At 60.2% G+C, this 227,230-nt stretch carries 219 protein-coding genes and 8 tRNA genes (2 of these 227 running past the window's edge); 98 read left to right on the top strand and 129 right to left on the bottom strand.

Translation table 11 applies throughout. The features are described from left to right. The 5 genes from bmt to LQ231_RS27215 form a co-directional block, all read right to left on the bottom strand. Positions 1 to 138, bottom strand: partial view of a betaine--homocysteine S-methyltransferase gene (bmt, locus tag LQ231_RS12175; protein WP_230171506.1) — the beginning only. Its footprint begins 879 nt before the window's first position; only the first 138 of its 1,017 coding nucleotides appear in the window; the start codon lies at positions 136 to 138; its stop codon lies beyond the left edge, outside the window. Between the two features lie 127 nt (positions 139 to 265). Beyond that, complete coding sequence (locus LQ231_RS12170) at positions 266 to 1,318, bottom strand: glycine betaine/L-proline ABC transporter ATP-binding protein (protein WP_230171505.1); 1,053 nt, start codon at positions 1,316 to 1,318, stop codon at positions 266 to 268. Continuing rightward, the gene (locus LQ231_RS12165; RefSeq protein ID WP_113143528.1) at positions 1,311 to 2,225 is read right to left on the bottom strand and encodes a proline/glycine betaine ABC transporter permease; all 915 of its coding nucleotides are present in this window, start codon (positions 2,223 to 2,225) and stop codon (positions 1,311 to 1,313) included. The genes LQ231_RS12170 and LQ231_RS12165 overlap by 8 nt, the downstream gene beginning before the upstream one ends. Before the next feature lie 225 nt (positions 2,226 to 2,450). Continuing rightward, positions 2,451 to 3,449: an ABC transporter substrate-binding protein gene (locus tag LQ231_RS12160; protein ID WP_113143494.1), complete on the bottom strand. Its 999-nt coding sequence runs from the start codon at positions 3,447 to 3,449 to the stop codon at positions 2,451 to 2,453. Between the two features lie 646 nt (positions 3,450 to 4,095). Next, complete coding sequence (locus LQ231_RS27215; RefSeq protein ID WP_290371355.1) at positions 4,096 to 4,221, bottom strand: hypothetical protein; 126 nt, start codon at positions 4,219 to 4,221, stop codon at positions 4,096 to 4,098. 245 nt (positions 4,222 to 4,466) lie between these two features. Between LQ231_RS27215 and LQ231_RS12155 the strand changes: the two genes are divergently transcribed. Then, positions 4,467 to 5,921, top strand: a complete 1,455-nt coding sequence (locus LQ231_RS12155) for a cobyric acid synthase (RefSeq protein ID WP_230171504.1) — start codon at positions 4,467 to 4,469, stop codon at positions 5,919 to 5,921. A 16-nt stretch (positions 5,922 to 5,937) separates the two neighbouring features. Here LQ231_RS12155 and LQ231_RS27210 read toward each other — a convergent pair whose 3' ends face one another. After that, positions 5,938 to 6,066, bottom strand: a complete 129-nt coding sequence (locus LQ231_RS27210; protein WP_290371354.1) for a hypothetical protein — start codon at positions 6,064 to 6,066, stop codon at positions 5,938 to 5,940. 207 nt (positions 6,067 to 6,273) lie between these two features. Then, on the bottom strand, positions 6,274 to 6,513 hold the full coding sequence (locus LQ231_RS12150; RefSeq protein WP_113143492.1) for a hypothetical protein: 240 nt from the start codon (positions 6,511 to 6,513) through the stop codon (positions 6,274 to 6,276). Between the two features lie 62 nt (positions 6,514 to 6,575). Between LQ231_RS12150 and LQ231_RS12145 the strand changes: the two genes are divergently transcribed. Next, positions 6,576 to 7,058, top strand: a complete 483-nt coding sequence (locus LQ231_RS12145; protein ID WP_230171503.1) for a hypothetical protein — start codon at positions 6,576 to 6,578, stop codon at positions 7,056 to 7,058. A gap of 151 nt (positions 7,059 to 7,209) precedes the next feature. On the opposite strand, the gene LQ231_RS12140 is transcribed toward LQ231_RS12145, so the two are convergent. Then, positions 7,210 to 7,299, bottom strand: a tRNA-Ser gene (locus LQ231_RS12140). 292 nt (positions 7,300 to 7,591) lie between these two features. Between LQ231_RS12140 and LQ231_RS12135 the strand changes: the two genes are divergently transcribed. The 10 genes from LQ231_RS12135 to LQ231_RS12090 all read left to right on the top strand — a co-directional run bounded on the left by LQ231_RS12135 (position 7,592) and on the right by LQ231_RS12090 (position 18,572). Next, a complete protein-coding gene (locus tag LQ231_RS12135; protein ID WP_230171502.1) occupies positions 7,592 to 8,671 on the top strand; it encodes a septal ring lytic transglycosylase RlpA family protein in 1,080 nt (359 codons plus the stop codon). Positions 8,672 to 8,743: 72 nt separating this feature from the next. After that, positions 8,744 to 9,928, top strand: a complete 1,185-nt coding sequence (locus LQ231_RS12130) for a D-alanyl-D-alanine carboxypeptidase family protein (RefSeq protein WP_230171501.1) — start codon at positions 8,744 to 8,746, stop codon at positions 9,926 to 9,928. Between the two features lie 130 nt (positions 9,929 to 10,058). After that, on the top strand, positions 10,059 to 10,751 hold the full coding sequence (gene tmk, locus LQ231_RS12125) for a dTMP kinase (RefSeq protein WP_230171500.1): 693 nt from the start codon (positions 10,059 to 10,061) through the stop codon (positions 10,749 to 10,751). Further along, positions 10,748 to 11,773: a DNA polymerase III subunit delta' gene (locus LQ231_RS12120; protein WP_230171499.1), complete on the top strand. Its 1,026-nt coding sequence runs from the start codon at positions 10,748 to 10,750 to the stop codon at positions 11,771 to 11,773. Before tmk ends, LQ231_RS12120 begins: the two co-directional genes overlap by 4 nt. Positions 11,774 to 11,977: 204 nt before the next feature. Beyond that, the gene (gene metG / locus LQ231_RS12115) at positions 11,978 to 13,531 is read left to right on the top strand and encodes a methionine--tRNA ligase (RefSeq protein WP_230171498.1); all 1,554 of its coding nucleotides are present in this window, start codon (positions 11,978 to 11,980) and stop codon (positions 13,529 to 13,531) included. A 4-nt stretch (positions 13,532 to 13,535) separates the two neighbouring features. Continuing rightward, positions 13,536 to 14,321, top strand: coding sequence for a TatD family hydrolase (locus LQ231_RS12110; protein ID WP_230171497.1), 786 nt, complete (start codon positions 13,536 to 13,538; stop codon positions 14,319 to 14,321). Next, positions 14,318 to 15,145 carry an MBL fold metallo-hydrolase gene (locus LQ231_RS12105; RefSeq protein ID WP_230171496.1) on the top strand — a complete coding sequence of 276 codons (828 nt, stop codon included), beginning with the start codon at positions 14,318 to 14,320 and terminating at the stop codon, positions 15,143 to 15,145. The genes LQ231_RS12110 and LQ231_RS12105 overlap by 4 nt, the downstream gene beginning before the upstream one ends. Positions 15,146 to 15,293: 148 nt before the next feature. Further along, positions 15,294 to 16,667, top strand: coding sequence for an ISNCY family transposase (locus LQ231_RS12100; protein WP_230171495.1), 1,374 nt, complete (start codon positions 15,294 to 15,296; stop codon positions 16,665 to 16,667). A 497-nt stretch (positions 16,668 to 17,164) separates the two neighbouring features. Further along, positions 17,165 to 17,764, top strand: a complete 600-nt coding sequence (locus tag LQ231_RS12095; RefSeq protein ID WP_230171494.1) for a phophatidylserine decarboxylase associated domain-containing protein — start codon at positions 17,165 to 17,167, stop codon at positions 17,762 to 17,764. 367 nt (positions 17,765 to 18,131) lie between these two features. Further along, positions 18,132 to 18,572 (top strand): DUF4864 domain-containing protein, encoded by a 441-nt coding sequence (locus LQ231_RS12090; protein WP_230171493.1) that lies wholly within the window; start codon positions 18,132 to 18,134, stop codon positions 18,570 to 18,572. Positions 18,573 to 18,699: 127 nt separating this feature from the next. Here LQ231_RS12090 and tgt read toward each other — a convergent pair whose 3' ends face one another. From tgt to coaD, 5 genes are all read right to left on the bottom strand, one after another. Next, on the bottom strand, positions 18,700 to 19,854 hold the full coding sequence (tgt, locus tag LQ231_RS12085) for a tRNA guanosine(34) transglycosylase Tgt (RefSeq protein WP_230173322.1): 1,155 nt from the start codon (positions 19,852 to 19,854) through the stop codon (positions 18,700 to 18,702). A gap of 16 nt (positions 19,855 to 19,870) precedes the next feature. Further along, positions 19,871 to 20,974, bottom strand: a complete 1,104-nt coding sequence (queA, locus tag LQ231_RS12080) for a tRNA preQ1(34) S-adenosylmethionine ribosyltransferase-isomerase QueA (RefSeq protein ID WP_230171492.1) — start codon at positions 20,972 to 20,974, stop codon at positions 19,871 to 19,873. A gap of 127 nt (positions 20,975 to 21,101) precedes the next feature. Beyond that, positions 21,102 to 21,611: a peptidylprolyl isomerase gene (locus LQ231_RS12075; RefSeq protein ID WP_113141383.1), complete on the bottom strand. Its 510-nt coding sequence runs from the start codon at positions 21,609 to 21,611 to the stop codon at positions 21,102 to 21,104. 36 nt (positions 21,612 to 21,647) lie between these two features. After that, complete coding sequence (locus LQ231_RS12070; RefSeq protein ID WP_113141382.1) at positions 21,648 to 22,217, bottom strand: peptidylprolyl isomerase; 570 nt, start codon at positions 22,215 to 22,217, stop codon at positions 21,648 to 21,650. 24 nt (positions 22,218 to 22,241) lie between these two features. Next, the gene (gene coaD / locus LQ231_RS12065; protein ID WP_230171491.1) at positions 22,242 to 22,736 is read right to left on the bottom strand and encodes a pantetheine-phosphate adenylyltransferase; all 495 of its coding nucleotides are present in this window, start codon (positions 22,734 to 22,736) and stop codon (positions 22,242 to 22,244) included. Positions 22,737 to 22,973: 237 nt separating this feature from the next. Here coaD and LQ231_RS12060 point away from each other — a divergent pair, with 237 nt between their 5' ends. The 3 genes from LQ231_RS12060 to LQ231_RS27205 all read left to right on the top strand — a co-directional run bounded on the left by LQ231_RS12060 (position 22,974) and on the right by LQ231_RS27205 (position 23,549). Beyond that, on the top strand, positions 22,974 to 23,132 hold the full coding sequence (locus tag LQ231_RS12060) for a hypothetical protein (RefSeq protein WP_230171490.1): 159 nt from the start codon (positions 22,974 to 22,976) through the stop codon (positions 23,130 to 23,132). 71 nt (positions 23,133 to 23,203) lie between these two features. Continuing rightward, complete coding sequence (locus LQ231_RS12055) at positions 23,204 to 23,356, top strand: hypothetical protein (RefSeq protein ID WP_159953079.1); 153 nt, start codon at positions 23,204 to 23,206, stop codon at positions 23,354 to 23,356. Positions 23,357 to 23,414: 58 nt separating this feature from the next. After that, on the top strand, positions 23,415 to 23,549 hold the full coding sequence (locus LQ231_RS27205) for a hypothetical protein (protein WP_290371353.1): 135 nt from the start codon (positions 23,415 to 23,417) through the stop codon (positions 23,547 to 23,549). Between the two features lie 180 nt (positions 23,550 to 23,729). Here LQ231_RS27205 and gyrA read toward each other — a convergent pair whose 3' ends face one another. Continuing rightward, positions 23,730 to 26,573 (bottom strand): DNA gyrase subunit A, encoded by a 2,844-nt coding sequence (gene gyrA, locus LQ231_RS12050; RefSeq protein ID WP_230171489.1) that lies wholly within the window; start codon positions 26,571 to 26,573, stop codon positions 23,730 to 23,732. A gap of 194 nt (positions 26,574 to 26,767) precedes the next feature. Here gyrA and LQ231_RS12045 point away from each other — a divergent pair, with 194 nt between their 5' ends. Both LQ231_RS12045 and LQ231_RS12040 read left to right on the top strand, forming a co-directional pair. Continuing rightward, a complete protein-coding gene (locus LQ231_RS12045; protein ID WP_230171488.1) occupies positions 26,768 to 27,397 on the top strand; it encodes a MarC family protein in 630 nt (209 codons plus the stop codon). A 19-nt stretch (positions 27,398 to 27,416) separates the two neighbouring features. Further along, on the top strand, positions 27,417 to 28,688 hold the full coding sequence (locus LQ231_RS12040; RefSeq protein ID WP_230171487.1) for a DUF2254 domain-containing protein: 1,272 nt from the start codon (positions 27,417 to 27,419) through the stop codon (positions 28,686 to 28,688). A 56-nt stretch (positions 28,689 to 28,744) separates the two neighbouring features. On the opposite strand, the gene LQ231_RS12035 is transcribed toward LQ231_RS12040, so the two are convergent. Beyond that, positions 28,745 to 29,389: a TetR/AcrR family transcriptional regulator gene (locus LQ231_RS12035; RefSeq protein WP_230171486.1), complete on the bottom strand. Its 645-nt coding sequence runs from the start codon at positions 29,387 to 29,389 to the stop codon at positions 28,745 to 28,747. Between the two features lie 225 nt (positions 29,390 to 29,614). Between LQ231_RS12035 and LQ231_RS12030 the strand changes: the two genes are divergently transcribed. Continuing rightward, positions 29,615 to 30,571 carry a homocysteine S-methyltransferase family protein gene (locus LQ231_RS12030; RefSeq protein ID WP_230171485.1) on the top strand — a complete coding sequence of 319 codons (957 nt, stop codon included), beginning with the start codon at positions 29,615 to 29,617 and terminating at the stop codon, positions 30,569 to 30,571. Positions 30,572 to 30,694: 123 nt separating this feature from the next. On the opposite strand, the gene LQ231_RS12025 is transcribed toward LQ231_RS12030, so the two are convergent. Further along, complete coding sequence (locus LQ231_RS12025; protein ID WP_230171484.1) at positions 30,695 to 31,228, bottom strand: single-stranded DNA-binding protein; 534 nt, start codon at positions 31,226 to 31,228, stop codon at positions 30,695 to 30,697. A 275-nt stretch (positions 31,229 to 31,503) separates the two neighbouring features. Between LQ231_RS12025 and uvrA the strand changes: the two genes are divergently transcribed. Next, positions 31,504 to 34,425: an excinuclease ABC subunit UvrA gene (uvrA, locus tag LQ231_RS12020; RefSeq protein WP_230171483.1), complete on the top strand. Its 2,922-nt coding sequence runs from the start codon at positions 31,504 to 31,506 to the stop codon at positions 34,423 to 34,425. 9 nt (positions 34,426 to 34,434) lie between these two features. Here the strand turns inward: uvrA and LQ231_RS12015 are convergent, their stop codons facing one another. Beyond that, complete coding sequence (locus LQ231_RS12015; protein ID WP_230171482.1) at positions 34,435 to 34,821, bottom strand: type II toxin-antitoxin system VapC family toxin; 387 nt, start codon at positions 34,819 to 34,821, stop codon at positions 34,435 to 34,437. Beyond that, complete coding sequence (locus LQ231_RS12010) at positions 34,818 to 35,096, bottom strand: type II toxin-antitoxin system prevent-host-death family antitoxin (RefSeq protein ID WP_230171481.1); 279 nt, start codon at positions 35,094 to 35,096, stop codon at positions 34,818 to 34,820. Before LQ231_RS12010 ends, LQ231_RS12015 begins: the two co-directional genes overlap by 4 nt. 66 nt (positions 35,097 to 35,162) lie before the next feature. On the opposite strand from LQ231_RS12010, the gene LQ231_RS12005 reads away from it, so the two are divergent. Next, entirely contained in the window at positions 35,163 to 35,966 is an 804-nt protein-coding gene (locus LQ231_RS12005; protein WP_230171480.1) for a DUF72 domain-containing protein, read from the top strand. A 162-nt stretch (positions 35,967 to 36,128) separates the two neighbouring features. After that, positions 36,129 to 37,775, top strand: coding sequence for a Na/Pi cotransporter family protein (locus LQ231_RS12000; protein WP_230171479.1), 1,647 nt, complete (start codon positions 36,129 to 36,131; stop codon positions 37,773 to 37,775). Here the strand turns inward: LQ231_RS12000 and LQ231_RS11995 are convergent. Beyond that, positions 37,767 to 39,242, bottom strand: a complete 1,476-nt coding sequence (locus LQ231_RS11995) for an NAD(P)H-hydrate dehydratase (RefSeq protein ID WP_230171478.1) — start codon at positions 39,240 to 39,242, stop codon at positions 37,767 to 37,769. The genes LQ231_RS12000 and LQ231_RS11995 overlap by 9 nt on opposite strands. Before the next feature lie 350 nt (positions 39,243 to 39,592). Between LQ231_RS11995 and LQ231_RS11990 the strand changes: the two genes are divergently transcribed. The 4 genes from LQ231_RS11990 to hspQ all read left to right on the top strand — a co-directional run bounded on the left by LQ231_RS11990 (position 39,593) and on the right by hspQ (position 42,907). Then, positions 39,593 to 39,931, top strand: a complete 339-nt coding sequence (locus LQ231_RS11990) for a P-II family nitrogen regulator (protein WP_015916113.1) — start codon at positions 39,593 to 39,595, stop codon at positions 39,929 to 39,931. A gap of 63 nt (positions 39,932 to 39,994) precedes the next feature. Continuing rightward, on the top strand, positions 39,995 to 41,404 hold the full coding sequence (glnA, locus tag LQ231_RS11985; protein WP_113141370.1) for a type I glutamate--ammonia ligase: 1,410 nt from the start codon (positions 39,995 to 39,997) through the stop codon (positions 41,402 to 41,404). Between the two features lie 178 nt (positions 41,405 to 41,582). Continuing rightward, positions 41,583 to 42,530: a DMT family transporter gene (locus LQ231_RS11980; protein ID WP_230171477.1), complete on the top strand. Its 948-nt coding sequence runs from the start codon at positions 41,583 to 41,585 to the stop codon at positions 42,528 to 42,530. A gap of 47 nt (positions 42,531 to 42,577) precedes the next feature. Further along, complete coding sequence (gene hspQ / locus LQ231_RS11975; protein ID WP_113141368.1) at positions 42,578 to 42,907, top strand: heat shock protein HspQ; 330 nt, start codon at positions 42,578 to 42,580, stop codon at positions 42,905 to 42,907. 107 nt (positions 42,908 to 43,014) lie between these two features. Here hspQ and LQ231_RS11970 read toward each other — a convergent pair whose 3' ends face one another. Next, entirely contained in the window at positions 43,015 to 43,650 is a 636-nt protein-coding gene (locus LQ231_RS11970) for an invasion associated locus B family protein (protein WP_113141367.1), read from the bottom strand. A 266-nt stretch (positions 43,651 to 43,916) separates the two neighbouring features. Here LQ231_RS11970 and LQ231_RS11965 point away from each other — a divergent pair, with 266 nt between their 5' ends. The 4 genes from LQ231_RS11965 to LQ231_RS11950 all read left to right on the top strand — a co-directional run bounded on the left by LQ231_RS11965 (position 43,917) and on the right by LQ231_RS11950 (position 47,990). Beyond that, positions 43,917 to 45,722 carry an extracellular solute-binding protein gene (locus LQ231_RS11965; RefSeq protein ID WP_230171476.1) on the top strand — a complete coding sequence of 602 codons (1,806 nt, stop codon included), beginning with the start codon at positions 43,917 to 43,919 and terminating at the stop codon, positions 45,720 to 45,722. A 111-nt stretch (positions 45,723 to 45,833) separates the two neighbouring features. Further along, on the top strand, positions 45,834 to 46,505 hold the full coding sequence (locus LQ231_RS11960; protein ID WP_230171475.1) for a DsbA family oxidoreductase: 672 nt from the start codon (positions 45,834 to 45,836) through the stop codon (positions 46,503 to 46,505). Between the two features lie 57 nt (positions 46,506 to 46,562). Next, complete coding sequence (locus LQ231_RS11955; RefSeq protein WP_230171474.1) at positions 46,563 to 47,495, top strand: DMT family transporter; 933 nt, start codon at positions 46,563 to 46,565, stop codon at positions 47,493 to 47,495. A gap of 12 nt (positions 47,496 to 47,507) precedes the next feature. Beyond that, complete coding sequence (locus LQ231_RS11950) at positions 47,508 to 47,990, top strand: GNAT family N-acetyltransferase (RefSeq protein WP_230171473.1); 483 nt, start codon at positions 47,508 to 47,510, stop codon at positions 47,988 to 47,990. A 20-nt stretch (positions 47,991 to 48,010) separates the two neighbouring features. Here LQ231_RS11950 and mfd read toward each other — a convergent pair whose 3' ends face one another. Both mfd and LQ231_RS11940 read right to left on the bottom strand, forming a co-directional pair. After that, entirely contained in the window at positions 48,011 to 51,520 is a 3,510-nt protein-coding gene (gene mfd, locus LQ231_RS11945; protein WP_230171472.1) for a transcription-repair coupling factor, read from the bottom strand. Between the two features lie 6 nt (positions 51,521 to 51,526). After that, positions 51,527 to 51,838 (bottom strand): succinate dehydrogenase assembly factor 2, encoded by a 312-nt coding sequence (locus tag LQ231_RS11940; RefSeq protein ID WP_007601033.1) that lies wholly within the window; start codon positions 51,836 to 51,838, stop codon positions 51,527 to 51,529. A 96-nt stretch (positions 51,839 to 51,934) separates the two neighbouring features. Here LQ231_RS11940 and recG point away from each other — a divergent pair, with 96 nt between their 5' ends. Next, positions 51,935 to 54,040, top strand: a complete 2,106-nt coding sequence (gene recG, locus LQ231_RS11935) for an ATP-dependent DNA helicase RecG (RefSeq protein ID WP_230171471.1) — start codon at positions 51,935 to 51,937, stop codon at positions 54,038 to 54,040. A 115-nt stretch (positions 54,041 to 54,155) separates the two neighbouring features. Here recG and LQ231_RS11930 read toward each other — a convergent pair whose 3' ends face one another. The 10 genes from LQ231_RS11930 to pcsA all read right to left on the bottom strand — a co-directional run bounded on the left by LQ231_RS11930 (position 54,156) and on the right by pcsA (position 65,204). After that, entirely contained in the window at positions 54,156 to 54,827 is a 672-nt protein-coding gene (locus LQ231_RS11930) for a DUF502 domain-containing protein (RefSeq protein ID WP_230171470.1), read from the bottom strand. 9 nt (positions 54,828 to 54,836) lie between these two features. After that, complete coding sequence (locus LQ231_RS11925) at positions 54,837 to 55,340, bottom strand: N-acetyltransferase (protein ID WP_230171469.1); 504 nt, start codon at positions 55,338 to 55,340, stop codon at positions 54,837 to 54,839. Next, positions 55,337 to 57,163 (bottom strand): glutamine--fructose-6-phosphate transaminase (isomerizing), encoded by a 1,827-nt coding sequence (gene glmS, locus LQ231_RS11920; protein ID WP_230171468.1) that lies wholly within the window; start codon positions 57,161 to 57,163, stop codon positions 55,337 to 55,339. The genes LQ231_RS11925 and glmS overlap by 4 nt, the downstream gene beginning before the upstream one ends. 134 nt (positions 57,164 to 57,297) lie before the next feature. After that, the gene (glmU, locus tag LQ231_RS11915) at positions 57,298 to 58,659 is read right to left on the bottom strand and encodes a bifunctional UDP-N-acetylglucosamine diphosphorylase/glucosamine-1-phosphate N-acetyltransferase GlmU (protein ID WP_113141358.1); all 1,362 of its coding nucleotides are present in this window, start codon (positions 58,657 to 58,659) and stop codon (positions 57,298 to 57,300) included. 78 nt (positions 58,660 to 58,737) lie between these two features. Further along, positions 58,738 to 59,487, bottom strand: coding sequence for a FadR/GntR family transcriptional regulator (locus tag LQ231_RS11910; RefSeq protein WP_113141357.1), 750 nt, complete (start codon positions 59,485 to 59,487; stop codon positions 58,738 to 58,740). Between the two features lie 171 nt (positions 59,488 to 59,658). Continuing rightward, positions 59,659 to 60,732, bottom strand: a complete 1,074-nt coding sequence (locus tag LQ231_RS11905; RefSeq protein WP_230171467.1) for a BMP family ABC transporter substrate-binding protein — start codon at positions 60,730 to 60,732, stop codon at positions 59,659 to 59,661. A gap of 41 nt (positions 60,733 to 60,773) precedes the next feature. After that, complete coding sequence (locus LQ231_RS11900) at positions 60,774 to 61,691, bottom strand: ABC transporter permease (RefSeq protein ID WP_230171466.1); 918 nt, start codon at positions 61,689 to 61,691, stop codon at positions 60,774 to 60,776. Further along, positions 61,688 to 62,785, bottom strand: coding sequence for an ABC transporter permease (locus tag LQ231_RS11895; protein WP_230171465.1), 1,098 nt, complete (start codon positions 62,783 to 62,785; stop codon positions 61,688 to 61,690). Before LQ231_RS11895 ends, LQ231_RS11900 begins: the two co-directional genes overlap by 4 nt. Next, positions 62,775 to 64,337: an ABC transporter ATP-binding protein gene (locus LQ231_RS11890; RefSeq protein WP_230171464.1), complete on the bottom strand. Its 1,563-nt coding sequence runs from the start codon at positions 64,335 to 64,337 to the stop codon at positions 62,775 to 62,777. Before LQ231_RS11890 ends, LQ231_RS11895 begins: the two co-directional genes overlap by 11 nt. Before the next feature lie 135 nt (positions 64,338 to 64,472). Beyond that, on the bottom strand, positions 64,473 to 65,204 hold the full coding sequence (gene pcsA, locus LQ231_RS11885) for a phosphatidylcholine synthase (RefSeq protein WP_113141353.1): 732 nt from the start codon (positions 65,202 to 65,204) through the stop codon (positions 64,473 to 64,475). A 216-nt stretch (positions 65,205 to 65,420) separates the two neighbouring features. On the opposite strand from pcsA, the gene LQ231_RS11880 reads away from it, so the two are divergent. Further along, the gene (locus LQ231_RS11880) at positions 65,421 to 66,623 is read left to right on the top strand and encodes a UbiH/UbiF family hydroxylase (RefSeq protein WP_230171463.1); all 1,203 of its coding nucleotides are present in this window, start codon (positions 65,421 to 65,423) and stop codon (positions 66,621 to 66,623) included. On the opposite strand, the gene LQ231_RS11875 is transcribed toward LQ231_RS11880, so the two are convergent. Together LQ231_RS11875 and LQ231_RS11870 are read right to left on the bottom strand one after the other, a co-directional pair. Further along, positions 66,600 to 67,562 (bottom strand): AEC family transporter, encoded by a 963-nt coding sequence (locus LQ231_RS11875; protein WP_230171462.1) that lies wholly within the window; start codon positions 67,560 to 67,562, stop codon positions 66,600 to 66,602. The two genes, LQ231_RS11880 and LQ231_RS11875, sit on opposite strands and share 24 nt — an antisense overlap. Before the next feature lie 46 nt (positions 67,563 to 67,608). Further along, positions 67,609 to 68,355 carry a cytochrome c biogenesis CcdA family protein gene (locus LQ231_RS11870; protein WP_230171461.1) on the bottom strand — a complete coding sequence of 249 codons (747 nt, stop codon included), beginning with the start codon at positions 68,353 to 68,355 and terminating at the stop codon, positions 67,609 to 67,611. Positions 68,356 to 68,556: 201 nt separating this feature from the next. Between LQ231_RS11870 and LQ231_RS11865 the strand changes: the two genes are divergently transcribed. The 6 genes from LQ231_RS11865 (at position 68,557) to LQ231_RS11840 (ending at position 73,208) form a co-directional block, all read left to right on the top strand. Then, a tRNA-Lys gene (locus tag LQ231_RS11865) sits at positions 68,557 to 68,632 on the top strand. Between the two features lie 178 nt (positions 68,633 to 68,810). Beyond that, positions 68,811 to 69,128, top strand: coding sequence for a hypothetical protein (locus LQ231_RS11860; RefSeq protein ID WP_230171460.1), 318 nt, complete (start codon positions 68,811 to 68,813; stop codon positions 69,126 to 69,128). A 182-nt stretch (positions 69,129 to 69,310) separates the two neighbouring features. After that, on the top strand, positions 69,311 to 70,594 hold the full coding sequence (locus LQ231_RS11855) for an efflux RND transporter periplasmic adaptor subunit (RefSeq protein WP_230171459.1): 1,284 nt from the start codon (positions 69,311 to 69,313) through the stop codon (positions 70,592 to 70,594). A gap of 10 nt (positions 70,595 to 70,604) precedes the next feature. After that, on the top strand, positions 70,605 to 71,321 hold the full coding sequence (locus LQ231_RS11850; RefSeq protein WP_113141348.1) for an ABC transporter ATP-binding protein: 717 nt from the start codon (positions 70,605 to 70,607) through the stop codon (positions 71,319 to 71,321). Beyond that, positions 71,311 to 72,516 carry an ABC transporter permease gene (locus tag LQ231_RS11845; RefSeq protein WP_113141347.1) on the top strand — a complete coding sequence of 402 codons (1,206 nt, stop codon included), beginning with the start codon at positions 71,311 to 71,313 and terminating at the stop codon, positions 72,514 to 72,516. Before LQ231_RS11850 ends, LQ231_RS11845 begins: the two co-directional genes overlap by 11 nt. A gap of 68 nt (positions 72,517 to 72,584) precedes the next feature. After that, positions 72,585 to 73,208, top strand: coding sequence for a GntR family transcriptional regulator (locus tag LQ231_RS11840; RefSeq protein WP_230171458.1), 624 nt, complete (start codon positions 72,585 to 72,587; stop codon positions 73,206 to 73,208). A gap of 61 nt (positions 73,209 to 73,269) precedes the next feature. Here the strand turns inward: LQ231_RS11840 and LQ231_RS11835 are convergent, their stop codons facing one another. From LQ231_RS11835 to cysG, 5 genes are all read right to left on the bottom strand, one after another. After that, on the bottom strand, positions 73,270 to 74,082 hold the full coding sequence (locus LQ231_RS11835) for a ferredoxin--NADP reductase (protein WP_113141345.1): 813 nt from the start codon (positions 74,080 to 74,082) through the stop codon (positions 73,270 to 73,272). A 169-nt stretch (positions 74,083 to 74,251) separates the two neighbouring features. Continuing rightward, positions 74,252 to 74,764: a DUF934 domain-containing protein gene (locus tag LQ231_RS11830; RefSeq protein ID WP_230171457.1), complete on the bottom strand. Its 513-nt coding sequence runs from the start codon at positions 74,762 to 74,764 to the stop codon at positions 74,252 to 74,254. A 14-nt stretch (positions 74,765 to 74,778) separates the two neighbouring features. Next, a complete protein-coding gene (locus LQ231_RS11825; RefSeq protein ID WP_230171456.1) occupies positions 74,779 to 76,449 on the bottom strand; it encodes a nitrite/sulfite reductase in 1,671 nt (556 codons plus the stop codon). 15 nt (positions 76,450 to 76,464) lie between these two features. Beyond that, the gene (locus LQ231_RS11820; RefSeq protein WP_230171455.1) at positions 76,465 to 76,779 is read right to left on the bottom strand and encodes a DUF2849 domain-containing protein; all 315 of its coding nucleotides are present in this window, start codon (positions 76,777 to 76,779) and stop codon (positions 76,465 to 76,467) included. A 2-nt stretch (positions 76,780 to 76,781) separates the two neighbouring features. Then, a complete protein-coding gene (gene cysG / locus LQ231_RS11815; protein WP_230171454.1) occupies positions 76,782 to 78,224 on the bottom strand; it encodes a siroheme synthase CysG in 1,443 nt (480 codons plus the stop codon). 281 nt (positions 78,225 to 78,505) lie between these two features. Between cysG and LQ231_RS11810 the strand changes: the two genes are divergently transcribed. Next, positions 78,506 to 79,093: a nucleoside deaminase gene (locus LQ231_RS11810; RefSeq protein WP_230171453.1), complete on the top strand. Its 588-nt coding sequence runs from the start codon at positions 78,506 to 78,508 to the stop codon at positions 79,091 to 79,093. A gap of 23 nt (positions 79,094 to 79,116) precedes the next feature. After that, the gene (gene mazG, locus LQ231_RS11805; protein ID WP_230171452.1) at positions 79,117 to 79,950 is read left to right on the top strand and encodes a nucleoside triphosphate pyrophosphohydrolase; all 834 of its coding nucleotides are present in this window, start codon (positions 79,117 to 79,119) and stop codon (positions 79,948 to 79,950) included. 90 nt (positions 79,951 to 80,040) lie between these two features. Here the strand turns inward: mazG and hflX are convergent, their stop codons facing one another. The 9 genes from hflX to dusB form a co-directional block, all read right to left on the bottom strand. Further along, positions 80,041 to 81,375: a GTPase HflX gene (gene hflX, locus LQ231_RS11800; protein WP_230171451.1), complete on the bottom strand. Its 1,335-nt coding sequence runs from the start codon at positions 81,373 to 81,375 to the stop codon at positions 80,041 to 80,043. Between the two features lie 67 nt (positions 81,376 to 81,442). Next, positions 81,443 to 81,694 carry an RNA chaperone Hfq gene (gene hfq / locus LQ231_RS11795; protein WP_007604043.1) on the bottom strand — a complete coding sequence of 84 codons (252 nt, stop codon included), beginning with the start codon at positions 81,692 to 81,694 and terminating at the stop codon, positions 81,443 to 81,445. A gap of 110 nt (positions 81,695 to 81,804) precedes the next feature. Further along, positions 81,805 to 82,668: a D-amino-acid transaminase gene (locus LQ231_RS11790; RefSeq protein ID WP_230171450.1), complete on the bottom strand. Its 864-nt coding sequence runs from the start codon at positions 82,666 to 82,668 to the stop codon at positions 81,805 to 81,807. Positions 82,669 to 82,686: 18 nt separating this feature from the next. Continuing rightward, positions 82,687 to 84,063, bottom strand: coding sequence for a Trk system potassium transporter TrkA (gene trkA, locus LQ231_RS11785; protein ID WP_230171449.1), 1,377 nt, complete (start codon positions 84,061 to 84,063; stop codon positions 82,687 to 82,689). A 50-nt stretch (positions 84,064 to 84,113) separates the two neighbouring features. Then, positions 84,114 to 85,478, bottom strand: a complete 1,365-nt coding sequence (locus tag LQ231_RS11780) for a sigma-54 dependent transcriptional regulator (protein WP_113141335.1) — start codon at positions 85,476 to 85,478, stop codon at positions 84,114 to 84,116. Beyond that, positions 85,468 to 87,735, bottom strand: coding sequence for a PAS domain-containing sensor histidine kinase (locus tag LQ231_RS11775; protein WP_113141334.1), 2,268 nt, complete (start codon positions 87,733 to 87,735; stop codon positions 85,468 to 85,470). Before LQ231_RS11775 ends, LQ231_RS11780 begins: the two co-directional genes overlap by 11 nt. A 185-nt stretch (positions 87,736 to 87,920) precedes the next feature. After that, complete coding sequence (gene ntrC / locus LQ231_RS11770) at positions 87,921 to 89,372, bottom strand: nitrogen regulation protein NR(I) (RefSeq protein WP_113141333.1); 1,452 nt, start codon at positions 89,370 to 89,372, stop codon at positions 87,921 to 87,923. Further along, positions 89,372 to 90,505, bottom strand: coding sequence for a nitrogen regulation protein NR(II) (locus tag LQ231_RS11765; RefSeq protein ID WP_230171448.1), 1,134 nt, complete (start codon positions 90,503 to 90,505; stop codon positions 89,372 to 89,374). Before LQ231_RS11765 ends, ntrC begins: the two co-directional genes overlap by 1 nt. Further along, positions 90,502 to 91,503, bottom strand: coding sequence for a tRNA dihydrouridine synthase DusB (gene dusB / locus LQ231_RS11760; RefSeq protein ID WP_113141332.1), 1,002 nt, complete (start codon positions 91,501 to 91,503; stop codon positions 90,502 to 90,504). The genes LQ231_RS11765 and dusB overlap by 4 nt, the downstream gene beginning before the upstream one ends. 173 nt (positions 91,504 to 91,676) lie before the next feature. Here dusB and LQ231_RS11755 point away from each other — a divergent pair, with 173 nt between their 5' ends. Continuing rightward, complete coding sequence (locus LQ231_RS11755; RefSeq protein WP_230171446.1) at positions 91,677 to 92,885, top strand: bifunctional 2-C-methyl-D-erythritol 4-phosphate cytidylyltransferase/2-C-methyl-D-erythritol 2,4-cyclodiphosphate synthase; 1,209 nt, start codon at positions 91,677 to 91,679, stop codon at positions 92,883 to 92,885. Further along, positions 92,882 to 93,388: a CinA family protein gene (locus tag LQ231_RS11750; protein WP_230171445.1), complete on the top strand. Its 507-nt coding sequence runs from the start codon at positions 92,882 to 92,884 to the stop codon at positions 93,386 to 93,388. Before LQ231_RS11755 ends, LQ231_RS11750 begins: the two co-directional genes overlap by 4 nt. Here the strand turns inward: LQ231_RS11750 and LQ231_RS11745 are convergent. Then, entirely contained in the window at positions 93,373 to 93,825 is a 453-nt protein-coding gene (locus LQ231_RS11745; protein ID WP_113141329.1) for a type II toxin-antitoxin system RatA family toxin, read from the bottom strand. The genes LQ231_RS11750 and LQ231_RS11745 overlap by 16 nt on opposite strands. 9 nt (positions 93,826 to 93,834) lie before the next feature. Beyond that, complete coding sequence (locus LQ231_RS11740; protein ID WP_230171443.1) at positions 93,835 to 94,407, bottom strand: AAA family ATPase; 573 nt, start codon at positions 94,405 to 94,407, stop codon at positions 93,835 to 93,837. Between the two features lie 86 nt (positions 94,408 to 94,493). Between LQ231_RS11740 and LQ231_RS11735 the strand changes: the two genes are divergently transcribed. Then, the gene (locus LQ231_RS11735) at positions 94,494 to 94,739 is read left to right on the top strand and encodes a type II toxin-antitoxin system ParD family antitoxin (protein ID WP_113141327.1); all 246 of its coding nucleotides are present in this window, start codon (positions 94,494 to 94,496) and stop codon (positions 94,737 to 94,739) included. After that, a complete protein-coding gene (locus LQ231_RS11730; protein WP_230171441.1) occupies positions 94,736 to 94,981 on the top strand; it encodes a type II toxin-antitoxin system RelE/ParE family toxin in 246 nt (81 codons plus the stop codon). Before LQ231_RS11735 ends, LQ231_RS11730 begins: the two co-directional genes overlap by 4 nt. 47 nt (positions 94,982 to 95,028) lie before the next feature. On the opposite strand, the gene lipA is transcribed toward LQ231_RS11730, so the two are convergent. From lipA to LQ231_RS11655, 15 genes are all read right to left on the bottom strand, one after another. Further along, on the bottom strand, positions 95,029 to 96,012 hold the full coding sequence (lipA, locus tag LQ231_RS11725) for a lipoyl synthase (RefSeq protein WP_113141326.1): 984 nt from the start codon (positions 96,010 to 96,012) through the stop codon (positions 95,029 to 95,031). Between the two features lie 36 nt (positions 96,013 to 96,048). Next, complete coding sequence (locus tag LQ231_RS11720; protein WP_230171440.1) at positions 96,049 to 96,303, bottom strand: GlsB/YeaQ/YmgE family stress response membrane protein; 255 nt, start codon at positions 96,301 to 96,303, stop codon at positions 96,049 to 96,051. Between the two features lie 74 nt (positions 96,304 to 96,377). Next, positions 96,378 to 97,823 (bottom strand): dihydrolipoyl dehydrogenase, encoded by a 1,446-nt coding sequence (gene lpdA, locus LQ231_RS11715; RefSeq protein WP_230171439.1) that lies wholly within the window; start codon positions 97,821 to 97,823, stop codon positions 96,378 to 96,380. Positions 97,824 to 97,904: 81 nt separating this feature from the next. Further along, positions 97,905 to 98,171, bottom strand: coding sequence for a YdcH family protein (locus LQ231_RS11710; protein ID WP_113141323.1), 267 nt, complete (start codon positions 98,169 to 98,171; stop codon positions 97,905 to 97,907). A gap of 119 nt (positions 98,172 to 98,290) precedes the next feature. Then, positions 98,291 to 98,929 (bottom strand): SGNH/GDSL hydrolase family protein, encoded by a 639-nt coding sequence (locus tag LQ231_RS11705; protein WP_113141322.1) that lies wholly within the window; start codon positions 98,927 to 98,929, stop codon positions 98,291 to 98,293. 15 nt (positions 98,930 to 98,944) lie between these two features. Beyond that, on the bottom strand, positions 98,945 to 100,285 hold the full coding sequence (locus LQ231_RS11700) for a pyruvate dehydrogenase complex dihydrolipoamide acetyltransferase (RefSeq protein ID WP_230171438.1): 1,341 nt from the start codon (positions 100,283 to 100,285) through the stop codon (positions 98,945 to 98,947). 15 nt (positions 100,286 to 100,300) lie between these two features. Beyond that, complete coding sequence (locus tag LQ231_RS11695) at positions 100,301 to 101,677, bottom strand: pyruvate dehydrogenase complex E1 component subunit beta (protein ID WP_230171437.1); 1,377 nt, start codon at positions 101,675 to 101,677, stop codon at positions 100,301 to 100,303. A gap of 15 nt (positions 101,678 to 101,692) precedes the next feature. After that, on the bottom strand, positions 101,693 to 102,739 hold the full coding sequence (gene pdhA, locus LQ231_RS11690; protein ID WP_230171436.1) for a pyruvate dehydrogenase (acetyl-transferring) E1 component subunit alpha: 1,047 nt from the start codon (positions 102,737 to 102,739) through the stop codon (positions 101,693 to 101,695). Positions 102,740 to 102,888: 149 nt separating this feature from the next. Continuing rightward, positions 102,889 to 103,206: a septum formation initiator family protein gene (locus LQ231_RS11685; RefSeq protein WP_230171435.1), complete on the bottom strand. Its 318-nt coding sequence runs from the start codon at positions 103,204 to 103,206 to the stop codon at positions 102,889 to 102,891. Positions 103,207 to 103,346: 140 nt separating this feature from the next. Further along, a complete protein-coding gene (eno, locus tag LQ231_RS11680; protein ID WP_007603994.1) occupies positions 103,347 to 104,621 on the bottom strand; it encodes a phosphopyruvate hydratase in 1,275 nt (424 codons plus the stop codon). Positions 104,622 to 104,824: 203 nt separating this feature from the next. After that, positions 104,825 to 105,673 carry a 3-deoxy-8-phosphooctulonate synthase gene (gene kdsA, locus LQ231_RS11675; RefSeq protein WP_230171434.1) on the bottom strand — a complete coding sequence of 283 codons (849 nt, stop codon included), beginning with the start codon at positions 105,671 to 105,673 and terminating at the stop codon, positions 104,825 to 104,827. Continuing rightward, complete coding sequence (locus LQ231_RS11670) at positions 105,670 to 106,563, bottom strand: VOC family protein (protein WP_230171433.1); 894 nt, start codon at positions 106,561 to 106,563, stop codon at positions 105,670 to 105,672. The genes kdsA and LQ231_RS11670 overlap by 4 nt, the downstream gene beginning before the upstream one ends. Before the next feature lie 40 nt (positions 106,564 to 106,603). Continuing rightward, positions 106,604 to 107,146, bottom strand: coding sequence for a DUF1003 domain-containing protein (locus tag LQ231_RS11665; protein ID WP_230171432.1), 543 nt, complete (start codon positions 107,144 to 107,146; stop codon positions 106,604 to 106,606). 175 nt (positions 107,147 to 107,321) lie between these two features. Further along, a complete protein-coding gene (locus LQ231_RS11660) occupies positions 107,322 to 107,804 on the bottom strand; it encodes a hypothetical protein (RefSeq protein WP_113141313.1) in 483 nt (160 codons plus the stop codon). Then, positions 107,797 to 108,615 (bottom strand): response regulator transcription factor, encoded by an 819-nt coding sequence (locus tag LQ231_RS11655; protein WP_113141312.1) that lies wholly within the window; start codon positions 108,613 to 108,615, stop codon positions 107,797 to 107,799. Before LQ231_RS11655 ends, LQ231_RS11660 begins: the two co-directional genes overlap by 8 nt. 806 nt (positions 108,616 to 109,421) lie before the next feature. Between LQ231_RS11655 and LQ231_RS11650 the strand changes: the two genes are divergently transcribed. From LQ231_RS11650 to lexA, 5 genes are all read left to right on the top strand, one after another. After that, complete coding sequence (locus LQ231_RS11650; RefSeq protein WP_230171431.1) at positions 109,422 to 111,116, top strand: hypothetical protein; 1,695 nt, start codon at positions 109,422 to 109,424, stop codon at positions 111,114 to 111,116. Positions 111,117 to 111,246: 130 nt separating this feature from the next. After that, entirely contained in the window at positions 111,247 to 113,280 is a 2,034-nt protein-coding gene (locus tag LQ231_RS11645; protein WP_230173321.1) for a hypothetical protein, read from the top strand. Positions 113,281 to 113,291: 11 nt separating this feature from the next. After that, positions 113,292 to 115,475, top strand: coding sequence for a type I secretion system permease/ATPase (locus LQ231_RS11640; protein ID WP_230171430.1), 2,184 nt, complete (start codon positions 113,292 to 113,294; stop codon positions 115,473 to 115,475). Positions 115,476 to 115,486: 11 nt separating this feature from the next. Then, entirely contained in the window at positions 115,487 to 116,830 is a 1,344-nt protein-coding gene (locus LQ231_RS11635) for an HlyD family type I secretion periplasmic adaptor subunit (RefSeq protein WP_113141308.1), read from the top strand. Positions 116,831 to 117,128: 298 nt separating this feature from the next. After that, a complete protein-coding gene (lexA, locus tag LQ231_RS11630) occupies positions 117,129 to 117,848 on the top strand; it encodes a transcriptional repressor LexA (RefSeq protein WP_230171429.1) in 720 nt (239 codons plus the stop codon). A 14-nt stretch (positions 117,849 to 117,862) separates the two neighbouring features. Here the strand turns inward: lexA and LQ231_RS11625 are convergent, their stop codons facing one another. Beyond that, entirely contained in the window at positions 117,863 to 120,424 is a 2,562-nt protein-coding gene (locus LQ231_RS11625) for a ComEC/Rec2 family competence protein (protein WP_230171428.1), read from the bottom strand. A gap of 273 nt (positions 120,425 to 120,697) precedes the next feature. On the opposite strand from LQ231_RS11625, the gene gltA reads away from it, so the two are divergent. Continuing rightward, positions 120,698 to 121,987 (top strand): citrate synthase, encoded by a 1,290-nt coding sequence (gene gltA / locus LQ231_RS11620; RefSeq protein ID WP_113141305.1) that lies wholly within the window; start codon positions 120,698 to 120,700, stop codon positions 121,985 to 121,987. An 84-nt stretch (positions 121,988 to 122,071) separates the two neighbouring features. Here the strand turns inward: gltA and LQ231_RS11615 are convergent, their stop codons facing one another. After that, positions 122,072 to 124,684, bottom strand: a complete 2,613-nt coding sequence (locus LQ231_RS11615) for an HAD-IC family P-type ATPase (protein WP_230171427.1) — start codon at positions 124,682 to 124,684, stop codon at positions 122,072 to 122,074. 261 nt (positions 124,685 to 124,945) lie between these two features. Here LQ231_RS11615 and LQ231_RS11610 point away from each other — a divergent pair, with 261 nt between their 5' ends. Genes LQ231_RS11610 through glp form a run of 5 tightly spaced genes read left to right on the top strand, consistent with a single transcriptional unit; the run spans position 124,946 to position 130,425 of the window. Continuing rightward, positions 124,946 to 126,835 carry a peptidylprolyl isomerase gene (locus LQ231_RS11610; protein WP_113141303.1) on the top strand — a complete coding sequence of 630 codons (1,890 nt, stop codon included), beginning with the start codon at positions 124,946 to 124,948 and terminating at the stop codon, positions 126,833 to 126,835. Positions 126,836 to 126,859: 24 nt separating this feature from the next. Beyond that, positions 126,860 to 127,882 carry an anthranilate phosphoribosyltransferase gene (gene trpD, locus LQ231_RS11605; protein ID WP_230171426.1) on the top strand — a complete coding sequence of 341 codons (1,023 nt, stop codon included), beginning with the start codon at positions 126,860 to 126,862 and terminating at the stop codon, positions 127,880 to 127,882. A gap of 9 nt (positions 127,883 to 127,891) precedes the next feature. Next, the gene (gene trpC, locus LQ231_RS11600; protein WP_230171425.1) at positions 127,892 to 128,707 is read left to right on the top strand and encodes an indole-3-glycerol phosphate synthase TrpC; all 816 of its coding nucleotides are present in this window, start codon (positions 127,892 to 127,894) and stop codon (positions 128,705 to 128,707) included. Then, positions 128,704 to 129,201 carry a cyclic pyranopterin monophosphate synthase MoaC gene (gene moaC, locus LQ231_RS11595; RefSeq protein WP_113141300.1) on the top strand — a complete coding sequence of 166 codons (498 nt, stop codon included), beginning with the start codon at positions 128,704 to 128,706 and terminating at the stop codon, positions 129,199 to 129,201. Before trpC ends, moaC begins: the two co-directional genes overlap by 4 nt. Continuing rightward, positions 129,202 to 130,425, top strand: a complete 1,224-nt coding sequence (gene glp / locus LQ231_RS11590; RefSeq protein WP_230171424.1) for a gephyrin-like molybdotransferase Glp — start codon at positions 129,202 to 129,204, stop codon at positions 130,423 to 130,425. A gap of 7 nt (positions 130,426 to 130,432) precedes the next feature. On the opposite strand, the gene LQ231_RS11585 is transcribed toward glp, so the two are convergent. From LQ231_RS11585 to tpiA, 5 genes are all read right to left on the bottom strand, one after another. After that, positions 130,433 to 131,026, bottom strand: a complete 594-nt coding sequence (locus LQ231_RS11585; RefSeq protein ID WP_230171423.1) for a class I SAM-dependent methyltransferase — start codon at positions 131,024 to 131,026, stop codon at positions 130,433 to 130,435. Beyond that, the gene (locus tag LQ231_RS11580; RefSeq protein WP_230171422.1) at positions 131,019 to 131,459 is read right to left on the bottom strand and encodes a hypothetical protein; all 441 of its coding nucleotides are present in this window, start codon (positions 131,457 to 131,459) and stop codon (positions 131,019 to 131,021) included. Before LQ231_RS11580 ends, LQ231_RS11585 begins: the two co-directional genes overlap by 8 nt. Before the next feature lie 116 nt (positions 131,460 to 131,575). Beyond that, positions 131,576 to 133,213, bottom strand: a complete 1,638-nt coding sequence (locus tag LQ231_RS11575) for a CTP synthase (protein ID WP_290371376.1) — start codon at positions 133,211 to 133,213, stop codon at positions 131,576 to 131,578. Between the two features lie 132 nt (positions 133,214 to 133,345). Continuing rightward, entirely contained in the window at positions 133,346 to 133,735 is a 390-nt protein-coding gene (gene secG, locus LQ231_RS11570; RefSeq protein ID WP_113141295.1) for a preprotein translocase subunit SecG, read from the bottom strand. A gap of 104 nt (positions 133,736 to 133,839) precedes the next feature. Beyond that, positions 133,840 to 134,610, bottom strand: a complete 771-nt coding sequence (tpiA, locus tag LQ231_RS11565) for a triose-phosphate isomerase (RefSeq protein WP_230171420.1) — start codon at positions 134,608 to 134,610, stop codon at positions 133,840 to 133,842. Positions 134,611 to 135,046: 436 nt separating this feature from the next. Here tpiA and LQ231_RS11560 point away from each other — a divergent pair, with 436 nt between their 5' ends. Further along, positions 135,047 to 136,039 carry a GGDEF domain-containing protein gene (locus LQ231_RS11560; RefSeq protein WP_230171418.1) on the top strand — a complete coding sequence of 331 codons (993 nt, stop codon included), beginning with the start codon at positions 135,047 to 135,049 and terminating at the stop codon, positions 136,037 to 136,039. A 13-nt stretch (positions 136,040 to 136,052) separates the two neighbouring features. Here the strand turns inward: LQ231_RS11560 and LQ231_RS11555 are convergent, their stop codons facing one another. Further along, positions 136,053 to 136,928 carry an alpha/beta hydrolase gene (locus LQ231_RS11555; protein ID WP_230173320.1) on the bottom strand — a complete coding sequence of 292 codons (876 nt, stop codon included), beginning with the start codon at positions 136,926 to 136,928 and terminating at the stop codon, positions 136,053 to 136,055. Here LQ231_RS11555 and LQ231_RS11550 point away from each other — a divergent pair. The 3 genes from LQ231_RS11550 (at position 136,921) to LQ231_RS11540 (ending at position 140,661) form a co-directional block, all read left to right on the top strand. Continuing rightward, positions 136,921 to 137,094 carry a hypothetical protein gene (locus tag LQ231_RS11550; RefSeq protein WP_230171416.1) on the top strand — a complete coding sequence of 58 codons (174 nt, stop codon included), beginning with the start codon at positions 136,921 to 136,923 and terminating at the stop codon, positions 137,092 to 137,094. The genes LQ231_RS11555 and LQ231_RS11550 overlap by 8 nt on opposite strands. 58 nt (positions 137,095 to 137,152) lie before the next feature. Then, positions 137,153 to 139,228 (top strand): DNA topoisomerase IV subunit B, encoded by a 2,076-nt coding sequence (gene parE / locus LQ231_RS11545; protein WP_230171414.1) that lies wholly within the window; start codon positions 137,153 to 137,155, stop codon positions 139,226 to 139,228. A gap of 224 nt (positions 139,229 to 139,452) precedes the next feature. Beyond that, a complete protein-coding gene (locus tag LQ231_RS11540) occupies positions 139,453 to 140,661 on the top strand; it encodes an AI-2E family transporter (RefSeq protein WP_230171412.1) in 1,209 nt (402 codons plus the stop codon). 81 nt (positions 140,662 to 140,742) lie between these two features. On the opposite strand, the gene LQ231_RS11535 is transcribed toward LQ231_RS11540, so the two are convergent. Continuing rightward, positions 140,743 to 142,470 carry an ABC transporter ATP-binding protein gene (locus LQ231_RS11535; RefSeq protein ID WP_230171411.1) on the bottom strand — a complete coding sequence of 576 codons (1,728 nt, stop codon included), beginning with the start codon at positions 142,468 to 142,470 and terminating at the stop codon, positions 140,743 to 140,745. A 199-nt stretch (positions 142,471 to 142,669) separates the two neighbouring features. Beyond that, complete coding sequence (locus LQ231_RS11530; protein WP_230171410.1) at positions 142,670 to 143,125, bottom strand: GNAT family N-acetyltransferase; 456 nt, start codon at positions 143,123 to 143,125, stop codon at positions 142,670 to 142,672. A gap of 109 nt (positions 143,126 to 143,234) precedes the next feature. Here LQ231_RS11530 and LQ231_RS11525 point away from each other — a divergent pair, with 109 nt between their 5' ends. Next, entirely contained in the window at positions 143,235 to 143,642 is a 408-nt protein-coding gene (locus LQ231_RS11525; RefSeq protein WP_113141289.1) for a hypothetical protein, read from the top strand. A 4-nt stretch (positions 143,643 to 143,646) separates the two neighbouring features. On the opposite strand, the gene LQ231_RS11520 is transcribed toward LQ231_RS11525, so the two are convergent. The 3 genes from LQ231_RS11520 to LQ231_RS11510 form a co-directional block, all read right to left on the bottom strand. Then, complete coding sequence (locus tag LQ231_RS11520; RefSeq protein WP_113141399.1) at positions 143,647 to 144,786, bottom strand: DUF2336 domain-containing protein; 1,140 nt, start codon at positions 144,784 to 144,786, stop codon at positions 143,647 to 143,649. Between the two features lie 230 nt (positions 144,787 to 145,016). Then, positions 145,017 to 145,631, bottom strand: a complete 615-nt coding sequence (locus LQ231_RS11515; RefSeq protein WP_230171409.1) for a flavin reductase family protein — start codon at positions 145,629 to 145,631, stop codon at positions 145,017 to 145,019. Beyond that, positions 145,631 to 146,215 (bottom strand): nitroreductase, encoded by a 585-nt coding sequence (locus tag LQ231_RS11510; protein ID WP_230171408.1) that lies wholly within the window; start codon positions 146,213 to 146,215, stop codon positions 145,631 to 145,633. Before LQ231_RS11510 ends, LQ231_RS11515 begins: the two co-directional genes overlap by 1 nt. 109 nt (positions 146,216 to 146,324) lie before the next feature. Between LQ231_RS11510 and LQ231_RS11505 the strand changes: the two genes are divergently transcribed. Further along, entirely contained in the window at positions 146,325 to 147,275 is a 951-nt protein-coding gene (locus LQ231_RS11505; protein ID WP_113141286.1) for a hypothetical protein, read from the top strand. Between the two features lie 3 nt (positions 147,276 to 147,278). On the opposite strand, the gene LQ231_RS11500 is transcribed toward LQ231_RS11505, so the two are convergent. The 4 genes from LQ231_RS11500 to LQ231_RS11485 all read right to left on the bottom strand — a co-directional run bounded on the left by LQ231_RS11500 (position 147,279) and on the right by LQ231_RS11485 (position 151,182). Beyond that, positions 147,279 to 148,118, bottom strand: a complete 840-nt coding sequence (locus LQ231_RS11500; RefSeq protein ID WP_230171407.1) for a lysophospholipid acyltransferase family protein — start codon at positions 148,116 to 148,118, stop codon at positions 147,279 to 147,281. Positions 148,119 to 148,227: 109 nt separating this feature from the next. Further along, positions 148,228 to 150,228, bottom strand: coding sequence for a threonine--tRNA ligase (gene thrS, locus LQ231_RS11495; RefSeq protein WP_230171406.1), 2,001 nt, complete (start codon positions 150,226 to 150,228; stop codon positions 148,228 to 148,230). A 133-nt stretch (positions 150,229 to 150,361) separates the two neighbouring features. After that, entirely contained in the window at positions 150,362 to 150,733 is a 372-nt protein-coding gene (gene yidD / locus LQ231_RS11490) for a membrane protein insertion efficiency factor YidD (protein ID WP_230171405.1), read from the bottom strand. 2 nt (positions 150,734 to 150,735) lie between these two features. Continuing rightward, positions 150,736 to 151,182 carry an iron-sulfur cluster assembly scaffold protein gene (locus LQ231_RS11485; RefSeq protein ID WP_113141282.1) on the bottom strand — a complete coding sequence of 149 codons (447 nt, stop codon included), beginning with the start codon at positions 151,180 to 151,182 and terminating at the stop codon, positions 150,736 to 150,738. Positions 151,183 to 151,469: 287 nt separating this feature from the next. Here LQ231_RS11485 and folE point away from each other — a divergent pair, with 287 nt between their 5' ends. From folE to LQ231_RS11470, 3 genes are all read left to right on the top strand, one after another. Next, on the top strand, positions 151,470 to 152,075 hold the full coding sequence (folE, locus tag LQ231_RS11480) for a GTP cyclohydrolase I FolE (RefSeq protein WP_113141398.1): 606 nt from the start codon (positions 151,470 to 151,472) through the stop codon (positions 152,073 to 152,075). Between the two features lie 23 nt (positions 152,076 to 152,098). Next, positions 152,099 to 152,551: a phosphoribosyl-AMP cyclohydrolase gene (hisI, locus tag LQ231_RS11475; RefSeq protein WP_230171404.1), complete on the top strand. Its 453-nt coding sequence runs from the start codon at positions 152,099 to 152,101 to the stop codon at positions 152,549 to 152,551. Positions 152,552 to 152,635: 84 nt separating this feature from the next. Next, positions 152,636 to 153,595 (top strand): patatin-like phospholipase family protein, encoded by a 960-nt coding sequence (locus tag LQ231_RS11470; protein ID WP_113141280.1) that lies wholly within the window; start codon positions 152,636 to 152,638, stop codon positions 153,593 to 153,595. Positions 153,596 to 153,699: 104 nt separating this feature from the next. Here the strand turns inward: LQ231_RS11470 and LQ231_RS11465 are convergent, their stop codons facing one another. Together LQ231_RS11465 and LQ231_RS11460 are read right to left on the bottom strand one after the other, a co-directional pair. Continuing rightward, the gene (locus LQ231_RS11465; protein WP_113141279.1) at positions 153,700 to 154,134 is read right to left on the bottom strand and encodes a CBS domain-containing protein; all 435 of its coding nucleotides are present in this window, start codon (positions 154,132 to 154,134) and stop codon (positions 153,700 to 153,702) included. Between the two features lie 106 nt (positions 154,135 to 154,240). Further along, positions 154,241 to 155,002, bottom strand: coding sequence for a rhomboid family intramembrane serine protease (locus LQ231_RS11460; RefSeq protein WP_230171403.1), 762 nt, complete (start codon positions 155,000 to 155,002; stop codon positions 154,241 to 154,243). Positions 155,003 to 155,322: 320 nt separating this feature from the next. Between LQ231_RS11460 and LQ231_RS11455 the strand changes: the two genes are divergently transcribed. From LQ231_RS11455 to LQ231_RS11430, 6 genes are all read left to right on the top strand, one after another. Beyond that, positions 155,323 to 155,934, top strand: coding sequence for a PilZ domain-containing protein (locus LQ231_RS11455; protein ID WP_113141277.1), 612 nt, complete (start codon positions 155,323 to 155,325; stop codon positions 155,932 to 155,934). A gap of 538 nt (positions 155,935 to 156,472) precedes the next feature. Next, positions 156,473 to 157,084 (top strand): transglutaminase-like cysteine peptidase, encoded by a 612-nt coding sequence (locus LQ231_RS11450; protein ID WP_113141276.1) that lies wholly within the window; start codon positions 156,473 to 156,475, stop codon positions 157,082 to 157,084. A gap of 227 nt (positions 157,085 to 157,311) precedes the next feature. Continuing rightward, positions 157,312 to 158,103 carry a hypothetical protein gene (locus LQ231_RS11445; protein ID WP_230171402.1) on the top strand — a complete coding sequence of 264 codons (792 nt, stop codon included), beginning with the start codon at positions 157,312 to 157,314 and terminating at the stop codon, positions 158,101 to 158,103. Positions 158,104 to 158,272: 169 nt separating this feature from the next. Continuing rightward, positions 158,273 to 159,664 (top strand): D-alanyl-D-alanine carboxypeptidase, encoded by a 1,392-nt coding sequence (locus LQ231_RS11440; protein WP_230173319.1) that lies wholly within the window; start codon positions 158,273 to 158,275, stop codon positions 159,662 to 159,664. Positions 159,665 to 159,713: 49 nt separating this feature from the next. Then, positions 159,714 to 159,986: a hypothetical protein gene (locus LQ231_RS11435; protein ID WP_230171401.1), complete on the top strand. Its 273-nt coding sequence runs from the start codon at positions 159,714 to 159,716 to the stop codon at positions 159,984 to 159,986. An 18-nt stretch (positions 159,987 to 160,004) separates the two neighbouring features. Continuing rightward, a complete protein-coding gene (locus LQ231_RS11430; protein ID WP_230171400.1) occupies positions 160,005 to 160,532 on the top strand; it encodes a gamma carbonic anhydrase family protein in 528 nt (175 codons plus the stop codon). A 20-nt stretch (positions 160,533 to 160,552) separates the two neighbouring features. On the opposite strand, the gene LQ231_RS11425 is transcribed toward LQ231_RS11430, so the two are convergent. Genes LQ231_RS11425 through znuC form a run of 3 tightly spaced genes read right to left on the bottom strand, consistent with a single transcriptional unit; the run spans position 160,553 to position 162,694 of the window. Next, complete coding sequence (locus LQ231_RS11425) at positions 160,553 to 160,948, bottom strand: Fur family transcriptional regulator (RefSeq protein WP_230171399.1); 396 nt, start codon at positions 160,946 to 160,948, stop codon at positions 160,553 to 160,555. Between the two features lie 2 nt (positions 160,949 to 160,950). Beyond that, positions 160,951 to 161,766, bottom strand: a complete 816-nt coding sequence (locus LQ231_RS11420; RefSeq protein ID WP_230171398.1) for an iron chelate uptake ABC transporter family permease subunit — start codon at positions 161,764 to 161,766, stop codon at positions 160,951 to 160,953. Further along, entirely contained in the window at positions 161,756 to 162,694 is a 939-nt protein-coding gene (gene znuC / locus LQ231_RS11415; RefSeq protein WP_230171397.1) for a zinc ABC transporter ATP-binding protein ZnuC, read from the bottom strand. Before znuC ends, LQ231_RS11420 begins: the two co-directional genes overlap by 11 nt. Before the next feature lie 103 nt (positions 162,695 to 162,797). Here znuC and znuA point away from each other — a divergent pair, with 103 nt between their 5' ends. Beyond that, positions 162,798 to 163,826 carry a zinc ABC transporter substrate-binding protein ZnuA gene (gene znuA, locus LQ231_RS11410; protein ID WP_230171396.1) on the top strand — a complete coding sequence of 343 codons (1,029 nt, stop codon included), beginning with the start codon at positions 162,798 to 162,800 and terminating at the stop codon, positions 163,824 to 163,826. Between the two features lie 92 nt (positions 163,827 to 163,918). Then, positions 163,919 to 165,109 carry a GTP-binding protein gene (locus LQ231_RS11405; RefSeq protein ID WP_230171395.1) on the top strand — a complete coding sequence of 397 codons (1,191 nt, stop codon included), beginning with the start codon at positions 163,919 to 163,921 and terminating at the stop codon, positions 165,107 to 165,109. Between the two features lie 14 nt (positions 165,110 to 165,123). Here the strand turns inward: LQ231_RS11405 and lpxB are convergent, their stop codons facing one another. From lpxB to LQ231_RS11335, 14 genes are all read right to left on the bottom strand, one after another. After that, positions 165,124 to 166,299, bottom strand: a complete 1,176-nt coding sequence (gene lpxB / locus LQ231_RS11400; RefSeq protein ID WP_230171394.1) for a lipid-A-disaccharide synthase — start codon at positions 166,297 to 166,299, stop codon at positions 165,124 to 165,126. Then, complete coding sequence (locus LQ231_RS11395; RefSeq protein ID WP_230171393.1) at positions 166,296 to 167,171, bottom strand: LpxI family protein; 876 nt, start codon at positions 167,169 to 167,171, stop codon at positions 166,296 to 166,298. The genes lpxB and LQ231_RS11395 overlap by 4 nt, the downstream gene beginning before the upstream one ends. Before the next feature lie 3 nt (positions 167,172 to 167,174). After that, positions 167,175 to 167,990, bottom strand: a complete 816-nt coding sequence (gene lpxA / locus LQ231_RS11390) for an acyl-ACP--UDP-N-acetylglucosamine O-acyltransferase (RefSeq protein WP_113141265.1) — start codon at positions 167,988 to 167,990, stop codon at positions 167,175 to 167,177. Beyond that, the gene (fabZ, locus tag LQ231_RS11385) at positions 167,987 to 168,454 is read right to left on the bottom strand and encodes a 3-hydroxyacyl-ACP dehydratase FabZ (protein ID WP_113141264.1); all 468 of its coding nucleotides are present in this window, start codon (positions 168,452 to 168,454) and stop codon (positions 167,987 to 167,989) included. Before fabZ ends, lpxA begins: the two co-directional genes overlap by 4 nt. After that, positions 168,447 to 169,511 (bottom strand): UDP-3-O-(3-hydroxymyristoyl)glucosamine N-acyltransferase, encoded by a 1,065-nt coding sequence (gene lpxD / locus LQ231_RS11380; protein WP_113141263.1) that lies wholly within the window; start codon positions 169,509 to 169,511, stop codon positions 168,447 to 168,449. Before lpxD ends, fabZ begins: the two co-directional genes overlap by 8 nt. Before the next feature lie 50 nt (positions 169,512 to 169,561). Next, the gene (bamA, locus tag LQ231_RS11375) at positions 169,562 to 171,916 is read right to left on the bottom strand and encodes an outer membrane protein assembly factor BamA (protein WP_113141262.1); all 2,355 of its coding nucleotides are present in this window, start codon (positions 171,914 to 171,916) and stop codon (positions 169,562 to 169,564) included. A 193-nt stretch (positions 171,917 to 172,109) separates the two neighbouring features. Continuing rightward, positions 172,110 to 173,243 (bottom strand): RIP metalloprotease RseP, encoded by a 1,134-nt coding sequence (gene rseP, locus LQ231_RS11370; protein ID WP_230171392.1) that lies wholly within the window; start codon positions 173,241 to 173,243, stop codon positions 172,110 to 172,112. A gap of 67 nt (positions 173,244 to 173,310) precedes the next feature. Continuing rightward, positions 173,311 to 174,144: a phosphatidate cytidylyltransferase gene (locus LQ231_RS11365; RefSeq protein ID WP_230171391.1), complete on the bottom strand. Its 834-nt coding sequence runs from the start codon at positions 174,142 to 174,144 to the stop codon at positions 173,311 to 173,313. An 8-nt stretch (positions 174,145 to 174,152) separates the two neighbouring features. Then, positions 174,153 to 174,896 carry an isoprenyl transferase gene (locus LQ231_RS11360; protein WP_113141259.1) on the bottom strand — a complete coding sequence of 248 codons (744 nt, stop codon included), beginning with the start codon at positions 174,894 to 174,896 and terminating at the stop codon, positions 174,153 to 174,155. Positions 174,897 to 174,944: 48 nt separating this feature from the next. After that, positions 174,945 to 175,505 (bottom strand): ribosome recycling factor, encoded by a 561-nt coding sequence (gene frr / locus LQ231_RS11355; protein ID WP_113141258.1) that lies wholly within the window; start codon positions 175,503 to 175,505, stop codon positions 174,945 to 174,947. Between the two features lie 57 nt (positions 175,506 to 175,562). Beyond that, complete coding sequence (gene pyrH / locus LQ231_RS11350; RefSeq protein WP_113141257.1) at positions 175,563 to 176,285, bottom strand: UMP kinase; 723 nt, start codon at positions 176,283 to 176,285, stop codon at positions 175,563 to 175,565. A 97-nt stretch (positions 176,286 to 176,382) separates the two neighbouring features. Next, complete coding sequence (gene tsf / locus LQ231_RS11345; protein ID WP_113141256.1) at positions 176,383 to 177,309, bottom strand: translation elongation factor Ts; 927 nt, start codon at positions 177,307 to 177,309, stop codon at positions 176,383 to 176,385. A 265-nt stretch (positions 177,310 to 177,574) separates the two neighbouring features. Continuing rightward, on the bottom strand, positions 177,575 to 178,342 hold the full coding sequence (gene rpsB, locus LQ231_RS11340) for a 30S ribosomal protein S2 (RefSeq protein WP_113141255.1): 768 nt from the start codon (positions 178,340 to 178,342) through the stop codon (positions 177,575 to 177,577). Positions 178,343 to 178,537: 195 nt separating this feature from the next. After that, positions 178,538 to 179,368 carry a cell envelope integrity EipB family protein gene (locus LQ231_RS11335; RefSeq protein ID WP_230171390.1) on the bottom strand — a complete coding sequence of 277 codons (831 nt, stop codon included), beginning with the start codon at positions 179,366 to 179,368 and terminating at the stop codon, positions 178,538 to 178,540. Positions 179,369 to 179,485: 117 nt separating this feature from the next. Here LQ231_RS11335 and LQ231_RS11330 point away from each other — a divergent pair, with 117 nt between their 5' ends. The 4 genes from LQ231_RS11330 (at position 179,486) to LQ231_RS11315 (ending at position 182,389) form a co-directional block, all read left to right on the top strand. Next, positions 179,486 to 179,956: a RidA family protein gene (locus tag LQ231_RS11330; protein WP_113141253.1), complete on the top strand. Its 471-nt coding sequence runs from the start codon at positions 179,486 to 179,488 to the stop codon at positions 179,954 to 179,956. Further along, positions 179,953 to 180,684, top strand: coding sequence for a glycerophosphodiester phosphodiesterase (locus tag LQ231_RS11325; protein WP_230171389.1), 732 nt, complete (start codon positions 179,953 to 179,955; stop codon positions 180,682 to 180,684). Before LQ231_RS11330 ends, LQ231_RS11325 begins: the two co-directional genes overlap by 4 nt. Positions 180,685 to 180,694: 10 nt before the next feature. Beyond that, positions 180,695 to 181,894 (top strand): GNAT family N-acetyltransferase, encoded by a 1,200-nt coding sequence (locus LQ231_RS11320; RefSeq protein WP_230171388.1) that lies wholly within the window; start codon positions 180,695 to 180,697, stop codon positions 181,892 to 181,894. Between the two features lie 69 nt (positions 181,895 to 181,963). Then, positions 181,964 to 182,389, top strand: coding sequence for an HIT family protein (locus tag LQ231_RS11315; protein WP_230171387.1), 426 nt, complete (start codon positions 181,964 to 181,966; stop codon positions 182,387 to 182,389). A gap of 74 nt (positions 182,390 to 182,463) precedes the next feature. Here the strand turns inward: LQ231_RS11315 and LQ231_RS11310 are convergent, their stop codons facing one another. From LQ231_RS11310 to cysE, 7 genes are all read right to left on the bottom strand, one after another. Beyond that, positions 182,464 to 182,793: an AzlD domain-containing protein gene (locus LQ231_RS11310; RefSeq protein WP_230171386.1), complete on the bottom strand. Its 330-nt coding sequence runs from the start codon at positions 182,791 to 182,793 to the stop codon at positions 182,464 to 182,466. Beyond that, on the bottom strand, positions 182,793 to 183,560 hold the full coding sequence (locus LQ231_RS11305; protein WP_230171385.1) for an AzlC family ABC transporter permease: 768 nt from the start codon (positions 183,558 to 183,560) through the stop codon (positions 182,793 to 182,795). The genes LQ231_RS11310 and LQ231_RS11305 overlap by 1 nt, the downstream gene beginning before the upstream one ends. Before the next feature lie 72 nt (positions 183,561 to 183,632). Further along, positions 183,633 to 186,110: an ATP-dependent Clp protease ATP-binding subunit ClpA gene (gene clpA / locus LQ231_RS11300; RefSeq protein WP_113141247.1), complete on the bottom strand. Its 2,478-nt coding sequence runs from the start codon at positions 186,108 to 186,110 to the stop codon at positions 183,633 to 183,635. A gap of 9 nt (positions 186,111 to 186,119) precedes the next feature. Then, positions 186,120 to 186,467 (bottom strand): ATP-dependent Clp protease adapter ClpS, encoded by a 348-nt coding sequence (clpS, locus tag LQ231_RS11295; protein WP_007603783.1) that lies wholly within the window; start codon positions 186,465 to 186,467, stop codon positions 186,120 to 186,122. Between the two features lie 242 nt (positions 186,468 to 186,709). After that, positions 186,710 to 187,057, bottom strand: coding sequence for a phasin family protein (locus LQ231_RS11290; RefSeq protein WP_113141246.1), 348 nt, complete (start codon positions 187,055 to 187,057; stop codon positions 186,710 to 186,712). 206 nt (positions 187,058 to 187,263) lie between these two features. Then, positions 187,264 to 187,467, bottom strand: a complete 204-nt coding sequence (locus LQ231_RS11285; RefSeq protein WP_037074398.1) for a DUF3126 family protein — start codon at positions 187,465 to 187,467, stop codon at positions 187,264 to 187,266. 126 nt (positions 187,468 to 187,593) lie between these two features. After that, positions 187,594 to 188,418, bottom strand: a complete 825-nt coding sequence (gene cysE, locus LQ231_RS11280) for a serine O-acetyltransferase (protein ID WP_230171384.1) — start codon at positions 188,416 to 188,418, stop codon at positions 187,594 to 187,596. Between the two features lie 72 nt (positions 188,419 to 188,490). Here cysE and LQ231_RS11275 point away from each other — a divergent pair, with 72 nt between their 5' ends. Continuing rightward, on the top strand, positions 188,491 to 189,294 hold the full coding sequence (locus tag LQ231_RS11275; protein WP_230171383.1) for an enoyl-CoA hydratase-related protein: 804 nt from the start codon (positions 188,491 to 188,493) through the stop codon (positions 189,292 to 189,294). A 35-nt stretch (positions 189,295 to 189,329) separates the two neighbouring features. On the opposite strand, the gene LQ231_RS11270 is transcribed toward LQ231_RS11275, so the two are convergent. Beyond that, a complete protein-coding gene (locus tag LQ231_RS11270; protein ID WP_230171382.1) occupies positions 189,330 to 190,109 on the bottom strand; it encodes an alpha/beta hydrolase in 780 nt (259 codons plus the stop codon). A 195-nt stretch (positions 190,110 to 190,304) separates the two neighbouring features. Between LQ231_RS11270 and LQ231_RS11265 the strand changes: the two genes are divergently transcribed. Both LQ231_RS11265 and LQ231_RS11260 read left to right on the top strand, forming a co-directional pair. Then, a complete protein-coding gene (locus LQ231_RS11265; RefSeq protein ID WP_113141243.1) occupies positions 190,305 to 190,550 on the top strand; it encodes a zinc-finger domain-containing protein in 246 nt (81 codons plus the stop codon). A gap of 27 nt (positions 190,551 to 190,577) precedes the next feature. Beyond that, positions 190,578 to 191,741: an FAD-dependent monooxygenase gene (locus LQ231_RS11260; protein ID WP_230171381.1), complete on the top strand. Its 1,164-nt coding sequence runs from the start codon at positions 190,578 to 190,580 to the stop codon at positions 191,739 to 191,741. A gap of 17 nt (positions 191,742 to 191,758) precedes the next feature. On the opposite strand, the gene LQ231_RS11255 is transcribed toward LQ231_RS11260, so the two are convergent. After that, the gene (locus LQ231_RS11255; RefSeq protein WP_230171380.1) at positions 191,759 to 192,949 is read right to left on the bottom strand and encodes a cystathionine beta-lyase; all 1,191 of its coding nucleotides are present in this window, start codon (positions 192,947 to 192,949) and stop codon (positions 191,759 to 191,761) included. Between the two features lie 360 nt (positions 192,950 to 193,309). On the opposite strand from LQ231_RS11255, the gene LQ231_RS11250 reads away from it, so the two are divergent. From LQ231_RS11250 to LQ231_RS11235, 4 genes are all read left to right on the top strand, one after another. Continuing rightward, positions 193,310 to 194,338 carry an amino acid ABC transporter substrate-binding protein gene (locus tag LQ231_RS11250; protein WP_230171379.1) on the top strand — a complete coding sequence of 343 codons (1,029 nt, stop codon included), beginning with the start codon at positions 193,310 to 193,312 and terminating at the stop codon, positions 194,336 to 194,338. Positions 194,339 to 194,507: 169 nt separating this feature from the next. Continuing rightward, positions 194,508 to 195,701 carry an amino acid ABC transporter permease gene (locus LQ231_RS11245; protein ID WP_230171378.1) on the top strand — a complete coding sequence of 398 codons (1,194 nt, stop codon included), beginning with the start codon at positions 194,508 to 194,510 and terminating at the stop codon, positions 195,699 to 195,701. Next, complete coding sequence (locus tag LQ231_RS11240) at positions 195,698 to 196,855, top strand: amino acid ABC transporter permease (RefSeq protein ID WP_113141238.1); 1,158 nt, start codon at positions 195,698 to 195,700, stop codon at positions 196,853 to 196,855. Before LQ231_RS11245 ends, LQ231_RS11240 begins: the two co-directional genes overlap by 4 nt. A 14-nt stretch (positions 196,856 to 196,869) precedes the next feature. Continuing rightward, positions 196,870 to 197,643, top strand: a complete 774-nt coding sequence (locus LQ231_RS11235; protein WP_113141237.1) for an amino acid ABC transporter ATP-binding protein — start codon at positions 196,870 to 196,872, stop codon at positions 197,641 to 197,643. A gap of 90 nt (positions 197,644 to 197,733) precedes the next feature. Here LQ231_RS11235 and LQ231_RS11230 read toward each other — a convergent pair whose 3' ends face one another. The 6 genes from LQ231_RS11230 to LQ231_RS11205 all read right to left on the bottom strand — a co-directional run bounded on the left by LQ231_RS11230 (position 197,734) and on the right by LQ231_RS11205 (position 200,360). After that, positions 197,734 to 198,468, bottom strand: a complete 735-nt coding sequence (locus LQ231_RS11230; protein WP_230171377.1) for a nuclease — start codon at positions 198,466 to 198,468, stop codon at positions 197,734 to 197,736. A 132-nt stretch (positions 198,469 to 198,600) separates the two neighbouring features. Then, positions 198,601 to 198,677, bottom strand: a tRNA-Arg gene (locus LQ231_RS11225). Positions 198,678 to 198,726: 49 nt separating this feature from the next. Further along, entirely contained in the window at positions 198,727 to 199,032 is a 306-nt protein-coding gene (locus LQ231_RS11220; protein ID WP_230171376.1) for an ETC complex I subunit, read from the bottom strand. 85 nt (positions 199,033 to 199,117) lie between these two features. Further along, positions 199,118 to 199,194, bottom strand: a tRNA-Pro gene (locus LQ231_RS11215). A 94-nt stretch (positions 199,195 to 199,288) separates the two neighbouring features. Further along, on the bottom strand, positions 199,289 to 199,777 hold the full coding sequence (locus LQ231_RS11210) for a DUF192 domain-containing protein (RefSeq protein ID WP_230171375.1): 489 nt from the start codon (positions 199,775 to 199,777) through the stop codon (positions 199,289 to 199,291). 4 nt (positions 199,778 to 199,781) lie between these two features. Then, positions 199,782 to 200,360 carry a cold-shock protein gene (locus LQ231_RS11205; protein ID WP_230171374.1) on the bottom strand — a complete coding sequence of 193 codons (579 nt, stop codon included), beginning with the start codon at positions 200,358 to 200,360 and terminating at the stop codon, positions 199,782 to 199,784. Between the two features lie 185 nt (positions 200,361 to 200,545). On the opposite strand from LQ231_RS11205, the gene gloA reads away from it, so the two are divergent. From gloA to LQ231_RS11180, 5 genes are all read left to right on the top strand, one after another. Next, on the top strand, positions 200,546 to 200,986 hold the full coding sequence (gene gloA, locus LQ231_RS11200) for a lactoylglutathione lyase (RefSeq protein WP_230171373.1): 441 nt from the start codon (positions 200,546 to 200,548) through the stop codon (positions 200,984 to 200,986). A 102-nt stretch (positions 200,987 to 201,088) separates the two neighbouring features. After that, on the top strand, positions 201,089 to 202,027 hold the full coding sequence (locus LQ231_RS11195) for a hypothetical protein (RefSeq protein ID WP_230171372.1): 939 nt from the start codon (positions 201,089 to 201,091) through the stop codon (positions 202,025 to 202,027). Between the two features lie 179 nt (positions 202,028 to 202,206). After that, positions 202,207 to 202,281: transfer RNA gene (locus tag LQ231_RS11190), tRNA-Glu, on the top strand. A 165-nt stretch (positions 202,282 to 202,446) separates the two neighbouring features. Next, positions 202,447 to 202,521 (top strand) — tRNA-Glu (locus LQ231_RS11185). Positions 202,522 to 202,702: 181 nt separating this feature from the next. Then, positions 202,703 to 202,777 (top strand) — tRNA-Glu (locus tag LQ231_RS11180). Between the two features lie 35 nt (positions 202,778 to 202,812). Here the strand turns inward: LQ231_RS11180 and recJ are convergent. The 5 genes from recJ to LQ231_RS11155 all read right to left on the bottom strand — a co-directional run bounded on the left by recJ (position 202,813) and on the right by LQ231_RS11155 (position 208,457). Then, on the bottom strand, positions 202,813 to 204,615 hold the full coding sequence (recJ, locus tag LQ231_RS11175) for a single-stranded-DNA-specific exonuclease RecJ (RefSeq protein WP_230171371.1): 1,803 nt from the start codon (positions 204,613 to 204,615) through the stop codon (positions 202,813 to 202,815). A 180-nt stretch (positions 204,616 to 204,795) separates the two neighbouring features. Next, positions 204,796 to 205,011, bottom strand: coding sequence for a hypothetical protein (locus LQ231_RS11170; protein WP_230171370.1), 216 nt, complete (start codon positions 205,009 to 205,011; stop codon positions 204,796 to 204,798). Between the two features lie 185 nt (positions 205,012 to 205,196). Next, complete coding sequence (locus LQ231_RS11165; protein WP_230171369.1) at positions 205,197 to 206,516, bottom strand: homoserine dehydrogenase; 1,320 nt, start codon at positions 206,514 to 206,516, stop codon at positions 205,197 to 205,199. Between the two features lie 88 nt (positions 206,517 to 206,604). Further along, positions 206,605 to 207,822, bottom strand: coding sequence for an LL-diaminopimelate aminotransferase (locus LQ231_RS11160; RefSeq protein WP_230171368.1), 1,218 nt, complete (start codon positions 207,820 to 207,822; stop codon positions 206,605 to 206,607). A gap of 227 nt (positions 207,823 to 208,049) precedes the next feature. Then, positions 208,050 to 208,457 carry an SHOCT domain-containing protein gene (locus LQ231_RS11155; RefSeq protein WP_230171367.1) on the bottom strand — a complete coding sequence of 136 codons (408 nt, stop codon included), beginning with the start codon at positions 208,455 to 208,457 and terminating at the stop codon, positions 208,050 to 208,052. A gap of 162 nt (positions 208,458 to 208,619) precedes the next feature. Between LQ231_RS11155 and phaC the strand changes: the two genes are divergently transcribed. From phaC to LQ231_RS11115, 8 genes are all read left to right on the top strand, one after another. Continuing rightward, a complete protein-coding gene (gene phaC, locus LQ231_RS11150) occupies positions 208,620 to 210,458 on the top strand; it encodes a class I poly(R)-hydroxyalkanoic acid synthase (RefSeq protein ID WP_230171366.1) in 1,839 nt (612 codons plus the stop codon). 28 nt (positions 210,459 to 210,486) lie between these two features. Continuing rightward, positions 210,487 to 211,206, top strand: a complete 720-nt coding sequence (gene sfsA / locus LQ231_RS11145; RefSeq protein WP_230171365.1) for a DNA/RNA nuclease SfsA — start codon at positions 210,487 to 210,489, stop codon at positions 211,204 to 211,206. A gap of 42 nt (positions 211,207 to 211,248) precedes the next feature. Beyond that, positions 211,249 to 212,073, top strand: a complete 825-nt coding sequence (map, locus tag LQ231_RS11140) for a type I methionyl aminopeptidase (protein WP_113141160.1) — start codon at positions 211,249 to 211,251, stop codon at positions 212,071 to 212,073. A gap of 154 nt (positions 212,074 to 212,227) precedes the next feature. Continuing rightward, entirely contained in the window at positions 212,228 to 213,076 is an 849-nt protein-coding gene (gene radC, locus LQ231_RS11135; protein WP_230171364.1) for a DNA repair protein RadC, read from the top strand. A 182-nt stretch (positions 213,077 to 213,258) separates the two neighbouring features. Further along, positions 213,259 to 214,683: a Si-specific NAD(P)(+) transhydrogenase gene (gene sthA, locus LQ231_RS11130; protein ID WP_230171363.1), complete on the top strand. Its 1,425-nt coding sequence runs from the start codon at positions 213,259 to 213,261 to the stop codon at positions 214,681 to 214,683. 148 nt (positions 214,684 to 214,831) lie between these two features. Beyond that, on the top strand, positions 214,832 to 216,028 hold the full coding sequence (locus LQ231_RS11125) for an MFS transporter (protein ID WP_230171362.1): 1,197 nt from the start codon (positions 214,832 to 214,834) through the stop codon (positions 216,026 to 216,028). 82 nt (positions 216,029 to 216,110) lie between these two features. Beyond that, positions 216,111 to 216,914, top strand: a complete 804-nt coding sequence (locus LQ231_RS11120; protein ID WP_113141157.1) for an endonuclease/exonuclease/phosphatase family protein — start codon at positions 216,111 to 216,113, stop codon at positions 216,912 to 216,914. Between the two features lie 119 nt (positions 216,915 to 217,033). Beyond that, a complete protein-coding gene (locus LQ231_RS11115) occupies positions 217,034 to 218,053 on the top strand; it encodes an LLM class flavin-dependent oxidoreductase (protein ID WP_230171361.1) in 1,020 nt (339 codons plus the stop codon). Between the two features lie 237 nt (positions 218,054 to 218,290). On the opposite strand, the gene tig is transcribed toward LQ231_RS11115, so the two are convergent. From tig to LQ231_RS11095, 4 genes are all read right to left on the bottom strand, one after another. Then, entirely contained in the window at positions 218,291 to 219,769 is a 1,479-nt protein-coding gene (tig, locus tag LQ231_RS11110) for a trigger factor (protein ID WP_113141155.1), read from the bottom strand. Between the two features lie 183 nt (positions 219,770 to 219,952). Beyond that, positions 219,953 to 220,037 (bottom strand) — tRNA-Leu (locus LQ231_RS11105). 160 nt (positions 220,038 to 220,197) lie between these two features. Next, positions 220,198 to 220,773 (bottom strand): GDYXXLXY domain-containing protein, encoded by a 576-nt coding sequence (locus tag LQ231_RS11100; RefSeq protein WP_230171360.1) that lies wholly within the window; start codon positions 220,771 to 220,773, stop codon positions 220,198 to 220,200. Then, positions 220,770 to 221,879 carry a DUF2157 domain-containing protein gene (locus LQ231_RS11095; protein ID WP_230171359.1) on the bottom strand — a complete coding sequence of 370 codons (1,110 nt, stop codon included), beginning with the start codon at positions 221,877 to 221,879 and terminating at the stop codon, positions 220,770 to 220,772. The genes LQ231_RS11100 and LQ231_RS11095 overlap by 4 nt, the downstream gene beginning before the upstream one ends. A 717-nt stretch (positions 221,880 to 222,596) precedes the next feature. Here LQ231_RS11095 and LQ231_RS11090 point away from each other — a divergent pair. From LQ231_RS11090 to trmFO, 3 genes are all read left to right on the top strand, one after another. Continuing rightward, a complete protein-coding gene (locus LQ231_RS11090) occupies positions 222,597 to 222,743 on the top strand; it encodes a DUF1127 domain-containing protein (RefSeq protein WP_007606945.1) in 147 nt (48 codons plus the stop codon). Between the two features lie 305 nt (positions 222,744 to 223,048). Continuing rightward, positions 223,049 to 223,192, top strand: coding sequence for a DUF1127 domain-containing protein (locus LQ231_RS27275; RefSeq protein ID WP_007606944.1), 144 nt, complete (start codon positions 223,049 to 223,051; stop codon positions 223,190 to 223,192). Between the two features lie 196 nt (positions 223,193 to 223,388). Next, positions 223,389 to 224,798, top strand: a complete 1,410-nt coding sequence (gene trmFO, locus LQ231_RS11080) for a methylenetetrahydrofolate--tRNA-(uracil(54)-C(5))-methyltransferase (FADH(2)-oxidizing) TrmFO (RefSeq protein WP_230171358.1) — start codon at positions 223,389 to 223,391, stop codon at positions 224,796 to 224,798. Between the two features lie 28 nt (positions 224,799 to 224,826). Here the strand turns inward: trmFO and LQ231_RS11075 are convergent, their stop codons facing one another. The 4 genes from LQ231_RS11075 to secDF form a co-directional block, all read right to left on the bottom strand. Continuing rightward, a complete protein-coding gene (locus tag LQ231_RS11075) occupies positions 224,827 to 225,285 on the bottom strand; it encodes a hypothetical protein (protein ID WP_230171357.1) in 459 nt (152 codons plus the stop codon). A 106-nt stretch (positions 225,286 to 225,391) separates the two neighbouring features. Next, entirely contained in the window at positions 225,392 to 226,246 is an 855-nt protein-coding gene (locus tag LQ231_RS11070) for a phytoene/squalene synthase family protein (protein WP_230171356.1), read from the bottom strand. Positions 226,247 to 226,262: 16 nt separating this feature from the next. Then, a complete protein-coding gene (locus LQ231_RS11065; RefSeq protein ID WP_230171355.1) occupies positions 226,263 to 226,661 on the bottom strand; it encodes an Mth938-like domain-containing protein in 399 nt (132 codons plus the stop codon). Positions 226,662 to 226,665: 4 nt separating this feature from the next. Further along, a protein-coding gene (secDF, locus tag LQ231_RS11060; protein ID WP_230171354.1) for a protein translocase subunit SecDF crosses the window boundary here: on the bottom strand, positions 226,666 to 227,230 show its 3' end. Its footprint extends 1,997 nt past the window's final position; 565 of the gene's 2,562 nt are visible here — the last part of the coding sequence; the start codon falls outside the window, past its right edge — the gene reads right to left on this strand; its stop codon occupies positions 226,666 to 226,668.

The raw sequence follows: 227,230 nt of genomic DNA, 5'->3' as shown, positions 1-227,230 counted from the left end.
CTGCGCCTCGTTCCATAGTTCCGGCGCCTCGCCGGCCTCGAGCCCCTGGGCGAACAGGTTGGTGCCGGTTGCGCCATCGGCGAGCAGCACGCCTTTTTCAGCCAGCAGATCGGAGAGCGGATTGGAAAGGCTTGCCATGGTCGGTCCTTTGATGATGTTTGATCCATCATATAAAGAAGTCTTTATGTGACTTCAACGACTAAAAGAAAAACGGTCCCGCCGGCGGAGAGCCAACGGGACCGATCGTGACATTTTTGGCTCGTCGCTATGCGGCGACGAGCGGCTTTTCCTCGTGGTTGACCGGCGTGACCATGGACGAGATGATCTGCTGCAGGTCGATCATGCCGATGGGCGCACCATGATCGTCGACGATCTTGGCGCTGGTCTGGTTGAACTCGATCATCAGCTTTGCCGCAGTTTCCAGAACCGTGTTGCGCGGAATGGCGATCCCGTCGCTTGCCCCGGTAAAAGGCGACATGATGGTATCGACCCGAATGACGCGGCCGCGGTTGACCTCCTTGACGAAGGAACTGATGTAGTCGTCGGCCGGCTTCAGGACGATTTCCTGGCCCGTGCCCTGCTGGATCACCTCACCATCGCGCAGGATGGCGATCTTGTCGCCGAGACGCAGCGCCTCGTCGAGATCGTGGGTGATGAAGACGACCGTCTTCTTCAGTTCCTGCTGCAGATCGAGCAGCACGGTCTGCATGTCGACGCGGATCAACGGGTCGAGGGCGGAGTAGGCCTCGTCCATCAGCAGGATGTCGGCATCGTTGGACAGCGCGCGGGCAAGACCGACACGTTGCTGCATGCCGCCCGACAACTGGTTCGGATAGTGTTTTTCGAAACCGGTCAGGCCGACCCGTTCGATCCAGCGGCGACCGATGGCCTCGCTCTTCGACCGGTCCATGCCCTGGATATCCAGCCCATAGACGGTGTTTTCCAGCACTGTACGATGTGGCAGCAGGGCGAACTTCTGGAAGACCATCGCCGTTTTCTGGCGACGGAAATCCCTGAGTTCGAGCTGCGTCATGCGGCAGACGTCGACATTGTCATAGAGCACTTCGCCAGCGGTCGGCTCGATCAGCCGGTTGATGTGGCGAATGAGGGTCGACTTGCCGGAGCCCGACAGGCCCATGACGACGGTGATGCCACCGGCCGGCATGGAGATGTTGATGTCCTTCAGGCCGAGCACATGGCCGTGTTTCTCGTTCAGCTCCGACTTCGAGATGCCAGCCTTGGCTGCCTCGATATAGTCTTCGCCGCGCGGCCCGAAAATCTTGTAAAGGCCGCGAATTTCAATGCCGTGACTAGCCATGGACAACCTCCGTATGACGCTGCAGACGCTTGCCGTAGGCCTGGCTGGTGCGGTCGAAAATGATGGCGATGACAACCAGGGCAAAGCCGTTGAGGAAGCCGATCGTCAGGAACTGGTTGGAAATCGCCTGGAGCACGTTCTTGCCGAGACCTCCGACGCCGATCATCGAGGCGACGACGACCATGGCAAGCGACATCATGATGGTCTGGTTGATGCCGGCCATGACGGTTGGCAGGGCGAGCGGGATCTGCACGTTGAACAGCTTCTGACTGGGCGACGAGCCGAACGCATCGGCTGCTTCCAGCACTTCACGGTCGACGAGGCGGATGCCGAGATTGGTCAGGCGGATCATCGGCGGAACCGCATACATGACGACGGCGATCAGGCCGGGAACCTTGCCGATGCCGAAGATCATCACGACGGGGATCAGGTATACGAAGCTCGGCATGGTCTGCATGACGTCGAGGATCGGGTTGATCACCGACTGGACACGCTCCGAACGGGCCATCAGGATGCCGATCGGAATGCCGACGACAATCGAGATCAACGTACAGACCGTGACCATGGCGAGCGTGACCATCGTGTCCTCCCACAGGCCGACAAAGCCGATGGCGAGCATCGACAAGGCCGTGCCCACAGCGATCTTGGTGTTGCGGCTGGCGACATAGACGATCAGCGTCATGACCAGAATAATGATGAACCATGGCGTTGCGACAAACAGCGCCTGCAGCCAATTCAGGAACCATTGCAGCGGCTGCACGGCTGCGTCGAGAATGTAACCATAGGCGCGGACGAAAGCCTTGAAGTTGTCGTCAATGAGTTTTCTCGCCTCCCGCATCACGGTCTGGTCGATTTGCGGAAATTTGCACAGCAATTCCGGCACATAATTGCATAGGACTGAAGCCATCTCTTTCCCCTTACTATCCCCCCACTTGCGGGCTATGCCCGGCCGAACAAAACCGGCAATGGTGACTTCGCGCCGCTTTTTGCGGTCACTGTCGCGCGCAAGGTAACCGAGTTCCACGGAGGAATTCATGCTGTCTGCGACGTTTGGCACCGTCTGATGGCGGGTTGCGGCTTGCCGCATGGCTGAAATGAGCGACGGGCCCGAAGGCCCGCCGCAATCAAAGGATCAGAGGCTGGCCTTGATCTTCTCGGCCACATCAGGGGCGACCCATGTCGTCCACATGTCCGCGTAGTTTTCGAGGAAGTGCTTGGCGCCATCCTCGTTGGTGCCCTGGTTGTCACCCATCCAGGCGAGAACCTTGCCGACCGTCTGGTTGTCCCATTTGCGGGTCTTGACGTAGTCCATGGCAACGCCGGCCTTCTCGGAGAAGCCCTTGGTCACGACGGTATAGACGTCGGAGACCGGGTAGGCGTTGACCTTCGGATCCGGGCAATCCGGCACAGCGGTGCAGGCATCCCAGTTCGCCTTGTCATGATCGACGCCGAAGGACAGCTTGACCATCTCGTACTTGCCGAGGATGGCGGTCGGGGCCCAGTAGTAGCCCAGCCAGCCCGTCTTGTTTTCGAACGCATTGGCGATCGAGCCGTCGAGGCCGGCAGCCGAGCCGGTGTCGATCAGTTCGAAGCCCTTGTCCTTGGCGCCGAGCGCCTTGTACAGGTTGGCGGTCGAGACCTGGCAGTTCCAGCCCGACGGGCAGTTGGTGACAGCGCCCTTGGACGGATCTTCCGGTGCCGGGAACAGTTCCGGATGCGCCAGCGCGTCCTGAACGGTCTTGATTTCCGGATTGGCATCCGCCACGAATTTGGGGATCCACCAGCCTTCAACACCACCGTCGGACAGCAGCGGAGCCGCCTGGATCAGACGGCCTTCGGCAATCGCCGTATCCAGCGCCGTGCGCACGGCATTGACCCAGAACTCGGGCGCCATGTCCGGCTGGCCCTTTTCATTCATCGAGGCAAATGTCGGCATGGTGTCGCCGGTGACCATGGTCACCGTGCAGCCATAGCCGCTTTCGAGGATGATCTTGTCGACATAGGCGGCAACACCCGCCGATGCCCAGTTCATTTCCGCGATCGAGACATCGCCACAATCGGCAGCCTGAGCGGAACCGGCAGCAGCATAGAGACCTGCAGCGAGGATAGTGGAAGCGAGGAGCTTCTTCATGGAGTTAAGACCTCCCAGTCTTATCAGCAGTGTTCATCGGGACGGGCATGGACGGTTACTGCTGAGCCGACCTGCCAATGGGTTCGTTGTCGTGGAGTGCAGGCGCGATACGCGCCGATCGATCACCAACACTCCGCACACGAAGCAGCCTTGTCTTTGGGGCAGGACGTTCGCCCGGTCGGCTTGTTTCGCAATAGCAGCCTACGTCTTCCGATGAGGAAATCAACCTCCCGAAAGCACTGAGACCGGGCTGTCGCATTGGAACAACCCATTGGAGCGACTTAATTTGCCGCTTTTTAAGAAGGAGGGGAGGGCGTTTCGCCCAATGCACAGGCAGGAGGGCAGGACGGATCGCAAAGCCGCTTGTGCCGCCCCTCCAGTTAAGACCTCAGCTATCCTGGATGCGGCACAAACCGCGCTTCCGCCGGCCGCTACAAAAAGTCAAAAAATGTCGAAATAAAATCGTCGTCCGCGCAAAAATAACCATCCGGTAACCGTTGGGCCGGTAGATGAAGGGGCCGGCGCGTTTATGCCGGCTGCGCCCCGGATCCTGTTTTGCGTCCCGGGGCGTTTGTTTTTCCAGCCCATGGCGGAAAACGAGGCGCGGCCGCACGAGGGGCCGCCGCCATGGCCAGACAGGCCGCAATCAACGCTTGGCGATGACCGGTACGCGCGGATCGCGAACTTCCCAGCGGGCAACCGTCTGCAACTGCGGCGCGCGGCCGTTCCAGGCGATGGCGAGACTATTGTGGTTGCGCAGGATATAGAGCATGGAGTGTTTCCTTCGGGTGCCGCGCTTCTCTTGCGGAGCGCTGGTTTCGACGGTCAGATAATCACTCCGAATGGTTCGCGCAACGACATTTGTCGTCATGCAATGTCGCATTTGAGCGAATCTTGAAGAAAGGTCCGCGGCAGGCTGTCGCAGTGTCGCATTTCTGGTAATTGCACGGAAGAAAATGCGGCAGAAGCGCGGCGGAACAGCGGTTTTTTGAAGTGGCGCAGACAGGACAGGACGCAATGGCGAAAGCGATCATGCTGCAGGGCACGGGCTCGGATGTCGGAAAGACGATACTGGTTGCCGGGCTCTGCCGGCTCGCCTCCAACCGTGGATTGAAGGTCGCTCCGTTCAAGCCGCAGAACATGTCGAACAATGCGGCGGTCGCCGACGACGGCGGCGAGATCGGCCGGGCGCAATGGTTGCAGGCGTTGGCGGCGCGCGCACCGTCGTCCGTGCATATGAACCCGGTGCTGCTGAAGCCGCAAAGCGAGACGGGCAGCCAGATCATCGTGCAGGGCAAGGTATTCGGCCAGGCCAAGGGCCGCGACTACCAGAGACTGAAGCCGCAATTGATGGCCGCCGTGATGGACAGCTTCGAACAGGTGAAGGCCGGCCGCGACCTGGTGATCGTCGAGGGAGCCGGATCGCCGGCCGAAATCAATCTCCGGGCCGGCGACATCGCCAATATGGGCTTTGCGACACGGGCAGGGGTGCCGGTGGTGCTGGTCGGCGATATCGACCGCGGCGGGGTGATCGCCTCGCTGGTCGGCACGCACACGATCCTGACCGACGAGGACCGCGGACAGATCGCCGGCTATATCATCAACAAGTTTCGTGGCGACGTGACACTGTTTTCGGACGGGATCGACGCGATCGGCCGCTTCACCGGCTGGCCCTGCTTCGGCATCATTCCTTGGCTGAAGGCGGCCGGCCGGCTTCCGGCGGAAGACAGCGTGGTGCTGGAACGGTTGGTCACGGGCTCGGGCGGGGCGCTGAAGGTTGCGGTTCCGGTCCTGTCGCGGATCGCCAACTTCGATGATCTCGATCCTTTGCGCGCCGAGGCCGAGGTCGATCTGGTCTATGTGCGGGCCGGCGAGGCGCTGCCGGCCGATGCCGGCCTGATCATCCTGCCCGGCTCGAAATCGACAATTGCCGATCTCGAGGAGTTTCGCCGCCATGGCTGGGATAGCGATCTCACCGCGCATGTGCGGCGTGGCGGCCGGGTGATCGGGATTTGCGGCGGTTACCAGATGCTCGGGCAGACGGTATCGGATCCGCTCGGGCTCGAAGGCGCGCCGCGACAGGTCAAGGGCCTCGGACTGCTGGATGTCGTGACGGAGATGGCGCCGGAAAAGACCGTGCGCAACAGCACGGCACGGTCAATCGTCTACGACGTGCCACTGGCAGGCTATGAAATCCACCTCGGCCTGACGACGGGGCCCGACTGTGCGCAGCCACCGGTCTCGATCGAGGGAAGGCCGGATGGCGCAAGCTCTGCCGATGGACGGGTCAGCGGCACCTATCTGCATGGATTGTTTTCAAGCGACGAATACCGTCGGCATCTGCTGGAAAGTTTCGGCATCAACGGTGGTGGGGTGAACTATCGGCAAAGCGTCGATGCGGCGCTGGACGAGGTGGCGACCGAACTAGAAAGCCGGCTGACACCACAATGGCTCGACAGCTTTCTAGGCTAAGCGCGTGATCCCGGCGTCAGTTCTCTGTGACGACGCCATCGACGGGCGAGGCCATCAATTCGCCGGTGCCGAGCGAGTTGTCGGAATATTTGAAGGCCAGAATGCTGAGTACGCACGCGATCAGCAGGATGAAGATGTATCTCATGACTTGTCCCTATATGTCCGAGTACAACGAGACTAAGGCATAAGCAGTTCCGGCCCGGCTAAACCTGACGTTAAAATCTTAAGTATTGCGGCAAATATGCCGCATTTTGCCACCCGATCGAAGGGTGAGCCGCCAAAAGGCGTGCCGGCGGCCTCACCAGAGGCGGGGATTTGCTGCAATTTACAGGGTGGATGTTCCGGTCGCGGATCAGAAGACCCCGACGACGCGCCACTTGCCGCTGACCATCTCGACCGCGGCGCGATGGTGGTGTCCATGCGGCGATTCCAGCACGATCTCGTGCTGCTCAACGGCGTGGATCAATGTATCTGGATCGCCCTCGATGTGGCTGGGCGCAAGGCGCTTTGTGCCGCGCACGCTTTCGAAATGAATCTCGCCCGAAATGCCGTGCCGCGTTCCGTCCTTCAGAAGTATCTTCCAGGTCATCATGTCTCCTCCCATGGTCGCCCGAGGCCGTTCTCCCAAACGGCCAGCGGTGTGGAAAGGGTGACATGGCGGGCGCAGGAGTCAAGATGGGTCCGGAGTGGAGTTTTGCCACGGCGACGTATGCCCATCCCACGATCTCGCATCGCCGGCTTCACCGGCCGGCAACCTCTTTGCATCAATGTGAGCTGATGTCGACATGGATCAATATCATACCGTGGCTCCTTGCATTGCCTCCCGCCCTATGGGAGCTGCGCAATGTCAGCAAATCCTACGGCTGGATTCTCGGTGCCTGTGCCGGCGCGATCGTCTTCGGCGGCATATTTTTATGGATTTCCGTACTGTGGCTTTCAGCGGCCAATCTCGACAACCTTGGCTATGACTCAATCGGTGTAGCCCAAGTGATGGGTTTGTTGCTTGGACCGCCTGCGGGGGCAGCCTTCATCGCCAAACGAACTGGCTTGGCAGCCGGGGTCTTTGCCGGCGTGGTCGTCGGGGGCTGTGTGCTCTACATCACAATTGCCATCGGAATTGGCATTTACGGGAAGTAGACAAACGTGAACGCGGTGTTTCGATGCCGAGGACGCGCTTGGCACGTCTGTAAGGCCGCCATAGCGTCAAACCTGCGTATTGCGGATCTTGCAAGCGACGATGCCCAGGCTAACTGATGAGGCAAACGTCACTGGCTTTTGCAGAGACTGATGGCGGAAGAGGTGGGATTCGAACCCACGGTACGGTCTCCCGCACGCCGGTTTTCAAGACCGGTTCCTTAAACCGCTCGGACACTCTTCCGGACGTCTGCCTTATGCGCAAAGACGGCGATCTTTGCAAGATGGTTTGTGTTCGGCCCTTGACCCTCGACACGGGCAGGCGGGTGGCGCGGTCTGCGGCAAACTCACGTAGCGTCAATTAGCGCATTGTTAACCATAAACAAATTTGCCCTGCGGCAAAGTTGTGACTTTTCCCATTTTGGCCATTTTTCACAGGCTTCCTTGCTCCGGAATGAGACAGTGGCGGGGTTTCTCGCGCGTGACCGGGTTCGTGGCTGGGGATGCCGCGACCGAGATGGACAAAAGTGGGACGCATGGAAGTCAAGGTGAGCGGCCGTTTGATCAGCGGTGCCAAGTGGGTCGGGATTGCGGTTCTCTGCAGCCTTGCCGCATCGTGTTCGACAACCAAGGACACAGCGTCCAACAAGAAGCGTTCGAAGGAATATTTCGCCGAGTCGGAATATGGCGTGAAGGCCAGCCCGCGTCTGGTGGCGAGCGGCCCGGTGCCGAAGGGCGGCGGACGGGCCATGGTCGGCAAGCCTTATACGGTCAAGGGCAAGGTCTATGTGCCGAAGGACAATCCCGGCTATGACAAGACCGGGATCGCCTCCTGGTACGGCACTGCCTTTCACGGCCGGCAGACGGCCAATGGCGAACTCTATGACCAGTATCATCTCTCGGCCGCCCATCCGACCCTGCCGCTGCCGAGCTATGCGCGGGTGACCAACCTCGCCAATGGCAGTTCGGTGGTCGTGCGCATCAACGATCGCGGGCCGTTCCATGCCGGCCGGATCATCGACCTGTCCAACAAGACCGCCGACATGCTCGACATGGCCCATAGCGGCACCGGCAAGGTGCGGGTGCAATATGTCGGCCCGGCGCGCATGGACGGCCACGACATGCCGTTCCTGATGGCCTCCTATGTGAAGAAGGGCGACCGCTCGCCGTATGCCGATCCGCAGGGACAGATCGCATCGGGTGTGATGGTCGCCTCCAACGACGCCGGTATCCCACAATATCGCCCGGGCAATGCAAACGATGCGACGCCGAGCTACCAGACGGCGCTGGCCGGGCCGACGCCGAGCGGCGGTGCGGCGGCCAATACGCTGCAGGCGCAGCTGATGGCCCAGCCGGGCATGGTGACGTCGGCAACGACTGGTGTCATGGAGCAGTTCGCGCTTCTGCCCGATTTCGGACCGTTCCCCGCCGAGCGTCCGGCCCACGTGCCTGGACTGGACGGCTCCGGTTATGCGGCCGCCTACGGCGAAACCGTAGCTCTGCCGCAGGCGGCGCTTGCCTTCGACGCGGTTATGGTGCGCAATGACGGTCTCACCGAGGCCTCGATTCTGTCGTCGGTCGCGCTAGGCAAGACCCGGATTTCCGCCGGGGGCTGAGCGCGGCGCCCGGCGCCAGGGACCTCGGACACCTGCAACGACACCGCCGGGACAAGAAGCCGAAGTTAGTTCATGCAAAATCGCCTTGCCTCGAGGTTCGTCCTCGTTTTCCTGCTGATCGGTCTGTCTGTTTCGCCGCTGTTTGCCAAACGGGGCATGGCGCAGACGACGGCTGCACCAGGCCTGTTCGAAACCAAGGCGGCGCAGGTCTATCTGATCGAAGCTTCGACCGGCACGGTGCTGCTGGCCAAGGGCGAGCGCAAAAGCTTCGCACCGGCGTCGCTGGCCAAGCTGATGACACTGGACGTGGTGTTCGATGCGCTGACGCGCGGCGAGATCCGCCTCGATACGATCTATCCGGTGTCGGAATATGCCTGGCGCACCGGTGGCGCGCCGTCGCGGACGTCGACGATGTTTGCCGCGGTCAAGTCACAGGTGCCGGTTGGTGATCTGATCAAGGGTGTGGCGGTGCAGACGGCCAATGACGGTTGCCTGATCCTGGCCGAGGGTATTTCCGGCTCGGAGGCCAAATTTGTCGAGCGGATGAATGCGCGCGCCAAGGCGCTGGGGCTGAAGGATACCGTGTTCGGCAATGCGACCGGACTGCCGCATCCGGACAATGCCTCGACGCTGGTCGATCTGGTGACGCTGGCGCAGCATCTGCAGACGACCTATCCGGAACTCTATTTGACTTTCAAACTGCCGGAATATGAATGGAACAAGATCCTGCAGCGCAATCGCAATCCGCTGCTGGGCATCGGCGCCGACGGGCTGGGCACGGGATATGCCGAAGGCAGTGGCTTTGCCATCATCGCCTCGGCGGAGCGCAACGGACGGCGACTGTTTCTCGGCATGAACGGGCTTGCCACCGACAAGGAGCGCACGGACGAGGCCAGACGCGTCCTTGACTGGGGCTTCAACGCCTTCGAGATGCGCGAACTGTTCAAGGCGGGCGAGGTGATCGGCGAGGCGAGCGTCTATGGCGGGGCAAGCGATACCGTGCCGCTGGTCGCGGCCAACCCTGTCTCGGTCTATGTGCCGGTCAACAATCCCGAACGGCTGCAGGCAAAAGTGGTCTATCGCTGGCCGCTTGATCCGCCGGTCGCGGACGGAGCCGAAATTGCATCGCTTTCGGTGTTTTCCGGTGAACGGTTGCTGCGCACGGTGCCGCTGAAGAGCGCATCGAGCGTCGAGGTCGGGACGCTGCGCCAGCGCGCCAGCGACGCGTTGATCGAAATGCTGTTCTTCTGGTTATAGTGCGAAAAGCCCGATCCGGGCGGCATCCGGGTTTCGCTCGACACATTCTTGCGCTAGAGGCGTTGTAAGGCCTCTGATGGCATTTACAAAAACGCCTCACGGCGACAGACAAGCGGGAAGTGGGCAGGCATTGGCAACCGGACGCGGATTGTTCGTCAGTTTCGAGGGAGGCGAGGGGGCTGGGAAATCGACCCAGATCCGCCGCCTGGCCGAGAGCCTGCGCCAGAAGGGCCATCAGGTGCTGCTGACGCGCGAACCGGGAGGCTCGCCGGGTGCCGAAGCCCTGCGGCATGTTCTGTTGTCCGGAGCCGCCGAAGCCTTTGGCGTGCGCATGGAGGCGATGCTGTTTGCGGCGGCGCGGGCAGATCATCTGGAAACCGTCATCCGGCCGGCGCTGGTGAACGGCCAAATCGTGCTGTGCGACCGCTTCGTCGATTCCTCGCGGGTCTATCAGGGGGTAACCGGCAATCTTGAGCCGGCGCTGATGGCGGCACTTGAGCGCGTGGCTGTCGGCGAGACCATGCCGGACCTGACGCTGATCCTCGATCTTCCGGCCGATGTCGGGCTGGCGCGCGCGCGTCGTCGGGCCGGCGAACGGAGTGAGACTTCAGCGCCAGACCGGTTCGAGCGTGAGGACACCGACGTGCACGAAAAACGGCGCCAGGCGTTTCTCGACATTGCCCAGCGCGAGCCGGCGCGCTGCCGCGTCGTCGATGCGAGCCTGGATGTCGATCGGATTGCCAAAGACATTGTCGCAGAGGTGACGCTGGTTCTGGCGCAGCGCGGTGGATTTGCCAGACCTGAGACGGCGGCGAGCCGATGAGCGAGGAACGGGCAGGCTTGCTGGACGGCGCCATCGCGCCGATGCTGAATACCAGGCTGTTCGGCCACCGGGATGCCGAGGATTTCCTGGCGCGCGGCTACAAGTCCGGCAAGGGCCATCACGCCATCCTGATCGAAGGGCCGGAAGGTATCGGCAAGGCGACGCTCGCTTTCCGCTTTGCCAATCACGTCCTGCGTTATCCCGATCCGCTAACGGCACCCGACACGATCGCCGACCCCGATCCGGACCACCCGATCAGCCGACAGATTGCCTCCGGTGCCAGCCATAACCTGCTGCATCTGTCACGGCCGGTGGACGACAAGACCGGACGGGTGAAATCTGCGATCACCGTCGATGAAGTGCGTCGCGCCGGACATTTTTTCAGCCAGACCTCGGGCACCGGCAATTGGCGCATCGTGATCATCGATCCGGCCGATGATCTCAACCGCAACGCCGCCAATGCAATCCTGAAGATCCTCGAGGAACCGCCGAAGCGGGCGATGTTCCTGGTGCTCAGCCATGCGCCGGGCAAGCTCCTGCCGACCATCCGGTCGCGCTGCCTGCCGCTCCGGCTCGATCAGCTTTCACCCGATGCCATGGACCAGGCGCTCGGCCAGCTCGGGCTTGCCATTCCAGCCGAGCGGCGCGACGCGGTGCTGGCGCTTGCCAAGGGAAGCGTGGCACGTGCCCTGAAACTGGTCAATTATGGTGGTGCCGACATCCTGGCCGCCTTCGACGAGATGCTGGCGGCCAAAGGGCCGGCGCAGCGCCGGATGATGTTCAAGATCGCCGATGCGCTGTCGGGCAAGGACAGCGAGGTGGCGTTCGGCTTTTTCACCGAACACCTCGGCGATCATCTCGCCGATCTGGCGCGGGGCCTGGCTTTGTCGGGCGATCTGAATGCTGCCGAACACTATGCGCGGCTCACCTCGACGATCAACGAGCAGCTGTCGATTGCCGCTGGCTACAATCTCGACCGTAAGCAGACCATTCTCGACGTGCTGGCCGCAATCGCGCGGTGAAACGCCTGACGTGGCGACAGGCGTGACATTGCCACTGCCCGACATTGCGACTGGGCAGTGCAGCAAACTTGCTGTTCCTAAAGGCGGCAGAATGTTTTAAGAGCGTTCGACCCCATTTGTCGTCGCCGTTCCTGGCCGGCCCTTTCGCGCCGCCATTGTCCGGCCCCAAGACAATCGCAACCGACGAAAAGACAACAAGAAGCCATGAGCGATCCGTATTACATCACCACCGCCATTTCCTATCCGAACGGCAAGCCGCATATCGGCCATGCCTATGAGCTGATCGCGACCGACGCCATGGCGCGGTTCCAGCGGCTCGACGGACGCGACGTGTTCTTCCTGACCGGCACGGACGAACATGGCCAGAAGATGCAGCAGACGGCGCGCGCCGAAGGCATTTCGCCGGAAGAGCTGGCCGAGCGCAATTCGAACGAATTCCGCGCCATGGGCACGCTTTTGAACGCGTCGAACGACGACTTCATCCGCACCACCGAACAGCGTCACCACCAGACCGTGCAGGAAGTCTGGCGGCGGATGGAAAAGAACGGCGACATCTACAAGGGCGGCTATGCCGGCTGGTATTCGGTGCGCGACGAGGCCTACTACCAGGAAGACGAGACCGAGCTGCGCGCCGATGGCGTGCGTTACGGGCCGCAGGGCACGCCGGTCGAATGGGTCGAGGAGGAAAGCTATTTCTTCAAGCTGTCGGCCTATGAAGACAAGCTGTTGAAGCTCTACGAGGACCAGCCGGATTTCATCGGTCCGAACGAGCGGCGCAACGAGGTGATCTCCTTCGTCAAGTCGGGCCTGAAAGACCTGTCGATCTCGCGCACGACGTTTGACTGGGGCGTCAAGGTGCCCGGCGACGACAAACATGTGATGTATGTCTGGGTCGATGCGCTGACCAACTACATCACCGCGACCGGCTATGTCGAAGACCAGAATGGCCCGCGGGCAAAATACTGGCCGGCCGACGCGCATATCATCGGCAAGGACATCATCCGTTTCCACGCCGTCTACTGGCCGGCCTTCCTGATGTCGGCAGGCCTGCCGTTGCCGAAACGCGTCTATGCGCATGGCTTCCTGCTCAACAAGGGCGAGAAGATGTCGAAGTCGCTCGGCAATGTCGTTGATCCGGTCAATCTGGTGAACCATTTCGGTCTCGACCAGGTGCGCTATTTCTTCATGCGCGAAGTCTCGTTCGGCCAGGACGGCAGCTATTCGGAGGAGGGGATCGCCACCCGCATCAACGCCGATCTCGCCAATGGCATCGGCAATCTCGCCAGCCGTTCGCTGTCGATGATCGTGAAGAATTGCGATGGCCGCATCCCGACGCCCGGCCCGCTGACGGAGGCGGACGAGGCGATCCTGAAGATTGCCGACGAGGCGATCACCATCTGCCGCGAGGAGATGGACAAGCAGCAGATCCACAAGGCGGTGGCGGCGATCATCAACATCGTCAACGAGGCCGACCGCTATTTCGCCGCCCAGGCGCCGTGGGTGCTGAAAAAGACCGACGAGGCGCGCATGGGCACCGTGCTTTATGTGACGGCCGACGTGGTGCGCCAGATCGCCATCCTGTTCCAGCCGATCATGCCGGCATCTGCGGCAAAACTGCTCGACCTGGTGGCAGTCGCGGCCGAAGACCGCGTGTTTTCAAAGCTTGGTGCTGCCGGTCGGCTGACACCCGGCACGGTGCTTGAAGCACCATCGCCGGTTTTCCCGCGTTATGTTGCGCCGGAAGCGGACAAGGCCTGAGCGCATGTTGATCGATACGCATTGCCACCTCGACTTTGCCGATTTCGACGCCGAGCGCGACGAACTGGTGACGCGCGCCCATCAGGCGGGCGTCAAACAGATGGTCACCATCTCGACCCGAGTGAGGAAGCTCGACACGCTGCTGGCGCTGACGGAACGTTATCCGAGCGTGTTCTGCTCGGTCGGCACGCATCCGAACAATGCCGGCGACGAGCTCGACGTGACAGCGGACGAGCTGGTGCGGTTGGCGGAAACCCATGACAAGATCGTGGCGATCGGCGAAGCCGGTCTCGACTATTTCTATGACACGCAGACGCCGGAAGATCAGAAGACCGGCTTCCTGCGCCATATCGAGGCGGCACGGCGCACGCAGCTGCCGCTGGTGATCCACAGCCGCAGCGCCGACGAGGACATGGCGGCGATCCTGACGGAAGAAACAGGGAAGGGCGCTTTCCCCTTCATTCTGCACTGCTTTTCGGCCGGCCAAGCACTGGCCGACACCGGAGTTGCGCTCGGCGGATACATTTCGTTTTCCGGCATCGTGACGTTCCCGAAGTCTGAGGAGTTGCGCGAGATCGCCAAAAGCGTGCCGATGGACCGGCTGCTGGTCGAGACGGATGCGCCATATCTGGCGCCGAAGCGCTGGCGCGGAAAACGCAACGAGCCGTCCTATGTGATCAACACGGCCGAGGTGCTGGCGGAGGTCAAGGGCGTGTCCTATGCCGAGATGGCCGATATCACCACCGCAAACGCGCTGCGCTGCTTTGCGAAAATGCCGAGGCTTGCATGAGTTTTCGCCGCCGGTTCACGCTTCTCGGCTGCTCTTCGTCGCCCGGCGTGCCGCGGATCAACGGCGATTGGGGCGATTGCGATCCGAACGAGCCGAAAAACCGGCGCACACGCGCATCCTTTCTGATCGAGCAGATCGGCCCGGATGGCGGCACGACAACCGTTGTGGTCGATACCGGGCCCGATTTTCGCGAACAGATGATCCGCGCCGGTGTCCAGCGGATCGATGCGGTGATCTACACCCACGCCCATGCGGATCACCTGCACGGCATCGACGACCTGCGCGGCTATTTCCACATCCAGCACCACCGCATTCCGATCCATGCCGATGCCTTCACCATGGAGCGCATCGCGATGGGCTTCGGCTACTGCCTGGAGACGCCGCCCGGCAGCAATTATCCGCCGATTGTCGAGCCGCGGATCCTGACAGACCTGAATGCACCGATCGCGGTATCGGGTGCCGGCGGCACGATCTCGCTGCTGCCGCTTTTGCAGCAGCACGGCGATATCATGTCGCTCGGCCTGAGGATCGGCGCCGTGGCCTATTGCTGCGACATCAGCGATTTTCCGATGGCCACCGTCGACAAGCTTTCAGAGCTGGATGTGCTGTTCATCGACGCTCTTCAATATCGGCCGCATCCGAGCCATCTGTCGCTCAGTGAAGCGCTCGCGTGGATCGACAGATTGAAGCCGCGTCGCGCGATCCTGACCCACATGCATATCCCGCTCGACTACCGGACTGTGATGGCCGAGACGCCAGCGCATGTCGAGCCGGGTTATGATCAAATGTCGTTTGAAATTCAGATGGTTGATGGATGTAACTGATCTGATGTCACCGCCTTGGCTTGCTGTCTTTTGTTCCATAATCTATCTTATGCGATCACGGTATGTAGCCGCAAAGTTAGAATGTCCTATTTCTGCAAAGTTGGAATGTCACACTCCCCGCGTCTGAACGACGTCTGGGAGATTGCAGATGGGATTGATAGCGATGAGCGAGCGCGATCTGCAGCGGATTGAGGTTTTGTCGAAGGTAACGGCTGGCCGTATGACGATGGTCTCGGCGGCGCATGTGCTTGACCTGAGCGAGCGCCAGGTGCGCCGGGTGCTGCAACGGATGCGCACGTACGGCGCGGCGTCGATCCGACACAAGGCGATCGGCCGGCCGTCGAACAACCGGATCAGCGACGGCGTTCGGGATTACGCGGTGACCCTGGTTCGGGAATGTTATGCGGACTTCGGTCCGACCCTGGCTTCAGAGATGCTGGCTGAGCGGGAGAGATTGTGTGTGTCGCGCGAGACGCTGCGACGCTGGATGATCGATGCCGGCATCTGGCTGTCACGCAAGCAACGTCGGACGTTTCATCAGCCAAGATTGCGTCGCGAGGCTTACGGCGAGTTGGTGCAGATTGATGGCTCTGACCATCGTTGGTTCGAGGACCGTGGCGATCCATGTTCGTTATTGGTGTTCATCGACGATGCGACCGGCAAGTTGATGCTGTTGCAGTTTGTGCGGTCGGAAAGTGCGTTTTCGTACTTTGAAGCACTGGCACTGTATCTGCGCGAACATGGCGCCCCGATTGCGTTTTATTCAGACAAGCATTCGGTGTTCCGGGTGGTAAAGAAGGATGCCAAGGGCGGCCAGGCGATGACCCAGTTCGGGCGTGCGCTTTGCGAGCTAAACATCGAGATTCTCTGCGCAAATTCAAGCCAAGCGAAAGGCCGTGTCGAACGGATGAACCGGACATTGCAGGATCGTCTGGTCAAGGCACTGCGACTCGCCGGGGTCGACAACATGGCGGCTGGCAACGCATTTCTGTCGAGTTTCATGAGCCGGTACAATGCTCGATTTTCGGTCGTCCCTGCCCGTTCTGATGATTTGCACCGGCCGCTGAATCTGGCGCCGGATCGATTGACCGAGATCCTGTGCAAACGCGAGCAGCGTTATGTCGGAACACAGCTGACGTTCTCGTTTGAACGCAAGCGGATCATGCTGAAAGAGACCGAGGTGACGCGTGGTCTGGTTGGTCGCTATGTCGAGACCTATGCCTATGCGGATGGTCGGCTGGATGTGCGTTGGAAAGGCTATTCCCTACCCTACACAGTATTCGACAAGGACCAGCGGGTGACGCATGCGGCAATCACCGACAATAAGCGGCTTGGTGATATTCTGGCTTACGTCAAGGAGCGCCAGGACCAACGGGTGCCGCCGGTCGTCAAGACCAACAGCGAGAAGATTGGCTACCAATCACGGGGTCGAAAGCCGGGCAGGAAAACGGATTTCACGAATGATCCGGTGGTGATTGCAAAACGGAAGAAGGCGCTCTCGCGGCAGGACGCCGCGGAGTGAGGCGTCGGTCCATCGTCTTAAAGCTAAAGCCGAAGGGCTGTGCCCCACCCGCCCCGATCTGATCTTGCAAGCGGATCTGCCGCTCAGATCGGGGCTGATCGTGGTGCCCGGTGGTGACCAAAGGACATTTCTACTTTGCACCACCGCGGACATTTCAACCTTGCTGCCACACGGTATTTGTGTGGGGTGGGTTCAAGGATGAAGTGCGGCAGTCTCTTCGGTCGAACGACTTCCAGCGCGTCTGCCCCGTTGCCTCCAGTGCCGCGACCCTTATCGCCACGCTGTCTGTTCACTTTTGGGTTCTGTCCCATTTTGGACCGATTGCGGCATCGCGGTTTGCCGATCATTATCCATGACCTAGGCAAATCATCGATACCCCTCTCAATCCAGGGATGTATTTTTTGCCGCGCCGCACTAGGCTGCGATTGTCTATCCGGGTGTTGCTTGCCCGGATGAAAATCGATTCAATCTCAGCACGGATGCAGAGGTCGCATGTCATGGATGGAAGTCAGGCAACGGTGAACGCGCAGGTCGATGGCGGGTTTTCCAAGGAGGCAATTGTCACCGCCGGCTGGATCCAGCGGATACGGGCCCTCGTCAGAGTGACACCGATGGAGTTCGCTGCTCCGGTCACCGCATTCCGTGACATGGTGTACAAGGATCCGGGCCTCTGCAGTCAAGCGGAAAGGATGTTCGCCGACGCATATGCGCAAGCGCCGATCACGCCGTTCGGGCGACCGTCGCTGGAAAATTTCGACGAGTTCCTTGGCGTTCTCAACCTGTTGATGCACACGGCTCACGAGAGCGATCACGATATCAGGATACCATTCTCGGACGGGTCCACCGGCGTTGTCATCGATGTCCTGCTCGATTGGCCTTTGGCAACGGAAGCTGGACATCGCTTCTTCTCAAATATGCTCGTCAATCAACAATTCAGTTCGATCCGTGCATTGTTGACGACCTGTGCCATGCCGATCGTTCTAGCATCCGAGGCCGAGGCGCCTGGCGACAGTATCGATCTGGTGCCGGCTAGGCTCAAACCCAGTATGACATCAGACGCACTGACACGATGGCAGCGGGACATCTCTTTGGCTTGAAAGGCCCCCCTACTCGCTTGTTGTCGCCCTTCACCGGCATCATGATGGCATTGATGAATGCTTGGGTGCCGCCACCGAGGCAGACGAAGCATTACCCTGGCATCTGCGCGCGCCAGGGATTGAATTTCAGCATGAACAAATACTATCAAACCATTGTTTTGTTACATTATTATTTGTTTATTTGCACGTAGCCGCCAGCCGGCGCGCCGATTGGCCTAAGCTTTGACGGGCCAGTCAAGTGACGACTTTCGCGGGAAACGTGGCTTTCCTCGGCCCGTGGCCGCGCGAATAAATGACAAAAGCCCTTTTCGAATTGAAAAATCGTCCTATCCTCTACATTCGCGGCGACTAAAAAAGGGGAAGCACGATGCGCAGTCGATTTGCAGTGGCCCTTGTTGTTCTGGCCGGGTTTTACCCCGGACTGGCTTATACCAATGATCTCGCGGCCGGCGACCCGGCCGATCAGGCGCGGCAGGTGATCACGCAGCAGATCACCGCGTTTTTGAACAACGACATCCCGGCGGCCTATTCCTTTGCGTCGCCGGAAATCAAGTCGGCCTTTCCCAACGCCGAACGGTTTTTCGAAATGGTGAAGAAGAGTTATGAACCGGTCTATCGACCCGGAAACTTTGCCTTTGGCCGCAATCAGGTTTCGCCGGATGGTACGGTTGCCTTTCAGGAAGTGCTGATTTCTGCCCCGGACGGCAAGGACTGGGCGGTGTTTTACGAACTCAAGCGCCAACGTGGCGGCAATTTTGCCATCAATGGCGTGCGCATGATGCGCGAGACCAGTAGCCAAGGAATCTAGGCGGCGAATTTGCCGGCCCGCTACCGGATTCTCGCTCCGGCAGCGACGCTGTGATCGGACAGCGTGCGTGCCCTGCCCGATCCATTCTTCTGTCTGGCGATCAGCTCAGCGTTCGGTCCACCGACCGTCAGAGCTTGTCGATATCACCGCGGTTCCACATCTCGATGGTTTCCGCCTTGAAGTCCTCGAAGCGGTTCTCGGCGATCGCCTTGCGGATGCCCTGCATCAGTTCCTGGTAGTAGGACAGGTTGTTCCACGATAGCAGCATGCCACCGAGGGCTTCATTGGAGCGCACCAGATGGTGCAGATAGGCGCGGGAATAATCGCGGGCGGCCGGGCAGGACGACTGGTCGTCGAGCGGGCGGATGTCTTCGGCGTGGCGGGCGTTGCGGATATTGACCTTGCCGCGGCGGGTGAAAGCGAGACCATGGCGACCGGAGCGGGTCGGCATGACGCAGTCGAACATATCGATGCCCTCGCCGACCGATTTCAGCATGTCGTCCGGCGTGCCGACGCCCATCAGGTAACGCGGCTTTTCAACCGGCAGGACCGGCAGCGTGATGCCGAGCATTTCCAGCATGACGGCTTGCGGCTCACCGACCGCGAGACCGCCGACGGCATAGCCCTTCAGGTCGAGCTGTTTCAGGCCCTCGGCCGAGCGGACGCGCAATGCCGGCTGGTCGCCGCCCTGGACGATGCCGAACATGGCCTTGCCCGGCTGATTGCCGAAGGCGACACGGCAACGTTCGGCCCAGCGCAGCGACAGTTCCATGGCGCGCTCGATCTCGCGCGGCTCATTGGGCAGCGCCACACATTCGTCGAGCTGCATCTGGATATCGCTGTCGAGCAAACCCTGGATCTCGATCGAGCGCTCGGGCGACATATGATGCAGAGAACCGTCGACATGGCTCTTGAAGGTGACACCCTGCTCGTCGAGCTTGCGCAGGCCCGACAGCGACATGACCTGGAAGCCACCTGAATCGGTCAGGATCGGGCCTGGCCAGCGGATCAGCTCATGCAGGCCGCCGAGGCGGGCGACACGTTCCGGGCCGGGGCGCAGCATCAGGTGGTAGGTATTGCCGAGAATGATGTCGGCGCCGCCTTCCTTGACCTGGTCGAGATACATGGCCTTGACCGTACCGACGGTGCCGACCGGCATGAAGGCCGGCGTGCGGATCGTGCCGCGCGGCATGGTGATCTCGCCGAGGCGGGCCTTGCCGCTGGTCGCCTTCAGGGTGAAGGTGAAGTTCTCGGACGTGGTTTCGGGCGCGCTTTCGGACATTTCATCGGACATGGAATTATTGGTCTTTCCGGAATAGCAGGCTGGAGTCGCCATAAGAGTAGAAACGGTAGCCATTTTCGATCGCATGGGCATAGGCCGCATGCATGGTCTCGAAGCCGGCAAAGGCCGAGACCAGCATGAACAGGGTCGATTTCGGCAGGTGGAAATTGGTCATCAGCATGTCGACCGCCTTGAACCGGTAGCCGGGTGTGATGAAGATGCCGGTGGCACCGGACCATGCGGGGATGTGACCGTCGTCACGCGCCGCACTCTCGATCAGGCGCAGCGAGGTCGTGCCGACGCAGACGATGCGGTTGCCGCGGGCGCGCACGGCGTTGAGGGCCGCGGCCGTCCCGGCCGAGACATGACCGATTTCCTGGTGCATCTTGTGCTCGGCCGTATCGTCGGCCTTGACCGGCAGGAATGTGCCGGCGCCGACATGCAGGGTGACGAAATGGCGTTCGATCCCGGCGGCGTCCAATCTTGCAAACAGGTCTGGCGTGAAGTGGAGACCGGCGGTGGGGGCAGCGACGGCACCATCCTCCCGCGCGTAGATCGTCTGGTAGTCAGCCCGGTCCTTTTCGTCTTCCGGCCGCTTGGCGGCTATATAGGGCGGAAGCGGGATATGGCCGACGGTGGCGATCGCCTGGTCGAGATCGGGACCGGAGAGATCGAAGGCGAGCTCGATTTCGCCGGCCTCGCCTTTTTCGGCGACGGTCGCATCCAGCGTGCCGAGCAGGCAGGCGCTGCCCTCGCCCGCAGCATTTCCCGGATGACCGAAGCGCATGCGATCTCCGACCTTGATGCGTTTACCCGGCTTGGCGAAGGCCTTCCAGCGACTGGCGCCGACACGCATATGCAGCGTGCAGGAGACGGCGATCTCCTCGGCGCCTTCGCGATACCGGATGCCCTCGAGCTGGGCTGGAATGACCTTGGTGTCGTTGAAGACCAGTGCATCGCCCGGCTGGAGAAATGATGGCAGATCGAAAACCTGACGGTCTTCCAGCAAGGGTTCGGCTTCCGGCCTGACGATCAGGAAACGGGCATGGTCGCGCGGGCTTGCCGGCCGCAGCGCGATATTGTCGTCCGGCAGATCGAAGTCGAAAAGGTCTACACGCATACTGATCGGTCTATCTGTTGTCTTGCGGTGTCGGGCTATCCCTGCCACCTCGCTTTGCCATGCGTCTTAAAATGCGAAAACCCGCCCGGGCGCAAGGCGCCGAGGCGGGTTCCTGCGAGACGATGCCTCAGGCGTCGGCAGCGACCTTCATCGAGACGATCGAGTCCGGATCGCGAACCGGCTCGCCGCGCTTGATCGTGTCGACGACGTCCATGCCCTCGATGACCTGGCCCCAGGCAGTATATTGCTTGTTCAGCCACGGTGCATCGGTGAAGCAGATGAAGAACTGCGAGTTGGCGGAGTTCGGGTTCTGCGAACGGGCCATCGAGCAGGTGCCGCGGGTGTGGTTGGTGGCCGAGAATTCAGCCTTCAGGTCGGGCTTGGACGATCCGCCCATGCCGGCACGACCCGGGTTGAAGTCCGCACCGCCCTGCTTGCCGTACTGGACGTCGCCGGTCTGGGCCATGAAGTCCTCGATGACGCGGTGGAAAACCACGCCGTCATAGGCGCCTTCGCGCGACAGTTCCTTGATCCGGGCAACGTGGCCTGGCGCCAGGTCCGGGAACAGCGAGATCACGACCTTACCCTTGGTCGTTTCCATGATGATGGTGTTTTCCGGATCCTTGATCTCGGCCATAGGCTTTCTCCTTATTGTGGGGCGATTGCCCGATTATCAGTTGCGACCGACGGTGACCTTCACCATGCGGTCGGGGTTCGAGACTTCGCCATTGCCGCCTTCGCCGCGCTTGATCTTGTCAACGGCATCCATGCCGGCGACAACCTTGCCGACGACGGTGTACTGGCCGTTGAGGAAGCCACCTTCGGCAAACATGATGAAGAACTGCGAGTTGGCGGAATTCGGATCCTGGCTGCGGGCCATGCCGATCGTGCCGCGCTCGAACGGCACGCTGGAAAATTCGGCCGGCAGGTCAGGCATGCTGGAGCCGCCGGTGCCGGCGCGCGAACCGTCAAAACCGTTTTCCATGTCACCGAACTGCACGTCACCGGTCTGGGCCATGAAGCCCTCGATGACGCGGTGGAAGGCGACATTGTCATATTCGCCCTTCTTGGCCAGTTCCTTGATCTGCGCGACATGCTTGGGCGCAACGTCCGGCATCAGCTGGATCACGACCGGGCCATCTTTCAACTGGATGGTGAGGAAATCGTCGTTCGACTGGGCCTGTGCGGTGCCGAAGCCGGCGACGGCGAGAAAAAATGCGGTTGCGAGATGGACGAGCTTCATGGTCACTCCGGTCATGTCTGGGGCTTAACGCCCGTGTCTGGATTTGAGGGCTGCAAGAACAGCGGCCGGCACAAAGGCGCTCACATCGCCACCCATGGCGGCGATCTGCCGGACCAATGTGGCGGTAATGGGCCGCGACGCCGTTCCGGCGGGCAGGAAAACGGTCTGCAACTCGGGTGCCATATGGCCATTCATACCGGCGAGCTGCATCTCATAGTCGAAATCGGTGCCGTCACGCAGGCCGCGCACCAAAAGGCGCGCACCGTGGCTGCGGGCGGCATCGACAGCGAGACCGTCAAAAGCAACGACATCGATATCCCCTGCCCGGCCCGGCAAGGTTTGCATCAGCGCCTGCCGGATCAAGTCTGCGCGCTCCTCATAGGTAAAGAGCGGCGTCTTGCCGGGATGGATGCCGATGGCGACGATAACTTTGCCGGCGACATTGAGCGCCTGGACGATTACATCGAGATGACCATTGGTCATTGGATCGAATGAGCCTGGATAAAATGCCGTTGTCATGACATCCCGATCATTGTTTTCGACCGCCTTTTGTCATGGAAGGCGGTTCACCGCAAGCGATTTGCCACGCCGATGGCAAGTCGATCTCCCGTGCCGATCGCCAAGACGCCGTCTCCTCGATGCTGTCCTCGCTGGACAGGTGAATGGCGGATGAATGGCGTATTCAAGGCCGGGTCAGGTCAGGCTTGGTAAAACGGCATCATTGTTAAACAGCACCTGGCAGATAAAGGTCAACCGATGCTCGCCCTACTTGTCACCTCCGCCGTACTTGCTTCGCTCATGGTGGAAATCGGCATTGCCGTCGCACGGACCTATCTGGAGACTGTTCCAGATGACCATGAAGATGAACGCCAGATGAACAGCACGTTCAAGCGCACTTCAGGCGCGGTTCGTTAAACACTTTTCTACACTGCGCAGGAACCATTCCTGATCGTGAACATTATTACGGAATACGAAGGACGAGAGCCATGCATGACAAAGTTACCCTGATCAACCTGGTTTGGATGATGATGATGACTGCCATGGTTGCGACTTCCGCAACCTTCTATGTCAACGATAGCAAAGACGCCAAGTATTACGGCCCGCCGATGACTGCCCGCTACCATAGCTTCGGTCATTAATCGGACATCAAAACTTCGCCGCTAAATACGAAACGTCGCTGAAACAGAAAGGAAGACCATGTTCGCCACCCTCACGGTTCTTGCCGCTCTTATCAGTGGTATGTTCGTTGCCTCCGTGGCTTCGACGGTCACGGCGCTGAAGCGCGAAAACGAAGATTTCCGGGCCATGATGGAGCGCCGCAAGGCCTTCTAAGCTCAATATGAACGGCCGGCCCGTGGATCCACACGCGGGCATCAGAAGCCGCAAAAACTTGATGCCAGACCTCCAGTCAAAAAGCCCGCCAGGACAATCGTCCGGCGGGCTTTTTCATGTCAGGCTATTGGCGCTGCGCATATTTCCGACCCCGCTGAACGGGGCCGGACAGGTTCGAGCCTAGTCGGCTGTCGGCTCAGAGGTGTCCGGGCCTGCCTTGATCTCGGCCTCATTGGCCTCGTTCACACCGGCTACTTCTTCGCCTACAACGCCTTCTCCGGCGCCTTCGCCGGTGCCTCCGACTGCATCGTCGTCACCTTCCGGCTCGCTGATGCGCTCGACGGAGACAACCTTCTCATCCTTGGCGGTCGAGAAGATGGTCACTCCCTTGGTGGCGCGGCTGGCGATGCGGATACCATCGACCGGCACGCGGATCAGCTGCCCTCCGTCCGAGACCAGCATCAGCTGGTCCTTGTCTTCGACCGGGAAGGCAGCAACGAGTTCGCCGATCTCACTGGTCTTCGAGGTGTCGGTGGCACGGATCCCCTTGCCGCCACGGCCGGAAATGCGGAAGTCGTAGGACGACGAACGCTTGCCATACCCCTTTTGCGACACGGTCAGGACGAACTGCTCGCGCGCCTTCATCATCTGATAGTCGGCTTCCTGAAGTTCGCCTTCTTCAACGACCTCTTCGCCAACGAGCGCGATATCATCTTCATCAACGCCCATGGCGCGACGCTCGACCGCCGAACGCTTGAGATAGGCTGCACGCTGCCACGGCTCGACGTCGACATGGCCGAGAATGGTCATCGAGATGATCCGGTCGCCGGATGCAAGTGAAATACCACGGACACCGATCGAGTTGCGGCCGGCAAAGACACGCACGTCATCGACCGAGAAGCGGATGGCTTGGCCAAGCGCCGTGGTCATCAGTACGTCGTCAAGTTCGGTACAGGTTTCGACCGAGAGGATCTCGTCGCCCTCTTCCTCGAGCTTCATCGCGATCTTGCCGTTGCGGTTGACCTGGATGAAGTCGGAGAGCTTGTTGCGGCGCACGGTGCCGCGCGTCGTCGAGAACATGACGTCGAGGTTTTCCCAGCTCGTCTCGTCCTCGGGCAACGGCATGATCGAGGTGATGCGCTCGCCGGGCTCCAGCGGGAACATGTTGATCATCGCCTTGCCGCGTGAGGTCGGTGTGCCGATCGGCAGGCGCCAGACCTTTTCCTTGTAGACGATACCGCGCGAGGAGAAGAACAGCACCGGCGTATGGGTGTTGGCGACAAACAGGCGGGTTGCGAAATCCTCGTCCTTCATCGCCATGCCGGAGCGACCCTTGCCGCCGCGACGCTGGGCGCGATAGGTGGCCAGCGGAACGCGCTTGATATAGCCGGCATGCGATACGGTGACGACCATGTCCTCACGGGCAATCAGGTCCTCGTCGTCCATATCCGGACCGCCGTCCATGATGACACTGCGACGCGGAGTGCCAAATTCGTCGCGCACGGCAGCCAGCTCGTCCTTGACGATCGTCTGGATGCGGATGCGCGATGACAGGATGTCGAGATAATCGGCGATTTCCGTGCCGATCTTGTTGAGTTCCTCATCGATTTCATCGCGGCCGAGAGCGGTCAGGCGGGCCAGACGCAGCTCGAGAATGGCGCGCGCCTGCTCTTCGGACAGGTTGTAGGTCAAGTCCTCGTTGATCCGGTGACGCGGATCGTCGATCAGTCGGATCAGCGATTCGACGTCCTTGGCGGGCCAGCGGCGCGTCATAAGCTGTTCACGCGCGGTTGCCGGATCGGGTGCCCTGCGAATTAGCGCGATGACCTCGTCGATATTGGCAACAGCAATCGCCAGGCCGACCAAGACATGCGCACGGTCACGCGCCTTGCGCAGGAGGAACTTGGTGCGGCGGCTGACGACGTCTTCGCGGAATGCGACGAAGGCGCGCAGCATGTCGAGCAGCGTCAACTGTTCCGGCTTGCCGCCATTCAGCGCCACCATATTGCAGCCGAAGGAGGTCTGCAGCGGGGTATAGCGATAGAGCTGATTGAGGATGACGTCGGCATTGGCGTCGCGCTTCAGCTCAATGACGACGCGGTAGCCCTGGCGGTCGGATTCGTCGCGCAGGTCGGAGATGCCTTCGATGCGCTTTTCGCGCACCAGTTCGGCCATCTTCTCGATCATCGTCGACTTGTTCACCTGATAGGGAACCTCGGTAATGATGATCTGCTCGCGGTCGCCACGCATCGGCTCGACACGGGCGACGCCACGCATGATCACCGAGCCGCGGCCGGTCTCATAGGCCGACCGGATGCCGGAACGACCGAGGATCAGGGCACCGGTCGGAAAATCCGGCCCGGGGATGATCTGCATCAGTTCCGGCAGTTCGATAGCCGGGTTTTCGATCAGCGCAATGCAGCCGTCGATCACTTCGACCAAGTTGTGCGGCGGAATATTGGTCGCCATGCCGACCGCGATGCCGCCGGCGCCATTGACGAGCAGGTTCGGGAACTTGGCCGGGACGACAACCGGCTCCGACATGGTGCCGTCGTAGTTGTCACGGAAGTCGACCGTTTCCTTGTCGAGATCGTCGAGCAGCGCATGCGCCACCTTCTGCAGCCGGCACTCGGTGTAACGCTGGGCTGCCGGTGGATCGCCATCGATCGAGCCGAAATTGCCCTGACCGTCGATCAGCGGCATGCGCAGCGACCAGTCCTGCGCCATGCGGGCGAGCGCATCATAGATCGCCGAGTCGCCGTGCGGATGGTACTTACCCATCACGTCACCGGTAACGCGGGCGCTCTTGACGTATTTCTTGTTCCAGTCGAGGCCGAGTTCGTTCATGCCAAACAGGATGCGCCGATGCACGGGCTTGAGCCCGTCACGAACATCGGGAAGCGCGCGGCTCACGATCACGCTCATCGCGTAATCGAGATAGGACCGCTGCATTTCCTCCATGATGGAAATAGGCTCGATGCCTTGCGGGAACTTGCCGCCGCCGGGAGTGCTTTGCTCAGTCAAATCAGGTCACGATCTTTTTTCGGAATCACTGGGGATTTTATAGCGGAACAGGCGCGAAAGCGCCAATTTCCAACAGCGTTATAAACAGGCTTTTGCGCCGCTGGAAAGGCAATTACGCCAATATCTTGATGCTTGCCTTGCCAACACAGCGCCGCTTGCTTCTAAATGCAGGCTGACAGAGGGAGATCCATGATATGGCCAGCGCCGACGCGATGATTGCCGCCTTTACGACGCTGCTCGTCACCGTCGATCCGCCGGGTCTGGCACCGCTGTTCCTTGGCCTCACCGTCGGCATGAACAAGGCCCAGCGCCGGCAGGTTGCAGTGCGCGGCTCCGTGATGGGTTTTGCCATCCTGACCGTGTTTGCCCTGTTCGGCGCCACCATTCTTGGCGCGCTCGGAATCTCGATGGGGGCATTTCGCATCGCCGGCGGGTTGATGTTGTTTGCCATCGCCTTTGAGATGATTTTCGAGCGCCGCAACGAACGCAAGGAAAAGACCACCGACGACGCGATCACCAAGGATCATATCCATAATCTCGCGGTGTTTCCGCTGGCCATCCCGTTGATCGCCGGACCGGGCGCAATTTCGGCGACCGTGCTGATCGCCGGCACGATGAACGACCTGATGGGCAAGGCGCAATTGATCGGCGTGATCGCCGTGGTTCTCGGCCTCGTCTATCTGGCACTCAGCGTGGCCGAGCGGCTGAACCGCTTCCTCGGCGTCACCGGACGGGCACTGCTGACACGGCTTCTCGGCGTGCTTCTGGCGGCGCTGTCGGTGCAGTTTGTCGTCGATGGGGTGAAGTCTGCGTTTGGCGCTTAGATATTCGTAAGGATACGGTATGACACAGACCGCGACGACACGCTGGGCCTTCTTCATCAAACGCCTTTCTCGGCGGTTATGGCTGAGGGCAACGGCGATCGGCGCCTTAGGTATCGTTGCGGCAGTCCTGGCTGCCGTGGTGGAGCGCTTCGTACCCTTCGAGATGCCGGGCTCTATCAATGCGGACTCGGTCGACAGCATATTGACCATCATTGCGTCGAGCATGCTCGCCGTGACGACGTTTTCGCTCAGTGCCATGACTTCGGCCTATGCTTCCGCGACCAGCAATGTCACCCCTCGCGCCACTACCCTCTTGATCGAGGACCGGCTGACACAAAACGTGCTTTCGACCTTTCTTGGTTCGTTCCTCTATGGCATGGTCGGGATCGTCGTTCTGAAAACAGGCGCATATGGCGACCGCGGGCGTGTCATCCTCTTCTTGATCACGATTGGTGTGATCGCCTTGATCGTTTTCCAACTGCTTCGCTGGATCGACCATTTGACCAAGCTGGGCCGCGTCAGCGAGACGACAGGCCGGATCGAGGAGGCCGCAGCGAACGCGATCGAGGCACGGCGCCAAAATCCCTATCTCGGGGGCAGATCTCTGGATCAGGTCGACACGGATGTCCTGCACCAAGCTACTGACATCACCGCTGGGGTGATCGGTTACATTCAACACATTGATATCAAAGCCCTGTCCTTGCTGGCAGAACGCGTGGACCGCGACATTTACCTTGCGGTCAATCCGGGCGCTTTCGTCTATGAAGACAGCCCGGTCGCTTCGTGGCTGGCGCCGGCTGCAGATACGAAGGATAACAACGATCCAGCGGCGGCGTTGAGAGCGGCAATCACCGTCGGCACCGAGAGAAGTTTCGAACAGGATCCGCGCTTCGGTCTCGTCGTCATGAGCGAAACAGCCCAACGGGCTCTGTCGCCCGCCGTCAACGATCCCGGCACGGCGATCGACGTCATTGGTCGCTCGACCCGTCTGCTGAGCCGCTGGGCGGAGCCGGCAAAGACCAGCAAACCTGCGTTTCCGCGCATATTCGTTCCGCCGCTGCGCTCAGACGATCTTTTCGAAGACGCCTTCATGACGATTGCGCGCGACGGTGCAGCGCAGGTCGAGGTGCAGCTGCGCCTGCAGAAATGCCTAGCCTCATTGAGCCGAATGGGAAGCGGAGACTTCCGCGCGGCTGCCCGGTGCCAGGCCGCATTGGCGCTGTCGCGCGCCGAAAAAGCATTACCGATCGATGCGGATCTCCAACGCCTGCGCAAAGACCTCGAAGATTGAGGGCAGATCCGCCGCCCGCTCCAAAAGGAAACGCGCTGCCTGTGCGGGAGCCTGGTCTATCTGGCACTCAGTGTGGCCGAGCGGCTGAACGCCGCCTTGACGAAAGCCCGGTAGGCGAGCACCTGACGCTCCAGCACGTCCGGCTGGTGGAGAACCTTCGACATGATGATGCCCCCGTCGATGATGCAGGAAAGCATGGCGGCAAGGTCGGCCAACTCGACATTGGCACTGAGCGGGTGTAGCGTCGAGATCCGCTCCAGATAACCGAGGAAGCGGGCATTCCACGACATCACGGTCTGGGCGCTGAGGTCGCGGACCTCCCGGTCGAACAGGCGTTCCTGATAGCAGATCGCGGAAATCAGGCATCCCGGATGCACGCTTGGCAGATCCTTCATCAGTTCGGCCAGGAGTTTCAAACCGATCAGGAAGGCTTCGAGCGGATCGTCGCTCAATTCCGCGCCGCGTGCGAATATGTCGTCGAAGATCTGCTCGTTCTCGGCACTGTAGCGGCGCAGCATCTCATGGGCGAGTTCGTTCTTGTCCCTGAAGTGATAGAAGAAACCGCTCTTGGTGATGCCCGCTTCGGCGATCACCTCCTCGATCGAGGTCGCGGCAAAACCCTTCGACAGCACGGCGTGTTGCGCGATCTCCAGAATGCGCTCGCGTGTTGCGGCGCCCTTTCGGCTCTCCTGCCTGTCCAAGATCTGTACCTATGGTCCGGTTTTCCTCACGACATGCAGCGCCAGTTAGAGGTTGCCAGATACGCAAGATGATGCAAGCCGTTGAAATAACGATGCTTCCCAGCCAGACGGCTGAGCCGCACCACAAGATCACTGGAACTCAATTGCACTGATTTGCGAGAATTGACGTCATCGACGGTGCCAAATCGTGCCGTCGCGGATCGATTTTATCATCGGAGACACATCATGGCAAAGTACAGACAGCAACTGCCGCAGCTTGTCGGCGGCGACTTCCTGACGGATGGCGGCATGGAGACCACATTCGTCTTTCACCGCGGCATGGAACTGCCGCATTTCGCCGCCTTCCCACTGCTCGACAGCGACGATGGCCGTAGCGAACTGCTCAGTTATATCGAGCCCTATATCCTGCTGGCGCAACAGCGCGGCGTCGGCTTCATCCTCGACACGCCGACATGGCGAGCCAATGCAGATTGGGGCCAGAAGCTCGGCTATGACCGCAAGGCCCTGCACGCCCTCAACATGCGCGCCGTGGACTTCGCCGCAGCCTGCCGGAACCGGTGGGAGACGCGCGCCACGCCGGTGGTGATCAGCGGCATCATCGGGCCACGGGGCGATGCCTACAAGAACGGCCAGACCAGTGTGACGGAGGCGCATGACTATCATGCCGACCAGGTCGCCACCTTTGCGCAATCTGCGGCCGACATGGTCTCGGCGATGACGATCAACACGGTGGAAGAGGCAAGCGGCATAGCGCTTGCCGCTTTGGAGCACGGGATCCCATGTGTGATGTCGTTCACGGTCGAAACCGACGGGCATCTGTTGAACGGCACCAGCCTGCAGGAAGCGATCGAGCGGACCGACGAAGCCACCAATGGCGGGCCGGTCTACTACATGGTCAATTGCGCCCACCCGACGCATTTCGAGCAGGCGCTGGCCTCCAGCGCATCCTGGGTCCGGCGCATCCATGGCCTCAGGGCCAATGCCTCTGCCAAGAGCCATGCCGAGCTGGATGAAAGCGAGACACTCGATATCGGCGATCCGGCCGATCTCGGGCGTCGTTACCGGGCATTGCGGCGGAATTTTCCAGGCTTCCGGATCCTCGGGGGCTGCTGCGGCACGGACCATCGCCATATTGAGGCGATCTGCGAGGCCTGCACGCCGTCCGCCGGGCTCGCCGCCTGACGCAGCACAACGGAACCCTGCGGTCGACAACACAAAACCACCCGTAAGCAATTGCGGGTGGCTGTTATCATTCATCGCCCATGAGACTTCAGACTGTCTCGCAATGCACAGCGTTGACGGGCATCAGAACGGGATGTCGTCATCCAGGTCGCGCGAAAAGCCGCCCGACGGGGCACTGGAACCACGACCGGCCGAGCCGCCGCCACGCGGCGCCGAAGGCGCCGGGGCCGAACCGTAATCGTCATAACCACCGCCTGAACCACCAAAATCGCCGCCGCGCGATGCACCGCCGCCGGCGTTATCGCCGCGACCACCGATCATGGTCAGAGTCGAATTGAAGCCCTGCAAGACAACTTCGGTCGAATAACGGTCCTGGCCGTTCTGGTCCTGCCATTTGCGGGTCTGCAACGCGCCCTCGATGTAAACCGTCGAACCCTTCTTCAGATACTGCTCGGCAACCTTGCACAGGCCCTCGTTAAAGATGACGACCGTGTGCCATTCGGTCTTTTCCTTGCGCTCGCCGCTGTTCTTGTCGCGCCAGGTTTCCGATGTGGCAATTCTCAGGTTGGCAATCGGCCGTCCGTCCTGAGTCCGGCGGATTTCAGGGTCGGCACCGAGATTGCCGATCAGGATGACCTTGTTGACGCTACCAGCCATGACACTCACCTTACTGCCGCGCCGCCGCGGCGTTCAAAATCCAATTGGTTCCCACCTTATCCCATTCCAGGGGAACGATGGGGCGTGGACAATCCGTCATCCACAAAGAAAAAATGTTCTTTATTTGTTCTATTCTTTCGCTAGGATGCTGTCAACAGAATCGAATTGTCATCCCGCAATGGCGGCAAGTGCTCGACACTCGCCGTTGTTAGACTACATAAGGACAGTCCTCCTCCCGGGATCTCCTGTCCACCGTCCGATCCGAGCCAATAGCCATGTCCGAACTGAAGACCATCTCCATCCGCGGCGCCCGCGAGCACAATCTCAAGGGCATCGACCTCGACCTGCCGCGCAACAGCCTGATCGTGATGACCGGTCTGTCGGGCTCCGGCAAGTCGTCGCTCGCCTTCGACACGATCTATGCGGAAGGGCAACGGCGTTATGTCGAGAGCCTGTCGGCCTATGCCCGGCAGTTCCTCGAGATGATGCAGAAACCGGATGTCGACCAGATCGAAGGCCTGTCACCGGCGATCTCGATCGAGCAGAAGACGACCTCGCGCAATCCGCGCTCGACGGTCGGCACGGTCACTGAGATCTATGACTATATGCGCCTGCTGTTTGCCCGCGTCGGCGTGCCCTATTCGCCGGCGACCGGCCTGCCGATCGAAAGCCAGACGGTCAGCCAGATGGTCGACCGGGTGCTGGCCTATGAGGAAGGCACGCGTCTGTTCATCCTGGCGCCGATGATCCGCGGACGAAAGGGCGAGTATAAGAAGGAACTCGCCGAACTGATGAAGAAGGGCTTCCAGCGCGTCAAGATCGATGGTCAGTTTTACGAAATCGCCGACGCACCGACGCTCGACAAGAAATACAAGCATGACATCGACGTGGTGGTAGACCGCGTCGTCGTCCGTCCGGACATTGCCAGCCGCCTGGCCGACAGTCTGGAGACCTGCCTCAGGCTTGCCGATGGCTTGGCGGTTGCCGAATTTGCCGACAAGCCGCTGCCGCCGGGAGAGACGTCTGCGGGCGGCTCGGCGAACAAATCGCTGAACGAAACCCATGAACGCGTGCTGTTTTCGGAAAAGTTCGCCTGCCCGGTGTCCGGTTTCACCATTCCGGAGATCGAACCGCGGCTGTTCTCGTTCAACAACCCGTTCGGCGCCTGCCCGACCTGTGACGGCCTGGGCAGTCAGCAGAAGATCGATGAAGCGCTGATCATTCCCGAGACGCAGCGCAAGCTGAACGACGGCGCGATCGCGCCCTGGGCCAAATCCGCCTCGCCCTATTACAACCAGACTCTGGAAGCGCTGGGCAAGGCCTTCGGTTTCAAGCTGACCGCCAAATGGGCCGACCTGCCGGAAGCGGCGCAGAAGGCGATCCTGCACGGCACCGAGGACAAGATCGATTTCCATTATGCCGATGGCGCCCGTTCCTACACCACGACCAAGACCTTCGAAGGCATCGTGCCCAATCTCGAACGGCGCTGGAAGGAAACCGACAGCGCCTGGGCGCGCGAAGAGATCGAGCGTTACATGTCGGCAGCCCCCTGCCCCGCATGCAAAGGCTTCCGTTTGAAGCCGGAGGCGCTGGCGGTCAAGATCAACGGGTTGCATATCGGCCAGGTCACCGACATGGCGATCCGCAATGCCGGCGCCTGGTTCGAAGTTCTGCCGGGCAAGCTGACCGACAAGCAGAACGAGATCGCGGTTCGCATCCTGAAAGAGATCCGCGAGCGGCTGCGCTTCCTCAACGATGTCGGTCTCGACTATTTGAGCCTGTCGCGCAATTCCGGCACATTGTCGGGTGGCGAAAGCCAGCGCATTCGTCTGGCCTCGCAGATCGGGTCCGGCCTGACCGGCGTGCTTTACGTGCTCGACGAGCCGTCGATCGGGCTGCACCAGCGCGACAATGCGCGTCTGCTCGAGACGCTGAAACATCTGCGCGATATCGGTAATACGGTGATCGTGGTCGAGCATGACGAGGATGCGATCCTGACCGCCGATTATGTCGTCGATATCGGACCGGCTGCCGGCATTCACGGCGGCCAGGTGATCGCGAAAGGTTCGCCGAAGGATATCATGGCGAGCCCCAAATCGCTGACTGGCAAATACCTGACCGGCGAGCTCGGGGTGAAGGTGCCCGAACAGCGGCGCAAGCCGAAGAAGGGCCAGCAGATCAAGGTGGTCGGCGCCAAGGGCAACAACCTGAAAAACGTGACGGCTGCGATCCCGCTCGGCGTCTTTACCGCCGTCACCGGTGTGTCGGGCGGCGGTAAATCGACCTTCCTGATCGAGACGCTGTACAAGGCGGCGGCCCGTCGCGTCATGGGGGCGCGCGAGAATCCGGCAGAACACGAGCGGATCGACGGCTTCGAATTCATCGACAAGGTGATCGACATCGACCAATCGCCGATCGGGCGTACGCCGCGTTCGAACCCTGCGACCTATACCGGCGCGTTCACGCCGATCCGCGACTGGTTTGCCGGTCTGCCGGAGGCGAAGGCGCGCGGCTATCAGCCGGGCCGTTTCTCGTTCAACGTCAAGGGCGGCCGCTGCGAGGCCTGCCAGGGCGACGGCGTGATCAAGATCGAGATGCACTTCCTGCCGGACGTCTATGTCACTTGCGACGTCTGCCACGGCAAGCGCTACAATCGCGAAACGCTCGACGTGCATTTCAAGACCAAGTCGATCGCCGACGTGCTCGATATGACAGTCGAGGAAGGCGTCGAATTCTTCCAGGCGGTTCCGGCGGTGCGCGACAAGCTGCAGGCGCTGTTCGATGTCGGCCTCGGCTATATCAAGGTCGGTCAGCAGGCGAACACACTGTCGGGCGGCGAGGCGCAGCGCGTCAAGCTGGCCAAGGAACTGTCGAAGAAATCGACCGGGCGCACGCTTTACATTCTCGACGAGCCGACCACCGGCCTGCATTTCCACGATGTCGCCAAACTTCTGGAAATGCTGCAGGAACTGGTCAACCAGGGCAATTCGGTCGTGGTCATCGAGCACAATCTCGAGGTGATCAAGACGGCCGACTATATCATCGACTTCGGCCCGGAAGGTGGTGACGGCGGCGGTGAAATCGTTGCCCAAGGGACACCGGAAGAGGTGGTGAAGGTCGACAAGTCCTATACCGGGCAGTTCCTGAAGGAATTGCTGGAGCGGCGGCCGATGAAAAAGGTGCAGGCGGCGGAGTGAAGGCGGCGCTTACCAGAGGCATTCGACGTCGAAGACGTTGAATGCCTTGTCGGCGGTGACAAGCGTGAGGTTTTCAAGTTTCGACTGTGCGGCGAGCAGGCGATCGAAGGGATCTTTATGATCTCCGGTCAGTTGGCCGGCAAGGAGAGCGTGGGATGGTTCCACCGGGAGCAGGACGAAACGTTCAGCCATGACATATGTGACGAAATCGGCGCAGAGCGTGCCCACCTCTGGCCACTTGCCGAGGCGATGCTTGGTTGCGATTTCGAAAGCGGAGACTGCGCTGGCGGCGATCTCATTGTCGCCGTTGGTGAGAGCCGTGCGTGCCGCAGCGCTCAGACGAGGATCATCCATAAGCCACCAGACCAGTGCGTGTGTGTCGAGCAGATATTTCATTGGCCGTTGTCGCCGGGGAACGAATATTTGCCTTCCCAGGCGGCCAGATCGTCATCCGGCATCGGCTCAAGAAACAGGTCCGAGGGGATCTTACCCCGCAAATGTGCCAATGCACCGGCCTTTCGTGGCGGATTTTTCCTGTCGGCCGCTGTCAGGGGCACCAGTTTCGCAACCGGCTCATCACCGCGTGCAATGACAATTTCCTCTCCGGCCTCAACGCGGGCAAGGAGTTTTGAAAGTTCCGTTTTGGCCTTGTGAATGGTGACAACCGTCATCGCTCGCTCCATGGCAACATCTTCAAACTAGCTAATTGCTTAGCTAACTTCAATGGGAGGTATTTGATGACCCAATCCGGCACTATCCGCACCGGCATCGGCGGCTGGACGTTCGAGCCCTGGGAGGGCACGTTCTATCCCGAAAAACTTGCCAAGAAGAGGCAACTGGAATTTGCCAGCCGCGAACTGACGGCGATCGAGGTGAACGGCACCTATTATTCCAGCCAGAAGCCGGCGACATTTGCCAAATGGGCGTCGGACGTGCCGGAGAATTTTGTCTTCTCGCTGAAGGCGAGCCGGTTCTGCACCAATCGCAAGGTATTAGCCGAGGCCGGCGAATCAGTGGGCAAGTTTCTCAACCAAGGGATTGCAGAGCTTGGGCCCCATCTCGGGCCGATCCTCTGGCAGTTCATGGGCACGAAGAAATTCGAGCCGGAGGATTTCGAAGCGTTCCTGACATTGCTGCCGAAGACCCTGGACGGATTGCCGCTGCGACACGTTGTCGAACCGCGGCACGCGTCGTTCCAGGTGCCGGAATTCATCGAGCTTCTGGCGAAATACGATGTCGCGGCCGTCTGCGCCGACCATCACGACTATCCGATGTTTGCCGACCCGACGACGGGTTTCGTCTATGCGCGGCTGCAGAAAGGCAGCGATGACATTGCGACCTGCTATCCACCGGAAGAGCTTGATGCCTGGGCTGAACGATTGAAGATCTATGCGGCCGGCGGCATGCCGAATGACCTGCCGAAAATTGCACCCGAGCGCAAGATCAAAGCGGAGCCACGCGAGGTCTTTGCCTTCTTCATCACCGGCGGCAAGGTCAATGCGCCCAATGCGGCGCGCAAGATGCAATCATTGGTCGCATAAATACACAATGCCCGTATTCATATGCAAATTGTGACATTGGCGAATCTGGACTAGGCTCGGTCGCAGAGTCGCCGTCATCCTTCAGGAAATGGTCGACAGTGTATGGCCATGGGGATATGCGGACCGCGCCTCATGATTCCGATCCGGTCACGGGGCGTTTGCATGTCAGGCACAGCAGTCTTCATCAATCTGGCGGGCGCGGTCGCGCTCCTGCTCTGGGCGACGCGCATGGTGCGGACCGGCATCGAGCGGGCCTATGGCGGCGTGTTGAAGGACAAGCTGCGGCTGGCGGTCGGCAACCGGTTTTCGGCAGCCTTTGCCGGCTTCCTGTTTGCCGTGGCGTTGCAGAGTGCAACCGCCGTCGCTCTGATCATCGCCTCGTTCACCGCAGCAGGCTATGTGACGTCGGCAATCGGCATTGCGACCTTGCTGGGTGCCGATTTCGGTTCGGCCTTTGTCGTGCGCATCCTGCGCTATGACCTGTCGCTGTTGGTCCCGATTTTGTTGCTGCTCGGCACGATCGCCTTTCGCGCCTCGGAAGAACGCCACTGGCGGCAACTGGGCCGGATCCTGTTCGGGCTTGGCCTTTTGCTGCTGTCGCTGAAACTGATCGGCCAGGCATCGGATCCGCTGCGCAGCAGCCAGATCCTGCCCGTTCTGTTCAATTATCTGGCAAGCGACTGGATCAGCGCCTTCCTGCTCGCCGCATTGCTGGCCTGGTCATTCCATTCGAGCGTTGCGGCGGTGCTGCTTGTCGCGTCGCTGGCCGACAAACATCTGCTGCCGGACGCCTTGATCATCCCGCTGGTGCTGGGGATCAATTTTGGCGCGGCGGTGATTGCAGCGCTGCTGACCAAGAACGCAGAGGCCAGTGCCCGTGTCGTGCCGCTCGGCAATGTGGTTATTCGCGGCCTGATGACGCTGATGGCGCTCGCCCTGCAGTTCATCTTCCAAATCAGCCCTGAAATGCTGGCCAGCCAGCCGGGTGATGCCGTCGTCATGGCGCATCTGGCGATGAATGGCGCCGTTCTCGTGCTCGGACTGCCCTTTGCCGCGGTCGTGGCCCGACTGCTGGAACGGTTTCTGGCGCCGACTGCCGGACAACCAGCCAATGACGACCGACTGTCCGCGCTGAACTCTGCCGACCTTGTGCATCCGCAGCAGGCGATCAGCAATGCCACGCGTGAAGTGCTGACCGTCTGCGACAAGACGGAGATCATGCTGAACAGCATTTTCGAGCTCTACGAGAATTGGGATGCAAAAAAGACCCAGCGGATCGAGGCGCTCGACGACCGGATCGACACGATCCACCGCGACATCAAGTTCTATCTGGCGCGCATATCGCAAACGGCATTGGACGAACATTCGGCCGAGCAATGTCAGAACCTGCTTGGCGCGACGATCAAGATCGAGCAAGCGGCCGACATCATTTCGCAGAACATGCTGACCCGGGCACGCAAGAAACATGAGCGCAACGCGGCATTTTCGGCCGAAGGCTGGGCTGAGTTGTGTGCCATGCATCACGAAGTGGTGCAAAACGCCCATCTGGCGTTCAACCTGCTGGTCAACCGCAATGTCGAATATGCCCGCCAGCTCGTGGCGCGCAAGGAGGTCGTTCGGCAACTGGTCAAGGCCAGCGAGGAGCAACATCTGCAGCGCCTGCGTCAGGGCAATGCGGCGAGTTTCGAATCCAGTTCGCTGCATATCGACACGATGCGGGACCTGAAGGAGATCAATTCGCTGTTCATATCGATCGGCTACCCGTTGCTGGAAGGCGAAGGCCTGTTGCGCGGCAGCCGGCTACTCTAGGGGGCCAACAGCGGCGGCCAGATCTTCCGCAGTCATCCCTGACCCGGCTCGAGACGCCGCCTCGCCATGCAGATACACGCCGGCGCAAGCCGCCTCGAAAACCGGCAGGCCCTGCCCGATCAGTGCAGCGATGATGCCGGCCAGCACGTCGCCGGACCCGGCCGTTGCCAGTTGCGGCGGCGCAGTTTCGTTGATCGCGGCACGGCCGTCCGGAGCGGCGATCACAGTGTCGGCGCCCTTGTAGACGACGATCCCGCCCAGTTCGCTGGCGGCCGCTCGGGCTTTCTCGACCTTGCCGGCAGGCATTTCGTAAATCTCGGGAAACAGCCGGGCAAACTCCCCCTCGTGTGGGGTGACGACAAGACGCGGCCCATTTTGAGCAAACGCATTGTGCAGGGATCGGGCGTCGTTGCGAAATGCGGTGATGCCATCGGCGTCGAGAACCACCGCGCGACCCGCAGAACCAAGGGCCAGCGCATAGGCGCGGGCAAGGGAGAGATTGCCAAAACCGGGGCCTAGCACGAATGTCGCGCGGCGCGTGTCCTCCAGGTAGCGTTCAAGATCGGGCGTGTCATTGATCTCATGCAGCATGATTGCCGTCAGGTGGGCGGCATTGATAGACAGTGCATTCTTCGGCGACGCGAAGGTGACGAGCCCTGCCCCGGCTTTCAAACCTGCCGTGGCCGACAGCCGCGCCGCACCGGTTGCAGTTGCGCCACCGGAAAAGACGGTGAGATGACCGCGTCGGTATTTGTGGTCGCCGGCGGCCGGCGGCACCTGGTGGTTTTGCCAGAGCGGCGGGCCATTGACCCAGAGGCGCTCGGCTTCAGCGGCAATCAGCCGGTGGGGAATGCCGATATCGAAGACCTCGATCGCACCACACAATGTACGGCCGGGCAGCAGCAGATGCCCTGGCTTGCGGGTCATGAAGGTAACCGTGTTGGTCGCCTGGAAGGCCGCACCGCGAACCAAACCCGTCATCCCATCGAGACCGGACGGCAGATCAATGGCCAAGACCGGCAAGCCTGCCGCCGCCACGCGTTCGACGCTGTCGCTCACATCCCTGGACACGTTACGGGCAAGGCCCGCACCGAACAGGGCGTCGATGACGACATCACCGGGATGCGGCATGTAGGCCTGCAAAGGCGTCGAGGACAAGGATGCGTCGGCATGCGCATGCGCGGCATCACCCGTGAGCAAAGACGGATCGCCGAGATGGTGGACAGTGACGGATGCGCCCGCACGCGCGAGGGCGGCGGCCGCGACATAACCATCACCGCCATTGTTGCCGGGGCCACACAAGACGACGAAGCGCAAGGCGCCCGGGAAGAGCCGCAAGGCGGCTGCCGCGACCGCCTCGCCGGAGCGCAGCATCAGCCCATAGCTATCCATGCCTAATGCCGCTGCCGCATCGACGCGGGCCATGGCCGAGGGGCTCAAAAGGATTTCTGCCGATTGCACTGTCATGCATGCCGTTAAAGCAGAATTCTCAGCGCAAACCTAGCGGCGCAAAAATAGGCAAGGCGTAAAGTTCATATATTGTGCATTTGCACCTTTCTTGATCATGGAAACTTCGAATTCCGCAATGACGTCGGCATGTTAGCGAAATCGACAAAAAAGAAAAAATCGAGACAAAATCCACATCAGGGACAAATTGGGCTGGCTTTTCCGGTGAATTTGCGGGAGATTTGCCCGGCCGGGTGGAGGAAGCAGCAAATTCTGCGAATTTCTGGCGAAGAACTGGCACGTTCCGTGCATTCTACCTGGCGGGCGGGACTAATCCTGCCGCAATGAGGGAAGCGGAGAGAAATTTTCTCATGAAAAAGATCGAAGCGATCATAAAGCCTTTCAAGCTCGATGAAGTGAAGGAAGCCCTTCAGGAAGTCGGCCTGCAAGGCATCACCGTGACGGAAGCCAAGGGCTTTGGTCGCCAAAAGGGCCATACAGAGCTCTATCGCGGCGCCGAATACGTGGTGGACTTCCTGCCTAAGGTGAAGGTCGAGGTGGTTCTGGCGGACGAAAATGTGGAAGCCGTCATCGACGCAATCCGCAATGCCGCACAGACGGGCCGGATCGGGGACGGAAAAATCTTCGTTTCGAACGTCGAAGAAGTCGTGCGTATCCGCACCGGCGAGACCGGCGTCGACGCCATCTAAGTCAGGCCCGGCACCTAGGGAGGCCGGGCTTAAATCGTCATCTCACGCGAGGAAAACAATAAAATGACGACTGCAAGCGATATTCTCAAGCAGATCAAAGACAATGACGTGAAATTCGTCGACCTGCGCTTCACCGACCCCAAGGGTAAGCTGCAGCACGTGACGATGGACGTTGTCTGCGTGGACGAAGACATGTTTGCCGACGGCGTCATGTTCGACGGCTCCTCGATCGGCGGCTGGAAGGCGATCAACGAATCCGACATGGTGCTGATGCCGGACCCGGACACGGTCCACATGGATCCGTTCTTTGCGCAGTCCACCATGGTCATCATCTGCGACATTCTCGACCCGGTCTCGGGCGAAGCCTATAACCGCGATCCGCGCGGCACCGCCAAGAAGGCCGAGGCCTATCTCAAGGCATCGGGTATCGGCGACACCGTGTTCGTTGGTCCGGAAGCCGAATTCTTCGTATTCGACGACGTCAAGTACAAGGCCGACCCTTACAACACCGGTTTCAAGCTCGATTCGAGCGAACTGCCGTCGAACGACGACACCGACTACGAGACCGGCAACCTCGGCCACCGTCCGCGCGTCAAGGGCGGCTATTTCCCGGTTCCGCCGATCGACAGCCTGCAGGACATGCGTTCCGAAATGCTGACGGTTCTCGGCGAAATGGGCGTGGTCGTGGAAAAGCACCACCATGAAGTGGCCGCTGCCCAGCACGAACTCGGCATCAAGTTCGACGCGCTGGTGCGCAATGCCGACAAGATGCAGATCTACAAATATGTCGTGCACCAGGTCGCCAATGCCTATGGCAAGACAGCAACCTTCATGCCGAAGCCGATCTTCGGCGACAACGGTTCGGGCATGCATGTTCATATGTCGATCTGGAAGGACGGCAAGCCGACGTTTGCCGGCGACGAGTATGCCGGCCTGTCTGAATCGTGCCTCTACTTCATCGGCGGCATCATCAAGCATGCCAAGTCGATCAACGCGTTCACCAATCCGTCGACCAATTCCTACAAGCGTCTTGTCCCCGGCTATGAAGCACCGGTTCTGTTGGCTTACTCGGCCCGCAACCGTTCGGCTTCGTGCCGTATTCCATTCGGCTCGAACCCGAAGGCCAAGCGCGTCGAAGTCCGCTTCCCGGACCCGATGGCAAACCCGTACCTCGCCTTTGCAGCGATGCTGATGGCGGGCCTCGACGGCATCAAGAACAAGATCCATCCTGGCAAGGCCATGGACAAGGATCTGTACGACCTGCCGCCGAAGGAACTGAAGAAGATCCCGACCGTCTGCGGTTCCCTGCGCGAAGCGCTGGAAAACCTCGACAAGGATCGGAAGTACCTGACCGCCGGCGGCGTGTTCGATGACGATCAGATCGATTCGTTCATCGAATTGAAGATGCATGAAGTCATGCGCTTCGAAATGACGCCGCATCCGGTCGAATTCGACATGTACTACTCGGCCTGATTGGTCTGCAGCGCATCAAAGCGTGCTGATTTAAAGACGCCGGCGATGTTTCGCCGGCGTTTTTCGTTGCAAAGCCTGAGACACCGGGATTTGGTGGATTACTGACGTTACGTTAGTTACATCACGCATGGTGAGTCAATTTCTACGCCCTGCGCCCAACAGCAAAGACCGACGGTCCATGCCTCATTCCGCTTCGCCGCCGCCGCGCATGATCGACTGGACGCTTTTCCTGCTGGCGCCGGTCTTCTTTTCGTCGAACCTGATCTTCGGTCGCGGCATTACCGGCGACATTGCCCCGTTCACCACAGCCCTGCTGCGTTGGGCTGGCTCAGCGCTGATCATGTTTCCCTTTGTCTGGCGCGAGCGCACGCTCTGCCTTCAGTTTATCCGCCACCATACGCTGCTGTGGCTGGTGCTCGGCATCCTGGGCATGGGGATCTGTGGCGGCGTCGTCTATTGGGCTTTGACATTGACGACCGCCTCGAACGCAACGTTGATCTACACGACGTCATCACTGTTCATCATTGTCTTCCAATGGCTGTTCCAGGGCCGCAGGATCAGCCTGATCGAGCTTTCCGGCATGATGATCGCCTTTGCCGGCGTTGCGGTGATCGTGCTGAAGGGCGATGTGGCAGCCCTGCTGCACCTCAGCTTCAATATTGGCGACCTTGCCATCCTGGCGGCAGCCATTGCCTTTGCGCTCTATTCGCTGCTGCTGCGCAGTCCGGCTGTCCGTGTCATGCCGCCGCTGCCGTTGTTCGGGCTGCTGGCGCTCTCCGGGGCGATCGTGCTGGTGCCGGCGGGGCTTTACGAGATGTTTTCCGGCGGACTGTTGCCGGACACACCTCTCGACTTTGCCAAACTTGCCGGCATCATCCTGTTTGCCTCGCTGGCCGCCTTCTATTGTTTCCAGCATGCCGTGCAGGTTTTCGGGCCCGGCATTGCCGGCATGACGCTCTACCTGATGCCGCCGACCTCAATCATCATGGCGGTCGTCTTTCTCGGCGAAAGCTTCGAAAGCTATCATGCGCTCGGCATCGTCCTGGTCATGGGCGGGCTGATTCTGGCAACGGCATTGGCCCGCAATCCGAGTGGCGTGACGGGCGGCAAAGGCGAGAACCCTTGATTATGTGTGTTTCCGTCCCAAATATAGAAGGGAAAGGAAGTGAAACCATGAAACAACGAAGCGCTAAATTTGGTATCGGAGATGTCGTACGGCACAAGGTCTTCCCGTTCCGTGGCGTGATCTTCGACGTTGACCCGGAATTTTCCAATTCCGAGGAATGGTGGAATGCGATCCCGGCGGAGGTTCGTCCGAGCAAGGACCAACCCTTCTACCATTTGCTCGCGGAGAACTCGGAGACGGAATATGTCGCCTATGTTTCCGAGCAGAACCTGGAGTCGGACGGAAGCGAAGAGCCTCTGCGCAATCCGCATATCCAGCAGATCTTCGACAAGAAGAACGCCGGGCACTACAAGCCGAAGGTCAACTTCGCGCATTGAGCCTTCTAGGTATCTACGATCACCAACCCAGCACGAAAAAGCCCGCGTCCAACGACGCGGGCTGATTTTTTTCGCCAAGACACCAGAAGCGGCATCGATAACCGGTATCAGTTACCCTGCTTGGCAGCGTTCTGGGCGTCGGTGATCGCCTTGTTGCGCTCTTCCTGCTTCTTCTGCATGGCTTCCTGCAGCAGGCGCTGACGTTCGTCAGCCTGAGACTGGGACATCGCCTCGCCGTCGAAAGCACCGGTGAAACCTTCCAGCGGAATCTTGATCGGGTTCGGTGCGCGGCGGAAGTTGATCGACGTCAGAACGACTTCGTTGCCCTTCTTCAGGCTGGCAATGAGCGCGTCGGTCAACGGCATTTCAGCCGTGCAACGGTCCGGCAGGCAGACGGTGTAGTCGAGCTTGACGCCCTTGCCGCCATCGATCTGCATGAGAATGCCCGGCGGGATCAGACGTGCGGTCGGAACCGTTACCTGCATCAGCTTGCGGTTGACCTTGCCTTCGACCGAGATCAGGCCGACGGCGGTGATCAACTGGCCGTTCGCCGCGACCTGCTGGTTCTGAACCACGCAGACGTCGGACTCTTCCTGCTTGGCGCAGGTCTTGAACCACTTTGCAGGGGCTGCAGCCGGTGCTGCTTCCTGGGCCTGGCCAACTGCGGGCATGGCGGCGGCGCCGAGCGTCAGAGCGAGGGCGGACACAGCCGTCCGGGTTGCTTTGTTAAAATTGAACATCATCCGTATTCCGTCTCCTGAAAACCCCTGTCGCGCGGACTTTTCGCCGCGTCGTTCACCGGTCGTAGTCGCCGTCACCTGTCCTCCAAATGAGGCAAATACATGACCCAGTGATCTGGCACACCTGTTACATCGCGACGGCTGGAATATCCAGCTTTTCTTTGCCGCTACAGTATGACCTTTCGGGTTAATCGCACCGTGATGTGTTGGATTTGTGGTGATTGTGCTAGCTTCCCGGCGTTTCCAGATTCTTGCCGGAGGACTATACATTGCGTCGCCTCGCCCTTTGCCTGCTGTTTCTGCCGTTCTGCTCGCTTGCCCAGGCCGAACCATTGCATGGGATCGCCATGCACGGGGAACCGATGCTGAGCGCCGACTACCGGCATTTTCCCTACGTCAACGCCGAGGCTAAAAAGGGCGGCAAGGTCAATTACGGGGTCGTCGGTACCTTCGATGCGCTCAACCCTTTCGTGCTCAAGGGCATGCGCACATCGGCGCGCGGGGTCTGGGATCCGGAATTCGGTAACCTGCTTTACGAACCGCTGATGACCCGCTCATCCGACGAGCCGTTCACCCTGTATGGCCTGCTTGCCGAGACTGTGGAATGGGACGAGGCGCGCAGCTTCGTCCAGTTCAACCTCAATCCCAAGGCACATTGGTCCGATGGAAAGCCGGTCACGCCGGAGGATGTGATGTTCACCTTCGAACTGCTGCGCGACAAGGGTCGCCCGCCGTTCAACTCGCGGCTTGCGGTCGTCGAGACGATAGAGAAGGTCGGCGAACACGGCGTCAAATTCACGTTCAACGACAAGGCCAATCGCGAAACGGCGCTGATCTTTGCATCAGCGACGCCGATCCTGCCGAAACATGCCGTCGATGCCGCGACATTCGAGCAGACGTCCCTCACCGTTCCGGTCGGTTCCGGTCCCTACAAGATCAAGGATATCCGCGCCGGCGAGAAGATCACCTGGGCGCGCGACCCGAATTACTGGGGCAAGGATATCGCCTCGAAGATCGGCTTCGACAATTACGACGAGATCAGTGTCAGCTATTTCCTGCAGGAATCGACGCTGTTCGAAGCCTTCAAGAAAGGCGAGATCGATGTCTATCCCGAGGGAGATGCCAATCACTGGCTGCGCGCCTATGACTTCCCGGCGGTAGAGAAGGGCGATGTCGTCAAGGAAGCGTTCAAACCGGGATTGCCATCCGGCATGCTCGGATTCGTGTTCAACACCCGCCGGCCGATCTTTGCCGACGCGAAGGTCCGCGAGGCGTTGTCGGTGGCCTTCGATTTCGAATGGCTGAACAAGACACTATTTAGCGGCGCTTTTACCCGCACGCAGAGCTATTGGCAGAATTCGACGCTTGGTGCCTATGGCAATGCGGCGGACGACCGAGAGCTTGCGCTGCTGGGAGCGGCAAAGGACAGGATCCCGGCAGATATCCTTGCCGGCACCTATACCCTGCCGAAGACCGATGCGTCGGGCGGCGACCGCAAGGCGCTTGGCCAGGCGGTCAAGCTGTTTGCCGAGGCGGGCTACCGGATCAAGGGCGGCAAGATGCTGGATGCCAGCGGCAAGCCGCTTGCCTTCGAAGTCATGACCCAGAACGAAGGCCAGGAGAAAATGGCAATCGCCTATCAGCGCACCTTGAAGCTGATCGGCATCGACATGGCGATCCGCACCGTGGACGACGCGCAGTACCAGGCGCGGTCGAACAATTTCGACTATGACATGATCATCAAGGCCTACACATCCTCGCTGTCGCCCGGCGCGGAACAGCCGAACCGCTGGGGCTCGGCCTCGAAGGATGCAGCCGGAAGCTTCAATTATGCCGGCGTCGCCGATGCCGATATCGACCGGATGATCGAGGCGCTGCTGCAGGCGCGTGACCCCGACGACTTCAAGGCTGCCGTCAGAGCCTATGACCGGCTGCTGGTCGCCGGTCACTATGTCGTGCCGCTCTATCATATCGGCGAACAATGGGTGGCCCGTTGGAAACATATCGGCCGACCGGAGGTGACACCGCTCTACGGCTACCAGCGCTCGGTCTGGTTCGACGCGCGGGCGCAGTAATCTCACGCGGACGTGCATTGGAATCCGCCGGTCCCGGCTTGACCCGGGCTGGCGGTTGTCTATTGCAGACACTGAATTTTTCGACGGCTTCTTCCCGAAAGGACATACATCATGGACCGGATCACCATCGACCTCGTTTCCGACGTCGTCTGCCCCTGGTGTTTCCTCGGCAAGGCGCGGCTCGAATTGGCGATCGCCGAGGTGCAGGACGAAGTCAGCATCGACATCAATTGGCGGCCCTACCAGCTCAATCCCGACTATCCGCCGGAAGGCGTCGATCATCAGGTCGAGCTGGCCAAGAAGCTCGGCGGCAAGGAACGCATGGATTCGGCCCATGCGGAATTGAAGGCGCTCGGTGCCGAGGTCGGGATCGCATTCAACTTCGACGCCATCAAGGTCGGGCCGAATACGCTGGATGCGCATCGCCTCATCCACTGGGCGAGCCAGGAAAGCCGCGAGGTTCAGGGCCGGATCGTCGACGGGCTGTTTCGCGCCAATTTCGAACAGGGTCGCAATATCGGCGATGCGAAAGTGCTGGCCGATATTGCCGAGGAAGCGGGCATGATGCGCTCGGTGGTCGAGACGCTGCTCTCCGGTGATGCCGACGTGCAGCATGTGCTCAGCGAAGTCGAGGCGGCCAAGCAGATGGGCGTCAACGGCGTGCCGTTCTTCATCTTCGACCAGCAATATGCCGTCAGCGGCGCACAGCCTGCGGCAGAACTGGCCAATGCGATGCGCGAAATTGGCAAGGCCAAGGCGGAGGCAATGCGCAATCTGAATTGACGCCGATTGCGAAGCAACTTATCCCGGTGGAAGCTCTTCCTCCCCGGGATTTTCACCTTGTCTTCCGATACAACTTTTAAAGGCGTCGTCCTCGCCTTCATCTGCTTTGCCGCTTACGCATTCAGTGACGGCTCGATCAAGCTGGTCGATGGGCGGGTTTCGCCTTTCCTGGCCGGTTTCATCGGATCAAGCTTCGGCGTTCTCGCCATTCCCTTCCTGATGAAGCGCGGCGATCACTGGCTGGATCTGGTGCGCACGACGAACTGGCCGCTCTGGTCCTTGCGTTTCGTCTGCTCGGCGGTCGGCACGATCGGCAGCATCATCGCCTTTACCCAGCTGAGCATGGCCGAAGCCTTCTGCCTGATTTTTCTGCTGCCGTCGTTTGCGACGATCATGTCGGTGATCTTTCTCAAAGAACAGGTCGGCATGAAGCGCTGGGGCGCCGTGCTGATCGGCTTTCTGGGCGTGCTGGTGGTGCTGCGACCCGGCTTTCGCGAATTGCAGACCGGCCACCTGGCAGCGCTTGCCTCCGGCTTTGCCGGCGCCGTGACCATCATCATTTTCCGGGCGATGGGGCCCAAGGAGAAGAATATCTCGCTCTATGGCGCAGGCCTGCTCGGCAGCGTGCTGATCTGCGCCGTCGTTGCCGTGCCGAGTTTCCAGATGCCGTCATCCGGCGACTTCGCCTTGCTTGCCGCCTTCGGCACGCTTGGCGCGATCGGCAACGTGCTGATGATGCTGGCGTCGTTTTATGCACCGCCCGCCATCGTCGGGCCGATCCAGTACAGCCAGATGCTCTGGGCGATCCTGCTCGGTTATCTCGTCTTCGGCGACAAGGTCGATGGTTTCATGGCGATTGGCATCGCGCTGATCGTCGGCTCGGGCCTGCTGACCTTGACGCGCGAGCGCAAACGCGGGGTCGCCCTGCCCCCGTCCGTGGCCGGGAAAAGCGACGCGGCGCTGGCGATCAAGCCGGAAGAGGGTGATTGAACGGAGGGCGGAATGGACTGGCCAGTCGAGGGTGAGGCAGCCTTTGTCGTGCGACCTGCGGATTTCAACGATCTGCCGAAGCTTCTGCTGCTTTATCGCGATCTCAACCCCGACGATCCTGAGCTCGCGCTGCCCGAAGCCGAATCCCGGCTTGGCTCGCTCCTGCGGATCACCGGCAGCGCCATCTTTATCGGCCTACTGGATGAGGAGATCGTCAGCACAGTAACGCTGGTCGTTGTTCCCAACCTAACGCGCGCCGGCCGACCTTACGGATTGATTGAGAATGTCGTGACGGCCACGGCCAGACGCGGACGAGGCTATGGCCGGAAAGCGCTGTTGCAGGCGGTCGCCACGGCCTGGGATCACGGATGTTACAAGGTCATGCTGCTGTCGGGATCCAACAGTCCAGAGACGCATAATTTCTACCGGTCCGCCGGCTTCGAACAGAACAAGACCGGCTTCCAGATGCGTCGGATTGCAGCACGCCGCGACTGACCTGCGCAGACGCAGCTCGCTCAGCTCTTCGCCAGTTCCGCCAGTTGCGTCATCACCACGGCCGCACCGGCCAGCCGCTTCTCCGGCGTCGGCAGGTCGCGGGTGAGGAAGACGCTGTGATCGGGCCGGATCTTGGCCATTGTGCCCTGCTTGGCAATATAACCGACCAGTGCCGCCGGGTTGGGGAACTGCTTGCCGCGGAACTGGACGACGACGCCCTTGGGGCCGGCTTCCAGCTTTTCGACATTGGCCTTGCGGCACAGCGCCTTGATATAGACCACCTTCAGCAGATGCTGGACCTCGACCGGCATGGGGCCGAAGCGGTCGATCATCTCGGCGCCGAAGCCGTCGATGTCGTTCAGTTCGGTGATTTCGCCGAGACGACGATAAAGGCCGAGGCGCAGATGCAGGTCGGGCACGTAGTTGTCCGGGATCATCACCGAAGTGCCGACCTGGATCTGCGGTGACCAGCCGGTGTCGTGGACCTCGTCGACGCCCTTCACCTCGGCGACCGCCTCCTCCAGCATCTGTTGGTAGAGCTCGAAGCCGACTTCCTTGATATGGCCGGACTGTTCCTCGCCGAGAAGATTGCCGGCGCCGCGGATGTCGAGGTCGTGGCTGGCGAGCTGGAAACCGGCGCCGAGCGTGTCGAGCGACTGCAGCACCTTGAGGCGGCGTTCGGCGCTTGTGGTCAGCACCTTGTTGACCGGAAGCGTCAAAAGCGCGAAGGCTCGGACCTTGGAGCGGCCGACGCGGCCGCGGATCTGGTAGAGCTGCGCCAGGCCGAACATGTCGGCGCGGTGGACGATCAGGGTGTTGGCGGTCGGCACGTCGAGGCCGGATTCGACGATCGTGGTCGAGAGCAGCACATCGTAGCGGCCGTCATAGAAGGCATTCATGATGTCTTCGAGTTCGCCGGCGGCCATCTGGCCGTGCGCAATCGCCACCTTCAATTCCGGCACATCCGAATCGAGGAAGGCCTTGATGTCGGCCAGATCGGCAAGACGCGGGCAGACGTAAAAGCTCTGGCCGCCGCGATAGTGTTCGCGCATCAGGGTTTCGCGGATGACCAGCGGATCAAACGGCGAGATGAAGGTGCGCACCGCCATGCGGTCGACCGGCGGCGTGGTGATCAGCGACAGTTCGCGCACGCCGGTCATGGCGAGCTGCAGGGTGCGCGGGATCGGCGTGGCCGAAAGCGTCAGGACATGCACGTCGGATTTCAGCTCCTTCAGCCGCTCCTTGTGCTTGACGCCGAAGTGCTGCTCCTCATCGATGATCAAAAGACCGAGATTGGCAAAATTGACACCGGTGCCGAGAAGGGCGTGCGTGCCGACGACGATATCGGTCTTGCCGTCTGCCACTTCCTTCTTCACCAGGTTGAGTTCCTTGGTACCGACAAGACGCGAGGCCTGCTGGATGCGGACCGGCAGGCCGCGGAAGCGCTCGGTGAAGGTCTTGAAATGCTGGCGGGCAAGCAGTGTTGTCGGCACGACGACGGCGACCTGAATGCCGTTCATCGCCGCGACAAAGGCAGCGCGCAGCGCCACTTCTGTCTTGCCGAAGCCGACATCGCCGCAGATCAGCCGGTCCATCGGGCGACCTTCGCCGAGATCCGAGCGCACCGCCTCGATGGCGTTCATCTGGTCTTCGGTCTCGTCATAGGGGAAGCGGGCGGCAAATTCGTCGTAGAGGCCCTCCTGGGTGGTCAGCACCGGGGCCGTACGGGTCATGCGCTCGGCGGCAATGCGGATCAAGGCGCCGGCCATGTCGAGCAGGCGCTTCTTCAGCTTGGCCTTGCGCATCTGCCAGGCGCCACCGCCGAGCTTGTCCAGCGGAACTTCGGTGCCTTCGCCGCCGAAACGCGACAGCAGATCGATGTTTTCCACCGGCAGGAAGAGCTTGGCCTCGTCGGCATATTGCAACTCGAGGCAGGCATGTGGCGCGCCGGCGGCCTCGATCGTGCGCAGACCGATGAAGCGGCCGATGCCATGTTCGGCGTGAACGACGATCGAGCCTTCGTCGATGCTGGCGACTTCGGAAATGAAATCGGCACCCCGCTTGCGGCGCTTGGAACGACGGACCATGCGGTCGCCGAGAATGTCCTGTTCGCCGACGACAACGAAATCGCCGGATTCGAAGCCACCTTCCAGGCTGAGCACGGTGGTGCCGGCTTCACCTTTCTTCAGGTTCGCCATGTCCTTGAGGGCGGCCACGGGTTTGAGCTTTTCAAGGCCGTGCTCGTTCATCACCTGCAACAGGCGATCGAGCGAACCTTCAGACCAGCCGGAGATCAGCACCTTGGCGCCCGCCGCCCTTTTGTCGGCGATATATTTGACGGCCTGGGTAAAGACATTGACGCGCTTTGCGTCCTCGCCGTCTTCGGTCGCGGCGGCGGCCTTGGCCCAACGCGGTGACGGCCGGGCTTCGACCTCGATCACCGTGCGGCTCTCGCCGCCATGTTCGGCAAAGGGCGTGATGCGGATCGGATCGAAGGCGTCGAGGTTGCGGCCGAATTCGGCGGCGCCGAGATAAAGCCGCTCGGGCGGCACGGGCTTGTAGGGCGTGCCCTGCGACAGGTGACCCTTGCCCGGCGTCGCGCTGTTGAGGCGGGCCTCGTAATAGTCGCGGATCAACTTGGCGCGTTCTTCGGCAGCCTCGCGCACGGTATGGTCGGTGACCATCCGGAAACCCTTGAGATAATCGAAGGTGGTTTCCAGATGATCATGAAACAGTGGCAGCCAGTGTTCCATGCCGGCATAACGACGGCCTTCGGAGACGGCGGCGTAGAGCGCATCGTCACGGGTGGCGGCGCCGAACAGCGACAGATAGTTTTTGCGGAAGCGGCCGATCACCTCCGGCGTCAGCGTCACTTCGCTCATCGGGTTGAGATCGAGCGAGCGGACTTGGCCGATGGTGCGCTGCGAGGCCGGGTCGAAGGAGCGGATACTCTCGAGCGTGTCGCCGAAGAAGTCGAGGCGCACCGGCTCCTCGGAGCCCGGCACGAACACGTCGAGGATACCGCCGCGCACGGCAAATTCGCCGACTTCGCGTACGGTCGCGACGCGGTCGAAGCCGTTGCGCTCGAGGCGCGCGGCGATGTCGTCCATCTTCAACGTGTTGCCGGGTTTTGCCGAGAAACCAAGGCTGTCGATGATATCGGCGGACGCCACCTTCTGCAGCATCGCATTGACGGTGATCAACACGATCGCCGGATGCGGCTTCAGATAGAGCGAAATCAGACCGGTCAGTGCCGAGAGACGGCGGGCCGAGACATCAGCCGAAGGCGAGACGCGGTCATAGGGCAGGCAATCCCAGGCGGGCAATGTCAGCACCGGGATTTCCGGTGCGGCAAAGCTGAGGATCTGCTCGATATTCTGCAGGCGCTGGCCATCGGAGACGACATAGGCGACCGGTTTGCCCTCGCGGGCAAGTTCGGCCAGGATGAAGGCATCCATGCCATCGGGCACATGCGACAGGGTCAGGGCAGATTGCGCCTTGGCGATCCGCTTCACATCGATCAGGGACATCTTGGACTACTTTGCAAGCGTTTCGGCATTGACCGGCGAAAAATCGGGGCGAAGAGCGGCAATGCGCATGAACAGCGGCGTCCGGAAGCGTTCCGGAATGGGCTCGGCGCCCGTGACCCACTTGACCAGATCATTATCCTCCTCGGCCATGATCAGTTCCAGCTCGTCGAGATCCGCATCCGGCAAGGTGGCGATTTCGGCTTCGCAGAACTGGCCGAGCATCAGGTCCATTTCGCGGATGCCGCGATGCCAACAGCGGAACAAAATCCGCCGGCGGCGCGGATCAAGCTCGGCACTGCTCATGATCAAACCGGTCATCGGCACATTCCTTCCTGTTGATGGGCCTCTATAGAACTAAGCGGAGCAATTGTCAGCTTGCCAAGGCGGCATTTTGCGGGGCATTTTGCCGACATCATGCGCCCTACCCTTCTTGATCCCCTGTTCGCCTCCGTAGCCTCGCTTGCCGGCGTTGGCCCCAAGCTCGCCAAACTTCTCGCAACCCTGATGGGGCGCGAGGATGCGGAGGATAAGCGGGTCGTCGATCTGCTGTTCCTGGCGCCGCATCGGCTGATCGACCGGCGCCACCAACCCGGCATTGCGCTGGCGCAGCCCGGTGCGCTGGTGACGGTCACCGGACGCGTCGACCGGCATCAGCCGCCACCGCCGGGCAAGAGCAACCTGCCCTACCGTGTTTTCCTGCACGACGAGACGGGCGAACTGGCGCTGACCTTCTTCCGCGCCAAGGGCAACTGGCTGGACAAGGCGCTGCCGATCGACGAGATCGTCATGGTGTCGGGCAAGGTCGACTGGTTCAACGGCCGCGCCTCGATGGTGCATCCGGATTTCATGGTCAGAGCCAGCGAAGCGGAAAACCTGCCACTGGTCGAGCCCGTCTATCCGCTGACGGCGGGGCTTTCACCGAAAGTGTTGCGCAAATCGATCGAGGCTGCGGTCGAACGCATGCCGGAACTTGCCGAATGGATCGATCCGCCACTGGTGCAGAAACAGGGATTTGCCAGCGCCAAGGATGCGCTGGTCGCGCTGCACCATCCGCGTGACGAGAAGGATATCGATCCACAGGCGCCGGCCCGGCGCCGGCTTGCCTATGACGAATTCCTTGCCGGTCAGGTGTCGCTGGCGCTGGTCCGGCAAAAGCTGCGGCGGATCCCGGGCGTGCCGATCAAGCCGACAGGGGTCATCAGCGACCAGATCCGCGCCACCCTGCCGTTTTCGCCGACCAAGAGCCAGGTCGCGGCGATTGCCGATATCCTGAACGATATGAGCTCGGATACCCGCATGCTGCGGCTGCTGCAGGGCGATGTCGGTGCCGGCAAGACGCTGGTGGCGCTGTTTGCCATGGCAGCGGCTGTCGAAAGCGGCGGCCAGACCGTGCTGATGGCGCCGACGGAAATCCTGGCACGGCAGCATCACGCGACACTGTCGAAGCTTGGCGCTTCGGCCGGATTGCGGATCGAGGTTCTGACCGGGCGCACCAAGGGCAAGGAGCGCGAGGCCATTCTGGAGCGGATCGCATCGGGTGAAGCGCAGATCGTCATCGGCACCCATGCGCTGTTCCAGGACGCCGTGTCCTACAAGAACCTGACACTGGCCGTCGTCGACGAGCAGCATCGCTTTGGCGTGCATCAACGCCTCAGGCTGACCGCCAAGGGCATTACGCCGCATATGCTGGTGATGACGGCGACACCGATCCCGCGCACGCTGGTACTGGCGGCTTTCGGCGACATGGATGTGTCGAAACTCACCGAAAAGCCGGCCGGGCGCAAGCCGATCCAGACAGTCACCGTGCCGACGGAGCGGCTTGAGGATGTGATCGAGCGGCTGCGGGCTGCCATCGCCGAGGGCAAGAAGGCCTACTGGATCTGCCCGCTGGTCGAGGAGACCGAAGAAAGCGAGCTGATGTCGGTGGAGGAGCGCCATTCGGTATTGTCAATGATGATCAAGGCGCCGCTCGGGCTGGTGCATGGACGCATGAGCGGCCCGGAGAAGGATGCCGCCATGCTGGCGTTCAAGAACGGCGAAACGCGGCTGCTGGTCGCGACAACCGTGGTCGAAGTCGGCGTCGACGTTCCGGACGCGACAATCATGGTGATCGAACATGCCGAACGGTTCGGTCTGGCCCAGTTGCACCAGTTGCGCGGCCGGGTCGGGCGCGGCGACGAGGCGTCGAGCTGCATCCTGATGTACAAGGGGCCGCTCGGGGAAAACGGCAAGGCGCGGCTGTCGATCCTGCGCGACAGCGAGGACGGATTCCTGATCGCGGAAGAAGACCTGAAGCTGCGCGGCGAAGGCGAATTGCTCGGCACACGGCAATCCGGCACGCCGGGGTTCAAGATCGCCAGTCTCGAGGCGCATGGCGATCTTCTGGAGATCGCCCGCAAGGACGCAAGCTATCTGCTGGAGCGTGATCCGGAACTGACGTCAGCGCGCGGCGAAGCGGTGCGCACGCTGCTCTATCTACACCGGCGGGATGAAGCGATTCGCTTTCTCAGGGCCGGGTGACGGGGTCCGCCCCCCCTCTGCCCTGCCGGGCATCTCCCCCTCAAGGGGGGAGATCAGCAAGACGCTCCCCTTGAGGGGAAATGTCAGCGTGGCCGACAGAGTGTGGTATCGCCGATCAAACGAGCGGCGGCCCTACCGGCTGCGGCGTCCAGTTGGGGGTCACAAGACCCGCCGAGATCAGCAGCTTGATGCCCTCTTCCGGCGACATGTCGAGCAGCTTGACCTTGCTGCGCGGCACGAAGATCAGGAAGCCGGCGGTCGGGACCGGGGTCGGCGCCATGAAGACCGCGATCATTTCCTCGCCATCCTCGTTCAGCTTGGCTGCAATCTCACCCTTGGCATCGGTGGAGACGAAAACCAGCGCCCAGCTGCCCGGTCCGGGAAACTCGATCAATCCGACCTTCTTGAAGGAGCTCGACTGTTCCTTGAGCACGGTCTCGAAGATCTGCTTGGTGCTTTTATAGACCGTGCGGACCAGCGGCATGCGATGCAGCACCGATTCGCCATAGGCGACGATCGAGCGGCCGATCAGGTTCTTGCCGAGGAAGCCGATCAGCGTGATGGCGATCAGCGCCAGCAACAGCCCTGTGCCGGGAATGGCGAACTGTATGTAGTTTTCCGGGTTGTAGCGGTCCGGAATGTAAGGCTTCACCCAGCTATCTGCCCAGCGGATGAAGGTCCAGGTCAGCCAGATGGTGATCGTGACCGGTGCGCAGATAATCAGACCGGTCAGGAAATTGTTCCTGAGCCGTGTCGCAACCGAAATCGTATCAGAGCTTTCCGTCATTCACCGCCGCTATTGTGCACTGCCATAAAAACCTGGATGGAAGGCGACAATGCCCAAGGCGTCCGGGCCATGCAAGAGCAAAGCCTGGAAATGTCCGGGAGGAACATCGGGAAGCACGAGACCGTGATCCAGCCGGAAGCCGAAACGACCATAGTAGGCCGGATCGCCAAGCAGCACGCAGCCGGCGGCCCCCAGTGTCCGCAGCCGATCGAGACCCTCGGAGACGAGACGCGATCCGATTCCCTTGCCTTGATGCGCCGGCGCGACGCTGATCGGGCCGAGGCCATACCAGCCTTCGTCGCCGCCCGCGATGGAAACGGGCGAAAATGCGACATGGCCGAGGATCTCTCCGGCCTCGTCGGCAACCAGGGACAAGGTCAGCGCACCGGCTTCGCGCAACCGCTCGATGATCTGGGGCTCGCTCTGGTCGCTGTTCGGATGGCCCTCGAAAGCGGCGGCCGTCACCAGACCAATGGACGCCTCGTCGCCGCTTTGCTCGGGCCGGATGATCATTCCACCGTCACCGACTTGGCCAGATTGCGCGGCTGATCGACATCGGTGCCCATGAAGACGGCAGTGTGATAGGCAAGCAACTGGATCGGCAGCGAAAAGACCATTGGCGAGATGATCTCGGCGACGTTCGGCAGGACGATGGTCGCCATGGTCTCGAGCTTGGAGGCGGCAGCACCCTTCTCGTCGGTGATGAAGATGATCCGACCGCCGCGGGCGGCGACTTCCTGCATGTTCGACACGGTCTTTTCGAAGAAGCGGTCATGCGGGGCAATGACGATGACCGGCATATTCTCGTCGATCAGTGCGATCGGACCGTGTTTCAACTCGCCGGCGGCGTAACCCTCGGCGTGTATATAGGAGATCTCCTTCAACTTCAGCGCGCCTTCCATGGCGAGCGGATAGCTGGTGCCGCGGCCGAGATAGAGGACATCCTTGAATTTCGCGAGATCGCGCGACAGGGCCTCGATCTGCGGCTGGATGCTGTTCAGCACCTGGCTCATGATGCGCGGCATTTCGGCGAGATGCCTGACCAGCTGCTTTTCTTCGGCCTCGGTCAGCGTGCCACGGGCACGACCGGCGGCAATCGAGAGAGAAGCGAGCACGGCGAGCTGGCAGGTGAAGGCCTTGGTCGAGGCGACACCGATTTCCGGACCCGCCAGGATCGGAAAGATCGCATCCGCCTCACGGGCGATCGTCGATTCCTTGACGTTGACGATGGCGCCGATCTTCAGGCCGTTTTCGCGGCAGTAACGCAGCGAGGCCAACGTATCGGCGGTTTCACCCGACTGCGAGATGAAGAAGGCGGCCTGATCCTTGGACAGCGGCATTTCGCGGTAGCGGAATTCCGACGCCACATCGATCTCGACCGGCAGGCGGGCATAACGTTCGAACCAGTATTTGCCGACCAGACCCGAGAGATAGGCCGTGCCGCAGGCGGACATGGCCAGACCACGCAGATTGGCAAAATCCATTTCGCCTTCGAAAGGCTTGATCCGGTTGGCGGCGAAATCGACGTAATGCGACAGGGCGTGCGAAATCACCTCCGGCTGCTCGTAGATTTCCTTTTCCATGAAATGGCGATGATTGCCCTTGTCGATCATGTAGGCGCTGGCGGACGAGATCTGCACCTGACGCTCGATGGGATTGCCGTCGAGATCGAAGATATGGGCGCCGCGCGTGCCGATGACTGCCCAATCACCATCCTGGAGGTAGGCGATGCGGTTGGTGAACGGCGACAGGGCAATCGCGTCGGAGCCGAGGAACATCTCGCCGTCGCCGAAGCCGATGGCCAGCGGCGGACCGGAACGGGCGGCCATTATGGTCGAGGGATCATCCTGGAAAATGACAGCCAGCGCATAGGCACCGGTCACCTGGCGCAGCATCTTGTGCATGGCTTCGCGGCGACCGAGGCCGTCGCGGATGTACTTGGCCAGCAGTTGTGCCACAACTTCGGTGTCGGTCTGCGTTACAAAGGTTGCACCTTCGGCCGAGAGTTCGTCCTTGATTTCGGAGAAGTTCTCGATGATGCCGTTGTGGACCACGGCGACGCCATCGACGAAGTGCGGATGGGCGTTGGTTTCGTTGGGTACGCCATGGGTTGCCCAACGGGTATGGGCAATGCCGATATTGCCGGCCAGCGGCTCGGCGACCAATCTGGTCTCCAGATTGAACAGCTTGCCCTCGGCACGACGGCGCTCCAGCTTGCCGTCATGGATCGTCGCCACGCCGGCAGAATCATAGCCACGATATTCAAGCCGCTTCAATGCATCGACGAGGCGCGCCGCAACCGGCTGGTTACCGACAATACCAACAATACCGCACATGAAAATCTCCGTCTGGCGTCAATAAGTTGCGTCAGTCCTACCGGTTTTGCCGGAATGCGCAATCTTGGGCGAGGTCAAATTGCATTTCGCTTCGTAACGCAATGCAGCAATGGTGAACGCATTGCCCTGCAAGACTAGCTGCCCGCCTTCTTTGCTGCCTTGATCCCCAGGTTCTTCTCGCGGATCTGCTTCGCACGACCCGTCTTCATCTCCTGGCGAGCACGACCGAAGGCGAGAGCATCGGACGGCACATCCTTGGTGATGACGCTACCGGATGCGATCAGGGCGCCGTCGCCGATGGATACCGGGGCAACGAGAGACGAGTTGGAGCCGATGAAGGCGCCGGCGCCGATGTGGGTCTCGTGCTTGTTGACGCCATCGTAGTTGCAGGTGATCGTGCCGGCACCGATATTGGTGTCGGCACCGATGAAGGCGTCGCCGATATAGGTCAGATGGTTGACCTTGGCGCCCTTGCCGATCTCGGCCTTCTTGACCTCGCAGAAATTGCCGACCTTCGAGCCTTCGGCCAGATTTGCACCCGGACGCAGGCGAGCATAGGGACCGACTGTCGCCCCGGTCGAGACATGGGCACCTTCGAGATGCGAGAAGGCATGGATGACGGCTCCACCCTCGACGGTCACGCCCGGGCCGAATACGACATTCGGCTCGATCAGTGCATCCTGACCAATCTGCGTGTCATGGCTGAGGAAGACGGTTTCCGGGGCGATCATGGTCACGCCGGAGAGCATCAGTTCGTGACGGCGGCGCTCTTGCCAGAGGCCTTCGATGACCGCCAGTTCGGCGCGGTTGTTGCAGCCGGTCAGCTCGCTTTCCGGCGCATCGACGGCAACTGCCCGTCCGCCCTGGGCGCGCGCGATCTCGATAAGATCGGTCAGATAGTATTCGCCCTTGGCGTTGGTATTGCCAATGCGCGACAGGAGGTCGAGTGCCTTGCGGCCGTTGATCGCCATCAGGCCGCTGTTGCACCAAGTGACAGCGCGTTCGGCTTCGGTTGCATCCTTTTCTTCGCGGATCGCTACCAGCTCACCGTCTTCAACCAGCAGGCGTCCGTAGCCGCTGGGGTTCTTCGTGTGGAAGCCAATGACGGCAACGTCTGCACCATCGGCGAGCGCTTCGCGTGCGGCCATGAGCGGAGCCGGCGTGATCAGCGGCACATCGCCGTAAGCCACGAGGATCTCGTCATAGCCGCGCGCAATCGCTTCTCGCGCCATGAGAACGGCATGGCCGGTGCCGAGCCGCTCGACCTGCAGAACACTTTCGACTGCCATGCCATCGAGGCTGCCAGCCTTGGTGACGCGCTCGGCGTCACGCCCGACCACCAGGGCGACGTCGGTGATACCGGACGCGGCAATGGAAGCCATCACGTGGGCGATCATCGGTCGTCCGGCCACGGGATGCAGCACCTTGGACATGGATGATTTCATCCGGGTGCTGTCGCCAGCGGCGAGAATGACGGCGAGACATCTGCGTGCCATGAAAAACTCCGGGCGTTGCTCTGGTGAAATTTCACTAGCGAGCCGCTGTCTTGGCCGCAAGCTGAAAAGCAATGCCGGTCAGGGCTGACCTGCTCGTTGCACGGCGTAAATTGCGCTGCGTCGGCCAAGCTGCACCACATTTTCCGTCGCCGCGCGCGCAGCGTCGGGATCGCCGCGCTCGACCGCTTCCACGATTGCCATATGGGTATCGCGCAATTCGGCATCCCGATTGGGCACAGGCGGCTTCAGTGCCAAGGTAAATGCCCCCTCGAGCGCCGCGCGGATGAAGCCGACCATGCTTTCCATGAACGGATTGCCCCCGGCGAGCAGCAGAAGCAGATGAAAACAGAGATCGGCCTCCACCTGAGACTGCCAATCAAACTCCGGGGCGCCGAGCTTGGCGGCGAAACGGCGCAACTGGGCGCAATCATCAGCCGTCGCCCGCTGCGCCGCATAGGCCGCCGCCGCAGGCTCCAGCAACAGGCGAATGTCATAGAGATGGTCGATGAACGCCGCCGATACGCCACCGCTGAAATGCCAGCGCAGGACGTCCTCATCCAGCAGGTTCCAGAAGCACTGGTCCGTCACGCGGGTGCCGATGCGCGATTTCGCCACGACGAGGCCCTTGGCTGCCAGCGTCTTCATCGCTTCGCGCAAGACGGACCGCGAAACCTCAAAACGCTGCTGCAGTTCCGGGTCACCAGGCAGAACATCGCCGACGGAAAATTCACCTGCGACGATCGCAAGGCCAAGCTGCTCGACAACCCGGGCGTGGTTCGTCCGTGGCTTTGAGGCCAATAACCAGCCGGCAATCGCTTCCTTGCGCATGCCTGTGCTCCCTTGTGTCTTTGCGATTCGCTACGTTCCGAAGGCTTCTCGTAGCAATGCACACCATCTGCAAGGGCTGTATCTTAGCATTTCCGTATTTTTGTATATCCACAACAAAGAAAGGGCGCCGAAGCGCCCTTTCCCGTGATCGCAACTGCTATGGCCGGCCGATTATTGCGGCAGCTTGTCGTCGACACCTTCGATGTAGAAGTTCATGCCGAGAATGGTGCCATCGTCCGCCGACTCACCTTCCTTCAACCAAGGTGTACCGTCCTGCTTGTTGATCGGGCCGGTGAAGGGCTTCAGTTCGCCCGCCTTGATCTTGTTCGTGGTTTCTGTCGCCATCGCCTTCACATCATCCGGCATGTTGGTGAACGGCGCCATGGTGAGGATCCCGTCCTTCAGGCCGTCAAAGGTCTGCTGGCTGGTCCAAGTGCCATCGATCAACGCCTGGGTGCGCTTGATGTAATAGGCACCCCAGGTATCGACAATGGCGCTCAGCTGGGAGGTCGGACCGGCAGCGATCATGTCGGAAGCCTGACCGAAGGCCTGAATGCCGCGTTCCTGGGCAACCTGCATCGGTGCCGTGGTGTCGGTATGCTGAGTCAGGATGTCAACGCCCTGGTCGATCAGGGCCTTGGCGGCATCGGCTTCCTTGCCGGGGTCGAACCAGGTGTTGACCCAGATGACCTTCAACTTGAATTCAGGGTTTACCGTGCGCGCACCGTGCAGGAAGGCATTGATGCCGCCAACCACTTCCGGGATCGGGAACGAGGCGATGTAACCAGCGACACCCTTCTTCGACATCTTGCCGGCGATCTGACCGTTGATGAAGCGACCTTCATAGAAACGCGAATTGTAGGTGGCGACATTGGCCGCGGTCTTGTAGCCGGTCGCATGTTCGAACTTCACGTCCGGAAACTTCTCGGCAACCTTCAGCGTCGCATCCATGAAGCCGAACGAAGTGGAGAAGACCATGGCGCAGCCGGAACGGGCCATGCGCTCGATGGCGCGCTCGGCGTCGGGACCTTCCGGAACGCTTTCGAGGAACGGGGTCTCGATCTTGTCGCCGAAATGCGCCTGCAATTCCTGGCGGCCGATGTCATGCGCCTGCGTCCAACCACCGTCGGTCTTGGTGCCGACATAGACGAAGCAGATCTTCGTCTTGTCCTGAGCCGAAGCCGGTGCTGCGACCGCAGCAAGCGCTGCTGCCGAGGCGGCAAGCGCGAGGAGGAATTTCTTCATGATGTACCCCTGTCTGGTTAGATTGAAGCTTTTGTTTTCGTTTAACGATCCGGCACGAAGGGCTTGCCCAAGGACGCCGGTGTATTGATCAGCGTCGTGCGCCGATTATGGGAGATAATGATCAGGACGACAATGGTCGCGGCATAGGGCAGCGCCGACAGAAACTGCGACGGCAGACCGATCCCGAAGGCCTGGGCATGCAGCTGGCCGATGGTCACCGCGCCGAACAGATAGCCGCCAGCCAGCAGGCGCCAAGGTCGCCAAGCGGCGAAAACCACCAGCGCCAGCGCAATCCAGCCGCGGCCGGCCGACATGTTTTCCACCCATTGCGGCGTGTAGACCAGCGACAGCTGGGCACCGGCAAGACCGGCACAGGCGCCGCCGAACATGACCGCGAGATAACGTGTGCGGATGACCGGCAGGCCGAGCGTATGGGCCGAACCATGGCTGTCGCCGATGGCCCGCAGTTTCAGGCCTGCACGGCTCTTGAACAGGAACCAGTTGACCCCGACCACCAGGGCGATCGACAGATAGAAGATGATGTCCTGCTTGAAAAACAGCGGCCCAACGATCGGGATATCGGCAAGAACGGGGATGGTGATCGGTGCCAGCTTGACGCCGGGTACGCCGACGAGGCTCTCGCCGACCATGCCGGATACGCCGAGGCCGAGAATGGTCAGTGCGAGACCGGTTGCAACCTGGTTGGCGACCAGCGTCAGGGTCAGGAAGCCGAAGAGCAGCGAGAAGGCCGCCCCCGCCAGAATGCCGGCCAGTACGCCGATGAAGGGAGATCCGGAAGCCTGAGCCGCGGCAAAGGCGCAGACGGCGCCGATGATCATCATGCCTTCGACGCCGAGATTGAGCACACCCGAGCGCTCGGTGACCAGCTCGCCGAGGGCTGCGATGACCAGCGGCGTCGAGGCGGTGATGACGGTCAGCAGGATCGCTTCGATAATCATGACGCGCTCCCGCCGACAAGCTTGCGACCCCGGTCGAAAACGATGCGGACCTTGTAGAGAATGAGCGTATCGCAGGAGAGCACGAAGAACAGCAATAGCCCCTGGAAGACGCGGGTCACCTTGTCGGAGACGCCGATCGACAGCTGCGCGCCTTCACCACCAAGATAGGTCAGTGCCAGCACGAGGCCCGCGGCGACGATGCCGAGCGGATTGAGACGGCCGAGAAAGGCGACGATGATCGCGGTGAAGCCATAGCCGGGCGAGATCGACGGCTGCAGGTGGCCGATGGAGCCGGAGACTTCGGAAATACCGGCGAGACCGGCGAGTGCGCCGGAAAACAGCATCGAGAACCAGACCATGCCGCGTGTCGAGAAGCCGGCGAAGCGCCCTGCCCGCTCGGACTGACCGAGGACGACGATCTGGAAGCCCTTCAGCGTGTAGCGCATCATGAACCAGACGGCGACCGCGGCAATCAGCGCGAAGGCAAAACCCCAGTGGGCGCGGCCGGACGAGGAGAGGATTTCCGGCAACACGGCTTCGCTGACAAAGCTGCGGCTCTGCGGGAAATTGTAGCCACCGGGATCACGCCAGGCGCCGCGCACCAGCCAGTCGAGGAAAAGCTGGGCGATATAGACCAGCATCAGGCTGGTCAGGATCTCGTTGGTGTTGAAACGCGTCTTGAGCAGGGCCGGAATGCCGGCATAGGCGGCGCCACCCAACGCGCCCATGACCATCATCAGCGGCAGCAGGAAGGGCGAATGCCATTCGTAGAAGATGATCGGCAGGATCGAGCCGGTGATCGCGCCGATGGTGAACTGGCCCTCGGCGCCGATGTTCCAGTTGTTCGAGCGATAACAGACCGAAAGGCCGACGGCGATCAGGATTAGCGGACCGGCCTTGATCGCCAGTTCGTGCAGCGACCAGACCTCGAGAAGCGGCTCGATGAAGAAGCTGTAGAGCGCAGAAACAGGATCCTTGCCGAGCAGCGCAAACATGATGCCGCCAAAGACGACCGTAAGCGCCAGTGCCAGCAAGGGCGACACAATGGCAAACAGCGCCGACTGGCGCGGGCGGCGTTCAAGTTCAATGCGCATGCGTTGTCTCCAAACCATGCATGCCACCCATGAGGATGCCGATTTTCTCGCGGTTCATGCTGCCGGCCGGATGGACAGCAGACAGTTTTCCCTCGGAGATCGCGGCAATGCTGGTCGCCACTTCAAAGATTTCGTCGAGATCCTGGCTGATCACCACCACGGCCGAACCGCTTTTGGCAAGATCGACCAGCGCCTGACGGATGCGGCTTGCGGCGCCAGCGTCGACGCCCCAGGTCGGCTGGTTGACGACCAGCACGGAGGGCTGACGGTCAAGTTCGCGCCCGACGATGAATTTCTGCAGATTGCCCCCCGACAGCGAGCCTGCGGCTGGATCATCGCCGCTCTTGCGCACATCCATCATTTTCGAAATGCGGCGTGCGGCTTGTTGCACGAGGCCGTGGCGGATCAATCCGAGCTTGCCGCCGGCCAAATAGGCCTTGCGATCGGAGGCATTGCGCGACAGGAACAGGTTCTCCGAAAGGCTCATCGCCGGCACGGCGGCATGGCCATGGCGCTCCTCGGGAACGAAGCCGGCGCCCAACAAGCGGCGCTCGTTGATGCCGAGCCGACCGACCGACCGGCCGCGAATGCGGATCGCATCGGCGCTCTCGACCGGATATTCGCCGGACAGCGCATCAAACAATTCACTCTGTCCATTGCCGGCAACACCGGCGATCGCCAGAACTTCGCCGGCACGCACCTGCATCGATACCGATTTGAGCGGCATGGCAAAGGGTGAGCGCGGGCTTACCGACAGGCTTGTGACTTCGAGCTGCAGCACACCGTCGGCAGGCGGCTCGACTTTTTCGACGCCGGCAACCTCGGCACCGACCATCATGCGGGCGAGCGAAGCCGGCGTTTCCTTGCGCGGATCGCAGACGCCGGTAACCTTGCCATGACGCAGGACGGTCGCCCGGTCGCAAATGCGCTGAACCTCTTCCAATCTGTGGCTGATATAGAGAACCGAGCGGCCTTCGGCCCTGAGCTTGAACAAGGTCTCGAACAAGCGATCGGCTTCCTGCGGCGTCAGAACCGATGTTGGCTCATCAAGAATGATCAGCTTGGGATTTTGCAGGAGGGCGCGGACGATCTCGATGCGTTGGCGTTCACCGACCGACAGATCGGCAACGTGGGCGTCGGGATCGAGCGGCAGACCATAGGCGATCGAGAGTTCGGCCGCCTTCTTGGAGAGGTCCGCAATCGAGATCTTCTCATCGAGCGACAGCGCGATATTTTCGGCGACCGTCAGCGCCTCGAACAGCGAAAAATGTTGAAACACCATGCCGATGCCAAGACGGCGGGCCGCTGCCGGATTGGCGACAACGGTCTCGGCTCCCTGCCAGGAAATCGATCCCGCCGATGGGGCGAGGATACCGAACAGCATCTTGACGAGGGTGGATTTTCCCGCACCATTTTCACCGAGAAGTGCGTGAATCTCGCCGTGGCCGATATCGAGATCGATGCCGTCGCAAGCCTTGAAGCTGCCGAACAGCTTACTGAGGCCGCGCACGGACAGAAGCGGCAATTCGCCTGTCGATTGGTCGTTCGCCACATGTCCCCCTTGCACTACCAAGCTCCCAGGCCGGGTCTTGCGCCCGGTCCGCAGCTCAATTCATAACCGGTTTGCCGCGCCGCACAATATATAGGCAGGAGTTTTTTTTGGTTTTGCGCAGGCAAGCTTGCAGCACTAGTCTGCGGTGCGGCCAAGGCTCGGGAAAAACTGCAGGATTCCGCCGATCAGGTACAGATAGAGGCCCGAGATAACCGTGCCAGCAACCACCCAGGACGGGGTATCGAAATGCAGCAGAAGCGCATATCCGCCAAAAGCGCACCAGAGCAGAAACACCGCCATGTTAAGTCCACGCAGGCGCTTGACCCGCACCGGATGAAGAAAATGGATCGGCAGGAAGGTCAGGACGACGGAGACCAGAACGACGACAAACGCTGTCGTCGCACTCGCATCGATGACAAAAAGGGTAAAGACCAACATGTTCCAGACCACGGGAAAGCCCGAGAAGAAATATTCGTCCGTCTTCATGCCCATGTCGGCATAATAGATCGCGCTCGAGACCACGATCAGGCCCGCGGCAACGAAGGACCACGGTTCCCCGATCATGCCGCTCTGATAGAGCGCAAAGGCGGGCAGCAGCACATAGGTGACGTAGTCGATGATATTGTCGAGCGTATCTCCCGACCAGTTGGGCAGCACTTCCTTGACGCGAACCTTGCGGGCGATCGGGCCGTCAATGCCATCGACCAGAAGCGCCAGCCCAAGCCACCAGAACATATCGACGAAGCGATGTTCGGCTGCGGCAACAACACCCAAAAATGCCAGAAAAGATCCGGATGCGGTCAGGATATGGACCGAAAACGCGCGGATTTCCGCATAGGGAACCCGTTTGTAATTGAAGATCTTCATCCCTGCTCCAAGCTATAAGCCGTCCGGTGACCTCGGTATCCGATGAAATCCTGTCATTTGCAACAGAGGAGCGGATGCATGACCGGTTTTACCGCAAAAACAACAAAGGGACCAAGACGGTCGCCAACCGACCCACTGCGCCAAAACGGCCCATGGATTTCGCCGCGCAAGCGCTCTAAATAGCGAGATGCATTTGCCTGATTGGACGCAGATACCATGAAACACTACGACATTGCCGTTATTGGAGCGGGGCCTGCCGGCCAGATCGCGGCCATCGCCATGGCGCGCGGCGGCCGGCGCGTGGCGCTGATCGGGCCTGAGACGGATGGCTCCGACCGGCGCACCACCGCCCTGATGCATCAATCGCTGACGATGATGGAGCGCCTCGGCCTCTGGGATGGGCTGCGCGGCAAGGCGGCCGCGCTGTCGACGATGCAGATCATTGACGGGACCAAGCGCTTGCTGCGCGCGCCGACGGTTGCTTTCCGCAGCGCTGAAATAGACCTTCCGGCTTTCGGGTTCAATATTCCGAATTCCGCACTGGTCGCAGAACTCTCGCGGGCCGTTTCGAGGGAACCGCTGATCGAGCGCCTTTCCGTCGCGGCGGAGGCGATCGAGATCGCCGACGATTCTGTGACCGTTCGCCTGCCGCCGGACGAGATCATCACGGCGGACTTCGTCATCGGCGCTGATGGCCGGAAGTCGAAAACCCGCGGCAGCGCCGGCGTCGGGGTCAAGACCTGGTCCTATCCGCAGACGGCCGTGGTGCTGAATCTTGCCCACACGCTGCCGCACCAGAACACATCGACGGAATTCCACACCGAATCAGGGCCGTTTACACAAGTGCCCCTGCCCGGCCTGCGCTCCAGCCTTGTCTGGGTAGTCACGCCCGCAGAAGCCGAGCGCCTGCTCGCACTTGATACGGCGAGCCTGTCGGGAGAAGTGGAAAGCCGGATGCAGTCGCTGCTCGGCAAGGTCACGGTCGAGGACGGCGCACAAGCCTGGCCATTGTCCGGAATGACGGCCAATCATTATGGTCGTGGTCGTGCCGCCTTTATCGGTGAAGCAGGTCATGCATTCCCGCCAATCGGTGCACAGGGGCTCAATCTCAGCCTTCGTGATATTGCAGCGCTGGAAGACATCCTGATTGACCGCAACGGCGATCAGATCAAGGCCACAGCCGGCGATCGCTTCGACCGCAAGCGGCGCCTCGATATTTCCAGCCGTACCGTCAGCGTCGATCTGTTGAACCGCTCGCTTCTCTCTGGCCTGCTGCCGGTGCAGATGATGCGGGCGGCGGGTCTGCAGGTGCTGGCAAGTTTTGCGCCGCTGCGCAATCTGGTCATGCAGGAAGGGGTCGCACCCGGTCGCGGATTGAAAAGCCTGCCGCAAATGTTACGGGAAAAGATCCGGCGGTAAAACGCCACCCTTGATCGCAAACAGCAGGGCAGAAACGGAAAATACCGAAATCACCGTGGTGATCAGGATCGTTGCGGAGGCGCGCTCCTGCCAGACGCCATATTGCTGGCCGATAACGAAGACATTGGTGGCGGTCGGCAACGAGGCGAGCAGGATCGCCGTATAGAGCCAGAGCGGATCGAAATTGCCGACAAAGCTCAGGACGACATAGACCAGCACCGGGTGCAGGACGAGCTTGATCGGCACGATATAGCCGATCTCGACCGGGATGCGCTTCAGCGGCCGCAACGCCAGCGTCACGCCCATGGCAAACAGCGCACATGGGGCGGCGGCTTGGGCCAGGTAGTCGATCAGCCGTTGTAACGCGATGGGCGGCTCGAAGGCAAAGGCTGCCGCAACAAAGCCGATCAAGGTTGCAATGATGAACGGGTGCGTGACGATCTTGCGCGCCACATCGAGCGCCAGTTGCAAGGGCGGTCTCCTGTCGCCGCCGGCAAAGGCCATCAGCGCCGGGGCCGCGATGAAATGCGCAGCGTTTTCAAAGCAGAAGACCAATGCCACCGGTACGGCGGCCTTCTCGCCGAAAGCGAGAAGTGCCAGACCCGGGCCCATATAGCCGATATTGCCGTAAGAGCCGGCCAGGGCCTGAACGGTGCATTCGGCGATCGTGTTGCCGCGAATATAGCGTCCGATGACAAAGACCAGGACGAAGATCGTATAGGTCGAGGCAAGGGCGGCGGCGATGAAATCGATTCGGGTCAATTGCTCGATCGGCGTGCGCGACACGAGCTTGAAGAACAGCGCCGGCAATGTGACGTAGATCACGAAAAAATTCAGCCAGCCGAGTGCTTCAGCAGGGTGCCCAGCGATCCGGCCGGAAACATAACCGATCAGGATCAGGCCGAAGAACGGCAGCACCAACGCGACGATGTCAGCCATCGGGCGATTCTCCCTTCACCGCGCATCGCATGCGCCTGATCGGGACTTAGCCGATTTGCGAGAGAATTGGAAAGGTCTGCTGGAACCAGATTGCCATGTCGGAAATATAGCCGAAGATGAAGGCAAGGCCGGTCAGCACCAACAAGCCGCCCATGATCTTTTCGACCATGCCGAGATGCCGTCGGAAGCGCCCGAGGAAGCGCATGAAGGCGCCGGAGAAACCGGCGGCGATCCAGAAGGGCACGGCGAGGCCCAGCGAATAGATCGCAAGCAGCAAAGCGCCGTCGCCCACCGTCTGCTTGGAGGCGGCAACGCCGAGAATGGCGCCGAGGACTGGACCGATGCAGGGCGTCCAGCCAAAGGCAAACGCGAGCCCCATAACATAGGCGCCCGACAGCGTTGCCGGCTTACCGCCGCCGGCAAACCGCATTTCCGACGACAGAATGCCAAGCCGGAAGACCCCGAGGAAATTCAGGCCCATGACGATGATGATGGCGCCGCCGATCTTGGCCAGCAGATCGAGATGCTGACGCAAAAGCCCGCCAATCGTCGAGGCACCGGCCCCCAGTGCGATGAAAACCGTGGCAAAACCGAGCGTAAAGACCAGCGATGTCAGAAAAACCGTGCGACGGGCTGCGGCGTTCTGCGTCTCTTCACCCGCGCGGAACTGGTCGACCGAAATTCCCGCCATGTAGCAGAGATAAGGCGGAACGAGAGGCAGAACGCAAGGCGAGAGGAAGGACAGGGCACCCGCCAGAAGCGCGCTGACGAACGAAATATCGGCGATCGACACACACGGCTCCACATTGAACGAGATCGGCAAACGAATTGGCGCTCTTCCTATCCGGCCGCATGGTCGCTTGCCAATCACCTTTGCGTTCGTTGCGACAAAAGGACTTTTTCCTTGCGCAGAACGCATTTTACCGGTTGACCGGATGGGGTCGCCTGCCTATGTTCCGCGCACTTCCAAAGGCGGGGCCAAAACCCCGGGTGGGAGAGCGTAGCTCAGCCGGTAGAGCAACTGACTTTTAATCAGTAGGTCCAGGGTTCGAATCCCTGCGCTCTCACCATAAAATCAATAGCTTATGTTGATTAATCTTGGTGAAGGCCATTGACCGATGACGCTGGCATGTCCCAAGGCGGCCCCGATCATCAACACTGGACCCGAGTACGGGTTGCGTGTACGTCGGTCGTGACACTTTTTTCCGGAACTCCCAGGCTGCCCTTTTAATCCGGTATTCTATCGCCATGGCTCAAATCCGCTCGCCTAAAACGCAGACATCCGATCCCGAGCACCCGATCGAGTGCCAGGAAGCGATGGAGGACGCGTTTCTGGAGCTGGTCAATCGCGGTGTGAAGGCAGGCTGGGGTGTCGAACAGGTGATCTCTGCGGTGATCGAGCTTGCCGATACGCAAATGGTGCTGCGTCAGGAAGATGCCCGGGTCGAGGGCACGTTGCGACGCATGCGCAAGGACCCGACGCTCGCGGAAATCGGCGTGATCGCCTTTTTCGGCATTGTCGGCATAGCGCTCATGGCGACATTCCTCCTGCGTCTGTTCGTTTGAACACAATCGTGCTGGACAATCCGCGACCGGTCGATCCTTACCAAATATTCACTGGGGTTTTGTGGTTTTCCATGGAAAGACCGCAAACATAGGCGGCGGCCACTCCCGGCATTTGATTCCGATCAAGACAGAAACTGCGGGAGGCGGCATCCTCTGTGCAACAACATGACAATGGTGCCTTCGTGACGATCGATACAGACAGCAATTCGCAAGACGCAACCCAGGCTCGCGACGAACTCAGGGCACTGATCGGCGCCCCGCGCGGCAACAGACCGCGTTGGGCTTTGCGGATCGCCCTGCTGGTGCTGGCTGTTGGTGCTGCCTACGGCATCTTCACGCTGACAACACGCACGCCGTCCTATACCTATGCGACGGCCGAAGTGAAGAAGGGCGAGCTCACCGTGATGGTCACGGCCACGGGATCCGTCGAACCAACCGTGCAGGTCGATGTGTCGAGCGAGCAGTCCGGCACCGTTCGCGAAGTGCTTGTCGCCGAAAATACGCAGGTCAAAAAGGGCGAAGTGCTCGCGCGTCTCGACACCGCCAAGCTGACCGCGGAACTCAAGGGTTCAGAAGCAGCATTGGCGGCGGCGAAGGCCAGCGTTTCAAAGGCCGAAGCCGACCGCCTGTCTGCCAAGGCAAGTTACGACCGGCTGAAGGCGCTGGTATCCAGCCGCGTATCCAGCCAGCAGGACCTCGATTCGGCCGCGTTCAACTATGAAGCGTCTGTGGCGACCAAAGCGAGTGCCGAGGCCAATGTTCTGGCTGCCGAAGCCACGCTTGAACAGTCGAAACTTTCGCTGAGCAAGGCGACCATCGTCTCGCCGATCGACGGCATCGTGCTGGCGCGCGATGTCGATCCCGGCGCGACCGTCGCCGCCTCGCTGGAAGCCCCGACACTCTTTACATTGGCCGGCGATCTCCGCGAGATGGAACTGCAGGTTTCGATCGACGAAGCGGACGTCGGGCAGGTTGCTGTCGGTCAGACGGCCACCTTCACCGTCGATGCCTTTCCCGACAAGCGGTTCCCGGCGGAAATCACCTCGGTCCGCTACGCTTCGGAGACCGTCAACGATGTCGTGACCTACAAGGGCATCCTGTCGGTGCGCAATGACGACATGGTGCTGCGCCAGGGCATGACGGCAACCGCGGATATCGTGACGCAGTCGATTGCGGGCGCGCTGCTGATTCCCAATGCAGCGCTGCGCTATTCGCCGCCTGTCACCACCACCAGCGGAGGCGGTGGCAGGGGAATTTTCAGCCTGTTCCGGCCACCGCGCATGGGCTCGCTGACCACGCCCCAGCCGACAGGCAGCGAACGCACGGTCTGGGTGCTGCGCAATGGCGTGCCTGCCGCGGTCAATGTCGAGATCGGTGCCAGTGATGGCCAGAACACCGTCCTGGTGAAGGGCGATATTGCCGAAGGCGATCCGCTGGTGACCGACTCCACCGAAAAGAAGAGCTGAGGACGCCCACATGGCCCCTGCCCCTCTGATCCAGTTTCGCCAGATTTCCAAACTCTATGGGCGCGGCGAAGCCACCATTCGTGCCTTGGACTGCATCGACCTGACGATCGAGGCGCATGAATTCGTCGCCATTATGGGACCATCGGGATCGGGCAAGTCCACGGCGATGAACATCCTCGGCTTCCTCGATGTGCCAAGCTCGGGACAGTATCTGTTCCAGGGCCTGGAAACGACCGGGTTCGACCGATCACAATATACGCTGCTGCGCCGCCACATGCTTGGATTCGTCTTCCAGGGGTTCAACCTTCTGGCGCGCACCTCGGCGGTGGAAAATGTCGAACTGCCGTTGATCTATCGCGGCATGGATGCGCGCCAAAGGCGCAGCCAGGCACTCGAGGCCTTGGCCCAGGTCGGTCTTGCCGGACGCGAAAACCACACGACACAGGAGCTTTCCGGCGGCCAGCAGCAGCGCGTTGCGATTGCCCGCGCCATCGTCACCAAGCCGGCAATCCTTTTGGCGGACGAACCAACGGGCAATCTCGACACGAAGACCAGCCGCGAAATCATGGACCTGATCACATCGTTGAACCGGGATCGCGGGATTACCGTGATCATGGTGACCCATGAAGACGACATAGCGGCCTATGCCAAGCGCACCTTACGCTTCATCGACGGGCGACTTCAATCCGACAGCAAATCGACGGAGGCGGCGGCTGATGTTTACTGAAACGATCAAACTTGCGCTTCGGGCAATTACCCGCAACCTGCTGCGCTCGTTCCTGACCGTGCTCGGCGTCGTGATTGGCGTTGCGGCGGTCATCGCCATGGTAACGATCGGCAATGGTACGACCGCACAGGTGACGTCGGAGATCTCCAAACTCGGGACCAATCTGCTGTTTGTCCGCCCCGGGCAGTTCGGTCCCGGCCGCGCCAGCGCCGATGCGAAGAAATTCTCGGAACGGGATGTCGAAGCCATCCGAGACCAGGTTGGTGGATTGCGAGCGGTCGCCGGCGTCAATCAATCCAGCCAGACGGTCATCTTCGGCGGGGAGAGCCGCGCGACGACGATCATCGGCACCGTCGGCGACTATCTCGTCGCACAAGACTGGGCCCTGGCCAGCGGCCGTACCTTTCTCGCCTCCGAGGAACGCGGCGGACAGGCGGTCTGCCTGATCGGCGAAACCGTGCGTTCCAAGCTGTTCGGATCGACACCCGCACTTGAACAGACGATCCGAGTCGATAACGTCGCCTGCGAAATCATCGGTACACTGGCGAAAAAGGGCCAGAGCGGCATGGGCAGCGACCAGGACGACGTTGTGATGATGCCGCTCAAGGTCTTCCAGCGGCGGATCGGTGGATCGCAGGACGTTTCCAGCATCATGTTGTCGGCTGAGGACGGCGTCTCGACCTCCAAGGTCCAGGCCAATGTCGAACTGTTGCTGCGGGAACGTCGCAAGATCGTTGCCGGACGCGACGACGACTTCAGCGTCAACGACATGACCCAGATGGCCGCAACGCTCACCGGCACCACCACCCTGATGACCGGCCTGCTGGGGGCGGTGGCGGCCGTCTCGCTCCTGGTCGGCGGCATCGGCATCATGAACATCATGCTGGTATCTGTCACGGAACGAACCCGGGAGATCGGCATCCGTCTGGCGATCGGCGCTGTGGAAAGCCAGGTTCTGATGCAATTTCTCGTCGAGGCGGTGACACTGTCGGTGTTTGGCGGTGTCGTTGGTATCGCGCTTGGGCTCACGATCGCCTACACGGCCGTTTCCCTGATGTCGGTACCCTTTGTTGTCAGCCCGTCGATCGTGCTGCTTGCCTTCGCTTTTTCGGCGATTATCGGCATGGTCTTCGGCTATTTTCCGGCACGGCGTGCGGCGCAATTGAACCCGATCGAGGCGCTGCGCCATGAATAGCGGCGAGTTGGCTCGGCTTGCCATACCATCTGCTGCGTGCAACATTCTAGTATATCAGTGGAGCGCGCATGCCGAACAAAAGCCCCTCGCAAAGCCACCTTGCCTATCTTGAACTTGAACGACAGATCGTCATGTTGACGCTCAAGCCCGGTGCAACGGTCAGCGAAAGGGAACTAATCGAGGCTTCCGGTTTCGGGCGAACGCCGGTGAGAGAGGCAATTCAAAAGCTTGAATGGCAGGGGCTGACGGTGGTTCGTCCACGCGTCGGGCTGCAGATATCCGAAATCAAGCCTTACGACCATCGCTCGATCATGGCAGTGCGTGTTCGTCTCGAACCCTATGCCGTCCGGCTTGCTGCCGAAGCGGCCAGCGCCGAGATCAAGGCCGAGCTCGCGGGCTGTGCCGCCAAAATGACAGATGCGGCAGCATCCGGCGATTTCGATGGCTTCCTCAGAGCGGACAAGGCTTTCGACGTCCTGATCGAAACAGCCTGCCCGAACTGCTTCCTGACTACGGCACTGGCACCGCTTCAGACCCATTCGAGGCGCCTGTGGTACAGCACGGCGACGTTGGACAAGATGGAGCGGTCCGTGGCGCTGCATGTCGCGGTCATCGACGCAATCCAACAGGACAAAAGCGTCGAGGCTGAACGCGCGACGGCGAACCTGATTGGTTATCTCAGCGAACACTGACCCTTGTATGCAAAACGCCCGGACAAGCCGGGCGTTTCATGCGGTCGATACGGTAAAAATCTCAGCCGACGAAGGCGCGCTCGATGACGAATTCGGCGGGTTTGTTGTTGGCGCCTTCGGTCAAACCTGCCTTTTCAAGGATCGCCTTGGTATCCTTCAGCATCGCGGTTGAACCGCAGATCATGCCGCGGTCGATTGCCGGATCAAGCGCCGGCACACCGAGGTCGGCAAACATCTTGCCGCTTTCCATCAGGTCGGTGATGCGGCCCATGAACGGATAATTCTCGCGGGTCACTGTGGCATAGTGCTTCAGTTTGTCGCCAACAACTTCCGCAAGGAACTCATGGTTCCTGATTTCCTCGACCAGATCGAAGCCGTATTTCAGTTCGGCGATGTCACGGCAGGTGTGGGTGAGGATGACTTCCTCAAACTTCTCATAGGTTTCCGGATCACGGATCAGGCTGGCGAAAGGCGCAATGCCCGTGCCGGTGGAAAACATGTACAGCCGCTTGCCGGGGGTCAACGCATCCAGCACCAGGGTGCCGGTGGACTTCTTCCGCATCAGGACCTTGTCACCCGGCTGAATCCGCTGCAGGTGCTGGGTCAGTGGACCTTCCTGAACCTTGATCGAAAAGAATTCGAGTTCTTCGTCCCAGGATGGGCTGGCAATCGAATAGGCACGGTAGATCGGCTTGCCTTCGACCATCAGTCCGATCATGGCGAATTCGCCCGAGCGGAAGCGGAAGCCTGCCGGACGGGTCATGCGGAAGCGGAACAGATGGTCGGTGTAATGCGTCACGCTCAGGACCGTTTCGGCGTAGACGCCGTCGGGCACGATCATTTCGGCATTGTCGGTCTTCACAAGAGCATTCATAGGCTGTCGGTCCTATCGTTCGGTCGCGTGGGGCAGCCTATAAAGCAGACTTCGCCATGCCACAATTCAGCCGGCATGCAGTTTTTGCAGCCAAGGGATGCCTGAAAGCAAAGGCAGCGTCCTTGACCCCGGTCAAAGCGCCGCCGTCACATAGGCTGTTTATTCTGTTTCAAGCGCCGGTCGAGCCGATCCGACGCCAGCTAAAGCCGGCAGCCGTCTTGGAAGACCGCGCCGTTGGCTGATATTGCTGGGCAACGCCCATCAGACAGTGTTCGTCCAGCCGTTTCAGCGCGGTTTCGTTGGTGACGGCAAAACTGTCGAAACCGGTGCGCAGCATCAAGGGGACCTGGTCGATCAACACATCGCCGACGGCACGCAATTCGCCCTGATAATCAAGGCGTTCGCGCAGCAATGCGGCATGGCTGAAACCACGACCATCACTGAACGCCGGGAAGGCAATGGCAATCAGGGCGATACGGTCGAGATAAGGTTCAAGCTTGCGCACATCATCGGCCGGCGCGACCAGAACACCGAAGCCACCCTCATTTGTCTCGGCCGCCGATGCAAGAAAGGCGTCGAGTGCATAGATCGGCGTTTCGCCCTCGCCGGCCTTCACCTCGTCGGTTTCGATGACCCAGCCATCCTTGGCGACGAAACCGGTTTCTTTCCAAATCTTGGTCATAGTTTCAGTCATCCTTACGCGGCTTCCGCCGTCGCACCGTAGAGGGCATCCTTGAACGGCTTGGGGCCGACGCGACGATAGGCCAGAAGGAAGGTTTCCTTCGGATCAAGCCGCAGGCCGAGATAGGTGTCGACGATGGTCTCGATGGCGTCAGTGACCTTTTCCGGCTCGAAGCCACGGCCGATGATTTCGCCGATCGACGAATTCTCGTCCCCCGAGCCGCCAAGCGTAATCTGATAGAGCTCGGCGCCCTTCTTCTCGACCCCCAGCAGGCCGATATGGCCGACATGGTGGTGACCGCAGGCGTTGATGCAGCCGGAAATCTTGATCTTCAGTTCGCCGATTTCAGCCTGGCGGGCCTGCGAGCCGAAGCGCAGGGAAATTTCCTGGGCCACCGGGATCGACCGAGCATTGGCCAAAGCGCAGTAGTCCAGGCCCGGACAGGCAATCATGTCGGTGATCAAGCCGGCGTTGGCGGTGGCCAGACCTGACTTTTCCAGCGCCTGATAGACCGCGTAGAGATCGCCCATGGCGACATGCGGCAGGATCAGGTTCTGCTCATGGCTGACACGGATCTCGTCAAAGGCATAACGTTCGGCGATATCGGCGACCAGATCCATCTGGGCATCCGATGCATCTCCCGGCGTGCCGCCGATCGGCTTCAGCGAGATGGTGACCATGCCGTAATCGGGATGAGTGTGCGGCTGGACATTCTGGCCAACCCACACAGCAAAGGCTGCGTCAGCCTTCTTGGCGCGGGCGAGAGCCTCCCAGCCTTCGGCACGATCGGCGAGAGCCGGTGGTGCGAAATAGGCTTCGATCGACCGGATATCGGCTTCCGGCAGCTTCAGTTCGCTGTCGCGGATCTGGTCGAACTCGGCCTCGACCTGGCGCGTCAGTTCCTCGGCGCCGGTTTCATGCACGAGAATCTTGATGCGGGCCTTGTACTTGTTGTCGCGGCGGCCATTGAGGTTGTAGACGCGGACAATCGCCGTGACATAGGTCAGCAGATCGGCTTCCGGCAGGAAGTCGCGGATCTTCTTGGCGATCAGCGGCGTGCGGCCCTGGCCGCCACCGACATAGACGGCAAAGCCGAGTTCGCCCGCTTCGTTCTTCTTCAGGTGCAGGCCGATGTCATGCACCTGGATGGCCGCGCGGTCGCTTGGGGCGCCGGTGACGGCGATCTTGAACTTGCGTGGCAGGAAGGAGAATTCCGGATGCAGCGACGACCACTGGCGCAGGATTTCAGCGTAGGGGCGCGGATCGGCGACCTCGTCGGCGGCAGCACCGGCGAAATGGTCGGCCGTGACGTTGCGAATGCAGTTGCCCGATGTCTGGATGGCGTGCATTTCGACGCTTGCCAACTCGCTCAGGATATCCGGCGTGTCGGACAGCTTCGGCCAGTTATACTGGATGTTCTGGCGGGTGGTGAAATGTCCGTAGCCGCGGTCATATTTGCGGGCGACATGGGCGAGCATGCGCATCTGCCTGGAGTTCAGCGTGCCATAGGGAATGGCGACGCGCAGCATGTAGGCGTGCAGTTGCAGATAGACGCCGTTCATCAGCCGAAGCGGCTTGAAGGCGTCCTCGGCCAGTTCCCCCGTCAGGCGGCGGTTCACCTGGTCGCGAAACTGCTCTACGCGCGCCGAAACGAAAGCGTGGTCGAATTCATCGTAACGATACATGTCTTACCTCAGGCCTCAGGCGGCAATGAATGCGGGGTCGGCATAACCATGACCCTCGGCATAAGCAATGGTGGGACCCTCGGCGCGGATGCGTTCACGAAGGCGCAGCGGGCGGAGAAGACCGCCTTTTTCCTCGATATCGATGACATTGACGTCGACAACGATGTTGCTGGCGAAAGCCTGCTTGCCGGCCACTTCCAGTGCATCTACAGCTTCCGTGTGGCGTGCGACAAAAGCATCCTGCAGACGCTCGGTCCACTGGCCGCTGGCATCAAGCCAGACAGCGATCCCGTCGGTCAGCCGGTTGGCGGTCAAGACTTTGTCAGCCATGGTTAGTTCCTCGCGCTTTCAAGTTCAGCCGACTGGCGCGCTCCGAGCGGTTCGGAACGACTAAAGTCGGCGCCGGCAACAGCGTCGCCGATGATTACCATTACCGGCCCAGTCAGCTCCGTGCGAGCTTCCAGTCCGGGCAATTCCTTCAAGGTGCCGTGCAGCCGCCGACTATCACGACGGCCAGCATTCTCGACGACCGCGACCGTCGTATCCTCTGCGAGGCCTGCGGCCATCAACCGTTCTGCGACGGAGGCCGCGACCGTCCGGCCCATATAGACGGCAACCGTCGTGCCCGACAGCGCCAGACGCGCCCAATCCGGCAGAATCTCGCCGGTGAGATCATGACCGGTGGTGAAGACCAGCGAGGATGATACGCCACGCAGGGTCAGCGGCAGCTCAAAATCAGCGGCCGCGGCGAATGCAGAGGTGACACCCGGGACAATTTCATAAGGAATTCCAGCATGGCGCAGAGCAGCCATTTCTTCCCCCGCCCGGCCAAAGATCAGCGGATCACCGGATTTCAGGCGCACAACGCGCTTTCCCTCGCGACCGAGTTCGACGAGCAGATCGTTGATTTCGCCCTGCGACTTGGAATGACAGCCCTTGCGCTTGCCGACAGGGATACGGTCGGCATCACGCCGGCCCATATCGACCACTTCGCGCGGCACCAGGGCGTCATAGACGATCACATCGCATTCCATCATCAAGCGGTGCGCACGCAGCGTCAGCAGATCCTCGGCACCCGGACCGGCGCCGACCAGGAACACGCGCCCCTCGACCTTGGACGCAGCCGTGTCGCGCAACAGCCGCGTTGCCTGGCGTCGGGCATGGCTCAACTCACCCGCCTCGACGGCGTCGGCGACCTTGCCCTTGAAGAAATCGCGCCAGAAAAGACGGCGCGGAGCGCCACGGGGCACCAGTCGATCAACCGCACCGCGGTAGGCGTTGGCAAGACGGCCCAATTTGCCCAGCGAACGGGGCAGCAGCCTGTCGATATCGGCACGGATCATCTGTGCGAGCACGGGACCAACGCCTTCCGTACCGATCGCGACCGCGATCGGGGCGCGATTGACCAGAGCGGGTGTGTAGAAATCGCAAAAATCCGGCTGATCGACGGCATTGGCCGGGATGCGCGCATCGCGCGCGGCCGCAACGATATCGCGGTCGAGCGCTGCATTGCCGGTGGCAGCAAAGACCAGCCTTGCGCCGTCAACCTGATCAGCCGCGAAAGGTCCAGCGATCTGGGCAATGTCATGCTGGGCGAGAAAGGCCGCATAATCGGCTTCCGGCGCGGTCGTATAGGCTACGATCCGGGCTTTCGTGTTCTTCAGCAAACGCGCCTTGGCATAGGCTTCCGCGCCGTCGCCGAAAACGGCGGCGACCGCATTCTCGACCTTGAAGAAGGCCGGAAAAACCGAAAGCTGTGAATCGTTCTCTGCCATGGTCAACCCAATTCCAGTGGGCTGCACTATCACCTTTTGCGACCAGCATTTGAAGAAAGATAAATCCGTTCCCCGCAGCCCGCGGATATTTCTTTACTAGGCTTTTCGCCATTGCGAGCAAAACTCACCAGAAGCGGTGTCAACCACAATTTCCATGGACAATCGTCGATACCCGATTACAGAAAACTGGAGACGAACAATGATTTTGCTTTCGGCGTCGCCGTTTGGGTCGATATGATTGCCGATATGATTGCAGGGCAAGATAGACCGGGGGCACGACTTTGACGACATTCGCCATCACCAAACGCCTTCTCGATGTGATCGAGAATGACATCCTGCCGCTGACGGACAAAGGCGTTGCCTTGGGCAACAAGGTGTTTGGCGCTGCGGTCCTGCGCAAATCCGATCTGTCGCTGGTCATCGCCGAGACGAACAACGAGTTGGAGAACCCGCTCTGGCACGGCGAGGTTCATGCGCTCAAGCGTTTCTACGAGTTGGGCGAGCGGCCCAACACCAAGGATCTGATTTTTCTCTCGACGCACGAACCCTGCACCATGTGCATGTCGGCTATCACCTGGGCCGGGTTCGACAATTTCTATTACTTCTTCAGCCATGAAGACAGCCGCGATGCGTTTGCGATTCCGCACGACCTGAAGATCCTCAAGGAGGTGTTCGGGTTGGAGCCTGGCGGCTACCGCCGGCAGAACGCCTTCTGGCTCAGCCATGCAATGATCGAGATGGTGGCGTCCGCAGACGATTCCGAGCGCCCGGCGCTGTTCGAGCAGGTGAGCCGGATACGCGCCGCCTATGACCGGCTGTCTGGCACCTATCAGGCCACCAAGGGCGACAACGAAATTCCGCTCAACTGAGCCAGCGAGACACAGAACAGATCATGGAAGCTTCGACCGACATAACCCGCCTGCTCGACATCATGGCGGCACTGCGCAATCCCGAGACCGGCTGCCCCTGGGACATCGTCCAGACCTTCGAAACGATCAAACCCTATACGATCGAGGAGGCCTATGAAGTGGCCGACGCGATCGAACGCAATGATCCGGACGATCTATGCGACGAACTCGGCGATCTGCTGCTGCAGGTGGTGTTCCATGCCCGGATTGCCGAAGAGGCGGGACTGTTCAACTTCGGCGCCGTGGTCACCGCGATCACCACCAAGATGATCCGGCGGCATCCGCATGTGTTTGCCCGTTCCGATGCCGACACGCCGGAAACCGTGAAGCTGCAATGGGATGCGATCAAGCGGCAAGAGAAACTGGAGCGCGCCGAACGGCGGGCCAAGAACGGCGGCAGCGACGATTTCAAGCAAGGCCATCTCGGCGGTGTGCAGCGAAGCTTTCCGGCATTGACCGAAGCACTGAAGCTGCAGGAACAGGCGGCCAAAGTGGGATTCGACTGGTCCGAGGCCGAACCTATCCTCGACAAGATCGAAGAGGAAATCGGCGAATTGCGCGAAGCGCTCAAGGCCGGCCAGCAGGACAGGATCTCGGACGAGCTTGGCGACCTGATCTTCGCGCTGGTCAATATCGGCCGGCATGTCGGCGCGGAGCCGGAGCAGGCTCTGCGTGGAACGAATTCAAAATTTCGCCGCCGCTTCAATCATATAGAAACAGAACTTCATGCAAATGGTGAAGATCTGAAGGCGGCAACGCTGGAGCGGATGGAAGAACTCTGGCAAGCGGCAAAACAGATCGAGCGCCGGCTCTCTTGAGGGCGAAGCCCTTGGCGTGTTGGCTACGGCCGAGATCGCAGGCTCGGCTCTGGCTTTGTCCCCAGGGGCAAAGGCAGAGGACCGGAAGCGCTACCGCTCCCAGTCTTCCTTGTCCGGCTTCTGGCCGCTTCCCAGCTTGCGCTCCATCTCGTCGGCCTGCCGTTCGGTCAGGCGCACGTCTAGGCTGACGGAACCGTCCTCATGGTCCTCGCGGCCGGTGACCACGGCATTTTCATAGGCCCAGGAGATCAGAGCGTGTTTGTCGGCGGGAATAGTGATCGTTGCTTCCGTCAGGACGCCCGAGAGACGTTCCGATATCACGTCCAGCAGCTTGTCGACACCTTCGCCGGTGATCGCCGAGACGGACATGACATTCTCACGGCCTTCGGCCTTCTGCATGATGGCGTCATGGGTTTCCGGATCGAGCCGGTCGATCTTGTTCCAGATTTCGATGATGCGCTCGGAGCGCTCCTTTTCGTCGATGCCGAGATCGTCGAGAATGCGCAGCACGTCGGCCGACTGGGCGCCGTTGTCCGGGTCGGCCATGTCGCGCACATGCAGGATCAGATCGGCTTCCAGTACCTCTTCCAGCGTCGCACGGAAGGCGGCGACAAGATGGGTCGGCAGATTGGAAATGAAGCCGACGGTGTCGGAGAGAATGACCGTGCGGCCATGCGGCAGCTTCATCCGGCGCAGGGTCGGATCAAGCGTGGCAAACAGCATGTCTTCGGCAAGCACGCCCGCGCCGGTGATGCGATTGAACAAGGTCGACTTGCCGGCATTGGTATAGCCGACCAGCGCCACGATCGGATGTGGCACCTTGCGGCGCTTGGCCCGGTGAAGCTGACGGGTGCGCACGACCTGTTCCAGCTCCTTCTCGAGCTTGACGATGCGGTCCTGCAGCATGCGTCGGTCGGCTTCGATCTGGGTTTCACCCGGCCCCCCCATGAAGCCCGCACCACCGCGCTGGCGTTCCAAGTGGGTCCAGCTGCGAACCAGGCGGCCCTTCTGGTAGTTCAGATGTGCAAGTTCGACCTGCAGCGTGCCTTCCTTGGTGGAGGCACGGCGGCCGAAGATTTCGAGAATGAGACCCGTGCGGTCGATGACCTTGGCGTTCCATTCCTTTTCGAGATTGCGCTGCTGGACCGGTGTCAGCGGATGATCGACGATGACCAGACCGGCATCACGCTCGTCGAGCATGGCGGTGACTTCTTCGATCTTGCCGGAGCCAAGCAACGTTGCCGGGCGGGGCTGATTGACCGGAATGATCATACCGGCGGCAATCGTCAGGTCGATGGCGCGTGCAAGGCCCATCGCCTCTTCGAGGCGGGCCTCGTTCGAACGACTGGGAGCGGGTGGCGCGCCTTCCGGCAGGACCGGCTGGCGGCCCTGCTTCAGGACAGGCACGAGCACAACCGCCCGCATGTCATCCCGACGCTTTTCGCCTTCCGGGATGATCGATTCGTTCTTGGTGTCGCGGTTTGTGATGATCTCAGTCCTGTCCGGAAGCGTTGTCTTCGCTCTCGAACATCTGCATCGGCTGGCCCGGCATGATGGTCGAGATGGCGTGTTTGTAGACGAGCTGGGAATGCCCGTCGCGACGCAGGAGAACGCAGAAATTGTCGAAGGATGTCACAACACCTGTCAGCTTCACGCCGTTGATCAGGAAGATGGTCAGCGAGATTTTCTGCTTACGGACTGTGTTGAGGAAAAGATCCTGCAGGTTCTGAGAACGTTCCGCCATGGCGCCGCTTCTTTCTTTCTTGCCGGCCTTTTGGCCGGTGTGATTATTGTTGTCGCTGGTCAGGTCGCGGGAAATGGCCCCCCTCGCCCCTTCACCAGCAAAACTTGGTATCAAATCGCTGTCTTCTCCGCAACGTCGAAAAAAGCGGATCGGATCTTGTCGGAAACCGATCCCGGATGACCGTTTCCGATCGTTTGACCATCGATTTCGACGATCGGGAAACAAATGCTGGTTGCCGCCGTGATGAAGACCTCACGTGCCGTCAGCAATTCCTCGCGGGAAAATTCACGCTCTGCAACCTCGATGCCCAGGAGAGCGGTTACATCCATCAGCCCGGTACGGGTAATGCCACGCAGAATTCCGTGTTCGGCGGGCCTGGTGACCAGGACGCCATCTGCGTCCACCATCCAGACATTGGTGGCGGCGCCTTCGGTCACCATGCCGCGCGCATCGATATAGATCGCCTCCTGAGCGCCGGCCTCCTTGGCTGCCTGCCGCGCCATGACATTGGGAAGCAAGCCGACAGTCTTGATATCGACGCGGTCCCAGCGATTGTCCGGCAGGGTGATGGCCTTCAGACCCTTTTCGTTCTTGGCAGCAATCACGCCTGGATCGGTAATCTTGGCGGTGATGACCAGCGAAGGCGTGGTATCCGCCGAAGGGAAGACATGATCGCGGCGGGCGATGCCACGGGTGACTTGCAGATAGAACAAGCCGTTATTCACCCGGTTGCGGCGGGCGACCTCACGAATGATCTGGGTCAGGGCCCTGCGGCTCATCGGGCTTTTCATCCGGAGTTCGCCCAGGGACCGATCAAGCCGATCCAGATGCCGGGTCAGGTCGACGATCATTCCATGGCGGATCTCGCAGACTTCGTAGACGCCGTCGGCGAACTGATAGCCACGATCCTCGATATGAACGGCGGCATCGTCATGCGCCACATAGCGACCATTCACATAAGCAATTCTCGGCATGGACAATGGGCCTGTCGGTTAGAAATACTGGATCGAAACGCGGAACATCTGCTCGACATGGCGCACGGCCGCTGCCGACGCGAAAATTACGACGCGGTCCTTCGCTTTGATCTTGGTGTCGCCATTCGGACGGATCACGGTCTTGTCGCGGTAGATCGCACCGATGCGCAGACCAGCGGGAAGCTCGAGATCGCGGAAAGGACGTCCGACCAAAGGCGAGGTCTCCAGCGCTTCCGCCTCGATCACTTCCGCCATGCCCTTTTGAACCGCATAAACCGCGAGAATACGGCCCTTGCGCACATGTTGCAGAACACGGGAAATCGTCACTGCGCGTGGATTGATATAGGCGTCGATGCCGATCGATGCAGCCAGGTCGTGGAAGGACGGGCTGTTGATCAGCGCCATGCCCGATTTGCAGCCGAGGCGCTTGGCCATAGCCGCACTGAGGATATTGGTCTGGTCATTGTTGGTCAGCGTGATCATAAGGTCGGCGTCCTGAATGTCCGCCTGCTGCAGGATGTGCTGGTCAAGCGCCGAACCATGCAGAACGATGCCTTCGCGCAGCTGATCGGAGACATAGACGGCGCGATCACGATCATTCTCGATGATCTTGAGCCGGGTCTTTGGCTGCATCTCTTCGATCGTTCTGGCAACGTAGTAGCCGATATTGCCGCCTCCGGCGATCACGATGCGCGCAGCTTCCTGCTCTTCATGGCCGAACAGGCCGAGCGTGCGTCGGACATGTTCGCGCTGGCAGATGACATAGGCCAGGTCGCCGACAAGCAGGTGATCCTCCGAACGGGCGATCATCAATTTGCCATTGCGATAAATGGCCGCGACGGTCGCCATCAGGTCGGGAAACAGTTCGCTAAGCTGCTGCAAGGGCGTATCGACGACCGGGCAGTCTTCCATGCATTCAATCGCAAGCATGGCGATGTTGTCGTCGGCAAAACGCACGACATCTGTCGCCCCGGGGAAGGAAATACGACGAAGCACCATCTTGCCGACTTCGATCTCGGGCGAAATGGTCACATCGATCGGCAGATTGTCGCGACTGAAGAGATCTGAATATTCCGGACGCAGGTAATTCTGCGACCGAATACGGGCAATCTTGGTCGGCACATTGAACAGGGAATGCGCCACCTGGCAGGCGGTCATGTTGATTTCATCGTAAAGCGTCACTGCAATCAGCATATCCGCCTGATCGGCGCCCGCCTTGGCCAGGACATCGGGATGCGCGCCGTGCCCGACATAGCCGCGCACGTCCAGCGTCTCGGTAATGTGGCTGACAAGTGATGCCGACGTATCGATGACCGACACATCATTGTCTTCCTGGGACAGGCGCTCGGCGATGCCGTAGCCCACCTGCCCCGCGCCACAAATGATGACCTTCATGAATGCCTTTCCCGGCCGGCCGACTAAATCGTCCGGCACTGCAGACTCAGTTATACGCCAAGGGATTTCAGTTTGCGATGGAGTGCCGAGCGCTCCATGCCGACGAATTCCGCGGTGCGCGAGATGTTGCCGCCAAAACGATTGATCTGGGCTATCAGATAGTCGCGTTCGAACATTTCACGCGCCTCGCGTAAAGGCAGGGTCATGATGTGGGTGTCGTTACTGGCCGAGACTTTCGGCAGCATGTCGGATAGGTCCTGCGGCAACATCTCTGCCGAGATCGCGGTCTCCGGTGCGTCGCCGCGGGCGAGGATCATCAAGCGCTCGATATTGTTGCGCAGCTGGCGGATATTGCCCGGCCAATCGTTCGCCTGCAGCACGGCCATGGCATCTTCGCCAATCTTGCGTTGGCGAATACCCGCCTGCTCGGAGATCTGGCGCATGAACATGTCGACGAGGAACGGGATGTCCTCTCGCCGCTCGGCGAGCGCCGGAACCTTGATCGGAACCACAGCAAGTCGGTGGAACAGATCCTCGCGGAACCGTCCCTCGGCGATCATGCTTTCAAGATTGTATGCGCTTGACGAAATGATCCGCACGTCGACCTTGACGCGTTTGGAACCGCCAACGCGTTCGAACTGCTGGTCGACCAGCACGCGCAAGATCTTGTTCTGCGTTTCGCGCGGCATTTCACCGATTTCGTCCAGGTAGAGAATGCCGCGATGGGCTTCTTCCAATGCGCCAATCCGGCGGGGTTGTCCAGGCGTTCCCTCGGTCCCGAACAATGCCATTTCCATACGATCCGGCGTGATGGCGGCAGCATTCAGCGACACGAAAGGGCCGCCGTTGCGCGTCGAGCGCTTGTGGATCATCCGGGCGACAAGTTCCTTGCCGCAGCCGGAGGGGCCGAAAATCATGATGCGGCTGTTGGTCGGCGCGACCTTCTCGATCGTCTGGCGCAGTTGCGAGACGGCAACCGATGTGCCGATCAGTTCGACGGCATCACCGGTGCGGCGCTTGAGATCGGAGACTTCGCGCTTGAGCTTGGAATTTTCCAGCGCCCGCTCTGCGATCAGAATCAACCGGTCGGCCTTGAACGGCTTTTCGATAAAATCGAACGCCCCGCGCTTGATCGCTGAAACAGCCGTCTCGATATTGCCGTGACCGGAGATCATCACCACCGGCAGGTCAGGATGACGCACCTTGATCTCGTCAAGTAATGCCAGGCCGTCGAGGCGGCTGCCCTGCATCCAGATATCAAGGAAAATCAGGCGCGGAGCACGGTCCGAAATGGCCGCAAGTGCACTGTCGGCATCGTGGGCGGTGCGCGTCTCGTGACCTTCGTCACTGAGGATGCCGGAGACAATCTCGCGAATGTCTTCTTCGTCATCGACTACCAGAATATCAGAGGCCATAGACCTTTTCCTTGTCGTTATCGCTTTCCATGGCGGCAGCGTCGATGCGCGGCAGGATGATGCGGATCATCGCGCCCCTGCCCCGGTCAAAATCGGCCGGTGCGTCATGCAGCTCGAGCTGCCCGCCATGCTCTTCAATGATCTTTTTGACGATCGCGAGACCGAGGCCGGTGCCTTTATCGCGCATCGTCATATAGGGTTCGAGAATACGGTGCCGATTTTCCACCGGCAGGCCGCGACCGTTGTCGATCACATCGACGGCAAAACGATCAAGATCGCGATCAAAATACGAGCGCACCAGGATCTTGCCACCACTACCGAGATCCTCGGCCGGCACCGCCTCAATCGCTTCGACGGCATTCTTGACGATGTTACCGACAGCCTGCGACAGCATGCGTGCGTCGAAACTGCCTTCGAGCGCCTCGTCGCCGAAGTCGCGCTGAAACTCGATCTCGGTGCTGCCCATCTCGCGCAGGAAGACGGCATCTTTGAGGATTTCACGCAGATCAGCCCGCTGCTTTGTCGGTTTGGGCATGCGAGCGAATGCGGAGAATTCGTCAACCATGCGGCCGATATCCTCGACCTGACGGACGATGGTGTCGGTGCACTGGTTGAACACCGCCTTGTCGTCCTCGGCGATCTGCTTGCCGTAGCGTCGCTTCAGGCGCTCGGCCGACAGCTGGATCGGGGTCAGGGGATTCTTGATCTCATGGGCAATGCGCCGGGCAACGTCGGCCCAGGCCGACGAGCGCTGGGCGATGACCAGATCAGTGAAATCGTCGAGCGTGATCACGTAGCTGTCGGCGGAGCCCCGCGTTTCCTCGCGCGTCACCTGCACGTTCAGCGTCCGCTCCTTGCCGCCGCGGATCAGGTTGATCTGCTCGCGATATTCGCCGCGATGGCGAACCGCCGCTTCGGCGAGCACGCGGTCCACCTCCGGGGCGACCAGGGCTATTTTCTGGCCTATCAGTTGGTCGGCAGACAGGCCAAGGAAGAATTCGGCCGACGGATTGACGATCGTTATGACGCCGTCGTCCTCGACGCCGATAACGGCCGCCGTAACCCCCGAGAGAACCGCCTCGATGAACCGGCGTCGGTCATCGACCTCGTCCTTGGCCTCCAGGATCTCGTCGCGCTGGGTGCGGATCTGGGTGATCATCTTGTTGAAGGTTCGCGAAAGGCTGCCGACATCGCCGTCGGCGGCGCGTACTGGAACGATCACATTGAGGTTGCCGGAGGCAATGCTGTCGGCGGCGCCAATCAACAACCGAATCGGCCGCACGATACGGTCTGCGACGGCGATCGCGGTCCAGATGGCGGCGAGCAGCACGATCAGGGCAAAGCCGAGATAGAGAATGGCAAAGGCGATCTGCAGGGTGGTGCGACCATCTTCCATCGCCTTGTATTCGGCCGTGTTCTCTTCCATCAGCCGCATGGCGGCCATGACCTTCGGGTCCACTGCCCTGATCGTGTAGAGGAAGGTTCCGGAGATCGAATCGAGCTGGATGATGGCGCCGACAAGGTTCGTCACGCCGGGCGGGATCAGCGTCGGCTGGCCGGCGGAGGCGCTTTGCAGGGCATCGCGCGGAATGGCTGGCAGCGGCTTTTCCGTCTGGATATCGGCCTGTGTGATTGCCGATCCGTCTTCACGGACCAGAAAGGCGCCGAGCATGCCGCGGCCGCGTGCCTGGCGGGTCAGGAGTTCGACGAAGCCGGTGCGGTCCAGATAAAACAGCGACCGGTTGCGCTCCAGGTCATTGGCCATGGAGATGGTCTGGCCCTGAAGATAGCTGGCATTCTCCATCATATAGGCCTGCGCCACGTTCATCGACGACGAGACGATCGATTGCGTGCGCAGCGAGAACCAGCGATCCAAACCGACATTCAGGGTGATCGAGGCAAAGATTGCCACCAGGATCGCCGGTGTAATCGCAATGATCGAAAACAGCGCAACGATGCGGACATGCAAACGCGCGGCGGCGCGACCACGGCTGCGGGCGCGGAACAGGCGCGTGACCTCCCGGCCGATCAGGAACATCAGACCGACGATGAAAAGCGAGTTGACCGCAGCCGATGCGACCAGCACCTGCGATGTCGGTTCGATCGGCGTCAGGCCGAGGAGAATAGGCAATGTAAAGATGGCACAGATCAGAGCGCCGCTTGCCACCAAAAGGCCCGGGAGAGCAAACGAGGCACGCCGATCCTGAGCCAACGCAGCGTCGGCGTCCGCAACCGACGCTCTTCTCAAGCTCACCATCTGTTTCCCCCAGGCCCGTTCAGGGCCGTTCTCGCGACGACCCGGGCAAAGCTCCAGATCGCTGAATTGTCATTTGCAAAGGCGTGGTGCCGGGCCAGGAATCCGGATCGGATTGCAAGGAGCAACGGCAACGTGGCTTTTGAGCAACGCAATGTGGCGAAATTGCAACGGGGGCTTTCGGCTTGTCAAGCCGAACGCGAGCTTCTGTACACCGAGACACCCAGTTCACGGATCTTTTTACGCAGCGTATTGCGGTTCAAGCCGAGAAGATCAGCCGCCTTGATCTGATTGCCACGGGTGGCGGTCAGGGCGGCAAGGATCAGCGGATACTCCATTTCCGTCAGAACGCGATCGTAAAGACCGGACGGTGGGAGCGCATCGCCGAAGCCGGCAAAATACGTGCGCATGTTCTCTTCGACGGCCTGGGAAATGGTCATCGAACCGGTCGGCATGCCGGCCTTGGTGATCGGACTGTCTGCAATATCGGCCCGCAGTTCCTGTTCCACAACTTCGCGCGCGATGACGTCCTGTGGGTAAAGTGCCATCAGGCGGCGCACGACATTCTCGAGTTCGCGCACGTTGCCCGGCCAGGCATAGGCCTTCATCACTTCCAGCGCTTCATGTTCGAAACGCTTGGAATCGAGGCCTTCCTTTTCGCCCTGCTGGATGAAGTGGCGGACCAGATCGGGAATATCCTCGGCACGGTCGCGCAGCGGCGGCAGGCGCAGCGGCACCACGTTCAGGCGGTAATAGAGGTCTTCGCGGAAAAGGCCCTGGTTGATCGAGTGTTTCAGGTCCTTGTTGGTGGCAGCGACGATACGGACATCGGTGCGAATTGGAGTCCGGCCACCAACCGTCGTGTATTCGCCTTGCTGCAGGACGCGGAGCAGCCGGGTCTGCGCATCCATCGGCATGTCGCCGATTTCGTCGAGGAACAGTGTTCCGCCTTCTGCCTGTTCAAAACGGCCGGTCGAGCGGTTCTGCGCGCCGGTAAAGGCGCCCTTCTCGTGACCGAACAGTTCCGATTCAATCAGATCGCGCGGAATTGCGGCCATGTTGATGGCGACGAAAGGACCGTTGCGGCGCTTGCCATAGTCGTGCAGCGCCTTGGCGACCAGTTCCTTGCCGGTGCCCGACTCACCTGTGATCATCAGCGTCAGGTCTGTCTGCATCAGGCGGGCAAGCACGCGGTAAATTTCTTGCATCGCGGCCGAGCGACCGACCAGCGGCATGCCGTCCTGCATATCGTCGTCGAGACGCGCCGGCTTCTTCTTCGGCTCGGCGAGAGCACGGCCGATGATGGCGATCAACTCCGTCAGGTCGAAAGGCTTTGGCAGGTAATCATAGGCGCCCTTTTCGGATGCCTTGATGGCGGTCATGAAGGTGTTTTGCGCGCTCATGACGAGAACCGGCAGATCCGGCCGCGCCTTCTTGATGCGGGGCAGAAGGTCGAAGGCATTTTCGTCCGGCATGATGACGTCGGTCACGACCAGATCACCCTCACCGGCGGAAATCCAGCGCCAAAGCGTGGCGGCGTTGGAGGTGATACGCACATCGTAACCGGCCCGCGTCAGGGCCTGGTTCAAGACTGTGCGGATCGCTGCATCGTCGTCAGCAACAAGGATCGTGGCTGTCATCAATTTGTTCCTGTGGATTTCGCGAGAGGCGCATCATCAAGCGCGATCTCTTTGGACATCGGCATGAGCACCCGGAATGTCGTTCGGTTGGCCTGACTGTCGCATTCGACAATCCCGCCATGGGCACCGATGATCTTGGCAACCAAAGCGAGACCGAGGCCCGAACCGTTGGTCTTGGTGGTGATGAAAGGGTCGAAGAGATGTGGCAGCAGATCGGAAGGCACACCCGGTCCGTTGTCATGCACGCAGAATTCAAGCGGCAGCGAGATCTTTTCCCGCGAACCGGCGACCGACAACCGAATTCCAGGACGATAGGCCGTGGTCAACTGGATCTCGCCGTCGGAGCGATCGCCGATCGCCTCGGACGCGTTCTTCACCAGATTGAGAAACACTTGCACCAGTTGATCGCGGTTGGCGAAAACCGATGGCAATGACGGGTCATAACTCTCGGTGATGCGGATGTTGCGGGCAAAGCCTGCCTTGGCGACAGCCTTCACCTGATCAAGAACGGAGTGAATATTGATCGACTGGCGATCGACAGGACGTTCGTCGGAAAACACTTCCATGCGGTCGACAAGCGAGACGATACGATCGGTTTCATCGCAGATCAGCCGGGTCAACGCACGGTCTTCATCGGTGACGGCGGTTTCGAGGAGCTGTGCGGCGCCGCGGATTCCAGAGAGCGGGTTCTTGATCTCATGCGCCAGCATCGAGGCTAGGCCGGTCACCGAGCGAGCTGCGGCGCGATGGGTGAGCTGACGGTCGATCTTGTCGGCCATCGAGCGTTCCTGGAAGACGATGACGACATTGCCCGGCTGGCTGACGACCGGCGCGACATAGATGTCGACAAGCTTCTCCTGACCAAGGCGCGGTGAACTGAGGTCGACGCGGTACTCGTTGACCGGCGCCAGGCGCTCGCGCACCTGTTCGATCAGCGACAGGAGCGGGCTTCCGAACGGAATGAAGGTCGAGAGGCGGTAGCGCGCCAGATGGCTCGCGCTCGCGCCGAAAAACGCCTCGGCCTCCCAGTTGGCAAAGGCGATATGGCCATTGGCATCGACCATGACCACGGGATTCTGGATGGCGTTCAAGACCGCCATTGCCAAGCCGTTGCCTGTTGTGTTCGCCGTCATGCGGCCTCCTGTCTTGATTGCGGGTCAAGCCCGGCAGAAAGTGCGGCCGACATGGCGTTCATGACGAAATCCGGATCTTTCGAGGTCATGATCGCGACCTTGGCCTCCGCAGGAAGCGCCGGTGCGTGATGGCCGAGATACCACCCGAGGTGCTTGCGCGCATGGCGAATGCCGACCTCGGCACCGTAGTGGGCCAGCATCATGCGGTAATGTTCGACAGCAAGTGCCGGGATTTCCGAGACTGTGGGCGCGGCCGCTCCGGCAAGCCAGCCGGCATGCCAGGGCCGCCCTTGGCAGGCACGTCCAACCATCACGGCATCCGCACCGGACCGGCGCAGGATCTCGGCCGCATCCTCGCGGCTTTCCACATCGCCATTGGCAATCAACGGCACCTTGATCGCATCGCCAACGGCGGCAATTGCGTCCCAGTCCGCGCGCCCTTCGTAGAACTGCATGCGCGTGCGGCCATGAATGGTGATGAGCTGCACCCCCGCCGCTTCCGCCCTCGCTGCGATCTGCGGCGCGTTGATCGAATTTTCATCCCAACCGAGGCGCATCTTGACCGTCACGGGAATCTTTACGGCCTTCACCGTCGCCTCGATCAGCGACAGGGCGTGATCCGGCTCGCGCATCAGGGCCGAGCCGGCATAACCACCAATGACCTTTTTCGCCGGGCAACCCATGTTGATGTCGACGATATCCGCACCATTGGCCTCGGCAATCTTCGCCGCTTCGGCCAGCCAATACGCCTCGCGTCCGGCCAGCTGCACCATGTGCGGCGTCAGGCCTGCGCCCTTCAACCGGCTCCAGCTTTCTGCGGCATTGAAAACCAACTCGCGGCTCGCGACCATCTCTGTCACCACAAGGCCTGCGCCGAAACCGAAGGCGAGTTGGCGGAACGGAAGATCGGTAACGCCAGACATGGGCGCGAGCGCCACACGATTGCGTATGGACACCGGGCCGATGCTGAAAGGCGTATCTAACGCAACTGAAATCAACTGATTATCTTTCGGGCATCCATGAATTTTGCACTATTTTTAGCCAGTGTTCCGTCGCTTGCCAAGAGGCATTGCGGACTCATCGACAAAATTTCGGGCAAATGCTGGAAAAGACGATAACGAGCCGATAGAGCACGGGTGCGAAGAAAATGTGTCATGGACCAGGCGAGGCGATGGAGCAAGAGTTGACGCGCACAATCGGTATCGTCGTGGTGGCTGCCGGCAGAGGCGAACGCGCCGGCGCTTCGGTCGAAGGGCCCAAGCAATACCGCAGGATTGGCGGCCGGCCGGTGCTGTGGCACACCCTTCGCCACCTGTTGGATTGGCCGAGAACTGGCCCGATCGTCGTGGTCATCCATCCCGATGATCAATCCCTGTTTGACGCTGTGCGCGCACAGCTTCCAGCCGACGCTCCGGTGTTCTGCGTATCGGGCGGCGCCACACGGCAGATCTCGGTGCGGAAGGGCTTGAAGGCGCTGGAGCCGCACGGCATCAGCCATGTGCTCATCCATGACGGCGTGCGCCCCTTTCTCGATCGAATGCTGCTCGATCGAATCGACGCCGGTCTGAGCCATGGCTCCCCGGCACTGCTGCCGGCGCTGCCGATTTCCGACACCGTGAAGCGGGGCGTGGACGGCCTGGTGACGGATACCATTTCGCGCACTGGCCTCTATGCGGCCCAGACTCCGCAGGCATTCCAGTTTTCCGACATTCTGGACGCGCACAACCGCGCAGCAGAAGCGGATCATGTTGATTTTACCGACGATGCCTCGATTGCCGAATGGGCCGGCCTTAAGGTGACGTTGGTCGAAGGCTCCGCCGACAATGTCAAACTCACCGTGCAAAAGGACATCGCCATGGCCGACCAGAAACTGACGGCAGCCCCCCTTCCCGACGTGCGCACTGGCAATGGCTACGATGTGCACCAGCTGGAACCCGGCGATGGCGTGACCTTGTGCGGCATCTTCCTGCCGCATGATCAACGCCTGAAGGGGCATTCCGACGCCGATGTCGCGCTACACGCCTTGACGGACGCCTTGCTCGCGACATGCGGTGCGGGCGATATCGGCGACCATTTTCCGCCATCTGATCCGCAATGGCGGGGTGCCGCCTCGCGCATATTCGTCGAACACGCCGTCAGGATCGTCCGCGATGCGGGCGGCACGATCATGAATGCGGATATTTCGCTAATTGCCGAAGCGCCTAAGATCGGACCGCGCCGGCAGGAAATGCGCGAAAACCTGTCGGACATGCTGGGGATCTCGCTCGATCGCTGCTCGGTCAAGGCAACGACCAACGAGACGATCGGCTTTGTCGGGCGGCGCGAAGGCATCGCCGCCATTGCAACGGCGACCGTGGTGTTTCAAGGCAGGTCGGCATGAGCCTGTTTCCTGCCGAAACCGCCAGACTTGCCGAGCAGATCATTGCGCTCTACCGAACGCGCGGCTGGATGGTGGCGACGGCCGAATCCTGTACCGGTGGGCTGATTGCCGGCGCACTGACCGATGTGTCCGGTTCCTCCGCAGTCGTCGACCGTGGCTTTGTCACCTATACGAACGGGGCGAAGACGGATCTGATCGGCGTTGCGCCGGCCACACTTGCGAGCTTTGGCGCGGTGTCGCGCGAAACCGCCCTGCAGATGGCCCACGGCGCGCTTTACCGGTCGAAGGCCGATGTCGCCGTCGCCGTGACCGGCATCGCCGGCCCTGGTGGCGGAACGGCGGACAAGCCGGTTGGCCTGGTTCATCTGGCACTAAAGAGCCGGTCGGGTCTCGTGCTGCATCGGGAAATGTACTATGGCGAGATCAGCCGTGACGACGTGCGACTGGCGACTGTGCAGACAGCGCTGGAACTGTTGATGAAAGCCGTTCAGACGGCCGCGTAGATCTTGTCGGCACGCGCCTCGAAGGCTTCGGCGAACATGCGGAAGGCGCGATCGAACATCGATCCCATCAGGGCGCCGAGGATGCGGTTCTTGAACTCGTAATCGATGAAGAAATTGACCGCACAGCCGCCCTCGCCCGCGTTTTCGAAGCGCCAGCGATTGTCGAGATACTTGAACGGCCCCTCGATGTATTTGACATCGATTATATGCTCGGCCGGATTGAGCAAGACCTGCGTCGTAAACGTTTCGCGGATCGCCTTGTAGCCAATCGTCATGTCGGCGACCAGCAGTTCCTTGCCGTCGCGCTCGCGGCGTGAACGAATGACAAGCGCTTCGCAGAGCGGCAGAAAGTCCGGATAGCGCTCCACATCGGCGACGAGATCGTACATCCGATCGGGAGAATGCGTGACAAGGCGGCGGGTTTCAAACTGTGGCATAGCGCCGACTTAAGCAGGCACGCCGACAAGATCAAGCAGGCGCTGCATGTCTTTGCGGGATTTCAGCACAAGAACCGGGATGTCCGGCCCGTGCAGCTCCAGTTCGCCAGCGATGCGCGGGGCGAAAGTCCTGTCGAAGGTCCAGATATAGCGCAGGAACTCGATATCGGGAAAGCGCTCGACGCATCCCGGCGCCATGTCGGGGCGGGTGCGGCCGATATAGCGGATCCCGCGCTTTGCGACACCCCACAGGCATGCCCAACGCGACCGTTTGACCCAAAGGACGAGATGGGTGCGCGGCACCCGCAGATCGAATGTGGACGGACCGGAACCATCCATCAGCCAACGATCAAGAGCGACAGCATCGGAAATCAGCCTACGCTCTTCGGGCTTGGCGCGTTTGATCCAACCGGGCAGCCAGAAAAAGTCGCGATCCATGGAGATATAAGGCAAATCTAGATAGGCGCAGAGCTTTTGCGACAAGGAGCTCTTGCCGCCGCCCGAGCAGCCGATGACCATGATCCGGTCCGCAACTTTCAGGAGGTCCGCGGCGGCTGTATCAGCGGGGATGTAGTGTGGCATTAAAAAATCCCCGCACGTCAATCTCATGCGAGCTTTTTTGACACAGCTGGACCCTTGGTGCCATACTTGATGCAAGGAGACTGAACATGGCGAAACTCACAATCGCACTGCCCGCTGCATTAAATGACTGGGTGGAGGCTCAGGCCGCAAACGGGCTCTACACGGACGCGGAGGATTACGTTCGCGACCTGATCCGCAAGGATCAGAAGCGAGCCGCCGCGGATTTGGAGTTTCAAAGCCTTGTCGATGACGGATTGGCGAGCGGCATCACTGACGAGAGCATGTCCGACATCCTTTCGTCGCTAAAGAACGAAAGGCTCCGCAGCGCTTGAGCTATCGCCTCACCCGCAAAGCGGCCGAGGATATCCGGCGGATCTATCGGTCGGGTGAAACGCGTTTCGGACAACGACATGCCGAAGCCTACCATATCAATCTGGAACGGACACTGGAGCTGCTGGCAAGCAACCCAAAACTCGCCAGGCAACGGTTGGAAATCATGCCGCCAGTGCGGGTTCATCCTTTTGGGCACACTTGGTCATCTATCATGACTTGGCGGATCAAGACATTCTCGTGATCCGCATATGCCATGGCCACGAAGATTGGCAGGCAAGACGGGATTGATCAGCCCCGCGCCGCCTGCGCCTTTTCGCGATTGGCCTTGAGCCGTGCGAAGTCGTCGCCGGCATGATGCGACGAGCGGGTCAGTGGGCTCGACGAGACCATCAGGAAGCCCTTGGCATAGGCCACCGTCTCATAGGACTTGAATTCGTCCGGCGTGACGAAACTCATCACCGCGTGGTGCTTGCGGGTCGGCTGCAGGTACTGGCCGATGGTGAGGAAATCGACATCGGCAGTGCGCAGGTCGTCCATCAGTTGCAGCACTTCGTTGCGCTCTTCGCCAAGGCCGACCATGATGCCCGACTTGGTGAACATCGTCGGGTCGAGTTCCTTGACCCGCTGCAGCAGACGCACCGAGTGGAAATAACGGGCGCCGGGACGAACGGTCAGATAGTTGCCCGGAACGGTTTCCATGTTGTGGTTGAAGACGTCCGGCTTGGCGGCAACGACGCGCTCGAGCGCGCCAGGCTTCTTCAGGAAGTCCGGGGTCAGGATCTCGATCGTCGTTTCCGGCGAAGCGGCGCGGATCGCCCAGATCACCTTCTCGAAATGTTCGGCGCCACCATCCTCCAGGTCGTCACGGTCCACCGAGGTGATGACAACATGGGACAGACCCATTTGCTTGACGGCTTTTGCCACGTTTTCAGGCTCGGCCAAATCGAGCGCATTCGGCTTGCCGGTCGCGACGTTGCAAAAGGCACAGGCGCGCGTACAGATCTCGCCCATGATCATGAAGGTCGCGTGCTTCTTTTCCCAGCACTCGCCGATATTCGGGCAGCCAGCCTCCTCGCAGACAGTCACCAGCTTGTGGCTGCGCACTAGCTCACGCGTCTCGTGATAGCCCTTGGATGTCGGGGCCTTGACGCGGATCCATTCCGGCTTGCGCAACACTTCCGTGTCCGGCTTGTGGGCCTTTTCCGGATGACGCACGCGCTTTTCGTCCGCCGTTGCGGGCGCGAGATTGATCCTGTCGAGAATGGTGACCATGATGAAGTCCCTGTGCCGCGTCTGCGGCCTTTTTGTTTACCGCCGGACAAGCCTGGCGATGAAGAGAAGAATGCTCGCGCCGACAAAGCTGGTGATCAGATAGCCGAGCCAATCGCCTTCGACAAAAATGCCCAGCCGGCGGAAAATGGCGGCTGCGATCGCCGCACCGACGATACCGATGACGATGTTCATGAAGACGCCGAAGCGCATATCCATGAGCTTGCCCGCGAGCCATCCGGCGAGACCGCCAAAAAAGATCGTCGCGAGAATACCGACTTCAAAGCCTGCCACGGCGTAATCCTTTTCGAATATTCTGTTGAAACCTGACGCCTATATAGGCGTCAGGATTTGTGGTCACAACCGGCTCAGGCGTTCAAGACCTTGCCATAGGCGTCGAGCACGCTTTCCTTCATCGTCTCCGAAATGGTCGGATGCGGGAAGATGGTGTGCATCAGCTCTTCCTCGGTGGTTTCGAGGTTCATTGCCACCACGAAACCCTGGATCAGTTCGGTCACTTCGGCGCCGACCATGTGCGCGCCGATCAATTCGCCGGTCTTCTTGTCGAAGATGGTCTTGACCAGGCCCTGGTCCTCGCCGAGCGCGATCGCCTTGCCGTTGCCGGCAAAGGGGAAGCGACCGACGCGGATGTCGCGGCCCTCGGCCTTGGCTTTCGCTTCGGTCAAACCGACAGAGGCGACCTGCGGGTTGCAATAGGTGCAGCCGGGGATTTTCAGCTTGTCCATCGGATGCACGTTCGGCAGGCCGGCGATCTTCTCGATGCAGATCACGGCTTCATGCTCGGCCTTGTGGGCGAGCATCGGCGGGCCGGCAACGTCACCGATGGCATAGACGCCCGGCACATTGGTCTTGCCATAACCGTCGATGACGATGCAGCCGCGATCGGTCTTGATGCCCAGCGTTTCAAGACCGAGATTTTCGATATTGCCCTGAACGCCGACGGCCGAGATCATCCGGTCAGCGGTGATCTTCTCAACCGAGCCGTCCTTCTTCTCGACATGCGCGGTGATGCCGTCGGCGCTCTTCTCGACCTTGGACACCTTGGCGTCGAGAATGATCTTCATGCCCTGCTTGTCGAACTGCTTCTTGGCGAAGTTCGAGATCTCGATGTCTTCCACCGGCATGACCTGGCTCATCAATTCGACGACCGTCACGTCGACACCCATGGTGCGGTAGAAGGACGCGAATTCGATGCCGATCGCGCCTGAGCCCATCACCAGCAGCGACTTCGGCATGGCTTCCGGCTTCATCGCGTCGAAATAGGTCCAGATCAGCTTGCCGTCCGGCTCGATGCCGGGCAGCGCGCGCGGACGCGCACCGGTGGCAATGATGATGTGCTTGGCGGTATAGGTGCCTTCGCCCAGCGTGTTCTTCGGAAGCGGCGCCTGCGGCTGGACGATCGGCTTTGCGGTCTTGGATACGACAACCTCGCCCGGCTTGCTCAGCTTCGCCTCGCCCCAGATGATATCGACCTTGTTCTTCTTGAACAGGAAGCCGACGCCGGCATTCATGCGCTCGGCAATGCCGCGCGACCGGGCGACGATTGCCTTCAGGTCCGGATTGATTGAGCCTTCCAGGGTCAGGCCGAAGCTCTTGGCATGCTGGGCGGCATGCAGGACGTCAGCCGAACGCAGCAAAGCCTTGGTCGGGATGCAGCCCCAGTTGGAGCAGATGCCGGCCAGATGCTCGCGCTCGACCACGGCGACCTTCATGCCGAGCTGGGCGGCACGGATCGCAGCAATGTAGCCACCAGGGCCGGAACCGATAATGATGACGTCATAGGCATTCGACATGGGTGCTTCCACTCCTCGGTTATCAGAGCCTCCGATCGCCTGGCGCCGGAGGTTCAAACGGGACTGGAAGCACAACCCGCCTCAAGCGGCGGGCGTTTCGGCTTCCGGTTCATGACGAACCAGCATCCCGTAGATTTCGTCCTTGAGCTGCATCCGCTTCTTGCGTAGTTCGACAATGCGGAAGTCGTCTGCAGGCTCGATATCGGTTTCGGCGCGATGGATCGTCCCGTTGACCTCGTGATAGGTCTCGAACAGTCTGGCAAAATGTCCATCCGTTTCCTTCAGATGGCGTATCAGCGCGACGTGTTCCGGAAATTCAGCGGCCAGTTCGTGCGGTGTGTTCGACATGTTCCCGTCTCCTCTTTGAAGGTCCACGGCAACACCCTAAGCACAGGGCACATTCACTCCTTGATTTTGATCAATGGTGCCGGCCTTTGTCGCCCCGACCTCCATTGGAATAAGCCAGTCTATATCCCGAGCATCATGCGTGCGATCGGCTCCAGTCCACGGCCGATCGCACGGGTATTTTCGGCGTCAAGATGGATACCATCCAGCGGCGAGGTCTTCGCCACCGAACCCGCATCGAAGAAGCCGCAGCCCGCCTCATCCGCGAGATCGCGGTAGAGGCTCGCGAGCATCTGCGATTCCTCCAGCCCACCCCTGAACATGGCGGCGAAATGCACATTGGCCGTATGGCAAATCACTGGTGGCGAAACGAGCAGAATGTCGGGACCTTCATAGCCGAAGCCCCAGTCATGATGCCGGATCTGCTTGATCAGCCGATCAACGCCCTTGGTTGCGGCAATCGCCGACCCGCCAATGCCGCGCTTCATGTCGTTGGTGCCGAGCAGCAGGATGACCAGGTCCAGCGGCTTGTGGGTTTCCAACACAGTCGGCAGCAGCTTGACGCCATTGCGCTCGCAATCAGCGAGATGATCGTCATAGGCGGTGGTGCGGCCGTTCAACCCTTCGGCGATCACCCTGACACCGTGCCCGAGCGCCTTTTGCAAGACGCTCGTCCAGCGGTCCTCATAGGCATGACGACCCGGATTAACCGGATCGTATCCCCAGGTCAGGCTATCGCCGTAGCAGAGAACGGTTTTCATGCACCCGCTCCCTCGTCAGACCAGCATGCCCATCGGATTTTCGATGTAGCGCTTGAAGGCGCCGAGCAGTTCGGCACCGAGCGCGCCATCGACGCAGCGATGGTCGGTCGACAGCGTCACGGTCATGACATTGGCGATCTTCATTTCGCCATTCTTGACCACGACCCGCTCTTCGCCCGCGCCGACCGCCAGGATGGTGGCATGCGGCGGGTTGACGACGGCGGAGAAGCTTTTCACGCCCATCATGCCCATGTTGGACACGGCAGTCGTGCCGCCCTGGTATTCCTCGGGCTTCAGCTTGCGATCCTTGGCCCGCTTGCCGAGATCCTTCATTTCTGTCGAGATCGCCGACAGTGTCTTCAACTCAGCGCTGCGGATGATCGGGGTGATCAGGCCGCCCGGGATCGACACGGCAACGCCGACATCGGCGTGCTTGTGCTTGACCATGGCGCTTTCGGTCCAGGAAACGTTGGCATCCGGAACATCGCGCAGGGCAAGCGCCAGGGCCTTGATGACCATGTCGTTGACCGAGAGCTTGTAGGCCGGCGCACTGTCCTTGCGGGGTGCCGCATCGTTCAACTGGGCGCGCAGCGCCAGCAGCGTGTCCAGTTCGCAATCGACTGAGACGTAGAAATGCGGGATCGTCTGCTTGGATTCGACCAGGCGCTTGGCGATCGTCTTGCGCATGCCGTCATGTGGCACGAGCTCGTAGGAGCCTTCGGCGAAGTTCTTGAGAACCGCTTCGTCGGAAGCGCCCTTTGCCAAGACTGGAGCGGGAGCAGCCGACGGTGCGGCAGCAGCAGGTGCCGCCTTGGTGCCGCCGGTGGTCACGGCCTTTTCGACATCGCTCTTGACGACGCGACCCTTCGGACCGGAACCGGCAACAGCCGACAGATCGAGACCGGCTTCCTTGGCCAGGCGACGGGCCAGCGGCGAGGCAAAAACGCGGTCGCCGGACTGGGCAACAGCCGGAGCTGCAGCAACGGGGGCCACAGCAACCGGAGCCGCTGAAGCCGGAGCCGGTGATGCAGCGGGTGCCGGGGCGGCAGCCGGTACTTCAGCCTTGGCCGGCGCGGCAGAACCGCCGCCGGCAGCTGCAGCCGCAACATCCTCGCCATCGACGGCGAGGATGGCGATCACGGCATTGACCTTGACGGCTTCGGTGCCGGCAGGAATGACCAGCTTGGCAACGACGCCTTCATCGACGGCTTCCACTTCCATGGTCGCCTTGTCTGTCTCGATCTCGGCGATGACATCGCCGGACTTGACGGTGTCGCCTTCCTTGACCAGCCACTTGGCCAGATTGCCCTCTTCCATCGTCGGAGAGAGCGCCGGCATGGTGATATTGATCGGCATGACCCTAGCCTCCCCTTACTTGTAGCAGACGGTTTTGACGGCCTGAACCACTTCGCCGACATTCGGCAGAGCGAGCTTTTCGAGATTGGCCGCGTAAGGCATCGGTACGTCCTTGCCGGCGATCGTCAGGATCGGCGCATCGAGATAGTCGAAGGCCTGCTGCATGACGCGGGTGGCAATTTCTGTGCCGACGGAACCCTGCGGGTAACCTTCCTCGACGGTGACCAGACGGCCGGTCTTCTTGACCGATTCGATCACGGTCGGAAGATCCATCGGACGGATGGTGCGCAGGTCGATCAGTTCGACATCGATGCCTTCCTTTTCCAGCTCGGCAACCGCCTTGGTGGCGTAAGTCATGCCGATACCGAAGGAGACGATGGTCACATCCTTGCCGGTCTTGTGGATGCGTGCCTTGCCGATCGGCAGGACGAAATCATCCATCTTCGGCACTTCGAACGAGTGACCATAGAGGATTTCGTTCTCGAGGAAGATGATCGGGTTCGGATCGCGGATGGCGGCCTTCAGCAGGCCCTTCGCGTCAGCCGCCGTATACGGCATGATGACTTTCAGGCCCGGGATCTGGCTGTACCAGGCCGCATAGTCCTGGCTGTGCTGGGCGCCGACGCGGGCCGCCGCACCATTGGGACCACGGAAGACGATCGGCGCGCCCATCTGGCCACCCGACATATAGAGCGTCTTGGCAGCCGAGTTGATGATCTGGTCGATCGCCTGCATGGCGAAGTTGAATGTCATGAACTCGACGATCGGACGCAGACCGGTCATTGCCGCACCGACGCCGACGCCGGCAAAGCCGTGCTCGGTGATCGGGGTGTCAACGACGCGCTTGGCGCCGAACTCGGCGAGCAGGCCCTGCGTGATCTTGTAGGCGCCCTGATATTCGGCGACTTCCTCACCCATGATGAAGACATCCGGGTTGGCGCGCATTTCTTCCGCCATGGCTTCGCGCAGCGCTTCACGCACCGTCATCGTCACCATTTCGGTGCCAGCCGGAATATCCGGATCGGCGGCGGTCGGCGCCACCGGGGCAGCCGGTACAGGTGCGGAAGCCGAGCCGGTCTCGGTCGGCTTTTCTTCCTGGGCTACTTGCGGCGGAGCAGCCTTCGCAGCCGGAGCGGTGTCGGCGCTTTCACCATCCTGCAGCAGGACGGCGATCGGCGTATTCACCTTGACGCCTTCGGTGCCGGCGGCAACCAGAAGCTTGCCGAGGATACCTTCATCGACGGCTTCCACTTCCATGGTCGCCTTGTCGGTCTCGATCTCGGCGATCACATCGCCAGACTTAACGGTGTCGCCTTCCTGCTTGATCCACTTGGAAAGCGTGCCTTCTTCCATGGTCGGAGAAAGGGCGGGCATCAAAATTTCGATCGGCATGGGTTCCCTCCCCGATTACAGAAGAATGTCGGTGTAGAGCTCGGAAACATCCGGCTCCGGATCGGCCTGGGCGAAATCGGCACTGTCGGCGACGATGTCGCGAACGTCCTTGTCGATTGCCTTCAGCTGATCCTCATTGGCCCAGCCCTTTTCGAGAAGGCGAGCCTTCACCTGCTCGATCGGATCCTGCTCCGAGCGCATCTTCTGCACTTCTTCCTTCGAACGATACTTCGCCGGGTCGGACATCGAGTGACCACGATAGCGATAGGTCAGCATTTCGAGGATGATCGGGCCCTTGCCGGAACGGCAATGCTCGAGCGCCTCGTCGGCAGCCGCCTTGACGGCGCGCACATCCATGCCATCGACCTGGACGCCCGGAATGCCGAAACCGGAACCGCGCAGGGAGTAGTTCGACTGCGCCGTCGCACGGGCGGTCGACGTGCCCATGGCGTAACGGTTGTTCTCGACGATGTAGATGATCGGCAGCTTCCAGAGCGCCGCCATGTTGAAGCTCTCGTAGACCTGGCCCTGGTTGGCAGCGCCATCGCCGAAATAGGCAACGGACACATTGTCATTGCCGCGATACTTGTTGGCGAAGGCGAGACCGGTGCCGAGCGAAACCTGGGCGCCGACGATGCCGTGGCCACCATAAAAATGCTTCTCTTTCGAGAACATGTGCATGGAGCCGCCCTTGCCCTTCGACAGACCGCTACGGCGACCGGTCAATTCGGCCATGACGCCACGGGCACTCAGGCCTGCAGCCAGCATGTGACCATGGTCGCGATAGGCGGTGATGACCTGATCACCTTCCTTCTGCGCCATCTGCATGCCCACCACAACGGCTTCCTGGCCGATGTAGAGGTGACAGAAACCGCCGATGAAGCCCATGCCGTAAAGCTGGCCGGCCTTTTCTTCGAAGCGGCGGATCAGAAGCATTTCACGATACGCGTGAAGCTCTTCGTCCGCACCAAATTCAGGCATATTTTTTCCGGTGAATTCCTTGCCGGCAACTTTTGCAGTCGTTTTCCGGCTAGAAGCAGTCGCGGATTTTCGCGGCGCCATTCATCCCTCCCATGGGTTATGCATGCTCTATCGTTGGAGGCAGGATATGCAAGAAAAGGCGCGACGGCAATGCTAGAAATGCATAGCTTGCATTCCACACAAGCTATTGTATTTTCTTGCAAATTTTCAATTAACTTGATTTCAGTTAATTAGAAATAGGTATTGAAGATGACGATTTCGTCCGGTCGCGACATATTCAGCTGATAGCGCGCCTTCTCGTCGATGATGTCTTCATCCAGCGAGCCGTCGCTCAACAAGCCGACTTCCTTCTCAAGGCTCGTACGCTGGGCAACAAGAACAGCAAGCTCCGAACTGCGCGCGAAGCGCTGTCGCTCGAACTCCTGCGCTGCGCGCAGACCATAATCACCATGAAGGGAATGATAACCGAAGTAGGAGAGGAATGCGATGGTCACGGCAGGGAGAATGAGACGACCGAATTTCTTCTTTTTATGATGCCTGGTCCACATGCCGACAACGCCCTGATACGCAAAACTTTTCGCCAAGTTAGCGCTGATGTCTTAACCGATCATTGACCGCGATTGGCGGCCAACAAAAAACCTGCGCCACAGGTGTGGCGCAGGTTTGGTAACAGGCGTTGAAAACCGTATCAGCCGCGCAGGATCGACGTGCCTGCGTAACGAGCCTGCGGGCCGAGCGCTTCCTCGATGCGGATCAGCTGGTTGTACTTTGCGGTCCGATCCGAGCGGGCCAGCGAGCCGGTCTTGATCTGGCCGCAGTTGGTGGCAACCGCGAGATCGGCAATGGTGGAGTCTTCGGTTTCACCCGAGCGATGCGACATGACGGCGGTGTAGGCGGCGCGGTTAGCGGTCGAGACCGCATCGAGCGTTTCCGACAGCGAGCCGATCTGGTTGACTTTAACCAGGATGGAGTTGGCAACGCCCATCTTGATACCGTCGCGAAGGCGCGAGGAATTGGTGACGAAGAGATCGTCGCCGACGAGCTGGACCTTGGCACCGATCTTGTCGGTCAGGGACTTCCAGCCTTCCCAGTCGTCTTCCGCCATGCCGTCCTCGATCGAGAAGATCGGGTATTTGCCAGCGAGTTCGGCCAGGTAGTCGGCCATGGCTTCCGGCTCGAGCGTGCGGCCTTCACCTTCCAGAACGTATTTGCCGTCCTTGAAGAATTCGGTCGAGGCGCAGTCGAGCGCGATATGCATGTCTTCACCCGGACGGTATCCGGCCTTTTCGATCGACTTCATGATGAAGTCGAGGGCGGCTGGCGCGGATGCGAGACCCGGGGCAAAGCCGCCTTCATCGCCCACATTGGTGTTGTGACCGTCGGCTGCGAGCTGCTTCTTCAGCGTGTGGAAGACTTCCGAACCCATGCGAACCGCGTCGCGGATGGTTTCAGCGCCGACCGGCACGATCATGAATTCCTGGAAGTCGATCGGATTGTCGGCATGAGCGCCGCCGTTGATGATGTTCATCATCGGAACGGGGAGAACATGGGCGTTCGGGCCGCCGATGTAGCGGTAGAGCGGCAGGCCGGATGCCTGGGCTGCCGCCTTGGCGACGGCCAGCGAAACGCCGAGAATGGCGTTGGCACCGAGACGCGACTTGTTGGCCGTGCCGTCGAGCTCGATCATCAGGTTGTCGATCTGGATCTGGTTCTCGGCATCATGGCCGCCGATCGCGTCGTAGATTTCTCCGTTGACGGCTTCGACAGCCTTCTCGACGCCCTTGCCGAGGTAACGCTTGCCGCCATCACGCAGCTCGACGGCTTCGTGGGCGCCGGTGGAGGCGCCCGACGGGACAGCCGCACGGCCCATGCTGCCGTCTTCGAGATAGACGTCGACTTCGACAGTCGGATTGCCGCGGCTGTCGAGAATCTCGCGGCCGATGATGTCGGTAATGGCGGTCATGTTCGCTCCCTGTAGAATGAAAGGACAAGGCTCCGGGGCAGACGCTCGAGCACGTGTTGCGCCCGGCCCAGCCTGTGAGTCTTCCTCTCTTAGCCTATGATCCAGAAAATACAATGACAGGCTCAAGCCGACAATTCTGAAAACCTAATCGATTTAAAAGAATTGAACGGCTCGATTGCCGACCATAAATCGGTTTAAGCGGCTCAAGCGGCCTTGGCGATATCGTCGAAGGCGATCAGCTTTTCCAACAGGCGGCGCATGTGATCGATGCGAACCATGTTCGGGCCATCGGACGGCGCATTGTCGGGATCCTGATGGGTCTCGATGAACAGCCCGCCGACGCCAACAGCAACGGCTGCGCGTGCCAGTGTCTCGACGAATTCGCGCTGGCCGCCGGAGGAACCGCCCTGCCCGCCCGGTTGCTGCACGGAATGCGTCGCATCGAAGACGACCGGTGCGCCCATGGCGGCCATGATCGGCAGCGATCGCATGTCGGAGACCAGCGTGTTGTAACCAAATGAGGCGCCGCGCTCGCACAGCAGCACATTCGGATTGCCCGTGGCATTGAGCTTGTTCAGGACATTCTTCATGTCCCAAGGTGCCAAAAACTGGCCCTTCTTGACGTTGACCACACGGCCGGTCTTGGCGGCAGCGACCAGCAGATCTGTCTGGCGGCACAGGAATGCCGGGATCTGCAGCACGTCAACGGTCGGCGCAACCGCCGCGCATTGTTCCTCGGTGTGGATATCGGTCAGAACCGGTATGCCGTATTCCTTCTTGATGTCGGCAAAGACTTCCATGGCCGTTTTCAGGCCGATGCCGCGCTCGGCGGACAGCGATGTGCGGTTGGCCTTGTCGAAGGACGACTTATAGACCAAACCGATTCCCAGTTCGCGGCAGAGTTCGACGAGCTTTCCAGCAATCATGAACGCATGGTCGCGACTTTCCATCTGGCAGGGGCCGGCGATGAGCGAAAAACGGGCCTTCTGCGAGAACACGACTTTGCCGGCACCTTCGCCGACGGTGACTTCGGAATTGGTCGGATTGCTCATGCTTGCTCCTCGAAGACGAATAGGACGCCCTGGCCTGGGGCTGGCGCCACAATCAGGCGCGCACCCGTTTTCTGATAGGCGATGGCATTAGCAGCGAGACAGGCTTCTGTCACGCCGATATCACGGCTGCGGAAGACGATGGCCGCACCTTCAAGGCCACGACCCTGTCGGCTCGGAGTCACACCGAAATGCGCATTGAAACCGTCCGGTGTCAGCGCATCGACGCTTACATTCGCAGCCGCGACCGATATGCCGAAGGAATGGGCCGTGACATCTCGCTGACCAAGGCCGAGTTCGAGCAGATACTGGAAATCGCTGGGATTGTCCTCGACCAGAACAATGCGCGCGATGCCGACAACGCCGTTGTCATGCACCAGCAGAGCGCCACGGTCGGTCGGCAGAGCGTTGATCCGCTCGCAGGCAAACAGGAAGAAATCGGGTGAACGAAGATCAGCGGCAAAAGCCAGCTTGAAGGCAGCATTGATCTCGCGGCCATCGGGAAAGCGCATCAACCGGGAAAATTCCAGCATTTCGCCGGCGCCAAATCCTTGCGTGCGAAAGCGTGCGTCATCGGCCGGTGCATCATCGGCTTTCACAACGATGGCGGACAAGCCCTCGCCGCGCCGAAAGCGGAAGGCCTGGTCGCGGGCGACAAAGACATTGCCGGCCTTGGCCGCCGCCTCGCAATCTTCGCGACTGGCGATGGCAAGCGGTTCCAGATAGGTATCATCCGCAAAAAAGACACAGGCATTCTCGGTCCCGAACGGATGCAGCGCATCACCGGCAACCGTGAAGCCAAGCGCCGACAGCCGCGACCGGGCAATGTCCAGCGAGGCAACCGGCAGAACGAGGTGATCGATCGCCCTCGGCGTCTGGCTTTGAATCTCCATGGCGATCCCTCCTGCTGCGGACATCTGTCGTTCGCCTTACCTAGTGCTTGTCGCTTGCCTGCGAAAGGGTATCTATGCTCGCTTTCAGCTCAGCGATCTCCTGACGGGTTGCCTGCAACTCTTTCAGAACATGCAGATCGATCTTGCGGTGCAGCCCGAGAACCTCGATCTCCGCCTTCAGGTTGATCTCATAGTCCTTGGCGGCCATGAAGCGATCCCGCTCTGCCTGGCGGTTCTGGCTCATCATGATGATCGGCGCCTGGATGGCCGCAAGCATGGAGAGGATCAGATTGAGGAAAATGAACGGATAGGGATCCAGCGAACCGGTGGTCAGCACCGCAGTGTTGAAAACTACCCAGGCCACCAGGAACACGAGAAAGCCGATGATGAAGTTCCACGATCCGCCGACACGGGCGATCGCATCGGCCAGTCGCTGACCTCTGGTCGACCCGGCCAGAAAATCCTGTCCGGCGTCTGTCGACAGCGTGCGTTGTTCGCGCGCATGACGCAGCACTTTCTTCTCCGCCGGGTTCAATTCATGCAGGGCCTTGCCGAGCAGTGTCTTTTCCGTGTCCACCGACATCCGTCACGATCTCCGTTTTGATTCGCGCCCAGTGTTTGCGCCAATATGCGGCAAAAACAATGGGCGACACTGTCACACACAGCCAATCGTCAAACATGGAAGGGGTTCGGCATGGTTCAGGCAGTGATCCGGGGCCAGGGCCTGTCAGACGGGGTCTGTCAGACAAAGCAATGGACTATTTGGGAAAGCCATATTTTTCGGTGATGGTCCAAAACGACTGATTGATCCTGATCAGGGAGCGGATGCTTTCGCGGATCCGCTCGATTTCCTGGTCGTCAAGTTCTTCGATCTTGCCGTATTTGATGTCGTCCCTGCCTTCAAATATGCGCATGGACTGCGTCAATCCGCGACCGCTGTCGGGGTCAAACGAATAGATGCAGTGATTGTATTTGTTGCGGAGCTTGGCTTCTTCCGTCAACCGTCGTGTTGCATCCAGCACGTCGGCGCGGCAGTCGGCCGAGGTCTTCTGCATCTTGGCAAGGCGCTCGACAAGATCGATACGCGCGCGCGGGGTATTGAGCGTCAGGAAGATGACGATCGCCGTCTCCTTGTCCGACTGGGCAAGGCCGGCGATCATATGGATCAGGAGGCTTTCGGTATTGGTCCAGGTGTAGTTCAACTGTCCGATCAGCAGCAGGACATCCTGAAATCTAGGCATCGCTGCCGGACACCGGGTTGCTGCCCGGCCTGTGGAGATCGCCGTTCACCGCGTTGCCCGCCTCCCTGTCCCTGTTTTCGAAATAAAGCGCGACTGCTTCGGTACGATTGTGAACACCGAGCTTGGTGATGATGTTGTGGATGTGAATCTTGACCGTGTGCTCGGACAAACCCAGTGCGGCCGCGATAATCTTGTTCTGATTGCCCAGGGCTATCCTCGCCAGGATCTCGTTTTCGCGTTTGGTCAACTGGTGCATGGTCTTGCCCTGGATTTCTTGGGTTTGATGCGGCTTCACATCGTCTTCAGCGCTTCCTTCGTTTCGCCAACTGATTCTGTCTTGATTGCGAAAGGCGATTGAAGGGAAGTATGTCCCTCCTCTCAGGATAATCCGCAGCATTGAAAGCAGCACGTCGAGACTGACATTGAGCGGGAGAACGCCCTGGACGTGGCTTGTATCGACCAGATGGAACCGCTCGACGCTGCCGCGCAGATCACTATCGGTGACGATGGCAATGGCGGCAGACGGATGTTGGGCCAGCAGTTCAGAGACGCAATCACTCAGTTCGTGTGCATGCAGCAAATCGACAAGCACAAGGCGGAGCGGAATATCAAACTCTCCCAGAGCTGAAAGCATGCTGACGCTGTGGGATACCCTGAGAAAGGGAAATTCGCGCTGGATGGCCGCAGCCATCGCTCCGGAAATGACATCCGGCGGACCGACATACAGAAGTGTTCGAAGATTTGGCATGGCCTCAAGCGAAGCCACCAAATCCGCGCCACCGCTTCCGACGTGAGGCGCAAGTTGTTTCATGCGGCATGCCTCCCCAAAACACAACCAAAGAGTGCGCCCGCAAGCGCCGCCCCTGTTCCTTTAGAAAACGGTAAACCAAACGGCAGCGGTTGGGAATAGTCCGAACGATCTAAAGGGCCCGCCACTAGACATCATGAGCGACAACAATATTGCAGCACTTTGCAAACGAAGTGCATTTCCCATCGCGGCGGCAAGCACAAATCTAGATCATCTACACAATACGAGGGAGCATGTGCCGATATTCTACCCCTTTTGATACCTTTATGCGGCCGAATTCCGGGGCGGCGCGGCGCCCTCTGTCGCGGCTCTTTTCTGCAAAGGAAAGACTTTCTTAACGGGTGCGCCTCGCAAAAATCAACTTTGAGAAGAACAGGCGTCCAAAGCTGTTTCAATCCGAACCACTCTCGAGGTTGCATCGGATTGAACGCGTCACGTTCCAGCAACTATCCTGTACCTCGGCAGTCTAGACCTTCGCTCCCTCTTGCTGCACTGCACATTACTAGCTCCATCTATCAGCTTATCTTCTGTCGCCAACAGGCAGAGACTTGGGTTGAGGCAGCGATCTGGTTGTTCGCGTTGGGCACGTGTCTCTCGGACACAGCCCGAACAGGATCAATACCTCTTAACCGCATTCAGGAGGAATACTTTTCAGGCAATGACAATCGCCAGACTGGCGATCGTAAAAGTGGCCTCGTGAGGCAAATTGTCTTTCAACCGCAGAGCGATCCGGAATTCGCATGTGAAGACCGTATAGAAGATGAATAACGGTCAAACAGTCGCGGAATCCGATGACGGAGGATACGACTATGGGTAAGCCGAAGAATAACTATTACGATCATGACGACAACAGTCAGGATCAGGAACAATCCGAAGCGCAGGCACAGGCCCAGGCGCAGCTTGAAGCCCAGGCACAGTTGCAGGGCCAAGGTCAGGGTCAGGGTCAGGGGCAAGGTCAGTACCAGTCCAGCGAGTCCGAAAACCTCAATGGCAACGGCAACCTGAATGGCAACGGTAACCTGAACGGTAACGGCAACCTGAATGCCAACCTCAACTTCAATGAGAACGTGAGCACCACGACGGTCACCGTCGGTGTCACGGTTGATCCGGGGCTCGAGGGCTATCTCCCCACGGACGATGATTTCGCCGATATCGATGTGTCCAAGGGCTCATCGGTCGAAGGCCTGTTCAATGTCCAGTTCAAGGATATCATGAATGATGCCCTTGATGGCGCTGGCAATGACAGCGGCAACGTCTTCAACCAGATCGCCAATCTCCAGGACAACGACAAACTGGAGAGTGCCGAAGTCAAGAATGATGCGACCTTCACGGTAGACGCCAAAGCCAATGGCGGATTTGCCAAGGCTGAAGAAGGCATCAATGGCGGCGGCGAAGGCGGCAACGGCGGCGGCAATGCCGACGCTGACGGTGGCGATGGCGGCAATGGCGGCCTTGCTTTCGGCGGCGGCGCCCTCGGCGGCACCGGATTTGGCGGCCTGGCGGCCAGCAATGCTGAAGGCGGCGAAGGCGACGGCGGTGATGCCGACGGCGGCGAAGGCGACTCCGGCAGCGCAGACTCAGGTGCGGCACTCGGCGGCATCGGTATTGGCGGTCAGGGCGGCAACGGCGCGGCAGGCGTCGGTGTCGGTCTCGGCCTCGGACTTGGTCTCGGCGCCGGCCTGGCTCTGGCAGGCGAAGGCGCTGGCGGCAGCAACAGCACCGGTAACGGTGGCGAAGGCGGCTCTGGCGGTGATTCCGAAGGCGGCGACGCCGACGACGCTGGCGACAGCGAAGCCACAGGCGGCGAAGGCGGTAACGGTCTCGGCCTGTCGCTAGGCCTGATCAATCCAATCCTCATCGACAATGAAGGTGGCAATGCTGGCGGCGGCGGTACTGGCGGCAGCAATACCGGGGGCAACGCGAACGACGGTGGTGTCGGCGGTGCCGGTGGCGGCAGCGGTGCAGCAACCAATTCCGGCAATGGCGGCGATGGCGGCGATGCCGGCGGACTGGGCCTCGGCCTTGGTGCCGGTACCGGTGCAGGCCTCGGTGTTGGCGGTGACGGCGGTGCCGGTGCAGCTGGTACCGGCGGCGGCGGGACCTCTGGCAGTGCGACCAGCGGTGAAGCTTGGGGCGGGGATGCCTGGGCTGAAGGTGGTGATGGTGGCGGGGCGCTCAGCGGTGCCTGGACAGCCGGTACCGGGGGCGGTGCTGTTGGCGGTTGGGCTCTCGGCGGTGACGGCGCTCTTGGCGGCGCGGGTGGCACTGCGACCACTGGTTATGGCGGCGCAGGCGACGGCGGCTCTTGGGGATCGGGCAATTCCGATGACGGTTATGTCACCGGCACCAGCTCGGCAAGTGCTGACGCTGGCATCGACACCAGTGCCTTCAACCAGGAAATCGTGATGGGTGCCAACCTGCAGCAGAATGCAATCGACATGACAGTCGTCGGTGGCAGCCTGACCAGCACGGTTGTTGGCGAGGACGGCGACGACGGGGTGTAAGGGCTGGGATCGCATTTAGCCAAATATAGCAAACATCACGGGGCTGCGCAGGCTTCCTGCGCAGCTCGTTTGTGCCTCATGACGCTCGGTCTTGGCGGCACTTCAGGAACAAGGAGTTACGGCCTTGACGATGGCGGACAAATTCACCGAAGAAATCAGTCACTTTATCGGCTTCTTCCACATTACCCTGGAGAATGCGCGGGCTCGGGAAGCTTATAACGAATTTTCCTTCACCAAGGTCGACGTGGATGTGGAAAAGCTACCGGTGCATACAAGCGATTTCGCGGCCCCCTTCGAGCTGCTCGGCTTCGAGCCGGGTTTCGGCTATCGTTCTCCGGCTCCAGACCATTGGTATGTACTGACCAAGCCTGTTGAGCCGCAGTTCATCTCCGTTGCTCGGACGGTTGGCCATCACAGCGATGATCGTGTGCTTCCGGACACGCCGAACTACGGCTTCAATACCGCGCAAAGCAGCACCGTACATTTCGTTGCGCCGGAGATCCAGGCGCCGGGTTCGGTCGTCAATCACTTTAATCAAGCCATCTCACTGTCCGACGACGACTATTTCAGCGTCGGCGGTCATGGGCTCACCTTCAGTCCGGAGCCGATCGATGACGGCGCGGTGCTCAAGGGCTTCGAAGAGGCCGCAGCACTTTCACCTCTTGGCGATCTGGCTCGTCCCGGATCGAGCGATGAGATGGTCGGCGTCATCAAGACGATCATCGAGCAGTTGGAGGAAGCGCCCGGCGGCGAAGATGCTGTTCAGGTTCATATCAGCGCATCCAGCATCGACGGAATCTATGTGAATGGTGAACTCGTTGAGGAGGCACCTGCCCTGGAGGATCATCACGCCTTCGCCAAAGACGGGGGCGAGGCAGATGACGCGGACGACAGCGAGGTCGAAGAGAGCGGCGCAGGCGAAAACTCCAACACCTGGACCATGGATGACGGTACCGTCGCCATTGAGGTCTCCGTGGAGGTTCATACTGGCGGCAACACGCTCATCAACAACGTTGTGCTGCAGAACTTCTGGACGGGCGCGACTGTCACCATCGTCGCCGGAGACCACATTGAAGCCAATGCCATCATTCAAATCAATGCGTTGTGGAATACAGACGCGATCACGTCTGCGGTCAGCGACTGGACCCATGATGCGGCGGCGAACGAGATGTTCAACATCGCAACATTCGATCATCTCGACACGTCTGCCGGCGCAACCTCAGATGCGGCAGCCAACGATGGCTATCCGGCGTTCTGGGCGGTCACAGAGATCCATGGCGACCTGATGATCGTCAACTGGCTCGAACAGATCATTTTCATGAGCGACGACGATGTCGGCATCCTCTCCTCGTCTGGCGTGACCACGAGCGTGGTCGCCGGCGACAATTACGGCGTCAACCACGCATCAGTGTTCGAGCTGGGTTTTTCCTACGACCTGATCATTATCGGCGGCTCGATCTTCGACGCGAACATCATTCACCAGATGAATGTGCTGTTCGACAACGACTTTGTCGGCGCGACGGCGGATTTTCAGACTTCGGGAGAAAGCTCTGTTTCATCCTCGGAAAACCTGCTCTGGAATCAGGCCCGAATCGCCACCATCGGCGATTCGGATCGCTTCGACTCTCTGTCGCAGGACCAACTCACCACACTGGCTTCGTTTGCAAACGGGCAAGGCAGCATCGCGCCGGAATTGCTGTCCGACGAGGCTTTTGCAGGCCTGCAAGGCTTGCGGGTTCTCTATGTCAGCGGCGACCTGATCAACCTGCAATACATCCGCCAGACGAACATCCTTGGCGACAGCGATCAGATCGCGCTGGCGATGGATGCGATTGCGCCCAATCTCGATGCCGGCTGGACAATCGAGACCGGCTCAAACGCGCTGTTGAACAATGCCACGATCATCGATCTCGATTCCGTGGGAAAGACATATGTGGGGGGACAGCAATATTCGCAGGAAACGCTGTTTCAAGCCGAGCTTATTTCCGGGCAACCGGACTTTGGCAATCCGGATCCCGATGCGCTGGTCAACGAGGCCGTGCTTTTTCTCGACGATTCCATGCTCGATCCGGACGATCACTCGACGGCATCGGATCACTCGTGCCTGCCGTCCGACTATGACGGGCATTCAGGCGACGGGGTTAACAGCATGATTGGCCATTAAAGGGGATATGTATGTCGGAAACCCGCAAGCGCCTTGAGACACCGATCGAGCCCGCAGAGAGAAAGGCAGAGCCGAGAACGCCACGGTTGGAAGTATCGAACGATTCGGACGGCACGTATGCCCGACTTGAACGGGCCGTCGAAGACTATCTGAAAGCCGAGGTCAGCAACTCCAGGCCGCAATCGGCTACGTCAGCCCAGCCCGTGCGTCCGCCGCAAAACCTGCGGGTCGCCTACAGCCAGCCCGACACCCCTGAGACACCTGCTCCGGAACCTTCGGGCGAAACCCGACAAGAACCACCGCTGGAACCCGACGCACCACCGAGCCGGCCGCATGAGTCCCGAGCCCCGGACGGCATGAAGGTGATCGACGGGGATTGCGGTCCGGTGAAGGCCGAAGTGGTGACGACCGACAAGCCGGTAGCAACCCGAGGCGGCAGGGGATCGGGAGGCGATGGCACGTTTCACAAAAGACTGGGCCAGGTCGACTTCAACGCAAGCCTGAAGGCCGGCGTGCACGCGGTCAAGCGCAACCTGTTCATTGTGATGATCTTCACAATTGCCAGCAATCTGCTGGTGCTCGCCATACCGATCTATCTGTTCCAGATCTCGGACCGTGTTTTGACCAGCAGATCGACAGACACTCTGATCATGCTGACGATCGTCATCATCGGCGCCATCATTCTGCAATCCGCCTTTGACGCCTTGCGCCGATTCATCCTGATGCGCACCGCTGTGGAGGTCGCGGCGCAACTTGGAGCGCCGATCCTGAGTGCCGCGGCCCGCGCGTCCCTGCAGGGCAACGGTCGAGAATACCAGACACTCGGTGACCTCCAGCAAGTCCGCACATTCCTCGTCTCGCGGACATTGCTTGCCTTTCTCGATGCGCCGATCGCGCCGGTATTCCTGATCGCGGTTTTTCTCATCCATCCGCATCTCGGCTTTATCGTTGTGGTTACCGCCATCCTTCTCCTGATCTTCACCCAGATAAACCAGCGGGTAACGGCCACACCCTTTGCCGACGCGAACGCGGCGCAGGTCAAAGCCAACCTGCATCTGGATTCAATGACCCGCAACTCCCAGATCATCAATGCTTTGGCCATGATACCGGAGGCGGTGCAGATCTGGGGCAAGGACACGGCAGCTTCGCTGAAGGCACAGGTGATCGCGCAAGACAGGAATATCGCCATTGCCGCAATCTCGAAAGGTGTGCGCCTTCTGACGCAAGTGACCATGCTCGGTTGGGGGGCATATCTTGCGATCAAGGGCGAACTCACCGGTGGCATGGTCATTGCGTCCTCCATCATTGCCGGACGTGCGCTGGCGCCAATCGAGGGCGCGATCGAAGGATGGAACCAGTTTAGCCAGTCGCGCGCCGCCTATGGACGGATCACTGCGCTGCTCAAAGCCTCTCCGCTCAATTTCGAGCGGCTCAACCTGCCGAAACCTGAGGGACGGCTTGACGTCGAGCGGCTGCTTTATGTGCCGCAAGGCACAAAGAGGGTCGTGTTGAACGGCATTTCCTTCGCGCTTCAACCCGGCGATTCTCTGGCGGTCATCGGAAATTCCGGCGCCGGAAAGACGACCCTGGGCAAAATGCTGGTCGGGTCCATCCTGCCGACCTCCGGAAATGTCCGATTGGACCTGATGGATTTGCGCAACTGGGATCAGCGGCAATTCGGCGAAAACATCGGCTACCTTCCACAGGACGTCCAGCTGTTTCCCGGAACGATCAAGGCGAATATTGCCCGCATGCGAAGCGACGCGGATGATGAGCAGATCTACCGCGCCGCAATGCTGGCCGATGTGCACGAGATGATTGCAAGCCTTCCACACGGCTACGAAACCATGGTCGCCGCCGATGGATCGCCGCTGTCCGGCGGACAGAAGCAACGGATCGCGCTGGCGCGTGCCTTCTTCGGCGACCCCCATCTTGTGGTGCTCGACGAGCCCAATTCTAACCTCGACAGTGCCGGTGACGTGGCGCTGATGCGGGCGCTGCAACATGCGAAAGAGCAGAAGATCACCATGATCACCATAACCCAGCGCCCTGCCCTGCTCAGCAACGTCGATAAGATCCTTTTGCTGGTCAATGGCACCGTCGCCCTGTTCGGCATGCGCATGGATGTGCTGAAGGCGTTGCAAGCGCGCGGCATCGATATCGAAGGCGGCTCATTCGGTCATCAGTTGCAATAGGAGCGACGCATATGGCAGACATCGCCAAAGTCCATGATATCGAGTGGTACTCCGAGGTGCCGCGGTCGATCGGCAAGCAAACGGTCGTCGGCCTCGCGCTCATGGCCATCGCATTCGGCGGCTTCGGAACCTGGGCATCAACCGCTCCGCTGGCGGCAGCGGTGATTGCTCAAGGCAGCTTCGTCGCCACCGGCCAGAACAAGATCCTCCAGCATCTCGAAGGCGGGATCATCGAGCAGATCCTCGTCAGCGAAGGCGACCAGGTCGTCGAGGGACAAGCGCTCGTGCAGCTCGATGAGACCGCGGCTCAAGCAAAAATGCGTGAGCTTTTCCTGCGCCGCATGCGACTGGATGTAACGGCCGCCCGCTTGACGGCGCAGTTCGAGACGGTTGAAAAGCTCGACCTTACGTCGCTGCTGAAGGAGCACCGCGGCGATCCCGACGTCTGGGCGATCCTGGTCAGCCAGCAACTCAATTTCAGAGCACAGCGACAAAAGCTCTCAAGCGAGATCGCGCTGCTGCAACAGAACATCAGGGCCCTCGAATTTCGCGAAATCGGCTACACGAGACAACGCGACTCATCCATCCGCCAGCTCGATTTGCTCAAGGATGAATACGCCGCAAAACAAATCCTGCTGGAAAAGGGTGTCGCGCGTGCAAACGAGGTCAAGGCCATTCTCCGCGCGATCGCCGAGGCGGAAGGCCAGATCGGGCGGCTTGAGGCGGAAATCGCCGAGACCCAGGCACAGCGGACCAAGGGGGAGCAGGAAGTACTGCGCGCAGAAAGCGCCTATCGCGAAGACGCACTCGAACGGCTGCAGGCCATCCAGGGCGAGCGCGACATGGTGCGAGAGCAGTTGCGGGAAGCCGCAAACATTCTGGAACGGGCAACGATCAATGCACCAGTCTCAGGGACTGTCGTGCGAATCCACTATCATACCAATGGCGGCGTGATTGAGAGCGGCAAGGCAATTCTCGAAATCCTGCCCGCAGGTGTGCCCCTGATCATCGAAGCGCAGATACCCAGAAACGATATCGACAGCGTGAAGCTTGGCCAACCCGCCACCATCCGCCTGGTGGGGCTGAACCAGCGGACGACGCCGGTTCTCGAAGGAGACGTCTTTTACCTGTCGGCGGATGCGCTCCAGCAATCGGGAAACACGTCTACCGCGCCCCATGATGTCTATCTCGCCAGGATCAATATACCGCCGACGGAGATTGCACGTGTCCAGGGCTTCACGCCGACACCCGGCATGCCGGCAGAGGTGATGATCCAGACCAACAAACGGACATTTTTCAACTATCTCGCCAAGCCGATTACCGACAGCATGTCACGGGCATTTTCCGAACAATGATCCCATGCCAGAATAGCGAGCATTGCGCGTAACTCGGTCGCTTCCGCAAAGGCTGAACCGAGTTCGCTGTGTCGTCGCCATGGCTTCACCATGCAAGGCAATGCATCAGGATTGCGTGAAAATCGCTGCATGAATATTTCGAAACATCCGCCTTGACGCACACCCTTATTGGCGCCCATTTTTTTGTGATCCGTCAGCCAAACGCATGCAATGTTCACGGAAATTTATCCACTTGCGGAACACATATGGAACATATAGTGTCTGTTCTGTATTTGTTTCACCAATTGGGGCATCGCATATGCTGACGCGCAAGCAACAGGAACTGCTTCTTTTCATCCACGAACGGATGAAGGAATCCGGCGTGCCTCCCTCTTTCGACGAAATGAAGGACGCGCTCGACCTCGCCTCGAAATCAGGCATTCATCGCTTGATCACTGCGCTCGAGGAACGCGGTTTCATTCGCCGCCTGCCCAATCGCGCCCGCGCGCTCGAGGTCATCAAGCTGCCGGAGGCCTATACGCCGAGCCTGCAGCCGCGCCGGGGCTTTGCACCGAGCGTGATCGAAGGCAGCCTTGGCAAGGCGCCACCCGCTCCCTCTGCGCCGAGCCGCTCAGCCAGTGATAGCAATTCTTCGTCTGTCAGTGTGCCCGTCATGGGCCGGATCGCCGCCGGCGTGCCGATTTCGGCCATCCAGAACAACACGCATGACATCACCGTGCCCGCCGAAATGATCGGTTCGGGCGAACATTACGCGCTTGAGGTCAAGGGCGATTCGATGATCGATGCCGGCATTCTCGACGGCGACACCGTGATCATTCGCAATGCGTCCAACGCCAATCCCGGTGACATCGTTGTCGCGCTCGTCGACGATGAAGAGGCAACACTGAAGCGCTTTCGCCGGCGCGGCGCATCCATTGCGCTCGAGGCCGCCAACCCCGCCTATGAGACCCGCATCTTCGGACCGGATCGGGTGAAGATCCAGGGCAAGCTCGTCGGGCTGATCCGCCGCTATCACTAAACCGGCCCGCCCTGTTACGCTGGCCCGTCGGTCGGCGGCAAACGACTTACTTCTCCTGTGATAGGAGAGTTGCCTTTGGCTTGCTCGTGCGATGTGTGGCTCTCTGCCTGTGAGCCGCTTCGCCAGTCGTAGAGGCGGTGACGGGTCCAGGCGCGTGCAGGGCCGTCAAATGACGGGACGATCGTCATTGTCCTGCTGGAGCGATCCCGAAGAAAGACTTCCAGGCTGCCGGTGGCACGCAAGGTTTCGGCTGAAATCAGGCGAGCACCGGAGCGACAGTGTGCAAATCCCGGGCGTTGAGCGACGATGACAATGTCGGCGAGATCACAGGCAATGCCGGTTACCTCGTGGCGTTCGAGCGTTATGATGCGCCAGCCGTGGTGCATCGCGGCGCAAGCGTCCTGGATGCAGATAAAATTCTTCTCATCGGCAACCTTCAGGAGATCTTCGAGTTTTTGGCGGGCTGTTGATATTTCGGTCCCCGACAAAGGGGTGCGCTTTGGCCGGTCTGGCGACAGAAGCGCGGCGGTGCCGGACATTTCTTCCGGCGGGATCGTCCCGGCAATGCGTAGCGCGGGCTGCCATTGGTCGAAAATGAAGCTCGGCGGACGTTGGCGGTTGGTGGCAAGCTGATCATCGTCGATGGGCGTGTGGGAGGCGGGCCAGAAACCGACGAGACGTCCATCTTCGCTGATCGCCAGATCAGCCCTTGGTGTTCTTGGCGAAAGGCATGCCGTGAGCAGCGCGGAGGCAACCAGAAACGTGCCGATATGGCGCAGACGCGTGCGCAGCAGCGTGAGCAACAAAAAACCCGCAACCGTTGTCGGCAGGAGCCATGCCGGCTGGCGGGAGAACGTGTAGCCGTCTCCCCAGCCGGCGATTTCGTGCGCGACGATCAGCACCCATTCCAGGCCATAGCCCATGACGATGAGAAATGGAGCATCGAGCCCAAGCGGCATCAGGATCATCGCAATGAAGCCTGCCGGCATGACGACAAGCGAAATCAATGGCATGGCAATGAGATTCGCCTCCAGACTGTGGGTCGCGAGGCGGTGAAAGTGGCTAATGGCAAAGATCGCCGTGGCCAGTCCGCCGATGATCGACGTGGCCAGAGTTCCGCCGAAGAAGCGAGCGAAGGCGGCAAGCAACAAAACCTTGCGCCCGCGAAAACGCGGCAGAAAGTCTCTGGGCCTTTTGCGCCAACCGGCGTAGCCGGCGATCAAAGCGGCGGTCGCGGCAAAAGACATCTGGAAACTGGGGCCCATCACGGCGGAAGGCTGGACCAACAGGATGATGGTCGCAGCCAGTGCAAGGTTGCGCAGACTGATGGCGGGCCTGTCGACAAGGACCGCAACCAGCATGATCGAGGTCATCAAATAGGCCCTGACCGCTGAGACCTGATAGCCGGAAATCAGCACATAGCCCGTAACTGCGATCAGCGCTCCCACGGCTGCGATCTTCTTGACGGGATAGGCCTGGGCCACCACCGGGAACAGACTGAGGCCCGCCCGCAGGCCGACGAAAAAAATACCGGCGGCGAGCGCCATGTTGAGGCCCGAGATCGCCGTGATATGCGCGAGGCCGGAAAGGCGAAGTGCCTCGGTCGCCGCCTTTGACATCGAACGCCTTTCGCCGGTGATGATCGACGCGGCAAATGCGCCGGGATCACCCGGCAAGACGGTGCGTATGCGGGTGGAAATCTGGTCTCTCAAAGAAAAAAGCGCCTGGTCGGCTGACTGCACGATGCCGGGCAGAAGGCCAGGCGAGAAGCCGGGCCAGAAATCTTGCCGATCACCAGAAGATGCGCCCTGCGACACGTCGACCGCGGCAGGTGGCCCGAGGAAGAAGCCGACGGCTCCGATGCCAGAGAAATAGCTGGCAAAGGCGAAATCATTCATACCGGGCAACGCCGGGCCGGAAGGCGGTGACAGGCGCGCGCGGCCGGACACCTTTGCGCCAATCACAAGCGGTTCATGGCGACTGCGCGCGAGGACGGATATGCGCTCCGGGGCACGGCGCAACATCGGCTCGGCCGTGCCTGTCAAGCACAACACATACCGCCATTCGCCGGCCGCTCCTGCCTCACGTCGCTCGATCACCCCCGTGACGATCGTCACAACCGGCTGATCGAGCACGATGGTTGCGGTCCTGCGCGTCTCCCAATCGGCGAGCAGCATGCCGGCGCAAAAGAGAGCCACGGCGCAAATCGTGACATGCCGGACTGTGCCCGGCTTGCCCAGGAGCCAAATTCCGGCCGTAGCTGCGATCAGAACGCAAGTAAGAACAGCAAAGGGCGGTGACGTCGGCAGGAGAAACCAGAGGGCTGCACCTGCACCGATACAGACCGGGACGAAATGGAAAAGATGGCCATGGCGAGCCTCCACGGCCATATCGGCGGTGCTGCTGATCGGAAGTCGTGCAACGCGTTCGCGCAAGAAGGCGAGAGGTTTCTCCGTTCGTCTTGCAACCGCTGGCGGACGACGTGTCGGCACCGCGATATCCGGCAATGCAACCTCGGTCGTTGCCGCAATCTTGAGTGAATCGGTCTCTCCATGCGCCATGTCCGACACACGCACCGTCCTTCGCCGAAGCCGGGAGAAAGCCCGAGCAATAGCCGGAGATTAAAGGTTTTCCGTCAACAATCAATGCGTGCAGAGCGGTGGCATTACAAAGCCTTTGCAACTTCAATCGATTAGAACCGATCGGTTCGATCGTTGCCGATTTCGCGATGCACAATTTGCCCTTTGGATAGCTTGGCATTAACTTCCGTATCATATAGCTACATCAAACACGCTTAACCGATGGCGCCTTCTCAAGAGACGCCGTCCCGCCAATTCCGGAGGATTAGCATGACGGACAAGAGCGCTTCTTTGAAACTCGGGGAACAGACGGTTGACCTGACAGTCAAGGGCGGAACCATCGGCCCAGACGTGATCGATATCGCTGCCCTGTACAAGCACACCGGCGCCTTCACCTACGACCCCGGCTTCACCTCGACGGCGTCGTGCGAATCCAAGATCACCTATATCGACGGCGATGAAGGCGTTCTGCTGCATCGCGGCTACCCGATCGAGCAGTTGGCTGAAAAGGGCGACTTCCTCGAAGTCTGCTATCTGCTTCTGTACGGCGAACTGCCGACGGCTGCGCAGAAGAAGGACTTCGACCATCGCGTCACGCATCACACCATGGTGCATGAGCAGATGAGCCGCTTCTTCACCGGATTCCGTCGCGACGCCCATCCGATGGCTGTCATGGTCGGCACGGTCGGTGCGCTCTCGGCCTTCTACCACGACTCGACTGACATCACCGATCCGCACCAACGCATGGTCGCTTCCCTGCGCATGATCGCCAAGATGCCGACGATCGCCGCCATGGCGTACAAGTACCATATCGGCCAGCCGTTCGTGTATCCGAAGAACGACCTCGACTATGCTTCGAACTTCCTGCGCATGTGCTTTGCCGTTCCGTGCGAGGAATACCAGGTAAACCCGGTTCTGGCGCGCGCCATGGACCGGATCTTCATCCTGCATGCCGATCACGAGCAGAACGCCTCGACCTCGACCGTTCGTCTTGCCGGCTCGTCGGGCGCCAATCCGTTTGCCTGCATCGCAGCCGGCATCGCCTGCCTCTGGGGCCCGGCACATGGCGGCGCCAACGAAGCGGCGCTCAACATGCTGATGGAAATCGGCACTGTTGACCGTATTCCGGAATACATCGCCCGCGCCAAGGACAAGAACGATCCGTTCCGCCTGATGGGCTTCGGCCACAGGGTCTACAAGAACTACGATCCGCGCGCCAAGATCATGCAGAAGACCATGTACGAAGTACTGGAAGCGACAGGTCATGGCGACGATCCGTTGATGCAGGTCGCTCTTGAGCTTGAAAAGATCGCGCTCAGCGATCCGTATTTCAAGGAAAAGAAGCTTTACCCGAATGTCGACTTCTATTCCGGCATCACGCTGCGCGCGCTCGGCTTCCCCACAACCATGTTCACCGTGCTGTTCGCGCTTGCCCGCACCGTTGGCTGGATCGCGCAGTGGAACGAAATGATCGAGGACCCGCAGCAGCGCATCGGTCGCCCGCGCCAGCTCTACACCGGCTCGCCGCAGCGCGATTACCTGCCGGTGCCGAAGCGCTGATCGTCCGCAATCCTGGACAGATGACATAGAATGGGGCCGGCGGAGCAATTCGCCGGCCCCATTGTTTGTGATCTGGTGCGATCCTCAGACGCGGATGCGGCGGCGTTCAAGGGCCTTGTCGATCTCACTGACGGCCAAGACCAGCATGGCGATGGCAAGAAGCAGGAGCCAGTCGGTTGCCGCAATCGGGGCAATGCCGAGCACGTCGCTCAGGCCCGGCATATACATGGCCGCGATATGCAGCGCCTGCGAGCCGAGGATGCCGAGCAGCAAATACGGATTGGAGAAGGGCGACTGGCTAAAGACCGAGCGCCGCTCGGATCGGCTGGCCAGGCACTGGACATTCTCGAACAGGATAAACAGCACCAGCAGAAGATTGCTCGCCTGGATCGGTTCCATGCCCGTATTCAGCAGGGCGTAAAACAGGACGAAACCACCCAACCCCATGACCAATGTCGCCACGACAAGACGGCGCAGCATCAGCCGGTCGAAGAGCGCCTCTTCCGGCCGTCGGACCGGTCGGGTGAGCTCATCGCCTTCCGCGGGTTCGGTTACCAGTGCCACGTCCTGAACGCCGTTGGTGACAAGGTTCAGCCACAGAAGCTGCACCGCACTCAGCGGCATCGGCGTCCCAAGGACCATGGCCAGCAGGAATAGCAGCACTTCTGCCGCTCCGGTGGCGCCGAGCATGAAGACGACCTTGCGGATGTTGCCATAGGCCACCCTGCCCTCGACAATACCGGCGACGATGGAGGCGAAATTGTCGTCCGTCAGGATGATGTCGGCACTTTCCTTGGCGACATCCGTGCCCTTCAGGCCCATGGCCACCCCCACATGCGCATGCCTGAGCGCCGGGGCATCGTTGACCCCGTCTCCGGTGACCGCGACGAAATGGCCATTGCGCGCCAGTGACCGGACGATGGAGAGCTTCTGCTCGGGCTTTACCCGTGCAAACACGCGGATGCGACCCGTCAACTGATCCAGCCGCTCCTCGCCTTGTGCCAAGGCGTTGGCCACTTCGTCGCCGGTTGCCACCGCCTCATCGTCTGCGACTATGCCAGCCTTGCCGGCGATCACCCTCGCGGTGCGCGGATCGTCGCCGGTGACCACGACGACACCGATGCCCGCTGCATTGCAGGCAGCGATGGCGGCCGGAACTTCCGGCCGGATCGGATCCTGCATGCCGGCTAGTCCGAGGAATGTCAGATCCACCAGCAGATGACCGCCGAGGCCATCCTGGCCGACATGTTCCATCTCACCTTCGGCAAAGGCCAGTACACGCTGGCCGTCGGAGGCCATGTCTGCAATCTGGCGCTCCAGCAGATTGGGATCAAGGGCGACAACCTGGTCTGCGAGCTGCATGTTCGTGCACATGGCAATCAGGCGCTCTGGCGCGCCCTTGGCGAATATGCGCAGCTGGTCGCGAGAATGATGGAAGGAAGCAGCATATTTCAGCTCCGGCTCGTAAGGCAGACGGCGATGCAGAGGAAACTCTTCCAGCAGCCGGGATTTCGACATGCCCGCCTTATGAGCCGCAGCCAGCAGGGCGATATCGACCGTGTCGCCGCTCGGCTCCCACACCCCGTCACGACCTGAAAGTTCGGCCTCGTTAGGCAGGCTTGCGGCCCGCAGCAGCAGGTTGACCGCTTCGCTCGCCTGAGCGTGTTTGCCATCCCGGCTGCGGATTGCGGTATCCGCCGATTGACCGCCGGCATCGATCAACCAATGGGTCTCATCCGGCAGTCGAATGTCGGTGACCGTCAGTTCGTTGAGCGTCAATGTCCCGGTCTTATCGGTCGCGATCATTGTGCAGGACCCGAGTGCCTCTACGGCCGGCAGATGGCGGACGATGACATGAGCTTTCGCCATGCGACGCATGCTGATGGCGAGCGCGACGGTGATGGCGATCGGCAACCCTTCCGGGATGGCACTGACGGCCAGACCAACAGACATGGTCAGTAGCTCGACCAACGGCATATCCCGCCACAGACCGATGACGAAAAGAACCATAATGGCGATACCAACCGCATAGGCTATCTGGCGGGTAAACTGCTCCATGCGGATCATCAGCGGCGGCTTGGCACTGGAAGGCGCCTCAATGGCTCCGGCAATGCGACCCAATTCGGTCCGGCGGCCGGTTGCCGCGACCTTGCCGGTTGCCCGCCCACGCGTAACCATCGTCCCGGCGAAAGCCAGTTGGCCAGGGGATTTTGCCACCGGCTTCGATTCGCCGGTATGGGCGGCCTCGTCGCATTGCAAACCCTCGACCTCAATCAGATCGATATCAGCCGGGATCCTTTCGCCACTTTCCATCAGAACAATATCGCCCGGTACAAGTTCGACCGCGTCCAGCCGCTGCCTGACGTCATCGCGAACAACCGTTGCCTGCGGCTGCTCCAGTGCGCGCAATGCCTCGGCCGATTTTCCGGCAGAATGCTCCTGGAACGCGCCGATTATGCCGTTGATTGCAAGAACAATTGCAATAAAGCCGGCATCCATCGTCTCACCGAGAACCATAGACAGGCCAGCGGCGGCAAACAAAATGTAGATCAGAGGACTGAGAAATTGACCGAGCAATGTCTTGAGAAACGAAGGCGCCGAAGCGGTCGGGAGGCGGTTCTCACCCCATCGGCCTCGCGCATCCCGCACCTCGTCGGACTTCAGACCGTGTAGGACGCGCGGAGCGGGCTCGCGCATGAGTGTGTCTATCACAGGATTGTCATCCGTCGTTCGGCCAACTGTGATGCAGTATGAAGGCCTTGGAGCTTCGCTGCTTTGCGCGATGTCAAATGATTGAAACTCAGTGGTTTTCACCGCCTCGAAGGCGAGCTCATATCGCCTTCGCCACCGGTTGCAGGCTTTTCGCCAAACGAGCCTTCATTTCCGCGACAGTTTGATTTAAGGAAGTCCACCCGCTTCGCCCGATGCGAAGGCTTGTCATGAGGTAATTGCGTTCCGATGCTCGTCATTTTGAGAAAAGCTTCCCAAACCCTGGTCGCCAAAGTGCTTATGTCGATGCTTGTCATCTCGTTCGCAGTCTGGGGCGTCTCCGCCTCGTTGTTCAGCAACAACTCGAACTCGGTTGTCACTGTCGGCGACCAGACTGTGTCGGCGAGCGATTTCGCATTTGCCTACCAGCGACAGGTGACCGATCTCAGCCGTCGCTTCGGCACGCAGCTGACGACGGAACAGGCCCGCGCCCTCGGGATCGAGTCGCAGGTGTTCTCGCAGCTCGCTGCCGGCGCCGCCCTTGATCAGCTTGCATCCGACATGAATCTCGGTTTGTCGCAGGATCGCCTGGCACAACTGATCGCGGAAGACCCCGCCTTCAAGAATGCAGCCGGTGCTTTCGACCGCCAGCTTTTCGCCTCGCGGCTCGCCAATGCAGGCCTGCGCCAGGACGACTATATCGAAGAGCGCTCGAAGGTGGCGATCCGCAGCCAGATCGTCGATGCGACGGCGGACGGCTTCACGGCACCTAAAGTTCTCGTCGATGCGCTGAAGGCCTATCGCTACGAAAATCGCGACATCAACTACGTGCTTTTGACCAATGCCAATATCGATCCGGTCAAGGCTCCGGACGACGCAACGCTGGCAGCATGGTTCGAGACAGCCAAGACCGGCTTTCGCGCGCCTGAATACCGCAGCTTCACGTATGTGAAGCTTGAACCGGCTGACATTGCCGACAAGGCCGCTATTTCGGACGAGGAAATCCGCGCTGACTATGAGAAGCGCAAGGCAAGCTATGAAATTGCCGGTACACGCACGATCGAGCAGCTGACGTTCGAGACCCGAGAACTGGCTGACGCAGCGGCGGCCGAACTGGCCTCCGGCACAGCGTTCGACCAGCTCGTCTCCGACCAGGGCAAGACTGCCGGCGACGTCCTGCTCGGCGACTTCTCTCGTGAAAAACTGCCTGATGCCGTGCTGGCCGATGCCGCATTCGCTGTCGCCACGGAAGGCGGCACCACGCCAGTGGTGGAAGGCGCACTCGGCCCCGTGATCCTGCGCGTCACCAACATCAAGGAAGGCCGCACAAGGTCGCTCGATGAGGTGAAGGAAGAAATCCGGGAAGCGCTGGCAGAATCCGCGGCCATCGCCGATATTACAACGGTGCATGATCAGTTCGAGGACCTTCGCGCCGGCGGCACAGCGCTCAAGGATGCTGCCGAACAGCTGAAGCTCAAGCCCGTTACCGTGGATATGATCGACCGCCGTGGCCTGGATGCCCGCGAGACCGAGGTGGCGGGCATCCCTGAACGGGATGCCGTTCTCGCCGAAGTGTTTCGCACCGACATCGGCGTCGAGGCACTGCCGATCAATGTCGGCAACAGCGGCTACATCTGGTTCGACGTGACCGACATCAAGCCGGAACGTGATCGCGAACTGGCGGAAGTCCGCGAAAAGGCAGTTGCCGGCTGGACCGCCGAACAGCAGAAGATTGCGCTTGGCGCCAAGACCGAAAGCCTGCGCAAGCGCATCGCCGACGGTGGCAAGCTGGAGGATGTCGCAGCCGAGTTGGGAATTGCAGTGGAAAGCAAGGCTGGACTGACCCGCCGAAGCGAAGACGCCGTTCTTGGAACGGCGGCGATCGTTGCCGCCTTCAGTGGCCCGGCCGGTACGGTTGCGAGCGCTGCCGGCGCTGACCCGACGACGCAGATCCTGCTGACGGTCACAGCCGTGCGCGATCAGCCGAGCGGCAGCGTGCTCAACAATGAGGACGAGCAGATCGTCACCATGGCGAATGCCGCTGGCGACGACATCCTCGACCAGATGGTGACCCAACTGCAAGCGGACTACGGCGTGACCTTCAATCAGGCGCTGGCCCAGCAGTCCATGGTCCGCTGACGGCAATTCCGGGGGGAGTTAGATATGTCCGGCTTGAAGCCTTTCATCGCAAAGATTGCCACGCGTCAGTCCCTGACGCGTCAGGAAGCGAGCGACGCGTTCGAGATCCTGATGTCGGGCGAAGCGAGCGCCGCCCAAATCGGCGGCTTCCTGATGGGCCTTCGGGTGCGCGGCGAAACCGTTGATGAAATTGCCGGTGCCATCTCGATCATGCGCCAGAAGATGATCACCGTCGAAGCACCGGCAGATGCCATCGACATTGTCGGAACCGGCGGCGACGGCACCAATACCTACAATATCTCGACGCTGGCCGCCCTCATCGTCGCGGGTGCGGGTGTGCCCGTCGCCAAGCATGGCAACAGGGCGCTGAGTTCGAAGTCGGGTACGGCCGATGCGCTGTCCCAGCTCGGCGTCAAGCTGGATATCGATCCCGATATGATCGCCCGCTGCATCCGTGAAGCGGGCATCGGGTTCATGTTCGCGCAGTTGCACCATCCAGCCATGCGCCATGTCAGCCCGACCCGGGTGGAGCTTGGAACGCGAACGATTTTCAATATCATCGGCCCCCTGTCGAGCCCGGCCAATGTCAAGCGCCAGTTGTTCGGCGTCTATTCGCCGGAATGGCTGATCCCGGGTGCGGAAGCTCTGCGCGATCTCGGGCTGACGAGCGCCTGGGTCGTCCATGGCAGTGGCCTCGACGAAATCACCACCACGGGACCATCACAGGTCGCGGCGCTGAAAGATGGCGAGATCACCACGTTCGGGCTGACGCCGGACGACTTCGGTGTACCGACGGTCGAACTGGACGCCATTCGCGGCGGCGACGGTGCCGTTAACGCCAGGGCTCTGCTCGAAGTACTGAATGGTGCCAAGACCGCCTATCGCGACGTGGCGCTGTGCAATGCTGCGGCCTCACTGATCGTGGCCGGCAAGGCTGCCGACATCCCCGAAGGCATGCACCTCGCCAGCCGCTCGCTCGACAGCGGCAATGCTCGTGCCGCGCTGGAAAAACTGATCGCCATTTCCAATTCCGCCGTGTCGAGCTAAGCTTCCCTCATGACAGACATTCTCAAACGCATCGAAATCTACAAGCGCGAAGAAATCGCCGCAGCCAAGGCAGCACGCCCGCTTGATAGGCTGAAGGCGGCGATCGAGACGCAGAGCATGCCGCGCGGCTTTCACAAGGCGCTGGTCAGGGCACAGACCGAAGGACGTTATGGCCTGATTGCGGAGATCAAGAAGGCAAGCCCGTCGAAGGGACTGATCCGCCCGGATTTCGATCCGCCGTCTCTGGCTGCGGCCTATGAGGCCGGAGGTGCTGCCTGCCTGTCGGTGCTGACCGACGCGCCGAGCTTTCAGGGCGCACCGGAATTCCTTGGGGCTGCCCGCGATGCCTGCTCGTTGCCGGCGTTGCGCAAGGACTTCATGTTCGAGACCTATCAGGTCTACGAGGCTCGTGCCTGGGGCGCCGACTGCATCCTGCTGATCATGGCATCGCTGTCGGACGATCAAGCAGCCGAGCTTGAAAGCGAAGCGCTGGCACTGGGCATGGACGTTCTGGTCGAAGTGCATGATGCGAACGAGATGGAGCGCGCGCTCAAACTCACCTCGCCGCTCATCGGGATCAACAATCGCGATCTTCGTACCTTTGAGGTCAGCCTGGCCGTCAGTGAGCAACTGGCACCGATGGTTCCGGCGGACAGGCTTCTGGTTGGCGAGAGCGGCATATTCACCCACGCCGACTGCCAGCGATTGCAGACGGCGGGTATCAGCACCTTCCTCGTTGGCGAGAGCCTGATGCGCAAGGACGATGTAGCCGAAGCGACACGTCTGTTGCTCACCGGCAAGTCCGGGGTCATGGCCGCCGAATGAGCAGCGATCGTCCAGGTCTTACGCATATCGGCGCGTCCGGCGAAGCGCATATGGTCGATGTCGGAGACAAGGCTGAAACGGTGCGCATCGCGGTGGCCGAGGGTCAGATCCGCATGGCGGCCGAGACGTTGCAGATCATCCGCAGCGGCAATGCCAAAAAGGGCGACGTGATCGCCACAGCCCGCATCGCGGGCATCATGGCCGCAAAGCAGACGTCGAACCTCATTCCACTGTGCCATCCGCTGATGCTATCGAAGATTACGCTCGACATCACCGAACTGCCCGAACTGCCCGGTTTTCGGGTCGAAGCCACCGTCAAGCTGACCGGCAAGACCGGGGTCGAGATGGAAGCGCTCACAGCGGTTTCCGTGGCCTGCCTGACGATCTACGACATGGCCAAGGCCGTCGACAAGACAATGGAAATCGGCAGCATTCGGGTGCTGGAAAAGACCGGAGGAAAGTCCGGACCATTCCACCATCCGGGAACCGCGTAGATGACCCTGCTTCCCGTCGAGCAGGCCCAAACTCGCCTGCTGTCCACAGCCCGTCCGATCACAGAAATCGAGCAACTGCCGCTGCATGCCTGCGACGATCGTATATTGGCTACCGATCTGGACGCCCGGTTGACACAACCTCCCTTCGACGCCTCGGCGATGGACGGCTATGCGCTGAAAGCCGCGGATGCGGCAGATCCCGGCGCTGTGCTGCGCGTCATCGGCGAATCGGCCGCTGGCCATAGCTTTTCCGGTTCGGTAACCGAGGGCGAAGCGGTACGCATCTTCACCGGCGCACCGGTCCCCGCCGGTGCTGATTCAGTACTCCTGCAGGAAGATGCGGAAAAGCTGGACGGCAATCTGATCCGGACCACATTTCCGGTCATTCTCGGACGGCATATCCGCCCACGGGGCCAGGATTTTCGCAAAGGCGAAACCGCGCTGAAGGCCGGGACACCGATCGATTACACCCGACTCACGCTGGCGGCTGCGATGAACCATGCTTCGCTGCCGGTCTACCGTCGACCACGCGTGGCCATCATTGCAACGGGTGATGAGTTGGTCTCGCCGGGAGACCAGCCCGGCCCGAGCCAGATCATCGGCTCGAATACCTTTGGTATTGCCGCACTTGCCCGGGCGACCGGTGCTGACGTCGTCGATCTCGGCATTGTCTCTGATCACCGGAGCGCAATTGCGGATGCCATCAAACAAGCGCAGGCTGCCCATGCCGACATCGTGGTCACGCTTGGCGGTGCTTCGGTCGGCGATCATGATCTGGTGCAATCCACCTTCCTTTCCCTCGGCATGACGCTCGATTTCTGGAAGATCGCCATGCGGCCGGGCAAACCGCTGATGGTCGGCAGTTTGGGCGCGACCCATGTGCTCGGGCTTCCCGGCAATCCGGTTTCGAGCATGGTCTGCGGTCTGCTGTTCCTCGAACCGCTTCTGGCCAAGCTCGGCCATCGACCTTCCCCCAACCGCATGACGACGGCCCGACTTGCTGCGCCTCTGGCGGCGAACGACCGGAGACAGGACTATCTGCGCGCAAGGCTGAGCCGAAACTCTGCGGGAGAGCTAGAAGTCGAAAGTTTCGGCAAACAGGATTCGTCGATGATGAATATCTTCGCCCAGTCCGACTGCCTGATCGTGCGGCCGCCGCATGCGCCGGAAATGGGCATCGGCGCTCTGTGCCCGATCCTGATGCTGCGGCCATTTATCGGCTGAGGCCCTTTCAGCACCCAACGGCTGTCACATGCAGCCACGTGGTCTTTTCGCCATCATATCCACCCCCAATGTCCTGACTGATCTCCAGGCTGGTCCAGGGCAAGGTTTGGTAGAGTGCTTCAAGCACGGCGATCGACGGATAATTATAGTAGCGCCCGAACCGGTCGCGCCCCTCACCTTCACCGCCCTTGTAGCTTGCATAGAAACAACCCTGCGGCTTCAAGGCCGCATTGATCCGGGCAATCACATCCGCCAGTTCTTGCCTGGGTATATGCAAGAGGCAGGCATTGGCCCAGATGGCGTCGAATTCCGCCAGGGCCGACAGCTCTCCGGCAGGCAGAACCGAAACCGCGCGACCAAGGTGGCGAGAGGCCTGCGCCGCCATCTCCGGAGACGCATCCGTGGCCACGACGTCGAAGCCGTGCGCGAGCATGGTCGCACTGTCCCGCCCGGAACCGCAGCCGAGTTCCAGAACCCGTGCGCCCGGTGAAAGCTTTGAAAGAAACGTCTCAAGACGCGGGCTCTGGTGATCTTTTGACCATTGGCTGTAGGTTTCGGCTGCACGGGCATAAAACGCCAACGTCTCCCGATCCTCAGGCACTGGCTTGGCTATCCTCTGATAGGGCATCCTCATCGAACCCCAGTTGCTGCTTGATCAGTTGCTCGATCTCGTCCTCGATGGCTTGGCGTTCTTCGTCCGACAGAGCCGCCAAATCCTCCTCCGTCATTCCGTGGCTCTCGAGATACTGATCGCGGATCCGTTCGGCGGGGGATTGGCTGTTGAGTTCTCGGAATTCAGCCTTCAGCGCGTCCTTGCGCGCGGCGGTCTCTTCTGCCTCCTTCGAATAGTATACATCTGTCTGGAGCAGCCAGAGATTGCTCGATAACCCCTTGGCGGAGGTATCGGCCTCGACGCCGACCGATGGCGATGTCGTTGCCAACGGTGCGCGGGTTTGGGCGCTCATATCGCCAGAATTACTTTTCGACTGGATGCTGTAGCTGCTGGAATAGATCGAACTTTCACCGATTCGCATGGCAATCTCCTTGAATATCCGCGGAGATTGCATCGGATAACTTGTGCGGAGCTTGGACTGGGCAACAAAAAACCCGGCACAAAGGCCGGGTTTTTTGAATTCGTATTCGCTGCGTCTCAGACGAGACGGCTCTGATCGACCGCGGCGCCGATGAAGCTGGCAAACAATGGATGCGGGTCAAGCGGCCGCGACTTCAGTTCCGGGTGGTACTGGACGCCGATGAACCATGGGTGATCCGGGTACTCCACCGTTTCCGGCAGCAGGCCGTCCGGCGACATGCCGGAGAAGACCAGGCCACAGTCTTCCAGCCGGTCCTTGTAGTCAACGTTGACTTCGTAGCGGTGGCGGTGACGCTCGGAGATGTCGGTCGAACCGTAGATTTCGGCAATCTTGGTGCCCTTCTTGAGAGACGCCTTGTAAGCGCCGAGACGCATGGTGCCACCGAGATCGCCGGATGAGGCACGCTTCTCGAGCTGGTTGCCCTTCATCCATTCGGTCATCAGGCCGACGACCGGCTCGTCGGTCTTGCCGAACTCGGTCGACGAGGCCTTTTCAATGCCCGCCAGATGACGTGCCGCCTCGACGACCGCCATCTGCATGCCGAAGCAGATGCCGAAATACGGCACCTTGCGTTCGCGAGCAAACTGGGCCGCCAGGATCTTGCCTTCGGAGCCACGCTCGCCGAAACCACCGGGAACGAGAATGCCGTTGACTTTTTCGAGCCACGGCGCCGGATCTTCCTTTTCGAAGATTTCCGACTCGATCCATTCGAGCTTGACCTTCACACGGTTGGCGAAGCCACCGTGGTAAAGTGCCTCGATCAGGGATTTGTATGCGTCCTTCAGGCCGGTATATTTGCCGACGATCGCGATCGTGACTTCGCCTTCCGGCGTGTGGATGCGGTTACAGACCTCTTCCCACTGGTCGAGACGCGGCTTGGGCGCGGGCTCGATGCCGAAAGCGGCCAGGACCTCGTTGTCGAGACCTTCCTTATGATAGGCAATCGGCACGTCATAAATGTTGGCGACGTCGAGTGCCTGAATGACCGCAGTTTCACGGACATTGCAGAACAGCGACAGCTTGCGGCGTTCGGCTTCGGGAATTTCCCGATCAGCACGCACCAATAGGATGTCGGGATGGATACCGAGCGCCTGCAGTTCCTTGACCGAATGCTGGGTCGGCTTGGTCTTCAACTCGCCCGCTGCCGGAATATACGGCATCAGCGTCAAATGGACGTAGACGGCAGCGCCACGCGGAAGATCGTTGCCAAGCTGGCGGATCGCCTCCATGAACGGCATCGCCTCGATATCGCCGACCGTGCCACCGATCTCGCAGATGACGAAATCGTAGTCGTCATTGCCTTCGGTAACGAAGTCCTTGATCTCGTTGGTGACATGCGGAATGACCTGAACGGTCGCGCCGAGATAGTCACCACGACGTTCCTTGTCGATGATGTTCTTGTAGATCCGGCCGGTGGTGATGTTGTCGGTCTTGGTTGCCGAACGACCGGTAAACCGCTCGTAGTGGCCGAGGTCGAGGTCCGTTTCGGCACCGTCATCGGTGACGAAGACTTCGCCATGCTGAGTCGGGCTCATGGTGCCCGGGTCAACGTTGAGATAAGGGTCCAGCTTGCGCAGCCGCACACGGTAACCACGTGCCTGCAACAATGCCCCGAGAGCTGCGGCCGCAATTCCTTTACCAAGAGAGGAAACCACGCCGCCAGTGATGAATACATATCGCGCCATGGGCTTCACCGGATACCGTTTCAAAATCGATTCCGCCAGTCCTTTGTGACCCTGTCCCACATTTTTTATGAGATCGGCAGAATTCAGACAAAATAAAACCGGCGGACTCGAGAGCCCGCCGGAGCGATGAGATGCGTTCGATCAGTTGTTCGGAACAGCGTTCGGATCAACTGGTGCAGGTGCCGGAACAGCAGGTGTCGTTGCCGGCGCCGGGGTCGCAGGCGCGGCACCCGGAAGCTGGTCAAGTACGCTGCCGCCCTGGGTCGTACCGTTACCCGTTGGGATCCGGTCGAGAATGTCGGTCGGCTTTGCCTCGTAACGGGCAAGAATGCCGAGCGCCAGGGAGATAACAAAGAACAGGGTCGCCAGGATCGCTGTCGTGCGGGTCAGCGCATTGGCTGTGCCGCGCGCCGACATAAAGCCGGAGCCGCCGCCCACGCCGAGACCACCGCCTTCAGAACGCTGAATCAGAACGACGCCGATCAATGCGACGACGACCATGAGGTAGATAACAAGCAATACGGTCTGCATGGAATGTCCATCCTGCCCGAAAAGGCAAAATCAATAAGGTTGGCGGCTCTTTACATGAGAGATGCAGGCAAAGAAACCCCCTTGCCTGCTTTTCCGGCCGGCTTTCAGGCGGTCAGCTCGTCATAGACCCGGTATATGGCAAGGAAGTCGCTGGCCTTCAAGCTCGCACCGCCAATCAGCGCGCCATCGACATTGGCGACCCCCATCAATTCCTTGGCGTTCGATGGTTTGACCGATCCGCCATAGAGGAGCCGCATGCCTTTGCCTTCGGCGCCAAAACGCTTGACGAGTTCGGCACGCATGAAAGCATGCGCCTCGGCCACGTCCGCCGATGTCGGTGTCAGGCCTGTGCCGATGGCCCATACGGGCTCGTAGGCGATAACCGTACGGTCTGCCTTGGCGCCATCGGGAACCGAAGCACCGAGCTGGCGCTTGAGAATATCAAGCGTCTGGCCAGCCTTGCGCTCATTGGCCGTTTCCCCGATGCAAATTACTGCCGTCAGGTCGGCAGCATAGGCGGCTTCGGCCTTGGCGCGCACGAGATGATCGGTTTCGGCATGATCCGTACGACGCTCCGAGTGGCCGACGATGACATGGGTGCCGAAGCAATCGGCAATCATTTCGGCGGCAATGTCGCCGGTATGGGCGCCTGAGGCATTCTGATGGCAATCCTGAGCCCCGATCTGAAGCGGACTGTCGGTGCACAGGGCGGTCGCCACGTAAAGCAGGGTGGCAGGGGGGCAAATGAGCGTTTCGACCTTTTGCGACAGCGGGCCTTGCACGCCCTCGGCAATCGCCTTGATCTGGTCGAGGGAATCCCTCGTCCCGTTCATTTTCCAATTGCCTGCGACCAGCGGCCGAACATCTGGCGTCATATCTTCACCCACCTCTATTCATCCATGCCGAACTAGCAAATTGCCGGCTCAAAAGAAAGGTTGGGCTTCGCATTTGGCCCGATTATCAGGCTATATGGTGAAAATGTGAACCGTAAATGCAAGATTTGGCGGCAAGCGTTTTCGAATTTAGCCGATAAACATTTAGCTTCTTCTGATATGCGCAAGTTGATGAATTTTTAACTTACGTTCAGACTTGTGCGCTAACGGTATCGCTCATCGCCAAAGCGGAGAGCCCCAATGCGTGACGCAATGCTCGAGCAGGTGGATCGGCAACTGATGTCCGGGTTCCGCTGGTTGCGCTTTTACCCCGCGATTGAAGCGGTATATCTCAAGGAATTTGCCGCAGCCCGCGTGCGGATCGTTCATGTATGGGCAATCGTTGGCACCCTGATCTACGACATGGTCTGGGTCGGCGATGCAACCATGGTCAGATGTGCTGCCGCACCTGATCGTCGCGCGGTTTGCGATTTTCACGCCGTTTGCCCTGTTGGCGACGCTGGCAATTCGCAAGTGGCCGTCGCCTCGAAATTACGACATCCTGTCGCTTTGCGTTGTCGTGCTTGGCGCATTGCTGCCGATGGCCGTTGCCGTCTTCAGCACCAGCCCGCATCTGTTCGTCTATCAAAATGGCAATGTGCTGGTTTTTCTGTTTCTGGTTATCGGCCTCAGGCCACGTTTTTTCGCTACACTGCTGGGTCTGGCGCTGCTCGTCGGCATTCAATTGACCACGACAAAGCTGAATGGAACGCTGGATGCCGTCACCTATCAGGCATTGATCTCGTTCTATGGCACTGTGTCGATCTTCCTGGCGCTCGGCGCCTACTTTCAGGAACATTCGGAACGGCTGAATTTCCTCAATCGGCTCCGCGGTACTCTGCTCCATCAGCAGTTGGAACAGCATTCCGAACAGGACGAGTTGACCGGGCTTTTGAACCGGCGATCGCTCTCCCGGATCGCGGGCGCAATGTGGACGAAAGCAGACAGCGACACGTCTGTGTATGCGATCATGCTCGACATCGACAGTTTCAAGCTGTTCAACGACGTGCATGGCCATATCGAGGGCGACACCTGCATTCGTGCCGTCAGTCAATGCATAGAGCGCACCGTCGCAAACCAGGGAACAACGTTCCGCTTTGGCGGCGAGGAAATTCTCGTTCTGGTTTCGCGCATCGAAAAGGAAGAGGCGATGGCACTCGCCGAACGGATCAGGCACGCGATTGAAGCACAGAAAATACCCCATAGCGGGACCTCGGGCGTGGTCACGGCCAGTCTCGGTGTTGCGGGCGGCCTGACACGCCATGTTTCTCTGGAAGGACTGCTGAAGCAGGCGGATGCAGCGCTCTACGAGGCCAAGCACCTAGGTCGCAACCGGGTTGCCTGGCTGGACAGCGAATTGCAAAGCGCCTGAGCGCAGCATCCATTTAGCGGACAAGCCATGACAGGAGTGCGCGCCAATCGCTCATGCGCACGGGCGTGCCATGCGCACCGGTCTCGAACAGGGTGAACCGTGTTGGATAGCCTAACTGGTGCAAGCGATCATACAGGGCAATCTGGTCGTCGGCTGCATAGACACTGTCGCGGCTACCGTGGGTGAACCAGACCGGCAATTTGCGCTTGGCCGCGACGCTCTTGCCAAAATCGGGATCGGTTGCGCCGCCAAGAATTGCCATGCCGGACAAGCGTGATGCCGCCAATTGGTCGCGGGCGACACCCCAGCAGATGAAACTGCCCATCGAGGCGCAGGCGAGCACGACCGGGCGGCCACCGGATGATACTGAAGCGTGGTCGATCAATGCCGCCACGGCAGACACGCCGCTCTCGTCGAAGCTCTTTACGGAGGGCGCGTAATAGGTCCCGCCATTGGCGGATACGAGGTTCTTCAGCCGATTGAAATTGCCGCCGAAGGTGATGTCGTTGATGCCGAGCCGACGATCACCACCCCGCCCATGGATAAAAATCACGGTAAAAGCCTGGCCGCTGTCCTTGCCGACGCGTGCGACCTCCAGCGGGCCACTCGGCAATTGCAGCGTCTGATTGTCCTGTGCCCGGCGGACGGCGAGCGACACATAGCGATCCTTGACACGGCGTTCGGGAATGCTGTCTCGCCCGTTGATGTCACGCAGTTCCTGGTAATCCACCTTGGTAAAATCACCGCCATCGCGGCTTTCCAGCACAATCTGGCTCGAAAACAGCTCATCCTTGAAAGGCTTGAGCGCGTCAGTCGCGAATGCTGGCGCCAACAGAAACGGAAAGAGAACGCACGAAATCGCCGCAGTGCGGAAATGAGCTGTGGACATCTGCATCGAAGAAGAGCTTCCCTTTGGCTCGCGCCTTGCCATCGACAAGTCAGGCACGCAAAGCTTGACCGAATTCACCATGTACCGGCTGCCAAGCCCTTCGCGCCTGCCCTGCTTTTCTGGCAAAATCCCGGTGATTCGCATGAGCGATCGGGCAGTCAGATGAAGCGGTCCGAAGCGAGCAGGCCGATCCGGCACAGACAAACAAAGTAACGAACGAAGCCATGGACGACAACGATCTCTTTTCCGCCATGCCGACGGCGCAGAAAGTTGAGGCCGAAACGGCCCCTGCCCCAGTTGCCGCGGCAAAGCCTCGCCCGGTGGCCGCACAGGCTCCAGCCACCACGCCAGCTGCACCGCAGACGGGTGGCGGCGACGAATACGGCGCCTCGTCCATCCGCGTTCTGGAAGGGCTTGAGCCGGTGCGCATGCGTCCCGGCATGTATATCGGCGGCACCGACGAAAAAGCGCTGCACCACCTGTTTGCCGAAGTCATCGATAATTCGATGGACGAAGCAGTGGCAGGACATGCCAACTTCATCGACGTGCATCTCGACACAGAGGGCTTCCTGACCGTCACGGACAACGGTCGCGGCATTCCGGTTGAACTGCATCCGCAGGTCCCCGGCAAGTCGACGCTTGAAGTGATCATGACCAAGCTCCATGCCGGCGGCAAGTTCGATGGCAAGGCTTATGAGACGTCCGGCGGTCTGCACGGTGTCGGCGTGTCGGTGGTCAATGCGCTATCGGACCTGCTCGAGGTCGAGGTTGCCCGCAATCGCAAGCTCTACCGCCAGCGTTTCTCCCGCGGCGTGCCGATCGGCGAGCTGGAAGAGCTGGGCGAAGTGCACAATCGTCGCGGCACGCGCGTGCGTTTCCATCCCGATCCGCAGATCTTCGGCGACCATGCCAAATTCGATCCGGGCCGGATCTTCCGCATGGCGCGCTCCAAGGCCTATCTGTTCGGCGGCGTCGAAATCCGCTGGTCCTGCGATCCGGGCATGGTCCCGGAAGGTGGCGACATTCCGGAAAAGGCCGTCTTTCATTTCCCCGGCGGCCTTAAGGACTATCTGGCCGCGACCCTCGGCAAGGAGTTTACCGTCACCCGTGAGATCTTTTCCGGCAAGACGGAAAAGACGGGCGGCCATGGCGCCATGGAATGGGCGGTCACCTGGTATGGCGGCGACCCGGCCCTGCATTCCTATTGCAACACGATCCCGACGCCTGAGGGCGGCACGCATGAGGCCGGCCTGCGCATCGCGCTGACCAAGGGCTTGAAGAATTATGCGGAGCTGACGCAGAACAAGCGGGCCCGCGAAGTCACGACCGACGATGTGATGATCTCGGCCGTGGGCATGCTGTCTGTGTTCATTCGCGAGCCCGAATTCGTCGGCCAAACGAAGGACAAGCTGGCAACGGTCGAGGCGCAGCGTCTTGTTGAAAATGCGCTGCGCGACCCGTTCGATCATTATCTTGCCGACAATCCCAATGAGGCGGCCAAGCTGCTGGATTGGGTCATCGAGCGCTGCGAGGAACGTCTTCGCCGGCGCAAGGAAAAGGAAGTCAATCGCAAGACCGCGGTGCGCAAGCTGCGACTGCCGGGCAAGCTGGCCGACTGTGCGCAAAACACCGCCGAAGGGGCCGAACTGTTCATCGTCGAAGGCGATTCGGCTGGCGGGTCGGCTAAGCAAGCCCGCAATCGCAAGAACCAGGCAATTCTTCCGTTGCGCGGGAAAATCCTCAACGTCGGCTCGGCCAGCCGTGAAAAACTGATGGCCAACCAGCAGATCGCCGACCTGATCCAGGCGCTCGGCTGCGGGACGCGGACGAAATATCGCGAAGAAGACCTGCGTTATGAACGCATCGTCGTGATGACCGATGCCGATGTGGACGGTGCCCATATCGCTTCCCTGCTGATCACTTTCTTCTATCAGGAAATGCCGGAGCTGATCCGTGGCAACCATCTCTATCTGGCGGTGCCGCCGCTCTATGTCATTCGCCAGGGTGCCAAGACCGTCTATGCACGCGACGATGCGCATCGGGCAGAACTGATGGAGACCGTGTTCAAAGGCAAAAAGGTCGAGATCGGGCGCTTCAAAGGCCTCGGCGAAATGATGCCGGCGCAGCTCAAGGAAACCACGATGGACCCTGCCCAGCGCACGCTGCTCAAGGTCGAGATCGATGACGTGGATTTCGAAGGCACGCGCGACGCGGTCGATGCCCTGATGGGAACCAGGCCGGAAGCACGTTTCCGGTTTATCCAGGATCGTGCAGCCTTTGCAGAAAATCTGGATATCTGACGCGCGCCACGCCGGCTCAGCCGCGCTCGGACTGTATTTATCGCTTTCTCTGTCACCGGCTGCCAGTTTTGGCATCCGGTGACATAGCCGCGACATTTTCAAGCACTACGGTGCGATTGCGCCGATATGCCAGAGACACTATCTGATGTCTCTCAAGGCCATGCTTGCATGGCGTCTCCACAATCGCTCATAATGTGAGACCGATTAAACTGGAAAGTGTGACTGTGCGTAAGAAAGAGGATCGTAAGCTGCAGGATGCGCCACGCTGGCTTGGACCGGTGGCGCCAAGCAGGACGGCACTCGTTACGCCCCTTTCGGCAGCCCGCTGGCTTCTCGTCTTGATTGCGATTGCTGCCATCTACTTCTTCCACGGCTTTATCGTGCCGGTTCTGGCCTCGCTCGTCATCGCCTTCGCCAGCTGGCCGGTCTACCGCAGGATCCTCGATCGCGTCGGAGGCAATACAACGATCGGCGCGACGATCGCGATCATTCTGATCCTCGCCTTTCTGATCATCCCGATCGGCATTGCCGCCACCTATGCTGTCGGCGAATTGCGCGACTGGATCGGCTGGGCGCTTGAAGTCAACAAGCACGGCGCGCCTCCGCCGCACTGGATCCTGGCATTGCCGGGTGTCGGCGAGTGGCTCGCGGATCAATGGGTACATCGCGTCGGCTCACCCGGCGCGATCGGCGAACTGGTCCAGATCGTCAGTGGCGCCAATATCGGCAATATCTACCGGGCCGTGATTGCATTGGGGGACGGCGCGTTCCACCTGCTGCTCACCATGCTGTTCATGCTGATCGCGCTGTTCTTCGTATTCAGGGATGGAGCGTCTTTCACCCGACAACTTGATCTGCTTGGCGAACGCATCCTGCCTGCGCGGTGGGAGCGTATTTCGCGAGTGGTACCCGCCACGATAAGCTCGACCGTCACCGGCATGACGCTGATCGCGATCGGCGAAGGCATCGTGCTAGGTGTAGCCTATTGGCTCGCCGGTGTGCCCTCGCCCGTTACCCTTGGCGTGATCACAGGCGTGATGGCACTGATCCCCGGCGGTGCGCCGCTGTCGTTTACGCTGGTCAGCGTCTATCTGGTCGCAAGTGGCTCGGTCTTCGCAGGCATCGCCCTGTTCATCTGGGGAACGGTGGAACTGTTCATCGTCGACAAGACAGTGCGGCCGAAGCTCGTCGGCGGGCCGATCAAACTGCCCTTCCTGCCGACGTTTTTCGGCCTGATCGGCGGCGTGAAGACGATGGGCTTTCTCGGATTGTTCATCGGCCCGGTGCTGATGGCTCTGATCGTCTCGATCTGGCGCGAATGGATGCGGGAGGTTGAACTTTCCGACATTCCGGATCCCGTGGCGGCTGTCGAACCGCAGTTGACGCCAAAGGCGCCGGACGTGATCGTGGCGAAGCAGACCACCACTGTTTGATCAGCTTGCACCGGACCCGGCAGACCGCCGGGCCGACATTGTTGAGTGGATACCAGGCTCCGACGCCGATCAAAGATTGCCTTACTCGGCGGCTTCTGCGCCGAACTGCGCCTGATAGAGGCGCGCATAGGCGCCGCGGCGTGACAGAAGCTCGTCATGCGTGCCGGTTTCCGCGATCCCTGTCTGGTCGACCACGACAATGCGTGCTGCATCGCGAATGGTGGCGAGACGATGGGCGATCACCAGCGTGGTCCGGCCTTCGGACAGCTCCGACAGCGATTGCTGGATTGCCCGCTCGGTTTCGGTGTCGAGCGCCGAGGTCGCCTCGTCGAGGATCAGGATCGGCGGATTCTTGAGGAACATGCGGGCGATCGCGAGGCGCTGCTTCTGGCCACCGGAAAGCTTGACGCCCCGTTCGCCGATCACCGTATCCAGACCGTCGGGCATGGCGGCGATAACACCGTCGAGCTTGGCCCGACGGGCCGCTTCCATGATATCGAAGTCGGACGCATCCAGCCGGCCATAGGCGATGTTTTCACGAACGCTACCGCCGAAAAGGAAAACATCCTGCTGGACGATGCCGATCTGGCCACGCAACGAGGCGAGCGAGAGCTTGCGGATATCGAGACCATCCACGGTGATGGCGCCACCTGACACCTCGTAAAAGCGCGGCAGAAGCGAACAGAGCGTTGTCTTGCCCGCGCCTGACGGTCCGACAAAGGCAACCGTCTCACCGGCGCGGATCGTGAGATCAATATCACGCAGCACGGACTTGTCGGCAGAATAAGCGAAGGACACATTGTCGAATACGATATCACCCTTCAGCGCCGGTGCCTCGATTGCGTCCGGCGCATCCTCGATATCCGGCTCGGTTTCCATCAGTTCCGTGAAGCGGCGAAAGCCGGCAATGCCCTTCGGATAGGTCTCGATGACCGAATTGATCTTTTCGACCGGACGGAAGAAGACCCCGACCAACAGCAGGAAACTGACGAAACCGCCGTTTGTCAGCTCGCCACGAAGCACCAGATAGGCGCCGACGATCATCACGATCATCTGGATCAGCCGCATGCTCATGTAGGACATCGAGGTGCTGGCTGCCATGATCCGGTAGGCTTCCAGCTTGGTGGTCCGATAGTTCTGATTGTCACGTTCGAACAAAGCGCGCTCATGGGCCTCGTTGGCGAAAGCCTGCACGACACGAATGCCGCCGACATTCTCTTCGATGCGGGCGTTGAAATCGCCGACACGACCGAAAAGCGAACGGAAATTGTCAGTCATGCGGCTGCCGAAACGGCTGGTGACAAAAGCGGTCAGCGGCACGACAACGGCGGTCAGGAGCGCCAGTTGCACATTGATCGACAGCATTAGCGCGAAGGCGCCGAGGAATGTCATGACAGCGATGAACAGATCTTCCGGCCCATGATGGGCGACCTCGCCGATCTCCTCCAGGTCTTTGGTCAGGCGCCCGACGAGATGACCGGTCTTCTGGTTGTCGAAATAGCGGAACGACAGCTTCTGAATGTGGCTGAAGGCGAGCCGGCGCATGTCGGTCTCGATATTTATGCCAAGCATGTGGCCCCAATAGGTGACCACCGCCATAAGGCCGGTATTGATCACATAGATGACAAGCAATCCGATCGAGGCGGCCAGGATGATACCCCATTGCGCGCTCGGCAGCAGGATATCGACAAACAACTTCACAGCCATCGGGAAACCGAGCTCCAGCAGGCCGGAGATGATCGCGCAGCCGAAGTCGATCAGAAAAAGCCCGCGATATGGCCGATAAAAAGCGAAAAATTTCTGGAGCATGATGATCCACTGCAACTGGTAAGACATAACGGACCACGCACGGCCCAAAACCTGCGCGCTGATCTCATATTTTCATGACATGGCCAAGTGCGGTCAGCACCCGACACCGGATTTTTACCGAACCCCGTTCGAAGAATACCAGATTTGAACCAGAAACGCAGTATTGGCCACTTCACCAACGGCGAACCTGCGATCTCTGTCAGAGCCGCTTTTCCATGAACACGCTGAGTGGATCGTCCTGGTAGTCGCCGAATGGTGGAATATCCGCGTAGCCGAGCCTGCGATAAAGTGCGATCGCTTCGGGCTGAAGCGTTCCTGTTTCAAGCCGGATCGCCAAGAGGTTCGAACGCCGCGCCTCATGCTCGACGGCCTCCATCAGGCGCCTGCCAATCGATAGGCCGCGCGCCTGCGCGGCAACGAACAAACGTTTGATCTCACCGGTGCCGTCCGGGGCGCGGGTCAAGGCACAGCATCCCATGATCTCGCCGTCGACCCGTGCAACGAAGAAGGAGGTCCCGCGTATTTCAAGATCATCAATGTCAACCATATGGTTGCTCTCGGCGGGATAAAGAGCCGCCATATAGGCGTCGGATAGAGCCAGTAACCGCACCACATCCGGCTGACGAACAGGTTCGATTGCGATCGTTACGGTCAAGCCTTGCTCCATCTTCGCGCTTGCGATGTTCCGTCTTGCTTTGGCTGCAATCCTGCTATTTCGTCAAGCCTGAGTTTGATCCGACACCGCGCAAGGGGCCTATTTCGCAATGAAGACTGCTTTGATCCTGATGACGATCCTGGGCTGTGACGACGGTGTCAACGAGTGCGAATATGTGGAGACGGCGCCGGAACGTTTCATATCGATCTCGCTCTGCGACGCGGCGGCTGAGACGGTGCTGGAGCGCTATTCCAATATCAGCTATCCGACCGCGGTTGCCGTGTGCCAGGAACCTGCCCAGGACGGCAGCGTAGCCGCCTCGCCCGCCGCGCCAACCGCTGCGGATGTATTGGCGGAGGAACCACCCGAGACCGAAAAGAAAACACTGGCCGCCCGCGCCATGGAAACAGTCCGAGAAGTGCTCCCGGGTACGGCGCAGATCAAGATGATTTTCGAGACGCCCATCCATGTGGTGTCGGACAGTTATTCCTGGGTGGCAAAGAAGCTTGTCCGGTAGCGGATCAGGCTGCAGCAAGCGCGATGCCGGACGCGTAGTCGCGGGCGAGACGACGCTCTTCGGCGATCGCCAGACGCTCCACAACGTCGAGAAGGCCCCTCGCCGCATCGCTCAAGTCTGACTGGTCGCGATAGCGGCGAATCAGGCGATCGGCGATGTGGTCAAGATCGAGACCATGGGTCGATTGAATCAGATCTCGCCATTGCATGATGGCATCGACGAACAGTGTGCTCAGATCACGGCCAAGGCCTGCAGCTTCCAGCAGAGCCCGGACCGCGTGAAACCGCCCCGTGGCCAGAATGGATCGAACCCGTCGCTCTTCCAGACCGGAGATCGATACGATCGCCGAGGCGAAAAAGTCGGTGCGGCCCGCACAGAGAGCGTGCATCAGGAAGGCTGGCGTCAAGCGACCTGCTTCGCGCAATTGCTCGACAAGCGGTGCCAGTTCATCTCCATGAACCGTGCCGAGGATCGCCATGGTGGCTGTGTCACCGGCTTCGCGTGCGACCCGCTCAATGCGGCGCATCCCGACCGCGCCGCGGACCAGATCCGAACCGGCAAGGGCTTCTGCGACAAACTGGACCAGCAACTGGCGTACCCCGGCAGGCAGGTCGTCGCGATCGAGCAGAAGCGCCCGGATATGTTCGTTGCGGCCGTGACGTTCGGCGATGCGGCGTAGCGTGAAACGGGTGACGCAGACACCGGAATTTTCCAGAAGAACCTCGATCTCGGCAGCGTCACCGATTTCGGCAAGAGCCGCGGCCACGCCGACACTGACAGTCCGACGCGCAGCAACCAGCGCGCGGATCTCCATCGTACCGCGTCCGGCGATATCGACCAGATCAGCATCCGTCAGGACCGGTGACAGAAGAATAACGGACGAGGCAATTTCCGGCTGATCTTCGGCGAGCGACATCATGATTGCACGCGGCGCCTTGGGTTCAGATGCGAGAACGTCCGCCAGTGCCAGGCGAACCTGCGGCGATGGATCGTCCAGAAGATAGGTCATGGCAACCTGCGCCGCCTGCCGCTCGCCGGCGGTAATCTCGGTGCGCAGATAGGCTCTCGCCAACGTATTGGCTGCTCGGGCTCGGTCCTGAGTCCTTGCCGTTTCAACCCAACGAAGAAAAGTTGCCACGATCACTGTCAAACCCACTCGCTACGAGAAATCCCACACGCGGCCCTAAGGCCCGGATTCCGACGCTAGCGGCAAAGTCTTTAAGAATTGTTCACCACGTTCATTAACCAGCGTCATCCGCTCGAAATCAAATGGCCACTGCGAGGTCGCTCAAAATTGAAACGATCACGGCGCCAGAAATCCGGCTTCGGGCTTTGCTGTGGCAGGGACATCGAAGGTGAGTCGCAGACCAGTCTTCAGACCGATTCCGGCGGCTTCGGACGTCCGAGCTCAAAGATCGGGCCAATTCCGGCATAGTCCATATAGCCGAGCCGCATGACCGGATGCGCAGCAGCCAGATCAAAACGACCCTCACGAATGACACTTTCATGGATGTGTATGCCGACCACCTGGCCGAACACGGCATGGCTGTCCGTGTCGTGACCGTTCATGTCCTTCAAGGTCGCGATCGAAGCTACCCGGCACTCCAGGACCGCTACGGCTTCCGCCACATAGGGCGCATCGACCAGGCGGCCGTCGATCGGCGTCAAGCCGGCAATCGCAAATTCGTCCGCGCCATAGGGCACAGCCACCGAAGACGCATTCATCGCATCGATCAACGCTGCGGAGACGAAATTTGCGGTGAAGACGCCGGTCTCTTCGGCATTGCGCAGTGAATCCTTGCGACCGCTCGATGAAAACATGACCATCTTCGGCCGGTCACTGACGGCGTTGAAGAAAGAATAAGGCGATAGGTTGCGGCTGCCATCCCTTCCCCTGGTGCCGATCCAGCCAATCGGACGCGGCGCCACGATCGCCTTGAAGGGATCGTGGGCCATGCCATGGGCATTGCTTGTCGTGTCGTAGAACATCAATCGTCCCCACCCTGCCAGGTTACCACATCCGCCAATGCCGGGCGCGGACGCTCGACGATCGGGAATGTGGTGGAGCCGATATGAATAAAGCCGGCGACCTTCTCACCCGGCTTCACCCCCAACAAGGGATAGGCCTGCTGATCGAAGGCGAACCACTCGCTCAGCCAGTTGGAGACATAGCCATGCGCGTTGACCGCCATCAGCAGATTGAGGCAGACGGCACCGGCCGACATGACCTGCTCCCATTCCGGGATCTTGATATGCGGGCCGGCCGTCGAAATGACGCCGATGACAACAGGCGCGCGGGTGAAACGGTTGCGCTCGACCTCGATCATTTCCGCCGACAGCTCGGGATTCTTCTTCAACGCCATCGCCAGAAGCTCATCGCCGAGGCGCGCGCGCTCGGCTCCGCGATAGACCACGAAACGCCAGGGCGCGATCTTTCCGTGGTCTGGCACGCGCACTGCGAGGGTCAGGATCGCTTCGATTTCGTCGCGACTCGGGCCCGGTTCACACATCTGAAATGCGGGGACGGAACGACGAACACGCAAATAATCCACTAATTTGATATCATTTTTCATCTTGCAACACCTTAGAAAGCCTTCGAATGGCAAACTTGTCTTGAAATTGCCACCACGTTCGGATTGAACTTGCTGGCATTGGACAGGAAGTCAACCAACAGTGCATTGCATGACAGGCCATCGAATTGTGACCCGGCTCGCGCTCGGGCTTTGCGTGACCCTTGCGGTCGCGGGCTCCAGTTATGGACAGGAAGCCTTCGAGACTTTCAAGCAGTTAAACGGTTCGACGAAGATGCCGAAACTGAAGGCGTTCTCCGCCCCCCTTGCAACGGAACTTGCGCCGGCGATCCAGAGCCGCAACATCAAGCTTGAAGCCAAGCTGACGAATGATGGCGCCCCCATGCTGCATGGCCTCTCCTGGCGCGTCTTCAGCCCGATTCCCGGTCCAGACGGTAAACTGCCGCTGCTGGCGAGTGCCGAAGGTGGATCTGCCGATTTCCAGCTGGCTCCGGGAGACTATTTCGTCAACGTCTCCTTTGGCCGTGCAGGTGCCACCAAAAAGCTCTCCATACCGAATCAAGGTAATGTCGAGGATCAGGTGATGGTCCTGGATGCGGGCGGGCTGCTGCTCAGTGCGATTTCCGGCCCGGACACCCAGATTCCGGACAAGGATCTGAGCTTTGATATCTACTCGACCGAGGTGAAGACGGACGGCGAGCGGGGCCTGGTTCTGGCCGATGTGAAACCGCATACGATCATCAGGCTGAATGCCGGTACGTATCACGTCGTGTCGGAATACGGGACAATCAACGCTGCCGTGCGCGCAGACATCAAGGTCGAAGCCGGCAAGTTGACCGAAGCGACGATCCAGCATCGCGCATCACAGATCGGCTTCAAGCTGGTTTCCGACGAAGGCGGCGAGGCGATTGCTGATACTGCCTGGTCGGTTCTAACATCCGGTGGCGACGTGGTGGCCGAAAGCGTCAGTGCATTTCCGGTCATGGTCCTGTCGGAGGGCGACTACACCGCCATCGCCCGCAACAAGGACAAGATCTACCAGCGAGATTTCAAGGTCGTGGCAGGTCGCAACAGTGACGTTGAGCTACAACTGACCAAGTAGGCGCTAGCCTGCCTTGCGAAATGCCCGTCGCGGCGCCGGTGCCATGCTGAAGACAGCACCAAAAAGCTTCGACAACAAATCCTTGCGATCCGGCGACGCACTCAATTCTTCCCATGGCATCATCCGTCCCACCCGCGCCCTGATCGTCGAGCCGGACAGGCGGCGAAATTCGCGAATCAAGAGCGAAACGCGAAGGGTCAAAGAGAGCTTGCTGGCCAGATGGAAAAGACGGCCGTTCTGCCCTTCGAAAAAGACCGGGACGACATTGGCCTTGGCGGCCTGGATCAATTTGGCTGGAAAGATCTTCCATGGGAGGTCTTCTGCTTTGCCGAAGCCCTTCTTCGCCGTGGCCACGCCACCGGCCGGAAAAATCACGACAGTCACGCCTTCCTTCAAAAGCCGCACGGCTTCATGGCGGGTCTGCATGTTGATGGCCAAAGCTTCCTTGGTTTCCTCAAAAGAGACCGGCAGCGAATACGGCGCCATTTCCGGCACTTTCAGCAGTTCATCATTGATCAGCACGCGGAATGGACGGCCGAGCTGTTCGGCAAGTGCCAGCACAGCGATGCCGTCGCCGATGCCGAAGGGATGGTTGGCGACGATCACGATCGGGCCTTCAGGAATATGCGCCGGCGGCCATTCGCCCTGCACCTTCATCTCGACATTGATCAGATCCAGCATCTTGCCGAAGACACGATCGGTCTTGCCGACAATATCATTGCGCCAGATATCATACAGGCGGGTGTAACGATCGCGTCCGGAAAGACCTTCGATCGATCGGATAAACCAGCGCTTCAGGCGCGGGTCGCGTTCATTGGCATAAGAGAGTTCTTTGAACTGCACTGGCCACCCCAATCGACCACCTGACTATATGAACTGTCGGCATATAGCATTTCGATGACGGAATTCTGACAGGGTCGGACTTGTCCCGGCCCTGTCAGAGTTTGTCATGTCAACGCGCTGCCCGCGCCGCAAGCTTGCGCTTCACGTCTGGTGGCGTTGCCTCGCCGGCAAGCACTGCCACGGCTTCGGCCAGGCTCATGGAAACCTGCTCCTGCGAGCCGAGGCGGCGAATGTTGACCGTCTGCTCTTCCGCCTCGCGCTTGCCGCAGACGATGATCACCGGAACCTTGGTCACCGAATGCTCGCGGACCTTGTAGTTGATCTTCTCGTTGCGGAAATCGGTCTCGACCTGGAGACCGGCATCGCGCAGCTGTTCGGCCACTTCACGACCGTAGTCGTCGGCATCCGAAGTGATGGTCGCGACCACGACCTGCAGCGGTGCAAACCACAGCGGCATGTGACCGGCGAAGTTTTCGATCAGGATACCGAGGAAACGCTCCATCGAACCGCAGATGGCGCGGTGGATCATCACCGGCTGCTTCTTTTCCGACTTGTCGTCGATGTAGAAGGCACCAAAACGTTCCGGCAGATTGAAGTCGACCTGGGTCGTGCCGCACTGCCATTCGCGGCCGATGGCATCACGCAGCGTATATTCGAACTTCGGACCGTAGAAAGCGCCCTCGCCCGGCATGATCCCGGTCTTGATTCGGCCACCCGACTGTTCTTCGATGGTTTTCAGAACATCCATCATCACGCTTTCGGCGCGATCCCAGAGCTCGTCCGAGCCGACGCGCTTGTCCGGGCGGGTTGACAACTTCACCACCACTTCCTGGAACCCGAAGTCCTCGTAGACAGACAGAATCAGGTCGTTGATGCGCAGGCATTCGGCCGCCATCTGCTCTTCCGTGCAGAAGACATGGGCATCGTCCTGGGTGAAGCCACGCACACGCATCAGACCGTGCAGCGCGCCGGAAGCCTCATAGCGGTGAACGTTGCCGAATTCGGCGAGCCGCACGGGCAACTCGCGATAGGACTTCAGGCCATGCTTGAAGATCTGAACATGACCCGGGCAGTTCATCGGCTTCAGCGCGAAGATCTTCTGATCGGCTTCCTTGTCGTCGGGATGGGTGAAGGCATGAGCCGATTTTACGGCAAACATGTTCTCCTGGTACCAGCCCCAGTGACCTGAGGTTTCCCAGAGAGACTTGTCGAGGATCTGCGGTGCGTTGACCTCCTGGTAGGTGCCTTCAAGACGACGGCGCATATAGGAGGTCAGGGTCTGGAACATGCGCCAGCCCTTGCCATGCCAGAACACAACGCCCGGTCCCTCTTCCTGGAAATGGAACAGGTCCATTTCGCGACCAAGCTTGCGATGATCGCGCTTTTCGGCTTCGGCGAGAATGTGCAGGTAGTTGTCGAGCTGCTCCTGTTCGGCGAAGGCCGTGCCGTAGATGCGGGTCAGCATCGGATTGTTGCTGTCGCCGCGCCAATAGGCACCGGCGACCTTCATCAGCTTGAAGGCCATGCCGATCTGGCCGGTGGAGGCCATATGCGGGCCGCGGCAGAGATCGAACCAGTCGCCCTGATAATAGATCTTCAGATCCTGGTCTTCCGGGATCGCGTCAACCAGTTCGACCTTGTAGGCCTCACTTTTGGCGGCAAAAACTTCCTTGGCCTTGTTGCGCGGCCAGATCTCCTTGGTGAAAGGCTTGTTGCGCTGGATGATCTCCTTCATCCGCTTTTCGATCTTCGGCAGATCTTCCGGCGTGAAGGGTTCGTTCTTGGCGAAATCGTAATAGAAGCCGTTCTCGATGACCGGGCCGATGGTCACCTGGGTACCGGGCCACAGCTCCTGCACGGCCTCGGCCATAACGTGAGCGGCGTCATGACGGATCAACTCGAGAGCGCGGGGATCGGTGCGGGTGACGATTTCGATCAGGCCATCGACGACCGGATCGGACAGGTCGCGCAAGGTGCCGTCCAGCGTTATCGCGACAGCCTTCTTTGCAAGCGACTTGGAAATGGCTTCGGCGACCTCGCGGCCGGTCGTGCCAGCGGCATATTCGCGGACGGAACCATCGGGGAATTTCAGGGAAACGGTATCAGACATGGTAGTCTCCTTATCCAGTCCCGCCAACGAATGCGGGTGGTGAAAGATGCCGGGTGATTTGCCCGGCCAATGAACGCCGGTTTGATAAGCCGAAAGGCGATTTGAGTAAAGGAATTTGCTGCGCGCGCCGGCCTCAGCCGTGGCTCTGGCGGCCGATGGGCCAATAGGTCCAGGGTGCGTACCAGCGAACGAATGGCGGCATTGTTTCCGGCACGGGGTCCACACCCCAGGTGCCACCCGGTCCACAACGGGATACGCGAAACAGTGTCAGCCAGCCGCCATTCCAAAACCCATGCCGAGCAATCGCCTCATAACCATATTCGGAGCAGGTCGGCATGTGGCGGCAGGAACTGCCGATCAGGCTGGAAAGGCTGATCTGGTATGTCCGGATTATTGCCACACCGAAAAGCCGACCCGGCGTCTTGCGGAACGGTCCGGACCAGTTGCGACCCTTGGACGATGGTCCATCCGGCGGCCGATGGCCACAATCAGGACTGTCGCACATGGTCAACTCGCCTGCGCTGGCAAGGCTGCGCGCTCGATTTGATCGAGACAGTCGACAACGGCATCAAAGGTCAACATGGTCGAGGCATGGCGCGCCTTATAGTCGCGGACCGGCTTGAGAAAACGCATGTCTTCGAAACGACCGCCCGGACCCTCGCCGCCGTCCTTGAGCATGGCCAGCATATCGATACGAGCCTGGCGGATTTCCTCTGCCGTCGCGCCGATGACATGTCGTGCCATGATCCCGGATGAAGCCTGGCCGAGTGCGCAGGCTTTGACCTCATGGGAAAAAGCGCTAACCGCGCCGTTGTCCAGCGACAGATGGACACGCACACGGGATCCGCAAAGCTTCGAGTGTTTCTCGGCGGTCGCCTGCGCATCCGTCAACACGCCGACATGGCTGATATTGCCGGCAAACTCGAGGATTTTGGTGTTGTAGATGTCGTCCATTGTCCATCCATGCCAGCGTACACGTCTTATAAGCGGCCGTGAGTTTTCTATCAGGCTTCCGCCAACTCTCTACAGCTTGGCGCAATCCATTCCCTTTTCAGGGGCAGAGTTGAAACTATATTGCATGTGTGTCGCGGTGCCAAATGTTACAAGGGTGAGTGCCGGGGCTGATGTGTCGCAGACGATAATTTCCAGAACGGACTTGCAATATGAGCCGCATTGCGCATTTACAATCTGAAAAAGCAAAACAGGCGGTCTGCGACAGTCAGGACCGGGAGATCAAAGGCATGGATGCCATCGTCAAGAAGCTGACCACGGAATCACCGCGCCCGACGCGCGAGGAAGCCGAACAGGCGGTTCGCACACTGTTGTTGTGGGCTGGCGACGATCCGAACCGCGAGGGATTGCTGGACACGCCGGCACGTGTGGCAAAAGCCTATGGTGAGCTTTTTTCAGGTTATGACGCCGATATCGAGGAAGTGCTGGGACGCACGTTCGAAGAGGTCGGCGGATATGAAGACATGGTGCTGGTGCGCGATATTCCGTTCTTCTCCCATTGCGAACATCACATGCTTCCGGTCATGGGCAAGGCGCATGTCGCCTACCTGCCGAAGGGCCGCGTGCTCGGCCTGTCGAAGATCGCCCGCGTCGTAGACGTCTTTGCCCACCGCCTGCAGACGCAGGAAAACATGACGGCGCAGGTCGCTCATGCCATCGATGATACGCTGATGCCGCGCGGGGTTGCGGTTTTCATCGAGGCCGAGCATATGTGCATGGCGATGCGGGGCGTGCAGAAATCCGGCTCCACGACGCTGACCACAACCTTCACCGGCGTCTTCAAGGACAATGCTGCCGAGCAGGCACGCTTCATGTCCATGGTGCGGAGCCGGTGAGCCTCTGAAGGTTTCACCCGCCGATGACCAACTTCGCCTTCGCCGCGCCCTCCTCCGACAAGTCAGTTCTTGAGGAGGGAGTGGCTTTCACTCCGAAATTCGATGCCCATGGATTGGTGACAGCCGTTGTCACCGATGCGCGCGACGGCGTCCTGTTGATGGTCGCACACATGAATGCCGAGGCGATCGCGCTGACGCTTGAGACGGGGATCGGCCATTATTACAGCCGCTCTCGGGGCAAGATCTGGAAAAAGGGCGAAAGTTCGGGAAATCTGCAGTCGGTCAAGGAAATCCGCGTCGATTGCGACCAGGATGCACTCTGGCTGAAGGTTGAGGTCGCAGGCCACGACGCCACATGCCACACCGGGCGACGTTCCTGCTTCTATCGGCAGGCACTGATCGTCGATGGAGCGCCTACGCTGACGATCGCCGACGATCACCGGCACTTTGATCCGGATTCTGTCTACAAGGCTTAGTCCGGTCACCTTGAACTAAACGAAATCGTAAGCATAGAGTGTCCTAATACGAGCCGGAGTGTTCAGCTTGTGAGGAATACGGAGATGCTGAACTGGAGTTTGAGATCCAGCGGAGCCGGGCGCGAAGCGCCTTCGGTCGGGGAAGCGAGTGGCCTGGGATCAGGTCTTCCCACCCAACCCCAACCACCCAAGAAGCCCAAGGTTGCCTTGGCGCTTGGTGGCGGTGCTGCGCGCGGGTGGGCCCATATCGGCGTCTTGCGTGCGCTTGACGAGGAAGGCATCGAAGTTGGGATGATCGCCGGCACGTCGATCGGCGCGCTGGTCGGCGGTTGCTATCTCGCTGGCAAGCTTGACGAGCTTGAAGTTTTCGCCCGTTCGCTGACCATGCGCCGCATTGCCTCCCTGCTCGATCTGACAATCGGCGGCGGCGGTCTGCTTGGCGGCATGCGCCTGACCAAGCGGATGCAGGAGCATCTGCAAGGCTTGATGATCGAGGATCTGCCCAAGCCTTTCGTGGCGGTGGCGTCGGAACTCAACAGCGGTCACGAAGTGTGGATCGACGGCGGGCACCTGATCACCGCATTGCGGGCATCCTATGCCCTGCCCGGCATCTTCGAGCCGGTACGCTGCAACAATCGCACGCTGATCGATGGCGCGCTGGTGAATCCGGTGCCGGTTTCGGTGTGCCGGGCGCTCGAGCAACCGATCGTCATGGCGGTGAACCTCAACTACGACCTGTTCGGCCGATCGGCCGTCGTCAAGCATCGTGCAGGCGAATTGGTGGAGACAACCACCGAACTCCCTCGAGATCCGAACCGCATGGGCCTGACAGGGGTCATGGTCCAGGCTTTCAACATCATACAAGACCGGATCTCGCGCGCGCGGCTTGCCGGCGACCCGCCGGACCTTGCGCTGCATCCTCGCGTCAACGATATCGGACTGTCTGAATTCCACCGGGCCGGCGAAGCTATCGAGCGCGGTTATGCGGAAGCCAAGTCCCGGATCACCGAAATTCGACGCATGCAAGAGGCGGTCTCCCGCTAACCCGGTGGATCGGAACAGCGGGAAACGGTCTCACCTTCCGGCATTTGCGCAAGAGCGCACAATCATCCGGCACAGGTTTCATCCGGCACAGGTTTGCATGGGCATTATCCGGCGATATAGGCCTTGATCTGTTCGGCCTCGGTCTCGATCTCGCGAATGCGAGACTTCACCACGTCACCGATCGATATAATCCCTGACAATTTGCCATTGTCCTCAACCGGAACGTGGCGAAAACGACGGGCCGACATCATCTCCATCAGCTCGTTGACGCTCGTGTCCTCGCGGCAACGATAGACGTTCGCGGTCATCAAGGTTGAAATCTGCTGGTCAAAGGCATCACGCCCGTTCTGACCGATCGCACGCACGACATCGCGTTCGGTGAAAATGCCGACGATGCGATTCTCCATGCCGACAACCACGACCGCACCGATCTTGTTTTCTTCCAGGATATGGGCGGCTTCACCCAGTGTGACGCTCGGACCGACTGTTACGACGTCACGGCCCTTCTGTTCGAGTATGCTTCTGGCAGATGCTGTCATGCTTTCCTCCTAGCATTTCATCACGTCCTGATCACCACCGTCCCTGCACGGCGGCGACCCATTGAAGGTGCATGTTATTCAAGAGGAATGCAATATGTGGATAGCCCTAGTGGCTTCGTGCCGATCGGCTGTGGGGATCAAAAAACTGGAAGCAGAGGAAACCGAACAGGAAACCGCCGATATGCGCATCCCAGGCAATCATTCCGGCATAATCACCAAAGAGCGGCAGGCCGAAGGCGACGGCCACGTTTCCCAGAAACCAGACGATGATGAAGACCCGAACCGTGCGGTCTGCCAGTGCAGCCGGAACCGAGAGCAGCGGCGGTTCGATGCCGAAGGCTTCCAGATAGCCGCGCTGGCGCCCACCGAAGGCGAACCGGCAGGCCGCCCCCATCAGCGCCGAGATTACGCCGGACGCCCCGACCATAAGGGAAGGCTCGCCCCAGTTGACGGCGGCATGCAGGCCAGCGCCCGCCACCGAAGAAATGAGCCAGAAGACCAGAAAGCGAATGGGACCAATGCGGCGATAGACCGGCGTGCCGAACGCTGCCAACCACAGCCCATTGAAAGCCAGATGCTCAAAGCTGCCGTGAAGCAGAGAATAGGTGACCGGCGTCCAGAGCCAGGCCAATGTCTGATCGGAAAGTGGATAGACGTAGCGCAGAGGCGAGAAGGCAAATTCGAACGTGAGCCAGGCATTGCTCGCATCATTCAGGACCAGGGCCTGCAAGGCGTAGATCCCAGCCAGCAACGCAAGCGCCAATAGCACGCCGCCTGGCAGATTGAAGATCGGAGGATTGTCCGGCCGATGCGTGCTACGCGCCGGCTCGATTTCTGGCTCTTCGGGCGGCCTTGAACTGTCCTGCATCTGCTGATCCTTGCCGCATGTATGACCTTCCTGTTAGCCCAGACGGCGGTCAAAAAAAAGCCACCCGGAGAAACCGAGTGGCTTAGGCAAGCTGCGGAACTTCCGCGCATCCTTGAGTTGGTGCCGAAGGCGCGCCTTCGAGAAGTGATGGCTGTTTTCTGCCACAGCCGCCCGGCAGCCGCAATCTCAACCGATTCTTAACCTTAACGGCTGGCGCTCCCGCGCCAACGGACGGAACAAAACCGAAGCGCACAGCAAACGTTATGTTAACAGCTTGCCGATAATCATTTCGTAACCGCGAAATAGACAGATCGCCCATGATGTATTCATCGCAGACCAGCCAGAGCAACAGGATCGCTTCGCCGGGACAGCAGCGCGCCTTCCAGCGCGTCGCCGTCAGCCTGCAGGGCCGCCTGATGATGGCCGACTACGAAGAATATGTATGCAAGGTGATCGACATGTCGCCGGGCGACGTGCGTTTTGCCTGCGCCGGAAGACCACGGCCGAACGAGCGCATCATTGCCTATATCGACCATCTCGGCCGCATCGAAGGCACGGTGGTCAAGCTGACCGAGGACGGATTTGTCATCTCGATCAATGCAACTGTGCGCAAGCGCGAAAAACTCGCGGCCCAGTTGACATGGATTGCCAACAAACATGAACTCGGCCTGCCGGAAGATCGTCGCCACGATCGCCTGACACCGCGCAACACGCGGACGGAACTGACGCTTGAGGACGGCATGCGCTATCCCTGCCGCCTCATGGACCTTTCGCTCTCGGGGGCCGCCGTCGATATCGACATCCGTCCGCCGCTCGGCACGGCGGTTCGGCTTGGCAATATGCGCGGGCGCGTGGTTCGCCATTTCGCAGAGGGCGTGGCGATCGAGTTCTTGACACTACAGTCGCGCGAAGCCCTTACCGAATTTCTCTGATTTAATTCCGTTATCGCTTTCGTCGGCACCAGTGGTCCATCCGCTGGTGCCGATTTGCGTTTTGCGCATGATCCGGCCGATCCACTCCGCAAGGCGCTCGACCACGACACCGTTGCAAATATTTCGCCCGGCCTAAAAAATAATTTTGTGCGCCAAAATAGAACATTGCTTCGCTCTCGTCGCCCGAATGCACCTCAAACGCGATCGGCACTGATGACATAACGCGATGAGACCCAGGCGCGACATGGGGTCGCCAACAGATCACACCTGGAAGACCGACAAGCTAATCCTGATAAATACAATAATTTCAGATTGTTATCAGCACAGCCCCCGAATTGCCGACCATCGACAAAAGGCAGATCGTTCAAATTTGACGAAAACTTTATTCTTGTTTTATTCAAACAATACTCAAATTATAATCAAATACACCTAAATATAAAATCGTCTTATCATCAACTTTGCTTCGATTTGTACTGCAGAATTTCGCGAGAGATCAAATTCTCGATGTCATGTTGCCTCCAATACGGGGAGACAACCAATGACAACAAAGAAAAATCTGGGTATTGGACTTCTGACCGCCGCGATCGTCGGCTGCCTGGCAATTCCGGCTGCGGCCACATCGGCGAACATGCGCGTCATCGGCAAAGCCAATCCGCCGATCGGCCACTACGAATTCTGCAAGACCTACAGCGGAGAGTGCTCGAAGACCGGCAGTGACAGAGGCCCGATGGCCCTGACAGAGCCGCTTTGGAAAGAGATCCTTGAGATCAATTATACCGCGAACAGTCAGATCACACCCCTGACCGACATGGAGATCTACGGCGTTGAAGAGCGCTGGGCCTATCCGCGCACGGTCGGCGACTGCGAAGACTATGCGCTTTTGAAGCGCAAGATGCTGATGGACAAAGGGGTCGACGCATCCGACCTACTTCTGACCGTCGTGCTTCAACCGAATGGCGAAGGGCACGCCGTCCTGACAGTTCGCACCGACCATGGCGATTTCGTGCTGGACAACATGCGCAACAAGGTCCTGCTCTGGTCAGACACCGAATACACGTACCTGAAGCGCCAATCGTCCGAAGACCCTGCCCGCTGGGTCAAGCTTCAGGACGGCCGCGCCAGCGTTGTCGGCAGTGTCTCGTCCAATTAGCAGACTCCATCCATTGAAAAGTTTGGCCCGGTCTGTCCCCCGCATACCCGTCCCCTGACCGGAGCCACTGAGCCGGTCCCGTCCAACCGGGACCGGCTCTTCTTTCATATCCCGCGACGCCAGACGATATTTACAGAACATTAACCACAATCGCAGAACCTCTGCACATCCCTGTGCAGAATCGGCGCCTTCACCCGTGTCGTGAGCCGCCGAAGACGAGGTCTGCTATGCAGAGCGAAACAGCCGAAACCGGCGCATCCGACCACGCGCCGCTGATCTCGACCCGACTTCTGCTCGTTGCTGCCGGTCTTGTGCTGTTGCTTGCGCTTGCCTCGCTCGCCATCAGTTATGCGGGGCGCATCTACGGCGAACGGCTGTCCCTTGGCGGCCACAGTGAAAGTCGCGAAATCGTCACCATAACGATCGGCCGAGACCGACTGGCGCTTCCCGCCAATGCGATCCGGTTCGAGCAGCAGCGCATCGGTGGCCCTGCCGAACAAGTCGACCTCTATCTTCTCTGGCCGGAAATGACCGGCTACGAGCAGGGCCTGCGGCGACGTTTCGACGACCTCAGCCAGGAGCAGTCCCTGATTTTCCTACAGATTTCCCAAAGTACGATGTCTCGCGACATGTCGGGTCGTGTCGACCCCATTTACGCGCATCTCCTCAGTTCCACCGCGGAACGGGGTCCAGGCGGGCTCAGTATGCGGCGTTTCGAGCCCGGGACGGGATATGACGGCGAGGCGCTTCTCACCGCCAGTCACGCAGACGGTGACGATTATGCCGTGCGCTGCCTGCTGCCAGCGGATGCTGCGCAAGTGACCGATGGCGACTGCCAGCGGGATATCCATGTCGGCGAAGATCTGACCGTACTGTATCGATTTTCAAGCCGCATGCTGGGTGACTGGGCTGCCATCGATCAAGCCGTTCGCAGCTATGTCAGCACGCGGGCAACACCATTGCCGAACGAGACCTCGCATAAAATGCGACCGAACCCGTCAACTAAAGGTTCATCATAAACCTCTTGGTAAGGCTAAGTCCCTACCCTGTCCGGAAGTGGTCGCGATGGGGGAGCGTCCGGTCCGCAACGGTCATAGCTTGAAGAGTCTCGTGGTGCATAAATTTAACGGAAACCTCTATTTCGCCTCTCGTATTCGTAGGCTGGCAGTTGCCGCCCTGACGCTTGTGATGATGACGAGCTTCAGCGTCTCCGTCGCGCAAGCGGCGCCGAAATATGCGGGCGTGGTCATCGATGCCAAGTCGGGCAAAGTGCTTTACAGCGAGGACGCCGACAGTCTGCGCTATCCTGCATCGCTGACCAAGATGATGACCCTTTACATGGTTTTCGAGGCCCTTGAAGCCGGCCGGATATCGCTGAGCACAAAGGTGCCGATGTCCAAAAACGCCGCTGCGGAGCCACCGTCAAAACTCGGTGTCGGTGCGGGTCGCAGTCTCACGGTTGAGCAGGCCATTCAGGCGCTGGTCACCCGGTCTGCCAATGACGTCGCGACGGCACTGGGCGAATTTCTCGGTGGTTCGGAACAGCGCTTCGGCCAGATGATGACCGCCAAGGCACGCAACCTCGGCATGACCAAGACGACCTATCGCAATGCCCATGGGTTGCCGAATACGGCACAGATGACGACGGCACGCGATCAGGCGCGCCTCGGCATCGCCCTTCGCCAGCACTTTCCACAGTATTACGGATACTTTTCGACCCGCAGCTTCAAGTTTGGCAAGCAGGTGATCGGCAATCACAATCGCCTGCTCGGCAATGTGCGCGGCGTCGACGGTATCAAGACCGGCTATACGCGCGCTGCCGGCTTCAACCTGGCAACGTCAGCCGAAGCTGACGGACGCTCGATCGTGGCCGTCGTCCTCGGCGGCAAATCCGGCGCCAGCCGTGATGCAACGATGCGCAAACTGGTTGCTGCCTATCTGCCGAAAGCATCAGGATCCCGCGGCAACAGCAATCTGATTGCCGAGACCAACACTTCCGTTGCGCCGGGCGCGTCTGCCACAGCGTCGCTCGCGACATCGGCTCCAAGTCTGCCGTCCACCGGACCTTTGCCAGAAACACGGTATGGAACGGCGTCCGAGTCCGCTTTTGCCGCGCCTTCTGCCGGAAATGCCGCCAGCGCAGCCCTGGTCACCGCCACGACACCTCAGGCGAAAGCAACCGGAAAGGTCGTGCCTGTTCCGCAGCCCGCCCCTGCCTATATGCCGGACAGTGGTGCGTCGATTGCACCAGCAGCGCCGACCCAATCCATTGCCGAAGCTGCCGCCACGCCACAGGGCATCGATACGACCACCACGGCATCGACAGCCCCCTCCGCTGGCTGGGTCGTCCAGATCGGCACCTCGCCCGACAAGGACATGGCCATGACCCTTCTGCGCAACGCGCAGGAAAAAGGCGGAAAGGTATTGCGTTCCGCCACCCCCTTCACGATTGCCTATAATGGTGGATCGCAGCAGCTGTACCGTGCCCGGTTTGGCGGCTTTGATGACCAAAAGACAGCGGTCAATGCATGCAAGGCTTTGAAGAAACAGGGAATTGGTTGCTGGGCAGCTGCCCAGTAACTCACTCCCGCCGGTATCCTCGATTTGTATCGTGTACGAGGTAGTGACTATGGCGTTGAACGAAACCCACTTCGGTCGCACAGGCGACCAGGATAACCAGGGCGAACTGGCTTCAAATCACGGCCTGCATCCACTGCATCAGGCCGCGTTCGGGCTCGCGGACCTTGGCTTCAAGCCGAAGCGGTCAAAAACGAAAGATCTCATCGGCTTGCTGCTGTGCCATGGCGCGCGGGCTTGGCGCTATTCGCAGCCAGAGGCAAAGATCCATCTCCATGTCGCCTCGCAAAGCGGTCGATTTCCGATTATTCTGCGCCTGCGCTAATTAGCGAAAGGCCTCATCATGCCGATCTACCCGCTTGGCGACCGTATGCCGCGCCTTCCCTCTCCCGGCCGTTTCTGGGTAGCGCCTGATGCGCATGTCATCGGCGACGTGACCTTGGGTGAGGATGTCGGCGTCTGGTTCGGGGCCGTACTTCGCGGCGACAATGACCCGATCATGATTGGCGCCGGCAGCAATATCCAGGAAGGCACGATGGTGCACACGGACATCGGCTTTCCGGCCCGTATCGGAGAAGGCTGCACCATCGGGCATCATGCAATCATCCATGGCTGCACGATAGGCAGCAACTCGCTGATCGGGATGGGTGCCACGATCTTGAACGGTGCCCGGATTGGCAACAATTGCCTGGTGGGTGCCAATGCACTGGTCACCGAAGGCAAGGAATTCGCCGATAACAGCCTGATTGTCGGTTCACCCGCGCGGGTTGTCCGCACGCTGGATGAGGCCGCCATCGCCGGGCTTCGGCGCTCTGCTGAAAATTATGTGCGCAATTGGCAACGCTTTGCGCGCGACCTGAGGCTCATCTAGGCCCCAGGCCTGTCTGGCCGTCAGGCGCATTCCGCGCACAGGCCGCGAATTTCGATCGTGGTTTTTTCCGCCTTGAACTTCATGCCTCTTGTGATCTCATCCAGGCGGTGGTCGATCGCGTGATCGTGGAATTCGTTCACGCGACTGCATTTGTGGCAGATCACGAAGGCGACCGTGCCATGACCGGAGCAGCCGTCATGAGGATGGGCACAGGCCACGAAAGCATTGATGCTTTCCAGACGATGCACCATGCCGAATTCAACCAGTTTCTCGAGTGCGCGATAGACCTGCAGCGGGGCGCGGAAACCGTGATCGCGCAAGCGGTCGAGCAGCGTGTAGGCCGACAAGGGACCATCGGACGCCGACAGAGCATCAAATACCAGCGACTGGTTCTTGGTCAGATCGGTTTTGGCCATGGTCATCCTCGCGAATTGGCATCTGTCGCTCTGGCGCCGGGACGGGGCAGGAGACTGATCAGGAAAAGCAGCAGAGAGGCCACGACGATGGACGGGCCAGACGGTGTGTCGTAGGTCAGGGAGCCAAAGAGGCCGATGATGACGGCAAACGCGCCGATCACCGAAGCCATGACGGCCATCCATTCCGGCGTGGACGCGAAACGCCGGGCTGCTGCAGCCGGTATGATCAACAGCGACGTGATCAGCATGATACCGACAATCTTCATGGCGATCGCGATCACCAGCGCCATCAGCAGCATGAAGATCACCCGCGCCCGTTCGGGCTGCAGCCCCTCGGCCTCGGCCAGTTCCGCGTTGACTGTAGCAGCCAACAACGGGCGCCACAGATAGGCGATTATCGCGACAACGATCGCGCCGCCGATCCAGACGAATGCGACGTCAGTCGGCGTGACAGCCAGGATATCGCCAAAAAGAAAGGCGATCAGATCGAAGCGGACCCAGGTCATGAAAGCGACCATGACGAGGCCGATCGCAAGCGTCGCGTGGCTGAGGATGCCGAGCAGCGCATCGGCGGATAGGCCCTGGCGCTTTTGCAGCACGATCAGGATCAAGGACACCAGTGCTGCGACTACGAAAACGCTGAGCATCAGGTTCAGCGAGAAAAACAGCGACAGCGCCACCCCGAGCAGAGCCGAATGCGCCATCGTATCGCCGAAATAGGCCATGCGGCGCCAGACCACGAAGCAGCCGAGCGGTCCCGTGGTCAGCGCCAGACCGATGCCGGCCAACATGGCGCGGATGAAAAAATCATCGAACATGGGCGTGCTCCTCATGGCCGGACTTGCCGTCTTCCTTCACGGGCCCATGCTCATGCTCATGCTCATGCGCGTGCACATGGTCATGGTCACCGTGATGATCGTGTCCCTCATCTGCATGCCCGTGATGATGTCCGTCGCCGGGATGGCAATGATCCGTGACCGAACCGTCGCCATGCAGCACCCTGCCATCCGGCAGATGTGTATGATCATGATCGTGGCTATAGACCGCCAAGGTGCCTCCCGCTCTGGCGCCGAAGAGCCGCATATATTCAGGGCTGCTGCTGACAGCCGCCGGCGTGCCGCGGCAGCAGACATGACCGTTGAGGCATATGACCGTGTCCGTTGCGGCCATGACCACGTGTAGATCATGAGAAATCAGAAGAATGCCGCAGCCGGTCGAATTGCGGATCGAGGTGATCAGATCGTAAAGCGCGATCTCACCGGAAAAATCGACGCCCTGGACCGGTTCATCAAGCACCAGAATGTCGGGCTTGCGGGCGATCGCGCGGGCCAGCAGCGCGCGCTGAAACTCTCCGCCCGAGAGATGCTGCACTTCTGCTTTGGCCAAATGGGCAATGCCGACAGCATCCAGCGCTGCGTCGATATCTGCCGCAGCCAGTGGGCCGGTCAGGGTCATCAGCCGGCGCACGGACAAAGGCATGGTCCAGTCAACCGCGAGCTTCTGCGGGACATAACCAACGCGCAGGCCGGGCTTGCGCTCCACCCTGCCCTCATCTGCACGGAGAACGCCGATGGCGAGCTTGGCGCTGGTCGACTTTCCCGAGCCGTTCGGGCCGATCAACGTGACGATCTCACCGGCACGAACTGAAAAATCCACGCCCCTGACCAGCCAGCGGCCATTGCGATAGACACCGGCGCCGTCGAGCGAAACAAGCGTCGATGCCTGATGATTTTCTAATGCGGACATCACATTCCCGGAAATTTGCTGTTGCGTGAAGCTATGCCACACGTTATAGCATTACGCAATCAATGTAATATTATTACATAACGAATACAATCGGAGCATCCGCATGAAACGCACCCGCATTGCCTTGGCTTGTACAACTGCAGCCCTCCTGTTTTCGCCGGCGCTGGCGATGGCCGCACCGCAGGTGGTGGTGTCGATCAAACCTGTTCACTCACTTGTTGCGTCCATCATGAAAGGCGTCGGTGAACCGACGCTGATCGTCGAGGGGGCAGCTTCTCCGCATACCTACAATCTCAAGCCGTCGAATGCGCGTGCCCTGGAGAATGCCGATGTGGTGTTCTGGGTAGGTCATGGAGTTGAAGCCTTTCTGGAAAAGCCCCTCGAAGCATTGCCCGCCAAGGCGAAAGTCGTTGAGCTCGAAGACGCACCGGGACTGGTGAAGCTGCCCTTCCGTGAAGGCGGTGCCTTCGAGGGCCATGATCACGGCGAGCACGAGCACGATGAGCATGCGCATTCCGAAGAAGGTCACGATCACGCCAAGGAAGGCCATGACCACGCAGAGGAAGCCGGACATACCGGGGAGAAACACGCCGCAGAAGAGCATGAGGAGCATGGCGGCACCGACATGCATCTGTGGCTTGATCCGGCCAATGCCAAGGCAATGGCGGCAGAAATCGCCAGCACCCTGATTGAGGTCGATCCGGACAACAAGGCACTCTATGCGGCGAATGCCAAGGCGCTGGACAGCGAGATCGATGCGCTGGATGCCGAAATTGCCGCGACTGTGGCGCCCGTCGCCGACAAACCTTTCGTGGTCTTCCACGATGCCTACCAGTATTTCGAGAAGCGCTACAAGGTGCGGGTTGCGGGCTCTGTCACAGTGAGCCCGGAGACCATGCCGGGCGCCGAGCGTCTGTCGCAGATCCGTGCAAAGATCGTTGAGCTGAAGGCCGGTTGCGTGTTCGCCGAACCGCAGTTCGAATCCAAGCTGATCGCTGTCGTCACCGAAGGCACCGATGCCAAGAGCGGCACGCTGGATCCGGAAGGCGGCGCACTCACCGAGGGTCCCGAACTCTATCCGCAACTGATGCGCAATCTTGCAACGTCAATGGCAGAGTGCCTGTCGAAATAAGATGATCCTCCCAGGTCGGCAAAGGCGGGGCTGAGGTTCCGCCTTTTTTCACATCATCATGTGTAATGTTATTACATTAATCGGAGCAAAATATGCAAAAGCTTCCCGTCACGGTCCTGTCCGGCTTTCTCGGTGCCGGCAAGACAACCCTGCTCAACCATGTCCTGGCCAATCGCGACGGCCTGCGCGTGGCGGTCATCGTCAACGACATGAGCGAAGTGAACATCGATGCGGCGCTGGTGCGCGGCGGTAATGCGGCGTTGTCGCGTACCGAAGAGCAACTCGTCGAGATGAGCAATGGATGCATCTGTTGCACGCTGCGGGACGACCTTTTGAACGAGGTCCGGGCACTGGCCGAACAGGGACGTTTCGATCACCTGCTGATCGAGGCAACCGGGATTGCCGAACCGCTGCCGATCGCCACCACATTCGACTTCCGCGACGAGAACGACCGCAGTCTATCCGATATCGCCCAGTTGGACACGATGGTGACTGTGGTCGATGCCGCCAATCTCGTGCGTGACTATTCGTCCAGCGACTTCCTCGCCGACAGGGGCGAGACCGCAGGTGACGGCGACAACCGGACCCTGGTGGATCTGCTCGTCGAGCAGATCGAGTTTGCCGATGTCATCATCCTCAACAAGGTCGGGACAGCAACCCCGGATCAACTCGACGCCGCGCGAAAGATCATTGCCGGACTGAATGCCGATGCACGCGTGATCGAGACCGATTTCGCCGAAGTTCTGCCGAAGGACATTCTCGGGACCGGACTGTTCGATCTGGCCAAGGCAGAGACGCATCCGCTGTGGTTCAAGGAATTGCACGGTTTTCGCGATCATGTGCCGGAAACAGAGGAATACGGTATTCGCTCCTTTGTCTATCATGCCCGGGCACCTTTCGATCCTGGCCGGTTCCAGGCCTTTATCAAACAGTCCTGGCCGGACGTCATTCGCGCCAAGGGATTTTTCTGGCTGGCTACACGACCGCACTATGTCGGCGAACTCAGTCAGGCAGGGCCACTGGTGCGCACCAGCCGCATGGGCCGCTGGTGGGCATCGGTGCCGAAACAGAACTGGCCGGATGATCCGGGTTTCCACAAGGCCATGGCCCCCTATCTCGACAAGGAATGGGGCGATCGCCGCCAGGAAATCGTCTTCATCGGCGCCGACCCCATGGATGAGGTGCGGCTGCGCGCCGAACTCGACGCATGCCTTGTGTCTGCGAGCCGTTTTACCCCGACGGCCTGGGAAAACATGGCCGATCCTTTTGCCGCCTGGAACTGAGCGAGACTGGCCGGTTACGACCGGCCTTTCTGCTGCAACAGTTGCATCAGAATTTCAGCACCGGCCTCACCGGCCGGTGTTTCGGTGTTCAAGCGGGACCAGACCTCATCATAGCCTGCAAGCATCGCTGCGCGCTGCGGCGTATCGGCGGACAGGCGCTCGGCCCAGCGCACCATGCTCGCCGGACGCACAACTTCATTCAGATATTCCGGCACGATGGCATAATCGGCGATCAGATTGGGAAGCGCACCCGTCCAGGTCTTGATCCGATGGCTGATCATCTTGATGATCCAGTCGGTCTTGTAGGTCGACATGACAGGCACATAGGCCAGAGCCAGTTCGAGGATCACCGTGCCAGACGTCGCAATCGCAGCATCCGCCTCGGCAAAAGCCTGCCATTTGGCGGCATCTCCGATGAGGACTTCCGGTTTGGTGGTCCAGCCAGCCACCATGTCGCGCACCCTCGCCTCCTGACGGGCGACGGTGGGCAGGAGAAACCGGGTCGGCCCGTTGCGACGAGTGAATTCCTGCATGGCCTCGCCAAAGACCGGCAGCATGCTGGTAATCTCGCTGCCGCGCGATCCGGGAAGGAGCAGGATCGTATGTGGATCGCCCTTGGCGGTTGGCCGCTTGAGCTTGCGGGCATTGCGCACCTTGACAATGTCCGGATGGCTGCTCAGCCGATGGCCAACGAAATGGGTGGGCGGACCACCGAGGCGGCGCATGACATCCGGCTCGAATGGCAGCACAGCAAGAACCGCGTCCACATATGCCAGCATCGCCGTGGCACGATATTCCTTCCACGCCCAGACACTGGGGCAGACATAATTCACCACCGGCAGGTCGGGAAGCTTTTGCCGCACCTTCTTGGCCACCCGATGAGTAAAATCGGGGCTGTCGATGATCAGCAGAATATCGGGTTGTGCTGCCACGATGGCATCCGCGGTCTTCGAAATCAGGCCGATCAATCGCAGCAGCTTGGCCAGCACCTGCGTGATGCCCATGATCGACAGTTCGGAAAAATCGAACAGCGATTTCAGGCCCTCGGCCTCCAGCGCCTCGCCACCGACGCCGATCAATTCGATCGGTCCGGCGTGGCGCGCCTTGAGCGCCGCGATCAGGTCACCGCCGAGCAGATCCCCGGAAACCTCCCCCGCAATCACAGCGACCTTCAAGGGCATGGGTGTCATTCTCCTGCTCCCTTGAGACCCCGATCGATACCAATGACAAACATGCCAGCCGCATTGGCTGCGGCGACCATGGCCTCGCGTTCGATGACCAGCGCCCTGCCGGCCTCGACCGCTATGCCGGCAAGGCCGGCAGCGCGGGCATTCTCCACTGTCGATATACCGACGGCCGGCAGATCCGCACGCACATCCTGCTGCGGTTTGCACAGCTTGACCAGCACACCCTTGCGGCGTTGCGAGATGCGCCCCTCGCCGCGCAAACGCGCGACGCGGGCCAGCATGGCATCCGTGCCTTCCACGCCTTCGAGTGCAACAATCCGTCCACCGACACAAACCGCACCCTGGCCGACATCGAGCCGGCCCAGCGTCTCTGCGGCATCCGCTGCGCGTTCGATGTCGCGCCAGTCATCGCTGGAAGGTACGATGCCGCCGATCGGCCCGGTCGTTGCCAGAAGGTCGGGCAAGATCTCGTGCGCACCGATGACGTGGCAACCTTGTGCCTCGATCAGCGAGATGACCATCTTCAGCACCGCATCATCGCCACCGGCCAGGAGCGTCCTGAGTGCCATCGGCAACTTCAGGATCGATTTCCAGTTCACATGGATTTCGCCAAGCGACGGACGCTTCTTCACCGCTCCGGACATCACGACGCGGCTGATCTTGTGTTTCTGGAAGAGAGCCGACAGTCCTGACATGTCGCCAACACCAACGATTGCCGAATCGAAATCGTCCCAGATGGGATCAGCTTCGTTCTTCAGCCGCAGAATAAAGGGGTTTTCGCCAGCCTCGCGCGCCGCTTCGGCAAGAAAGAGCGGCAGCTTGCCGCTGCCCGCAATGATCGCCAGACGGCCTTCGGTTGCCCCGGCCAGTGCCATGCCTCAGCTCTTGCCGCGGAACGGGGACGACAATGCCCGGTCGCTTTCCGCCGCGATAAAGTCGAGAATTTCAATCGCCTGCGGGCAATCGAGATACTCGTCGCGGATTGCCTCGGCATTCTTGCGCGCAGAGCCCTCGCCTTCGAAAATCTGCTTGAAGGCACGGCGCACGACGTGAATTGTCGCCCGTTCGATGCCTGCCCGGGTCATGCCGACAACGTTCAGTCCACCAAGGATGCCCGGATTGCCATTCAGCATGCCATAAGGAATGACGTCGTAGGCAACCGCAGACAGTCCGCCGATAAAGGCCTGGCGGCCAATGCGGGTAAACTGGTGGACGGCGGCCCCACCGCCGAGAATGACGCGATCCTCAATCTTCACATGACCGGCAAGCATGACATTGTTGGACATGATGATGTGATCACCAAGTATACAGTCATGCGCAACATGCGAATTGGCCAGAAACAGGTTGTTGCTGCCAACCACCGTCTTGCCGCCGCCATCGACCGTGCCGGCATTCATCGTCACGCCTTCGCGCATGGTGCAGTTGTCACCGATACTGAGCGTGGTTTCCCCGCCCGTGTGATGAATGCTCTGTGGCTCGCCACCAATCACCGCGCAGGAAAAGATCCGCGCATTTTTCCCGATCGTCGTTCGACCGTTGACCACAGCGTTCGATTGCAGTTCACAGCCATCGCCGAGGATGACGTTCGGACCGACATAGCAGAAAGGCCCAATGCGCACATTTTCACCGATCTGGGCGCCGTTTTCGACGACGGCCATCGGGTGAATCACGGCACTTGCTGCAATGTGGCTCATTTCGCATCCTTGCGCATGATCATCGCGCCGATATCGGCTTCCGCTGCAAGGGCGCCATCAACCTTGGCTTCACAGTGGAATTTCCAGATATTGCCACGCTGCTTCTGCTTGACGACATGGAACTCAACGCGGTCGCCAGGAACAACGGGTCTGCGGAAGCGGGCATTGTCGATGGTCATGAAATAGACGAGGTTGCCGCCCTCTCCCTGCTTGCGCGCGCAAATGGCACCAGCGGTCTGGGCCATGCCTTCAACCAGCAGAACACCGGGCATGATCGGCGAATCCGGGAAGTGGCCGGTGAAATGCGGCTCGTTCGCGGTCACATTCTTGATCCCGATGGCGGAATCATCACCGTTGATCTCGATGATCTTGTCCACCAGCAGGAACGGATAGCGGTGGGGCAGAAGCTTCATGATCTCGAGGATATCAGCCGATCCCAATTCGCTGGTCGCGATGTCAGTCATTGCTGGTTCCTTTTTCCTTGGCGCGGGCGTCGTAGCGGCTCAGCGTATCGGCCACCTCGCGCAGATAATCCTTCATTGGGCGGGCCGGAACACCGCCATAACGCTCACCGGGCGGGACATCCGACAGAACACCGCTCATCGCCGCGATCTGGGCACCGTCACCGATCGTGATATGTCCGTTGACGCCACAGGCGCCTCCAATCATCACCCCGTCCCCGATGCGCGTGCTGCCGGCGATGCCGACCTGGCTAACGATGCCGCAGTGGCGACCGATGCGAACGTTGTGACCGATCTGCACCAAATTGTCGATCTTGGTGCCTTCACCGATCACCGTGTCGTCCATCGTGCCACGGTCGATGGTCGTGTTGGCGCCAATCTCAACATGGTCCTGGATGATGACGCGTCCGACCTGAACAATCTTGATCATGCCACGCGGTCCAGGCGCATAGCCAAAACCGTCCTGCCCGATGCGCGCGCCGTTGTGGATGATGACATTGTTGCCGATCAGGGCGACCTGAACGGTGGCACCGGCTGCAATGGTGCAATCACGGCCGATGCGAACGCCAGCACCGATCACTGCACCGGCGCCGATCCGGCTTCCCTCGCCGATCTCGACATCGGCACCGATGACAGCCATCGGCTCCACTTCGACACCGGGTTCCAGACGCGCGGTCACATCGACAAAAGCTGCCGGCGAAATCGCCATGGTTTCGCTTGTCATGCGCGACGGACGCATCGCCGGCGGATGAAACAATGCCCCAGCGAGAGCAAAGGCCATCGCCGGTGTCTTGGTCAGCAGGACGGGAATGTGGTCAGGGATCAGCGACAACAGCGCCTTGTCGCAGAAGATCGCCGAAGCCTCGCAGGTCTTCAACTCTTCCTTGCTACGCCGCGACAGGATGTAACAAACATCGCCTGCCTTGGCGCGAGATACCGGTGAAACGGATCCGACGATCCGCTCACCAGCCTCTGCATTCTGCAACTCCGCCCCCGTGTGTGCCGCAAGCATTGCAAGCGTCACCCCGGTATGGGGCGGAAAGAAATGATTATGTTCCATCAGAAAACGCTCCAGAACGTCAACCTGTCAGCAGTTCTGGACCGCCAGTCTTAGAACTGGTTCGCCATGCTGAAGCGGAATTCCTGTACTTCGTCGAAGTCTTCCTTGGCAACCGGAACCGCGTAATCGAGGCGCAGGGCACCAAAAGGCGAATTCCACAGGATACCAGCACCGACCGATGCGCGGATGGTCAGATCCGTGCCGACGACCCCTGCACTGTTCGAGACATCGTTACCGTAGAGGGTACCGGCGTCTGCGAAGACTGCGCCGCGGAAGTTCAGATCCTGCGGGATCAGCGGCATCGGGAAGGTCGCTTCAGCGGAGGCTGAGAAATAGGTCGTGCCACCGATCGAATCGCCGCCAATGCGCGGACCGATACCGTCATTCTCGAAGCCGCGGATTTCCTTGCCGCCGATCTTGAACTGGTCGAAGACGTTCAGATCACCATTGGTCGGCATCACATGACCCGCCGAGGCTGCAATCGAACCGACCAGGTCGTATTCGTCAGACAGCGTGTGGTACATGCGGGCACGGCCGTAGAGCTTGTAGAAGTCGGAGTCGCCGCCGAGGCCGGCATATTCCTGCGTGACGCTGACAAACAGGCCATCATGCGGGTTCTGGCGGTCGTCCACTGTGTTGTAAACAAACGTGTTGCCGAGGATCGACTGCTTCCACGGGCTGCCATCGATCAGGTCGATGTAGGGCGCAGCAAGCTGGTCGTCGCCGCCACCCGAAACACCATCGGCACCGTAAGCGCCATCATTGATGTACTCGAGTTCCTTGTAGGTATAGCGGATCGTGGTCGCCAGATCTTCGGTGATCGGCGCGGTCACGCGGATGGTTCCGCCCTGCTCTTCGTAATCGTAGTTCGAATTGCTGCTGGTCGAGCTCTTGAAGAGATCGAAACCGGCGGCCAGACGATAACCGAGGAAATAAGGCTCGGTGAACGAGAAGTTGTAGGTCTGGGTATCGTCGAAGCCGCCACCGGCAGCGACGCGGATGAACTGACCACGACCGAGGAAGTTCTTTTCCTCAACAGAGGCTTCCAGAACCAGACCACCATCGCCAACGGAATAGCCGGCACCAACACCGAACGAACCGGTCGGCTGATCCTGCACATCGACAATCACGATGACGCGGTCAGATGCGCTGCCGGCCTGGGTCGAGATGTTGACCGACGAGAAGAAGCCGAGCGCTTCCAGACGACGCTTGGCACGAGAAATGGTTTCCTGATTGAAGGCATCGCCTTCGGAAATATCGAATTCGCGACGGATGACGAAGTCACGGGTACGGGTGTTGCCGCGAACCTCGATGCGCTCGACATAGGCGCGCTCACCCTGGTCAACCAGATAGGTCACACCGATGGTATTTGTCTCGAAGTTGCGGTCACCGCGCGGAACAACGCGGGCGAACGGATAGCCGGCAGCCGAGACCCGGCGCGAGATGGCTTCCATCGACTTCTGCACATCGCGAGCGCTGTAGGTGCTGCCCGGATTGGTCTCCAGCAGGACCTCGAGATCCTTGCCATCAATGCCGTCAACCGTGGATTCCACCGCAACATTGCCGAACTTGTAGCGCGCACCTTCATCAACGGTGATGTTGATGACATATTCGTTGCCGGCTTCGTTCAGCGTCGCTTCCGACGAAATGACACGGAAGTCTGCATAACCATGGTTGTAGTAGAACTGGCGCAGCACCTCTTCATCGGCGCGCAGCTTGTCCTCGTTGTAGACATCCTTGCGGGTCAGGAAGGACAGCATGCCCGATTCCTTGGTGTTCAGCACGGATGCCAGACGACCATCGGAATAAGCATTATTGCCCACGAAATTGATCTGGCTAATCTTCGTGCGCTCACCTTCGTTGATCACGAAAGCGAGGTTCACGCGACCTTCGGCGACCGGAACCACCTGCGTGGTCACATCGATATCGCTGCGACCGATCGCGGCATAAGCTTCCTTGATGCGCTGGATGTCAGAGCTGATCAGTCCATCGCTGTAAGGACCCATCGGCTGCGTCTGAACCAGGCCGACCAGCTTGTCGTCCTTGATCTTGCGGTTGCCGTTGAACACGACCTGATTGATCAGCTGGTTTTCCACCACCGTCACCACCAGTGTGCCGCCGGAAACAGAAATACGGACATCGGAGAAGAAACCGGTCGCATAAAGCTGCTTGACCGATTCATCGATGTCGGCGTTCGAGAAACTCTGGCCCGTCTTGATCGACAGGTTTGAGCGAACAGCCTCGGCACCAACGCGCTGGGCGCCACGCACATCGATATTGCGAACCACTGCGGCCTCGGCTGCTACAGCCGATACAAGTACGGCAACACCCGCTCCCGAAGACACGATACCAGCAGACAGCGCGACCGCCGATACTGCGTTCAAAAATCTTGAACCAGCCTTCATGTGTATACTTTACCTTCTTCAATTGTCCCGCAGCCGTACCCCGACTCCGGCCCGTGTGTGGTTTTAACGGGTTTTACCCTACAAGCAAGTGCGGACGTTAATTTCTGTTTACTTCATTTCAATCAGTGGCCTAATCGCCACTACGAGTTTGAAACAGCGTAAACAAATGGTTTCTCGCCATACAGTTCAGGCCTCATCCGATCAACCGGCTAATGTCATTCCAGGTCGCAAAAACCATCAGCGACAGGATCATTGCCAATCCGATACGAAAGGCGATTTCCTGGGCGCCGGGGCCGACTGGTCTGCCGCGCACTGCCTCAATCGCGTAGAGAACCAGATGCCCGCCGTCAAGGACCGGAACTGGCATCAAATTCAAAAGCCCCAAGGAAACAGAGAGAACGGCGGCTAGATTTAACAGAGCGATAACACCCAGCGTCGCCATTTCACCGGACGCCTGGACAACCCGGACCGGACCGCCCAACTGATCAGCATTCATACGGCCGGCAATCATGTTGCCGATGTAGTCGAATGTGCCGGTGATGATGTGACCGGTCTGGCGGAAACCCTCCCAGACGGCCTGAAGCGGCGACAGCTCGATGGTGCGGAAGTTGCCGGAACTTTGATTGGTGACAATGCCGATCTGGCCGACTTCCATCTCATTGCCGAAGCTGTCGGCGATCACCGCGCGGCGCGGCACCATGTCGAAAACGACTTCGTTTTCCGCCCGGCGGACCGTCACCTTGACGGGCAGTTCGGGCCGCATGCTGATATAGCGCACGACTTCGTCGAAGGTTTCGATGCGCCGACCATCCAGGGCGACCAGAACATCACCCGGCTTGACGCCGGCCGCTTCGGCAACGCTGCCTGGCTTCAGTTCGGCAACGACTGGGTCTGCAACCGATTTGCCCATGGTTGCGAACATGACGGCGAAAATGAATATGGCGAGAATGAAATTGGCGATCGGACCGGCGGCGACCGTGATCGCGCGCTTCCACAGGGCTGCACCGCTCAGCGTCTGCGCCTTCTCTTCATCGGTCAATTCGCGGAGTTCTTCGCTGTCCGGCCGGCTGGCCGCATCGGCATCACCAAAGAACCGGACATAGCCGCCAAGCGGAATAGCCGAGATCTTCCAACGGGTTCCGTGCTTGTCCGTGAAGCCGACCAACTCCGGTCCGAACCCGACGGAAAAAGCCAGGACACGAATGCCAGACCAGCGCCCCGCCAGGTAGTGGCCAAGCTCATGGATGAAGACGAGAAGCGAGAGAATGACGATATAGGGAAGGATATACCCGCCGAGAAAGCCGAAGACTGTGGTGATGTGATCCATGATCCGTTTCCAAACGGCACAAGGCCGCGAAAGGTTAAACGTCAGTCCCGCCGCGGTCGGCCATCATTCAGATGCCGAACAGGAAGGCTCCCAGAGAGACTACCGAGCCGCTGCCACTGGCAGAAAAGCCAACAGCTAGAAAGAATGCCGCAAAGCAGGCAAATACAAGGCCGTCAACACGATCCATGACGCCACCGTGTCCTGGAATCAGATTGCTCGAGTCTTTGACACCAAACCGACGTTTGATGAAGGACTCGAAAAGATCGCCGATCTGGCTCGACACCGACAGGGCCAGCGCCACGGTCAGGATCCAGATGCCGACATCCTGAAAATGCATCAGCGCGACAATCATTCCGCCTGCAACACCCGCGACTGTTCCGCCGATCGCACCCGACCAGGTCTTGCCGGGCGAGATCCGTGGCGCGAGTTTGGGTCCACCAATCGCGCGGCCGACGAAATAGGCGAGAATGTCGGTCGACCAGACAACGACGAAGACAAAAAGCATGGCGACGAAACCGAGTGAATCCTCACCGCGGATCGCCGACAGCGCAATCGCGCTCAAGCCGGAATAGAAGATGCCGCCCACCTGCCACCAGCTCCAGCGGCCGAAAATGGACAGGAGCGCTGCGGTAACGACAAGACCGGCAAACAGCGGGACAGTCAGATCCGCCGGGCCGAAGACAAGGTTCAGAGCAATCAGCGCCATCGAGAACCAGCCGAATGCATGACCACGCAGGTTATGCTCGGCGAGCTGTGTCATTTTGGACCACTCGTAGTACACGAGCAGCCCGATGACAGCCGCCAGAACACGGAATGCGATGCCGCCGATCCATGTCGCCGCCAGAACGACGAGGATCAGCACGATGGCGGAATAGATGCGAAGCGTCAGTTCTCGGGACATTCGGGCCATCACGAACCGATCGCCACGGCGGTGGGTGCAAGCCCGCCGAAACGCCGGTCGCGTGCCGCAAACCGTTCGAGCGCCGCGTGAAAGAGTTCCGCAGTGAAATCCGGCCAATATTCCGGTACGAACATCAATTCGGCATAGGCAGCCTGCCAGAGCAGAAAATTCGACAACCGCTCCTCGCCGCTGGTCCTGATGATGAGGTCCGGATCGGGGATGCCAGCCGTATCGAGACTGTCGTTTAGCTTTTGCGCGTCTATTTGCTCCGGCTTCAAACGCCCCGCCTGCACTTCGGACGCTAAGTGGGCCGCGGCACGCGCAATCTCGTCGCGCGCGCCATAGTTGAAGGCGATGACCAGCGTGAGGCCGGTATTGGAGGCGGTTGTGTCTTCAGCCTCCAGCAGAAGATCGCGGATGTCGTCGCGTAGCCGGATGCGATCACCAATCACCCGAATACGGACATCGCCACGGTTCAGTTCGGCAAGGTCGCGACGGATGAATGCTTTCAGCAAGCCGAAAAGCTCGTTGACCTCTGCCTCGGGACGACGCCAATTCTCGGAAGAAAAAGCGAACAAAGTCAGGAAGCCGATGCCTGCATCGCGCGCCGCGCGCACAGTGTCGCGCACGGCTTCGACACCCTTGCGGTGCCCCAGAGCTCGCGGCAGGCCTCGCGCATTGGCCCAGCGACCGTTGCCATCCATGATGATCGCAACATGCTCCGGAGCGGCGCGATTTTGTGCTGTCGACATGTGCTTCAGGTCCAAGCGGCAATACAGATCCAGATACGCAAATGCATCCTAAACCTGCATGATTTCCTTTTCCTTCTCGGCGAGCAAGCGGTCGACGTCAACAATCGTGTCGTCGGTCATCTTTTGCACCTTTTCGGACTTGGAACGACTTTCGTCTTGGCCGATCGTACCATCTTTTTCGGCTTTCTTCAGGCCTTCCATGCCGTCGCGGCGAACGTGGCGGATGGCGACCTTGGCCTTTTCGGCATAGTCATGCGCAACCTTGACCAGCGACTTGCGGCGCTCTTCGTTCAGTTCCGGCAGAGGAATACGCAGGTTCTGACCATCCATGATCGGGTTGAGGCCGAGATTGGCTTCACGGATCGCGCGGTCAACAGCGTTGACCATCGACTTATCCCAGACCGAAATGCCGAGCATGCGCGGCTCAGGCACCGTCACGTTGGCCACCTGGTTCAGCGGCACGCGCGAACCGTATGCATCGACGGTAACCGGATCGAGAATATTGGCCGAGGCACGGCCGGTGCGCAGCGACGCGATGTCGTGCTTGAAGGCATTGATGGCGCCGTCCATGCGGCGCTTCAGATCGTTGAGATCAACCCCTGCAGTCATAATGGTTCTCCCATTGGTCTTGTAGCCGACGGCTCTTCGGAGCGCGCCCTGGCCATTTCAATTGTCGGTGACGATGGTCATCAGACCACGTCCCGAGAGGATCTCGCCGAAACCGCCCTTTTCGTGGATGGAAAAGACGATAATCGGAATATGATTTTCACGGGCCAGCGCAACGGCGGCCACGTCCATGACAGCCAGTCCCTTCTGCAGAACTTCATCATGGGTCAGGCGATCGAAGCGGGTTGCTGCCGGGTCTTTCTTCGGATCGGCAGAATAGATGCCGTCGACCTGGGTGCCCTTGAAGATCGCCTGCGCACCCATTTCGGCGGCGCGAAGTGCTGCGGCGGAATCGGTGGTGAAGAACGGATTGCCGGTGCCACCGGCGAAGATCACCACCCTGCCCTGCGACAGATGATGGATGGCGACGCGCTGTGAAAAACTCTCGCAGATTTCCGGCATGGCGATGGCCGACAGCACGACGGTATCGATGTCGAGCTTGCGCAGCGACGTTGCCAGCGCCAGCGCATTGATGACGGTGGCCAGCATGCCCATGTGGTCACCGGTGACGCGGTCGCCACCCTTCGACGCAACGGCCACACCGCGGAAAATATTGCCGCCGCCAACAACAACACCCACTTCGACGCCCATGGCGCGCGCTTCGGCAATGTCGCTCGCAATCCTGTCGGCAACCGCGACATCGATCCCGAATCCCTGGCTGCCCATCAGGGCCTCGCCGGAGCACTTCAGGAGAACGCGTTTGAACAATGGTTTGGCAGTCATGGAAGCTCCCGAATTCAACTCTGAGCCGGATACACGAAGGGCACCGCGTTGTCACGCGATGCCCGATGTTTTCCCTAAAGAAGGATGGCGTTTGCGATCAGCCCTTGGCGACAGCAGCAACTTCCGCTGCGAAGTCGCTTTCTTCCTTCTCGACGCCTTCGCCGAGGAGAAGACGTGCCATGCCGGTGACTTCGATCGATGCGCCGGCTTCCTTTTCGGCAGCCTTGATCGCATCGCCGACCGTTACGTCAGGATTGATCACGAACGCCTGCGACAGAAGAGCGACTTCCTCGAAGAACTTACGCATGCGGCCTTCGACCATCTTTTCGATGATCGCTTCCGGCTTGCCGGATTCGCGCGCCTGCTCGATGAAGACGTTGCGTTCGCGCTCGGCGACAGCAGCGTCAACTTCTTCGGCGCGGATGGCGAGCGGGTTAGTCGCAGCGATATGCATGGCAACCTGGCGGCCGATCGAGGTCAGGACGGCCTTGTCGCCTTCCGACTTCAGGGCAACCAGAACGCCGAGCTTGCCGATGCCGTCGCCGGCAGCGTTGTGCACGTAGGTCGCAACAACACCATGCGCAACTTCGAGCTTGGCAGCGCGGCGGAGCGTCATGTTCTCGCCGATGGTTGCGATTGCATCCTTGATCGTATCGGCAACCGGCTTGCCGGATGCCGGGTAGGTTGCGGCCGAAATGGCTTCAACCGAACCATCGGTCGACAGGGCAACGTTGGCAATGCCGCGGACGAGCTCCTGGAAGGCATCGTTACGGGCAACGAAGTCGGTTTCCGAATTGAGCTCGACGATCACGGCCTTGTGGCCGGCGCCGGCAATGGCGATCAGGCCTTCAGCGGCGGTACGGCCGGACTTCTTGTCGGCCTTGGAGATGCCCTTGGCGCGCAGCCAGTCGATCGAGGCTTCGACGTCGCCGTTGTTCTCGATCAGAGCCTTCTTGCAATCCATCATGCCTGCGCCGGACTTCTCGCGCAGTTCCTTTACCAGTGCTGCAGTGATTTCAGCCATTGTGTGCCTCTTGTCTGTTCAGGCGGTGCACCAATCATCCGCGGGACTCATGGACTGCACCCTGTTTGGGGGACGAAATGTACCCGGAAGTGTGACAACGTGATGAAGCGGGTCACCACGGAAACAATCTGCCGTCTTCGATGGCCCGCTCTCACGCAGAAAGCAGAGGCCGGAAGAACGGAAGCCGCCCGTCGCTCAACGAGCTTGCGGGCGGCCGTTCCCTGTTCGGGAAGTCGCGGCGGAATTCAAGCCGCCGCGTGAAGCATCAAGCTTCGGATTCAGCTTCGAGAGCCGGCTCGATCGGGGTTTCGGCAGATGCGCCGATATCACGACCGGAAGCGCCCTGCTGGCGAGCGATGCCGTCGATGGCAGCGCGTGCGATCAGGTCGCAGTAGAGAGCGATGGCGCGCGAAGCGTCGTCATTGCCCGGGATTGCGTAGTCGATCAGGTCCGGATCGCAGTTCGAGTCGATCACGGCTACAACCGGGATGCCGAGGCGCTTGGCTTCGTCGATCGCGATCTTTTCCTTGTTGGTGTCAATGATGAACATCAGGTCCGGCGTGCCGCCCATGTCCTTGATACCGCCGAGAGCCTTGTCGAGCTTTTCGCGTTCGCGCTCAAGGTTCAGGCGTTCCTTCTTGGAATAGCCGGAAGCGTCCGAAGCGAGAATTTCATCGAGCTTGCGCAGGCGCTGGATCGAGTTCGAAATGGTCTTCCAGTTGGTCATCATGCCGCCGAGCCAGCGGGAGTTGACGTAATACTGGGCCGAGCGCTTGGCGCTGTCAGCGATGATTTCCGACGCCTGGCGCTTGGTGCCGACGAACAGAACGCGACCGCCGCGAGCAACGGTGTCGGACACGACCTGCAGGGCGCGCGACAGCATCGGAACGGTCTGAGCCAGGTCGATGATGTGGATGTTGTTACGATCGCCGAAGATGTACGGCTTCATCTTCGGGTTCCAGCGGTGAGTCTGGTGACCGAAGTGAATGCCAGCTTCGAGAAGCTGACGCATAGAGAAATCGGGCAATGCCATGCCTAGTTATCCTTTTCCGGTTGAACCTCCGCAAGGCGAACAGCACCCTCTTCGAGAATGCCACCGGGCGGAACGATCCGGATTTCTCCCGGACAATCCCAAGCCTTACGTGTGGAATGATGCCGCCCATACAGCGACGCGCACGAGAAATCAAGCACTATAAGCAGAAAGCGCGCGTACACGCTGTCTGATACACTATTTGCATTCACCGTCGGTCTTGCCGAGCAGTTCCAGCTTGGTCAGCTTTCCCGAGAGGATGAAATCACCATAGTCCAAGGTCAGGTCGCGGGTGACACCGTTCTCGTACAGCTTGAAGGACTGGCTATAGATCGGCAGCTGGTCGCCCTTCGCCTTTTCGTCGAAATAGGCAATCGAGACCGGCCAGTAGTCGGCACCGGCCAGCGGTTCGACTGCCTTGACTTCGGGATCGGCACCGGTCGCCTTTTGCGGCGCACCGACGACCGTGGTGGTCAGGAACGTCTGATCGCCGTCTTCGGAACCGTCGAAGATACGCGATTCGAAGACGCGCTCACCCTTGCGGGCCAAGGCGATCACTTCAAGCATGTGCTCGGCGGGGAAACGACTGTCGGCCAGCTCAACAGCGCGCTTGTCCGGCCCGGTGAGCTCGATCTGGACCTTGCCGCCTGCCTCGGCAGCGGCGCCCGTGACATCCTTGTCGAGCTGGTCATCGGTGAAGGACTTGTTGTCGAAGCGGAACTTGCCGCCCGCGACATCCTCGAAGGTCGAGCTGCGCTGGTCGGTCACGCGAACGCCGTCGCCGACATCGATGCGGGTGACAAAACGGAACTGGGTGTTGTAGCCCTTGCAGGTCGATCCGTTGAATTCGTAGACCATGCGCCCGCGCACGCTTTCAATGCCGGAGCGGTCTGAGGCTTCCTTGAGAACGACGTCGTAGACGGCACGGTGGGGCGCCAAGCCGATCACGCCTGCGGCTTGCACGGGACCAAGCCCCATGCATGACGCAAGGGTGGCTGTGGCGACAAGGGCCATGCGGGAACGAAACATCGATCACCTCCTGTTGGACTCGCCATCGATGTTATAAGAACACATTCGGCAAAAGCGAGACATGCTTTTGTCCGCGTTCTCTTTCGCACTGTTTATCAACAAGACCGGGAAATTCACATGTCCGATACTATCGACAGCCGCCTCCAGGCATTGGGAATCACCCTACCCGAAGCAGCAGCACCAGCGGCCAATTATGTGCCTTATGTGATCAGCGGCAATCTGCTTTATCTGTCGGGCCAACTACCCATCGAAGGCGGCAAAATTGCGGTCACCGGCCTTGTCGGCGCCGATGTCATGCTGGAAGAAGCGCAGCGCGCTGCCGAACTCTGCGCCATCAACATCCTGGCTCAGGCAAACGCTGCCCTCGCCGGAGACCTGTCGCGCATCACCCGTGTCATCAAGCTCAACGGCTTCGTCGCCTCGGCACCGGGTTTTGTCGAACAGCATCTGGTGATCAACGGCGCATCGAACCTGATTGCCAAGGTCCTCGGCGAGGCAGGCAAACACGCGCGCGCCGCCGTCGGCATGGCCTCGTTGCCGCTCAATGCCGCCGTCGAGATCGACGCCATCCTGGAGATCAAGCTTTGAGCAGCGTTGACTGGATCAAGGACGTGCCGGTCGCCCATCGCGGCTTTCACGACATGAACAAGACTGTCTGGGAGAATACGCTCTCGGCGTTTGCCCGCGCCATCGATGCCGGCTTTGCCATCGAATGCGACATCCAGCTTTCATCCGACAGTGTGCCGATGGTGTTTCACGACCACGACCTGCGGCGGCTATGCAGCCTGGCGGGCGAGGTTCGCGAGCGCACGGCGGGCGAACTGGGCATGATGTCGATCGGCGGCACCGCCGACCGTATCCCGACACTGAAGAAGATGCTGGACCTGGTGAAGGGCCAAGTGCCGCTCGTCATCGAACTGAAGGGTATCGATGCCGAGCAGGACGATGGCTTCGTGGAAGGCGTTATCGAGGTCCTCGAGGGCTATCAGGGCAAAGTGGCGCTGATGAGCTTCGACTATCACCTGCTGCGCGCCCTGAAATCTGTCGATTGCCCCTACCCGGTCGGTCTGACGGCCGAAGGGGCACGGCCGGAGCAATTCGAAGCGCATGAAGAGGCAATGGCGCTCGGGCTCGATTTTGTCTCCTATGCGGTCGCGCATCTGCCCAACAGCTTCATCACCGGCCTGCGTGAAAACGGCACACCGGTGATTACCTGGACCGTCAGGGATGAAATCATGCGGGCGCAGACCTATACATATGCTGATCAGATGACATTCGAAGGCTTCGACCCGCGGACCTCGCCGGCGATTGCCTGACGGGAGATCCATGGCAGACGAGGTAACGATCCGCATAGTCCGTTCCTTTTCGGAAATCGATCCGGCCATCTGGGCCAAACTGTCCGGGGCCTCGCGCTCCGGACCGAACTACAATCCCTTCTGCTCGCATGCCTTCCTGTCAGCACTCGAGGAGTCCGGCTCGGCGACCGCCGAGACCGGCTGGCTTGGCCATCACCTGCTGCTTGAGGAAGACGGCGAACTGATCGGGGCGATCCCCTGTTATCTGAAGAGCCACAGCCAGGGCGAATATGTCTTCGACCACAGTTGGGCCGACGCATTCCAGCGCGCCGGCGGCCATTATTATCCCAAGCTGCAGGCCTGCACCCCTTTTACGCCCGCCACCGGACCGCGGCTTCTGGTACGCGAAAGCGAAGACCCCGGCCGTGTCTCCGGCCTCTTGGCGCAAGGGCTGCGGCAGGTCACGGCCGAGCTTGGACTGTCCTCGGCGCATGTGACGTTCCTTCCGCAAGGTGAGTTGTCTGCTCTTACGGAATGCGGATTCCTGCATCGCATGAATCAGCAGTTTCACTTCCTCAACAAAGGCTATGCCGACCATGAGGCCTTCCTGGCCGAACTGTCCTCGTCGAAGCGCAAGAACCTGCGCAAGGAACGGCGCAATGCGCTGGCAAACGGCATCACGATCGACTGGCTGACGGGTAAAGACCTGACCGAGGAGATCTGGGATCAGTTCTTCACCTTCTATATGGATACCGGCAGCCGCAAATGGGGTCGCCCCTACCTGACCCGCGACTTCTACTCGCTGATCGGCGAACGCATGGCCGACGACGTGTTGCTGGTAATGGCCAAGCGCAATGGCCGCTATGTCGCCGGGGCAATCAACTTCATCGGTTCAGATGCGCTCTACGGCCGGCACTGGGGCTGTATCGAAGATCATCCCTACCTGCATTTCGAGGTCTGCTATCATCAGGCGATCGACTTTGCCCTCGCAAAGGGCCTGGCTCGTGTTGAGGCGGGAGCGCAGGGAGAGCACAAGCTTGCGCGCGGGTACCAGCCGATCGTCACCCATTCGGCCCATTTCATTGCCCATGCCGGCCTGAGGCGCGCCGTGGGCGACTATCTCGAACACGAGCGACGCGAGGTGGAACAGATGGGCGACTATCTCGACGACCATACCCCCTTCCGCAAGGGTGAGCGACAGCCGCGCGACGGGGAAGAATTTGACGGCTAGGCAAGCGTCGCCCGGCTTGATCCGGGACGCGGCTTGCCTTTAATGGCCACACAATCGAGGAGACAGACGATGAGCATTTCCGCCTACGACCCGAACAACATCTTCGCCAAGATCCTGACGGGCGACATCCCTTCGGTGAAGCTTTACGAGGACGATGACACGCTCGCCTTCATGGATGTGATGCCGCAGGCGCCAGGTCATCTTCTGGTCATTCCGAAACAGGGTTCGCGCAACCTGCTCGACGCCGATCCGGCCGTTCTGGTCAAGCTGATGCCCGTCGTGCAGAAACTTGCCAGCGCGGCCAAGGAAGCGTTTGACGCAGACGGCGTCTTTGTGGCGCAGTTCAATGAGCCTGCCGCCGGCCAGACCGTCTTCCATCTGCATTTCCACGTCATTCCCCGCCATGACGGCCTGCCGTTGAAGCCGCATACCGGCGGCATGGAGGATATCGAAGTGCTGAAGGCCAATGCAGAGAAGATCAAGGCGGCTCTCTGAGCCCCTTGCAGTTAAGCTGCACCGAGTGCCCCACAACCGGGGTATTCTTTTCCGCGATCAGCGCGGACGATGCTCTACAACCAGACAAGCCCTGCGGCGAGGATGGCAAGCGGCACGAGTACGCCGACGATGACGCGCTGGCCGAAAAGCAGAAATGCCGCAAATCCGAGACCGGCAGCGGTCAGCCGCAGCCAGAGTGGCGAGCCCTCAAGCGTTCCGGCCGGAAAGACGATCAGTTTCGCCGTCACCGCCATGACGAGCGCGGTTGCCACCGCCCTCACCCAGGCCAGCGCTTCCGACCCTTCCTGCAGACGGTTGCCGGCGATCACGCCGAGCCAGCGCCACATGTCGGTCGCAAGCCATCCGGCAACAACGATGACGATATACAGCCAGTAATCTGCCATCACAGAACCTCATCCGTCTCGACAGCCGGCATCGGCTCAGGCCGCGCGCCGCGGACCAGATAACGATCGATCAGATAGGCCACCGTACCGCCACCCAGCCCGGCGATCACAATATCGAAACCGGGCACCGCCAGCGCCAGCAATGGCCCAGAGACCAGGCCAATGACGAAGGCGATCTTGACGACGGACTGGTGGCCCGTGGCCCAGATCGAGGCAATGAAATAAACGGGCGTCAGGAAAAACAGGACTGCGGCCACCACCGGCGGAAAGGCTGCAACCAGCCCATAACAGACGCCGACCAGCACGGTGTTGACGGTGACCAGCGTAATGCCGAAACCGGCGAAGAAAGCGACGCGTCCCTCGCGTGGCACCGACTTGAAATTGCCCATGGCAAAAACCCAGGCGGTGATCGCGACGAAATGCGCCAGCACCAGCAACAACCATGTCGGCGTCCGTGACGTGCGCATCTCCGGCACCAGAGAGGCGACCATCGGCATCAGCCGGATGGAGGACAGGGAGACCGCCAGAAACACGGCCAGCAGATTGGCGCCGCTGGTGACCGTTCCGATCAGGATCATCTTCGCCGGCAGCGCCCAAACCATGGCCGTCATGAACATCGCCTCGGACCGGCTGACGCCGGATTCGAGCGCAAAGGCAGAAAAACCGACGAACGAGACCATCAGGATTATGGCTGGAAGGCTGAAAAGACCGCGCATTCCGGCCAGGAACCAGCGGGTCTGGGAAAAATCCGAAGATACCGAAGACATGCACTATTCCGATGCGGCAAAAAGAAGTGCCGGGCATTGCCCGGCACCGGTTTTTCCAGCGTAACGTGACGCTTATTTCTTCTTCGGCACCTTTGGCACGGCACTGCGTTTGGCCGGCTTCGGTGCTTCGATGACGGCGGTATCACCATCATCCTGTGCAACCGCCGCTTTGCTAGACGGCTTCTTTTTGGCCTTGATAGACTTGTCGGCCACGACTTCGGCTTCCGGCTTCGGCTTGACCGGCGCCACTTCGGAAATGGCCTCAAGATCGAGCACGTCTTCGCCGGCGTCATCCTTCTTTACGCCGACCTTGACGAGGCCGCCCTTCTTCAGCTTGCCGAACAGGATCTCGTTGGCGAGCGGCTTCTTGATGTATTCCTGGATGACGCGGCCGAGCGGACGCGCGCCCATCTTTTCATCATAGCCACGGGTGGCAAGCCAGGCGATGGCCGGTTCCGACAGATCGAAGGTCACGCCGCGTTCCGAAAGCTGCGCTTCGAGCTGCATGACGAACTTCTGCACAACCTTGTGAATGACCTCGCTCGGCAGCGGTGCGAACGGAATGATCGCATCGAGACGGTTGCGGAATTCGGGAGTGAACAGGCGGTTGATCGCCTCTTCATCCTCGCCGGTGCGCTTGGACGAACCGAAGCCGATCGCCGACTTGGCCATCTCGGACGCGCCCGCATTGGTCGTCATGATCAGGATGACGTTGCGGAAGTCGATCTTCTTGCCATTGTGGTCGGTCAGCGACCCATGGTCCATGACCTGCAGCAGGATATTGTAGATATCCGGATGCGCCTTCTCGATTTCGTCGAGCAGAACCACGCTGTGCGGATGCTGGTCGACACCGTCGGTCAACAGGCCACCCTGGTCGAAGCCGACATAGCCGGGAGGGGCACCGAGCAGCCGCGAAACCGTGTGCCGCTCCATGTATTCCGACATGTCGAAGCGCAGCATCTCGACGCCGAGCGACGCAGCCAACTGCTTGGCCACTTCCGTCTTGCCGACGCCTGTCGGGCCGGAAAACACGTAGGAGCCGATCGGCTTGTTCGGTTCGCGCAGGCCGGCACGGGCCAGCTTGATCGCGGTCGACAGCGCCTCAATAGCGGTATCCTGGCCGTAGACGACGGAACGCAGTTCCTTCTCGAGGTTGGCGAGAACCATCTCGTCATCCTTGGAGACCGTCTTCGGCGGAATGCGGGCCATGGTGGCGATGGTGACCTCGATCTCCTTTTCGGTGATCAGCTTGCGGCGCTTCGACGCCGGCAGCAGCATCTGCGCCGCACCCGTTTCGTCGATCACGTCGATCGCCTTGTCCGGCAGCTTGCGGTCGGAAATGTAGCGGGCCGACAGTTCGACAGCCGACTTGATCGCCTCGTTGGTGTAACGCAGCTTGTGATAGTCCTCGAAATAGGGCTTGAGGCCCTTCATGATCTCGATCGCATCGTCGATCGACGGCTCGTTGACGTCGATCTTCTGGAAGCGGCGCACCAGAGCCCGGTCCTTTTCGAAGAACTGGCGATATTCCTTGTAAGTCGTCGAGCCGATGCAACGGATCGCGCCCGAGGACAGTGCCGGCTTCAGCAGGTTGGACGCATCCATGGCACCGCCCGACGTGGCGCCCGCACCGATGACGGTGTGGATTTCGTCGATAAACAGTACGGCACCGGGATAGTCTTCCAGTTCCTTGACGACCTGCTTCAACCGTTCCTCGAAATCACCGCGGTAACGAGTGCCGGCAAGCAGCGTGCCCATGTCTAGCGAGAAAATCGTCGCGTCCGCGAGTGCTTCCGGCACCTTGCCTTCGACAATGCGCTTGGCAAGACCTTCGGCGATCGCCGTCTTGCCGACGCCGGGATCACCGACATAGAGCGGATTGTTCTTCGACCGACGGCAAAGGACCTGGATCGTGCGGTTGACCTCGGAATGGCGACCGATCAGCGGATCGATCTTGCCGGTCTTGGCTTTTTCGTTGAGGTTGACGCAATAGGCCTTCAGGGCCTCCTGCTTGCCCTTGGCCGCAGTTCCCTCTTCCTGCTCGCGACCCGGCTTGGCCTCGGCCTCGCCTTCCTCGGCGCCACGCGGACTGCGAACCTGTGAGGCGCCCGGGCGCTTGCCGATGCCGTGGGAGATATAGTTGACGGCGTCGTAGCGGGTCATTTCCTGCTCCTGCAGGAAGTAGGCGGCGTGGCTCTCGCGCTCGGCAAAGATCGCGACAAGCACGTTTGCACCGGTCACTTCTTCGCGACCGGAGGACTGGACATGGATCACTGCCCGCTGGATGACGCGCTGGAAGCCGGAGGTCGGCTTGGAATCCTCGTCATAGCCGGTGATCAGGTTGGAAAGATCGTTGTCGACATAGTCGGAGACATTCTTGCGCAACGCGTCGAGGTTGACGTTGCACGCCCCCATCACCGCCGCGGCATCGGCATCGTCGATCAGCGCGAGCAGCAGATGTTCGAGCGTCGCATATTCATGATGGCGCTCGTTGGCGTAGGTCAGTGCCTGATGCAGCGCTTTTTCGAGGCTGGGAGAAAATGTTGGCACGTCTGGTCCTCACTTTTTTTCCATGACACACTGAAGCGGATGCTCATGCTGCCTTGCGAAATCCATCACCTGGCTCACCTTGGTCTCGGCAACTTCGTAGGTAAAGACCCCACACTCGCCCACACCGTGATTGTGGACCTGCAACATGATGCGTGTGGCGGCTTCCCTATCCTTTTGAAAAAAGCGCTCCAGAATGTGGATGACAAATTCCATCGGGGTGTAGTCGTCGTTGAGAAGCAGGACGCGGTACAAATTCGGCTTCTTTGTCTTCGGCTTGGTGCGCGTGATGACCGAGGTGCCGCGGTTGGCATTGTCCCCGTCGCGTTGGCTTTGCATGAAGACCGGCATAGCGATCATTTCAGTTCATTCTCCGTTGTCCGGCCTGTTTGCCGTTACGCAGCAAAGGCGGACGAACATTCAGCACAGTAAGGTAGTTCTTAATTCGGTGATTTTAAGCCCCCCAATCGATGTCGATGACAATTTGTCACGAGGGTCGGAAAGCTCAACAAAATGAAATTACAGGTTATACCAGAGGCCACAAATGGCAAGACCGGCCGTGCTGGGCACGACCGGTCTCGCATGCTACGCGCAAGGTTCGATCAAGCGGCGGTGGAAAAAGGCACGATCGATTTACCCAGCGGCGCCTCATAGGGCTTGTAGACGGTTTTCGCGAGCTCCGAATACATCTCGCCCATCTTGGTCGCCTCGGCGATGAAGCTCTCGTAGGATGACTTCATGAAGCTGGTCTGCAACTCGAAGGCTGCTTCCATGCTCTTCACGCCTGTCAGCGATTCCACGAAAGTTGCCGCGTCCTGGAAGGACTTCTTGGAATAATCGGTTGCCTCGGTGGCAATAGCCTGAAAACCCTTCGTCACTTCCGAATAGTTCTTCAACATGCCCTCCATGGCTTCCTTGCCCTTCTTGTTGGCTTCATCAAAATTGATCATTCGAGCGTCCTCCATCAGCGCTTTATTTCAGAGGATCAAAACATAGCAGCCGCACAAAAGACGTCAAGTAGAATTGTGCAGCGCACAAATATCCAAGGTTGTATTTCGCCATCGAAAAAAGGGCCGCCCCTTGAAGAGACGGCCCCACATCATTGAATGACAAGAGATATATTAGCCTGGCTTCAACCTAAGGCTTTAGGCAAAAATCACAGATCGACGTCTAAGATCGCCATCGAGAAATTGTAGGACAGATCGCCGTCTTCCTCGTCCTTGAACACGACGCCGAGAAACTCGTCGCCCACATAGACCTCGGCCGAGTCATCCTTGCGGGGACGTGCCTTGACGACCATGGAAGGGTTGAAGGTGCGCTTGAAATAGGCGTCGAGCTTCTTGATTTCGTCTGGTTTCACGCTGGGTCTCCATCGGCTGTCTTTGATTTGCGCCGCTTGTCGCATGGCCTTTCCGCCGATGTAAAGACGCAAAGGATAGTTTGCCCCATCAATGCGCGCAGTCGCGCATCTGACGGCGCATCGTACTCAGTCTTCCGAAGCGAGCATCTGGTCCATCGACCGCGATGGTTCGGCACAACCCGCCTCCCCCACGATCCGCGCCGGCACGCCAGCGACGGTGACGGCCGAAGGTACCGGCTTCAACACGACGGAACCGGCGGCAATGCGCGAGCAGCAGCCGATCTCGATATTGCCGAGAACCTTGGCACCAGCGCCGATCATCACGCCGTCGCCGATCTTCGGATGGCGGTCTGCGCCCTCCTTGCCCGTGCCGCCAAGCGTCACACCATGGAGGATGGAAACGTTGTCGCCGATGCGTGCCGTTTCACCGACAACGAGCCCCGTGGCATGATCGAGGAATATGCCCTTGCCGATCCGTGCCGCCGGATTGATATCCGTCTGGAAGATATTCGAAGACCGGCTCTGCAGATAGAGCGCGAAATCGCGACGACCGCGGTTCCAAAGCCAATGGGCCAGACGATGGGTCTGGATCGAATGGAAACCCTTGAAATAGAGAACCGGCTCGATGAAACGCGTGCAGGCCGGGTCACGGTCGTAGACCGCCTGGATATCGACACGCAGGATCGCGCCCCATTCCGGCCAGTCAACCAGCATTTCATCAAACGCCTGACGCAACACGATCGCCGGCAGGTCTGTATGATCGAGGCGTTCACAGATACGGTAGATGACGCAGTCTTCCAGGGAGCGATGGCTGAGTACCGTCGAATGGAAAAATGCCGCGAGCATGGAATCGCGGTCGGCCGCGATGCGAGCTTCGTGCCGAAGGCTGTCCCAGATCGGGTCCATCGACTTGACCACATCCACCTTGAGGGCGTCGTTCTGTGCGACCATTTCCGGTCTCCTCGTTTGTCTCAGAGCAAAGTATATAATCGAACCCGCACCGAACTCAAATGGACTTCTAAAATGAAACGCATCAGCGAATTTGCCAACGGTCAGATCAAGGCGTCCTGCGAAGCCGGAACCGGTTTTCTGCTAATCGACAATCCGGCCCGCAAGAACGCGATTTCCGAGGCCATGTGGCAAGCTATACCGGATGCCCTCCGCTGGCTTCACGCCAAGGCAGATGCCCGCGTCATCGTGATGCAAGGCGGCGGCAACGGCGATTTCAGCGCTGGCGCCGATATTTCGGAATTCGCCACGGTCCGCAGGGACGCCAGCACCGCGCGGATCTACGAGGACGCCAACAGCCGCGCCTTTTCGGCGATCCGGGAAGCGCCGGTTCCGGTCATCGCATCGATCCGCGGCATTTGTTATGGCGGCGGCTTCGGACTTGCCGCTGCGGCCGACCTGCGGTTGGCCTCGCCTGACGCCATCTTTGCCGTACCCGCGGCACGCCTTGGCCTCGCCTACCCGGCCGACGCAATCCAGGACTTTGTCCGCGGCCTCGGTTCGCAGCTAGCGCGCAGGGCCTTGTTTACCGGAGCTAGTCTGAATACGACGGAACTGAAGGAATGCGGATTCCTGGCGCAGGTGATCGAAGCGGACAGTCTTGAGCAGCAGACGCTGGCATTGGCCCAGACGATTGCGGCCAATGCGCCGCTGTCGGTGCGCGCGTCAAAACTGGCGCTGCGCGCCGTTGAACAGGCTGACGAAAACTTGCTGCGCGAGGCAGAGATCATCGGTGCCCAGACCTTCGACAGCGCCGACTATGCGGAAGGGCGCGCGGCATTTGCCGAGCGGCGGCGACCGCGATTCACGGGGCATTAGCGGGCACCAAAGACGAAAGCAATCGCGGCGTCGGATCACGACTGCGCAGCGTAAAACTCCAACACGGCCTTCTTGAACACACGATCGCCGACCGCCAGCATGTGGTCGCGGCCGGGAATATCCAGTGCCGTCGCGTGCGGCATCAATTGCGCCAGTTCCTGCGCGGACCCCGCAATGTCGTCCTTGGTGCCGACACCGATCAAGGTCGGCACGTCGACCCTGGCGATATCGCGGCGGCTGATCAGATCGCGCGAGGTCATGATGCAGGCGGCGAGCGCCAGCCGATCGGATTTCGTCTGGTCGGCGAAGGCGCGAAACATGCGGCCGCGCTCATGGGTGACATCGTCCAGCGATGGTGCAAGCAGCGCGTCGGCGATCGGGTCCCAGTCGCCGACGCCATCGCACATGCCAATGCCAAGGCCGCCGAAGACAAGAGAGCGGACGCGTTCCGGATGTTCCACGGCCAGGAAAGCCGATATGCGGGCTCCCATGGAATAACCGAACACATGCGCGGTATCGATGCCAAGGTGTGTCAGCAGGGCCGCGGCATCGCCCGCCATCAGGCTCGGACGGTAGGCTTCCGGATCGTGTGGCTTGTCGGTCGCTCCATGACCGCGATTGTCCAGCGCAATCACCCGGTAGCCGGCTTCACCCAGGGTTTTCAGCCAGCCCGGATAAACCCAGTTGACGTTTGCCGACGACGCAAAGCCGTGGATCATCAGGACCGGCGCGCCACTCGGATCGCCTTCGTCGAAAAAGGCGAATTCGAGACCGCCATGGCGAAAGCGGGAAAATGCGGGGGCGTCGAGATTCATGGATAGTCCTTCGGGGATCTTGGGGCCTTCGGGGTCTTGGGGCAGGTCGTCAGGCTCGCCACCATATTGATTGATGATCTGACATCAATTGCCGCAGGCCGATTTTCTGTGGGTCTGCGAACGCTTTGGCTCTACACTTTTCAGCCGGACGGCGCTAAGGTCCGCGCCAAACAAACAGCATTTTCGGAGACTGACATGGCCGGCCACACGATTCCCCATTTCCAGAACGACGGCGGTCATAGCGTGATTGAAATCGGCGTGAAGGAATTCATGTGCACCGGCGCATCCTCGCCCTTCGATCATCCGCATATCTTCATCGACCTCGGCCATGACAGCGAGAAGGTCTGCTCCTACTGCTCGACGCTTTATCGCTACAATCCGAGCCTCAAGGCCGAACAGACCAATCCTCCCGGCTGCGTCTATCACGTCAAGGCGGCGTAAGGCGCGGCGTCGCGATCGGCATTCAATATGGCCATCAAGCACGCCGCCATCGTCGGAGCCGGCATAGCTGGCCTCACTGCCGCACTATCGCTGGCGAAAAAGGGCATCTCATCCGACATCATCGAACAGGCGCCGCAGCTTGGCGAAGTGGGCGCGGGCCTGCAGCTTTCCCCCAATGCGACATCGGTGCTGGCGGCCCTCGGCGTGCTTGCCGAGATCGAGCGGCACTGGCTTGAACCGAAGTCTGTTCGGCTCGCGTCGGGCAAGAGCCTGAAAACGCTGGCCGAAGTCCCCGCTGGCGATTTTGCGCGCCGGCGCTGGGGGCAACCTTACGGCGTTTTGCATCGCTCCACCCTGCAGCAGGCGCTGTTGCATGCGGTGCTGTCCGAACCGCTGTGCAAGCTTCATCTCGGACGGCGGGTTGCAGGCGTCGGCATCGATAGTCTCGCCTATGTCACGGGTCGCAAGCCGGACTTCGTGATCGGTGCCGATGGCGTCTGGTCGGTGGCGCGGGATGCCATACCGGAGAGCCCGAGCGTCAGTTTTTCCGGCAATATCGCCTGGCGTTTCACCGTCGATGGCGACACTGCACCAGACTTCCTGTCCCGAGATGGCGTCGTCGCGCATCTCGGCAGTCGCAGCCATCTGATTTCCTATCCGCTGAAAGAAACGAACGGCTTTAATCTCGTTGCCATTGCCAGCGGTGCCGACGCTGACGAGCATTGGGCCATTGCAGCCGATGCTGCCCGATGCGCGATGCTGCTGGAACAGTTTTCCGGATGGCACCTGTCGATCCGGGCGCTGCTTGTCGGGGCAAAAAACGCCAATTTCTGGCCTCTCTACCAGGCATCCGAGGGCCGCTGGCACAACGGTCGCGACACCGTGCTGATCGGCGATGCGGCCCATGCCATGATGCCGTTTGCCGCACAGGGGGCTGCGATGGCGATCGAGGACGGCTTCGCGCTCGCCCGGCATGTGTCGGCAGCGCCCTTGGCCGAGGCACTCGCCACCTTTGAGACGGAGCGCAAGGCCAGGGCCGCCAAGGTCAAGGCGCGCGGCGATTTCAACCGCTTTGCCTATCATGCGCGCGGGCCGGTGCGCATGGCCCGGGATCTCGCCCTGTCATTGCGGTCGCCGGAAAGCCTCGCCGCCGACCTCGACTGGCTCTATGGCCATCGCGCCGGCGGCTGAGACAGGCATCGTGGCCGTCAGATCTCCGCGGCAGCGCGGAAACCGGCTTCGAGATCGGCGATCAGGTCTTCGACATTTTCCAGGCCCACCTGCAGGCGAATCAAAGCGCCCTCTTCCGGCGCCTTGCGGATCGTGCGGTCGTCAAGATTGACCATGATCGCCAGGCTCTCATAACCGCCCCAGGACCAACCGAGGCCGAAAATGTTCAGGCTGTCGAGGAAGGCGCGGGCCTTGGGCTTCGCCTTTTCCGGCGCGCCTGCGGTCAGCACAAACGCGAATATGCCACTTGCGCCCTTGAAGTCGCGTTTCCAGATGTCGTGACCGGGAAAGCTCGGCAGAGCCGGATGCAGCACGCGGGCGACATCTTCGCGTCCCTCCAGCCATTCAGCCATGCGCAACGCGCTGCGGCCGTGATGCTCCAGGCGGATCCCCATCGTGCGCAGGCCACGCAGAATCTGGTAGCTGTCGTCCGGAGCGCCGCAGATGCCGAGGGTGATATTGGCTTCATGCAATTGCGGCCAGTATTTGGCGTTGGCCGATACCGTTCCCATCAGGATATCCGAATGACCGGACGGATATTTGGTCGCCGCATGGATGGATATGTCCACACCGAAATCCAGCGGCTTGAAATACAGCGGCGTTGCCCAGGTGTTGTCCATCGTCACGACACAGCCGTGGCGGTGGGCGATATCGGAAATGACACGTATATCCTGCATCTCGAATGTGTTTGATCCGGGTGCCTCGGTATGAACAAGCTTGGTGTTCGGCTTGATCAGTGTTTCGATCCCCGCACCGATTTCCGGATCGTAATATTCGACCGTGACACCCAGCCGGGCCAGCATGGTGTCGCAGAAATGGCGGCAGGGCGAATAGACGGAATCAACGATCAGCGCATGATCACCCGCCGAGAGAAAGGCCAGGAATGGCACGGTGATGGCGGCCAATCCGGACGGCACGAGAATCGTCCCTGCAGAGCCTTCCAGTTCGTCGATCGCCTGGCAGAGCGCATCCGTGGTCGGCGTGCCGCGCGTGCCGTAGGTGTAGGGCTGGTCGCGCGTCTCCATCGCCTTCGCGTTTGGAAACAACACCGTCGAAGCGTGGACCACCGGCGGATTGACGAACCCGTGATAGGAACTTGGATCATAACCGATATGGGCCAACCGCGTGTCCACGCCAGCCGTGGCCAGCCACTCTTTCTTTCCGCTCATAAAAGACCTTCCTGCATGCCTGAAAGCGCTAGTTCTTGCCCTCATCGGAATGAAGGTCAAGCCATTCCCACAAGAACTTCAAACACCATCTGCCATGCGCTCGGCGCATGTGACACCACGCAAAAAGACACAAAATTCATCACCAAAGCGCTCAGATTCTGTATTTCTGCCTGTTTATGAAGCGATTCCAGCAAAATGCCGCTTTTGTCCGCAAATCACGGCTTAAAGACTTGACCGTGCAGCCATTTCCGACTGAGATAGTCCTGCTTGCTCCGGGAGGCCGCAAGCCGATGAGCGCCGCCGAACTCGTTTGGCCGGGTGCCGTCGAAGAGAAAAACAAGAGAATAAAGGTTGGGAAAAATGAAAAAGACACTTCTGTCAGCAGCGATTGGCGTCGCAGCCGTTGGCTTTGGCGCGGCCGCCGCTCAGGCTGCTACCCTTGATGACGTCAAGGCGAAGGGCTTTGTCCAATGCGGCGTGAACACCGGTCTCGCCGGCTTCGCTTCGCCGGACGCTGCCGGCAACTGGACGGGCTTCGACGTCGACTATTGCAAGGCCGTCGCCGCTGCAGTCTTCGGCGATGCAACCAAGGTCAAGTACACGCCGACGACCGCTCAGAGCCGCTTCACGGCCCTGCAGTCCGGCGAAGTCGACGTGCTCGCCCGTAACACCACCTGGACCATCAGCCGCGACACCGCGCTTGGTTTCAACTTTCGCACCGTCAACTATTATGACGGCCAGGGTTTCATGGTCACCAAGGCCCTGAACGTCAAGTCGGCGCTTGAACTGTCCGGCGCCGCCGTTTGCGTCCAGTCCGGTACAACCACCGAACTCAACCTCGCCGACTACTTCAAGGCCAACAACCTCGAGTACAAGCCGGTCGTTTTCGAAAAGCTCGAAGAAGTGAACGCCGCCTATGCCGCCGGCCGTTGCGATGTGTACACGACCGACCAGTCGGGCCTTTATTCGATCCGCCTGACGCTCAGCAATCCGGACGATCACATCGTTCTTCCGGAAATCATCTCGAAGGAGCCACTCGGACCGGCCGTTCGCCAGGGTGACGACCAGTGGTTCGACATCGTATCGTGGACGCATTACGCACTGGTACAGGCCGAAGAATTCGGTGTGACCCAGGCCAATGTCGACGAGATCAAGGGCTCGACTGCGAACCCGGACATCAAGCGCTTCCTCGGCGCCGAAGCTGATTCCAAGATCGGCACCGACCTCGGCCTGACCAACGACTGGGCCTACAACATCATCAAGGGTGTTGGTAACTACGGTGAAGTGTTCGAACGCAACATCGGCGCCAACACGCCGCTGAAGATCGAGCGCGGTGTCAACGCCCTGTGGACCAAGGGTGGCCTGCAGTACGCTCCGCCGATCCGCTAAGATCCGGATACTATAGCGAGGTGGCGAAAGCCGCCTCGCACTTCAAGTGGCCACGCATTCCACTCAGCCTATCCGTTGTGGTCAGCAGCGGCACAACAAAAACAGCGGGCGGAAGCGAAGGCCAATCACAATTTAAGGCTCAAAGAAGCCTCGGGGGATTTGGCACAGCATGACAGATCACGCCACCAGTTTACCTGCCGAGAGGCAGAGCTTGGGCTCACTGATCTACGATCCGAAAGCAAGATCCATCTTCTTTCAGGTCGCTACGATCGCCATCTTGACGTTTATCGTCTGGACCATTGCAAACAACACCATCGAAAACCTCGCTCGAAGCAACACGGCCTCGGGCTATCAGTTTCTCAACGGCCGCGCGGGCTTCGACATCGGTCAGAGCCTGATCGCCTATACCAGCGATTCGACCTATGGCCGCGCCATTCTCGTCGGCCTGCTCAACACGATCCTGGTCGCCGTCACCGGCATCATTACCGCCACGATCCTCGGCTTCATCATCGGCATTGGCCGCCTGTCGAAGAACTGGCTGATCGCCAAGCTGTGCACCGTCTATGTCGAGGTGTTCCGCAATATTCCGCCGCTTCTCGTGATCTTCTTCTGGTATTCGGGCGTCTTGTCGGCGCTGCCGCAACCTCGCGATTCGCTGGAACTGCCGTTTTCGACATTTCTGAACAATCGCGGCCTGGCCTTCCCGAGGCCGATCTGGGGTGACGGCGCAAGCATCCTGCCGATCGCAATCGTGATTGGCATCATCGCCTCCGTCGTCGTCGCACGCTGGGCGAAGGCCCGCCAGATGCGCACCGGCCAGATTTTTCCGACCGGCTGGGTCACTGGCGGCCTCATCATCGGTCTTCCGCTTGTCGCCTTCCTGGCTATCGGCGCGCCGCTGACATTCGACTATCCCGTCGCCAGCCGCTTCAACATGAGCGGCGGCTCGGTCATCGCGCCGGAATTCGTGGCGCTCTACCTGGCCCTGTCCTTCTACACCGCGGCCTTTATCGCCGAAATCATCCGTGCCGGCATCAAGGGCGTATCAAAGGGACAGACCGAGGCTGCATCTGCCCTTGGCCTGCAGCCTTCCACCACCACACGTCTTGTGGTGGTGCCGCAGGCGATGCGCATCATCATCCCGCCTCTGACGAGCCAATACCTGAACCTGACGAAAAACTCGTCGCTCGGCGTGGCTGTCGGCTTCCCCGAACTGGTTTCGACCGGCGGCACGACCATGAACCAGACCGGCCAGGCGATCGAGATCGTGTCGATCTGGCTCGTCGTCTATCTGTCCATCAGCATTGTGACCTCGCTCTTCATGAACTGGTTCAACGCTAAAATGGCCCTGGTGGAGAGATGAGCATGGCACCCAAAATCACCTATGTCCGCGAGGAGATGCTGGCACCCCTGCCCGCACCCACGTCCGTCGGGACTGTCGCCGGCTGGATCCGCACGAACCTGCTGGCCACGCCGAAGGATGTCGTGCTCACCGTTCTGGCGCTCGGCGTTCTGTTGATGGTCGTGCCCGGCGCGATCAACTGGCTGTTCATCCAGGCCAGCTGGGTCGGCGCCGACCGTTCGGTCTGCGCTACCGTGGCGCAGGGCGGAAACCAGCCTGACGGCTGGTCCGGCGCCTGCTGGGCTTTTGTCGAAAGCCGCTTCTCGCAGTTCATCTTTGGTCGCTACCCCATGGACGAACGCTGGCGCGTCGTATTGGTCGGCGTCATGTTCGTGGCGCTTCTCGTGCCGATGCTGATTCCGAAGGCGCCGCGCAAGGGTCTCAACGCCCTTGTGCTGTTCGTCATCTTCCCGATTGTCGCCTTCTTTCTGCTGCATGGCGGCTTCGGCCTGGCAAAGGTCGAAACACCGCTCTGGGGCGGCCTGATGGTCACGCTGATCCTGTCCTTTGTCGGGATCGCCGTATCGCTACCTCTCGGTATTCTGCTGGCGCTTGGGCGGCGGTCGGAAATGCCGGTGATCAAGACCATCTGCGTCACCTTCATTGAAGTCGTGCGTGGGGTTCCGCTGATCACCGTGCTGTTCATGGCGAATGTGATGCTGCCGCTGTTCATGCCGACCGGCTGGACGATCGACAACTTCCTGCGCGCACTGGTTGGCGTCTCGCTCTTTGCCTCCGCCTATATGGCCGAAGTGGTGCGCGGTGGCCTGCAGGCTATCCCGAAGGGCCAGTATGAGGGCGCCGATTCGCTCGGTCTCGGCTATTGGCAGAAAACCCAGCTGATCATCCTGCCACAGGCGATCAAGCTGGTCATTCCCGGCATCGTCAACACCTTCATCGGCCTGTTCAAGGATACCTCGCTCGTGTCGATCATCGGCATGTTCGACCTTCTTGGCATCGTCCGCCTCAACTTCACCGACGCCAGTTGGGCAACACCCGTAACACCGTTGACCGGCCTGATCTTTGCAGGCTTCATCTTCTGGATCTTCTGCTTCGGCATGTCGCGCTATTCCGCCTTTATGGAACGGCATCTCGACACCGGGCATAAACGCTAAACAGGAACGCTCTCATGGCTGAAGCTCAACTCAAGACCGCCACGGTTTCCGACACCGACGTCGCCGTCGAACTGATCAACATGAACAAGTGGTATGGCGACTTCCACGTTCTGCGTGACATCAACCTCAAGGTGATGAAGGGCGAGCGCATCGTTATCGCCGGCCCTTCGGGTTCGGGCAAATCGACGATGATCCGTTGCATCAACCGGCTGGAAGAACACCAGTCGGGCAATATTCTCGTCGACAATATCGAACTGACCAACGACCTGAAGAAGATCGACGAAGTGCGCCGTGAAGTCGGCATGGTGTTCCAGCACTTCAACCTCTTCCCGCATCTGACAATCCTGGAAAACTGCACGCTGGCGCCGATCTGGGTGCGCAAAATGCCGAAGAAGGAAGCGGAAGAAGTCGCGATGCACTTTCTCAAGCGCGTCAAGATCCCGGAACAGGCGCATAAGTATCCTGGCCAGCTGTCCGGTGGCCAGCAGCAGCGCGTGGCGATTGCCCGGGCGCTGTGCATGAAGCCGAAGATCATGCTGTTTGACGAACCGACCTCGGCGCTCGACCCGGAAATGGTCAAGGAAGTGCTCGACACCATGGTCGGCCTTGCCGAAGAAGGCATGACCATGCTCTGCGTCACCCACGAAATGGGCTTTGCCCGCCAGGTGGCCAATCGGGTCATCTTCATGGACCAGGGCCAGATCGTCGAACAGAATTCACCGGCCGAATTCTTCGACAATCCGCAGCACGAGCGCACCAAGCTTTTCCTCAGCCAGATTCTGCATTGATCGGCTGAACCACCCGATCGCGTGAAAAGCCCGCCCCGGACAATTCCGGAGCGGGCTTTTTTTTGCTTGTGCGGCATCGACTGGAGGGCGTCAGGGGCACCAGGACTGGCGACGCCCCATGCGAGGCTGCGCCAGCCCCTCCGATACCAGGATGGAGCCCAGCGAGCGTCCATTGCGGGTCACCACACGACTGACGAGCCCGGTGTCGCCTGCGGCCTGCGCCTTCAGCAGTTCCAGGTCGAACCTTCCTTCGTTCAGCAGCGCGCGCAGACGCACCTTGGCGGCAAAACCGCGATCACGTTCCTGCCGGCAAGCGGCATTTTCGGTCGCGGGTGCCACGATATCCGAGAGGACGATCTTGGTCTTGCGGTACCAGAAGGTATCGCCGCTTGCGATGCAGTTATCCAGACCGGAAGTTCCGCAATAATAGAACGTGCCGCTAAAATTCTGCCCGGCCAGCGGCAGGTTGGCGGCAAGCTCCGTCGGCTTGGCATCCGGCACCGGCAACTTCCCGGTCTGGCCGACTGCGATGGTCGGCACCGGCGCCTTGGGCAGATCTCCATCCCGGCGTTGCGGCGCCGCAATCTTCTTTTCCGGCTTTGCGGCCCGCGCGCTGCTGGCGCTCGCGGTCTGCCGTTCCGACGGACGGTCGAGCAAGTACGGCGAGACTTCCTTCATGATCGTGACGCGATTGTCGTAAGTGGCAATGCCACCCGCGACGATGGCCAGCAGCACGAGCCATGGTGTCAGGCCCTGGCGGGACGAGGCGCGGGGCGATTTGCGCCGCTTGCGCGGCGCGCGGCGATTGGCAGCGGATGTCGACATGGTTAACCTCTCGTGCACGCATTATGGCGGTCAAGGGTTTCCGAAAGGTTGGCGACGGCTTGATAAACGTGCCATCCACAGCTTTTGCTAAAAAGTCTTAAATTTCGAATTTACATTTATATTTCAGATATTTGGCGACCCCTGCAGGAATCGAACCTGCGACAACCTGCTTAGAAGGCAGGTGCTCTATCCAGCTGAGCTAAGGGGCCGTCCGCCGGCTCAAAGGCCTAGCATACCACTTTTATGCCTTTACCGAACTCAGTGAGTCCAGGGCTGAAGGCGGCTGAAGCGGAAATTATCGGTATAGGAGACAACTTGCCGCTTGGCTTCCTTCGGCAGGATCACGCGGTACTCTACGCCCTCACGCTGCGCATAGGCTTCGGCCTGGTCGAGCGTCTCGAAGGTCAGCTTGACCTGCTGGCGGGTATCTGCGGAGGTCGTGTAGCCCATGACAGGATCGATCTTGCGCGGGCTAGACTGGTCGAATTCGAGAATCCAGAACTGGGTCTTTGCCTTGCCGGACTGCATGGCCGTCTTTGCGGGGCGGTAGATCTTCGCAGACATGGTCGCATCCATCTCCAGGACATATGCGGCGAGCCGTCCCGCCGCCTCGATCCAGCCGACCACCGTCGATCGGCTTGTTATTGCTTGGTCGGAGTGGAGAGATTCGAACTCCCGACCCTCTGGTCCCAAACCAGATGCGCTACCAGGCTGCGCTACACTCCGTTCCAGCAATGTTTGCCGGAATACACGGTTCACCTGTGCGCCGCAACAGTAAAAAAGCGGTTTCCCAGCAGGTATTTGCACAAAATGCAAAACCTTACGGCTGCGGCCCGTCTGGAACGGCAAGCGGCAGGCTCAGACGATCACCGGCAGCGATGCCAAGTTCCGCCGCTCGTCCGCCTTTTACCTCCAGGACGTAGCGCACCGGCTCACCAGAGCCGATGATGGCTTCGGAAAACGGCGTGGTGCGCTCGGCGACACGAACGATTCGGCCCGTCTCGTTGATGAACACCATATCGAGCGACAACGGCGTGTCGGCCATCCACATCGTCACCATGCGGCTTTCGCCAAAATCGAAGATCATGCCGGCATTGTCATCAAGCTGTTCGCGCTGCATCAGCCCTCTGGCGCGCTGCTGCATGTTCACCGCCCATTCGACGTCGAATTCGCGTGCCTCTCCCTTCGCAGTCACGATGGTCAACTTGCCCGTGGCAAAGGTAACCTCGGCACTGGCCGGCACTACGAAACCGAGCAACAAATAAAGCGCCACGACGGCGCTTCTCAGGTGATGGAAGTACGAAGCCATCGGCTCAGTGCGCCATGGTCGCCGGACCAGGATTGTCCGGATGAATTTCTGCCGCCATCAAACCCTTGTCGCCCGGTCCGAAGCGCACCAGCACGGTTTGGCCGGGGCGAAGCTCCGTCAGGCCGAAGCGGCGCAGCGTTTCCATGTGCACGAAGATGTCTTCCGTGCCCTCGCCGCGGGTCAGGAAGCCGAAACCCTTTGTCCGATTGAACCACTTCACCAGCACGCGCTCAAGCCCACTGGTTGCGGTGACCTGAACGTGTGTGCGCACCGGCGGCAGCTGCGATGGATGTATCGCCGTCGACTGGTCCATGGAGAGAATGCGGAAGGCCTGATAGCCGCGGTCGCGCTTCTGGATCAGCGCAACGATGCGCGTGCCTTCCAGGATGGTCTGATAGCCATCGCGTCGCAGGCAGGTCACGTGCAGGAGAACGTCGTGCATGCCGTTATCCGGAATGATAAAGCCGAACCCTTTGGCAACGTCGAACCACTTCACGACGCCGGTGATCTCAATAAGGTCTACGGCATCGCCAGACAGCTCCTCGAAACCAGCGAGCCCTTTCGATGATATCTTGTCCGCCATTTCCCCAAGCCCCTCGAAAACGCGTCACATTGTAGGGTTAACCGATTCTTGTCGATCAGATTAACATTCCGTTAACGGACTAGCGCAAGCCCTAGTTTGATATTTACCCAGAAGCTTTTGCAGACTTAGCCTTGCTCGAACCTGTCCACTGTTCCATATCACCTCAAGCATCAGGGAGAACACACATGCGCTACTTGCACACAATGGTCCGGGTCAAAGACCTGGATGTCTCGCTCGACTTCTATTGTAACATTTTCGGCCTGAAAGAAATCCGACGTTATGAAAACGACAAGGGACGGTTTACGCTGGTCTTTCTGGTCGCAGACGAAGATGTCGACCAGGCAAAAGCCAGCTCGGCGCCGTGCCTTGAACTCACCTATAACTGGGATACCGAGGATTATGCCGGCGGACGCAATTTCGGCCATCTCGCCTATGAAGTCGATGACATCTATGCGATCTGCCAGAAGCTGATGGATGCCGGCGTGACGATCAATCGTCCGCCCCGTTGCGGCCATATGGCCTTCGTTCGCTCGCCCGACGGCATCTCCATCGAGATTCTGCAGAAGGGCGAAAGCCTTGCACCCGCCGAGCCGTGGCTGTCGATGCCGAACACCGGCGCCTGGTAAGCCCGCCTCGCGCAAGTTTGCGCACGTAATTGGACCTCGACGGAGCGCCGCGCTTTGCGGCGCCTCCAGCCCTGACCGGGGCTTTCCGACAGGATAGAGGCCATGATGCGCAATTTCCTTGCTTCCCGCGCCGCGCCCTTGCGCGCGGCGACGATCATGTCGGCACTTTTGCTGGCGTCGTGCCAGACCAGCGCCGATGAGGTGATGTCTCTGGCAACCGCCGAACAGCCAGCTACGGCGAAAGGCAAGACCGTTGCCAAGACCAGGGGCTATGTCGATCCGCTGGTGGTCACAGCCGGCAGCGGCAATACCAGGGTGCCGGCCCCCGCCACAAACGGCGAATTGCCACTTTATGAACCGACGGCGGCAAAATCCTCGACCATGGCGGCGGCCTATGCCGATATTGCCGAGCCGCCGCCTGAAGTCATGGCCGTGACGCAGCAGCATGCTCCGGCCGATCTCGGCGAGATCATCATGCAGCCCGCCCGCGTCGATGCGGGCAATAACAGCCTGTTCTCCGCAACCGCCGCGCCACCCCAGGTCACGGATGCGACACAAACGGCCGGGACGCCTGCGTCCGTTGCAAGCTCTTCCAGCATCGTGCCTTCCGATATGCCGACCATGAAGATCAATGCCATGAGCAAGAGCCTGTTCAGCCCATCGGCACAGCAACAGCAGGGCATTATCGACATCCCTGAAAATGCCCTGCCGCTAACAGAAGCCGACGCCGCCGGCACCGTCGCCTCCGTTGCAGCCCTGCCGGTCGCCGAGGAAGAAGGGGCACCCGTGCTCAAGCGTCTCTCCGATCCGCGACCCAAGCGCAAGATGGTGGTCCGCGCGCCGGCTCCTGCCTCGGCAGGCGCGAACCAAGGCAATGCGAATGGCCCGATGCCAGCCGTCGATCCCGGCCAAGCCGCGATACCGGTCGGTGCGGATGCCAACGAAGCTTCGCCGGCCGAACAGCAGAAAAAGAACAAATTCATGTCGTCGCTGCGCCGAATGCTGACCGGCAAGAAAAAGACTGAGTCACCAAAGCTCTGACGCCCAGAACATTCTGCGCGATCGCAGATGCTAAGCGGCCCCGTCGGCCAAGACTGCTGAATCATTCAGCTTTCAAGGTTTTCCACAGGCCGGATGCGGCTGTCATTTTTTTGAAAAAATCGGCAAATGGCGCTTGCGGCTTTGCATGCCCCTGACTATAAGGGCGCCACGGAGCGCACGCGCCCTTCGTCTATCGGTTAGGACACCAGATTTTCATTCTGGGAAGAGGGGTTCGACTCCCCTAGGGCGTGCCACTCCATCCTCCTCGTGAAAATCAGTGATGTGCTAAACGCCGGAGATGATGCGTCATTTCATGCATTTATCGCGTCCGGCAAGGCGTCGAAATTTCTCGTGCGGAACCGCAAGTTTCCGCTTGCCGGATCAAATCACCCTGACTATAAGGGCGCCACGAAGCGTACGCGCCCTTCGTCTATCGGTTAGGACACCAGATTTTCATTCTGGGAAGAGGGGTTCGACTCCCCTAGGGCGTGCCACTTCAATTCCATGTACAAGCTGGGAATAACCACGGGAAAGCAATCCGCTAACCTGCTCATATTGCGTGGCTTTTACAGATCCAAAGATTATTCTCTCAGCTGTGGAAAAAGCGCTGCTTTGCCGCGCTTTTGGTCTTGCATGAATCACTTTCCCCGGCCATAAGGGCGCCACGAAGCGCAGGCGCCCTTCGTCTATCGGTTAGGACACCAGATTTTCATTCTGGGAAGAGGGGTTCGACTCCCCTAGGGCGTGCCACCTCCCCTTGAGATACCTTTGTTACGTAACGTAAGTCACGGCGCCTTTGCGGCATCGAGCACGCGCAACTGTATGCGGCGATTGCCCTGCCAATGATCGGCGCCCAGCGTGCCGGCGACATGAACCTGATTGCCGCGATTGTTCATCAGGAAATGGCCGAGGTCGGTTTCGGCGGCACGGAAGGCAATCCCATCAAGCTTGCTGCCGTCCAGTGCCTCCAGCGTGATCTTCACATGCGTCGTGCCGACCGGGCGCACATCGCGCAGCCGGTGCATCGGCACGGCAAAGATCGGCTGTGCATGACCCGAACCGTACGGACCGGCGGCCTCGAGCTGGTCGATCAGCGCCAGCGTGGCGCCCGACGCGCCGATCGCGCCGTCGATCTTCAGTGTCTGATTGGACGCAAGGGCTGCGACCTGGGTCGCCGCCTGCTCGTCGAAAAAGGCGCGCAATCGGCCAAGATTACCCCGCTCCACCGTCAGGCCCGCCGCCATCGCATGGCCGCCGCCCTTGACCAGAAGGCCATTGTCGACGGCTGCCCGAACCATTTTACCTATATCAAAACCGTTGATCGAGCGGCCTGAGCCCGCACCCTTGCCGGATGGGTCGAATGCGATGGCGAAGGCCGGCCGCTTGAAGCGCTCCTTCAGCCGGGCCGCCAGCAGGCCGACGATGCCTGGATGCCAGTTTTCCCGTGCCGTGACGATGACCGCGGCCGTCTCGCCTGTACCATATTCGGCCATGGCTTCGGCCTCCGCCTCGGCCAGCATGATGGCTTCCATGGCCTGACGTTCGCGGTTGAGTTCATCCAGCTGGGTGGCAATCTTGTCGGCTTCGGCAGGCTCCACCAGCGTCAGCAGGCGACTGCCCAGAGCCGCATCGCCGATCCGTCCGCCGGCATTGATTCGCGGCCCGACAAGAAAGCCGAAATGATAGGGCGTGACGGGGCCGCCGATGCCGGCGATGCGCAGCAGCGACGCAAGACCCGCATTGTTCTGGTGGCGGGCGGCAATCAGCCCCTTGGTGACATAGGCACGGTTCAGGCCCTTCAACGGCACCACGTCACAGACCGTGGCCAGAGCCACAAGATCGAGCCAGGCGAGCAGGTCGAGCGAGCGGGCATAGGCATGCCCTTCCTCGCGCAGACGCCTCAGGCAGGCCACCAGAACCATGAAGACAACACCGGCTGCACAAAGATGCCCCTGCCCCGACAGATCGTCCTCGCGATTGGGATTGACCAGTGCATGACAGGGCGGCATCTCGTGGCTCATCTGGTGATGATCGATCACGACCACATCGATGTTGCGGCGTTCGGCGGCGCCCAGCGCCTCGATGCTTGTCGAACCACAGTCGACCGTGATGATCAGCTGCGCACCGCGATCGATCAATTGATCGATGGCCGCAGCATTCGGTCCGTAACCTTCGAAGATCCGGTCCGGGATGTAGATTTCGGCGTCGATGCCGAAATGATGCAGAAATCGGTACATCAGCGCCGAGGACGCCGCGCCATCCACGTCATAGTCGCCGAAAATGGCGACGCGCTCACTGCGGTTGACGGCAGCACAGATACGTTCTGCCGCGGCGTCGCAATCGGTCAGGCGCGATGGATCCGGCATCAGGTTGCGGATGGTCGGATCGAGAAAGGCCGGCGCCTCGTCGACGCCCACACCCCTGCCCGCGAGCACGCGGGCCACCAGTTCCGGGATGCCGTGCACCTGGCTCATGGCGAGCGCCCTGTTCTGCGCCGCCTGATCGGCGCGGTTCATCCAGCGCTGACCACTGACGGATTGCTCGACACCAAGAAAAGCGCGCTGGACGGGATCTACCGGTTCGGACATGGGACTCGCTTTGCAACACGACCGGACAGCACCTAAAGGCGCCGCGTCGTGACGACGGGATGGACGATGTCCCAGCTTGAAGCTCGAACCATCATCCGTCCGCTGTTCTAGCGGTCCTGACAAAAATGACCAGAGGCAAGCCGGCCTCAGATGCAAGCACGCCAACCATGCTTTTGCAGATTACGCCATCACCCAGGCCACGAAGGCGAATGGCACGACCATGGCACACAAGAAGGCCAAGAGCACCACCCAGTCCGACATGCCATCGGCAGAGGCATCCCAGCCGTCAGCATGTGACGCGGAGATTGACCGTCGTTGGGCATCAGGCTGGTTGTGCTCTAATGTTTCGCATCCGGCGAAATCCGCCGGAGAGACCCATGTCTTTCCCACACTCATCGCTAAGGCTCCTCCCCAAGAACCTGACAGACAGCGACAATCTACCGCGCGGTCACCAGCATGGCGAGAGTGGAGGTCGATTTTTTGTACGTGGCGCGTATTTTTCGCGCCAATTGGATCAACTGCTTCGCAGACGCAGCAGCGAAATCGGGCGAATTTCCCGAGATCGCTGCAGTGCAATAGACTTAGGACTTCGGCCGTTCGATGCGAATCATCTGCGGCTCGCCAACCAGATAACCCTCATGCTTGATCGCATCGACGGCGCGGCGCACAGCGCTTTCCATGGTTGCATGGGTGACGAGGATGATGGTCTGCGGCTTGCCGGCAACAACCGGCTGTTTCGAATGCTGGACGATGGATTCCAGCGAAATGCTGTTTTCCGCCATCTTGGTCGCGATGCTGGCAAACACGCCGGTGCGATCCTGCACCGTCAGACGGATGAAATAACCGCCTTCGTGGCTCTGCATTTCGGCCTGGCGATACGGTTCGAGCAGATGCGCCGGGCGACCGAGCACCGGAACGTCCTGCGCACCCGGACGGCTCTTGGCAATGTCGGTGATATCGCCGAGCACCGCCGAGGCGGTTGCATTGCCGCCGGCGCCGGGGCCGACCATCAGCAGTTCACCGAGAATGTCGGATTCGAGCGCCACCGCATTGGTCACGCCATCAACCTGGGCAATGACCGAATCGAGCGGCACCATGGTCGGATGCACGCGCTGTTCGATGCCGCTTTCGGTCTTCTGGGCAACACCGAGAAGCTTGATGCGATAGCCCAGATCGGCGGCCGCATGAATGTCCTCGATGGAGATATTGGTGATGCCTTCCAGATAGATCTTGTCGGCTGCAATTTCCGACCCGAAGGCCAGCGTGGTCAGGATCGACAGCTTGTGGGCTGTGTCATTGCCTTCGATGTCGAAGGCCGGATCGGCCTCCGCATAACCGAGGCGCTGGGCTTCCTTCAGGCAATCGGCAAAGGAAAGCCCTTCCTTCTCCATCTTGGTGAGGATGTAATTGCAGGTGCCGTTCATGATCCCGTAGATGCGGGAGAAATTGTTGCCGGTCAGGGACTCACGCAGCGTCTTGATGACCGGAATGCCACCGGCAACCGCCGCTTCGTAATTGAGCAGAAGGCCTTTCTCCTCAGCCAGCTTGGCCAATTCGACGCCGCAGCGTGCCAACAGGGCCTTGTTTGCGGTCACCACATGCAGGCCACGGCCGAGTGCGGCACGCACCGACAGGTCAGCGGCACCTTCAGAGCCGCCAACGAGTTCGACGAAAACGTCGATATCGGCGTTGTTGGCCATGTCCACCGGATCAGAGAACCACTGCATGCCGGACATGTCGATGCCGCGATCCTTGGCCTTGTCGCGCGCCGAGACCGCCGTGACGATGATCGGACGGCCACAGGCAACGGTCAGCGCATTCGAACGCTGCTGGAGGATACGAACGAGCGAGGCACCAACGGTACCAAGACCCGCCACGCCAATTTTAAGGGCATCAGCCATGGATCAGTCCTGACCTAATCAGATAGTGGAAATCGGCGGCCGCGAGCGGGCCGCCACAGAAGCTCAGTGAAGGGCGCAGCGATAACGCTCAGCGGTGGGCGTTGAGCGAAATGACGTTGTGCATCGTCTCGTCGGCCGTCGACAGGAACTTCTTGATGCTGCGGGCGGCCTGGCGGATACGGTGTTCGTTCTCGACCAGCGCCAGGCGAACATATTCGTCGCCCATTTCGCCGAAGCCGATACCCGGCGCTACGGCCACATCGGCCTTCTCAACCAGCAGCTTGGAGAATTCCAGCGAACCGAGATGACGGAATTTTTCCGGGATCCTGGCCCAGGCGAACATGGTCGCTGCCGGCGGCGGCACTTCAAAGCCGGCCTTGCCGAAGCTTTCGACCATGACATCACGGCGACGCTTGTAGATCGAGCGGACTTCGGCAATGTCGGAACCGTCGCCGTTCAGGGCGTGGGTCGCCGCCACCTGGATCGGCGTGAACGCGCCGTAGTCGAGGTAGGACTTGACGCGGGTCAGCGCCGAGATCAGCCGCTCGTTGCCGACGGCAAAACCCATGCGCCAGCCCGGCATGGAAAAGGTCTTCGACATTGAGGTGAATTCAACCGCGACGTCCATGGCGCCCGGGACTTCCAGGACGGATGGCGGCGGCGTGTCGTCGAAATAGATTTCGGAATAGGCAAGGTCGGACAGAACGATGATGTCGTGCTTCTTCGCAAAGGCGATCACGTCCTTGTAGAAATCAAGCGTCGCCACGCGCGCCGTCGGGTTCGATGGATAGTTGATGATCAAGGCCAGCGGCTTCGGGATCGAGTGACGAACGGCGCGTTCGAGCGGCGGGAAGAAGGTCTCGTCCGGCTCGACGGGGATCGAACGGATAACGCCACCGGTCATCAGGAAGCCGAAGGCATGGATCGGATAGGTCGGATTGGGGCACAAGATGACGTCACCGGGGGCGGTGATCGCCTGTGCCATGTTGGCAAAGCCCTCCTTGGAGCCGAGTGTCGCGACCACCTGGGTATCCGGGTTGAGCTTCACATTAAAACGGCGCGCATAGTAGGCCGCCTGGGCACGGCGCAGACCGGGAATGCCCTTGGACGAAGAATAACGGTGCGTGCGCGGGTCCTGGACCGCTTCGCACAGCTTGTCGACGATCGCCTGCGGGGTCGGAAGATCGGGATTGCCCATGCCAAGGTCGATGATGTCGGCGCCACCGGCTCGCGCGCTCGCCTTCAAACGATTGACCTGTTCGAAAACGTAAGGCGGCAAGCGCCGGACTTTGTGAAATTCTTCCATCTTCAACCCCTGAAACCGCGCGGGCATTGTCCGCGGCAGGCGGGTTCGTTTGTCCCAGTGATCGCCAGCCCCGCAACGAACCGCAAAACCGGAGCCGGACGATAGTATCTCAACACAAGCGCTGGCAGCAAATTTTGTCGCAAATCCGACCCGCGCGACGAGTCACGCTGAAATACCTGCCGAAAGCCTCTCGTTGCTTTGCGGAAAATCCCGCCGAAAGGCAAGTGCTATTTGGCGATCAACGCCTGCGTCTCCGGGCCATGTTGGGTTGCGAGCGTGCGCAGTTCAGCGAGCTTTCGCTGGTATTCGGCTTCGGTAATGGTTCCGGATTGGCGCGCGCTGGACAGGGCCGTGAGCTGCTGTTGCAGTGCTGCTGCTTCTTCGTTGTTCATCTGGACATTGGCGGCGTTCAACGAGCCACCGAAATTCGGGAAGCCATCCTTTGATGTCGGACGCTTCGCCGGTTGATCTGGCGCATCCACATCATCCACCGTCACCTGCAGCGCCGAAGGGGTCTGCGTGACGGTTGCCGTTTCTGCGGATGACTGGCATCCGCTTGCGGCGAGCATCCCGACAAGGGCGGCCAGAATGGCCGGTCGGTTCAGGTTTTCGAGGCTAAAGGTTGTCTGTGCCATGGTCTCAACAATCCGCATGCCTGCTGGAAATCCAGCAAATTCAAAGGGTGCATTTTCCCGCTACCTGCGAAAGACTATGCGCCAATCGCTGGAACTTGTAGTCATTTTCATGCAGGATGCGCAAATACAAAAGACGCCAGATACAATCCTGGGGAGGATGCCGTGGACAACAAACGGGAAGAGACTGCACAGTCCGGTCCGGCATTCGATGCAAAACTGCTCGAACCCTATATCGTCAAGGATCCGCAGGCGCTGGCTGTCAATGCGGCAAAGGCGCTTGAAAATCTGGGCAAGGCTGCTTCAAGCTGGCTCGCGCCGCGCGAACGGGGCGAGATTGTCGATCCCGTCTCCGAACCGATGTCCGAGCTTGTCAAGACGATGTCCAAACTGGCCGAATACTGGATGTCCGACCCGAAGCGGACGATGGAAGCGCAAACCCACCTGCTGAATGCCGTCTTCGGCATCTGGGCGCGCTCGCTGACCCGCCTCTCCGCACCGCCGGATGCGCCCGTCAATGAGCCCTTGCCGAAGGACAAACGATTCGCCGACGAGGACTGGCAGCGCAATCCGTTCTTCGATTTCCTCCGCCAGACCTATCTGGTTCTGTCCGATTGGGCCGACAAGATGGTCAATGACGCCGAAGGGCTCGACGAGCATACGCGCCACAAGGCCGCCTTCTACGTCCGCCAGATCACGGCCGCCCTTTCGCCGGCAAATTTCGTCGCCACGAACCCGCAGCTCTACCGGGAAACGGTCGCCAGCAGTGGCGCCAATCTGGTCAAGGGCATGCAGATGCTGGCCGAGGATATCGCCGCCGGCAAAGGCGAACTGCGCATTCGCCAGACAGACACCAGCAAATTCGCCGTCGGCGAAAACATGGCCATCACCCCCGGCAAAGTGATCGCGCAGAGTGATATCTGCGAGGTCATCCAGTATGCGCCGGCAACCGATACCGTGTTGAAGCGGCCGCTTTTGATCTGCCCGCCATGGATCAACAAGTTCTACATTCTCGACCTCAACCCGCAGAAAAGCTTCATCAAGTGGTGCGTCGAACAGGGACACACCGTCTTTGTCATCTCCTGGGTCAATCCCGACGAGCGCCATGCGGACAAGGATTGGGAGGCCTATATCCGCGAGGGCATCGATTTTGCGCTGGATACGATCGAGAAGGCGACCGGCGAGAAAAAGGTCAATGCCATCGGCTACTGCGTCGGCGGCACGCTGCTTGCCGCAGCGCTTGCCCTGCATGCGCAGGAAAAGGACAGCCGTATCGCCAGCGCCACCTTGTTCACGACGCAGGTGGATTTCACCTATGCCGGCGACCTCAAGGTGTTTGTCGATGAGGAGCAGCTTCAGAGTGTCGAGGAACGGATGCGGGAAACCGGCTATCTCGATGGCTCGAAAATGGCGACGGCATTCAGCATGCTGCGCGCCTCCGAACTGATCTGGCCCTATTTCGTCAACAATTACCTGAAGGGCCAGGATCCGATGCCCTTCGACCTGCTCTACTGGAATTCCGATTCGACCCGGATGGCGGCGGCCAACCATTCCTTCTATCTGCGCAATTGCTATCTCAACAACACGCTGAGCCAAGGCAAGATGCAGCTCGCCGGCAAGACACTGTCGCTAAAGAAGGTGAAGATCCCGATCTACAATCTTGCCACCCGCGAAGACCATATCGCGCCGGCAAAATCGGTCTACATCGGCAGCGCGCTGTTTGGCGGACCCGTCGAATTTGTCGTCACCGGATCGGGACATATCGCCGGTGTCGTCAATCCGCCGGACAAGAAGAAATACCAATACTGGACCCATGGAAAGGCCGAGGGCACCTATGAGGATTGGCTTGCCAGCGCCGAAGAAACCGAAGGTTCCTGGTGGCCGCATTGGCAGGCCTGGATCGAAAAGCTCGACCACAAGCAGGTTTCGGCCCGTAAACCCGGCGGCGACGCCCTGAACGCGATCGCCGACGCACCGGGCAGAAACGTGCTGGAACGCGTATGACGCCCCGCAGCGCATGTGGGACCGGCCGTTGATCTTCGAACCGCCGCTGATCCCCGCCCGATTGATCCGCCGCTACAAGCGCTTCCTGTTCGATGCAGTGCTGGACAGCGGCGACGAAATCACCGGATTTTGCCCGAATACCGGCTCGATGCGCGGATTGACGGATCCGGGGTCAGCGATCTGGCTCTCTGTCCACGATGCGCCAAACCGCAAATATCGCCATGCCATGGAACTGGTGGAGGCGGACGGCACGGTGATCGGCGTCAACACCGCCCTGCCCAACCGTCTGGCCGAAGAAGCCATTCTCGCCGGCTTGATACCGCAGCTCGACGGTTTTGCCACATTGAAGCGCGAGCAGCGCTACGGGCGAAACTCGCGCATCGACATCCTGCTTGAGGATGCAGACAAGGGCAGCGTGCATGTCGAGGTGAAGAACGTGCATTTCATCCGGGAGGCAGGCCTTGCCGAATTTCCCGACAGCGTGACGACGCGTGGGGCCAAACATCTGGAAGAGATGGGCGATCTGGTCGAGACCGGCAGGCGCGCGGCGATGCTGTTCCTGATCCAGCGGACCGATTGCAGCCGGTTTCGTATCTGCGCCGATCTCGACCCCGCCTATGGCCGCGCCTTTGTCCGGGCAATAGCGCGCGGTGTCGAGGCCTATGCGATCGCCTGCGACATCACGCCTTGCAAAATCGCGCCCATGCGGCTGATCCCGATAGACTTGTCGGGTGCTGCTGCTTTATGAACGTGAAAACACTGTCATTCTCAGGGATCCGGAAGCGGCTCAATGGTCACCTATATCGACGCGGCATCGGCACCGCTCAAGAATACCGGCGCAATTCGCCTCTATAGCGCGCAAGACTTCGACGGCATGCGCCGCGCCAGCCAATTGACCGCCCGCTGCCTCGATGCGCTCGTGCCAATGATCAAGCCGGGTGTCACGACTAATGCGATCGATCGCTTCGTCTTCGAATTCGGCATGGACAATGGTGCCCTGCCCGCGACGCTAAACTACCGTGGCTACAAATATTCCGTCTGCACCTCGATCAATCATGTGGTCTGTCACGGCATGCCGGACGACAAGCCGCTGCGCGAGGGCGACATCGTCAATATCGACGTCACCTATATCCTGGACGGCTGGCACGGCGATTCCAGCCGGATGTATCCCGTCGGCCAGATCAAGCGGGCCGCCGAACGGCTGATGGAAGTGACGTATGAATGCCTGATGCGCGGCATTGCCGCCGTGCGCCCGGGTGCCCGCACCGGTGCCATCGGCGAGGCGATCCAGACCTATGCGGAGGCCGAACGCTGCACCGTGGTGCGCGATTTCTGCGGCCATGGCGTCGGCCGTCTGTTCCACGACAGCCCGAACATCCTGCACTACGGCCGCGCCGATGAAGGCCCGGAACTGCGCGAGGGCATGATCTTCACCATCGAGCCGATGATCAATCTCGGCAAGCCGCATGTGAAGGTTCTGTCCGATGGCTGGACCGCCGTGACCCGCGACCGGTCGCTGACCGCACAGTACGAACACGCCGTTGGCGTGACGGCGACCGGTTGCGAGATCTTCACGCTGTCGCCAGCCGGGCTCGATCGGCCGGGTCTCTCGTAATCTTCGAGCACAGGCCTGCAACCAATCGACGCAGAACTATGCTGTAGCATCTTGCGCGATACAGCAGGGATGTCACTATATCCCTGCGACGGTGATCAAGACGGCATGTTCGCCCTCGCCGCGTGACTATGATGGTCCATGCAAGGGTTTGACGATGGCGAAGCTTCCCCATTCCGAAAACGGCTCCCTCTTCGGCGACACCATTGTCGATCTGGGTCAGGATGTTTCCGGAAACCCGGATCACGACGAACGCCACTTCTTTGCCGAACAGACGCCCCGGACCGACCGGCTGAAGCCTTCCCCTGCCATCGACACCAGCCCCCAGGCCGCCGATGCCCACTATCACGGACACCGCGACCGGCTGCGGGCGCGTTTTCGCGACGGTGGCGAGAGCGCACTGGCCGACTACGAGATCCTTGAACTGCTGCTTTTCCGGCTGATCCCGCGCCGCGACACCAAGCCGATCGCCAAGGCGTTGATCGCACGGTTCGGGACACTTGCTGGCGTCTTCGGCGCACCACCAGCACTGCTGCAAGAGGTCAAGGGCGTCGGTGACACGGTGGCACTGGATCTCAAGCTGATTGCCAGCGTTGCGCAGCGCATGCTGAAAAGCGAGTTGCGCGGCAAACAGGTTCTGTCGTCCTGGTCGTCGGTGATCGACTACTGCCACGCCGCCATGGCCTATGAAACCACCGAGCAGTTCCGCATCCTTTTTCTCGACAAGCGCAATGTGCTGATCGCCGACGAGATCCAGGGACGCGGCACCGTCGACCACACGCCGGTCTATCCGCGCGAGGTGGTCAAGCGCGCGCTTGAACTTTCGGCCACAGCGATTATCCTTGTGCACAACCACCCGAGCGGCGACCCGACCCCGTCGCGCGCCGATATCGACATGACACGCACGATCGTCGATACGGCCAAGCCGCTCGGCATCACCGTGCATGACCACATCATCATCGGCAAGGACGGTCATGCGAGCCTCAAGGGCCTGCGCCTGATATGATCCGGGTCCAGTTGGGACAAATGTTTGCGGCAGGCGATGCCGAACTGCCGTGTGCGCGCAAATTTCCGTCGCAGACAGACACAAATCGTTATCGATAACGAAACGGTTAGATTGCCCTGCTAGTTTCACTATGGGACACATTGCAGTGCAACATCCCGACACGCGAATCAGGGACGAATATCATGAACCAATACGACTTTGTCGTCATCGGCAGCGGGCCTGCCGGGCGCCGCGCCGCCATCCAGGCCGCCAAGCTGGAGAAGAAGGTTCTGGTGATCGAGAAGGGAACGCGCGTCGGCGGTGTTTCCGTGCATACCGGCACCATTCCTTCCAAGACGCTGCGCGAAACCGCGCTGAACCTGACCGGCTGGCGCGAGCGCGGCTTCTACGGCCGCAGTTACCGCGTGAAGCAGGAGATCAATGCCGACGACCTTCGCCGCCGCCTCCTGATCACTCTCGACCATGAAGTCGAGGTGCTGGAGCATCAGTTCGCCCGCAATCGAGTCCAGCAGATGCGCGGCACGGCGACATTCGTCGATGCCAACACCATCGAGGTCGCCAAGGAAGACGGCGAAATCCTCCGAGTGCAGACCAAATCCGTGCTGCTCGCCGTCGGTACAAGGCCCTTCCGTCCGTCGCATGTTCCCTTCGATAACGTCAGCATCCTCGACAGCGACGACATCCTGGAGATCAAGGAACTGCCGCGCTCGATGGTGGTCATCGGCGCCGGCGTCATCGGCATCGAATATGCGACGATCTTTTCGGCGCTGGACACGGCCGTCACCGTGGTCGAGCCGCGCGACACGATGCTCGACTTCATCGACAAGGAAATCGTCGAGGACTTCACCTACCAGCTGCGCGACCGCAACATGAAGCTGATATTCGGCCAGACGGTCGAGACGGTCGAAAAGATCGACGGCAAATGCCGTGTCACGCTGAAGAACGGCCGCGTGCTGATGGCCGAGATGGTGCTGTTTGCTGCCGGTCGCGTCGGCGCCACCGATACGCTGAACCTCGCTGCCTGCGGTCTCGAGGCGGACAATCGCGGCCGGTTGAAGGTCAATCCCGAAACCTTCCAGACTGCCGTTCCCAACATCTATGCCGCGGGCGACGTGGTCGGTTTCCCAAGCCTTGCCTCGACGTCGATGGAACAGGGCCGGATTGCGGCGCGTCATGCGGTCGGCGCTCCTTCGCACGAACCGCCACAGTTCTTCCCCTATGGCATCTATGCCGTGCCGGAAATCTCCACCTGCGGCCTGACCGAAGAGGAAGTGATCCAGCGCAACATTCCCTACGAATGCGGCATAGCCCATTTCCGCGAAACCTCGCGCGGCCATATCATGGGTCTCGACAGCGGCATGCTGAAGATGATCTTCTCGCTGAAGACCCGACGCCTGCTCGGCGTGCATATCGTCGGCGAAGGTGCGACCGAACTGGTGCATATCGGCCAGGCCGTTCTCAACCTCAAAGGCACGGTCGAATATTTCGTCGAGAACACGTTCAACTACCCGACGCTCGCCGAAGCCTACAAGATCGCCGGCCTCGACGCCTGGAACCGCATGGGTGAACTGAAGGTGGAGAAGGTCGAGCGCAAGGCTGCGGAATAGGACTGGGACGGCGCGGTGTGAAAAGCCCTACGTCCGTTTCATGCTTTCCAGCGACGGGCTGACGGCGGTTGCGACTCATGCAATGGTGGTGTTTCAAACACCCACATCTTGCGGATGCTCCCGCCTTCATCAGCACAAAGCCAGTTTCATGCCTTCATCCTTCGGCCAGATTGCCGGCCGCCCGCAATTGCTCGTCCTCGCACTGATGATCTTTGCCCAGGGGTCTGCGTTCGGGGCGACGATACCCTATCTTTCGGTGACCGCAATCGGCACGCTCGGCATGAGCGACCAGACCTATTCGCTGCTGGTCTTCGTCTCTTCGATCTCGGCCGTCGTCATCAGCGTCTCGCTCGGCATCCTGTCGGACATGCTGGGTGACCGGCGACACATGTTGATCGCCATGTCGGCCTTGGGCGTGCTCGGCTATGGCGCCATCTATCTTTATCCATCGGTGCCCGTCTTCCTCGGCGCGACCTCGCTCGTCATCCCTTTTTTCTACGCCACCAGTTCCCTGCTGTTTGCCAGCGCTCGGCTGGAGACGGGCGAGCTCGAGCCGGTGGATGCCGCTTCAGTCAATGCAACCTTGCGCGCCATTATCTCGGCGGCCTGGGTGGTGACACCAGCCGGCCTGGGACTGGCGCTCGGCGCATCCGGCAGCATGCTTGGGGCCTGGGGGCTCGCCTCGCTCTTTTGCCTGTTCATCCTCTTCTGTGCGGCCCTTGTGCTGAAGTCGCCACCATCCCGGCCTGCCCGAGACACGGCGGCGCCCGGCTTTTTCTCGGCACTCAAGGAACTGGCTGCGCCAGACATGCTGATCCGGTTGATCGCGATTGCGGCGATCACGTCGACCCTGCGCCTGAGCGGCACCATCTGGCCGCTGATCCTGACCCTGCAGCTCGGCGGCAAGACCGACGATGTCGGGCTGATTGCCGGCATGACGGCGCTGATCGAGATCCCCTTCATGCTGATGTGGGCAGGCTCGCTGAAACGCTTCAGCATCATCGGCATTATCGTCACGGCGGCGCTCGGCTATGGCGGCTACATGGTGGCGTTGAGTTTCGCGACAGCGCCCTGGCACATCTATGGACTCGCTCTGCCGGGCGCTGCCTTTGCCGCCGCGCTGCTGGCCCTGCCGCTGAACTATTTCCAGGATCTGTTTCCCGGACGCCCTGGTCTCGGTACCGCGTTCATGCCGATCAACTCCTTCCTCGGCAATGCGATCACAGCCGCCACCTTCGCTGCCGGCTCACACTATCTCGGCTATTCGGAAACGGGCCTGCTCGGTGTCGCGCTTGCCGTAACCGGTGTGTCGATGCTGCTTTTCGTCGAGCGACAACGAGGATAATAGACGGTTCCGGCGCGCTTGAAGTGCTGCAACGGTGCAACTATCCTGCCGGCTCCACATCTTGGCCACGCTGCTGGATACAATGAAGATTGCTTCTCTCAATATCTGGGGCGGAATGCTCCATGAGCCGCTGATGCGCTATCTGGAGAACATCGACGCCGATGTGCTCTGCCTGCAGGAAGTCGCACGGGCACCTGGTGCACGGCACGACTGGCTGACCTATCGCGACGGATCGGTCGAACTGCAGCAGCGCGCGCATCTGTTCGATGAGATCGCAGCGGTTCTGCCGGCCCATGACGGGATCTTCTGCCCGACAGCACGGGGCGAGCTTCAGGATGGCGACGAAACCTGCTGGCAGGAGTTCGGGATTGCGACCTTCGTGCGCAAGGAGATTCCAATCATCGGCCAGGCACTCGATTTCATCCACGGCAGCTTCTCAGCCAACGGATTTGGCGCCCATCCGCGCGCCCGCAATGCGCATGGCATCAGGATCTTCAACCATCACGCCGGCGCGCCGATCACGGTCGTCCAACTGCATGGCCTGCGCGACCCTGCCGGCAAGCATGACACGCCGGCGCGCGAGCGACAGACCGAGGCACTGATTTGCCTGATCAAGCGTATCTGGCACACAGGTGAACCGCTGGTGGTCTGCGGTGATTTCAATGTGCTGCCCGACAGCGCTACCTTTGCAGCACTGGGTCAGCTCGGCCTCAGCGACCTGGTAACCGGCCGCGGGTTTTCCGACACGCGCACATCGCATTACCGGAAAGACGGCCGCTTTGCCGATTACATGCTGGTCACGCCGAATGTTCGCGTGAACACATTCGAGGTCGTCGCAGAGCCGGAGGTCTCGGATCACCGCCCTCTCATCCTTGATATCGCCTGAGATCAGCGGAAGGCGATCCTGTTTCTGATCCAGAAACAGTCTGTCACCTCGTTGCCCCTATGAGACATGGCTCCTAGATGCCATCTAGGTTTCAATCGTCATCACGAAAGCATATCATCATGAAGAACATTGGTTTTCTCTCCTTCGGCCATTGGTCGCCCTCGCCCCAGTCCGGCACGCGTTCGGCCCAGGACACGCTGCTTCAGTCCATCGACCTTGCGGTCGCGGCCGAGGAACTCGGTGCTGACGGCGCCTATTTCCGCGTCCATCACTTCGCCCGCCAGCTCGCCTCGCCCTTCCCGTTGCTGGCCGCCGTTGGCGCGCGTACATCGAGGATCGAGATCGGCACCGGCGTCATCGACATGCGCTACGAAAACCCGCTTTATATGGCCGAGGATGCCGGTTCTGCCGACCTGATCTCGCGCGGCCGCCTGCAGCTCGGCATCAGCCGCGGCTCGCCGGAACAGGTGATCGAGGGCTGGCGCTATTTCGGCTACCAGCCGGAAGAGGGCCAGAGCGATGCCGATATGGGCCGCCGCCATGCCGAGGTCTTCCTCGATGTCTTGAAGGGCGAAGGTTTCGCCAAGCCCAACCGGCGGCCGATGTTTCCCAACCCGCCGGGCCTGCTGCGGCTGGAGCCGCATTCGGAAGGCCTGCGTGAGCGCATCTGGTGGGGTGCCGGCTCGAATGCCACGGCCATATGGGCCGCCAAGCTTGGCATGAACCTGCAGAGTTCGACCCTCAAGGATGACGAAACGGGCGAACCCTTCCATATCCAGCAGGCGAAGCAGATCCGCGCCTATCGCGAGGCCTGGACGGAAGCCGGCCACACACGCACACCGCGCGTCTCTGTCAGCCGTTCGATCTTCGCCATCGTCAATGACATGGACCGCGCCTATTTCGGTCAGAACAAGGACCAGGATTCGATCGGCTATATCGACGAGAACACGCGTGCGATCTTCGGCCGGTCGTATGCGGCGGAGCCCGACAAGCTGATCGAGGAACTGAAGCGCGATGAAGCGATCGCCGAAGCCGATACGCTGCTGTTGACCGTGCCGAACCAGCTCGGGGTCGACTACAACGCCCATGTTCTCCAGGCGATCCTGACCCATGTCGCGCCGGCACTTGGCTGGCGCTGACAGGCCGAAAATAGAAAGGCAGCGCGTTTGGTGACGCTGCCGACGATCCGCCAGCAGCCAGCATGTCTGCGTCGTGTCGTCGGCATCGCCCGGACGCTCAGCACACCGTTTCCAGTGCGCATTCTCCCAGCGCATGTTTCCCCAGCGCAAGTTCCCACGTTGTTTTTCAACCCCAGATATGCAAAAAGGCCGCCCTCAGGGGCGGCCTTCACAATTGTCTTGAAAGGATGCCGAAGCTTATTCGGCGTCGCCTTCAGCAGCCTTCTTCTTCGGGGCTGCCTTCTTCTTCGGAGCGGCTTCTTCGCCTTCTGCAGCGTCGTCAGCCTTGGCAGCAGCCTTCTTCTTGGCAGTCTTCTTGGCCGGCTTGTCGCCGTCTTCAGACTCGTCTTCCGCCATCAGCTCTTCCTTGGTGACGGTCTTGTCGGTGACCGAAACGTCGGCGAGCAGCTTGTCGATGACCTTCTCTTCGAAGATCGGCGCACGCAGCGAAGCCGAGGCGCCCGGCGTGTTGCGGAAGAAGTCGAGGATCTGCTTTTCCTGACCCGGGAACTGCTGCAGCTGGGCAAACAGCGAACGCTGCATTTCTTCGTCGGTCACTTCGATGCCGGCCTTTTCGCCGATTTCGGAGAGAACGAGACCGAGACGGACGCGACGCTCGGCCAGCGCGCGGTATTCTTCGCGAGCTGCTTCTTCGGTCGTGTCTTCGTCAGCAAAGGTCTTGCCCGACTGTGCGAGGTCGGTGTTGATCTGGCGCCAGATGTTGTCGAACTCGGCGTCGATCAGCTTCGACGGAGCGTCGAACTTGTAGAGCGTGTCGAGCTGGTCGAGGATCTGACGCTTGACCTTCTGGCGGGTGACGTTGCCGTACTGGCTTTCGATCTGGCCGCGAACGACTTCCTTCAGCTTGTCGACCGATTCGACGCCGAGCTTGGTGGCCAGTTCGTCGTTGATTTCGATTGCGGCCGGGCCTGCAACTTCCTTGACGGTGATGTCGAAGGTTGCGTCCTTGCCAGCCAGTTCGGCAGCCGGATATTCAGCCGGGAACGTGACGTTGATGACCTTTTCGTCGCCAGCCTTGAGGCCTACGAGCTGGGCTTCGAAGCCCGGGATGAAGCGGTTCGAACCGATGACCAGTTCAGCGTCTTCGTCCTTGCCACCGTCGAAGGCAACGCCGTCGACCTTGCCGAGGTAGTCCATGGTGACGCGGTCGCCATCAGCGGCCTTGCCCTTCTTGGTCTCGAACGTGCGGGCATTTTCAGCGATCTTGAGGATCTGCTCGTTGATCTCGTCTTCCGAGACTTCGACCACTTCGCGCACGATCTTGATGCCGTCGACCGACTTCAGTTCGATCGGCGGGATGATTTCGTAGGACAGCGTGAATTCGAGGTCGGCCTGTGCGGACAGGATCTTCTCGGCTTCGGCTTCGTCCTCGGTCATGACGATTTCCGGCTGGGTCGCCGACTTTTCGCCGCGCTCCGACAGGATCGCGCTCGGACGGTCGCGGATGATCTCGTTGACGAGTTCAGCCATGATCGACTTGCCGTACATCTTCTTCAGATGCGCGGTCGGAACCTTGCCCGGACGGAAACCGTTGATGCGAACCTTGTCCTTGGCGTCAGCCAGGCGTTCGTTCATCTGCTGTTCCATATCCTTGGCCGGGATGATGACCTTGATTTCGCGCTTCAGCCCTTCAGCGAGCGTTTCGATAATCTGCATGTTCTTACCTTCATGTCGTGGCGGCCGTGCTCGGACAGCCGGTGGTTTCACTGAGCACGACGCCGGAATTTCTTTTCCCGGACGTGGCTGCGTCGCTAACGTCAAACATATGCCAAGCAAAACGGCGCCGGACAGACGGGATCAGCAAAGGATGCCTCTCACATCAATCCCGCGCGGCTAAGCTGGTGCGGGTAGAGAGACTTGAACTCCCACGCCTTGCGGCACCAGAACCTAAATCTGGCGTGTCTACCAATTTCACCATACCCGCGTCCAAAAGCGCATGCTGCGTGAGCGCATGGCCCCTCCGGAGCGCGCGTCTCTATATCACCCGTTTTCCGCCACGCAAAGGAAAAATGACACCCGTCCCCGGCCAAACAATGCCGGCATTCCCGGCTTGGCACTAGGTCTGGCACAAAGCGTGATGACAATCAGTAGAGCGGTTCCTGATAAAGCGGCACGCCATCGAGCATCAGCGCGCGAATCTGTGGCTGGCCGTCTTCGGACACCCGCACGGCGACGGAGACGCGACCGGTATTGCGCCCGTCCTCGATCGGGCGCCCCTCGCCTTCTGGCACATAATAGCTCTCGATCCCGTAGGTGACCCAGACTGTGCCATCGGTGCCGCTTGGCACATCATAGCCACGCACGGGCAAGGTGTTGACAATCACGCTGCCGGCGATTGCCGGCAATGGCTGGAAGGAGGCTTCGGTGACGGTCCAGAAACCATCCGGGGCGGGCTTCAATCGCACCTGCAGCGGCATTTTTTCATCGCCTGCCGGTCTTTCTCCCGTGATCAGCGCGGTTGTGATCGTGGAGATATCATAGCTCAGGATGACGTAGTCGCCACGCAACAGGTCGCGCGGGTCGACCGGCGCCGTCTTCAACAGGACTTCCGCACCGGTGCGCAGGATGCCTGCCCGGCTTTCGACCATGTAGCCGAGGATTGCCGTCTGACCGAGGCAAACGAGAAGAACTGCGAGAGCGAAGCGTCGGGTTGCGATCATGGCTGCACCTCCGTCGGACCTCGGCCGAAATGTTTCTCAAGGCGGATGACCACAAACGCGAGAACCGCCACCACCAGGCCGGCGAGCAGGAAGAAGGCCGAGGTTCCGAGGATACTGTCGATGGTCTCATAGGAGAGGTAGAGAACCTCCAGCGCAAAGACGATATAGGCGAGGAAACGCACCGCGCCATTGTCTCTGCCCTCCAACGCCAGCGCCGCCAGGCACAGCGCGATCACCAGGACGCCCAGGATTGCGTTCGTCTGGCCATCGACGGCATTGCCATGCCAATAGCCGAGACCGATAAAGGCGAGCAGCAGCGGATAAAAGGTGATCGAGGCGCCGAGCTTGCCGCGCAAGTGCGCCAAAGGTGATGCCGGAAGCGCAAACGCAAAGAAGACCAAGGTGCCCACGCCGGTCATCAGGGTGGCCCAGAGCACTTCATCGCCGAGCACATAGAACCAGATGCACCAGCTCAGCAGCAGCAGATAGGCAAAATGCTTGGCCTGATCGGTCCTGGTCCAGACCGTGAGCGCGGCCAGAACGGCGGCGGCTGCCGGTGGCCAATAGGATGCCAGTTCATGCCAGCGGAAATCATAGTCGAATCGATCGATCACCGTCCAGAAGACGACGAAGGACAGAATGCCAGCCGTCACGGTCAGCGCGCCCGAGCGGAAGAGTGCTGCGGAGATGGCGGTGACGACGAACCACAGCAGCATGGCGGAGAATGTGTCGCCCGACAGATGATAGAGCTGGCCGATCAGGGAAATCGCGCCGCCGAAACTGGCGGCTCCAAGCACAAGGCAGGCCGCCGTAAGCCTGTCCGCATCCCGCAACCGGGCAAACAGCGCCGCCAGCTGGAAGGCCCAGATCAGGGCGACAATGCCGATGACCTTGGTCAGGCGCGGGATCGCCTGCCAATTCGACGCGACCAGCAACAGCACCGAGGCGGCCACCAGCACCGCCGCCAGCATGACCAGCACGGTACCGACGCTGAAGGCCGAGCGCCTCGCATCGACATCGGCGAGCAAGCGGCCGGCCGTCGCCTCGTCGATCAGCCCCTTGCGGGTCCATTCCTGCAAGTCCCGTTTCAAATGACCGCGATACATGCGTCCCCCGCACCCAGATCCCACTGCCTCGCCAGAGGCAAAATTACAGGATTTGCCCGAAGTCTGGAACGGCCGGACGAGAAACTCAATCGCAGATCAGCGGCATCCGATAAAAAGGCAAAATCCCCTCAAATAGTTAGGGGCATTCGGCGGTTTGTGCGCAGCCCGTATTCTATGCGAAATGCGCATGGCTTCCATGACAATATTGCACTGCACAAGACGCCGACTCAGGCGTATATTCACAATCAACAAAAGGCAGATGAAGAACGTTTCACCAGCCCAGACTGACCGGAAACGGTCATACCACCTTCGGCCCCGCGTTATCCTCCTCCCGATGCGGGATCGAATGACCAGCGACGCTCCTCCTCCCAGTCGTTGGTCTGTCAAAATGACGCTCACCGGATCCTCCCCCGGTGAGCGTTATTCGTTTTGGCTAAGCCGTTCCCCCGCATACTGCAAGACGCTTTCGGCCCACGCGGCCTGACCGCGACGCGCATGCCCTCCGGCGACCCATGCCCGGTAATGCGGCAGTGCAATCCAGGGAGGCAAAAGCCTCAAAAAGCATCAGTTTACAGTCGATTAACCGTGCCGTTATGCAATTTATGCATGGGTGGTGTGAGGCTTTATGTCTTCAATCGTTTCGCAATGCAGCATATATTCCAGTCATCGAATTTGAACACGGCGCCGACAGTTGCGCCCAACCCATGAGGCAAGGCCATGAACATCGCTCGCTCGCTCAACAACTGGCGCAAGTATCGTCAGACCATCACCGAACTCGGCCGCATGTCGGACCGCGAACTGCGTGACCTCGGCATTGGCCGCGAAGACATCCGTCGCGTCGCCCGCCACGCCGTCAACAGCTAATTCCGTCGCGGCGCCAACGCGCTGCAGACTGGAACGAAACACGAAGGCCTCCCGCTTGCGGGAGGCCTTCTGCGTTTGCGCCAAGCCCATTTTTCTCAATGAAATCACAGGCCATAGCGGCGGAAAACCTTCTGCCTAATTTCTGCGCTCTGCTGCTAATATCGTCATCATCATGCACAAATGCATAGCAGTCGCCTAGAATTTGCACTGCACAATCTTATTTTACGGGCGTATAAGAGGGTCAATCGCTGAGGCGGAAACAAACCGCCAGATCAGCAACCAAGATCCCACCTAGGAAAACGACCATGAACCCGCTTCGCATTGCAAAAAACTGGATGAGCTATCGCCGCACTCTCGCTGAACTCGGCAACCTGTCGAACCAGACCCTCAGCGACATCGGCATCACCCGCTACGAAATCCGCAATATCGCTTCGCGCTCCTTCCGTTAATCGGAAGCCCGCCTTTGCGGCGGCAGCACAAAGCGACGACTGTCAGACGGCACCTTGGGTGCCGTTTTTGATTCTTGGCTCCGTTCAGCCTGAATCGCATCTGGTGTTTGCACACCGTGATCCCAGAGCCTTTTTGATCTCTGGATGTGCCGCAGAGCATGGACCTGCCAAGCCGCGCCATGATATGGAGCCGCCCATGACACACAGCACCCTTTCCCCCATTCACATCATCGGCGGCGGTCTTGCCGGATCGGAAGCCGCCTGGCAGGCAGCGCAAGCCGGCGTTCCCGTGATCCTGCACGAAATGCGCGGTGTTCGCGGCACCGATGCCCATAAGACCGACAGCCTGGCTGAACTGGTCTGCTCCAATTCGTTCCGCTCCGACGATGCGACGGCCAATGCCGTCGGCGTCATCCATGCGGAGATGCGGCTTGCCGGATCGCTGATCATGGCCTGTGCCGATCGCCACCAGGTGCCGGCAGGTGGTGCGCTTGCCGTCGACCGCGACGGATTTGCCGAAGCGGTAACCGCCGAGATTGCCCGGCATCCGCTGATCACCGTCGTGCGCGAGGAAGTCGCCGGCCTGCCACCGGAAGACTGGGACCAGGCGATCATCGCCACCGGACCCCTCACCTCTCCCGATCTGGCCGAGGCGATCCGCGCCAAGACCGGCGAAGATGCGCTCGCCTTCTTCGACGCGATTGCGCCGATCGTGCATCGCGACAGCATCAACATGGACATCTGCTGGTACCAGTCGCGCTACGACAAGGTCGGACCGGGCGGCACGGGCAAGGACTATATCAACTGCCCGATGGACGAAGAGCAGTACAATGCCTTCCTCGACGCGCTGATCGCCGGCGATTCGGTCGGCTTCAAGGAATGGGAAGGCACGCCTTATTTCGACGGCTGCCTGCCGATCGAAGTGATGGCCGAGCGCGGCCGCGAAACGCTGAGGCACGGGCCGATGAAGCCGATGGGCCTGACCAACGAGCACAATCCGACCGTCAAGGCCTATGCCGTCGTGCAGTTGCGCCAGGACAACGCGCTGGGCACGCTCTACAATATGGTCGGTTTCCAGACCAAGCTGAAATATGGTGCCCAGGCGGAGATCTTCCGGATGATCCCCGGCCTCGAAAATGCGGAATTTGCCCGCCTCGGCGGGCTTCACCGCAATACCTACATCCATTCGCCGACATTGCTCGATCCGACCTTGCAGTTGAAGAACCGTCCGGGCCTACGCTTTGCCGGGCAGATCACCGGTTGCGAGGGTTATGTCGAGAGTGCATCGATCGGTCTTCTCGCTGGACGTTTCGCTGCGGCGGAACGCAAGGGTGAAGAAATCAGCCTGCCGCCGGCAACCACGGCGCTCGGCTCCCTGCTCAACCACATCACCGGCGGCCATCTCGTTTCGCATGATGAGCCGGGCAAGCGGTCGTTCCAGCCGATGAACATCAATTTCGGCCTGTTTCCCGAACTGGAACCGGGCTCGATCGTCAAGCCGGAGGGCGTCAAGCGCTTTCGTGGCAAGGACAAGACGGTGATGAAGCGGCAGCTCGTGGCGCTGCGCGCACTTGCCGACTGCAAGGCCTGGCTCGGAATCGCCTGAAACCACCGTTCAAACAGGGCTCTGCCGATCAGGTGGTCGGCAGCCCGTTCGGGGCCGGATCGAGATCGGCCGGGGCGACATAGTTTCCCAGAAGCCAGAGTGACACTTCCGCCGCATCGGCCGCCGAAGCGAAGGTGAATTCACCGTTGTGGGCCGGCGAATCCAGGAATTCGACCGCAAAGCCCCTGCCATCGGCCAGGTTTCTGACCCGCACGGTGCCCGGTTCGATCAGATGGCAGGCATAGTGATTGCGCAGCGTGCGCATGATGCCCGCCTTGTTGTCATGCAGGCGGACAAAGACGGCCTTTCCGTCTGCCGTCGTGTGAAGGCTGCGAATGGCTTCCTGGGGAAAGGCCCGGCCAAACTCGAGGATCGCCAGACCCGTGTCCTGCAATCCATCCTCTTCCTTATGCCTTGCCATACGGGTGGAATAGAATGCGAGCGCAACCACTATTCCCAACAGGACCGCCCAAGTTACCACGCTCACCTTATGTCTCCCGTCGAGGCAATTGCATCATCGTTGCTGATCTAGCAGCCGAGCCTTGCGTGAACGTGTCGCGCGCCGGCTGAGACCGGATGACGGAAAAGATAGATCAGATCCGCCCGGAGACAAGCGTTGCCATCATCCGCAGCTGCCGGCGCCATTGCGGCGGACGGATATCGTGGTCAAGGATTCCAGCTCCTTTTTTGCGCGCGGACAGCAAGACACGCCGGGCCAGCGTTGCCGGCAGATAGGCCGGCAGAATGCTGCGAGAGGGCGTACCGGATCGCCGGGCCTTGTCCAGATGATCGAGACCAAGACCGGCAAAGGCTTCGATCGCGGCTGACAACCGCGCCGTGTCGGATCCCTTGAGCAGATCAGCACCTTCGAGACCAACCGCACGCAGGATTTCGAGCGGCAGATAAACCTGTCCACGCGCACGATGGATAGGAAGAAGCAATATGCAACCAGCCACCGCCTGCGCGACACCCGCATGGCCGGCCGTTTGCGCCGCGGAAGCTGCTGCCGCTGGGTCGAGAACCAGGCTCGCCAACTGGATCAGGGATGCCGCGGTCTCGCCGGCATAACCCTCAAACATCGCGACCGTTTCCATGGGATCGTCGTAGAGGTCGAAGATGCGGGCATCGGCCATGGTGGCCAGCGGCCCGACCGGCAGCTTCCAGTCGTGTACTGCCTTGAGCAGTTCTGCGGCAACTGGATTGGCCTGCGTTGCCCCGTGGCCAGCACCCTGCAGCAGATCCCGCCAGTATTGCAGCCGCACTTCGCCCGAAAGCGGCTCGCGCACGAGTTCGCGCACGCGGGCAAGTTCCGCATTGTAAGCATAGAGAGCCGCGACACCCGCACGGCGGTCGGCAGGCGTCAACAGTGCAGCCAGATAGCGATCACGATCATGATCGCGCAATGCTGCGAGGCAGAGCGCCTCGTTGGCCGGTTTCGTTTCGCTCACGGCGTACCTATCTGGGTCAGACCGCAATCAGCGCGGCGGCGACCGGCCGTTGCTCGGCCAGCATGATGTTGTAAGTGCGCACGGCAGCCCCGGTTCCCATCGGATCGGTGGCGATGCCGCGCTGCTTCAGCGCCGCCCTGATTTCCGGATCGACAAGACGCATTTGCGCGCCCGTGCCCAGCAGCAGAAACTCGATGCCGGTCTCCGCCAGCACGCGCTCGAAGACAGCAAGCGTCAGTTCGTCACCTTCGCTCACATCCCAGCCATAGACACCGGACGGCAGCAGCAGCAACGAGCCGCGATGCGACATGTCGGCAAAACGGAAACCACCATTGCCATAGGCATCGATCGGCGCCCGGCCGGGGAAATGGGCCTCGCGGATAACGATGCCCTTGTCTCCAAAGCCGAACGCCATTCGATCAGGCTCCCGCCTTGGCGGCCGTCTTCACAGACTTGTCGCCCTTGTCGTCATCCTGCTGGAAGCTTTCAGGGCGCAGCTTGAAGGCAATCAGAACCGGTGCTGCGATATAGATCGACGAGAAGGTCCCGATCAGTACGCCGAACAGCATGGCCAGCGTGAAGGACGAGATGACCTCGCCGCCGAACATATAGAGCGCAAGCAGAGCCAGCAGCGTTGTCGAGCCGGTCAACACGGTACGCGACAGCGTCTGGTTGATCGAGATGTCAATCAACACATTGAGCGGCATCTTCTTGTAACGCCGCAGGTTCTCGCGCATTCGGTCATAGACGACAACCGTGTCATTGAGCGAGTAGCCGATGATCGTCAGGATCGCTGCAATACTGGTCAAGTTGAATTCAAGCCCGAGGAAGACAAACAGCCCGATCGTCAGGATCACGTCATGCATGGTCGCGATGATCGCGCCGACGGCGAACTGCCACTCGAAGCGGAACCAGATGTAGATCAGGATGAAGAGCAGCGAGACAGCTACGCCGAGCGTGGCCGTGAAGGTCAGATCGCTCGAC

This window comes from Rhizobium sp. CECT 9324 (assembly GCF_918741265.1).
In the GTDB taxonomy this organism is placed as follows: domain Bacteria; phylum Pseudomonadota; class Alphaproteobacteria; order Rhizobiales; family Rhizobiaceae; genus Allorhizobium.
Note: the sequence above shows the minus strand (reverse complement) of the source record. Positions and strands in the feature narration are given on the sequence as shown.

What these genes read in the sequence shown, in the direction of transcription:
- LQ231_RS12170 (WP_230171505.1), bottom strand. Translation starts at nt 1,318, where the DNA reads ATGGCTAGTCACGGCATTGAAATTCGCGGCCTTTACAAGATTTTCGGG.
- LQ231_RS12165 (WP_113143528.1), bottom strand. Translation starts at nt 2,225, where the DNA reads ATGGCTTCAGTCCTATGCAATTATGTGCCGGAATTGCTGTGCAAATTT.
- LQ231_RS12160 (WP_113143494.1), bottom strand. Translation starts at nt 3,449, where the DNA reads ATGAAGAAGCTCCTCGCTTCCACTATCCTCGCTGCAGGTCTCTATGCT.
- LQ231_RS27215 (WP_290371355.1), bottom strand. Translation starts at nt 4,221, where the DNA reads ATGCTCTATATCCTGCGCAACCACAATAGTCTCGCCATCGCCTGGAAC.
- LQ231_RS12155 (WP_230171504.1), top strand. Translation starts at nt 4,467, where the DNA reads ATGGCGAAAGCGATCATGCTGCAGGGCACGGGCTCGGATGTCGGAAAG.
- LQ231_RS27210 (WP_290371354.1), bottom strand. Translation starts at nt 6,066, where the DNA reads ATGAGATACATCTTCATCCTGCTGATCGCGTGCGTACTCAGCATTCTG.
- LQ231_RS12150 (WP_113143492.1), bottom strand. Translation starts at nt 6,513, where the DNA reads ATGATGACCTGGAAGATACTTCTGAAGGACGGAACGCGGCACGGCATT.
- LQ231_RS12145 (WP_230171503.1), top strand. Translation starts at nt 6,576, where the DNA reads ATGGCGGGCGCAGGAGTCAAGATGGGTCCGGAGTGGAGTTTTGCCACG.
- LQ231_RS12135 (WP_230171502.1), top strand. Translation starts at nt 7,592, where the DNA reads ATGGAAGTCAAGGTGAGCGGCCGTTTGATCAGCGGTGCCAAGTGGGTC.
- LQ231_RS12130 (WP_230171501.1), top strand. Translation starts at nt 8,744, where the DNA reads ATGCAAAATCGCCTTGCCTCGAGGTTCGTCCTCGTTTTCCTGCTGATC.
- LQ231_RS12120 (WP_230171499.1), top strand. Translation starts at nt 10,748, where the DNA reads ATGAGCGAGGAACGGGCAGGCTTGCTGGACGGCGCCATCGCGCCGATG.
- metG (WP_230171498.1), top strand. Translation starts at nt 11,978, where the DNA reads ATGAGCGATCCGTATTACATCACCACCGCCATTTCCTATCCGAACGGC.
- LQ231_RS12110 (WP_230171497.1), top strand. Translation starts at nt 13,536, where the DNA reads ATGTTGATCGATACGCATTGCCACCTCGACTTTGCCGATTTCGACGCC.
- LQ231_RS12105 (WP_230171496.1), top strand. Translation starts at nt 14,318, where the DNA reads ATGAGTTTTCGCCGCCGGTTCACGCTTCTCGGCTGCTCTTCGTCGCCC.
- LQ231_RS12100 (WP_230171495.1), top strand. Translation starts at nt 15,294, where the DNA reads ATGGGATTGATAGCGATGAGCGAGCGCGATCTGCAGCGGATTGAGGTT.
- LQ231_RS12095 (WP_230171494.1), top strand. Translation starts at nt 17,165, where the DNA reads ATGGATGGAAGTCAGGCAACGGTGAACGCGCAGGTCGATGGCGGGTTT.
- LQ231_RS12090 (WP_230171493.1), top strand. Translation starts at nt 18,132, where the DNA reads ATGCGCAGTCGATTTGCAGTGGCCCTTGTTGTTCTGGCCGGGTTTTAC.
- tgt (WP_230173322.1), bottom strand. Translation starts at nt 19,854, where the DNA reads ATGTCCGAAAGCGCGCCCGAAACCACGTCCGAGAACTTCACCTTCACC.
- queA (WP_230171492.1), bottom strand. Translation starts at nt 20,974, where the DNA reads ATGCGTGTAGACCTTTTCGACTTCGATCTGCCGGACGACAATATCGCG.
- LQ231_RS12075 (WP_113141383.1), bottom strand. Translation starts at nt 21,611, where the DNA reads ATGGCCGAGATCAAGGATCCGGAAAACACCATCATCATGGAAACGACC.
- LQ231_RS12070 (WP_113141382.1), bottom strand. Translation starts at nt 22,217, where the DNA reads ATGAAGCTCGTCCATCTCGCAACCGCATTTTTTCTCGCCGTCGCCGGC.
- coaD (WP_230171491.1), bottom strand. Translation starts at nt 22,736, where the DNA reads ATGACAACGGCATTTTATCCAGGCTCATTCGATCCAATGACCAATGGT.
- LQ231_RS12060 (WP_230171490.1), top strand. Translation starts at nt 22,974, where the DNA reads ATGCTCGCCCTACTTGTCACCTCCGCCGTACTTGCTTCGCTCATGGTG.
- LQ231_RS12055 (WP_159953079.1), top strand. Translation starts at nt 23,204, where the DNA reads ATGCATGACAAAGTTACCCTGATCAACCTGGTTTGGATGATGATGATG.
- LQ231_RS27205 (WP_290371353.1), top strand. Translation starts at nt 23,415, where the DNA reads ATGTTCGCCACCCTCACGGTTCTTGCCGCTCTTATCAGTGGTATGTTC.
- LQ231_RS12045 (WP_230171488.1), top strand. Translation starts at nt 26,768, where the DNA reads ATGGCCAGCGCCGACGCGATGATTGCCGCCTTTACGACGCTGCTCGTC.
- LQ231_RS12040 (WP_230171487.1), top strand. Translation starts at nt 27,417, where the DNA reads ATGACACAGACCGCGACGACACGCTGGGCCTTCTTCATCAAACGCCTT.
- LQ231_RS12030 (WP_230171485.1), top strand. Translation starts at nt 29,615, where the DNA reads ATGGCAAAGTACAGACAGCAACTGCCGCAGCTTGTCGGCGGCGACTTC.
- LQ231_RS12025 (WP_230171484.1), bottom strand. Translation starts at nt 31,228, where the DNA reads ATGGCTGGTAGCGTCAACAAGGTCATCCTGATCGGCAATCTCGGTGCC.
- uvrA (WP_230171483.1), top strand. Translation starts at nt 31,504, where the DNA reads ATGTCCGAACTGAAGACCATCTCCATCCGCGGCGCCCGCGAGCACAAT.
- LQ231_RS12015 (WP_230171482.1), bottom strand. Translation starts at nt 34,821, where the DNA reads ATGAAATATCTGCTCGACACACACGCACTGGTCTGGTGGCTTATGGAT.
- LQ231_RS12010 (WP_230171481.1), bottom strand. Translation starts at nt 35,096, where the DNA reads ATGACGGTTGTCACCATTCACAAGGCCAAAACGGAACTTTCAAAACTC.
- LQ231_RS12005 (WP_230171480.1), top strand. Translation starts at nt 35,163, where the DNA reads ATGACCCAATCCGGCACTATCCGCACCGGCATCGGCGGCTGGACGTTC.
- LQ231_RS12000 (WP_230171479.1), top strand. Translation starts at nt 36,129, where the DNA reads ATGTCAGGCACAGCAGTCTTCATCAATCTGGCGGGCGCGGTCGCGCTC.
- LQ231_RS11995 (WP_230171478.1), bottom strand. Translation starts at nt 39,242, where the DNA reads ATGACAGTGCAATCGGCAGAAATCCTTTTGAGCCCCTCGGCCATGGCC.
- LQ231_RS11990 (WP_015916113.1), top strand. Translation starts at nt 39,593, where the DNA reads ATGAAAAAGATCGAAGCGATCATAAAGCCTTTCAAGCTCGATGAAGTG.
- glnA (WP_113141370.1), top strand. Translation starts at nt 39,995, where the DNA reads ATGACGACTGCAAGCGATATTCTCAAGCAGATCAAAGACAATGACGTG.
- LQ231_RS11980 (WP_230171477.1), top strand. Translation starts at nt 41,583, where the DNA reads ATGCCTCATTCCGCTTCGCCGCCGCCGCGCATGATCGACTGGACGCTT.
- hspQ (WP_113141368.1), top strand. Translation starts at nt 42,578, where the DNA reads ATGAAACAACGAAGCGCTAAATTTGGTATCGGAGATGTCGTACGGCAC.
- LQ231_RS11970 (WP_113141367.1), bottom strand. Translation starts at nt 43,650, where the DNA reads ATGATGTTCAATTTTAACAAAGCAACCCGGACGGCTGTGTCCGCCCTC.
- LQ231_RS11960 (WP_230171475.1), top strand. Translation starts at nt 45,834, where the DNA reads ATGGACCGGATCACCATCGACCTCGTTTCCGACGTCGTCTGCCCCTGG.
- LQ231_RS11950 (WP_230171473.1), top strand. Translation starts at nt 47,508, where the DNA reads ATGGACTGGCCAGTCGAGGGTGAGGCAGCCTTTGTCGTGCGACCTGCG.
- mfd (WP_230171472.1), bottom strand. Translation starts at nt 51,520, where the DNA reads ATGTCCCTGATCGATGTGAAGCGGATCGCCAAGGCGCAATCTGCCCTG.
- LQ231_RS11940 (WP_007601033.1), bottom strand. Translation starts at nt 51,838, where the DNA reads ATGACCGGTTTGATCATGAGCAGTGCCGAGCTTGATCCGCGCCGCCGG.
- recG (WP_230171471.1), top strand. Translation starts at nt 51,935, where the DNA reads ATGCGCCCTACCCTTCTTGATCCCCTGTTCGCCTCCGTAGCCTCGCTT.
- LQ231_RS11930 (WP_230171470.1), bottom strand. Translation starts at nt 54,827, where the DNA reads ATGACGGAAAGCTCTGATACGATTTCGGTTGCGACACGGCTCAGGAAC.
- LQ231_RS11925 (WP_230171469.1), bottom strand. Translation starts at nt 55,340, where the DNA reads ATGATCATCCGGCCCGAGCAAAGCGGCGACGAGGCGTCCATTGGTCTG.
- glmS (WP_230171468.1), bottom strand. Translation starts at nt 57,163, where the DNA reads ATGTGCGGTATTGTTGGTATTGTCGGTAACCAGCCGGTTGCGGCGCGC.
- glmU (WP_113141358.1), bottom strand. Translation starts at nt 58,659, where the DNA reads ATGGCACGCAGATGTCTCGCCGTCATTCTCGCCGCTGGCGACAGCACC.
- LQ231_RS11910 (WP_113141357.1), bottom strand. Translation starts at nt 59,487, where the DNA reads ATGCGCAAGGAAGCGATTGCCGGCTGGTTATTGGCCTCAAAGCCACGG.
- LQ231_RS11905 (WP_230171467.1), bottom strand. Translation starts at nt 60,732, where the DNA reads ATGAAGAAATTCCTCCTCGCGCTTGCCGCCTCGGCAGCAGCGCTTGCT.
- LQ231_RS11900 (WP_230171466.1), bottom strand. Translation starts at nt 61,691, where the DNA reads ATGATTATCGAAGCGATCCTGCTGACCGTCATCACCGCCTCGACGCCG.
- LQ231_RS11895 (WP_230171465.1), bottom strand. Translation starts at nt 62,785, where the DNA reads ATGCGCATTGAACTTGAACGCCGCCCGCGCCAGTCGGCGCTGTTTGCC.
- pcsA (WP_113141353.1), bottom strand. Translation starts at nt 65,204, where the DNA reads ATGAAGATCTTCAATTACAAACGGGTTCCCTATGCGGAAATCCGCGCG.
- LQ231_RS11880 (WP_230171463.1), top strand. Translation starts at nt 65,421, where the DNA reads ATGAAACACTACGACATTGCCGTTATTGGAGCGGGGCCTGCCGGCCAG.
- LQ231_RS11875 (WP_230171462.1), bottom strand. Translation starts at nt 67,562, where the DNA reads ATGGCTGACATCGTCGCGTTGGTGCTGCCGTTCTTCGGCCTGATCCTG.
- LQ231_RS11860 (WP_230171460.1), top strand. Translation starts at nt 68,811, where the DNA reads ATGGCTCAAATCCGCTCGCCTAAAACGCAGACATCCGATCCCGAGCAC.
- LQ231_RS11850 (WP_113141348.1), top strand. Translation starts at nt 70,605, where the DNA reads ATGGCCCCTGCCCCTCTGATCCAGTTTCGCCAGATTTCCAAACTCTAT.
- LQ231_RS11845 (WP_113141347.1), top strand. Translation starts at nt 71,311, where the DNA reads ATGTTTACTGAAACGATCAAACTTGCGCTTCGGGCAATTACCCGCAAC.
- LQ231_RS11840 (WP_230171458.1), top strand. Translation starts at nt 72,585, where the DNA reads ATGCCGAACAAAAGCCCCTCGCAAAGCCACCTTGCCTATCTTGAACTT.
- LQ231_RS11835 (WP_113141345.1), bottom strand. Translation starts at nt 74,082, where the DNA reads ATGAATGCTCTTGTGAAGACCGACAATGCCGAAATGATCGTGCCCGAC.
- LQ231_RS11830 (WP_230171457.1), bottom strand. Translation starts at nt 74,764, where the DNA reads ATGACCAAGATTTGGAAAGAAACCGGTTTCGTCGCCAAGGATGGCTGG.
- LQ231_RS11825 (WP_230171456.1), bottom strand. Translation starts at nt 76,449, where the DNA reads ATGTATCGTTACGATGAATTCGACCACGCTTTCGTTTCGGCGCGCGTA.
- LQ231_RS11820 (WP_230171455.1), bottom strand. Translation starts at nt 76,779, where the DNA reads ATGGCTGACAAAGTCTTGACCGCCAACCGGCTGACCGACGGGATCGCT.
- cysG (WP_230171454.1), bottom strand. Translation starts at nt 78,224, where the DNA reads ATGGCAGAGAACGATTCACAGCTTTCGGTTTTTCCGGCCTTCTTCAAG.
- mazG (WP_230171452.1), top strand. Translation starts at nt 79,117, where the DNA reads ATGGAAGCTTCGACCGACATAACCCGCCTGCTCGACATCATGGCGGCA.
- hflX (WP_230171451.1), bottom strand. Translation starts at nt 81,375, where the DNA reads ATGCGGGCGGTTGTGCTCGTGCCTGTCCTGAAGCAGGGCCGCCAGCCG.
- hfq (WP_007604043.1), bottom strand. Translation starts at nt 81,694, where the DNA reads ATGGCGGAACGTTCTCAGAACCTGCAGGATCTTTTCCTCAACACAGTC.
- LQ231_RS11790 (WP_230171450.1), bottom strand. Translation starts at nt 82,668, where the DNA reads ATGCCGAGAATTGCTTATGTGAATGGTCGCTATGTGGCGCATGACGAT.
- trkA (WP_230171449.1), bottom strand. Translation starts at nt 84,063, where the DNA reads ATGAAGGTCATCATTTGTGGCGCGGGGCAGGTGGGCTACGGCATCGCC.
- LQ231_RS11780 (WP_113141335.1), bottom strand. Translation starts at nt 85,478, where the DNA reads ATGGCCTCTGATATTCTGGTAGTCGATGACGAAGAAGACATTCGCGAG.
- LQ231_RS11775 (WP_113141334.1), bottom strand. Translation starts at nt 87,735, where the DNA reads ATGGTGAGCTTGAGAAGAGCGTCGGTTGCGGACGCCGACGCTGCGTTG.
- ntrC (WP_113141333.1), bottom strand. Translation starts at nt 89,372, where the DNA reads ATGACAGCCACGATCCTTGTTGCTGACGACGATGCAGCGATCCGCACA.
- LQ231_RS11765 (WP_230171448.1), bottom strand. Translation starts at nt 90,505, where the DNA reads ATGACGGCGAACACAACAGGCAACGGCTTGGCAATGGCGGTCTTGAAC.
- LQ231_RS11755 (WP_230171446.1), top strand. Translation starts at nt 91,677, where the DNA reads ATGGAGCAAGAGTTGACGCGCACAATCGGTATCGTCGTGGTGGCTGCC.
- LQ231_RS11750 (WP_230171445.1), top strand. Translation starts at nt 92,882, where the DNA reads ATGAGCCTGTTTCCTGCCGAAACCGCCAGACTTGCCGAGCAGATCATT.
- LQ231_RS11745 (WP_113141329.1), bottom strand. Translation starts at nt 93,825, where the DNA reads ATGCCACAGTTTGAAACCCGCCGCCTTGTCACGCATTCTCCCGATCGG.
- LQ231_RS11740 (WP_230171443.1), bottom strand. Translation starts at nt 94,407, where the DNA reads ATGCCACACTACATCCCCGCTGATACAGCCGCCGCGGACCTCCTGAAA.
- LQ231_RS11735 (WP_113141327.1), top strand. Translation starts at nt 94,494, where the DNA reads ATGGCGAAACTCACAATCGCACTGCCCGCTGCATTAAATGACTGGGTG.
- lipA (WP_113141326.1), bottom strand. Translation starts at nt 96,012, where the DNA reads ATGGTCACCATTCTCGACAGGATCAATCTCGCGCCCGCAACGGCGGAC.
- lpdA (WP_230171439.1), bottom strand. Translation starts at nt 97,823, where the DNA reads ATGTCGAATGCCTATGACGTCATCATTATCGGTTCCGGCCCTGGTGGC.
- LQ231_RS11710 (WP_113141323.1), bottom strand. Translation starts at nt 98,171, where the DNA reads ATGTCGAACACACCGCACGAACTGGCCGCTGAATTTCCGGAACACGTC.
- LQ231_RS11705 (WP_113141322.1), bottom strand. Translation starts at nt 98,929, where the DNA reads ATGAAAACCGTTCTCTGCTACGGCGATAGCCTGACCTGGGGATACGAT.
- LQ231_RS11700 (WP_230171438.1), bottom strand. Translation starts at nt 100,285, where the DNA reads ATGCCGATCAATATCACCATGCCGGCGCTCTCTCCGACGATGGAAGAG.
- LQ231_RS11695 (WP_230171437.1), bottom strand. Translation starts at nt 101,677, where the DNA reads ATGCCGATCGAAATTTTGATGCCCGCCCTTTCTCCGACCATGGAAGAA.
- pdhA (WP_230171436.1), bottom strand. Translation starts at nt 102,739, where the DNA reads ATGGCGCCGCGAAAATCCGCGACTGCTTCTAGCCGGAAAACGACTGCA.
- LQ231_RS11685 (WP_230171435.1), bottom strand. Translation starts at nt 103,206, where the DNA reads ATGTGGACCAGGCATCATAAAAAGAAGAAATTCGGTCGTCTCATTCTC.
- eno (WP_007603994.1), bottom strand. Translation starts at nt 104,621, where the DNA reads ATGACCGCCATTACCGACATCATCGGCCGCGAGATTCTCGACAGCCGC.
- kdsA (WP_230171434.1), bottom strand. Translation starts at nt 105,673, where the DNA reads ATGAGCAATCCGACCAATTCCGAAGTCACCGTCGGCGAAGGTGCCGGC.
- LQ231_RS11670 (WP_230171433.1), bottom strand. Translation starts at nt 106,563, where the DNA reads ATGGAGATTCAAAGCCAGACGCCGAGGGCGATCGATCACCTCGTTCTG.
- LQ231_RS11665 (WP_230171432.1), bottom strand. Translation starts at nt 107,146, where the DNA reads ATGTCGGTGGACACGGAAAAGACACTGCTCGGCAAGGCCCTGCATGAA.
- LQ231_RS11660 (WP_113141313.1), bottom strand. Translation starts at nt 107,804, where the DNA reads ATGCCTAGATTTCAGGATGTCCTGCTGCTGATCGGACAGTTGAACTAC.
- LQ231_RS11655 (WP_113141312.1), bottom strand. Translation starts at nt 108,615, where the DNA reads ATGAAACAACTTGCGCCTCACGTCGGAAGCGGTGGCGCGGATTTGGTG.
- LQ231_RS11650 (WP_230171431.1), top strand. Translation starts at nt 109,422, where the DNA reads ATGGGTAAGCCGAAGAATAACTATTACGATCATGACGACAACAGTCAG.
- LQ231_RS11645 (WP_230173321.1), top strand. Translation starts at nt 111,247, where the DNA reads ATGGCGGACAAATTCACCGAAGAAATCAGTCACTTTATCGGCTTCTTC.
- LQ231_RS11640 (WP_230171430.1), top strand. Translation starts at nt 113,292, where the DNA reads ATGTCGGAAACCCGCAAGCGCCTTGAGACACCGATCGAGCCCGCAGAG.
- LQ231_RS11635 (WP_113141308.1), top strand. Translation starts at nt 115,487, where the DNA reads ATGGCAGACATCGCCAAAGTCCATGATATCGAGTGGTACTCCGAGGTG.
- lexA (WP_230171429.1), top strand. Translation starts at nt 117,129, where the DNA reads ATGCTGACGCGCAAGCAACAGGAACTGCTTCTTTTCATCCACGAACGG.
- gltA (WP_113141305.1), top strand. Translation starts at nt 120,698, where the DNA reads ATGACGGACAAGAGCGCTTCTTTGAAACTCGGGGAACAGACGGTTGAC.
- LQ231_RS11615 (WP_230171427.1), bottom strand. Translation starts at nt 124,684, where the DNA reads ATGCGCGAGCCCGCTCCGCGCGTCCTACACGGTCTGAAGTCCGACGAG.
- LQ231_RS11610 (WP_113141303.1), top strand. Translation starts at nt 124,946, where the DNA reads ATGCTCGTCATTTTGAGAAAAGCTTCCCAAACCCTGGTCGCCAAAGTG.
- trpD (WP_230171426.1), top strand. Translation starts at nt 126,860, where the DNA reads ATGTCCGGCTTGAAGCCTTTCATCGCAAAGATTGCCACGCGTCAGTCC.
- trpC (WP_230171425.1), top strand. Translation starts at nt 127,892, where the DNA reads ATGACAGACATTCTCAAACGCATCGAAATCTACAAGCGCGAAGAAATC.
- moaC (WP_113141300.1), top strand. Translation starts at nt 128,704, where the DNA reads ATGAGCAGCGATCGTCCAGGTCTTACGCATATCGGCGCGTCCGGCGAA.
- glp (WP_230171424.1), top strand. Translation starts at nt 129,202, where the DNA reads ATGACCCTGCTTCCCGTCGAGCAGGCCCAAACTCGCCTGCTGTCCACA.
- LQ231_RS11580 (WP_230171422.1), bottom strand. Translation starts at nt 131,459, where the DNA reads ATGCGAATCGGTGAAAGTTCGATCTATTCCAGCAGCTACAGCATCCAG.
- secG (WP_113141295.1), bottom strand. Translation starts at nt 133,735, where the DNA reads ATGCAGACCGTATTGCTTGTTATCTACCTCATGGTCGTCGTCGCATTG.
- tpiA (WP_230171420.1), bottom strand. Translation starts at nt 134,610, where the DNA reads ATGACGCCAGATGTTCGGCCGCTGGTCGCAGGCAATTGGAAAATGAAC.
- LQ231_RS11560 (WP_230171418.1), top strand. Translation starts at nt 135,047, where the DNA reads ATGCAACCATGGTCAGATGTGCTGCCGCACCTGATCGTCGCGCGGTTT.
- LQ231_RS11555 (WP_230173320.1), bottom strand. Translation starts at nt 136,928, where the DNA reads ATGTCCACAGCTCATTTCCGCACTGCGGCGATTTCGTGCGTTCTCTTT.
- parE (WP_230171414.1), top strand. Translation starts at nt 137,153, where the DNA reads ATGGACGACAACGATCTCTTTTCCGCCATGCCGACGGCGCAGAAAGTT.
- LQ231_RS11535 (WP_230171411.1), bottom strand. Translation starts at nt 142,470, where the DNA reads ATGCTCCAGAAATTTTTCGCTTTTTATCGGCCATATCGCGGGCTTTTT.
- LQ231_RS11525 (WP_113141289.1), top strand. Translation starts at nt 143,235, where the DNA reads ATGAAGACTGCTTTGATCCTGATGACGATCCTGGGCTGTGACGACGGT.
- LQ231_RS11515 (WP_230171409.1), bottom strand. Translation starts at nt 145,631, where the DNA reads ATGTTCTACGACACGACAAGCAATGCCCATGGCATGGCCCACGATCCC.
- LQ231_RS11510 (WP_230171408.1), bottom strand. Translation starts at nt 146,215, where the DNA reads ATGAAAAATGATATCAAATTAGTGGATTATTTGCGTGTTCGTCGTTCC.
- LQ231_RS11505 (WP_113141286.1), top strand. Translation starts at nt 146,325, where the DNA reads ATGACAGGCCATCGAATTGTGACCCGGCTCGCGCTCGGGCTTTGCGTG.
- thrS (WP_230171406.1), bottom strand. Translation starts at nt 150,228, where the DNA reads ATGTCTGATACCGTTTCCCTGAAATTCCCCGATGGTTCCGTCCGCGAA.
- yidD (WP_230171405.1), bottom strand. Translation starts at nt 150,733, where the DNA reads ATGTGCGACAGTCCTGATTGTGGCCATCGGCCGCCGGATGGACCATCG.
- LQ231_RS11485 (WP_113141282.1), bottom strand. Translation starts at nt 151,182, where the DNA reads ATGGACGACATCTACAACACCAAAATCCTCGAGTTTGCCGGCAATATC.
- folE (WP_113141398.1), top strand. Translation starts at nt 151,470, where the DNA reads ATGGATGCCATCGTCAAGAAGCTGACCACGGAATCACCGCGCCCGACG.
- hisI (WP_230171404.1), top strand. Translation starts at nt 152,099, where the DNA reads ATGACCAACTTCGCCTTCGCCGCGCCCTCCTCCGACAAGTCAGTTCTT.
- LQ231_RS11470 (WP_113141280.1), top strand. Translation starts at nt 152,636, where the DNA reads ATGCTGAACTGGAGTTTGAGATCCAGCGGAGCCGGGCGCGAAGCGCCT.
- LQ231_RS11465 (WP_113141279.1), bottom strand. Translation starts at nt 154,134, where the DNA reads ATGACAGCATCTGCCAGAAGCATACTCGAACAGAAGGGCCGTGACGTC.
- LQ231_RS11460 (WP_230171403.1), bottom strand. Translation starts at nt 155,002, where the DNA reads ATGCAGGACAGTTCAAGGCCGCCCGAAGAGCCAGAAATCGAGCCGGCG.
- LQ231_RS11455 (WP_113141277.1), top strand. Translation starts at nt 155,323, where the DNA reads ATGTATTCATCGCAGACCAGCCAGAGCAACAGGATCGCTTCGCCGGGA.
- LQ231_RS11450 (WP_113141276.1), top strand. Translation starts at nt 156,473, where the DNA reads ATGACAACAAAGAAAAATCTGGGTATTGGACTTCTGACCGCCGCGATC.
- LQ231_RS11445 (WP_230171402.1), top strand. Translation starts at nt 157,312, where the DNA reads ATGCAGAGCGAAACAGCCGAAACCGGCGCATCCGACCACGCGCCGCTG.
- LQ231_RS11440 (WP_230173319.1), top strand. Translation starts at nt 158,273, where the DNA reads ATGATGACGAGCTTCAGCGTCTCCGTCGCGCAAGCGGCGCCGAAATAT.
- LQ231_RS11435 (WP_230171401.1), top strand. Translation starts at nt 159,714, where the DNA reads ATGGCGTTGAACGAAACCCACTTCGGTCGCACAGGCGACCAGGATAAC.
- LQ231_RS11430 (WP_230171400.1), top strand. Translation starts at nt 160,005, where the DNA reads ATGCCGATCTACCCGCTTGGCGACCGTATGCCGCGCCTTCCCTCTCCC.
- LQ231_RS11425 (WP_230171399.1), bottom strand. Translation starts at nt 160,948, where the DNA reads ATGGCCAAAACCGATCTGACCAAGAACCAGTCGCTGGTATTTGATGCT.
- LQ231_RS11420 (WP_230171398.1), bottom strand. Translation starts at nt 161,766, where the DNA reads ATGTTCGATGATTTTTTCATCCGCGCCATGTTGGCCGGCATCGGTCTG.
- znuC (WP_230171397.1), bottom strand. Translation starts at nt 162,694, where the DNA reads ATGTCCGCATTAGAAAATCATCAGGCATCGACGCTTGTTTCGCTCGAC.
- znuA (WP_230171396.1), top strand. Translation starts at nt 162,798, where the DNA reads ATGAAACGCACCCGCATTGCCTTGGCTTGTACAACTGCAGCCCTCCTG.
- LQ231_RS11405 (WP_230171395.1), top strand. Translation starts at nt 163,919, where the DNA reads ATGCAAAAGCTTCCCGTCACGGTCCTGTCCGGCTTTCTCGGTGCCGGC.
- lpxB (WP_230171394.1), bottom strand. Translation starts at nt 166,299, where the DNA reads ATGACACCCATGCCCTTGAAGGTCGCTGTGATTGCGGGGGAGGTTTCC.
- LQ231_RS11395 (WP_230171393.1), bottom strand. Translation starts at nt 167,171, where the DNA reads ATGGCACTGGCCGGGGCAACCGAAGGCCGTCTGGCGATCATTGCGGGC.
- lpxA (WP_113141265.1), bottom strand. Translation starts at nt 167,990, where the DNA reads ATGAGCCACATTGCAGCAAGTGCCGTGATTCACCCGATGGCCGTCGTC.
- fabZ (WP_113141264.1), bottom strand. Translation starts at nt 168,454, where the DNA reads ATGACTGACATCGCGACCAGCGAATTGGGATCGGCTGATATCCTCGAG.
- lpxD (WP_113141263.1), bottom strand. Translation starts at nt 169,511, where the DNA reads ATGGAACATAATCATTTCTTTCCGCCCCATACCGGGGTGACGCTTGCA.
- bamA (WP_113141262.1), bottom strand. Translation starts at nt 171,916, where the DNA reads ATGAAGGCTGGTTCAAGATTTTTGAACGCAGTATCGGCGGTCGCGCTG.
- rseP (WP_230171392.1), bottom strand. Translation starts at nt 173,243, where the DNA reads ATGGATCACATCACCACAGTCTTCGGCTTTCTCGGCGGGTATATCCTT.
- LQ231_RS11365 (WP_230171391.1), bottom strand. Translation starts at nt 174,144, where the DNA reads ATGTCCCGAGAACTGACGCTTCGCATCTATTCCGCCATCGTGCTGATC.
- LQ231_RS11360 (WP_113141259.1), bottom strand. Translation starts at nt 174,896, where the DNA reads ATGTCGACAGCACAAAATCGCGCCGCTCCGGAGCATGTTGCGATCATC.
- frr (WP_113141258.1), bottom strand. Translation starts at nt 175,505, where the DNA reads ATGACTGCAGGGGTTGATCTCAACGATCTGAAGCGCCGCATGGACGGC.
- pyrH (WP_113141257.1), bottom strand. Translation starts at nt 176,285, where the DNA reads ATGACTGCCAAACCATTGTTCAAACGCGTTCTCCTGAAGTGCTCCGGC.
- tsf (WP_113141256.1), bottom strand. Translation starts at nt 177,309, where the DNA reads ATGGCTGAAATCACTGCAGCACTGGTAAAGGAACTGCGCGAGAAGTCC.
- rpsB (WP_113141255.1), bottom strand. Translation starts at nt 178,342, where the DNA reads ATGGCATTGCCCGATTTCTCTATGCGTCAGCTTCTCGAAGCTGGCATT.
- LQ231_RS11335 (WP_230171390.1), bottom strand. Translation starts at nt 179,368, where the DNA reads ATGTTTCGTTCCCGCATGGCCCTTGTCGCCACAGCCACCCTTGCGTCA.
- LQ231_RS11330 (WP_113141253.1), top strand. Translation starts at nt 179,486, where the DNA reads ATGTCCGATACTATCGACAGCCGCCTCCAGGCATTGGGAATCACCCTA.
- LQ231_RS11320 (WP_230171388.1), top strand. Translation starts at nt 180,695, where the DNA reads ATGGCAGACGAGGTAACGATCCGCATAGTCCGTTCCTTTTCGGAAATC.
- LQ231_RS11315 (WP_230171387.1), top strand. Translation starts at nt 181,964, where the DNA reads ATGAGCATTTCCGCCTACGACCCGAACAACATCTTCGCCAAGATCCTG.
- LQ231_RS11310 (WP_230171386.1), bottom strand. Translation starts at nt 182,793, where the DNA reads ATGGCAGATTACTGGCTGTATATCGTCATCGTTGTTGCCGGATGGCTT.
- LQ231_RS11305 (WP_230171385.1), bottom strand. Translation starts at nt 183,560, where the DNA reads ATGTCTTCGGTATCTTCGGATTTTTCCCAGACCCGCTGGTTCCTGGCC.
- clpS (WP_007603783.1), bottom strand. Translation starts at nt 186,467, where the DNA reads ATGATCGCTATGCCGGTCTTCATGCAAAGCCAACGCGACGGGGACAAT.
- LQ231_RS11290 (WP_113141246.1), bottom strand. Translation starts at nt 187,057, where the DNA reads ATGATCAATTTTGATGAAGCCAACAAGAAGGGCAAGGAAGCCATGGAG.
- cysE (WP_230171384.1), bottom strand. Translation starts at nt 188,418, where the DNA reads ATGGTCGCACAGAACGACGCCCTCAAGGTGGATGTGGTCAAGTCGATG.
- LQ231_RS11275 (WP_230171383.1), top strand. Translation starts at nt 188,491, where the DNA reads ATGAAACGCATCAGCGAATTTGCCAACGGTCAGATCAAGGCGTCCTGC.
- LQ231_RS11270 (WP_230171382.1), bottom strand. Translation starts at nt 190,109, where the DNA reads ATGAATCTCGACGCCCCCGCATTTTCCCGCTTTCGCCATGGCGGTCTC.
- LQ231_RS11265 (WP_113141243.1), top strand. Translation starts at nt 190,305, where the DNA reads ATGGCCGGCCACACGATTCCCCATTTCCAGAACGACGGCGGTCATAGC.
- LQ231_RS11260 (WP_230171381.1), top strand. Translation starts at nt 190,578, where the DNA reads ATGGCCATCAAGCACGCCGCCATCGTCGGAGCCGGCATAGCTGGCCTC.
- LQ231_RS11255 (WP_230171380.1), bottom strand. Translation starts at nt 192,949, where the DNA reads ATGAGCGGAAAGAAAGAGTGGCTGGCCACGGCTGGCGTGGACACGCGG.
- LQ231_RS11250 (WP_230171379.1), top strand. Translation starts at nt 193,310, where the DNA reads ATGAAAAAGACACTTCTGTCAGCAGCGATTGGCGTCGCAGCCGTTGGC.
- LQ231_RS11245 (WP_230171378.1), top strand. Translation starts at nt 194,508, where the DNA reads ATGACAGATCACGCCACCAGTTTACCTGCCGAGAGGCAGAGCTTGGGC.
- LQ231_RS11240 (WP_113141238.1), top strand. Translation starts at nt 195,698, where the DNA reads ATGAGCATGGCACCCAAAATCACCTATGTCCGCGAGGAGATGCTGGCA.
- LQ231_RS11235 (WP_113141237.1), top strand. Translation starts at nt 196,870, where the DNA reads ATGGCTGAAGCTCAACTCAAGACCGCCACGGTTTCCGACACCGACGTC.
- LQ231_RS11230 (WP_230171377.1), bottom strand. Translation starts at nt 198,468, where the DNA reads ATGTCGACATCCGCTGCCAATCGCCGCGCGCCGCGCAAGCGGCGCAAA.
- LQ231_RS11220 (WP_230171376.1), bottom strand. Translation starts at nt 199,032, where the DNA reads ATGTCTGCGAAGATCTACCGCCCCGCAAAGACGGCCATGCAGTCCGGC.
- LQ231_RS11210 (WP_230171375.1), bottom strand. Translation starts at nt 199,777, where the DNA reads ATGGCTTCGTACTTCCATCACCTGAGAAGCGCCGTCGTGGCGCTTTAT.
- LQ231_RS11205 (WP_230171374.1), bottom strand. Translation starts at nt 200,360, where the DNA reads ATGGCGGACAAGATATCATCGAAAGGGCTCGCTGGTTTCGAGGAGCTG.
- gloA (WP_230171373.1), top strand. Translation starts at nt 200,546, where the DNA reads ATGCGCTACTTGCACACAATGGTCCGGGTCAAAGACCTGGATGTCTCG.
- LQ231_RS11195 (WP_230171372.1), top strand. Translation starts at nt 201,089, where the DNA reads ATGATGCGCAATTTCCTTGCTTCCCGCGCCGCGCCCTTGCGCGCGGCG.
- recJ (WP_230171371.1), bottom strand. Translation starts at nt 204,615, where the DNA reads ATGTCCGAACCGGTAGATCCCGTCCAGCGCGCTTTTCTTGGTGTCGAG.
- LQ231_RS11170 (WP_230171370.1), bottom strand. Translation starts at nt 205,011, where the DNA reads ATGAGTGTGGGAAAGACATGGGTCTCTCCGGCGGATTTCGCCGGATGC.
- LQ231_RS11165 (WP_230171369.1), bottom strand. Translation starts at nt 206,516, where the DNA reads ATGGCTGATGCCCTTAAAATTGGCGTGGCGGGTCTTGGTACCGTTGGT.
- LQ231_RS11160 (WP_230171368.1), bottom strand. Translation starts at nt 207,822, where the DNA reads ATGGAAGAATTTCACAAAGTCCGGCGCTTGCCGCCTTACGTTTTCGAA.
- LQ231_RS11155 (WP_230171367.1), bottom strand. Translation starts at nt 208,457, where the DNA reads ATGGCACAGACAACCTTTAGCCTCGAAAACCTGAACCGACCGGCCATT.
- map (WP_113141160.1), top strand. Translation starts at nt 211,249, where the DNA reads ATGGTCACCTATATCGACGCGGCATCGGCACCGCTCAAGAATACCGGC.
- radC (WP_230171364.1), top strand. Translation starts at nt 212,228, where the DNA reads ATGGCGAAGCTTCCCCATTCCGAAAACGGCTCCCTCTTCGGCGACACC.
- sthA (WP_230171363.1), top strand. Translation starts at nt 213,259, where the DNA reads ATGAACCAATACGACTTTGTCGTCATCGGCAGCGGGCCTGCCGGGCGC.
- LQ231_RS11125 (WP_230171362.1), top strand. Translation starts at nt 214,832, where the DNA reads ATGCCTTCATCCTTCGGCCAGATTGCCGGCCGCCCGCAATTGCTCGTC.
- LQ231_RS11120 (WP_113141157.1), top strand. Translation starts at nt 216,111, where the DNA reads ATGAAGATTGCTTCTCTCAATATCTGGGGCGGAATGCTCCATGAGCCG.
- LQ231_RS11115 (WP_230171361.1), top strand. Translation starts at nt 217,034, where the DNA reads ATGAAGAACATTGGTTTTCTCTCCTTCGGCCATTGGTCGCCCTCGCCC.
- tig (WP_113141155.1), bottom strand. Translation starts at nt 219,769, where the DNA reads ATGCAGATTATCGAAACGCTCGCTGAAGGGCTGAAGCGCGAAATCAAG.
- LQ231_RS11100 (WP_230171360.1), bottom strand. Translation starts at nt 220,773, where the DNA reads ATGATCGCAACCCGACGCTTCGCTCTCGCAGTTCTTCTCGTTTGCCTC.
- LQ231_RS11095 (WP_230171359.1), bottom strand. Translation starts at nt 221,879, where the DNA reads ATGTATCGCGGTCATTTGAAACGGGACTTGCAGGAATGGACCCGCAAG.
- LQ231_RS11090 (WP_007606945.1), top strand. Translation starts at nt 222,597, where the DNA reads ATGAACATCGCTCGCTCGCTCAACAACTGGCGCAAGTATCGTCAGACC.
- LQ231_RS27275 (WP_007606944.1), top strand. Translation starts at nt 223,049, where the DNA reads ATGAACCCGCTTCGCATTGCAAAAAACTGGATGAGCTATCGCCGCACT.
- trmFO (WP_230171358.1), top strand. Translation starts at nt 223,389, where the DNA reads ATGACACACAGCACCCTTTCCCCCATTCACATCATCGGCGGCGGTCTT.
- LQ231_RS11065 (WP_230171355.1), bottom strand. Translation starts at nt 226,661, where the DNA reads ATGGCGTTCGGCTTTGGAGACAAGGGCATCGTTATCCGCGAGGCCCAT.